The organism is Kordiimonas pumila (assembly GCF_015240255.1).
Lineage (GTDB): Bacteria > Pseudomonadota > Alphaproteobacteria > Sphingomonadales > Kordiimonadaceae > Kordiimonas > Kordiimonas pumila.
The window spans coordinates 576,403-807,088 of sequence record NZ_CP061205.1 but is presented as its reverse complement, the minus strand read 5'-3'; the positions used below and the strand labels follow the sequence as shown (position 1 = coordinate 807,088).

Below are 230,686 nucleotides of genomic sequence, written 5' to 3'. Positions count from 1 at the left end.
TTGCAGATGCCGGTGTTATTGGCACCTTGCTGACATGTGATGCAGCGTGGTGTCGCTTATATATTGATGGCACCAAAGGCTGGATTGAGCGCAAGCACCTGTGGGGGGTTTATACCGGTGAAGTGGTTGAATAAGCCTCAAACCTCACCGTTCTAGACAGATCAACACTAAAAATATTTCCATAGTTCACATATTTTTGTTTGTATATTTACATTAGCAATTACATAAATGCTTATGTAAATAGTGTGCATTTCTGGAATTTAATTTTTATGCCCCATACTAAAGAAATATACTTTGAGCTTGGCATTGGCACGCGCATGCGGCGCTTTATGGATATGCTCGCAACAGGCGTTGATAAAATTTACAAAGGAACAGGCGTCGCCTTTAAAGCTCGGTATTTTTACGTTTTTTATGCACTTGTAAAACAAGGCAACATGCCTATTTCCAGCATTGCAGCACTGGCAGGCTTTTCCCACTCCGCTGTTAGCCAAACGGTAAAACAAATGGTTAAGGATGGCCTGATAACCACGTCTGCCACACACGATGGTCGCCAAAAACTTGTTGGCCTTACAGAAAAAGGCGAGCATGTCTACACAACTATCGCGCCAATATGGCAGGCGATAGAAGACGCCATGAAAGACCTGATTGCAGCATCAGGCACCGACTTTTTAGGCTGCCTTACAAAACTCGAAGCTGGCCTTCAGGAGGTAAGTTTTCATGACAGGGTGCGAGAAAAGCTCGCCCATGCCAAAAGCTCCTGCTCTTTCGAAATTGTGCCATATGATGTTCAATACCGGCAGGCATTTTACGATCTGAACGCTTTTTGGGTGGAGAAGTATTTTTCGATGGAAGAACCGGATATAAAGCTTCTTTCAGACCCGGAAAACTTCATTCTGTCAAAAGGCGGCGAGATATATTTTGCCGTTTCAGAGGGCAAAGCCGTTGGCACCGTTGCGCTGAAAGCAGAACCAGATGGCCGGTTTGAGCTAACCAAACTGGGTGTAGACCCCCGTGTTCAAAAAGGCGGTATGGGTAATGCGCTTTGCAAAATGGTCATCGACCGCTTTGTGGCACGGGGCGGTAAAACCCTGTATCTTGAAACCAATACAAGCCTTGAAAATGCTATTCGCCTTTACTGGCGACTTGGCTTTATAGAACTGCCGAACCCTGTTCAAAGCCCTTATGAGCGGGCAAATTATTATATGGAGTGGCGAGGATATACAAATGCCGCAGAATAAAGCCAAAACCGAAATACATATAGCACGAAACCCGGCACAGAAGGCACAGGCAAAAGACCTGTGCCTTGACTATGCGAGCTGGCTTGGCATTGATCTGCACTTTCAAGGGTTTTCTGAGGAGATGCAGCATTTTCCCGGCGCCTATAACCCTGTACTACTGGCAACAGTAAATGGCACATGTGCCGGCACAGTGTGCCTGAAGCCGCATACAAATGATGTCTGCGAAATGAAGCGCCTGTTTGTAAAACCTGAGTATCACGGATACGGCATTGGCAGCCTTTTATGTGAAAACCTTATTAATGCCGCACGGGAGCAAGGCTATAAAATCATGCTGCTTGATAGCTTGGAGCGCCTAAAGCCTGCTATCGCTCTATACCGGAAATTTGGGTTCGAAGAATGCGCAGCCTATAACAACAATCCCGAAAAGGATGTCGTTTATATGCAGCTAAAACTTTAATCATCCAATGTCGACGATGGGTATATCCGGCGATCACGACTAACCTGGAACTGCTTTTCTCGCCGGTCTGGCCCTGTATACGACCGCGCCCGAACAAAAGGCTTTGGTTTTGCCAAAATCGGCAGGACTTCCTCGTCAAATTTTTCAATGGTGAGGGGATGCGTTAATACACAGCTCGCACCAGCATCGCGTGCACTCAGAATTTCGTCGCGGGTTTCAAGCAGGTTTTGCATGCTGCTTTGTTGCCGCATAAAAACAATTGTTGCTTCACTAACACGCCCCTCACACATCCTGATGAAACGGATATAGTCAATGCCGCCATAAAGGACAGCATTTCTCTGAAATGTTACAGGGACACGGGCATCAACAAAAAATAAATCAAACCGAATATCCAACATGGCATCTATAGCATCGTGCGTACAATCCACCCGCACAACATCCATAATATTATGGCTGCCAAGAATAAAATTAATTGTATCTGCCACGCGGGTATCAGACACCGCTATAAGGGCCTTATAGTTGAACTCTGCCATTACTCTTACATCCCAATCTACTATTGGTAGTATGACATCATATGGTTTATAAACAGTCTATCTTTGTCTAAAATTGTATGGAAATATTAGACGCCAAGAATAAAAAAAGGGCCCAAGCGGCCCTTTAAAATATCATTTATATCAATGCAGTAGGGCGTTAGTCGCCACTTGCAATCCGGTCAACCAGCTGTTTTACCGTAGGCACAAATCCATTTGAATAAAACGGGTCTGATGCAAACCTGAAAGCATTATGCCCGGCAAACAGCAGGTTGTTATTGATGCTACCGTCATGCGCCACATCATCCAGCGTTTTCTGAATGCAGAAACTACGCGGGTCAACGGCACGCCCGGTTGAGTTTTTCTCATTATCTGCCCAGCTTGAAAACCGGCACTGGCTAAGGCAACCAACACAGTCTTTCTGGTCTTTCCTAATCTCGGCGCTTTTTTCAGAATCAACAAACATCAGGGTATCATCTGGTGTTTTCATGGCTTCTGTGTGGCCAGCCTCAATCCATTTATGCGCTTTTTCACAGTCTTCCGCGCGCACATAATAGCTTTTGCGACCAACGATAAGTTCTTTATTAAAATCTTCATCTTGCTGCGTGCGAAAACCAATCTGACGCTCGCTCCGGCCCACCAGTTCGCCCAGAAAGCTGTTTTTGATAGCGCTAGAGAAAAAGCCAGTTGGGCTAAAATTCTGCAACAACACATCGCCTGATTTCAGGCTCATCAGCTTTTGTTTCCAGCTTTCTGAAATCGGGCTTTCTTTGGTAAGCAGTGGACGCGTACCAAACTGAAAAACAATAGGACCAATTTCCTTGTTATCAATCCAGTCTTTCCATTCTTTCAGGTTCCAAACACCGCCCGCCATTATAATGGGGACATGATCGAGACCCAACGACCGCATGATGGACCGCAGTTCAACAACACGCGGATAAGGGTCACCCGGCTTTGTCGGGTCCTCAGCGTTTGAAAGGCCATTATGACCACCCGCAAGCCACGGGTCTTCATAAACAACGCCGCCAAGAAGATCGGCAACATTCTTGTAAGCCCGCTTCCACAGAAGGTTAAACGCACGACCAGAAGATACAATCGGATAATAGTGAACACCGTATTTTTGCGCGAGTTCTGCGAGCTTGAAAGGCATGCCCGCACCGCACGTAACACCGTGAATCATGCCTTTGGTTTTTTCTAAAACACCGTGCAAGATTCGCTGCGCGCCGCCCAGTTCCCAAAGCATGTTGATGTTGATAAGGCCTTCGCCTTTGGAAATTTCCCAAGCCTTGCGAACCTGATCAATGGTGCCTCGAATGGAAAAATCAACCATTTCATCGTGGCGTTCGCGGCGGGATTTACCAAAATAATCATGGGCAACAACATTGCCGTGCTCGTCGTAAGTGTCTGCAATAACTGCAGAAATGGTTCCAACACCTCCAGCTGCAGCCCATGGCCCACTGCTCGCACCCGTTGAAATAGCAACACCTTTACCGCCCTCGATAAGAGGCAGAATTTCTTTGCCGCCAAGACGAATACTGTTGAGGTTAAAACTCATTCACTTCTCCCAAATCAACTAGCTTATGCCCGAGCGTCGTAACAATCGGGCAGAAAGCTACTGTATGTCATTCATACCATACAGTAGCTTTATTTCAATGAACCAATCGTTAATCGCGTTTTGGTCCACCTTTGCTTGGCCCAGATTTAGCAGGCTTCGCATCAGGATCGTCTTCGCCAGTTTCCTGATTAACAACCCGCATTGAAAGGCGAACCTTCCCACGTGGGTCAATCTCAAGACACTTAACGTAAACTTCGTCACCTTCTTTAACAACATCGGTCACTTTCTCAACCCGGTCTTCAACCAGTTCAGAAATATGCACGAGACCATCGCGGCTACCCATGAAGTTTACAAAAGCACCGAAGTCCATAATGCGAACAACTTTACCTTTGTAGATAACGCCTACTTCAGGCTCAGCAACAATACCGGTGATCCAGTTTTTAGCCGCATCAATTTGAGATGCAATGCTAGACGCGATCTTGATTGTACCATCATCTTCAATATTGATTTTGGCACCTGTTTGCTCAACGATCTCGCGGATAACCTTACCGCCTGTACCAATCACTTCACGGATTTTATCAACCGGGATTTTCATGGTCTCAATGCGTGGTGCATGCTCTGAAAGTTCAGTACGAGCACCAGAAAGGCCTTTGTTCATTTCATCAAGAATATGGGCACGACCACGGCCAGCCTGCTCAAGCGCAACTTCCATGATCTCTTTCGTGATACCATTAATCTTGATGTCCATTTGAAGGGCTGTAATACCTTCAGAAGTACCGGCAACTTTAAAGTCCATGTCACCAAGGTGATCTTCATCGCCGAGGATATCAGACAGAACAGCAAACTTGTCGCCTTCTTTGATAAGGCCCATCGCAATACCAGAAACCGGGCGTTTAATCGGCACGCCAGCATCCATCATTGCAAGGGAAGCACCACATACAGTCGCCATGGATGACGAACCATTTGATTCAGTGATTTCTGAAACCAGACGGATTGTATAGGGGAACTCTTCTGCTGTTGGCAGAATAGCATGAACAGCACGCCAAGCGAGCTTGCCGTGACCGATTTCGCGGCGACCAGTGCCACCCATACGGCCACATTCGCCAACAGAATACGGCGGGAAGTTATAATGCAACATAAAGTTAGAGCGGTAAGACCCTTCTAACTGGTCAATCAACTGCTCGTCGTCCCCTGTACCAAGTGTTGCTACAACAAGGCCCTGCGTTTCACCGCGTGTAAAAAGGGCAGAACCATGTGTGCGCGGCAGAATACCCGCTTCACAAACAATCTGGCGAACATCATCAAGGCCGCGACCATCAATACGTTTACCCGTATCGAGGATATTACCGCGAACGATGCTGCTCTCCAGCTTCTTCGTCAGCTCGCCAACCATCTGGTCGTTAAGCTCAGCATTGTCTTCAAGAATCGGTGCAACAGCAGCAGCAACAGCTTTTTTCACGTCGCTGATTTTTGCTACACGCTCTTGTTTTGCCGTAATTTCATAAGCTGCGCGCAGGTCATCAGCGGCAACTTCTGCAATTTTGGCTTTCAGGGCAGAAACATCTGGGCCTTCATCAAGCTCCCATGGCTCTTTCGCCGCAGCTTCAGCAAGGTCAATGATCGCATCGATCACAGGCTGGAATGCTTCGTGACCAAAATTCACAGCACCAAGCATAATTTCTTCTGAAAGCTCATTCGCTTCTGATTCAACCATCAAAACCGCATCACCCGTGCCCGCAACTGTTAGCTCAAGATCGCTTTCTTTGATCTCTTCAAGTGTTGGGTTCAGAATATAGGCGCCGTCCTTGTAACCAACTTTTGCACCAGCGATTGGCCCCATAAAGGGGAGGCCAGCAAGTGTAAGAGCCGCAGATGCACCAATCATTGCAACGATATCACTATCATTTTCAAGGTCGTGGCTTACAACTGTACAAACAATCTGTACTTCGTTTTTGAACCCGTCTGGGAACAAAGGGCGGATCGGACGGTCAATCAAACGGCTAACCAGTGTTTCCTTCTCTGAAGGACGTCCTTCACGCTTAAAAAAACCGCCGGGTATCTTGCCGGCAGCATAGTATTTTTCAATATAGTTTACTGTAAGCGGGAAAAAATCCTGACCCGGCTTTACAGATTTTGCGCCCACAACCGTACACAGTACTGTTGTGTCGCCGTAGGTTGCCATAACGGCACCCGTTGCTTGTCTTGCTACATGGCCAGTTTCAAGTACCAGAGTACGGCCACCCCACTCAATTTCCTTACGGTGTATATCAAACATTCAATTTACCTTTCGCGGGTTACCCGGACAAACAACATTCCAACCGGCATAACCCCGACACACCCCCCATGGGCATGTCCCGCCTTCCAAATCCCTGACCACCTCATTATGGGCAGGGTCGTTTTGCTACTTCTCATGAAGCAGACTTTAAATTCAAAGCCCCCGCCAGAGCTTGCTGCGCGAGGGCTTCAAAAGAGTCAGGCCGGCTTCATTCAGCCGGCCCGCACTAATTATTTACGAAGACCCAAGCGACCAATCAGAGATTGGTAACGGCTTTCGTCTTTCCGCTTCAGGTAGTCCAGCAGCTTACGGCGCTGGTTTACCATTTTAATCAGACCACGACGTGAGTGGTGATCTTTTTTATGATCTTTGAAGTGTTCTGTCAGTGTCACGATGCGTGATGTAAGAACAGCAACCTGTACCTCAGGGGAACCCGTATCGCCTTCTTTAACAGCGTATTCTGTAATAACTTCTTGTTTGCGTTCAGCAGTAATCGACATCGTCTTCTCCTAAATTAAATAATATTGAAGACCCGCAGTGGACGAACCATACCGTCCTTGGCTTCAGCAATTGCAACTGGCAGATCTTCTGCCATCAGCACCACTGTACCCTGCTTGACTGTGGAAGATGGAAAACACTGGCCGTGTCTGATGGCCTTTGCTTCCAATTCCGAAACGGCAACCGCCGGGATGTCGTCCAGCGCTGTCGTTATCGGAAGGATGAATTCCGCAGCGGGCGCACTATGGCCCAACTCTGCGAGCTTTTCCAGCGAAATCGCCTTATTCAAGGCAAAAGGACCGACCCGTAATCGCCTCAAAGCAGTGATATGTCCAAACGTGCCCAGTTTCAGGGCAATATCGCGCCCAAGTGAGCGAATATAGGTGCCTTTACCACATGTTACGTGAAAGCTGCTCACACCAGCTTCACGATCATGCTTTTCTAGCCTAAACGCTTGAATTTCAACGGTTCTTGAAGCAAGAATCACTTCTTCACCGCGCCGCGCGAGGGCATAAGCCCTTTCACCGTTTACTTTGATGGCACTGTAAGCCGGGGGGCACTGCTCAATGGCCCCTGTAAACAGAGGTAAGGTTGCTATAATTTCGCTTTCATCTGGTACCCTGCCGCCAGATTGCAAAATTTCGCCTTCCACATCGTCCGAATCGGTAGATGTGCCCCATGTGACATCAAAGGCATATTCCTTTGTGGCATCAACAATGTAAGACATTGTTTTGGTCGCTTCACCAAGACCTATGGGTAAAATACCGCTTGCAAGAGGGTCTAGCGTGCCACCGTGCCCCACCTTCTGCGCGTTGGTAACCCTTTTGACAGTACCAACAACGGCGGCGCTGGAAACACCAAGGGGCTTGTCAACTACAAGCCAGCCATCAACCTTATTTCCCTTGCGGCGGCGTGACACAGGCTTACTCTTGAGCCTCATCTTCGTCGTGCTCTAGATCACGCGCTACTTTTGGATCACGTAACAGCGCATCAATATGGCTTGCTTCGTCAAAGCTTTCATCCAGAATAAACCTTAAACTCGGCATATATTTCATATGAACCACACGGCTCATGGCACCCCGAATAAAAGCACTGTGCTTGTTCAGTGCTTTTACGGTTTCACCGCTTGGATCACCACCTAGCGGCATCACAAAAATAGTGGCGTTGCGAAGGTCCGGGCTAATCCGGGCCTCCGATACAGTGATGGATGCTTTTTCAAGCAAAGGATCCTGTACATCACCGCGCGCCAAAATCATCGCAATGGCATGACGCACATTTTCCCCCACACGCAAAATACGTGTGCTCGGTGCGCCGCTAGTGTTGTGCCGGGCTTTGGACATTAATAATCCTGACGAAGAACTGTGCGCATGCCAACCTATAGCTTGCGCTCAATTTCCTCAAGTTCATACACTTCAAGCACGTCACCTGACCTAAAGTCGTGATAATTTTCAAAGGTCAAACCACATTCCTGACCGGAATCAACCTTCTTCACATCATCTTTGAAGCGGCGCAGGTTATTAATCTGGCCTTCGTAGATAATTACATCATCACGCAGGATACGTGCCTTAAGATCGTTCCTGATACTACCTTCTGTCACAATACAACCCGCAGCCTTACCAGATTTACCAGCCTGGAAGGCGTCTTTAATGTCGGCACGGCCAATGATATTTTCTTTATATTCTGGCCCAAGTTCACCAATCATCGCGGCTTTCACATCATCAATCAGATTATAGATGATGGAATAGTATTTGATGGTCACACCGTCAGCTTCTGCCATATCACGTGCTTGCTTATTCGGGCGTACATTAAAGCCGATCAAGAGAGCGTTTGAGGCAAGCGTAAGGCCAATATCGGTTTCCGTAATACCACCAACAGCACTATGAATAACACGACATTTAATATCGTCATTACCGGCTTTTTCAAGCGCTTGGGTAATCGCTTCCGCAGAACCCTGTACATCAGCCTTCAGCACCACATCAAAGAAAATCTGGTCGCCACTTTCTTTAAGCTGCGAGAAGATACTTTCCAGTGTCTTTGGTGTAGCGAGAGCCGCTTGGCGTTTCTTTTTCATCTGGTCTTGACGGTACGCTGTAATTTCACGGGCGCGCGCCTCGTTTTCTACAACAGCAAAGTCATCACCTGCACCCGGTGCAGCATTCGCACCCAGCACTTCAACCGGCTGGCTTGGTGTAGCCTCTGTAACCTGCTCGCCCTTGTCTGTCACAAGTGCGCGCACACGGCCCCACTCTGGGCCTGCCACAAAAATATCACCAACTTTAAGTGTACCACGCTGAATAAGAACAGTCGCAACCGGGCCGCGACCCTTATCCAGTTTTGCTTCCACAACCACACCTTCAGCAGCGCGGTTCGGGTTTGCTTTCAGTTCGAGAATTTCAGCCTGAAGCGCAATAGCTTCCCTCAGTTTATCGAGGCCTGCACCAGTTTTAGCAGATACTTCTACTTCCTGCGTATCTCCAGAAAAGCTTTCCGTTACCACTTCATGCTGCAACAGTTCTTGACGAACACGGTCCGGGTTAGCACCCTCGCGGTCGATTTTGTTGATAGCCACAATCATCGGCACACCAGCCGCTTTAGAATGGTTAATTGCCTCAATTGTTTGCGGCATAACACCGTCGTCGGCTGCAACCACCAGAATAACAATATCTGTTGCCCGTGCACCGCGCGCCCGCATCTGTGTAAAGGCTGCGTGGCCCGGTGTATCAAGGAAGGTGATCAAGCTACCCGTTTCTGATGTAACCTGATAGGCACCAATATGCTGCGTAATACCACCAGCTTCGCCTGATACCACGTTTGCTTTTCTAAGCGCATCCAGAAGCGATGTTTTACCATGGTCAACATGGCCCATCACAGTAACCACAGGGGCGCGAGGTGCCAGATCTGCAGTGTCATCTTCTTCACCAAACATGCCGATTTCAACATCTGCTTCGCTGATGCGCTTGGCAGTATGACCAAAATCTTCCACAACAAGCTGTGCAGTATCTTGATCCAGTGTTTCGTTAATCGTTGCAACAATACCAAGGCCCATCAGGGCTTTAATAACAGCGACTGATTTTTCAGCCATCCGCTGTGCCAACTCCTGCACAGTAATAGCTTCCGGGATGGTAATTTCCCGAGACTGGCGTTCCTGTGGCTGCTGCTGCATGTGAAGACCGCGCTTTTTAGCCTGCGCACGTTTATATGCTGCAAGCGAACGCTGGCGTTCGCCGTCGCCTGTTGCTGCAGAAATCGTCAAGCGGCCTTTTCTGCGATCATCCGCGCCGCGACCACGACCACGACCCGCGCGCTCTGCAGTGTCCGCCCCAGGGCCAGCGCCTTTTTTCACATCTTTACGTTTTGATTTACCACGGCGGGCATCATCGTCGTCGTCACCGCCAGTTTGCTGACGCGCCTCGCTTGCTTTTTTAAGCTGTACAGCACGCGTTTCAAGCTCGGTTTTTTTACGAGCGGCTTCTTCAGCTTTTTGACGTGTTGTCGATTCTGCCGCCGCTTTCGTTTCAGCTTCAGCAGTTGCTTTTTTGCGCGCTATATCTTCAGCTTTTTTCTTGGCATCTATTTCCGCTTTTTTGCGCGCTTCTGCATCTTCATCAAAAGATTCTTTCGCAACAGCTTCAAGCTTCAAACGTTCTGCCTGTTCTGCAGCGCGCCGTGCTTCTTCAGCAGCGCGCTCTTTTGCTTCTTCTTCAGCACGTTTCTTAGCACCCTCAAGTGCCTTCATGCGCGCTTCCTGCTCTGTACCTGTCAGGCTGTCAGCATCGGATGATGGTTTTTTGGGCACATAAGCGCGTGGCTTATGCGGCGCAGAAACTTCTGCATTTACCGGCGCAGCTTCAGGGGCACCGCTTTTCGACAGAACACGCTTTTTCTTACGCTCTACCACAACAGCTTTTGTGCGACCGTGGCTAAAGCTCTGACGAACCTGGCCTGTTTCGACCCCCTTGTTAACACCAAGAGTTTTACCAGACAGGGTTAATTTTTTATCGTCGCTCATACTATTCTGCGTTCCCTTGCGCTTCTGGAAGAGGGGCTTGTCCCCGCAACCATAATAACCGGCTGATATCAGCCTTTAATTTCTGCGTACCACCACTTTTCAGCAGCAGCACATGTACCACATTGTCGCGGCCAAGTGCCTTCGACAATGCCTCTCGATCAAATAGCACCACCGTTGAAACATCGCCTCCAACGGCAGCCTGAATTTTTCTCCGCCCATCATCAGCGCCGTCTGAGGCCGCCAAAACAAGCGTCGGGCTTTTATGCCCTTTTTTACCAAGCGCGGCCTTGATCTTGTCAAAACCCGCCAGCAGGTTCCCTGCTTTTTGTTCCAGCCCCAGTCTGTCCAGACAGCGACGAACCAGTAACCGGTCTATCATTGCCACCAAATCCTGTGGCACCGCACCTTTTGACAGCGACACTTTCAAGGACCGGCTTGCCTGCCGGTGAAGGCTGCCATCCTGAACAGCCTTTTCTATCAGTGCACCGTCTGCCAGCATCCAAATACCGCGCCCTGGCAACCGCGCCGCCACATCTGGCACAAGTGTGCCGTCCGGGCCTAGTACTAGTCGAACCAGCAATGTGACCGGTTCAGACTTTTTCGTCAGGATGCATCGCCGCCCATTTTTATGAGCCAAGTCCGCTATGTCAGAGAAACAACTATCATCAAGTATGTTTTTTTCTGGCATAACAGCTTCTTCAATACACCCATCCAGCTTTATTCTGCTGGCACATTCTCAGAAGTTTCAGCTTCTGATTCTACAGCTTCTTCAGCCGCTTCTTCTGCTTCTTCTTCCTTACCTAGCAAATCTTCAGCACTGATCCAGCCCAGCACAACCCGCGTAGACATGATCATATTGCTCGCATCTTCCTCTGTTAGAGAAAATGCTTTCAAAATACCATCGTCTTTGCTTGTCAGTTCGTCTGCGGCACAGCCCGCAAAGTCTTCAAGGGTTTTAACCTCTGCCTCACCAAGCGCTACCAACATTTGCGGTGTCAGGCCTTCAATATCAGCGAGAGCATCATCAACGCCAATCTCTTTACGCTTTTTGTCCGCCGCTTTTGCTTCCGCTTCAAGGAAATCATTCGCACGGCGCTGCAGTTCTTCAACCAGCTCTTCCTCAAAACCCTCTACAGCAAGAAGCTCTTCCGGCTCAACGAAAGCAATCTCTTCAAGATCCGTGAAGCCCTCAGCTACCAACAGATGCGCAAGTGTATCATCAACATCAAGTGCCTCAACAAAGCGCTTGCTTTGCGCCATAAATTCTTCCTGACGGCGCTCGCTTTCTTCAGCTTCTGTCATGATGTCAATGGTCCAGCCCGTCAGCTGCGATGCAAGGCGCACATTCTGACCACGGCGACCAATAGCTAGTGATAACTGGTCATCAGGCACTACAACTTCAACCCTGCTGCGGTCTTCATCCATAACCACTTTTGCAACTTCGGCAGGCTGTAGCGCATTGACAATGAAAGAAGCCACATCAGGCGACCACGGAATAATATCGATCTTTTCGCCTTGCAGCTCGTTCACGACAGCCTGAACACGGCTACCACGCATACCAACACAAGCACCAACAGGATCGATCGATGTATCATTCGAGATCACTGCGATTTTTGCACGGCTACCAGGATCACGCGCAACGGAACGGATCTCGATAATACCATCGTAAATTTCAGGCACTTCCTGCGCAAACAAAGCACCCATAAAATCTGGCTTTGTACGAGACATGAAAATTTGTGGCCCACGGTTTTCGCGGCGCACTTCATAAATGAAACCACGAATGCGCTCATTCTGACGAATATGTTCACGCGGGATCACTTGGTCGCGGCGCATAATAGCTTCCGACTTACCCAGATCAACAATCACGTTCCCATACTCAACACGTTTCACAAGGCCTGTTACAATCTCGCCAACACGGTCTTTATATTCTTCATACTGACGCTCGCGTTCAGCATCGCGCACCTTTTGAACAATAACCTGTTTCGCCGTTTGTGCTGCAATCCGGCCAAAATCCATAGGCGGCAGGCTGGACGCCAGAAAATCACCAATCACTGCATCAGGCTTATTCTTCTGCGCATCCTGAACACTGATCTGCGTTGCAGGCTCTTCAACGGCCTCAACTACCTCAAGCACACGGAACAAACGAATATCGCCTGTGTTTTTATCAATTTGTGCCCTGATCTCGTTTTCGGCGCCATATTTGGAGCGCGCAGCTTTCTGGATTGCTTCTTCCATTGCCTCGAGAACAATCTCTTTTTCGATAGATTTTTCACGGGCTACCAGATCTGCAATTTGCAGCAACTCAAGCCTGTTAGCACTGATAGCAGATGCCATCGATCTCACTCCATTATTACGGGCTGACGCCCCAAACAACTCAGGCCCAAAAGCCCAAATTCATTAAACCTTAACCTTCGGCACCAACAGCCTGATCCTGAGGGGCTTTTTTCTTCACCGCGTCAAGAAGTTCATCCGTTAGAATAAGCTTGGCCTTCGATACCTCGGCAAACGCCAACTCAAAAATACCTTCATCGGAGGACAAAACAATGACACCGTCGTTATAGGATTGAATTTTTCCACGAAACCTGCGGCGGCCATCAATTTGCTCTGAAAGCTCAACTTTGGCATCAAACCCTACCCAGCGCTCAAAATCCACCGGACGTGTTAAAGGCCTGTCCACACCGGGTGAACTAACTTCCAGCAAATATTCCGCAGGGAGCGGATCTTCCACATCAAGCAACAGGGAAATTTCGCGTGAAAGCCGGGCACAGTCATCCACACCCATCGTGCCATCTGGTCTTTCGGCCATGACTTGAAGAGTAGGCTTTCTACCACCACCATATGTCACACGGATAAGTTCATATCCGAGCGATTCCACAGTTGCTTCTATAAGCGCACTGATCTGTTCTGCAGCGTCACTCAAATGGTTTGTCCTTTCCATCATCCCCTAAAATTCTGTATTTAGATGTAGGTGATCCCGGCTGTGGGCCTAGGCCCACTCCCTGAATAATCACCAGTACTCTAGGAGAAGTTGGGCTCTATATACCTCCATCGTCCCCTTGTAGCAAGGGAGAAAACAGCTTTTTCTGCGGTTTTCCTCAGCGATTGCCTTGTATAGGCCTATGGGGCCCATACGAATCAGGTGATTCGGGGGCTTTAGCAGGTTTTTAACGCGGGTTTCGAAGATATCTGAAATATGTTGCGTGGCCTTCAAGAGCCTTCGCCTCGTAGCGGGTTTCAGGCCAGTCATCCGGGCGCACCAACCAATCTGACGGTTTTTCAGCAAGCCACGTAAAATCAGGGCGTTCCGCCATTTGAATAGCTGTCCATTCCCGGTAGATAGGGTGATCAGTCCCGACACGGAATTCACCGCCGTCTTTGAGGATACGGGCAATATCATCAAGGTTTTCAGGGCCAACAAAACGCCGCTGTGCATGCCGCCGTTTGGGCCATGGATCTGGATGAATAAGAAACACGCGGTCAACACTCGCATCAGGCAGGTGCCAGATAACATGCCGGGCATCATCACCGTAAACCCGAATATTATCGAGGTTTTCTTCCTCAATACTGGTTAAAAGCCCCGCAACACCATTCAGATATGGTTCACAGCCGATCATGCCAATATCTGGGTTCGCCCGCGCCTGCCATGCCAAATGCTCGCCTTTCCCGAACCCTATCTCAAGCCACAGTTCTCTCATCGGACGATCAAAAACCGTTGCAGGGTCCAGCGGTGTTTCCCCGTCAGGTATAGCAACAGAAATGCGCGGCAACAATTCGTCCATCAAGCCCTGTTTGCGACCTGAAAGCCTGTTGCCTTTACGCCGACCAAAAAATCGTCGATGCGAATCAGGGGCTGTGTTTATATGTGGCGCAGTTTCTTTCATGGCCGCCCCTATATCGCATCCTATGGCCTTCGAAAAGGGCAAATCGGCACAGGCTTATTTCTGTGTCTGAGCAGTGCGCCATGCACGCACCACCTGAATAAGATAATAAAGCACAATAACGGCCGTTAAAAATGCCATCAAAAGATTACGCAGCATCGAGGAAACAAGCGGCGGTTCTATAGACAGAGGTAAAGGGCTTTCAACCGTTCCCATTTTACCCAGCCCCAGCGAACTGACAGTGCGGCCGTACGAATCAATTACAGCACTGATGCCGGTACTAGTTGAGCGCACCAGCGGCAAGCCTTCCTCAATCGCCCGAAGCCGGGCCTGCGCCAAGTGCTGATAAGGGCCTTCTGTCATACCAAACCAGCCATCATTGCTGATATTTAATAACCATTCTGGCCTGTCATCCAGCCGGATCACATGCCCGGAAAAAAGCGATTCGTAACAAATAAGCGGTGAAAAGGAAGGCACACCCGGCAATGAAATGGTTTTCAACTCTGTGCCAGATGCAAAAGCAACATCACCTGCAAGCTGACTAAGCCCAATAGCACGCAGGAAATCTGCAAATGGCATGTACTCACCAAACGGTACGAGATGGTTTTTATCATACCGGGCATAAAGTTCTGCCTTTGAATTGATCGCAATAAGGCTGTTGTAATATTTAATCTCGTCATTTTCTTCAGTATAGCGCGGCGCGCCCGTAAGCGCATAGGACCCAAAATCCAGCAGCTTCGACATACGCCAGCGCAGTAACGAGCCTTCCCTGTCGAAACTTTCGCGCTGAACCGCTGTTTCTGGCCAAATTAATAGTTTGATACCCTCAGCTTTGCCGTTTTTGTCTGATGACCGCGACAATTGCATGTGGCTGTCGAAATGGTCATCAATAAGATAGCTAATCCATTTTTCTCGCTGTGGTACATTTGCCTGCACCAACCGCATGGATACATCCAGATCAAAGCGCGTCGCGTGCGTGTGCAAGCGGTAATAGCCAGTGCCAGCAACAATTGCCAGTACTACAAGCGCTGCACAGGGCACATAAAGACCCCGCATGCTAAAGCCGCCCCTGTCGAAGAACAGAAAAAAACTACCCGCCACAAGCAGTGTGAGAAACGAAAGACCATATATGCCTATTAGATACAGAATCTGTGCTACAGAAAGCCAATCAGCCCACATAGAGCCAATAAGATGCCATGGAAACCCGCTAAACCATATACTGCGCGCAACTTCCATCAAGGTCCAGATTGCAGCAAAAACCAGTACCAATCGCCAGCCACGCACACCTAAGCGCCAGCTTACCCAAAAGACAATCCCCTGATACAGCGCCAATATCGCCGCCAAAAAAAACACTGCAAACGGCGCCAAAATAGCAGGCACCTGATCTTGCTGGGTAAAACTGTGCCCAACCCAGTTCAAACCAACAGAAAACAGCCCAAGGCCAAACCACCAACCTGCTGCAAAGGCATCTCTGCCACCACGGGCATGGCTTACCAACAGCAAGCAAACAGGGATAGCCAAGAAAACGAGCGGAAACATATTGACCGGTGCAAAACAGCGCGACAGCAGTGCGCCCGCTATAAATGCAAGGAAAGCCCGGCCATAGATGCTTTTACCATCAAGCCAACACAAAAACTGCATCGTGCCCAGGTGCAGTTTATCACGCTCTGATACAGGTGTATTATTATTTGCCATCTGCAGGCTGTAGGTCCTTTGGAGGGTGAATACGTACTTTATGAATGCGACGCGGATCAGCGTCGACCACTTCAAATGTATAGCCGCTTTCATGCGAAATTACTTCACCAATTTCAGGCACACGCCCTGCAAGAGTAAAGACAAGGCCGCCCACAGTATCGACATCTTCATCCTGCTCTTCCGGCAACAGGTCAATCCCCAGCGCTTCTTCCAGCGGCCCCATCTCGAGGCGGGCATCGGTATCGAAACCACCGTCCGAGAGCGGCACAAGCACCAGTTCATCAATTTCGTCGTGTTCGTCTTCAATAACGCCGACAATCTCTTCCACGATATCCTCAACTGTTACCAAGCCGTCCGTACCACCGTATTCATCTATCACAATGGCCATATGGGTGCGCCTGTTGCGCATTTTGGCAAGCAGATCGATCACTTTCATGGAGGGCGGCACAATCAGCACAGGGCGCTGAATTTTTGAAATCCTGAAATTTTCGATAGCATCATCTGCCGCGACTTTCAGCACATCTTTCACATGTACCATACCGTGCACTTCATCGAGCGTATCTTTATAAATCGGGATTCTGGAATGGGCGGCTGCAGCAAACACTTTTACCAGATCAGAATAACTGATATCCAGCGGCACAGAGACAATGTCTGCGCGCGGCACCATCACATCATAAACCCTGAGCGTGCCGTATTCGAGCACATTGAAAAGCATTTTACGCTCTTCAGCCCCAAGGGCCTTAGCGCTTGATTCCCCTTCATGTTCTTCAAGGGCTTCCTCAAGGCTTTCCCGCAGGCTAACTTCGCCATTTTTCAAGCCAAGAAAATATTTTATAGAGCGCCAGAAACCCGGCGATTGCAGTTGTTGTTCTTCGGTCATATTTCCCGCATCTCGTACGGATCAGGAATACCTAATCCGGCAAGAATGTTCCTCTCAAGCGTTTCCATCTCTTCAGCTTCTGTTTCTTCCATATGGTCATAGCCCAGCAAATGTAAAACCCCATGAACAACCAAATGTATCAAATGGTGATTAAGGGGCTTACCCTGCTCTTTTGCTTCCGCCATGATAACATCACTTGCAATCATCAGATCGCCAAGCATTACCAGGGGGCCGTCCTGCACTGCAAAAAGCATGGCAGACGGTAAATCTTCTGGGTCTGTGCCGGGAAATGACAGAATATTGGTGGGGTTATCTTTCCCTCTGAATTCTGCATTCAAACTTTGGCTTTTTTCATTATCTATCAGCTCAACATACAGTTCCATAGGGCACGCTGGGCCCGTGATAGCTGCATGCAGGGCAGCATGCGCTGCCTTTTCTATCGTTAGAAAAAGATCTTCAAACTGATTATCCGCCGTGCCAGATTCAATCTCCAGCACAAGGCCAGCAAAATGAAGACCATTTTGCTGGCCGCTGCTACTGGAACTATCCCCCGTCATGCATAATCCCTGTCAGTATTCTAACGGCCATCTTCGTCCCCGTACGCATCGACAATGCGGCCAACAAGCGGGTGCCTTACCACGTCTGTTTGGTTAAAGCGTGTAACCGCAATGCCTTCCACGCCGCGTAGAATATCCAGAGCATGTCGTAGGCCTGAACGTGTACCACGTTGCAAGTCTACCTGACTTGGATCACCGCAAATGGCCATCCGGCTGTTTTCACCAAATCGGGTTAAAAACATTTTCATTTGCATTGGTGTTGTATTCTGGGCTTCATCCAGAATAACAAAAGCGTTTGATAGTGTCCGGCCGCGCATATAAGCAAGCGGAGCAATCTCTATTTGCCCACTTGCCATGCGTTTTTCCACTTGCTCTGCCGGCATCATATCATAGAGAGCATCATAAAGTGGCCTAAGATACGGATCGACCTTATCTTTTAAATCACCCGGTAAAAAACCAAGATTTTCTCCAGCCTCAACCGCCGGGCGTGAGAGCACAATACGATCAACCTCACCGCCCAGCATGCGTGCAACCGCCATCGCAACCGCCAGATAGGTTTTGCCTGTACCCGCAGGGCCAACACCAAACACCATCTCGTTTGACAAAAGCTTCGACATATAATCTGCCTGCCCTTGTGTGCGCGGCATAACAATACGATTTCTAGTGGTTATTTTAAGACCGGGTGCCCCTGTACTGTCGGTGGTCGCCGTTCGGGGCTCGGCCTTCCCGTCATTGGCGAGTGTCGTGCCCTCACTCATGCGGACAGCGCCGTCGACAGCACCGATACTAACTTCATGTCCGCGTCTGGCATGTTCGTAAAGGTCTGTTAAAACCCTTTTTGCCAGATCTGAACGCTCTGCCGGGCCTTCTATGGCCACACGGTTTCCGCGGTTGATGAGAACAACACCCAGAAGTTGCTCGATGCGTGAGAGGTTTTGATCATGCTGGCCAAAGACAATGGCGGCCAATCGATTGTCTTCAAATTCCACTACCAGCCGGCGGTGGTTATTTGATTTGCCCGTGTCGGGCTGCCCATAAGCGGTGGGTGCGCTGCGTTTGGCGTACATATTAAAAGATTTATATCTCCTTTAATGCCCATGCCCAACCTGTTGACGAAGGACACCGACAAGTTCCCCCTTCAGGCTGTTTGGTCCGGCTTCAACAATTTTAACACGCACCAGACTGCCCATAAAATGAGTGTATGGTTTATCTGCGTCCGCGGCAAGCTGATTGTTTGCTTTTGTGAGATCTACATGTACTGCCTGCAAATACGGGCTGCGACCAATAAGCTGGCCGGGCAATTTGCCTTCGCGCTCAAGCAGCACATCCATTTCCGTGCCCAGTGTCTTTTCGTTGAATTCCTGCTGGTGTTCGTTCAAAAGCGCCTGCAACCGGTACAGCCGCTCTGTCTTCACATCTTCTGGCACCTGCTCTTCAATTGTAGAAGCCGGTGTGCCGGGCCGTGCGCTATATTTAAAGCTATAAGCCTGCGCATACTTAACCCGCCGAACCAGATCAAGTGTCGCTTCAAAGTCTTCGTCAGTTTCGCCCGGGAACCCGACGATAAAATCAGATGACAGCGCAAGGTCAGGTTTTACGGCCCTCAAGCGATCAATCATGGTAAAATATTCATCGCGGGTATGCTTGCGGTTCATTGCTGCCAGAATGTTGTCTGATCCGCTTTGAACTGGCAAATGCAGATAAGGCATACATTCAGGTACATCACGGTGCGCCAAAATCAGGTCTTCCTCCATATCGCGCGGGTGCGATGTGGTGTAACGGATACGGCTAATACCTTCAATTTTGGCCACTTCGCGGATCAGAAAACCAAGCCCTGCGGTTTCGCCATTTTCAAGCAAACCGTGATAGGCATTCACATTCTGGCCAAGCAGGGTAATTTCAATAACACCCCCCGCTGCCATGCGCTTTGCTTCTGCGATAATATCCGCAACAGGCCTGCTATATTCAGCGCCGCGCGTATAGGGCACCACACAAAATGCACAGAATTTATCACAGCCTTCCTGAATGGTGAGAAACGCTGCCGCGCTTTCAAAATCGCTTTCTTCAGGCAAATGATCAAATTTTGTATCAATTGGAAACTCAGTGTCCAACACCCGGCTACTGGTGCGGCCATCGGCACGCTGCATAGCAGCTGACGCCAGCATTTCAGGCAAACGGTGGTATGTTTGCGGCCCAAGTACCATATCAACAGCAGGGGCACGCCGCATCATTTCAGCGCCTTCGGCCTGCGCTACACACCCGGCAATGGCAATATACATGTCCTTGCCCGTGGCAGCTTTATCCATTTTTGTTTGCTTTAGTCGGCCAATTTCCGAATAAACCTTTTCAGCCGCTTTTTCGCGAATATGGCAGGTGTTCAGAATAACCAGATCAGCCTCATCAGCCGTATCGGTTACTTCATACCCATGTGGCTTCAGTGTATTGACCATGCGATTGCTGTCATACACATTCATTTGGCAGCCATAGGTTTTTACAAAAACTTTTTTGCTCAACGGGTAACTCCTGTCCTTTTCCAAAGACACTCAACAGACACAATGCCAACAATAGCTTTAAAAAGGTGCCGGAGACTAGCACCGGTTTGTCAGGAGTCAAGAAAACAGCTAATTTCTATATCAGAATATCACGCCTGCTGTTCCGCGGGAGCAGGCAAATATATTCCCGGCTGCGGGCCAAACCGCACCTCTGAACGATGGGCGCGCTCAAGCCCCGCACGCACCTGATCTTCACAGTACCGGGCCAATTCCTTGCGGGAACCAGCCTCAACAAGAGAAATCGGAGCATGAAACTCAAGCGTCACAGACGTACGCGCTAAGCCCAAAAACTGCCGCAAATGTTCAAATAGTTCAACATCGCCAAGCCATGCCACACTTGGCCGGCGGCTACGTACAAGCGGCATGCCATTTGTTTCGGTGTAAGCAAGGGTCACCGGCTGAATGACAAGCCTGTGGCCTGAGGCAGCATCAGCCCGCTCGGCAACAGAAAACAGCGATGATTTAAAATTTTCCACGCGCACACCGTCTGTTGATGTGCCTTCCGGAAACAAAATAAGACTATGGCCCTGCTGAACCCGCGCTACCAGTTCATCGCGCTGGCGCGCACTATCGAGCCGCCTTTCACGCCTTACAAAAATGGTTTTATGCAGCGCACAAAGTTTCCCGACCAAACCCCAGCCAGCCATTTCAGCCTTCGCAATAAAACTCGCATTATCAAGAAGCCCGCCTAGCACCAATATATCAAGCCAGCTTATATGGTTGGCGGCATAAAGAACCGGGCCAGTGTGTTTCTCAAGCCCGATCACGTGAATATCAACGCCCAAAATTCGGCATGTGGTACGGTGCCACAGCCCCGCAAAATGCCACCAGCGGCGTTTGGCAGCTTTCACCATTATCACCTGTACAGAGATCAGCGGGATTGACACCAAAATAATAGCGCAAATTCTTACAAACCCCAAAAGTGTCCAGCCTTCTGTCTGAAAATTTGACTTCAAACCAGCATATTCAGTGTCCATAACCCCAACCCCCTATAAAGGCGCTCTATTTCTTAATGGGGACGCCGTACAATTCCATGCGGTGATCGACAAGCTTGAAACCCATTTTCTTTGCGATCTCTTCTTGCAGGCGTTCTATTTCACTATTATGAAACTCAAGCACTTCTCCTGTCTCAAGATCAATTAAATGATCATGATGCTCTTCGCTTACAGTTTCATAACGTGACCGACCATCACGGAAATCATGCCTTTCCAGAATACCGGCATCCTCAAAGAGCCGCACTGTACGGTACACAGTTGCAATGCTTATACCGTTATCAATAGCTGTTGACCGGCGATAAACCTCTTCAACATCAGGGTGATCATCTGATTCTGTCAGAACCTTGGCAATCACACGTCGTTGATCTGTCATCCGCATCCCTTTTTGCAGGCACATTTCTTCAATTGACGGATTGCTGTCGATCATGGCTAAGACACTCCTGTAGTGCAAATTAAGGCTTCAATTGGGGGAAAGATGGCACAGTAATCACTCAAGAGCAAGCCGTGCGGCTACTCAAAGAAGCAACAGATTTAGATTAGATCGTATTTGGCCCAAATGGACAGAAAAAAAGGATTATTTTTTACTGCTTCGCCCCAAGCCAATTTTTTTCGCCAGCATTCGGCGCTGATCAGCATAATTTGGGGCAACCATAGGGTAATCTGGGCCTAAACCCCAGCGTTCACGGTATTCGTCCGGCGACATATTATACTGAGATTTCAAGTGACGTTTCAGCATTTTGAGCTGTTTACCGTCTTCAAGGCAGACAATATAATCAGGGGTGATTGACTTTTTTATAGGCACGGCCGGCTTTGGCTGGTCTTCAGCTGTTGCAGGCTCTTTTCGGAGACCGGTTAGCGTATGAAAAACGCTTTCGATCAGAACAGGGAGCTCCTGCGGGTCTACTTTGTTATTGGCAACGTGCGAAGCAACAATGTCAGCCGTTAAAGCCAGCAACTCTTCTCTCACAACCTGCTTTTTTTCCATCTTTTATAACAAACCCTGCTGTTTCTGCATCACACTTCCCCATCCAGGTTTTGCTTTCATCCTGTAAAAGCGGTAGAAAACCGAAAACAACCCGGATCAGCACCCAATGCACAGAACAAAGCCATCACACTCCACAAAAGAAGCTTCCGGCACTTCATCATCCACTGCGCCTAACACCCTTGACCTGCGCGGCACTTATTGTCCCATGGCCTTTGTTAAAGCCAGAATTTTTCTGGACGCGCAAACAAACAGTGCAGTGGTTGACATACTGTATGAAGATACCCCAGCAAACGACTCGCTTGCCCGCTCAATCAAGTCTCTAGGGCACACCATTGTAGAAAGCTCTACATACTCAAATGATGTTCCAAAGAATACTGACGTTCCTCTTACAGCCCAACATTCCTGCATAGACACGCTACAGTTAATTGCAATAACAGTGCAAGTAAAGAAGTAAAAAAAACAATCGATTAAAATTTTAACTATTACCTATACTATCAATAACTAAAGCAAAAACCAAAGCATCCACTGGTTTGCCCTTCTGTTTTTGATAATACCCTTGTCTAACACCTTTTTTTACGAAACCTGCTTTTGAATATAATTTAATTGCCTTTAAGTTGTCTTCCCGCACCTCAAGAAAAACTTTCGATATCCCCTGCGACAAACACAGCGCATGCAAATAATTGAGTAAATGTTTGGCATAGCCTTGACCGTGCCATTTTGGATCCATCGCAATCGTGATAATCTCTGCCTCTCCCGCTACAACCTGAAGCATTAAAAAACCGGCAACAAGCTGATCAAGGTATAGTCCATAAGTCCATATGCTAGGGGTTTGCATAAGCTCTAAAAACTCATCCGCAGTCCATTGCCTCTCCTCCTGCGGTGCAAAAGCTGCCCCGTGTAATACTGAAAGGGCACAGCACGTATCAGCGTCTGCCTTAAGTAGCCGTATATCGGCTGCAGCTTTCATGAGCCAGTTTGCACCAGAAACGCAGGACGCGCCTTGGCGGCATCGGCATCACGGTAATACGCAGGCTCTGGCGGATAGCTGTCTGGGGGCAGAAGCGCACCAATTTTTGCCAAAACAACTGGATCCGCCATAATGCCCGGCATGTACAGCGCTGTATCTGATTCAGGCAACAACACCATGTCTGCGCCTGTACCCACGACAATGCCGTGGTTTTCCTGAACCAGCGCTGCTGCTTTTTCAGCGTCCATATTGGCAGGGCTGGAAAGGTAAAGCGGAAAACCGGTATCGTCTACCCCGCTGTATGCCTGATGAAACACCTGCCCGGCACGCCCTTTTATAATACTGTGGGCCACACCTTCCACGCCTTCACTGTATGCCCTAGCAGCAACAGCCGCTAAAGATGTTATACCAACGCACGGTATGCCAAGTGCCACCGCAAGGCCGCGCGCAACAGAAAGCCCGATCCGTAGCCCTGTAAAGGTGCCCGGCCCTGTCACCACAACAATGCGGCCAAGGTCTGCATATGTTATGGCGCACTGTGCCAATAATTCATCAACCATCGGCAAAAGGCGTTCAGCGTGCCCGCGGCCAATATCTTCGGTTTTGGCCACACTTTCACCCGAGCTGGTCACTATTGCTGCAGCGCACTGGGTTTCACTGGTGTCTATTGAGAGAATATGCACACGATCACTTTATAAAATTTTGGCAGCTTCAGTAAAATCAAGCCGGGGGCCACGTGGATGCAAGCCCTCGTCAGAGCCATAGCCAATCGAACATATGAAGTTTGATTTCAGCGTGGTACCTGCAAAAAATTCCTTATCCACACCTGCTTTATCAAAGCCAGACATTGGACCGCACCCAAGCCCCATACTGCGTGCAGCCAGAATCAGATAGGCCCCTTGCAGGGTTGCGTTACGTGTTATGGTATCTTCCGCAACTGCCGGGTCAGCAAACCAGCTTTTTACATCAGGGTTATGGGGAAACAGCTTTGGCAGATAATCAGCAAACGCAGTATCATTAGCAATGATAGCCGTGACAGGCGCTGTCATGACCTTATTCACGTTACCGGGGGACAGATAAGGTTTAAGGCGGTTTTTTGCTGCATCAGATTTCACGAAATAAAAGCGCGCGGGGCAGCAGTTCACACTTGTCGGGCCCATTTTAGCAAGGTCATACAAAGCATTAATCTGGCTATCGGTTACAGGTTTATCCTGCCAGACATTAATGGTTCGTGCTGCTCTAAAAAGCTGGTCCAGCGCCGCATCGTTCAATTGTTTCATCATTCCATAGTTCCTCTGATTTACCGTTCAAATAGAAATTGCCCTCAAGGCGTGTCATGGTGCCCTTGCTAACACGCTCAAAACGATGCAAGACTATAAGCATGAAACAGACACTAGGCTACATTCATAATATTCTTCTGGCGACTTTAAGCCTCTTATTTATGGCCCAAACGGCGGTTGCAGACCCGTCTGCCATCGTTTTACTGTATCACCGATTTGGTGAAGATGAATATCCATCCACCAACATTCGCCTTGAACAGCTAGAAAACCATATCCGCCTGCTTAAGCAGGGTGGCTATCATTTCATGAGCCTGTCAGACGCGGCGCAGCACATTCAAAACAGGCAGGACTTTCCCGCTCGTACTATCGTTATTACCGTTGATGACGCTTACAAATCAGTTTTTGATAAAGGCTGGCCGCTTCTAAAAGCTGCCGGTATTCCCATGACGCTGTTTGTTTCGACTGATCCAATTGACGAAGAGCACAGCAATTATATGACGTGGGACAGTATACGCGCCATAAAAGCAGATGGGGTAGAAATAGGCCATCATTCTGCTTCGCACTTACATATGGTGCACGACGGCGTTGAAGCATCAAAAGCAGACATTGCCCGCGCAAGTAAAAGATTTCGCGAAGAACTGGGATCAGTACCTGCTTTGTTTGCATACCCTTACGGTGAATATAGCACTGCCATGAAAGAGATGATTAAGGACGCAGGCTTCACAGCAGCCTTTGCGCAGTTTTCTGGCCCAATAGCCGCCCATGAAGACATGTATGCCTTACCCCGTTTTCCGGTTAACGAACGTTACGGTGATGAAGGCCGCTTCAAGCTGATTACAGAAGCAATAGCTTTGCCTGTAAGTGACATTGTGCCTTCAGGGTCGCTTGTACCCACAGACAGAAACCCACCCGTGTTTGGCTTTACGGTTGATCCATCCGTAAAAGGGTTATCAGCACTTAGCTGTTACCCCAGCCATTTGGGGGAGCCCGCCACATTATTAAGGCCGCAACCAAACCGTGTTGAGGTACGCTTCACCGAGCCCTTCCCAAAAGGCAGAAACCGGATCAATTGCACCATGCCCGCGGGCGCTGGTCGCTGGTACTGGTTTGGCCGTTTTTTTATGGTGCCGGGCGGTGACCGCGATTAAAGCTTTGCCTTAATCAACAGCGCGCACATCAACAACTTCTGGCACATAATATTTCAACAGGTTTTCAATGCCGTTTTTAAGAGTGATCGTAGAGCTTGGGCAACCAGAGCATGCGCCCTGCATTTGAAGGTAAACCACGCCTTCTTTGAAGCCACGATATATTATATCGCCGCCATCACCTGCAACAGCCGGGCGAATTTTTTCATCCAGCAGGGTTTTGATCTGGTCAATAATATCTGCGTCTTCTTCGTTTTCATCAACACGCGCTTCTGCCAATGCCGCGCCTTCCTTAATGACCGGCGCACCAGAGGCAAAAAACTGCATCAGCCCTGCAAGCACTTGTGGCTTCAGGCTAGACCACTCAAGCTCAGTTGCTTTTGTGATCGTGACAAAATCATGCCCTAGGAAAACACCCGAAACACCGCTTTGGGCAAACATAGAACTTGCAAGCGGTGAAACCTCGGCCGCGTCAGGGTCTGTAAAGTTTGCTGTTCCTGTTTCCAGAACCGTTTTTCCGGGCAGGAATTTAAGGGTGTCTGGGTTTGGTGTTGCTTCAGTTTCGATAAACATGACTAAATCCTTCTTGATTTAGATACCATGTGGTGATTACGGCATCAAAGGTCAAGCAATTTTCTTCCTGCCTTTGCCATAATTGTCCATCATGATATGAGCATACCAAATAAATGAGGTAAGTTTTGAAAAAATCTGTCAGCAACAAGAAAAAGCCTGTGCAAAAAAAGAAAAGCGCCCCCGCCGCCGACGTTAAAAAGGCGGTGGGTCGCAAATCTATGCCGGTTAAAATTCTATATTACAGCGCCGCGGCAGCTGTATGGGGCTTTATCGCGGGTGTTGTGCTTTTGGGCTACCTGTCCCTCGATTTACCAGATTTGGACAACCCGCCTCAGCCTGGCGCAACAGATATAGCGGTTATTGTAAAGGCCGCAAACGGTGCGACACTAGTTAGAAATGGCCCAACATACGGCCAGTGGATATCATACTCTGAAGTACCAGATTCGCTTATTCAGGCATTTCTCGCTGTTGAAGACAGGCATTTTTATGCGCATAGCGGCATTGATATACGCGGTCTTGGGCGGGCGGTTTTATCAAACCTTAAAGCGGGGAACGTGCGTGCCGGCGGCAGCACCATTACGCAGCAGCTGGCAAAAAACCTGTTTTTATCAAACGAGCGTACACTTAAAAGAAAAGCGCAGGAACTGTTGCTGGCATTCTGGCTGGAACAAAAGTTTACCAAAAACCAAATCCTGACCCTCTATTTAAACAGAGTGTATTTTGGCGGCGGCACCTACGGCATTGATGCCGCTTCCAGAAAATATTATGGCCATTCGGCCCATGAGCTTTCAATCGCTGAAGCCGCTATTTTGGCAGGCCTTGTGAAAGCACCCACCCGGTATGCGCCTCATATTAACCCCGAAGGCGCGTGGGAACGGGCACAGGTTGTGCTATCTGCTATGGTGGAGACCGGCAGCCTTACACCATCGGTTGCTATCAAGGTGAAAGAACAGCCCCCTATAATAAAAGCTTCTGCCGTAGGGCGGGACGTTCGGTTTTTTACGGACTGGGTTGAAAGCGAAGCCCGCACACTGGTGCCTACCAGCCGGGCAAAGTCCATGATTATATATTCAACACTTGACCCGGGCGTACAGCGCGCGGCCGCCATGGCAATGGACCGCGGCCTAACTGGCGAAGGTAAAAAACACAAAGCAACGGAGGGTGCCCTTGTTGCCCTTGAGCATGACGGTGCCGTGCGCGCCATGATCGGTGGCAGCGACTACGGCAAAACCCAGTTTAACCGTGCGGTACAAGCAAAACGTCAACCGGGCTCTGCCTTCAAACTCTTTACCTACCTAACAGCCCTTGAAACCGGCATAAAGCCAAGCGACAGATATACCGATAAACCCATCACGGTAGAGGGGTGGTCGCCCAAAAACTATAGCGGCACTTTTGGGGGTGAAATGACAGTGCGGGAAGCCTTCGCAAAATCCATTAACACCATTGCCATTGAAATTGATGAAGAAGTAGGCCGCGAGCGCGTGGCAAATATGGCAAAACGCATGGGTATAACCACAAACGTTATGCCGGTCGCAAGCTTGCCGCTTGGCACAGAAGAAGTGAAACTGATCGATTTGGCCAGCAGTTACGCCGCCCTTGCAAATGGCGGCCACCGCGCCCCTACATATAGCATTATTGAAATAACATCGCTGGAAGGCGAAGTTCTATACCGCCGCACCCCCGTGCCGCCTGTACCAGTGTTGGCCTACCCTGTTGTTAAAGATATGACAGACATGCTGTCGTCCGTGGTTGTATGGGGCTCTGGTAAAAATGCTGCCATAGACAGGCCCGCCGCCGGAAAAACAGGGACCTCGCAAGACAACCGCGATGCTGTTTTTGTAGGCTTTACAAGCGATATAACCGCCGCCGTCTGGGTAGGCAATGATAACGGCACCCCCATGAGTTATGTAACAGGCGGCGGCTTGCCAGCCCGCATATGGGCAGATTTTATGCTGGAAGCCCATGTTGGCCAGCCTGTACGGCCATTACTGGCAGATGCCGGGGTTTATAATACTGCATCTGAGCAAGACCCTTACGGGCTTGAAAAAGATAAACCAAAAAAGAAAAAAGGCTTTTTTGAGCGTATTTTTAACTAGTATTTACATGCAGGCAAAGTGTCGCAGCGATATTGCAGAATATAGAAAGCACGCTTATCTAATAAATATGGAAACCAAAGTTACACATACCCCGCACGCCGACAGGCACCTGATCCGCAGTTTTGTGGAGGACTTTTATACTACTGTGCGCAAAGACGTTAGTATTGGCCCTATTTTTGATGATGCTATTGGTGACCACTGGGATACGCACTTTGAAATCCTGACCGATTTCTGGATGACAGTGCTATACGGTGTACCTGCCTATAAAGGGAACCCGTTTTTAGTACATACAAAGCTTGAACGTCTTCAAGATAGCCATTTTGACATCTGGCTTTCAATTTTTGAACCCTCTGCTCACAAATGCCTGACACCCACGCTTGCTGCAAAAGCCATTGAAAAGGCCGGGCGTATTGCTGCCAGTTTGCGGCAGGGCTTATTTTTCAGGCCAGCGGCCTCTTAAAAGTTTATTTTGAACAGGCTATTGCCGTCGCGCTTTAACCAGCGCCGCCAAATTTTATGATCAGGCATACAGGTGGCCACATGCTGCCAAAATTTGTCTGAATGGTTCATTTCACAGAGATGGGCTACCTCGTGCGCTGCTACATAATCCAGCACCTCAAACGGCGCCATCACAAGCCGCCAGTTGAACCTAAGCATGCCACTGGAAGAACAACTGCCCCAACGGCTTTTCATATCGCCAATGCTGATCGTACGAAACGAAACACCCAGTGTAGCAGCGTGATATGTAGCGCGTTCCATTAGTATATCTCTCGCTTGGCGCTTCAACCAGTTTTCCAGCCTTTTCCCCGCAAGGTCAGCCGGTCCACCAACACTGATCGTTTCATCTAGGTGCTTGACTGTACGCGGCGCCCTATCGGTAAAGAGTAAGGTTTGCGCCTCCCCAAGGAAGGGCAAGCTGTCCCCGTGCGCAAGCGGCGGCGGCGGGCTGGCGGCTGACCACTGGGTGCTGAGCCATGCTGTATGCTCACTTATGAAACGTTCGGCTGCGCGAATACTGGTAAAAGGCGGCAAGGTTAGTTTTATTTCGCCTGTCGCCTGACTAACTCGCAGAATAAGCTTTTTGGCCCTTACATTTCTGCGAATCTTTACGGGAACAGTCTCACCGTCAAGATTTATGGTGTAGTCTGCACCCATGCTTGCCCCTTTTAGGCTGGCCAATCTACCAAATGGTCTTCAAAGTCACCGGCGACCCGCTCGTCTACACTGCGCCCTTTAATGGAATTACCGGAGCTATGCACAGACTGCGGATCCCCACTTACAAGCGGGTGCCAATCATATAGGTCTTTACCTTCGTATAGTAACCTGTAGGCACAGGTACTTGGCATCCACGGCAGCTTAGATAAAATCTCGGGGCTCATAACCACACAGTTCCCAACATAGCGTTGGCGCACCAGATATTTGCCGCACTTCAACGTATCAGGGCTTAAAAACCGGCATGCTATATCTGTGTGGTGAATATCGCCTGTATCTTCATCTTCCAATTTATGCAGGCAACACTTGCCGCAACCATCGCAAAGCGATTCCCATTCTGCGTGGGTCATTTCATCCAGAGATTTTTCTTTCCAAAATGCCATCACTTATCGTCGCTTGTTACTTTTTCAAGCACTGGCTTGAATGTGTCTGCCATATCCTGCGGTGTGTCTTTACCGGTAAACAGGCGGTTATATTTACCGTCTTTATCCATCACCAAAATATAGGATTGATGGTCCATCAGATAGCCACTAACGCCTTCCTGAACACGCTTTTTGTAATACACCCTAAAAGTTTTGGCGACAGTCGCAATTTCCTGCGGTGTACCAGTTAAGGCTACAAGACTTGGGTGAAAGTCCTGCACATAATCAGCCAGTTCCGGCACCGTATCCCGTTCAGGGTCAACCGTAATAAATATAGGCTGCAACGGGGTTATATCGTACCCTTCATCTTCCAGAATATCGAGCGCTGTCGACATTTTGTGAAGCTCAAGCGGGCACACGTCCGGGCAATAGCTATAGCCAAAATAAATAAGCATATAGCGACCTCGAAAATCGGTATCTGACACTTTTTCACCGGTATGAGCCGTTAATGTAAAGGGTCCACCCGGGCCTGACGCCGTGTTTGGGCCCATTCCGATAAACCGATACGCCATTAAAACGCCTATCAGTAAAACGACAATCCAAGCAAACAGCCTGACAAGTTTCATCAATCTCTCCAAAGTGTGAAGGGTATGCCCCTTCCATAGCGTAGTATAATAGGTGTAATCTTGAAGTAGCTATAGAAATAGTTATAGAAATATGACAAGCAGATGTCACTGTCATTTACACTTGGCAATGACAATTTATAACGTAACGGGAGCCTACATGTTACTCTTTCGAGGTATAATTCTCGCTTTATTTGCAGCTATTGCAATTCTACCTGTCTCAACTGCCGCCAATGCGTCACCACAGCTCGACCTTTTGCAAGCTGTTGAAAAGGGTGACGCAGAAGAACTAAACAAGCTGCTGGGCGAAGGTGTTTCCCCTAATACGCGCAATCGCAGTGATGGTTATCCAGCTATCCTTATTGCCGCTGTTGAAGGAAACCTCAAGATCATGAAACTGCTGCTTGATGGTAGCGCAAACCCTGATATGGCCGACAGACTGCGCGGTGAAACAGCTCTGATGAAGCGAGCCGTTGTCGGTGATGTCGACGCCATTAAAATGCTACTTTCCTACGGGGCTGATCCAAACCGGGCCGACATCGGGCAGGAAACGGCGCTGATGAAAGCCGTGCGTGGTCGCAAATTTGAAGCCGCGCAAGCGCTCCTTGAGGGTGGCAGTGACCCGAATGTTCAAGACTTGACCGGCAAAACAGCGCTTGAATATGCCAAGCTGAACCGAAACCGACGGCTTATTAAGCTGCTACAGGATGCGGGGGCAACATATTAACATTCTGAGCGATATCTTTTACCTATTCATCAATAGCGGCCCGGCCCTGATACACTGGCTGGGCCTAATTGGTGCAGCCCTCGTAACAGACCTCGTTATAGGTGGCTGGATTGCCAGAATTATTCCTTCAATTGACCGCCCTTTTCAAACAATAACTGATTTTCTCACTCAGCGCTTAAACCGTTCTGGGCGCAGTTATGCCGCCCTTAGGATGCGCGGTGCTATTCTAGTGCTGGCCTTCACACCCCTTTTGTGGATAGCCGGAAAAGCCCTGAATTTTTTATCAGAAACCTACCCTGTCGCGGCGGTATTATGCTTTATTATCTTGCTACCCTTAGTAGGGCAAAAGCCCATATGGCTGCTCATTTCAAGCCCAACGGAACAAGCGGCAACACAAATTAAAACAGATGCACACACCGTACCGCAAAGACGCGCGCAAAAAGTGACATTCCATTTTGCCGGTACCTATCTGGCTAATATAACCCTTGTGCTGCTGGGTGGTTTTGCCTTCCTGCTACCCTTTCGGTTTTTAGCAAGCTGGCTTTCCCCTAAAGATGCTTTGGTGCATGAAAAAACCGGGGCTTTCTATAAACCCCCTCTTTTTCTGCACAGTATTATGGCCTTTCCTGGTGTTTTTATAGCTTGCGCACTTTTATTTCTAAGCCGTTTTTTTTACCCCGGTACAAAGCTGTATCCCATAATCAGCACAGCCCCCAAGCCAAAGCAAATACCGGGTAGCACATATTGGCCCCTTGCCCTTATGGCATCTGGGCTTGGCTTAAATTTTAAACAAACCCTTTTACATCCCCAAAAAACAATCTGGATAGGCCCCCCGAACGGCACCGCCAAACTAACTGTGACACACCTTAAAAAAGTGTGGTATCTCATCGTTATAGCCACAGGTTTCAGCTATATACTATTCCTTATGCTGTATGTTTATCTGATAAATGGTTAAGCCAATATGTCTAAAAAAACAGCCTTAAAGGACGACCTAACCCTAATAGACCCAGCTTTATCGCATAGCGGCGGCGCACGGCTTGGCACCCTTGTGATGATTCGCTGGATGGCTGTGTGCGGGCAGTTAATGGCGCTGGCAACAGTTCATTTTTTTCTAGGTTTTGACGTTCGGCCAGAATTAACACTGCCGGTTGTTATGGCATCCGCCATTATGAACCTTTGGTTTTCCTTGCGAGCAGACACCAACACCCGCTTAACCGATACACAGTCTGCGGCGCACCTGACATTTGACCTGTTGCACCTTGCTGTGCTGCTGTTTTTAACCGGCGGCCTAACCAACCCGTTTGCCGTGTTGATGCTGGCACCGCCCAGTGTATCAGCATCTATTCTGGGCCAACGTAGCACCAAATTTCTGATTGCAGCCTCTATTGGCCTTGTAACCGGGCTGGCCTTTACCCCCTTCCCCCTACCCTGGCACGGCCCACCACCACTTGTTGAGCCACTGATCATGATTGGTATTTGGATCAGCCTGTGTTTTACGCTAATTTTTCTGGCACTCTATATGGCGCGCCTTGGCCGCGAAGGCCGTGACAGGGCAAGAGCACTGGCAGCCACCCGTGCAGCGCTTGAGCAAGAACAACGCCTATCGGAGCTGGGCACATTGGCCGCCGCTGCCGCCCACGAGCTTGGTACCCCGCTTGGAACCATTTTGCTGGTATCGAAAGAACTGCTGGATAACTGGGAAGGTGACCCAACAACGGCAACCGATCTTGAGCTTATTGTAGAACAAACCAGCCGGTGTAGAAGCATTTTGGCAGAATTGAGCCAAAAACGTAGCGCAGGCGATAAAAACCACTTTGCCTATATGGCTATTGAAGCACTACTGCGCGAAGCTGCCGCCCCCCACGAAGCACGCGGCGCAGCCCTTGTTTTTGATACACGCGGTGAAGGTGAAATCATTCTACGCCGAGCGCCCGAACTTATTCATGCGTTTCGCAATATCATTGAAAATGCGGTTGGTTTTGCCCATGCCAGCGTTACAATTGACACCTACTGGAACGAACAGGAACTCACCATTTCCATTATGGACGATGGCCCCGGTTTTGATCCACAAATTATTAAACGGGTTGGTGAACCGTATGTAACCACCCGCCAGCCAACACCGGGAAAAGATGGCGGCCTTGGCCTTGGGCTTTTTATTGCAAAAACACTGCTTGAACGCATGGGAGCATCAGTTGTGTTTGACAGCATGCCGCTTGGCGGTGCATGTGTAACTATCATATGGCAGCGCCGCAATCTAGACGAACAAAACACTGACACTGAACCGGAGTAACCCCAGCAATGACAGAGCATGATACACCCGACATGACCCTGCTGATTGTTGAAGATGACAAGGCCTTCCGTACACGCCTTGCCCTCAGCATGGAACGCAAAGGTTTTACCGTTTATGCCGCAGAAGGCATCGAGGAAGGTGGCCAGCTTGCGGCTGAGCACCGGCCCAAATATGCCGTTCTTGATATGCGTCTACAAGACGGGAACGGGCTTGACCTTGTGCCCTCGCTGCGCCAGATCCGCCCGGATATTCGCATTGTTATCCTGACAGGGTACGGCAATATTGCCAGTGCTGTGGCCGCCGTAAAAGCCGGCGCCGTTGATTATCTGGCTAAACCCGCCGACCCCGATGAAATTGCAGGCACCCTACTAACACCCAAAGGCCACATTCCGCCACCGCCTGACAACCCTATGTCTGCTGACAGGGTAAAATGGGAGCATATCCAACGGGTGTATGAACTATGCGACAGAAATGTCTCTGAAACAGCACGGCGACTTAATATGCACCGCCGGACATTGCAGCGCATTCTGGCAAAACGCTCGCCTCAATAGGCTACTGATCAGGGCATAATTTTCTTCAAGGGGTCAACCGCTTCCCCTTGAAAAAGGGTTATGCCAAAGCTTCGCCCCATCACAACGTCCTCTATTCGGTCGCAGTTCATGAGTATTATACGGGCAATACCAACATCGTGAATTTTTTGCTTTAACAAGGCTTCAAAGTCATCGGTCAGCCAATCAGGCTGGGGATCAGACGGAACTGAAAGCTTAAAGAAATCAGCTTTAAAGTGGCGCTGGTCTAGCCCTAAAAAGGCCCGCAAATCAAGGTCCGCAACCGCAACCCTGTAACCTTCTTCCTCGATTGTTGCACGCGCTTTTAAGAAAGCGGAAAAGTTGGTCAACACATCTGTAATGCCAAACTCCAAAATAACCTGCGATTTTTTATACCCTTTGAGAGAGCGATTAAAATCAGCAAAACCAGAGCCGGATATGCTGTGGCAGGTCACGCGCAGGCTGGCCGCTATTGAATCTTCCACTTTCATGCCCGGTTGCGACGCAAGCAATCTGTCTGCTAAAAAGTCGGCCATAAAACCTTGCAGCCAGCGATTGCTTCCTGCTATTTTTGTCTCGAGCAATGTTTCAAAAACCACATAATCCGGTACACGCTTATGCACCATAACCGGCTTGTGATCTTCCTTACCCACAATAGCGATAACCTTTTGTTTGCGCAGCAAGCTCGCAATATCTGCAAACGCGAGTGTTCTAACCACTAGCGCCACCAGATCTGCATCATAAGCCCGTACACCAATTTCTTTTTCTGGCGCTGTGATAGGTACCATCCTCACGGGAGGTAAAAAAGATAACCCGTAATGGCTGGCAGGTTGTGCGCTTACTTTGTGGGTATCAGTAACAACAACTGTATCTTCATGAGAAAGAGGGGTGGGTTCTGGCAGGTCCTCAAGTTCCGCCACCTGATGCCAGTCGGGGCCATTTTCTATAATATCTGCCAAGTCCCTAATATAGGTATTAAAGGCCTCATAATTCTGTTCCAGATCAAACCATTCAACAAAAGCATCACTTGTGCCCTGAATGGGATCAAGCGCCTTTATGCAGTCTGAATCGTGCAACTTGCGGCGCACATTATTCAGCATTGTATCGATCACATCAACCGGGGCATCTTTGGCAATTACCACTAGGTCCGTATTAGGCAAGGCAAACATTATCGCCCCATAATTCGTTACAAGCGGCCTCAGTGCTGACGCTGCAAATCTGCGATAATATTCTTCCTGAAAGGGGCGCTCCAACACTGAAAGCCGCATGTGAATAGCACGGCGACCTTTTGCATGCCGCTTAAGCTGGTGCACATAATCCACCATTTCACTAAGAATTTTTATGTCTTTGGGCATATTTAAAATACCGTCTTTACGCACACTTAACCCCAAAAACAGTACCTTAAGGTGCAATGGCTAACAAAGTATCAACCAATTCCTATCATTTTATTGAGTGAACCTTTTAACCTTATGAAGCCACCAGCCCGTTTCGTTAATAGAATAAACCGGCCTGTAGTGCAAAATTTGACCTTGAGGTAAAACTGCATCAACCTGATTATCAAGAATATATATTTCGCCGTCATACTCGACCGCGAGGATAGCATGGGCCGCCCGCAGGTTTTCATCTTGCAAAATAACCACGCGCATTTTGCTGGTATCAAAGCCAAGCCGTTTTAGAGTGACATATTTGCTAATGGCATAGTCTTCGCAGTCACCATCTTTCATGAAAAACTCATTGGGTGTTGCCCAATAATCAGGAATACCCCAATTCACCGGATCAACAATATACGGCGACCGGTTCATATAATGGTTTACGTCAGCAAGCGTTTTCATGAAATCGCTGGTATCTGTCTCGCCGAGAAAGGTTTCCCAAGCTTCCCGGTTACAGCGCGCCCGGTACCGGCCCCTGCATTTATAGACTTCATCCACAGTTTCAGGTGCGACTTCTTCCCTGCGCGGTAAATTATATCTGCGCCACATTTCGGTCCATTTGCCAAATGCTTTCATGTTGGTAGACGGTATTTCCATACTACCAAACAATGACCATTTTGTGCTTTCCTGAGCATAAGCACCATTTGCCGTCACACTCTGTACGAGCAGAACAGCCAACAACAAGGCAATGCGATTAAAAAATGTAAAACTCATAAATGCTATAGCTTTATAAAAACCTTTCCTGCCAGAGCATAATCTGCTTACGATCATGATCCAAGCCTTGCCTGCAAATAATAATATCAGGTAATAAAGAAATGGCTAACAAAGTGGAAGGATGGTTCATGCAACCCGCAAAAACATCAGGGAACAGAATACAAATTTTTGTCTTGGCAATACTTGGTATTCTTGCTGTCGGGATATGGATGATCTTTAAATTTGCTGCCTCCGAAGCAGAACAGGATCTGGAAAACTGGAAAACACGCCTGAATCTGGTCGCGGAAAGCCGGGCGGCTGAGGTTTCCACATGGCTTAACCGGCATCTCTCAACGGTGGAAGAGCTGGCGACCGATGCATCGATCCAGCTTTATGCCACCCAGTCATCCATCCCCGATAATCAAGCACTTGCTGAAGGGCAGCGGGGCTATGTTTTTTCACTTTTATCAACAGAGGCCGAGCGCGCTGGCTTTCATGAACAGCGCGCAATAGATACGGTCGCCGCCAATGTTAAGCGCCCAAGGCGGGTTGGGCTCGCCATTGTAAACGGCGAGGGTATGGCAAGTGTTATGACAACCGGCATGCCCTTATTGCGGCCTGAAGAAATACCGTTCAGTGGCTCTTCTTTTATTGCTTTGGGGCCGATACTCGCTGATAAAACCCCGCTTGTTCTTTTTGGTGCTAGAATTACCCCATCCTTTGATGCAACACCTGCCGAAGAACATTGGGTTATTGGTGCCCGCCCCCTAGATGATGATTTTCTGCATACGCTGGTTCAGCCGGGCGAACAAAGTGAAACTGCCGAAACCTATATTGTTAACCCGGGTGAAAGTGGCATTGTAACACCGCTCACACCGCTTTTGGGCGGAGGCCGTACAGGCACACCCCGGCAAGATGCCGCAGCAAGCTATGCGGTTAAAAGCCCCGGTGGTTTTGAGATTTTACCCAATTATAGTGGCCGCGACATGCTGGTGACCGGCAAAGAACTTTCTGCCCCCGTACCGTGGGTTTTGGTGCGTACGATTAGTGCTAAAGAAGTGTTGGCCGAAATTTCGGGTAAACGAAACACCCTTATTATAACGCTGTCGCTTGTGGCGCTGTTTCTGCTGGCTACGCTGATACTGGTTTGGCGGCACGGTGTATCAAAACGGCTTGAATCGTCATACCGCGAGCAAGAAGAGTTGTTAGCCAGAAATCAGGCACTCAGTGGATTCCTGCAATCTGTTAGTGACGGCCAGCCTACTGCCATAGCCGCGCTCACCAGTGACATGACTGTACGGTTCAGCAATGAAAAAATGGCCACTGTAACCGGCATTCCGTCTAAGGAGCTTACCAATCGGCGGCTTGATACCGCCTTTACAGGGTCTGTCGCTGAACTGCTTCGTGAAAAAACCAAAGCCGCATCAAGTGGTACAGCAACCGAGCTGCAAATAGTGCTGGGGCAGGAACAACACCCGCAAACATACCAGACCCAAATTTTACCTCTGGATACACACGATAAAAATGATGCTTCTGTACTGGTTGTCATGCAGGATATATCAGACCTGATCGCTGAAAAAGCAAAGTCAGAAACATTATACAAACAGCTTATAGGTACCCTTACAGAAATTATTGACGCCCGTGACCCATGGAGCAAATATCATTCTTCCCGTGTGGCCGATGTAGCTGTCTCCATTGCCGAAGAAATCGGCGTAACACCTGACGAAATGGAAGCTGTGCGCATCGCTGGGCAGCTTGTCAATATTGGCAAAATTTTTGTGCCAACAATCATCTTAACCAAACAAACACCACTCAGCGAAGACGAACTGAAGCTCGTGCGCGAAAGTATGCAAAAAGGCGCGTCTCTTATTGCAGGTCTGGATTTCAAAGGCCCTGTCGCCACTATTCTGGCTGAGATGCGCGAAAACTGGGATGGCACCGGCGAGCCAAAAGGCCTGAAAGGCGATGCAATAGTATCTGGGGCACGCATCTTAAGTGTATCAAATGCCTTTGTCGGTATGGTTTCTGCGCGAGCCCACCGATCAGGCCTTGGTTTTGACAAAGCCTCTGACATTCTGCAAGCAGACGCTGGCACACGCTACGAAAGGCGCTTGGTCGCTGCACTTCAAAATATTTTGGAAAACAAAGGCGGGAGAGACCGCTGGCACCACTATATGGAACGTGCTGAGGAAACCAACTAAACGGCGAAGCAGGAAATCTGCTTATCAGGAAGGCATATCTTCGAGAATAATTTCTGCAAGGCGCCGTTCAACAGCGGCACCTTTTTCACCGCCTCGTCCTACAATCTTGTTTTTGAGAATAACTTCAATTGCACGTACATGGGCTTCAATAACACGCTTATTAACGCGGTCGAGCCCTTTGTCCTGAGCTTTTAAATACCCGCAAAGAGACGTTCCAACTGTGGTTAAAAGCATGTAGTTAAAGCTCGACCCCATACCTTTAATATTATGAGCAAGTTCATAAACCCGCGCTACATTTTCGTCCTCACGCTGGCTAATTGCCGCCAAGTTATCCGTTAACTGGCGCATTTCAGCTACAGCTTCTGAAGACCAATCAATAAACTGCGTTGCTAGTGCATCATCATCAGCATAGGACTGAATGTCTGTATTCATGGAGCCATATTTCCCTTGTTTCAGGCTTTTTCTACCACAAAAAGAGACTACCTGAAAACAGTTAACAATTTGCATAACAGCTACATGGAAGCAAAATTCTTTCATTGTTTGCTTGCATCTGCCCCCGTTAAGTGGATAAACCAGAGGTATACAGACACTGGGACTAGGGAGGGTCAAACGTGACTCCAAATGAAATTGCGCGTGTGCAGGCTTTCCTGCAAAAAAAATTCAACAATAACATGATCAAGCTTATGCGACGGCCCAAAGCAAAAGATTCGGTTGAAATGCTGGTCGCCGACGAATTCATGGGTATTGTGTACCGTGATGAAGACGAGGGCGAAATATCCTATTCGCTTAGCATCTGCGTTTTGGATGAGGATCTGCCCAAAATTTAAATATGCGCTTCACCTTGATAAAAAGCCTGCTTCCTGTTTAGCAGGCTTTTTATATTAGGGCGCTATATATTTCGTTTAGAACACACTTTCTCCAAAGGGTTTTTACGCCTTCTTCCATATAAGTTAGTAACTAGCTTGCCTCATCAGGCGGTGATCAAGCCCTAATTTCAGTGGAAGAAACTAAATGAAAAAAGTCACGACAGTTATTTATCTCGCCCTTTTTACGGCTGCCGCCCTGGGCGGATGGTGGTACTATTCAGCCCAGCAAACCAGTGCAAATATGATGTTGGCCCAAACAACACCTGTACGTATTGGCACCCTCGAATCAGTGGTCACTGCCCAAGGCACACTAGAGCCTAAAAACTATGTTGATGTAGGCGCACAGGTTTCTGGCCTTATTGAAAAAATGCATGCTGAAATTGGTGATATGGTCAAAGAAGGCGACCTGATCGCCGAGATTGACCCTGATGTTTACGACTCTAAAGTGCGCGCTGATGAAGCCCGCCTAAAAACCCTTCTGGCTCAAAAAACCGAGCAGGAAGCCCTTGTCAAACAGGCACAGCAAAAATTTGACCGTAACAAGCGCATCTACAAGGAAAATGCAGTTAGCAAAGAAGTGCTCGAAGATTCAGAGACTACTTTTGAAATTGCAAAGGCTAATCTGATGTCGATTGAAGCACAGATGGAAGAAGCGCAGTCAACACTGGAAGGCGATAAAACAAGCCTGAGCTATACTAAAATATTTGCGCCTATAAATGGTACGGTGGTTGACCAGTCAGTACAGGAAGGCCAAACCATTAACGCCAACCAAACAACACCAACCATTGTACAGGTGGCGAACCTCGACATCATGACGGTGCGTGCACAAGTTGCCGAAGCCGACATTATGAAGCTGCACGATGATATGCCTATGTATTTCACAACGCTCGGTTCTGGCGAACGGCGCTGGCAGGGTAAAATTCGCCAAATATTGCCAACCCCTGAAACAGTGAACGATGTTGTACTCTATAACGTGCTGGTTGACGTAGAAAACCACGACAGAACCTTGATGACCGGCATGACCACACAAATGTTTTTTGTACTGGTAAGCGCCAAAAACGTGCCGGTTATCCCGGTTTCAGCCCTTCAGGCACGTGTGCCAGAAAAAGATACAGAAACGGCAAAAGCTTATAGTGTTGAAGTAGTTACGCCAAATGGCACAGAAAGGCGCACTGTGCTCGTGAGCCTAGCAGACCGTACACAGGCCGTAATAGAAAGTGGCCTTACTGTAGGCGATAATGTGCAGCTAAAAACTGCTGGCAGCAGTGCAGCAACATCAGGCCGCCCACCAAAAATGGCGCGCCTATAATGAGCGAAAAATCACAACCGCTTATTGAGCTTAAAAATATCAGTCGCCATTTCAGCAGCGGTGAAACCACCGTTAAGGCGCTTGATAATGTAAACTTGTCCATTTACCCGGGTGAATTTGTTGCAATCATGGGCCAGTCTGGCTCTGGTAAATCTACCATGATGAATGTGCTCGGTTGTCTTGACCGTCCAACTCACGGTAGTTACCAGATTATGGGGACAGATGTTTCAAACCTGTCGCCTGACGAGTTGGCAGCCCTTCGGCGGCAAACATTTGGGTTTATTTTCCAGCGCTATAACCTGTTAGGTACAGCAAATGCCGCAGAAAATGTTGAGGTGCCTGCGCTTTATGCCGGCCTCTCGCGCACAGAAAGGCAAACACGGGCCATAGAGCTTCTCACCGGCCTTGGCCTTGGAGACCGCTGTGATCACCGGCCAGCACAGCTTTCTGGTGGCCAGCAGCAACGGGTTGCTATCGCCAGAGCGCTTATGAACAATCCGCCTGTCATACTTGCTGACGAGCCAACCGGCGCCCTTGACAGCAAAAGTAGTGAAGACGTTATGGATCTTCTGAAAAAACTGAATGCAGAAGGCCGCACCATCATTGTTATCACCCACGAGGAAGAAGTGGCGGCTCATGCTGAACGGATTATTCGTATCGGCGATGGTAAAATTGTCGCTGATAATGGCACAAAGCCAGAAAACGAACAAACGGGTAGCACTAGGCAATCACACAGCAAGCTTACAGGCGGTTCTATTGTCGGTGAAACCGGTGAAGCAGTGCGCACTGCGCTTCGGGCGCTCAGGGTTAATTTTTTCCGCACCACCTTAACACTTCTTGGCATTATTATTGGTGTTGCCGCCGTTATAACCATGATGGCTGTTGGGAATGGCAGTAAGGAAAAGGTGCTAACCCAGATCAGCTCCATGGGGACAAATATCTTGAATATACGGCCCGGCGCACCGGGTATTCGTAACAGCGGCGATAACGCCACGCTGTTGCCAAGCGATGCCCAAGCGATCAGCGATAATATTTCAAATATCGAAGCTGTTGTACCACAGCGTAGTGGCAAAAAAACACTGCGCCTTGGTAATATTGATGCGTCCACAACAGTTGAAGGCGTGGGCCACACCTTCCCGATTGCGCGCGATTGGGAGGTGGAAAAAGGCACGTTTTTCACAGAAGCTGATATCAGGTCTTATGCCGCCGTTATTGTTTTGGGTGCTACAGCCGAGAAAAACTTTTTCCCCTACGGCGACGACCCAATTGGCAAGTTTATTCTGGTGGGGAATATTCCATTTGAAATTATTGGCGTCATGAAATCAAAAGGTGCGGCCCCTTGGGGCGGTGATCAGGATGACACTGCTTGGGTACCATACACAACAGGTCTTGTTCGCTTGTTTGGGTCAAATTACCTGAACAGCATCACCGTTAAAGTAGATGATGTTGCCCAGATTGAACAAACAGAAGCCGACATTACCGCGCTTTTGAAAGAACGCCACCAGATAGAAAATTTTAATGTTCGTAACACGGCCTCTTTCCTTGAAATGGCAACAGAAACCCAAAACACCCTAACCGTTCTTTTAGGCGCTGTTGCTGCCATTTCCCTGTTGGTGGGTGGTATTGGTGTCATGAATATTATGCTGGTAAGTGTTATAGAGCGTACCCGCGAAATTGGTATCCGCATGGCAACCGGTGCGCGCAGACGCGATATTATGATCCAGTTCAACACTGAAGCAGGTGTTGTCTGCACTATTGGCGGCGTTATTGGTGTATTGCTGGGTTTTTTTGCAGGCTACATACTATCGCTCTTTGATGTCGAAATTGCATTTTCAACAGGACCGGCGCTTCTGGCTTTTGTCTGCGCGGTTGGAACCGGCTTGCTGTTTGGGTTCCTGCCTGCCCGCAAAGCTGCCCACCTAGACCCTGTTGTCGCCCTTAGTTCGGAGTAACTATTATGAAAAAAACATCTCTCCTTCTTATACCCACACTTTTGGCATCTGCCTGCACCATGACACCGCAGTATGAACAGCCAACTGTGCAAACACCTGCGGCATGGCATGCACAAACACCAAGCCCTGAAACAGCAGAGCTGGCCTATGACTGGTGGAAATCTTTCAATAGCAATGAGCTAGACCAGCTAATGGCAACAGCGCTGAGCCTGAACACAGACCTGCTTTCTGGTGTTCAACGCGTAAGGCAGGCAAGAGCCAGCCTGAAAATTGCAGGGGCAGATATCCTGCCATCTATTAGCGGTTCAGCAGGTGCCGGACGCACGATTGCTGTGTCTGGTGGGTCAACAAGTGCTACCTCTCTGCAAGCGGGTGTTGGTGTTGCCTATGAACTTGACCTATTTGGCACAAACAAAGCCAGTGTGATGGCTGCAAAGGCAAGTTATGCAGCCGCACAATTTGATCAGGAAGCGCTCGCCCTTGTTGTTATGGGCGACGTGGCACAAAGCTATTTCACGCTTCTAAACCTGTATGAACGGCTTCGTATAGCAGACGAAAACCTTGCCAATGCCCGCGAGGTGCGCCGTATTATAAATGTACGCGTTCAGGAGGGTGCTGAATCTGAACTGGAACTAGCACAGCAGGAAAGCGCTGTTGCCAGCCGCGAAGCAGCACGTGCATCGTTGGTTGAAAGCGTCGCGAATGCGCAAAATGCCCTTGCCGTGCTGCTAGGGCAACCCCCTCAAACCCTTGATGTTGTGGAAACCAGCTTGCAAACATTGGCCGTGCCACACATCGCGGCAGGGCAGCCGTCTGCCCTCCTTGCGCGGCGGCCTGATCTGCAATCAGCGGAACAAGGCCTTATTGCAGCTAACGCTAATATCGGCATAGCAAAAGCAGCGCTTTTCCCGTCACTATCCCTAAGTGCAGGCTATAATTTTTCTGCTGCCGGGTTTAATGGGCCTAGCAGTTCTGCGCTCTCCCTTGCTTCGTCCCTTGTTGCCCCCATTTTTGAAGGTGGCCGGCTTAAAGGGGGTGTAGAGCTTGCCAAAGCCCGGCAACTTGAACTGGTGGAAACATACCGGGGCACAGTTCTAACTGCTTTTCAGGAAGTGGAAGACGCTCTCTCTGCCATTGAGGCCGCTTCGATTAGAGAAACTGTACTGGAAACAGCCATGAAACAGGCGCAGAAAGCATACCGCCTTTCCAAAAGCCGTTACGACGAAGGCGCTATCGATTTTCAAACCCTTCTGGACACGCAGGATACGCTCCTATCTGCCGAAGATAGCTACGCACAGGCAAAGCTTGCAAAGCTTACAGCAGCAATCAGTCTCTATATGGCGCTCGGCGGCGGCTGGCAGACAGACACCCTGCAAAGTTAATAGTGTGGGGGCTTTTTGAAAGCTCCCCACTTTGACATGTGCGTTTACTGCGCCTGTGCCGCAATCCAGCCACGCAGTTTGGCCTCAAGCATAACAAGGGGCAAAGCCCCATCTTCCAACACGCGGTCATGAAAAGCCCGAACATCAAACCTTTCGCCTAAAGTCTTTTTGGCAAGGCTGCGCATTTCAACAATTTTCAGCTCGCCAAGCTTATAGCCAAGCGCCTGTCCGGGCCAAACGGCATAGCGTTCAATCTCGCCCACAGCTTCATCCATATGCACGCCTTCTGCCGCGACCATATAGTCAATAGCCTGCTCGCGGCTCCAGCCTTTTTCATGCATGCCGGTGTCTACTACCAGTCGAACAGCGCGCAGCAACTCTGCTTGAAGACGGCCAATATCATCAACCGGATCATTTTTATAAATGCCCATATCAGCGGCTAACCGCTCGGCGTAAAGGCCCCAGCCTTCACCCGCAGCATTTGAATAAAAAACCGTACTTAAAACCGGCTGGTCCCCGGACATGCCAATAACAGTTTGCAGGTGGTGGCCGGGGTTTGCTTCGTGGTAAACCAGCGTTTGCAGGGAATAGCTGGGGTTTGCCGCTGTATCATAAAGGCTAACCCAAAAGGTGCCCGGGCTGCTACCATCAAAAGCTGGTGCATCATAAAAAGCCCCGCTCACAGACTGCTCGCGGTGCTTAGGTACAGCTTTTATCTCCACATCCTGATCAGGCAGCAAACCAAACCATTTCGGTAGTTCTGCATTTACCAGATCAAGATCAGCCCTCAAGTCACCAAGAAGCGCTGCTTTACCTTCATCTGTATTTGGGTAAATATATTTTGGGTCAACCAACAATTTTTGCATGCGCTCGCCGACTGTGCCAGCATCATAGCCAATTTTTTTAAGCAATATATCCATTTCGCTGTGAATACGGGCCACTTCCCGAAGGCCAAGAGCGTGAATTTCTTCAGGCTCCATAGCGGTGTCGGTCAGGTGTGTGATCATAGCCCTATATAGGGCTTTACCGTTTGGCTGATGATAGATACCCGCGTCATGGGTGGCTTTTTCTTTAAGCTCTGCAAGAACTGAGCGCAGAGCATCAAGTGCAGGGATCACTTTTTCTACAAATACCGTTTTTGCCTGCTCCTCATAAGCCGCACTACCTTCAACGCCTGCTACCTGCATTTTTGCGGTAAAACTGGTTATCAACGTATGGTTTATGCCTTTTTCAATGTCACCAGAGAGGTTTTCAATGATGTTTGCCAAAACAAAATCAGGTGCAATAACACCCGAAGCAGCGTCCCCTTGCACCTTGGCTGCAATCTCGCCCAAAATATCCGCATATTCCGCCAGCAAGTGCACATAGGCTTTTGCATCTTGTATGTTTGTCACCATAACCTTGTCTTCTAACAGGGTAGGCACCTCAACATGGGGGCCAGACAGATGCGACATACTGTAGGGCAGAAACCAGTTACCATACTCACCGAGAATAGACCCATAGGATACAGTCTCTGCTGGCTTTAAGGCATTCTCCATTTCAAACTGAATGAGATCAAGGCTGGTGACTTGCTGGGGCGTAAGGCCCTCGCGCTTCATAGCGCCTAGTTTTTCAACCAGTGCCGCAAAGGCCGCTCTGCGGTTTTGTTCATCTGCAGGCCGGTAATGAGTTAGCTTTTCCGTGCCACTGCGTTCAAATGGAACACCGTAATATAGGGCTGTTTCTGGCCTCAGAGTAAAATAGTCATGTGCAAAGGCTTGCATTTCTTCCTTGAAGAATGGGTCAGAAGCCTTGGCTGAAAACCCGCCGACCGCAAAACCCAGCGTGACGAACCCCGCAATTGTTATGATTTTTCTCAGAATATTCATTGCAGCCCCCTTTTTATAGTGTGTTCCAAATACCCTTACCAATATTTTCCCGAAAATACATCCGCCGCCAGATAAGAGCAACGAGTTTGGACCGCGCCAAGAATTCAGGGTGATCTAAATGCGCCCTATAATATTTGGCCGCACCCAAAGGGCACGGCCAAACCATTCTTTAAAGAGCTAAATCAATAGCTTTTCAACCTGTACCCTTAAAAGTCGGCCCGCATAGTGACGCCAATTGTCCGCGGCTGCAAACGATACGAGCGGCTGGCAAAAAGATTCTGGGCATCGACACCAAAATTGCTTGTTCTTGCATCATTATTTGTAAGGTTATCTACATATACAATAATTTCATACCCACCGTACATAAGGCCCGCACGAGCATTAAAGACATTATATTTATCACTGTATAACTGTGGTGCATTGTTTATGTTTGAAACAGATTCGCCTACATAACGGTGACCAAGGCGCATGTAGCCTCTCATGTCATTAGGTAATTTATCAGAAGAAAATTCAATAAAGTTACTTGCACTAAAGTCTGCAGAACCAGGCAGTGTTGAACCCGGTATCATAGGTACTCCGTCCAGAACAGACTTCAGCTTGGCATCAAGAACTGTAATAGCTGAACCAATTTCAATGCCGGCTGTTGGACGCCATTTCAAGTCAGCCTCCAGACCCTTAATCTCTGCCTTACCCGCATTATCTGTAATGTTAAGGAGTAAGCCGGAAGCCGGACCTGTTACAAAGCGCTGAAGCTGAATATCAGACCAGTCAATATAGAAGAGGGCTGCATTGAGCGAGAGCCTGTTATCAAAGAGGGATGCTTTGATCCCGGCCTCATAGTTCCAGAGCGAATCAGGGTCAAATTCCCGTGTGATCCCTGCTTCAACATCTTCATCCTGAACAAAGTTTACCTGACCAATACGGAAGCCTTTAGCCGCTGTGGCATAAAGATGAATATCTTCAGATGGGAAATATGAAACAGAGAATTTGGGGTTTATGCTGCTTGAATTTGCAACTGTATAAGGCGTAACGGCGCCGCCTGCTGGCACAAAAACACTTGGCTGGTCGATCCGTTCAAATTCGAATTTATTATCAAATGCCCGCGCCCCAATCGTGACGCTGAATTTATCAGAAAACTTATAACTTGCTTCACCAAAAAGGGCTGTTTCCGTAACATGAACATCATAATTGGATTCAAGAACGGGCCCAAACGGCTCTGAAGCCCAAAGCTGATAGGCTGTCAGGTTTTGCTTCAGGTAAAAGCCACCGATTGTCCACTGGAAAGGCCCATCATGCGTTGATGATAACCGGAGTTCCTGCGCAAACGTATCGTATTTATGACGGATAAGATAATCATGGTCATCCGGGTCAATATAAGCGGTTGGTGCGTCCGCATCAAACCCCAGCGCACCACCCAAAAGCGAATCTATATATGAAACATAGTCTGTGTTGAGGAGAGAATCTCTCTCAGCATATGTTGTAGATGAAGACACCATAAAGCCGTCAAATTCATACTCAGCATAAAGGTTATAGGATGTCAGCTTGATATCTGATGCGTTAGGAATAGTACCGTTATATTCATAGGCATCACCTTCTGCCTCAAGCGCATAACTTGCGGGTGAATCGTCAAGGCTGTTTTCTTCGTGTGTTAACGTAAAACGAAGGCTAAGGCGGTCAGTCGCCTGATACGCCAGCAAAAGACGACCGCCCTCAGAAGAGCCACTATTCACGTCTTTTTCATCGCGCCGAACATTGTCGATATAACCGCCATCTTCGCGCTTATAGCCAACAGCACGAATAGCAAGCTTGTCACTTATGATCGGCACGTTCACCATGGCACTCAGGTTATAACTATCTTCGCCGTCATGCGTGAAAGCGTGACCATATTCGATTTTGGCAGCAAACTCAGAAAGGTCAGGCTTGTTCGTAATCACGCGGACAGCACCGCCGAGAGCGCCAGAGCCAAAAAGAGTACCTTGTGGGCCGCGCAGAACCTCAACACGCTCAAGGTCAAAGGTGCTGAAATCAGAGTTACTCCATGCGCCCCACGCATTGAGTGAAGGAAGATCATCAATATAGATCGTTGTTGAATTTTGAAGGTTATTCCGGGTAGCACCCTCTGTGGAAATGCCGCGGATCACGATGGGGCTGGTGCCACGTCCCTGCGCGTTATAATGCACCCCCGGGATTTCTGCGAGATAATCCTCAGCGCCGCTCGCGCCGATACGCTCAAGATTAGCCCCCGTCAGCGCTGACAGACCAAAAGGCACATCTTGCAAGGACTGCGCGCGCTTTGTAGCGGTCACAATAATTTCGTCAAAGGCAGGCTCTTGTGCCTCTGTATTTTGGTCAACGCTGCTTTGCTGGGCATGTGCGCCGCCCACCCCAAAAAGAAGGGCTGAAATAGTAGATAACAGGCCCTTTTTAATTTTACCATGTATCATGTCTTGCTCCCGGATTTGCGCATGTGCGCTTTTCTCACGCGTGATGACAATCATCCCGCTTTCTGTGAGACCACCGGAAAGCCCTGTCCCCTCGAACATCACTGCCAAGGCATATTCAAGGGTGTAGTAGCCTTTGACAGGATGAATCCCGTCTACGTCAGCTAAATCAAAAGAATAGATAAATTCGATATTGGTCTGATCGTGAACATCTGCAACAGCTTTGCCAAGCTTGCCCCCTTCAATACGAAAGTCGTATCGTGTTTTTGCATCCTGTGCATAGACAGTTATCGTTGCACACAGCACTACAATAGCAAAAGCAGCTGCTTTTAAAATCCTACCCTGTATCCTTATATTCTTTTTCATTAGCCTAGCGTTCAGCAACTTCAGTTTCACGCTGGCCTCAAGCGATAAGGCAGGTGGCAGTGTAAAACCCGTAAAGTTAGATATAGATTTTTGTATTTTTTATACTTTCCCATACACGCATTGATGAAATGCGATGCAGGTTACCGCCTCGCTTCCCGCCCGCTATACGAGGCACACAACAATATCTGCAAAAAATTCGAAAGACCAAAGCGCAGCGATCAACTGGCACGATATAGCCTGACATGGCCTTCATCTAGACGTTCAACCTGGATATTTGCCATAACATTCAGGGCTTCAAACATGCGTTCAACATCACCTATCTTGTAGTAGGCTACTATGCGCTGGTGTTTCAGGCTGTCATCACCAATCTCTATAGAGATGTCTGTATACCGGCTAATCTCATCCACAACCTGTGCCAATGTTTCCCCATTGAAGGAAAGTTCACCGTCGCGCCAGTCCAGCTCTTTATTTAAGGCTAACGGAGCGATAAGAGATATTTCCTCCACACCCCGGCCAATAACCGCTGACTGTCCGGCTGACACTTCAACCATAGACGGCTTTTCCTGATTGCCCGCGAAATCACTACGGCGCTGCGGCTTATCATCAAGGCGGGTTTCTTCAAGGGCTACACGTCCGTGGGCAACAATCACATCAAGCTGCGCTTCACTCACTCTCACAGAAAATGCGGTGCCCACAGCCGTTACTGTTCCTTTTTTGGTTTGAACAGAAAAAGGCCGGCTTTTATTAGGGGCTACATCAAAATAGGCCTCTCCCCTTATAAGGCGAATAGTTCTAAAGTCATCTGTATAGGTGATTTCGGCCATACTATTCGTATTTAAAACAATTTGCGAACCATCAGGTAAGTCTACCACTTCCTGTCGCCCAACTTCTGTTTCGTAAGAGCCATGAAATATGTTTTCGGGGCCAAAAGCTGATCTATAAATGCTCATAGCTACAAATGCCAAAAAACATGCCGCAATACTGCCAACCATTAGGCGGCGAACTAGACTTAACCTTCTAGCCAGACGGTCCTGTCTCATTGGCTCTATTGCTGCATCACTTTCGGCGTAATCTGTAAGTTTCTCAACAAAATCCAAGCCGCCCCAAAAATCAGCCATACGCTCAAAGGCATCTTTATGCTGGGCGCTCTGGTTGCGCCATGCCTCAAACGCGGCGAGTTCAGCTGGCGTGATATCTGCCTCTTGAAGACGGATAACCCACTCGCTCGCTTCAGTTTCTGCCTGAGCACTGTCTGGTAAAGACCTGATATTTGAATCTGACATGCTCACTTACTTTTTATGCCCCTTATTCACACCATTCCAGTTCAGGGGGCTAATGTTCTTTTGCTTAACATCTGACTTGTTTTGCAGCGCCGCGCCAAACTCAGCAGGGTCAATGCCACGACTTCTAATATAGGCGTAACACCCAGCCATTGCAGCAGCTACACGCTTTTCAATAGTGCTTTTTGAAACATTCAGGCGTGTAGCAATTTGATCAAACTTTAGACCCTCAATACGGCGCAGTACAAAAGCGCGCCTCAAATCTGGGGGTAAACTGGCAAGTGCTTCCGAAAATATAACAAGCTTTTCCTTTCCAAGGAGTTTCGCTTCAGGCGAAACCTGTGTCTCATCTGCATAGGCAGATAGATCGATGGAATCCTCAAGAGAAGTGCTCGTTTTATTTATTTTTTTTACAGATTCGTTCAGGGCAAGGTTTTTTGCAATACGTAAAAGTAAATGCTCCGGCTCATGAATATCTTCGCGACTCTCTAGCGCAAAGCCTGTCAAAAACACATCCTGTGCCAGCTCATCAATGTCAGCAACATTCGAACGATATTTTGCTATAACGTTACGGATCGCAATTTGTTGCTTATAAAATGCTTTAAGAATTTTTGACATCACGCTACATCATTTTTCCATGAAAATTGCATCTCATGCTAGCCGTTCATCTATATTTGTTACTAACACTTAATACATATATTACGGCAAAATGAAAACTATACAGTCTAACCCTTCTTTACGGCCAAAAATCCAGATAGCATAGCATAAGCCTCAACGCAGGCGTTAAGGCTTATGCCCGTGAACCACTTATGGTAAAATGCCAAGTGGGCTTTTTACTCGTCAAAGCTCAGAACGGCTTTATCACTTGTTACAAATGACTGGCAGGTAAGCACATAGCCGGCAGCCACCTCTTCTGGCTCCAATCCTTGGTTCAGGACCATCTCCACAGTACCTTCCAGCACTTTGGCTCGGCACGTACAGCACACACCGCCTTTGCAGGCAAAAGGAACGTCAAGGCCCATATCAAGTGCCGCATCAAGGACAGCTACATCCTTGCTGGCATTCATGTTTACTTCATCACCGTCGATAATCAGTGTCATAGCAGTTAAACTACTGGTATCAGCAGCCCGTTTAGGCGCCACCGCTTTCTGGCCTTCGCTCAAGAACTTTTCAAAATGGATTTTGTCACCTGAAAGGCCCGCCCCCACAAGGGTACCAACAACAGCATCGATCATAGCATCAGGGCCGCACACAAAGGCATGGTCTATCTGGTCGGCAGGTACAATCTTGCCAAGAATGTCTTTTACTTTCCCGGCATCCAACCGGCCTTTGAAGAAATCTATCTCCAGATCTTCCTGACTTAGGAAATGCCAATAGGTAAACCGCTCCATATACTGGTTTTTCAAAAATGCCAGTTCGTTAATGAAAATGGTCGATAGTTTAGAGCGGTTACCATAAAAAAGCATAAACCGTGCATTAGGCTCTGCCGCCAGTGTTGTTTTAATAATCGACATAATAGGGGTAATGCCACTGCCCGCCGCAAAGGCCACATAGGTACGTTCAGACAAGGGATCGAGATCAACGTAAAAATGACCGGCTGGTGCCATCACGTTCAGGATTTCACCCGCCAATAGGTTTTCATTGGCGAATGTTGAAAACCGTCCACCCTCAACCCTGCGGATGGCGACCTGCAACTTTGCTTCTGCAACACCCGAACAGATCGAGTATGAACGGCGCAGATCTTCGCCCTCAATCGTTTTACAAAGGGTCAGGTGCTGGCCTTGCTTATACTCAAACTCATGCTTTAGTGCATCCGGCAAATCAAGAGTAACAACAACCGTTTCAGGGGTGTTTTTTTCAACAGAAGCAACTTTTAATTCATGTAATTTAAGCATGGGTTATTTCCACTCAAGGTAGCCTTAGCCAAGGCTAGATACATTTAAAATATTCAAACGGTTCGAGGCAGTCACAGCAGCGATACATAGCTTTGCAGGCCGTAGAACCAAACTCACTGATGTTTTCAGTATTCTTTGAACCACATTTTGGGCACGCAATAGCTGGTGACAGGCCAAACAGCGTGCCTTTACCACTTTTGGCACCCTTCACGGGCGGTGCAATACCGTAAGCACGCAGTTTTTCGCGGCCTTCATCAGATATCCAGTCACTGGTCCACGGCGGGCTAATCACTGTTTTTATATTCGTTTCTATAAAGCCTGCATTTACAGCAGCTGCCCTGATTATTTCATTAATAAGGGCTGTTGCAGGGCAACCACTGTATGTGGGGCTAACATCAATTGTTGCGGCACCGTTTGCCCCGTCCGTTCTGCCCCGGGTCACATGCACAGCGCGCACAACACCCAAATCAACAACAGAAAGCGCGGGGACTTCAGGGTCCATCACATCTGCCAGTATAGCCCAAAGGAAGCTTTCTTCCTCAGAGCATGGCTTTTCTTGCGGGCGCAGCATATTGCTATTGTCCACCACCTGTATCACCAGACAGCGCCCCCTGCTGTCGGGTACGTACGCTGTAGATACTGAAGTTCACAGAGAAGTGTGCCCAAATGCTCACTATGGTGACCATTATGACGGCTCCCCATAAGGCGGCTTTCGCCTTCTGGTTTTTTCAGATCTGCTTCGGCCAGAATTTCAGATAAATCTGCATCCCATGCAGCTCGCAAACTATCAGATGCCGCAGCAAGGCCTTTTTCTGCCAAATCTTGCTCCCACGCAACTGTTTCAAACAGCTCTGGCACAAAGCGCCACAGTATATCAAAGCCGCGTTGCACACGCCGGTTACTTTCCTCGGTGCCGCCGCCAAGCCGAATGGTCCACTCCGCCGCAAAACGACGATGGTATGACACTTCTTTCAACGCTTTTGTCGCTATCTCGGCAAGGCGCGCATCTGATGATTTGGCCAGTTTTTCGTAGCGTAGATACTGGTATATGCTGAACATTAGCATACGCGCCGTGGTTACACCCCAGTCATCATTGGGCTGTTCAACCAACCAGTGATTACGAAAATCTTGCCCATCACGCAGGAAGCTTAGGCCATCGGCCGTGCGGCCCTTGCCTTCAAGTTCCGCTGCATATGTCAAAAGCATTTCCGCCTGACCAAGCAAATCAAGCGCAAGGTTGGAGGCCGCAATATCAAGTTCAAGGTTTGGCCCTTTAGAAAGCCATTCGCTCCAGCGCTGGCCCAAAATCAAGGCATCATCACCAAGCCCCAAAACATACTGAAAAAAGGGGTTTTCATCAGAAGTATAAATGCTTTTCATCTGAGATATCCTTACATTTTTCCAACAGAATCAGGGATTTCGTAAAATGTTGGATGCCGGTAAATCTTGTCAGCAGCCGGGCCAAAAAGCGCATCGCCTTCAGCAGGGTCAGACGCAATAATTTCTTTGGCTGGGATAACCCAAATACTCTCACCTTCACTCCGGCGGGTATAAAGATCGCGTGCATTTTCAACTGCCATGCGCCCATCAGCCGCGTGCACACTGCCCACATGCTTGTGAGACAGGCCGCGTTTAGAGCGAATAAAGACTTCGTACAGATCCCAATCTTTTTGCATTTTATTTTCCTTCCAGCCTTTTATTCAGCAGCTATCATAGTGGCACGGCTACGCTGTTTTTCAGCAAAAGCCGTAGCCGCTTCACGCACCCAAGCACCATCATCAAGCGCTTTGTTGCGCGCATCCATTCTGTTTGCAGAGCAAGCGCCATCACCACGCACCACTGCCCAAAACTCATCCCAGTCGAGGTCGCCGTAGTCATAGTGACCACGCTCTTCATTCCACACCACCTGCTCTGGTAACGTGATGCCCAGAAACTCGGCCTGCGGTACCGTTGCATCAACAAAGCGCTGGCGCAGTTCGTCATTTGAAAACCGTTTAATTTTCCATGCCATATTCTGTGATGAGTGTGCCGAATCAGAATCTGGCGGCCCAAACATCATAAGCGAAGGCCAGAACCAGCGGTCAAAGCTATCCTGCACCATCCGGCGCTGCTCGTCTGTTCCCTTCACCATTTGTAGAAGGCCTTCATAGCCTTGGCGCATATGGAAGCTTTCTTCCTTGCACACGCGGATCATAGCGCGGGCATATGGCCCGTATGAACAACGGCACAGCGGAATCTGGTTGGTAATGGCCGCACCATCTACAAGCCAGCCAATTGTACAAACATCGGCCCAACTGGTGGTTGGGTAATTGAAAATGGTTGAGTATTTAGCTTTGCCCGAATGCAGCTGGCTTACCATTTCCTCTCGCGAGGTGCCCAGCGTTTCAGCAGCGCTGTATATATAAAGGCCGTGACCCGCTTCGTCCTGTACCTTGGCAACCAGAATGATTTTACGCTTCAAGGTTGGTGCGCGTGTTACCCACCCACCTTCAGGCAGCATACCAACAATCTCGGAATGCGCATGCTGCGACATTTGCCGAACCAGTGTTTTACGGTATGCCTCTGGCATAAAATCTTTTGGCTCGATAAATTCGTCAGCATCAATACGCGCCTGAAATTCAGCTTCACCAGCCTCAACCTTAGGCGCAGCCAGCTTTGCATCTCTTGCCTTTTCTTCAGCAGTCCGTAAGTCCGTTGTATACATAACCGCTCTACCGCCTTTCTTTCTTATATCAATTGAGACTAGTATATAGTTTATTAACCGTACGGTCAATTAATTATTTAAGCCAGTTTTTAAGCGGCTTCATACAGCCGCTATAGCCTTATAATTCAGCGTTTCTCGTAACCAGAAGCGTATGTTTTAACTAACGCGTTCAATAACCATTGCAATGCCCTGACCCACGCCAATGCACATTGTGCAAAGAGCATACCGGCCTGAGCGGCGCTCAAGTTCCCGAGTTGCAGTTAGCACAAGCCGGGCACCGCTCATACCGAGCGGGTGACCAAGCGATATTGCACCGCCGTTCGGGTTTACATGCGCGGCATCGTCCGCAAGACCTAAGTCGCGCGTAACAGCAAGCCCTTGGGCTGCAAAGGCTTCGTTCAGTTCAATCACATCCATGTCGTTAATCGACAACCCAAGCCGGGCCAGAAGCTTCTTACTGGCAGGCGCTGGCCCAAAGCCCATGATACGCGGCGGCACGCCCGCAACAGCAGCGCCCACAATCCGCGCTTTTGGTGTTAGGCCGTATTTTTTAGCCGCCTCAGCAGAGGCAATAATCGTAGCACAAGCACCGTCGTTTACGCCTGAAGCGTTCCCTGCGGTTACACTGCCACCTTCACGGAAAGGCGTGGGTAGTTTGCCGAGCTGTTCGGCAGTGGTGCCGGCACGCGGGTGTTCGTCTTCAGCAAAAAGAACTGTTTCCTTACGGCTAATCGCCACTTCGATTGGCGCAATCTCGCCGTCAAAAAAGCCAGCCTGCTTTGCAGCTTCTGTTCTTGCTTGTGAACGCGCGGCAAAAGCATCCTGATCAGCGCGGGAAATATTAAAGTCTGCCGCCACATTTTCAGCGGTTTCCGGCATAGAATCAACGCCCCATTCTGCTTTCAATTTTTTATTGATAAAGCGCCAACCAATTGTTGTATCAAACACTTCATTGGCGCGTGAAAAAGCAGATGTCGCCTTTGGCATCACGAAAGGTGCCCGGCTCATGCTTTCCACACCACCTGCAATCATCACATCGGCCTCGCCTGCGCAAATAGCCCGAGATGCCATTGAAATGGCATCCATGCCAGATCCACATAACCGGTTAATCGTTGTCCCCGCTACACTATCGCCGTATCCCGCAAGCAGAGATGCCATACGAGCAATGTTACGGTTATCTTCACCAGCCTGATTGGCACAGCCCATAATCAGGTCGTCAATCGCATCGACAGGCAAACCTGGATTACGTTCCCTTAAAACCTTCAGCACATGGGCCGCCATATCATCAGGCCGAACAGTCGCCAACGTACCCGCATAACGGCCAATTGGGGTTCTGATACCATCACAGATAAATGCTTCACTCATTCAAATAACTCCTAAAACCAGATTAGTTAGCGACCCTTAAAGACAGGTTTGCGCTTGCCAAGGAAAGCCGCAACACCTTCTGCATAATCATCAGAAAAGCCACACCGCTGCATATAGTCACGTTCAACTTCAAGCTGCTCATCAAGTGTATTAGAGAGCGACGCATGAAAAGCCTTTTTTGTATATTCAAGCCCCATCGTAGGCTTTTGAGCCAGCCCTTCCGCCAGCGCCGTTACCTCTTCTATCAGCATCTCCAGCGGCACAGATTTATAAATCATACCAATAGAAACCGCTTCTTCAGCTAGTACAGGGCGCGCTGTAAAGGTTAATTCCTTCGCCTTTGCCAGCCCAACAAGCCTTGGCAGAATATAGGTACCGCCCGCATCCGGGATCAACCCGATATTGGAATACACCTGTACAAATTTGGCATTTTCTGCAGCAAGCACAAGATCACAGGAAAGGGCAATATTGGCACCAGCGCCTGCCGCAACACCGTTAACCGCTGCAATAGTTGGCACCGCAAGGTTATAGATACGCTTCATAAGGGGATTATAGCCCTTGCCAACGGTTTCACCCAGATCAGTGCGGCCACCACCCGGCGAAACGGCTCTGTCGTTTAGGTCTTGCCCAGGGCAAAAACCGCGCCCTTCCCCCGTTAATACAAGACAGCGAATTTCAGCATCAGTATCAACAGTGTCGAGCGCTGCATTTAGTTCCTGCAACATTTTATCTGTAATTGCGTTCAACTGTTCAGGGCGGTTGAGCGTTACCCATGCAACCCCGTTCCGCTTCTCAAAACGAATTGTTTCAAATGCCATTATTTTCCCTTCCCGCAGCTTTGTACCTGAACACCTTTACTGTGTACGCTCGTTCAGTGTCAAAAGCTCATAGTTTGCACAAATCTCTTTATCTTGGTTGGTAATGGTCACATCCCAGCGAACTTCACCAAAATCCTGCCCCATACGGGCTGTGCGCTGCTTGCACACAAGACGCACATGAAGCGTATCACCCGGAAAAACCGGTTTCATAAACTGAAGATCATTCAAACCATAATTGGCAAGCACCGGGCCGGGGGCCGGATCAACAAACATCCCCGCAGCAAACGATAAAAGCAGATAACCATGGGCTACGCGCGCGCCGAAAAACGGGTTAGCCGCTGCCGCTTCTTCATCCATATGGGCATAGAATGTATCACCGGTGAAATTGGCAAAATGCTCAATATCCTCAAGCGTTACAATACGTGGCTTGGTATGAAGTGTATCGCCCACCTGAATTTCATCAAAGTTTTTACGGAACGGGTGCACATCCATGCTGCGCTCTGTGCTACCTGTAGTCCAGCGGCCTGTCACCGCGGTCATTACATTCGGCGAACCCTGTACTGCAACGCGCTGCATATAATGCTTCACTGCACGAATACCGCCCTGTTCCTCGCCGCCGCCTGCGCGGCCGGGGCCACCGTGTTTCATATGCGGCAACGGTGAACCGTGCCCAGTGCTTTCACCCGCGCTTGACCGGTCAATAACAACAAGGCGGCCATGATATGCGCCAACACCCAGCACAACATCACGCACAATATCGGTGTTAAAGGTAAAGAGCGAAGCAACAAGGCTACCTTCACCCATATTAGCAAGCGTCACAGCTTCTGCTGTTGTTTCATAAGGCATCAATGTCGTAACGGGGCCAAAAGCTTCAATCGCATGTACGCCCTCAACCTCAAGAGGTTTGTCACAGTAAAGGACTGTTGGCTTAATAAAGGCACCTTTCGCATAATCAGCGCCCACCGCATCAAATGCCGTTGTACCATCAAGTACAACCGAACAAAATTCTTTAAGGTCCTCAACACGGGCGATAACCTCTTTGCGCTGACCAAGATCAGCAAGCGGTCCCATGCGAACACCTTCCGCACGCGGGTCACCCACTACTGTTTTAGCAAGACGGGCAACCAGCGCTTCCTGTACGTCAACCACTAGAGAGCGCGGAATGATTGCCCGGCGTATTGCCGTACATTTCTGGCCCGCTTTTGTTGTCATCTCGCGAGCAACTTCTTTAATAAAGAGATCAAATTCTTCTGTGCCTTTTACGGCATCAATACCCAGAATAGACGCGTTCAAGCTGTCACACTCAGCGATAAACGGTACAGACTTTTCTGCCAAAACCGGATGAGATTGAAGCGTACGCGCTGTGCTCGCAGACCCCGTGAAAGTTACAATATCCTGACAGGTTAAATGGTCAAACACATCCCCCGTACGGCCACAAATAAGCTGTAACGCACCTTCAGGTAAAACGCCTGATTCGATCATTTTCCGCACAGCAAGCTCTGTTAGATAGGCAGTGCCAGAAGCTGGCTTGATAATCGCGGGCATACCGCCAAGAAATGTCGGCGCAAGCTTTTCCATCATGCCCCACACAGGGAAGTTAAAAGCGTTGATATGCAGTGCAACGCCGCGGCGTGGAACCATTATATGCTGGCCAAGAAAGCTGCCGTTTCTGGAAAGAGCCTCTGTGCCACCGTCCACATAATGAGGTTGGTTAGGTAGTTCGCGGCGCCCTTTGGATGAATAAACAAAGAAGGTTGAAATACCGCCGTCTACATCCACCCACGTATCTGCTTTTGTCGCACCAGTTTTATAGGAAAGATCATAAAGCTCGTCTTTAAAGCCTGAAAGGGCAATCGCCACTTCCTTCAGCATTATAGCTCGCTCGTGGAATGTCATTTTTGCTAGCGCTGGTGCCCCTACTGTGCGGCCATATTCCAGCATGTCTTTAAAGTTAATTCCAGCGCTGGAAACTGTTGCAATTTCCGCACCCGTAGAAGCATCATAAGAAGCCACACCTTCATCAGGTGATGTATACCACTTGCCACATACATAACTTTGCAGTTTCACTTGTACTCTCCTTAACAGCCTTAAACGGGCATTCTTGTATTTTAAAATTAAAGCCGCTACACTATTTCATTAACCAACCGGTTAGTCAATAAACAATGTTAGACATTGTACTCCTATGACAGCCCCGGTTTCTGGATACTTGCATCCTATGGTGTTGGTCGCTACAGATAGGAAAAACAAAAGGTATATCAATGGCCCGTCCCCAGTCAGCAGACTATGACACCCGCAAACAGAAGATTCTGGAGACAGCCGCCAATGTCTTTGCTGTTGAAGGCTATCACAAGGCCTCCATCTCAGGTATTGCCGCCAAGTGTGGTATTTCAAAAGCACTGATCTACCATTATTACCCCTCTAAAGAGGATATGCTCTATCACGCCATGCTCGACCATGTGCGCGAACTGGAAGCAAGCGCCACCAGCCTTATGCAGGAAGACCTGCCGCCCGCGGAAACGCTGCGTAAAATCATTCGAGACTATCTGATCATTTATGAGCGCACGGTTGACTGCCATCACCTGCTCGTAAACGAACTTGGCTCCCTGCCCCCTGAGCGGAAAAAGGAAGTGGTCGAGATCCAGAACCGTGTCGTGCATGCCTTTGCAGAACTCGCTGATAGAATAGCCCCGTCTGATCTCAACATCCACAAAGCAAAATCCGTGGTGTCCATGCTCATGCTCGGTATGATCAACTGGACCTACCTCTGGTTTAAACCAAGCGGTAGCCTAAGCTCTGAAAAACTCGCTGATATGATCGCTGATATCCTCCTCAACGGTATAACCGGCCTTAAGCGTGAGGGCGACTTCACCCCATGAGCACAAGGCATCTGCCTTTAGAGCTGTGGCTTAACAAGATAAATCAAATCCGAAATTGGTGTTTCAAGCCCCGCCTGAGACAGCAACGTATGCACCTGACCCCGGTGATGGGGTTGATGATTAAAAAAATGGTTAACCACAAACCGGATCGGATAGCTAAAAGCTTTCCCTGCCATATTATGATAGCTTAAATCATGCTTAAAAAAGCTATCTGGCGCCATTTTAAAGAAAGTCAGCATGGCCGCGTCTCGTGCCACCCGGCCTTCCTGTAACGGGTCAAAATCATCATAAACAATTGTATCGAGGCTAGCATGCGGGACAGCTTCACCCTTAAAGCGCGCCATCCAAATATCATCTGCCACTATAATATGATTCAGTGTTGCATGAATACTGCCAAAAAACGCTCCTTTATCCTGTGTGCGGGCATCATCAGAAAGCTGGGCGCAGCAATCGTAAAGTGTACGGTTTGCAGTCGCATTATACGTGGCCATTAAATCGCAGTAGTAGCGTATATCCATTACATCCATAGTTATTATCCTCGTGTAATAATATTATTATTTTATAGGGGGCGAGTATCGCTTTAGCTGCAATCAAAGCAAGAAACATAAAATTGTTCTCTAAATTTATTTTTAATTTCATAGTGTTATACAAAAATTACACGCAGTCTTTAAAGTTTCCTTTATCGCTTTCCGTCATTATGTGTGGGAATCAGGCAAGGCCCCATATGAACGGGGTTTATAATCGCGCCGCTTCACCCAGTGAGCCGTGCGACCATACAGGAGACAAGCAATGCGCGTTGTTGCAGTTACTTCACAAAAAGGGGGCTCAGGCAAAACCACCCTTTCAGGGCATTTAGCTGTGGCAGCAGCGGCGGCTGGCCCTGTAGCCCTCATTGATACTGACCCACAAGGCAGCCTAACCGCATGGTGGAACGAGAGAATTTCCAAAACACCTGTCTTTGCTCAGGCAAGCCTGGCAAGCCTCGGCGATGATCTGGCGCACTTGAAAGAACAGGGCTTTAAGCTAGTGTTTATAGATACGCCGCCCGCCATTACCCGCGCTAACCAATTGGTTATCAGCAAAGCAGACCTGGTAATTATTCCCACCCGGCCTAGCCCCCATGACCTAAGAGCTGTGGGCGCAACAATAGATATGGCGGAAAAAGCAGACAAAGCCATGCTTTTTGTTATTAACGGTGCAACCGTGCGAGCCAAGCTAACTGGGGAAGCCGCCATTGCCCTATCGCAGCACGGCACCGTTGCGCCAACAATTTTGCATAACCGGCAAGATTTTGTGGCAAGCATGATTGATGGCCGCACTGTTCTTGAAACGCACCCCTCGGGAAAATCTGCCAAGGAAGTCAAAACCCTGTGGGCCTATGTTGAAGACAGGCTGCGCAGACTGCCCGTTAAAGCAAGCTTTAAAACAGTACCCCTCAACAAAGCCGGTTTTGGCAATAGAACTCACCCCCCAATTGATGGCGTGCATGCGTCGCAGTAATGTGGCAACTTTTGGAAAGGAACCATAAAATGGCAACAGCATCACTCACCTCTAATTTACTGGCACGCAAGGGCCACGCTAGCCCCTCTGCTACTGTACAGCCTCTCTACCAGCAGGTTAAAAGCACATGGTTGCAAGACCTGTTGGCCAGTGACAAACAGCCGGCTCGTGAACAAACCAAAAAAGGCCAACCCCGCGTGTATAAAAGCCTGCATCTTGAAGAGGCCAGCCACCAGCAGTTACGGTTGCTTGCAGCCCGCACCGGCAAAAGCCAGCAAATGCTGATGGAAAAAGCGGTGATGGCGCTGCTTGAAGAAGCCAAACAGCAAAATCAGTGTATATGCGGTGGTCAGTAAGGGCTATCTGCGTCATCTTCTTCAGGGGGGCGAGCAAAACAATCATGCCCGGCACGCTTCAGCGCTACACAGCGACTAACCGCATCATTCACTGATTTAGCCGGACCAAATATCAGCCTGAAAAGGCCGGGCCGGTTTGCAGAAGGTAAAACCTCACTATATAAGTCGCCAACCGCTTCTGCTTGGGTCGAACTAATAACCCGCTGCAAGCGTTCAACTTCCATTTCCGACATGGCGAACCCAACCTCAAGCCGCCAAACTGTCGTCCAGTCGTCTGGTTTTTCAAGTGGAACATCTTCTTCAGCACTTTTTTCTTGTGCGATAGCGGCTTTACGCTCGGCTTCATCGTGCGCAAGCAGGTGAATGGCAAGTGGCTTCGAGGTAAAGCCCCTATCCGCTAGATTCTTGGCATAATCATACGCCACTTCTTTGGCATCACTACTGAGCAGCGCTTTCATGGATAGTTCATTTTGCTCTGCATCCGCATAGCCGCCCTCAAAAGCCAGCCATACTAGTGCATAGCCCCGGATGGGGTCGCGGGCAACACCCGCTTCGCCATTCCAGTATAGCATACCAAGCATATAAGCAGCTTCCAGATTACCTTTAAGGGTAAGGGTTTGCCAAATATCAAGAGCCTCGCTATTTTCCTTTTCAGTGCCATTACCTTCAAAAAACAGAATGTTGGCCAAAGACAGGGCGGCGCGTTCATGATTTAACTGCGATGCAAATCTGTAATACATTGTTGCGATCGGCACAGACACTTCCCGCCCAATGCCAAGCCGGTGAATTTCGCCCACGTGAAACATGGCCTCAGCATTGCCGCCTTCTGCCAGAGTTTGTAATGCCTCGACACCCATTTCCACTTTGCCATCACGAATTAAACCAAGTGCCTGTTCAACCGGGTTTGCATCATCCAATGCGTGCGCCGATGGCTGTGGTAGCAAAACTAAAAGCATGCAAAGCAACAAAAACCTTTTCACCAAACCCTCCTTTAATGTGCTTTGCGTTGGACCCCCGCAGACCCGCAAAACCAGTATTTCTTAAAATTTAGCTTAAACATTACTAAAAGCGCAACCAGTGTTTAAATCTTCTTTCATCCCCTTCGCCTATTCTTGCAAGAAATATAATCAGGCAACACAGCTTTAGTGAGCACAATATGATTACCATTAAACATATAAGGCCAGCCCTTATTGGGGCGAGCGTTCTGGCACTTACTGCTTGCAGTAATGGCGGATACACGGCCAGTAACCTACCACACGCATCTCAGGCACACAGCAACACCCCTTCAAATGAGCTTCAAAGAATAGCTGATCAACTGGCAAAAAACGGTGACCATAAAGCCGCTATTCCCATATATCGTCATTTAGCCAGCAAAGATGGCAGCCCTACGGCCCTTGATGCTCTTGCCGCTAGCCTATTGGCACAAGGGCTGTCAAATGAAGCCGCAAAAACTGCAAATATTCTCGTTGAACGTGGGGCTGCAACAGGTAAAACTTGGTATATACTTGGCAAAGTACATTTAGGTAACAGCCAGTATGAAGAAAGCCTCAGCGCTTTTGAACAGGCCTTAACCCGTGATCCTAACAATGCACAATATACATCCGGTAAAGCCATTGCCCTCGCCGCATCCGGCAACGAAAGCGAAGCAATTAGTGCCTTGGGCAACAAGCTTGATCCCTTGAGCCTTTCAAATAAGGCCCTGATATTTGCTGCAAACGGCCACACAGAAGCAGCTGTTATCATTCTTGAACCCCTTATAACACAAGGTACAGCCACTGCACGTGACAGGCAAAACCTTGCGATGGCCTATTTACTGAACGGGCAGGAAGAAAAAGCGTATCAAGTCTCGCGTATTGATCTGGATGCCATATCCACCAACGAAACCTTTACCTTCTACCGGTCGCTTGCAAGCCTTGATAACGCCAAACGCATGCAGGCCCTTATAACAGGGACAGTGAAACCTGAATGGTCGCGCGGAGAATTGGCAAACCTTGAACTTCAGGACAACAGTAGCCGCAAAGCCGCAGCCCAGCGCGTGGTTGAACCAGTGATGGTGGCAACGGCAAACCCAAGCCCTGAGCCACAACCACAGCCAAAAGTAGCTGAAAACCGCGAGGATTATGCCCTGACCGAAATCCCCCCACTCGTTGAGCCTGAAGGCTGGGCTTTACAAATAGGGGCATACAGAACGCTCAAACACCTTATGCGCGGCTGGACACTTTTGTACCGCCAAAGCGGCGATTTACTGGCTGATGTTCCACCAAGACGCTCAGAAGTAGATTTTGGCGAGCAACCAGTAGGTCCTAAAGGGTTTTATTACAGGCTGAACGCCGGGCCGCTTAAAAGCTTTTCTGAGGCAAAGGCGCTGTGTAACGCCCTAAAGGAAAGAGGCACAAAATGCTGGATACGCCCTCCTGAAAAAACCGAAGGTGCGCTACCCCCTTCAGCAGAAAATGATACATCACAGGTATAAAACTGTCTTTTGCTCTTGATGCTACCAGCTGCCTGCATCAAAATACCCGCCATACAGGGTTATCAGCCTACTTTCATCAGGAGACAAATTGTGCCACGTATGTCTGTCTTTAACAGTCCCTTTCTTTTAGGGTTTGATCAGTTGGAACAGGTGCTTGATACTGTCTCAAAAAACGCAGGCGAAGGGTTTCCACCCTATAATATCGAGCAGATTAACGCCGATACCCTGCGCATTTCCTTAGCTGTTGCAGGCTTTGACAGAAGTGACCTTACTATTGCGACCGAGCAAAACCAGCTCATTATCCGCGGCAAACAAATAGAGGATACTGATGGCCGTGCCTATTTGCACAGAGGCATAGCAGCTCGCCAATTTGTCAGAAAATTTGTGCTGGCAAACGGTATGGATGTTGCGGATGCCTTTATGGAAAACGGGTTATTACATATTGATCTGGTGCGCCCAGAGCCCGTAGAAAAAAACGTCGAAATCAACATTCGCTGACAGATGCTTCACCGTCTTCGCCGCTTATTACACAGCGCAGGGCACACAGGAACATAAAGCACTCTATTGGGTGGATCATAGAGCCATACCCCGCCCTTTGAAGAGAGCCGAGAAACCTAAAATCCGTAAACCAGCGTGATGCGAGTTGCTGTATCCCACGCGGATGTCCCAACTGGCGGATTGGAATCATACCCAATATCAAGAGAAACCTTGCCCGTCAGGTGAGAGTTTAACTTTGCAGAGAATTCTGCCCGATTCGCAAAAGTTGTTGTTTCTTCACCAACAGTCGTAGAGATTTTATCTTGAAAAACCATACTCTCGGATATTTGCAGCTTATAATTTGCCGAGAGCCTGCCCAGATACTCGGTATCCATAACACTTGGCATAAACGGTGTAGTATCAGTCGCTTCAATAGCCTTCACTTTACTGAAGCGAACACCCGGGCCAGCTTCCAGCCGCAGCGTATGGCGTTCAGTTTCAAATACTTTATAACCAAGGCCAATATTTTCAAGCAGTTGATAATCGTAACCTGAGAAACGATCCAGAGATAGCTCGGTATAATTGACCATAAATAGGTCATCCCATGCATACCAAAGCGCCTCATACTGGGTTTCGAACTGTTGCCGTGTTGCGTCACCTTCACTGCTGGCATAATCAAAATTCAGGTTCAGGTCGTGTTCCCACTTAGTACCAAACTTACGGTGAAAGCTCATACCTGCCGCAACCGCTTTTTCGTCTGTATCACCTGTACTACTGCCTGCGCCCAACTCAATTTTAGTGTTCCATAGCACCGGATCAAGATAGTAAATAATACCGCGCGCCCTTGAAGCAGCCTCCGCTTCCGCCTTCGCTTTCTTGATCATATCCAGCTCTTGCAGGTTATTCGCGCTGACCCATTCAGGATTTACAGCGATGGCCGCGTTTAGCAATCTTTCTTTTTTAGTAGGCCAGGTGTCCAACGCCATTTTAAGAATAGTATCAAAAGCAGCTTTATTGTTAGCGGCATTCGCGTTTTTCAAAAGGCCTTTTGTACTATCTACATCCCCAGCTTGTGCTATAGGTGCCAAGAGATGAATCGAAACAAAAAGCGATAAAAATAGGCGGGAAAATTTGCTAAACGGCATCATGCTGGTCATAGTCCTGATCTGGTAAAAAGGTTTTGTCCGCGTCTAACCCGTGACAACCAAAAACGCAAGCAATAGAACAAAAAGAAAGGAGGATTCCCTTGAAAACAGCCTTTGTAACAGGTGCAACAGGTTTTTTAGGTAGACATTTGGTTGATGTCCTTCTCGAACAGGGCTGGCATGTAACAGCCATGGTCCGCAATATACAAAGTGCTCAAAAAATCTTGGGGGACAAAGTCACGCTCAAGAAAGGTGACTTAACGATACCTCAAACAATTTTTGCCGCGATACCCGATAAGGTGGATGCGGTTTTCCATACAGCCGCCGATACAAGCACATGGGCAAAAGAAGAAAAACGCCAATCCGCCGTGAATATCGAAGGCACCCGTATGTTACTACAAGCCATACTTGATAAAGATGTGCATAGGCTTATTCACGTCTCGTCTATTGCAGTTTTTGGTGAACAAGAAAACCTTATAACAGAAAAAACCGCCCGCACCGGTGCAGAAAGCTGGATACCCTATACCCACACAAAAAGCTTCGCAGAGCGCAAGGTAAAAGAAGCTGTCGATCGCGGTCTTGATGCTGTCATTGTTAACCCAACACATATTATTGGCAGGTATGATAGCCATAACTGGGCACGGCTTATTCTGCGCATGGCAAACGGTACTTTACCCGGTACACCACCTGGCAGGGGAAACTTTGCAAATGGCCGCGCCGTTGCTGAAGCAACTGTCGCCGCATATACGCTCGGAAAAACAGGCCATAACTATATTTTAGGCGGCCCCAACGTCAGTTTTCATGAATTTCTAGAAACCGCAGCCAGGGAAATTGGCAATATAAAACCGCCTGCTGTGATGCCGGAGTTTCTTTTAAAGACATATGCAAAAGTCCTGTCTATCAAAGCAAAATTCTCGGATACAAGACCCACTGTTACCCTTGAAGAAGCCCATATGGCTTGTGAAAAAATGGATGTTTCTTCAGAAAAAGCCATTAAGGAACTTGGCTATAAAATCATTCCACTAGAGCAATCTGTTCGCGAATCCATTACCTATTTAAAAGAAGCAGATTTGTTGCCCAAATAATGCTTTCTTATAAAAATTGAGATAAATTGATTGTATTAAGGGTTTGGTAAACGATAAAATGGATAACAGAATAGGGGTGGTGAAATGAGGAGTAAGGGGTGACCCTCGGTGTAAATGTTCACTATGAAATACTTGGCCGCCGCGGGAGCAGTTGGACAATCCTTGATGTAATCAAGGAACGGGAGCCAGCCACAAAACTGGCAACTGATTTGTGGGAGTCAAAAAAGTATACAGGTGTGCGTGTTCTAAAAGAGAGCTACGACAGTGACACCCACGCGTTTGCATCCATTGAAATTTTTACCCGTGGGTCCGTTTCCAAAAAATCAAAGTATGATCAAACTGGCCAGATTTCACCGTGCTTAACACCTGATGATCTCTACAGCGCTGATGGTAGACGCTCCATCTGGGATTTAATGGAAAACACCCTTTTAGATTGGCGCATAACCCCTACGGAACTTCTCCACAGTCTCGATCATTATTATAAGCTCTATAATGCTGGCACAAAACTACAGAATGCTGTTCAGCGCACCGCAGTTTCCTTTGAAGACGAGGAAGACTCTATTCAGCAACGCATGCGTAAAATCTATAAAGTGATCGATGCATCTGTTGAGATTATGAAACAGAACAAAGAGAAAATTCCTTCTCTTGAAATGGGCAGATTACGCCCAGTGATTGAACAGTTGGAAAAAGCCTCCAACAAACGCTTTTTGCTGATGAGCGCGCTCGTGGAATACCTACGCCCAACGCTCACCATTACAGACAAATTTGGCCGTATTGCTGTTTTTCTATCAAACCGGCACCCAGACTGGGTAAATGATATACTTGACCAACTGATATCCGAGTTTCTATTGCACCCCACTGTTATGGAACAGTTGCTGGGCGAACATACCAACAGAGGCACCTACATACTTGAGATAGCCCATATGCAAACCGGCCAGTTAAGTGCCCTTGCAGAAAAAGGTCGTAGCCCAGCCTTTAGTGATGAATTGATGCGCCTGAGCGGTTTTCTTGCTGAAGATATATTACCTAAAACCAGCCATGTTCTGTTTGATCGTGTGCGAAAAGAAATTATAGCGGCGAAACCTGTTAATGACGGCGGTCTTGTTGAACAGTTACAAGCCCTGCATGACATGCAGGAAATTTTCCGTGAAATTTACACAGATGTGCACGCGCTTGATACCCTCAGTGAAGACCTAACAGCCCGGGCAAGCAGGTTGATCAATAGCCAATCAATATCAGAGCTTCTCGACATACACCCAAGCCCAGTAAGTAAAGTGGGTGCGCTTCTTGACCTTGAAGCTGCTGTTATTGGTATGCCCAATAAACGACTGGTCGCGAATTTCATTTTACCTATTCTTTCAAGGCCCGATAATGAAGCTATCTTTATGGGGCTTGATAACCAGCCGATTCAGCGCATGAATGAACTTGTGCATTTACAAAAGAAGGTCATGCTCGCAGATTTAACAGAGATGCATAAACGCAAGATCGCTGAAAAGCTTGACGAATTTTGTCGTATCATTCTGGATAATACACAAGTACTGAAAAAGCTGCATCAGCTTGACATTAGCTTGCAGGAAAAAGCGCAAAAAATCCTTTCCATGATGGCCGAAGGCTATTTCACTGACGGTGACTGTAAAATGCGCGCCGAACATCAGGTACGGATTTACATGAAACAAAAAGGCTTTACAGAAGGGCTTATAAAAGGGCTGGGCCGCGAAGAAGCTGAACAGGTTTTGCTGGATTTTCGCAAACTGCTTGAGCAGGCAGGCATTAACAAATCAGACACAGATGCCAAAATAGAATCTTGATAAAAAGCTGGTAGATTAAAAATCAGAAATCAGGCCGTTTTTTTCCCAGTCACCGTACCGGGTTGGCTCTGGTCCTGTTCGGCCCCCAAACTCTTTTTTACTGCGGGCTGCCTCATTCTTCTCTGGTACGTCATGAGAAACTGCCACCCCGGCTGGCTTTGCGGCAGCCACATCATTTCCTTTGTCAGGCATTATATATCCAATCGTCTTAATTCAGGGGGTCAGAAAAACCGTCGCGCCGGGCCTTATACCAAAAAAACAAGGCAAAGACAGCTGTAACAAACGGCAACACAAGGCCAAACTCTCCAATATACCGCCAAGAGCTTTCATATTTTGTCGACATAGGCTCCAGAAGCGAAAGCACATAAGCATTATGCGCTGCATGAAACACTGCTGCGGTCCACAAACTACCCGACTTCAGGCGTAAGTATGTCATAATAAACGACATGGAAACCAAAAGAATACTAAAATTCAAAAACTGCCATTCCAGCCCATAAGGCCCTGCATTGTAACTTGTATAAAAAATCAGGGGTGCATGCCACAAAGCCCAAAGAAGCCCAATAATGAAAGACGTAACGGAAAAAGAAAAGCGCCGCATAAGCATAGGGACAAGAAGGCCGCGCCACCCGATTTCTTCACCGAGCGCATTACTAATGCGCCATACCATTGCCAACCCACCAAACACAAATATCGAAAGCACTAAAACAGCTTCCGTGGACCACCCCATAAGGCCCAGATGGGCACCAGCCTCATTAATATAACGCGGATTCAAAACACCCGCAAAACCACCGGCCCAAATAAAGGCGTAAGCACATAAACCATATAAAATAGGTAAGCCAAAAGCCATACACTGCCAGCGCGCAAGCCCCCACTTCCAGCCAAGAACAGAGAGAGGAAACCCCATCAGCTTGCATGTTAAAAGAGCAGCAAGCCCGGGGCACCACATTAGCCCCGAAATATAATAGCGTTGCAGGCCCTGCTCCAGTAGCAGATAATAAGGCCCACAGGAGAAAAGCCCTGTTAAAAGAATAAACACAGCCACTGCGGGCAATGTTTTTTTCCTATCCACCAGATCTTCAAGGCCAATCGCTGGCATGGTCTCTCCTACTTTGCATCCTGCACACTATCTGCCAGATCGCTTCATTCTGTCATAAACTAGTTCCTGGCCGTTTTTAAGTAAAACACGCACTCTTGAACCAAAGTTTGGGATACTTATTTATAGTAAAGATAGTTTCACAGATGGTGAATAGCATGATGAATGGGTTTCGTACCGGGTTATTAATGGCTGCTATGACAGGCCTGTTTCTGGCTGTTGGGTTCCTGCTTGGTGGGCAGGCTGGCATCATGATTGCCTTTATTATTGCCCTTGCGATGAATGTGTTTTCTTACTGGAACGCAGACAAGCTTGTACTGAAAATGCACGGTGCCAAACAGGTAGACCGTACAAAAGCGCCCGAGCTTGTTACTATGGTTGAACGCCTTGCTTATCAGGCGGGTCTTCCTGTGCCTGCAGTCTATATTATTGATAACCCGCAACCCAACGCTTTTGCTACAGGCCGAAACCCGGAAAATGCTGCCGTTGCGGCAACAACTGGCTTGCTTAAAATACTAAAAAATGACGAGATTGAGGGGGTTATGGCGCATGAAATGGCGCACATTAAAAACCGTGATACCTTAACCATGACCATCACGGCAACCATTGCCGGTGCCATTTCCATGCTGGCGAACTTTGCTCTGTTTTTTGGCGGGAACAGAAACAACCCGCTTGGCATTGTTGGTACTATCCTCATGGTTATTCTCGCCCCTCTGGCCGCCATGCTGGTGCAAATGGCCATATCGCGCACCCGCGAATATGCTGCCGATAAAACCGGCGCTGAAATTTGCGGCAGACCCCTTGCCCTTGCGAGCGCTCTGGCAAAGCTGCATAGCGGCGCGGCAGCAACCCTTAACAAACGGGCAGAAGAAAATCCGGCAACTGCCCACCTGTTCATTGTGAACCCGCTACACGGCCATTCGTTCGACAGCCTGTTTTCCACTCACCCCAAAATGGAAGAGCGTATCCGCCGACTGGAGGCCATGGCAACAGGTGTTAGCTCGCGCAGGCCCGTACGTGAAACCCGTCAAGCCCGCGTCCGCAAAACGACAACAGGGTCAGTGCCTGATTCAGGGGCAGGCGTGCATAAAGCACGCAAGAACCCTTGGCAATAAAATTATAACAGCCCTTTTTCCTGTGCGAGCGTTGAAAGCTTTGTCTCTGGCCGCGCACCCAGGTGGGAAATAACTTCAGCCGCTGCAAGCCCTGCAAGCTTGGCACATGTTTCCATGCTCTTCCCACTTGTATAACCAAATAGGAAACCCGCCGCATAAAGATCACCGGCGCCTGTCGTATCCTCAACATTGGCTGGCATGGCTGGCACTGAAATAATGCTATCCTGCGTCACGACAACAGAACCTTTTTCAGAGCGTGTAAGCGCTGCGACTTTCACATGCGGGCGTAGTTTTTCAACCGCTTCCTCAAACGTGCTGGTTTGATAAAGCGAAATAATCTCTGCTTCATTGGCAAACAATATGTCGACCTGATTTTCCACCAGATCCACAAACTCCGCACGGAACCTATCAACACAAAAACTGTCGGAAAGAGAGAGCGATACAAGAGTACCCGTTTTGTGGGCGAGCTCAAACGCCTTTAAAACCGAGGCTTTCATGCTTGGGGTATCCCACAGGTACCCTTCCACATACAACACTTCAGCGTTTGCAACGTCAGCTTCACTAACATCATCAACCGTCAGTTCTGTGCAAGCACCAAGATAGGTGTTCATGGTGCGCTGGGCATCAGGTGTTACCAAAATCATACTGGTTGCTGTTGGGGCACCGTCCGTTGCAGGCACAGTTTCAAAAGAAACACCAACAGCCCGAATATCATGCTGGAACACAGTGCCAAGCTGGTCACCGTGCACCTTGCCAATATAGGAGGCACGCCCCCCAAATGAGGCAATACCCGCTGCCGTATTCCCGGCGGAACCACCAGAGCGCTCTACCGCAGGCGGCATACTGCTGTAGATTTTTGCCGATGTGGCGGCATCAACCAGCTGCATAGAGCCTTTGACCTGATTATGTTCTTCCATGAAGGCATCATCCACACGAGCGATGATATCAACGATTGCGTTCCCCATACAAAGAACCTGATTTTTTGCGGTCATTAAAAAGTCTTTCTGCGCACAAAGGGCTTTAAACAGCTAAATGTTAAATTTAGGCCACAATATTAAGCTACTCAAAGATTGCAAGCCTCAACTGATGGCCCTATCTTTACAGAATAACAAACTATAAAATATAAAACAGCACAACGAGGATACACACCATGATAGCACAAGCGGTAAATCGAACGTGGCAACAAATTCTGCACCCCAAGTTTAGAAGCGTCTTTATAACGTCTGTGCTGGCCGCCATTATAACCCTAACAGTGCTCACTCTGACACTAAACCATTACTGGCCTGAAAAAGTGGTCTCTGGCTACCGCTGGATTGATGAATTCGGTGACTTTCTGGCCTCTGCAGGCTATTGGACCATCGTAATGCTGGGGTCGTATCTCTTGTTCCCAGCCATTGTTACAATGGTTATGGGCCTGTTTGCAGACCAAATAGCCACCGCCGTTGAAGAAGAATATTATCCCAACCGGATTGGCATCCGCAAGGTGCCTTTTGGTGATGTTATTATCAGTGCTCTAAAATTAACAATAATGATTTTGGTGCTAAATCTTATTGCGCTTTTCCCGTATCTTTTGCTGCTCCTCTTCACCGGAGGTATTGGCACACTTGCGCTTTATATTGCCTTAAATGGTTTCCTGATTGGGCGGGAATATTATGAAATGGTTGCGATCCGGCATATGGACCGGCAAGCAGTTGCTGTAACCCGCCAGCGTCACGGCAACAAGATATTCATGGGGGGAGCGATTGTCTCTGCCATGTTCCTTGTTCCCGTCTTAAATTTAATCGCGCCCATTGCAGGTGCGGCCATCATGACCCATGTTTTTCATAACATCAGACGGCCCGAAGCCAGTAGGGTGCAACCGGGGAATAAACAATAATGCGCTATAGTCTCCTTCTCTGTGCTGTGGCGCTAAGTGCCTGTTCAGCAACCACATCGCCGCCACCCGCTACACAGCAACCGCCCGCTGCACCTGTCGTTACACCAAAACCTACAAAGGTAGCGCCGCCCGTTACACCGCAAACCAATGCACTTTCCCTGAAAGGCCTGAACCCGCGCGAAGTACAGGATATTGCAGGCGAGCCAAGCCTTGTGAGACGCGATAACAACGTGCAGGTTATGCTGTATGAAACCAACAGCTGTGTGCTCGAAATTGTATTTTATGAACCCGCGCCTGAAGCGCACTTTGAAGCAAAACATGTCAATGCACGCACGCGCAGCGGTGAAAGCACCAATGCCGACAAATGCTTTGCTCTAGTGCTTGCTAGCGAACAATAATAAACTTTATTTTGGCAGGAAATACTCATGGCAAAACTAAACCTTGATTTTGGTACAGTGGTTAAATTGATACTCTGGAGCACTGTTGTTGGCGCTCTCCTTTACTGGCTTGATATTAGCACAGGAGACATCTACGGCTGGATTATCAATAAACTTGCTATGATTTGGGGGTGGCTATCTGGCACAGGGCTTAAATATATGCTGCTAGGGGCCACCATTGTGGTGCCGATATTTATTATTTCACGCCTGCGTAAAGGCTAAGGTGGATGGTTCGCTTTTTTGACCCAAAAGCCACTAGTGAAAATGCGGCCAAACGCCTGCACGCGCCTGCAACAGAGCGCAACCGGGAGGTAATCTGGGACGTATTGTCAAACCGCCTACCGAAAGAAGGACTGATCTTTGAAGTTGCAAGCGGCACCGGCGAACATGCCGCTTTTATGGCCCCCAAACTATCACACCATAAGTGGCAACCAAGCGATATTGACCCCCGCCACCTTGAAAGCATCAACGCCTGGGCACAGCATGTCTGTGCCGATACGGTTTTGCCCGCAACTCGCTTTGATGTGCTCACTGACAATTTTCCTGATAACCCTGCCGCCATTCTTGCGGTTAATCTGGTGCATATTTCGCCGTGGTCTGTAACAGAAGCCCTGATAGCAAAGGCAGGTGAAGCGCTGCATAGCGGCGCTATCCTGTATCTATATGGCCCCTACAAGCAAAACGGCGCACATACGTCAGAATCGAACATAGCATTTGATCAATCGCTAAAGTTCAATAACCCTGAATGGGGTGTAAGGGATATGGAAACCGTTATAGGCCTCGCAGCAAAGGCTGGCTTTATGGCACCAGAGATACTACCGATGCCCGCCAACAATTTTTCACTGGTTTTTAAACACCGCTAAATAGCTACAGCGACCGCCGCCGTGGCCACCACCACGTCATTTGCTTCTTCCGGCAAGTCATAATGCTTTGAATAGCGCTTGGCGATCTTTTCAACCGGCAGCATAATAAACACATCTGTCGTGCCAAATTGCTTATCCACCACAGCACCGTCACCAATAAAGCAGCCAATACGCAAATAGCCTTTTATAAGTGGGGGTAGCATTTTGCGTGCAACACGAGCGTCCACATCCGCAGATGGCATTGTGTTCATGGGAACATATTGGCCTTTGTGCGCTTTAACATGAAAATCATCTGCCACAAGGTGATTATGATAGAGATATGCAAGCGCTTCTTTAAAGGCGGCAGGGTCGGTGCCTTCAAAGCTGGCACAGCCAAACATGTAAGCAATATTATGCTCTTTCAAATACTCGGCAATGCCTTTCCAGAGCATATTGATGGTGGAAGTTGCCCGGTAATCCTTATGGACACAGCTGCGGCCAAGCTCAAGAAGCTGGCGGCCTTCGCCCATTTGCTCGCGAAAATTTTTGGTTAAAAGCGCGGTCAGGTCATATTCCTGTGATGAATAAAAACCCTCATGGCGTTCCGCCACTTCCTGCCGCAACAGCCTATATGTACCTACTACCTGCTTTTTCTGTGGTTTGTTGTGGTCAATCACCAGCAAATGGTCACAAAAAGCATCATACGGGTCAACATCGCGCTTCGATACCTTGCTCATCCAGTCAGGCTTTGCCTGCATTTCTTTATAGAAAATTTTGTAACGCAGTTTTTGCGCTGCCTTGATTTCCTTAAAAGACCGGGCAAGCCTTACCTCTAGGTTGCCTTGACGAACATAGGAAGGTGCACCGGCCATAGCCTGTGCAGCAGCAACACGTGGGCGTATAAGAGCATATCTTTTCATAAGACCATCCTAATATACCGGTATTAAGTCACTAGTGTTACACAGATTTGACTAGATTATGACACCGCGCTTCTGTGCTTCTGGCCTTGATAACCGGTACCTTCCCGAACTTTTATTCCCGTTACCTCTATACCATAAACAGGTCACGTTGCGCCTGTAATATTTTTGCGCCATAAAATCCAGAGCAAAATCATGCCGGGCACAGCCATAAGGGTAGCAAGGATGAAAAACTCTACCCAGCCAACAGCTTCTGCCAAATACCCACTCGGGGCACCGAGTATGGTCCGCGCCTGATTACCAAGCGATGAAATAAGCGCATACTGTGTTGCAGTGAAGTTCACATTACAAAGGCTGGCAAAATACGCGATGGTTATTGTTGTACCAAGGCCGGTTGCAAAATTTTCAAAGCCAATTGTTACCGCCAGCCGCCACGGCTCAGCATCTCCTGCCCAAAGCCATGCGAACCCAAGGTTTGTTAACATCATTAAAATAGCTGCCAGAAAAAGCGCCTTAAAGGTGCCTATCTGCTTGTAAAGTGCCGCCCCCAGCCCCACACCAAGCATAAGGGTAATGAACCCGACAGTTTTGTTTGCAAACAACACATCAGCCGGGCTGAACTTCATGTCGGTTATCAGCGGCGCTGTCATAATGGCCGTAACTGCATCCCCGGCTTTAAACAGAAACACAAACAAGAGTATCAGGCCCCAGTTTTCACGGCGGGTAAATTCCTTGAACGGCAGATACACAGCCTCGCGCAGACGCGCCGCAAACGGGGAATATGTTTTTAGTGAAGCTTCTTCTGCCAAAAACCGGCTATCGGTGGGTCTTTCTGGCTCACCGATGCACAAGACAGCAACAAACCCCGGAAGCAAAAGTAAGGGCAGTGTTAAAATTGCTGTGGCCCAACCGTAATATTCCGCAACTGCCAGCACCATGATAGACGCCAGAAAATTTGCTGTACGGTAGCCATAAACATAAGCAGCAGCACTATACCCCTGTTCCTCATCCTCCAGAATTTCAATTCTGTAGGCATCAATCACAATATCCTGACTGGCGGACAGAAAAGCGATAAAGGCCGAAAGAACAGCAACAGCAAAAAGCTCGCTCGCGGGGTCAAACCGTGACACCGTAATAAGGGCCAACGCCATTAAACCCTGAATAACAAACAGCCATCCTCGCCGCTGGCCAAAGCGCCGTGTGATAAACCCAAGCGGCATTCTGTCGATTGCGGGCGACCAAAGAAATTTCCACGTGTAAAATGTGGTAATCAATGCAAAAAGGCCCACATCACTTTTGCTGACATCGCTGTAAGAAAGCCAAAACCCCAGTAATGAAATTACAAACGTAAGCGGAAAGCCGCTCGACATGCCAAGGCCGAAGGTCGCAACAATTTTGCCCTTCATATAGGGCTTAAGGCTATCTTTAATCGGATTCGATGTTGTCATTTTCCTCTAATCCGGCAGGTTTGCTGGGTCAATGGTAATCCAAAGCCCTTCAGCCTTGGCAACAAGCGTACCCTCCTCATCAAAAATAGCTGTCCCACATTGGCGCTTGCGGCTGTCCGGTTTTTTGGTCAGGTTCCAACCTATCACTGTTGCGGTGCCATCAGCCTTTAACGGGGCTATAATTTCTGCTGAAAGGCGACCCAGAAGGGCAGCCTCACCCGCCGCACAGGCAAAATAGCCGGGGCAGTCAAGGGCCGACCATATGTAAAGCAAATCAACATTGCCGTCTGCACTCGCTAGGCCACTGTCCAGAACCCAGTCACTGGCCACAAGGCCGGGGTGACCCTCAACCTCTTTGCTGTGAATACAAAGCCCGTCGCCGAGGGTCCGGCGCTGCCCGCATACAAAACAGGTTTCAAACGGCACAAATTTGCCCGGTGCATCAGGCGCATCAACCGGATTAATGCCCAGCACCAGCGGCGTTGGCAGCGCAGGCACATCAAGGCTTAGCGCAGTACGGCTGGCCCGGCCTATAGATTTGCCGCCTGCTAAAAGGCTCGCGGTGTCTGCCGTCCATTCCAGCAGTAACTCTGCATCAAGGGGCGGCGGCGCAGAAAGGGCCGCTTCAACAGGGCCGTCTCCGATACCAGCCAGCTTTTTAGCCATAAGGCCGCATGCATAGCCACCATTCGCGCTTTTTGGCGGACCGTTAAAACGGGACAAAATTGTAACGGTATGCTGCATGGTGCTTCCTTAAAGTCTCAATTCACTTCTTTCTAGCTGGCTTAGAGCGTGAAGTGCAAGATCAACCTTCCCTTTAACGCTTTAATATGGCAAGAGGCGCTATGAATGAAGCACACACACAAACTGGCAGCAAAATCCGCGCAACAGCGGTGCGAACCCTTATGGCTGTTACTTTAAAGAGTCGACCCCTTGAGGCGGCGCTTGACGATATGGCAACTGAAGCCAAGCTTGAGGCCCGCGACAGAGCTTTTGTGCTGAATTTAGTCATGCTGTGCCTGCGCCGCTATGGCAGCCTGAAACGCCTGCTTGCCGACATGCTGGATTCCGGCCTGCCGAAAAACGCCACATGGACAGAAGCGGCGCTCATAACCGGCCTCGCGCAAATTTTGCTGATGCGTACCGCCGACCACGCCGCCGTTAATGAAACCGTGTCCCTTATTAAAAATCTATCTGGCAAAGAAGCCGGGTTTGCGGGGCTTGTGAACGCAGTCCTTCGAAAAGCCACACGAGAGCACGATGCGCTGCTCACAAAACTGAATCGCACCCCTAAAAATGATGTCCCATCGTGGATTTATGACAGCTGGGCAAAAAGCTATGGCCCGGCAAACGCCACTGCCATTGCAGCAACCCTGCAAACCACACCGCAGCTTGATATTACCGTGAAAGATAAAACCACACTGGCTGACTGGGCCGGCCAATTGGGGGCCACCACCACACCAACCGGTAGCCTGCGCCTGCCGCTATGTGATGTTACAGCGCTACCTGGCTATGATACCGGCGATTGGTGGGTGCAAGATATGTCTGCTGCTATCCCTGCAACTCTGCTGGGCAATATAACGGGCAAACATGTGCTTGATCTGTGTGCTGCACCCGGCGGCAAAACCATGCAGCTTGCAGCAAGTGGTGCGCGCGTTACAAGCGTAGACCGCTCTGAAAACCGATTAAAACGCCTGCACGCCAACCTTGCCCGCACCGACCTGCGCGCAGATGTTTATGCCAAAGATGCCGCGCGCTTCACACCCAAAACACCCGTTGACCATATTCTTCTGGATGCACCATGCAGCGCAACCGGAACACTAAGGCGCAACCCCGACGTGATCTGGACCAAAAATGAAGGCGACATCAAAAAGCTCGCCTCCCTGCAGGAACGCATTCTGGACCATGCCTTCAGCCTCTTACCTGTAGGTGGCACATTATTATACTGCGTGTGTTCTTTGGAGGAAATCGAAGGTAAAGGCCAAATAGAGGGCTTCTTAAAGGCTGAACCAAAAGCCAAACGAGTACCCATTACAGCTAGTGAACTGGGTGGACTGACAGAGCTTGTAACAAAAGACGGTGACCTTCTGTGTCTGCCGTCTTATCTGGCCGACAAGGGCGGACTCGATGGCTTTTATGCTGCGCGTATCACCCGCCAAAAAATATGATAAAAATATGCTGCCGCGTGCTTGCGACGCCTTGCAGGAATTAGCCTTTGCTGGTATGGGTGCACCATGCAGAAACCAACCAGAATAGCACCGTCCATCCTGTCAGCTGATTTTGCGAAACTGGGTGAAGAAATCAAGGCAATCGACGCCGCTGGCGCCGACTACATTCATATTGATGTTATGGATGGCCACTTTGTCCCCAATATTACCATTGGCCCTGATGTAGTAAAAGCAATAAAGCCTTATAGTAAAAAGGTTTTTGACGTTCACCTAATGATACAGCCGGTCGATCTTTATATCGAGGCCTTTGCGGCGGCCGGTGCTGATATTATAACAGCGCACGTGGAAGCTGGCCCGCATATTCACCGCACATTGCAGGTTATAAAGGCGCAGGGTGTTAAGGCTGGCGTTTCGCTTAATCCATCAACACCGGAAAGCACCCTTGACTATCTCTACGAAGAGCTTGATCTTATTCTGGTTATGTCTGTTAACCCCGGCTTTGGCGGTCAGTCGTTTATATCGAGCCAGCTCAGGAAGCTGGAAGCGATTAGAAAACGGATTGATAGCCTTGGTCTTGATATTGATCTGGAGGTTGACGGCGGTGTTAATGCGGAAACCGCTCGACAAGTAGTAAGCGCAGGCGCAGACTTGCTGGTGGCTGGCAGCGCTACCTTCAAAGGCGGGCCAGAAAAATACGCAGAGAATATCAAGGCCCTAAGGGGTTAGACTTTCTTCATAAAGGAACAGGCACGCCATGAATGCGGCCTTTGATAAAATTGCCGGTTATGCTTCCAATGCGCCCCTTACACGCAGCACTTTAAGGCGTGATACGGGCTTTTATCTGCCGCAGGAAGTTTGGCAAAAAATCAGCCGGGCAGTAAAGGAATGGGGCTATGGCTCCAGCCTCTATGAGTACCGACTGAAGGGCAGGCACCCTGTTCAACTGCTTGGCAGCCCGGATGACCCAGCCCCCGGCAACGCAACGCTTGGTTCGGCGATTTTTGGCGGCGATATGCTACATGCTGGCGAACAGCACAAACTTGAGCCTGCTTTTTGGCAAAAGCTTGATAAAGCCTCACCCTCATTCCGCCGATATGCCCACAGTTTTCACTGGCTACAGGATCTGGCGCAAACACATGACCAGAAAAAAGCCCGCGATGCCGCCGAAACCATCATTGGTTGGTGGCTGCCTGTTGGCGAAAAGTGGGATAGGGAAATCTGGCAAGCAGAAACCCTTGCCCGCAGACTGATCAACTGGTTTGTGCATGCGCCGCTCATTCTGTCATCGCTTGATTTGGTTTACCGGTCGAAAGTGTTACACACCATGGCACGGCAGGCACGGCACTTGGCACGTGTGCACAGCGATGTGCCAGCAGGCCTCTCTGAAATATATACCGGTACAGCATTAACACTGGCCGGGTTATTACTTCCCGGCGGTAGCGCCCTGCATGCACGGGGCACCCGGTTTCTGGAACGCACCTGCAAAACCTTTATTTTGCCTGACGGCGGCCCTGCAAGCCGCAACGCAGCTGATGTTATTCGCACCATGCAACTGCTTATTCTTGTGCGCAGCGCCTATGTAGAAACGGATAGCGATCTGCCATCGTGGGTACAGATTACGCTTGATCGCATCGCGCCCTACATTCGTGCCATGCGCCACGGTGACGGCAGTTTTGCCCAAATTGGCGGTGTGTCGGCGGAAGGTGGCCACGGTACCAACGCCGTTTTGGCGGCAAGTGAAGCCAAAGGCAAAGCCACGGAGAACAGCGCCTACAGTGGTATACAGCGTGTTACCGCTGCAGCAACCTGCCTGATTATGGATACCGGCACCCCACCTGCTTGGCCTCTAATGAAAAAGGCCCATGCCGGGACTGGATCGTTCGAGTTATCGGTGGCACAGGAGCGGCTTATTGTAAATGTTGGCCCGGCAAGTGATCGTGGCCCGTTTCCAGAACTTGCAGTCATGACACGGTCAACCGCTGCCCATTCTGCCCTTATTGTTGCTGATAGAAACAGTTCGCGGCTTATGGATAACGGCAAACTGGGTGCTGGTGTAACGGAAACACTAACACTGCGTGAAACACTGGAAAACGGCACACGTATTCGGCTTATACATGATGGCTACCTAAAGCGGTTTGGTGTAAAACATGAACGCGCCCTAACCCTCACGGCTAACGGTAAAAAACTGCTGGGGGAAGACAAGCTTTTTGGGCCAAAATCCCAAAAGTTGCAAGGGCATACTGTGGTTTTACGGTTTCATTTGCACCCTAGCGTTGAAGCAACCAAAGCCCCGGATGGCAGAATTACACTGGCCCTTAAAAGTGGCCGTGTCTGGATTTTTGATGTTGATAAAGGCTCTGGCGCCAAGGCAAATATTGAAGACAGCCTTTATGTGAGCAGACCTGACAAACCGGTTGCAGCCCGACAAATTGTTGTAACCATCCCGAATCGGGAAAATGAAACCCCCATTTGTACATGGCAATTAAGTGAAATGGATATCTGATCAGGGTAACAAGAGCCCCTTTCAGATGTTCTGAGTGAGTAAGGTATTTTTATGAGCAAAGTGACCATCAAGCGTGCGCTTCTTTCTGTTTCTGACAAAACTGGCCTTATAGAGCTTGCTAAAGCTCTTGCAGCAACAGGCGCTGAAATTCTTTCAACGGGCGGTTCTGCAAAAGCGCTAAGGGATGCTGGCATTTCGGTAAAGGAAGTAGCTGAGCATACCGGTTTCCCTGAAATGATGGATGGCCGCGTAAAAACTCTGCATCCTAAAATCCACGGGGGCTTCCTCGCGCTGAGAGATAAGGCCGACCATGTAGCCGCGATGAAAGAGCATGATATTGGTGGTATCGATCTTGTTGCCGTGAACCTTTACCCGTTTGAAGCAACGGTTGCGTCTGGCGCTGATTTTGATACCTGCATAGAAAATATAGACATTGGCGGCCCGGCCATGGTGCGGTCAGCTGCCAAAAACCACAAATTTGTAACAATCATTACCGACCCGGCTGATTACCCGGCGATCATTGCTGAAATTAGCGAGCAGGGTGGCACCAGCCACGCAACCAGAAAAGCAATGGCAGCCAAAGCCTATGCCCGTACCGCCGCATACGACACCGCTATCAGCCAGTGGTACGCCGCACAAAATGGTGTCACGTTCCCTGACCGTATGACGGTTGCAGGCACCAAAGTGCAGGAATGCCGCTACGGGGAAAACCCGCACCAAGTAGCCGCCTTTTACAAAAACGCAGAAAACCGCCCCGGCATTGCCACCGCCGTGCAGCATCAGGGCAAGGAACTATCTTACAATAACCTTAATGATACAGACGCCGCCTTTGAACTTGTAAGCGAGTTTGACCCTGCTGTGCCAACTGTTGCCATTATCAAGCATGCAAACCCATGCGGCGTTGCCACTGGCGCTACGCTCAAGGAAGCTTACGAAAAAGCCCTTAAGTGTGACCCTGTTTCTGCCTTTGGCGGCATTGTTGCTTTAAATGGCCGTGTAGACGCTGAAACCGCAGCAGAGATTGTAAAGGTGTTTACTGAGGTGATCATCGCCCCTGAGGTAACCGAAGAAGCAATGGCTATCATTGCAGCTAAAAAGAATCTGCGCTTGCTCACCACAGGCGGCCTTGCAGACCCGGTACAAAGTGCCAAAATGGTAAAAACTGTGGCTGGGGGCTATCTGGTTCAAAACCGCGATACAGGCCGTATCACGAAAGCAGACCTGAAAGTGGTTACCAAACGCGCGCCATCAGACACAGAACTGAACGACATGCTGTTTGCATTTCAAGTGGCAAAACATGTGAAATCCAACGCTATTGTTTATGTGCGTGACGGCATGACTGTGGGCATCGGCGCCGGGCAAATGAACCGCCGCGACAGTAGCCGCATTGCCGCTATCCGCGCTGGTGAAGCCGCTGAAACAGCTGGGGATACCGAAAGCCTTGCAAAAGGAAGTGTTGTAGCGTCTGACGCCTTTTTCCCGTTTGCAGACGGCCTTCTGGCGGCTGCAGAAGCTGGGGCTACAGCAGTTATCCAGCCGGGTGGCAGCATGCGCGACCAAGATGTTATTGATGCCGCAGACGCCGCTGGCCTTGCCATGGTCTTTACTGGCATGCGCCACTTCCGCCACTAAATACTCTGGGGGCATATTGCCCCCCCTCACGAAAGACCAGAATGTCAGCACTGCCAGACACCATCAAAACCGCTGTTGTCGGATACGGATACTCAGCCCAAACCTTCCATATTCCGTTTTTGATGGCTCAGCTAGCTTATGATTTAGTGGCTATCAGTAGCAGCCAAACTGCTGCTATTGAAAAGGCCATGCCGGGTATGGCGGTTTTCAAATCAGCAGAGGTAATGATCGAGCAGGCGGGCGCTGACCTTCTCATCATCACCGCACCTAACGATGTACATTACTCTCTTATAAAACATGCACTCCTAAACGACATGCATGTGGTGGTTGAGAAACCATTTGTTACACGGTCCAAAGACGGCGAAGAACTGATCAAGCTGGCGGAAGAGCGCGGTAAGATTTTAACTGTTTACCATAACCGCCGCTGGGACGGTGACTTCCTAACCATTAAGAAACTTATAAAAAACAACACACTTGGCAAAATTCGCTATTTTGAAAGCCACTTTGACCGCTTTCGCATGGATGTGCGTGACCGTTGGCGCGAAACCGCGGCAAACGGCGGCGGTCTGCTTTATGATCTGGGTTCGCACCTTCTGGATCAGGCCTTGCAGCTTTTTGGGCCGCCAGAGGCAATTAGTGCCACCTGCAAAACCATGCGCCCCGGCGGCACTACAACCGACCTTGCGCACATAACCCTGCACTATGCAGATATGCTGGCCGTGCTGCATATGAGTGTGTTTTCAGCAGGGCCAAACCGCCGCTTTCAAGTGCAAGGAGAATTGGGCACCTACGAAAAATACGGCCTAGACCCACAGGAAGACAGATTGAAAGCTGGAATGAAACCCGTGCCCAAAGAATGGGCGGATGAAGAGCCAAAGCATTACGGCACCCTCTACCGCACAGATAGCACCGAAACTTTACCAACAGAGCGCGGCGGCTACCAACAGTTTTTCAGCCTCATGAAAGACGCTATTCTGCACAAGGGCCTAGCTCCTGTTGCAGCAAAAGACGCGCTTATGACTATTAAACTGATTGAGCTAGCCGCCAAAAGCAGTGAAACCGGCAAAACCCTTCGTCTTTAGAGCAGGCGAAACAACACTCCGAGAATCGTGTTTAATGCAATTAGCCATGCAAAACCAAGTACCACATACGTTCCCCAGCCATTATTTTAAGGATATGTGCTCGACAATATCTTTAGTGAACTTATCCCAGGGTACATTTTTGTGATAATAATACCCCCAACAATTAATCGCGCTATCAATTGACTATATGATGGGCCTTCCGAAAGAGCTTGACTGAGCAGCCCGCAAATCAACAAAATCACTGTTAAAAAAAGTGTTTTACCTGCTAAGGCAGAGTACTGCTGTACTCGCCATGATAGAAACGAAAGAGTAAGGGCATTAATCACCATAAAAATGGTGGTCTCTATCGGCGCATTATAAAATAGAAAAAATATTACAGCGAAAGTACCATTGAGTGCCGCTAGAATAAAGCCAACCGTTGCCATCATTCTTGCATCTTTTTTTTCAAAGCCTTCTGCGTTTTTACTTAAAACTTCACCAACTACATCTTTCATTTCAGTCATACATCCCCCAATTTCATGTATATGCTGTCATATTTCCCTAAGCCCTTTTCAAAGTAAAGCCTCTCTTAAATTCCCGCACACTTTTGGAGCCTCTAAGTCACTGTAAGGAACAGACGGCACCTTACCCCAAACAGGGCCAGGCCATGCCGGGTCAGCTTTAAAGCGAGCAATAATATGAACATGAAGCTGTGGCACCATATTACCAAGCGCCGCCACATTCATTTTATCTGCCCCTGTTAGCGCTTCAAGTGCCTTGGATGTATGGGTTATCTCATACATCAGTTGTTGCTGATCAGCTTCCGCCAGCTCATGCATTTCACGAACACCCGCGCGCGCAGGCACCAGAATAAGCCATGGATAGTTGCTATCGTTCATAAGCAGAACGCGCGACAAGGTAAAGGTTCCAACCTCAAATGTGTCTGCCGCCAGCTGTGAGTGCAGCGAAAATTCTGTAACCTCTGGCATAAACGCTCCATAAACAAACAGGCCGGGTAAAAACCCGACCTGTTATAAACCTGCAGCCCGCAAAAAAGCGTCTTACTCGTCTTTTGCTTCTTCTGCTGCATCTTCCATTTCTTCCTTGGCATCTTTCCAAGCTTCTTTGGCATCGTCAGCAGCTTCTTCCATACTGTCAGATGCATCATCCATCATTTCTTTCGCACTATCAGTGGCGTCATCCATTGCCTCTTTCATGTCGTCTGCTGCTGCTTCCGCAGCAGGCGCCATTTCATCAGCCTTATGTTCGTCGCCAGCGTTATCGCCGCACGCTGAAAGTGTGAAAAGTGCTGCTGATGCCAATAATACTGTCAATCCGTTACGCATAAAATCCCCTCCTAAAAAAGTTTGTTTGTAAAACTGCAAACACGGTGCTCCAGCCCATAGAGCGCCTTAAGCCTAGCGTGTTTACCATAAACCTGCAACAGGCAGCTTATGGTAGATAAAACTAATCTTTAGTTCAGGCGCAATAGATATGAAGAATTCATGGCAAATCCGTGGCAACAAACACCTTTCTGTAAAAAATTTAAGCCTCTACCTTTTCTTTATACAGGCAAATATCTGTAAGCTTACACTGCATACAGTCAGGCTTGCGAGCCTTACAGATGTAGCGGCCCAGTAGAATAAGCCAGTGGTGCGCATGAAGACAAAACGGTTCTGGAATAACCTTTTCAAGTGCCAGTTCCACTTTTAGCACATCCTTACCGGGTGCAAGGCCAGTGCGGTTTGAAACCCTAAAAATATGCGTGTCTACTGCGCAGGTGGGCTGACCAAAAGCAATGTTTAGCACCACATTGGCGGTTTTTCGGCCAACACCGGCGAGCGCCTCCAGCTCTGCCCGAGTCTCTGGCACCTTGCTGCCGTGCTTGTCTATAAGATCGCGGCACAGCTTTATAACATTCTCTGCCTTTGAATTATAAAGCCCTATGGTTTTGATATATTGCTTCAAACCGTCCACCCCGAGGGCATACATTTTCTCTGGTGTATCTGCCACTGGCCACAGGTTTTTTGTGGCTTTATTCACCCCCACATCTGTCGCCTGTGCGGAGAGCACAACCGCTACCAGAAGTGTAAACTCGTTCACATAATCAAGCTCGCCCTCAGGGTTTGGGTTATCTTCTGCCAACCGCCTGAAAAACTCAAAAACCTGATCGCGGTTCAACTTTGAATATTTACCGGCCATAAGGTAGATCTTTCGTAAGTTCACCCACCATACGGGTCAGGCGCTTGAGGTCAATATCTCGCGACAGTCGGTGGTCGCCGCCCGGCACAAGAATAACCTCTGTATTCTCGCCCACAATGCAGTCTGCTATCTGCTGCGCTGTTTGCCACGGTACATCGGGGTCTAATGTGCCCTGAATAAGCCGCACCGGTATATCAAGGTGTATAGGCGCGTTCAGCACCCGGTTTTGCCAACCATCATCAATCAGCGCTTTGGTTATGGTGTAAGGCTCGTCGCCGTAATCACACGGGCGCTTCATAAAGCCATTTTCCAGCACTTCAGCGCGGGTGGCTTCATCAAATCCTTCCCACATACGGACAGTGAAATCAGGGGCAGCCGCCAAGCCAACAAAGGCCTTTACTCGTCCCGGTCTGGCCTTTGCTGCTAAAAGGCCGATCCAGCCACCCATAGAAGACCCCACCACAATTTGCGGACCTTCTGTCAGCTTATCGATCACCGCGATTGCGTCTTTGGCCCAAAGGCCAATAGTACCATCTGCAAACTTGCCTTCAGAGACACCGTGGCCCTGATAATCAAACCGCACAAAGGCTTGGCCCTCAGCCACACACCATGCCTCCAGCGCTGTTGCCTTACCGCCTTCCATATCGCTCATGAAACCGGGCAGGAACACAACACCCGGTCCTTTGCCTTTTGTACGCTTATAGGCAATACGCGTGCCGTGCGCGGTTTCAAGGATGCGGGTTTCAGGCATTAGCAAACTCTCCATCTAATCAAAAACACATTCCCGCAGACCCTAGCAGGCAAGGCAAGGCGGCTCAATATCCCAATTGGTGTGCAGGGGAAAGACAGTCATAGAAAATAATTGTAGAAATTAAGGCCGTTTTGCCTTGCTATGCTTGACTTCCGCCGCAGCCCGCTTTAACTCGCGAGTCCATGTTTTTTTATAATTTAAGGGCCTATCTGCCATGAGCGAACAATCGAGTGTACAAAATCCGGTCAACCTGCGCCTGCCTGATGGCAGCGTACGCACGTTTGATAAGCCGGTGACGGGCACGACGCTGGCCGCAGATATAGGCCCCGGCCTGCTGAAGGCCGCGCTCGCCGTTAAGGTAAACGGTGACGTATGGGACTTGGACCGCGAGATTGAAGCAGACAGCGATGTATCAATCATCACCAAACGCGACACAGAAGAAGCGCTTGATATTTTGCGGCATGACTGCGCCCACGTGATGGCCGAAGCTGTGCAGGAGTTATTCCCCGGCACGCAGGTTACAATTGGGCCAAATATTCAAGATGGCTTCTTCTACGACTTTGCCCGCGACAAGCCCTTTACCGAGGAAGATCTTGCTGTCATCGAAAAGCGCATGCACGAAATTGTAGCGCGTGACGAAAAAATAACCCGCGAAGTGTGGGCCCGCGACGAAGCTATTGCCCATTTCACTGAAATTGGCGAAAAATATAAAGCCGAAATTATCACTGACCTACCGGCAAATGGCCCAATCACTGTTTACCGTCAAGGCAACTGGAAAGACCTGTGTCGCGGCCCTCACCTGCCTTCCACTGGCAAGCTGGGTGATGCTTTCAAACTAATGAAAGTGGCTGGTGCTTATTGGCGCGGCGACAGCAAGAACGCCATGCTAACCCGCATTTACGGCACTTGCTGGACAGACAAAAAAGAACTCAAAGACTATCTGCACAGGTTGGAAGAAGCCGAAAAACGTGACCACCGCAAACTGGGCCGAGAAATGGACCTATTCCACCTGCAGGAAGAGGCGCAAGGTTCTGTTTTCTGGCACCCACAAGGCTACACTGTTTGGCTGCAAATGGAGAAATACATCCGTAACCGCCTACAGGAAGCAGGCTATGTGGAAGTGAAAACACCGCAGCTTCTGGATAGTAAATTTTGGGAGCAATCTGGCCACTGGGCAAAATTCCGTGAGAATATGTTTGTGGTGCCGGACGAAATACCAAACACGGAAGAAGAAGGCCCTATTCTGTCTGGCGAAGGCAAACTCATGGCTCTGAAACCCATGAACTGCCCCGCGCATGTTCAGATTTTCAAACAGGGCATTAAAAGTTACCGCGATCTGCCTATTCGCATGGCTGAATTTGGCTGCTGCCATAGAAACGAGGCGCACGGTGCCCTGCACGGCCTGATGCGTGTGCGCCAAATGACACAGGATGATGCCCACATTTTCTGCCGTGAAGATCAGATCACGGAAGAAACTGTTAATTTCTGTAACCTGCTGTCGCAGGTGTATAATGATCTGGGCTTCCCCGAGTTTAAAGTGCTGCTTGCGACACGGCCTGAAAAGCGTTCTGGCACTGATGCAGAATGGGATCTGGCCGAAAAACGCCTTGAAGATGCCCTGAAAGAAACAGGCCTCGATTATGGCTTTGCACCCGGTGAAGGCGCTTTTTACGGCCCCAAACTTGAGTTTCATCTGAATGATGCTATTGGCCGGACATGGCAGTGTGGCACATTGCAGCTTGACCCCAATATACCAAAACTGCTTGGCGCCAGCTATGTAGGGGAAGATGGTAACCGTCATACACCTGTTATGCTGCACCGTGCAGTGCTGGGCACGCTTGAGCGTTTCATCGGTATTATGATAGAGCATTACGCTGGTAAACTGCCGTTATGGCTTGCGCCAACACAGGCAGTGGTAGCCCCCATTGTGTCTGACGCCCACGGCTACGCAAGCGATGTGCACGCCAAACTAAAGGCGGCAGGTATTCGGGCCGAGGTTGACCTCAGGAACGAGAAAATAAACTATAAAGTACGCGAGCACAGCCATGCCAAAGTACCTGTTATTTTGGTGGTAGGCATGCGTGAAGCGGAAGACAATAAAGTGAGTATCAGGCGCCTTGGATCGAACGATCAAACAGTGATGGATCTGGATGAAGCGATCGCCGCACTGGTGCAAGAGAGCACCATGCCAAGCGGAAACGCATAAGGACGGGTAAACACTTATAAACAATACTTTGCATGCGAGGCTGGAAAAGCCTATAATGCCTAAATATTTCATGCCTGCGTGGGCTGGGCACTATAAATAGCCTACGAGAAACAATACACAGGAGACCGAACATACGTAATGGGAATTTTGCGGCACCGCCCAAGCACGCCGGGCCGCGCGTGAATGAGATGATCACTTCAAAAGAAGTGCGTCTTATAGGAGCAGATGGAGAAAACCACGGGGCTGTAACAATTGCAAAGGCACTGGAGATCGCAGCACTTAGCGGCCTCGACCTTGTGGAAATTTCGCCGAACGCCGAACTCCCTGTGTGTAAAGTTCTTGATTTCGGCAAATACAAGTATGAGGCTCAGAAAAAAGCCAGCCTCGCACGAAAAAAACAGAAAGTCCAGGAAGTCAAAGAAATCAAGATGCGCCCTGGCATTGATGTGCACGATTACAATGTGAAGCTGAAAAAAATCAATGAATTCATTGATAACGGCGACAAAGTAAAAGTAACCATCCGATTCCGTGGCCGTGAAATGGCACACCAAGAACTTGGTATGGAAGTATTGCAGCGTGTTACACGCGAGATGGAAGAATCAGCCAAAATTGAGGCCCGCCCAAAACTGGAAGGCCGCCAGATGATTATGGTTATTTCACCAAAATAACCTTAAAATATTTGCTATAAAATTACACTGAAAGCCGTTGACCCCTTGGTTCTGCGGCTTTTTTGTATTTGGCCTGCTCTATTTTTATTTGGCCTACCCTGTTGATCAAATGCCAATAACCCTTACCTGTAAGATAGCAAGAAAGCATAAGGAGTAAGGACATGGGTTTGTTGGTAGACGGCGTTTGGCATAATGAATGGTACGATACCGACAAAACAGGGGGCAGGTTTGAACGGTCGAAAAGCCAGTTTAGAAACTGGGTAACGGCAGACGGCAGCGCCGGACCAACCGGCAAAAGTGGTTTCAAGGCTGAAGATGGTCGATACCACCTTTATGTATCCTACGCCTGCCCGTGGGCGCACCGCACCCTCATTATGCTTGCGCTCAAAGGTCTTGAACCGATGATTGATGTGTCGGTTGTCGGCATGAAAATGCTGGAAAATGGCTGGACCTTTGACACCACAGATGGCAGCACCGGCGACCCACTGTTTGGTGCCCGCCATATGCATGAAATATATACGCAGGCAGACCCAAGCTATAGCGGCCGCGTCACTGTGCCGGTGCTCTGGGACAAGCAACAAAAAACCATCGTCAATAACGAAAGCGCCGATATTATTCGTATGCTTAGCACAGCTTTTGACGGGCTGGGTGCCAAACCCGGTGATTATTATCCCGCTGCATTAAAAGGCCAAATCGACACCATTAATGCCCGCGTTTACGACACGGTAAACAACGGAGTATATAAAGCAGGATTTGCAACCACACAGGAAGCTTACGAGGAAGCCATCAAGCCGCTTTTTGAAACACTGGCATGGCTAGACGGCAAACTCGCGCAAAGCCGCTTTTTGCTTGGAAACACCCTAACCGAAGCTGATATCCGCCTGTTCACGACCCTTATACGGTTTGATGCAGTGTATGTGGGGCACTTCAAGTGCAACCTACAGCAAATTGCTGATTTTCCAAACCTTTCGGGCTATGTCCGCGACCTGTACCAAATGCCGGAAATACGCCCAACAGTGCATATGGACCATATAAAAACCCATTATTATGCAAGCCACAAGCATATTAACCCAACCGGGATTATTCCACTTGGCCCCATCCTAAACTTGGATGACCCCCACAGCAGGGAAGCTATGTACCCCTAATGTAACCACAAAAAAGGCATGAAAAAAAGCGGCTAAAAAGCCGCTTTTTTATTGTCTTATGGCGCATAAAGCCTACCGCAAAATTGACCGAAGATGCCGTGCTGCAAAGCTGAGCTTTGCAACCGTAAGCGTGCCAGAGGTTGATAGATCATCGATCAAACGCTCTGCCCGAATAATGCGGGTTGCCTGTGCTTTTGCCCAGTCATCTGTCGCCTTGACAGCAGTTTTACTGCCCGCACGGGTACAAACACGTTCCACATGGCTACGCTGCAAATCAGCCAAATCTTCCTCAATGGCGCGAATTGCAAGCACATCCCAGTGGCCTTCCGGTATCATTCGGTCAGCCCGCTGTTTAAGCCAATCAAAGCCCAGTTTATCGCCAAGTGTAAAGTGCACCCGGGCAACATAATCAACGGTTTTATCGCATTTTTCAGAAACGGCGATAATATCTGGTCCGGCGCTAAACACTTCAAACGCTGCAACATAGGTTGCCAGTTCTTTGCCAACACCAACGGATTGCAGTTCCTTGCAGCGATCCTGAAACGCCTGCTGAACCGGACCGCTTAAAATATCCGGCTTTATAGCAAAGAGCTTTTTAAACGGTGCCTTAAACCGGTTTACAAGCCCGGTCACATCAAACGGCCTGTCAATGTTCCGCAGAAGCCACATAACTTGGGTTTTAAGCGAATCTGAAAGGCTTTGATGCATATCATACTGCACACTTGCCGGCACTTTCAGATCAAGAGCATTAATGCCCTCCCAAATCTCTTGCAGGCCAAACACTTCTCGAACAATAACAAAAGCCGCCACAATGTCTTCAACACCAAGACCGGTTTCTTCCTTTACCTCATACACAAAGGTTAGGCCTGCCCAGTTCACCACTTCATTTGCCAGAACAGTGGCAATAATTTCACGGCGCAGGCGGTGCTGGTTCAGTTCTTCCTGATATTTCTCACACAGTACTTCAGGGAAGCCCCAGTCAAGTTCAGGTTTCAGGAACGGGTCATCTACCAGCTTGCTTTTCACTAGAATGTCCAGAAGCGACATTTTAGCATACGCCATAAGGGTTGAGATTTCCGCCCGTGTCAGGCCTTTTTCATTCGCCGCCAGTTCTGCAAAACCTTCATCAGAGGGCAGATACTCAATCTCACGGTTTAGGGCACCATCACGCTCCAGCGCCCTTATAAGGCCGAGGTGATATTCACGGTTGCTTACAGCCTTACGCTCTGCAAGCGATATGGCTTGTGTTTGCAAGTAGTTGTCCGAGAGAACAATTTCAGAAATATCATCGGTCATAGATTCGAGCAGGATATTTCTGTCTTCCCGTGTGAGTTTATTATTGGCAATAACATGCTGAAGCAAAATCTTGATGTTCACTTCCTTGTCAGAGCAATCAACCCCGGCGGAATTATCGATAAAGTCGGTGTTTGTACGCCCGCCTTTTCGTGCAAACTCAATACGTGACCGCTGGGTCATACCAAGGTTACCACCTTCGCCAACAACCTTAACCCTCAGATCACTACCCGTTACCCTAAGCGCATCATTTGCCCTATCGCCAACCTGAACATCGGTTTCTGTGCTGGCGCGAACATAGGTTCCAATACCACCGAACCACAAGAGATCAGCTTCTGCTTTGAGGATAGCGTGGATAAGGGCATTTGGTGTTAAGCTTGGTACATCAAGGCCAAGCCAGCTTTTAATTTCTGGCGTTAGCGTAATAGATTTTTCAGCCCGTGAGAAAATACCGCCGCCTTTTGAAATAAGATTCGCGTTATAATCTGCCCAGCTTGAGCGCGGCATATCGAACAGGCGCTTGCGTTCCTTCCATGCGGCTTTTGTATCAACCGCTGTCGGATCAATAAAAATATGCATATGGTTAAAGGCTGCTTTCAGATGAATGGTTTTACTAAGCAGCATACCATTCCCGAATACGTCCCCTGCCATATCACCAACACCGATGGTGCTAATAATATCTTTCTGGGTATCAATGCCCATTTCGCGGAAATGGCGCTGAACACTAACCCATCCACCTTTAGCGGTGATGCCCATTTTTTTATGGTCATAGCCCTGCGACCCGCCAGAGGCAAAAGCGTCCCCCAGCCAAAAGCCACGTCCTTCCGAAATGCTGTTTGCAATATCAGAGAAAGTCGCGGTTCCTTTATCCGCCGCTACCACAAGATAAGGATCATCACTGTCGCGGCGGATAGTATTTTCAGGTGGCACCACTTTACCACCAACCAGATTATCTGTGAGCGACAGAAGGCTGGTTATAAACCGGCGGTATGAAGCAATCCCTTCCGCCATAAAGGCTTCGCGGTCGCTCATCGGTGGTAGTTGTTTCGGGTAAAAACCGCCTTTTGCACCTTGCGGCACAATCACCGCGTTTTTGACCTGCTGTGCCTTCACAAGACCCAGCACTTCGGTTCTGAAATCCTCCCGCCGGTCAGACCACCGAAGGCCCCCGCGCGCGATAGGACCACCGCGCAGATGCACACCTTCCACCTGCGGTGAATATACCCATATCTCTGCATACGGCCGCGGTAGCGGTGCTTCTTCAACTTCACGGGATCTGATCTTAAAGGCAAGTGCCCTTTCATCAACACCTTCTACAACACCGGGCTGATAGAAATTGGTCCGGAGCGTAGCTTTCATCACATCAAGATACGCCCGAAGAATACGGTCGTGATCAAGGCTTTGCACCTTGTCCATCATCTCGCGAATTTCAGCAATGACAGTATCGCCTTTTTCTGCGCGGTCCTTGCCTGCAAGCGCGGTGTTAAACTGGCTGTCAAAATAGCATACAAGCTTAGCGGCAACGTCAGCATGAAACACCATGCTGTCGGCAATATAGTCTGGGGTATAACCAAGGCCAAGCTGACGCAGGTATTTGCCGTAAGCCCTTATGATGATGATTGAATCCCACGACAGCCCTGCCGTTAACACAAGCTCGTTAAAGCGGTCATTTTCTGCAGCACCCGTCCACACCCTGACAAATAATTCTTCGACCAAAGGTTTCAAGCTGTCAAAATCAAGCGCATTATCTGCCGTACGTTCCAAAGTGAAATCATGAATAACGCTCGTAGAGCCACCGGTCATCTGATAGGAATATTCAGACAAAACCTTAAAGCCCATATTCTCCAGAAGCGGCATACAGTTCGACAGCGCAATAAGCCTACAACCATGATATATTTTCAGCCGCAAACGGTTCTCGCCGTCTGCCATATGCCGGTAAAGATCAACCCGCAGCTCGTCTTTACCTTCAATTTCTTCCAGCTTGATAACATCGTAAGCCGCCTGCGCAGGCTGGAACACTTCTTTATAGGTAACAGAGAAACGATTTTTATACAGGTGATTCAACCTGTTACCGCGCTCTTCGTCGTGGCGTTCGATAAGTGCCTGATGCAACCTATCCGTCCAGCCTTGGGCTGCTTCTGCAATCTGTTTGTTAATCGCCTTAATGTTGGCTTTTGGCACATTGCCAGGCTTGGTACGGATGATAAAGTGCCAGCGTGCAAGCTGTTCTTCGCTCAGCTTTGCATAATAAACCGATACTTCGCCGTTAAAGGCCTTACAAAGAATGTCTGCAATGGCTTCCCTTAGGCCGGAATGATAATTTTCGCGTGGCACATAAACCAGCGCAGACACAAATCGTTCAAACTGGTCTTGGCGAATAAAAGCCTTTGGCCTTGGGCGCTCCAGCAACTGCAAAATGCCCATCGCCGTATCATACATCCAGCCTTCGCTAACCTGAAACAGCTCATCGCGCGGGAAAGTTTCCAGAATATGCGCAAGAGCCTTACCTGCATAGCTACGTTCAGCATAGGTAGCCCGCGCTTTGATGTTTGCCACCTTGTTCCTGAGCATCGGCACATCATGTGCAAACTGGCTATAGGAAAAGGACGTGAACAGGCCAAGAAACCGGCGCTCGCCAATGGCTTTGCCTTTTGAATCGAAAATCTTAACGCCGATATAATCCATGTGCGCATTGCGGTGCACTGTAGACTTAACGTTTGCTTTTGTGATGATAAGCGGTTCGGACTGCATCAGGAAATACCTGATTTCAGCCGACATCGGGGTTAATCCCTGCCTGTCACGCAGTACGTTTCTGTCTGGACTACGAAGAATACCAAGGCCAGAACCTTCGACCTGACTGAAACTAAATGAATCAGCATCATCGCCTTCAAACCGGTACTCACGGAAGCCAAGGAAAGTGAAATGGTCTGCCCCAAGCCAGCGCAAAAACCTAATGGTTTCATCAACCTCTTCCTGTGGTACAGGGGGTGGGTTAACTGTTAGCGAGGCAACGGTTTCATCAATTTTTGCCAGCATGCCGCGCCAGTCAACAATAGCAGAGCGTACATCTTTTAGCGTCGCCTCTAACGCGTCCTGAATTTCCTTCAGAGCATCTTTATCTGACTGGGCATCAATCTCGATAAACATATAGGATTCGCGTACAGCAGAGCCATTTGCACCGCCGCGCACACCCTTATCATTTCTGGTTACCTCCAGAATGGGGTGGTGCATCATCCTGATACGATAATGCATAGTTGTGGACAAACAGCCCGTTACAGAATCAACCAAAAACGGCATATCGTCATTCACAATCAACAAAACCGTGTGGTTTGTGTTCCAGTCGTTTTGTTCCAGCCGCGGGTTTAAAATCTGAATTAAGGTCTCACCGCGCTTACGGTTTTCCGATAACACCCAAATACGGTGTGCAATCGAGAACAGCTCTTGTGGGTCACGCTCCAGCAAATCATCAGGGCTGGAAACGCCGTAAAAATCATGCACAAAAACGCCAAAAGCCTTAAGACTATCGCCTTTAAGAGTTTTTCCTGCCAAACTTACAATTGCTTTAAGCTGTTCTTTAACTTTTTTATCCGTCGTCATGGGTAAAACCCCTTAATTTCGGCTCCCCGGCCGTATTACCTTCCAGTTTTATAGTCATGCGCTAAATTGCGGATTGCGGAATCCAGCGCGGCCTTTCCTGTCTTAGCTTGGCCTAAAATCCTTACTTTTTCCCCACTCGCTTTCTGAACCAAAACGAGTGCAAATTCCCCTTCAATATCAATATGGTCTAAATCCGTTTCCTGCATAGATCGCAAAGTATCTTCCGCGTTACGCTGACGCCGTTGTGCTGGCGTACCTTCCATTTGGCGCTTGTGGGCACGCTCAGCCTGCACACAGCCTTTAATGCCGCCGGGCATTTCTTCTAAAAAGCCAGCAAGACCTGCACTGTTATATCCATGCCGGGCAGCGCAGGTAAGAGCAGCCGCATATTCGGCAAGCCTTGTTTTGTCGTACGATTTACCAAAAACAAGTTTTAGACACGGCGTGTAAGGAGCTCTAGCCTGCACTTTTAAGCCGTGCTCTGCAGCATAGCTTTCGTAAAAATCAGGGTTCTCAGCAGCAGCTTCATAGAGTGCCATAGCTTCAGCAAGTACACCGTATAGGTCTGACCGGCTATTTTGATCAAAATGCCCAACCTTCTTTGCCTGCCGCCTGATATCAGTCACAAGCTGATCTACAACAGGCTTCATCTCATTTATGGCGGCAGGCGGTGTGTCTATATCTACCTGCTGTTTGCGAAAGTTTGATACAACCATAACAAAGTTTGGCACAATACCATCACTGGAGAAGGGCAACATAACCCCCCGGCAATCTGTATGGTCTTCAACAAATTCAAATTCTGCCGCATGACTTCTGCCTTCGCTGGAGGAAAACTGGTCCATAAGAGCGCGCGCAAAAGCACTTTCGAGAAAGTCACTCAAATAACTACCAACTGTAAAGTCAGCGTCTGTAATCGCTTTAAGGCGGTCTCCAATAAACCGTACAATTGTGCCCTTGGCATTAAACTCCATTAGCAGACAATTTGTTTTGAAAGGAGCAAGCTCATCCGCGCGCAGGTCAGCAAACAAAGGGTATGCTTTTCCACCTTTGAGATGATGCCAGTAATCAAACGCGCGCATATGGAGTCTGCGTTCGGTGTCATAGGCACCCGCTAAAGCCGAAGAGTCGTCTAGCCCAACTGGTTCCTGAGAAAAATCAGAACTATCGGAGCTGTTGTCGGTTGCGCTCAAGGCATTATACCATTTTCAACCAGTGTTTCATCAAGGCATTACTCTAAACCAGCGCCGTAACAAAGGGCAAGCATGATCAGCACGAGAAACAACTTTTTACACTAATTGGCCCATATCCAAGATTTTGCATCCTAAATGCATCCTAAGTATCTTGCCTTTCACCCTATTTATGCGTCACACTCGGGGCATAACCTAATCCCGGGGAAGGATTTATAGATGCTGCATAACCGGTGGCAAAGCCTAACCGAAATGTTCTTTGCTCAAGCACAAAAGCTAGGGCCAAAACCACTGCTTTATTCAAAACAGAATGATGCTTGGGTGTCACTGACATGGCAACAAACCTGCGAGCAAGTTGTGAGACTAGCGGCCGCCCTTGAGAAAATGGATGTAGGCCCCGGCGACCGGGTGGTGATTGTTAGCGAAAACCGTCCTGAGTGGCTCATTGCAGATTTTGCCGTTATGGCAATTGGCGCTATATCCGTGCCCACATACACCACAAACACCTCGCGTGATCATTTACACATTCTGGAAGATTCGAGCGCAAAAGTGGCGATTATTTCTACAAAAGCGCTAGCACACACTTTTCTAAAAGCAGCCCATCAGTCAGACGATTTATGCCATGCCATTGTCATGGAATCATATACCATGAACCAACATATCAATGTTGACCTTCACAGCTGGCAGCAGGTTATTGATGCGGAAAAAACAAATGTTGAACACTATAGAAGCCGCGCGGCAAATGTCAGTAAAGATGACATTGCATGCCTGATATACACAAGCGGGACGGGCGGTGCGCCCAAAGGGGTGATGCAACACCATGGGTCTATTCTGCATAACTGTTATGCCGCATCGTTAATCATTAAACCTCTTGGCCTGAAAGATAACAGGTTTCTGTCGTTCCTGCCCCTCAGTCATGCCTATGAACACACAGCAGGCCAGTGTTTGCCGCTGATGATCGGTGCCGAAATATGGTATGCTGAAAGCATCGAGAAAATGGCTGGCAATATGGCTGAGGCGCACCCAACCATCATGATTGTTGTACCGCGTCTGTTTGAAATGCTGCGCACCCGCATAAGCCGTAAAATTGAAAAAGAAGGTGGCACTAAAGAAAAGCTCTTCAAGCGTGCCATGGAGCTTGGCATGAAGCAGGAGCGCCACGGCCAACCCCTGACAACAAAAGAAAAGCTGGAGAATATTTTTCTTACCCTTACTGTGCGCAAAAAGGTGCGGAAGCAATTTGGCGGCCAGCTAAAAGCACTGGTATCTGGCGGCGCACCCCTAAACCCTGATGTCGGATATTTCTTTTCTGCCCTTGGGCTGCGGCTATTGCAAGGTTACGGCCAAACAGAAGCTGGGCCAGTTATATCCGTTAACCCTTCTACCGGTCCGCGCATGCATACAGTGGGCAAACCCCTTGATAAAACCGACGTTAAAATCGCAGAAGACGGCGAAATCCTCGTACGCGGCGAACTGGTCATGAAAGGCTATTGGGGCGATGAAAAGTCTACCCGCCGCACCATAGTGAACGGATGGCTGCATACAGGTGACATCGGCGTTCTCGATAGTGATGGCTACCTTGAAATAACAGACCGTAAAAAAGACCTGATCGTTAATGACAAAGGCGACAATGTTTCTCCTCAGCGCATTGAGGGCATGATGGCGCTTGAAGAAGAGATATCCCAAGTCATGATATACGGCGACCGCCGGCCTTATCTGGTTGCCCTTATTGTTCCCGACAGTGAGTGGATGCAGGCTTGGGCCGCTGACCACAATAAACCAACAGATTTTGAAACACTTCGAACAGACAAGGATTTTCGCAAAGCAGTATCAAATGCTATTGATCGAATTAACCGGAATCTTTCCAATCTTGAGAAGGTTCGGCGCTTTGCTTTTGCCCATGAGCCTTTTTCAATTGAAAACCAGCAAATGACCCCTACCTTAAAATTAAAGCGCCATATCGTGCGCGATGTTTATGAAGATGTGTTTTCGGGCATGTACTAAAGTGTACGCTTAATAAGAGCCTCGACGGCCAGCACCGAACCCGCTAATCTTTTTGAAATACGAGCGTCATAAAAACAAACCATCAGGGATAGGCACTGTATGACAACCAGAAAAGTCTGTATCGTAGGGGGTGGGTCTGCCGGGTGGATGGCCGCTGCATACCTTGAAGCAGCCCTTAGACCAAACCCACGCGGCACGGTGGAAATCAGCCTTATTGAATCGCCCAATATACCGCGCATCTCTGTGGGGGAAGCCACTGTTCCCAGTATACGCCATATTCTTTCCGTGATTGGGCTGGATCAAGTTGAATTTATGAAAGCTGTGGATGGTAGCTTCAAACAGTCTATCAAATATGTGAACTGGCTTCATAAAGACCGCCATTTTTACCACCATCCTTTCAGCCGCTACCGGCAATTGCCTATTGACCGCACCGGTATTGACTGGCTTATGAGTGACCGGTCTATCCCATTTATGGAAACAGTTTCTGCTCAGCCGCAAATATGCGATATTGGCATGGCACCTCTTATGCTCGGCAAATGGGATTTTGGCCCGCCGCTCACCTATGCCTTTCACATGAATGCCCAGAAATTTGCCGACCATCTGCGGGATATAGCAACCGCACGGGGCGTAACGCATATTCTCGATGATGTGGTAGAGCCAGTAGTGGGGGAATGCGGTAATATTAAAGCTGTCAAAACCAAAAAAGGCGATAGCTATGAAGCTGATATTTTTGTCGATTGTACGGGGTTTGCTTCCCTGCTGATAGAAAAAACACTGAATGTTGGCTGGGAGGATTGCTCACAATATCTGCTCAATAACCGCGCTGTTGTCATGCAGGTGCCATACGACCACCATTACCCCGGCCAAGTAAGGCCCTATACTACCGCTACCGCGCTTTCAAATGGCTGGGTATGGGATATTCCCTTAATGTCATACCGGTCCATCGGCTATGTACACTCAAGCGACTATATCAGCCTTGAAGCCGCAGAGGAAGAAATCCGCGCTTATGAAGGCCCCCACAGTCAAAGCCTTTCGTCTCGTGTGATCAACTTTAAGGTCGGACGACGCGAAAAAGCATGGGTAAAAAACTGTATTTCAGTGGGCCTTTCTGGGGGCTTTATAGAACCACTGGAATCGACCGGGCTTTATCTAAGTGATCTGGCAACTGTAATGCTGGCTGAGCATTTTCCGTTCCACGATGAAGATATGGATACCATGTCGTTCCGGGTAAACCGAATTATGGCAAACCGCTTTTATGAAATTATGGATTTCATCAATATGCACTTCTGCCTGACACGGCGTACCGACACGGATTATTGGAAAGAAGTGCAAAAACCAGAGCGGATCGTGCCGCGCCTGCAGGCTAAATTTGACTACTGGAAGCGAAAGCCGCCTTCCATGTCCGATTTTGAAGACCAGTTTTTCCCCGGCATGCCCACCGCCGCGATTGCAAACCCCGGTGGTTATGCGGGTGACCACAGAACTGCTATTGACGTTGCAGGCCTATGGAACCATGAAAGCTATGAATGTATTATGTACGGCATGGATTTTATGGGCGATGAATACCGCCAGATGCTGGGTAATAACAGGGCACCTTCGCGCGTTGCCAACCAAATTATCCAGCGCCTGCAAACTGCACCGTCAAAACTGCCGCCGCATGATATATGGCTGCAACGGGTTCTTGGTATGCCGAACTGGGGACCTAGAAATGATAAATGGTGCTCACATGGGCTATAGCCACCCTTCCCTAGCATCTTGGAGTAGTGGGCCAAGAAAGAATGATTGTTTTTTTGCTTACTCTTTGCAACTTGAATATTTATAGGCTGGTAGCAACCCAGCATCGCGGTATTATCTACAGAAGATATAAAGAGTAAAGGGCATACGGAATGAAGCAGGTTGTAGGCGGCGGCGGGAAAAAGGTTCTCTACACTTTAAACACCATAAGGGAAATGGGTGTTCGCAAAGCGGTAAAAGCGCTGACCTCAAATAATGCCTGCAAAGCGTGTGGCCTTGGTATGGGCGGTCAGCACGGGGGCATGACAAACGAACTCGATGAGTTTCCCTCCGTTTGCAACAAAAGTGTTCAGGCACAATCATCTGATGTGCAAGCAGCAATCCCAGAGGCCCTATTTAACCATACATTGCATGACTTCAGGCAGCTCGACGGCTATGAACTCGAACATATGGGTCGGTTAAACACCCCGCTGTATAAAGCAAAAGACAGTGATAGGTACAAGCCGGTTACTTGGGATCAAGCGCTTGAAATAGCTGCCCGTAAATTTCGGGAAACCCAGCCGGACCGGAGCTTTTTTTATTCGTCTGGCCGCTCGTCAAACGAAGCTGGGTTTCTTCTGCAGTTATTTGCCCGGGTTTATGGTACCAACAATGTTAACAATTGCTCGTATTATTGCCATCAGGCCACTTCTGTTGCCCTTGGCAGTACCATTGGCACAGGCACTGCAACGGTAGAACTGGCAGACCTTAAAAAAACAGACCTTGTCTTTGTCATTGGGGCCAACCCGGCCTCTAACCACCCAAGATTTATCCACCAGCTCAAAGCTGTGCGCGACAGAGGCGGCGATGTGATTGTTATCAACCCCGCGCGCGAAGCAGGACTGGTAAAGTTTGCTGTTCCCAAAAGTCCTAAATCACTTATCAGTGGCGGCGACGAGATTGCATCGCTGTTTATAACACCCAAAATAGGGACGGATATTGCTGTTTTCAAAGGCATTGCAAAGGCATTGCTTGAAAACGGTGCAATCGATACGGCCTTCATTACAGAGCATACAAACGGCTTTGATGCCTTCCGAGTTGATATAGAAACAACAAGCTGGGCAAGCCTCAGCGAAGCCACGGGCGTTGGAAAAGATACACTAACACACGCCGCAAAAATATATGCACAGTCAAAATCTGCGGTTTTTGCGTGGGGTATGGGCATGACGCACCACCAGCATGGCTGCAATAATATTGAATATATTGCTGCTCTATCGTTGCTGCGCGGGATGGTAGGTAAAGAAGGCGCAGGGCTATTGCCGCTCAGAGGCCATAGCAACGTGCAGGGCATAGGCACCATTGGTGTGAAACCCGTTCTACCAGAAGAGGTTTTTGCGCTTATCGAAAAAGAATTCGATATAAAACTGCCAAAAACAGAGGGGTTCCACACCCTTGCCGGGCTTGAAGCTGCAGATAAGGGCCTGATAGATGCCGCCCTTATTATGGGTGGTAATCTTTATGAGGCAACGCCAGATTCAGTATGGGCAGAAAAAACACTTGATAAGATAGGCTTCAAACTGTTCCTGACCACCACATTGAATGCCGGTCACTTTCACGGGCATGATACGAGCGAAACGATTATTCTGCCTGTTACCGCGCGGGATGAAGAATGGCAGCCCACTACACAGGAATCGATGTTTAATTATGTGCGCCTGTCTGACGGGGGCATCAACCGGCTTTCTTCCGTAAGGCCTGAAACACTGTGCCTTGCAGACCTTGCCGTGCAAGTACTGCCAAACACCGCTGTGCCGTTTGCAAACTTCAAAAACCACAGCGAATTACGGAAGGCAATTGCCGCTACTGTACCCGGCCTTGAGGCCCTCGCCGATATAGATGTTGCCAAGAAAGAATTTCATATTCAGGGCCGCGTGATGCATACGCAAATTTTCAATACCCCAGACGGCAAGGCTACTTTCCATGTACACGCTGTACCTGACACCGCACAGCAGGGGTTCCTCTTAACAACAGTGCGCAGTGAAGGGCAGTTTAACTCCATTATTTATGAGCGCGCTGATAGCTACCGCCCAGCTAAAGACCGCTGGTCTGTGATGATGAATGCTGATGATATGGCACATATCGGTGTGGTTGACGGCGGGACAGCAACGATAAAATCTGCAACAGGTGTGATGGCTGGTGTAAAAGTACATGCCTATGATATCGCTCCCGGTTCTATTATGGCGTATTACCCGGAAGCCAACATTCTCACCGCACGCACCATAGACAAACGCAGTAAAACGCCAAACTTTAAATCGATACCTGTCACCATTGAGAAGGCTGCCTAATACAGAGAAATACCGGCAACCCCTTTTTTATAAACGGAAAATTAAGATTAACGCTGCATAGTACCCTCTGGGGAACATACAGCGCCTGATTATCAGGCGCGGGGAGCTATGGAGAAGAGTTGTGCGCTGTCTTAACTTTGCCGTCGGTCTGTCTGTTCTAATTTTATTGCCTTTTCAAACCGGGTTAGCTTTTTTTGCTGAAAGCCCCGAAAAAATGAAAAGCCATGTTACACCCGCCGTTATCGCAAATGTGCGCACCCTCCTGGAAAAACCTATCATCCAGCTCTCTGTTGCTAAACAGAACGAGCGTCTGGGCAGTATCAGTGAAAAGGAAATTCTCAAGCTGGATAATCAGTGGCGGTCTGAACGTGAAGCCAATGACCAGCCGCTCATTGCCCCAACCCTTAATAACCCCCTGTCTACCTACTTAACCCAAATACAGGCTGGCAGTGGGGGCTTGTACACCGAAATTTTCATTATGGACAATAAAGGGCTTAATGTTGGCCAAAGTTCTATCACCAGCGACTTTTGGCAAGGGGACGAAGCAAAATTCCAAAAAACATACCCTGAAGGTCCAAACGCAATCTTTATTGATGAACCGGAATTTCATGAAGCCACTAAAACATGGCGTGTACAACTGAATATGACCATCAATACAGCTAACGGCACCCCTATTGGGGCTGCAACATTTGAACTAAACCTTACAGAACTCGCCCGCCGAGCACAGTGATATAATTATACGCGAACCTAGTGATATACATATAATAAGGATACACTCCATGCTGCATAAATTTCTGGATCTATCCATAACAAAAAAAATTGTTTCTATTTTTGCAGTATTAATCGGCCTCTCTCTTATTGGGTCTAGCGTCAGCTATCTGGCAACCCAGAAGATGGCCGCAGCAGAACGACAACTGGACGATGCCATTCGGGTTACTGGGCTTTTTGATGATGCAGTACGCTTGCTGGTCAACCAGCGAGAGAAATTTCTGTATTTACTTGTAACAAATGACCGTACAGCCTTTAACGAGGTAGCAGAGATTGAGAAAAACTATCTGGCAACAGAGCAACAGCTTATTGAGGCTGTTGCCAACCATAAAGAGCTTAGCGATGTGACCAGTGAACTATCGCGCTTGGCCAAAAAATGGCAAAAAGAATACGCTGGCGAACAAATGAAACTGATGCGCCATTATTTAACAGTAAATCAGGCGCGCGCACTGGAAGCTGCAGGAGACCCGGCAAAAATATTTATTCAAATTGCGCAAGCGGAAAATGCTTTCCGAAAGTTGCAAAAAGAAATTCAGGCCGATGCGCTACGCCAGTCAAAGCAAGCATCTGGTACAGTAAATTTGGTGTCTATTATCATAAGTGTTGTTTTTGTACTGTTAACCACGCTAACAGCCTTTTTATTCTCCCGTTTAATAGCAAAACCCTTGAAAGATATTACCCAATCAATGCTTGAACTGGCGAATGGCAACCTTGACATTCATATTCCGGGTAAAAGCAGGGGTGATGAACTGGGCGGTATGGCAAAAACGCTTGAAGTATTCCAGTCAAACGCTGTTGAGCAAACACGCTTGCGCCGTGAAACTGAAGAACTACGTGAAAAACAGGCCGCTGAAGATAAAGCCCGCGCCGAGGAAGAGCGTCAGCGCATGGAAGCCGACTTGGCGCAGCAAAAAGCTGAAATGGAAAAACGTGAACAGCACACACTAGCCCGCAATGCCTTGATTCAGGACTTTAATGACCGTGTACAGAAAGTCCTGCTGGACGCCCAATCAGAAATTGAAACCCTGACAGGCACCGCCAAAGACCTGTCTATTGCTGCTGATTCGACTCAGGCAAAAGCCCGCGCTGTAACAGAATTATCAAGCGAATCCTCAAGAGATGTTCAAACCGTTGCCTCTGCCTCTGAAGAACTTAGCCAATCGGTTCGTGAGATTAGTCAGCAAGTGACACGGTCCGCCGACCATTCCCGGCAAGCTGATAGTTTGGCAAGCGAAGCTAACGAAACAGTTAAAACACTGGAAAGCGGCGCAGAATCTATCGGTGCAGTCCTAGACCTTATTAGTGCGATTGCAGAACAAACAAACCTCTTGGCACTGAACGCGACCATTGAAGCTGCACGGGCGGGCGACGCAGGTAAAGGCTTTACCGTTGTTGCGAGCGAAGTCAAAAACCTCGCCAACCAAACAGCAAAAGCCACTGAAGATATTACCTCGCAGATCAGCGAAATTCGCAACCAGACAAGCTCTGTTGCCAAAGCAATGGCATCTATGCAGAAAATTGTACGAGAACTTTCCGAAATGGGGGTTGCTATCTCCGCCGCCATAGAAGAACAACAAGCTGCCACACAGGAAATTTCCCGTAGTATTAATGATGCCTCTGCCCGCACCAATGATGTCAGTAATGAAATTACCGGTGTATCAGAAGGTGTGGAAACCACACGGCGGTCATCAAGCAGTGTGGATACCGCAGCCAGCACACTGACAAACACCATGCGCGACCTAGAGGCCATTACAACCGGGTTCTTGGAAAAGGTTGCCCAAAGCTCAGCATAACCAAACCGGAAGCCCATACCCATCATACTGGTATTCAGAGCCAATCAATATGCTGGTCTGGGTTCTTCATAAATCTCGCAGTTCAAGCATAAAAAAAGCCACCATACGGTGGCTCGTTTTATAAATGGAGCGGGCGATGAGATTCGAACTCACGACCCTAACCTTGGCAAGGTTATGCTCTACCCCTGAGCTACGCCCGCTCAACAACGTATAGAGGTATGCAAGACGCAGTGCTTGCGAGGCGGGATAATAGCCAGCCAAAGCCTTAATGCAACAGTTATTTTCATATTTTTTACAAGATTGCTCAAATCAATGATTTATATAGGGTTTTGGTCTGTTTATAGTGCTTTGAAAAGCTCAATTTAAGGTAAAAATCATGGAATCACCCCCTGAAGAGCGCAAACTGTTTTCTTTTCTGGATAATCTGGGGATTTTAACCCAAACGTACCGGCACGCCCCCGTTTACACGGTGGCAGACGCACAGGAGCATTGCAGCCACATCCCCGGCGGCCATTCAAAAAATCTGTTTGTGCGTGATAAGAAAAAACAGCGTGCTCTTGCTGTTGTGGATGATTCCCTAACAGTTGACCTAAACGCCCTTGCTGGCAAAATAGGCTTTAACCGCCTGTCCTTTTGCAGTACTGACAGCTTACAATCCATGCTGGGGGTTTTACCCGGCTCTGTCACCCCGTTTGCTCTTGTGAATGCACAAGTGCCCAAAGGAGGTAAGCCTGCCTTAACAGTCGTGCTTGATAAAACCCTGATGAGCCATGAGATTGTTAATTTTCACCCCCTGCATAATGCGGCCACCACAGCGATTAAACCCGCAGACCTCGTAATTTTTATAAGGGCCTGTGGATACGAACCGGTTTTACTTGATATAATTCCCACTAACCTTGACAAATTTTAACTGGATTTTTACTTCATACAAAATAAACAAATCCATACTGGCACTCTCTGATTAGAGGCCCTATGGTTAGCGTATTCTTTGTCTGCATATTAGTTTTTAAGAGTAATGTTAATGGATCAGGTAATTGGCGGCGGCACAGCCGCAACAAATACGTTTATAAAAGATACAGACACAGCAAGCTTTGCTGCTGACGTCATTGATGCGTCGCGCGAACGGCCTGTTATTGTTGATTTTTGGGCAGATTGGTGCGGCCCCTGCAAGCAGCTTATGCCAACTCTTGAAGCCGCCGTTAAAGAAGCGCGCGGTGCTGTTGCGCTTGTCAAAGTAAACGCAGACCAAAATCAGGCGCTGTGCGGACAGTTACAAGTACAAAGCCTGCCAACTGTGCTCGCCTTCTGGCAAGGACAACCAGTAGATGGTTTTCAAGGCGCTGTGCCTGCTTCACAAATAAAAATATTCATTGACCGGCTAATTCAAATGTCTGGCGGGGCTGGTGCTGAGGAAAACCCGCTTGAGGCATTTCTGGATCAGGCCGACGAACTCCTTGAAGCTGGCGACCTACAGCAAGCAGCCGGCGCTTATCAGCAAGTATTACAACACGAACCTACCAATATCAGGGCGATTTTGGGGCTTGCAGAAGTACTGGTTAAATCTGGCCAAGCTGATAACGCGAAAGAACTTCTGGACAGCATTGACAGTAAAGCCGCAGCCGATAGCGGCCTTAAAGCTCGGCTTGAAAAGCTGGAAGCAGCGATTGAACTTGCGCATCAGGCAGAAAATGCAGGTGATCTTACAGAACTGGAAGCCGCTGTAGCTGCCGACCCTGCAAACCACCAGGCGCAGCTTGACCTATCCCTTGCACGGCAAGCCAGAGGCGACATGGCAGGCGCTGCCGAGGCTCTGCTCGCCAGTATTATGCGTGACAGGGAGTGGAGCGAAAGTGCAGCCCGGACACAACTGGTAAAATTATTTGAGGCCGCAGGCCCAACTGACCCCTTTACCCTTAAATACAGACGGCGCCTGTCGTCTATACTCTTTAGCTAGGAGAACCGTATTTATGACAGACAGCCCAGAAATAACCGAGCCGTTACCGTCTGTCATTCCGGTATTCCCTTTGCCAAAAGCTATTCTTTTTCCGTCAAGCAACTTACCGCTTAATATTTTCGAACAGCGGTACCTGAAAATGGTGGAAGACGCTTGGGCCAGCCATAAAATCATTGGTATGATCCAACCTCAGAAAATTGAAGAAGACGGCACACCTGCACAAAAACTTTACAGCATTGGCTGCGCGGGAAAAATCAGCCATCTGGTCAAAACAGAGGATGGACGGTATTTGATACGCCTGACCGGTATCATTAGGTTCCGCATAGAGGATGAACTGTCTGTTACAACACCTTACCGGCAGGTAAAAGCTGACTGGGAACCTTTCAGCACAGACATGGAGCCTCTGCCTGAACATGGGTGCTTTGACCGAAAACCTCTCATGAGTGTATTAAAAGGCTATCTGGATAGCCGCGGCCTTGCAGCAGACTATGACGGCATTAATACTGCGCCAGACGGGGTTCTAATCAATACGCTCTCCATGATTATTCCCTTTTCCATGCAGGAAAAACAAGCCTTGCTGGAAGCAGAGGACACACCAAAGCGCGCAGAAACGCTGAAAAACCTGTTGATCATGTCTTCTGCAAATGGCAAAGCACATTAAACCACACAGCCTTTAAGGTAATAGCATGCCAAGCACAATTGACCCAAAACTTCTGGAAATTCTGGTGTGCCCTGTCACACGCACAACGCTGGAGTTTAAAAAGGAAACACAGGAGCTTATCAGCAAAAAAGCTGGGCTCGCCTTCCCTATACGCGATGGCATTCCAATTATGCTGGTTGATGAAGCTCGCGAGATCAGCGAATAGACTTATTAAGTTTACTATCTGAAGCTACCATCGAGTAGCGGCCCAACCCTTTTGCCGCCAAGAATATGAAAATGCAGGTGCGGCACTTCCTGGTGCGAATTAGGCCCGTCATTGGCAATAAGCCGGTAACCTTCTTCTACTACACCCACTTCTGCGGCAACCTTGCCCACCGCCTGCATAAAGCCGCTAATAAGCGCAGTCGGAGCGTTTGCTGCAAAATCAGCCATGCCAACATAGGCCCCTTTAGGAATAACAAGTACATGCACCGGCGCTTGGGGGTTTATATCATGGAAAGCAAGGGCATAATCATCCTCGTAAACCTTTTTACAAGGAATTTCCCCGCGTAGAATTTTCGCAAAGATATTGTTGTCATCATACGCCATTCTTGCTCTCCATCAGGTCCCGTTTTAAAGAATAAACTTCGACAGGTCGTTTTCACCCGTTGCCAGCTCACCCATATTCTGTTTTACAAACGCTGCATCAACCACAACCTTGGTGCCTGATTTATCGCTTGCCGTAAAGGAAACCTCCTCCAGCACTTTTTCAAGCACCGTGTGCAAGCGGCGTGCGCCAATATTTTCCACTGTTTCATTAAAGTGCGCTGAAATCCGGGCAATCTCGTCAATGCCGGTTTCCGTGAAATCAAGATCCACCTCTTCGGTTCCCATCAACGCTACATACTGGCGAATAAGGCTATAGTCTGGCTCTGTTAGAATACGCTTGAAATCAGCTTCTGTCAGATCGCGCAGTTCCACGCGGATCGGTAGTCTGCCCTGCAGTTCAGGTAACAGGTCAGAAGGCTTTGCCAGGTGAAAGGCGCCTGATGCAATAAACAATATATGATCTGTTTTAATAGCGCCGTACTTGGTCGAAACTGTTGTTCCTTCAATCAGTGGCAACAAATCACGCTGTACACCTTCGCGGCTCACATCACCGCCGCGCGCATCCTGCCGCGCGCAGATTTTATCTATCTCATCAAGGAAGACAATACCGTGCTCTTCCACCAGCACAGTGGCCTCGCGCACGCTTGATTCCTCATCAACAAGTTTATCGGCTTCTTCAACCATCAAAATCTCGTAAGCCTCGGCAACCTTCATTTTTTTCTTAACAGTACGGCTACCCATAGCCTTGCCGAACATATCGCCAATGTTCAGCATGCCAACACTCGCACCTGGCATGCCCGGCACATCAAACTGCGGGAACGGGTTTGTGGTATCGGCAACTTCAAGTTCAATCTCTTTTTCAGCTAGATCACCGTCGCGCAGTAACTGACGAAATTTTTGGCGTGTGGCTTCGCTGCCTGACATGCCCACAAGTGCATCAAGAACACGGTCTTCCGCGTTCAGTTCTGCCTTTGCGACCACTTCGCGCTTTTTCTTTTCCTTTACCATTAAAATGGCTGATTCCATCAGGTCCCGAATAATCTGTTCCACATCGCGGCCCACATAACCAACTTCCGTAAATTTCGTGGCTTCAACTTTGATAAACGGGGCCTGAGCAAGCTTTGCAAGGCGGCGGGAAATTTCTGTTTTACCAACCCCAGTTGGCCCCACCATCAGGATATTTTTCGGCAGCACTTCTTCGCGCATTGCACCTTCAAGCTGCTGGCGGCGCCACCGGTTCCTGAGCGCAACGGCAACGGCTTTCTTGGCGTCCGCCTGCCCAATAATGAAACGATCAAGTTCAGAGACAATCTCGCGCGGTGAAAAACTGGTCATACTTTACTCCTAACTATCGCTTTTGGGGTCGCTTTTATCAGCATTATTTTCAACATCCATTGTTTCAAGAACGATATTATCGTTTGTGTAAACACAGATGCTTGCCGCTATTTTCATGGCTTTTCGGGCAATTTCTTCCGCATTCAGGTTTTCGTCGTACAGCGCGCGTGCTGCCGCCAGCGCGTAATTACCGCCAGACCCGATCGCCACCACACCGTGCTCTGGCTCCAGCACATCACCGTTACCGGTCACGACTAAGCTGGTATCTTTATCAACCACAATCATCATGGCCTGAAGCTGGCGCAAATATTTATCTGTGCGCCAGTCTTTTGCAAGCTCCACACAGGCGCGCGCCAAATGGCCGGGGTGCCGCTCAAGCTTGGCTTCAAGGCGCTCAAAAAGTGTGAAAGCATCAGCGGTTGCACCCGCAAAACCCGCAATCACCTTACCACCACTTAAGTAGCGTACTTTACGAGCATTAGCCTTCATCACGGTATCACCAACTGAAACCTGGCCGTCCCCCGCGATAACAACTTTATCGCCTTTGCGTACACTGCAAATGGTGGTGGCATGCCATGTTGGTAGTTCATGTGTGAACTGTGTCATACGCACATGTTCCTTTTTCGAATTATTGTTTCCATGCAACAGGATATATGCAGCAACATGGGATGTTACAAGTTACTATCCTGAAAAGCCCCATAAATCCTTGCATAGCTTGCCTTTTCACCGTAAACGCTGTTCCATTATTTGCCAACCTCGCGTATAGAGAGGCAATGTATGGTCTTATATCACGACCAAGGAGTGAAGATAATGCGTACAGCAACCGTGGACAGAAAAACCAAAGAAACGGAAATTTCTGTTGAGCTAAACCTTGACGGCACCGGCGTTTATGACGTTGAAACCGGCATTGGCTTTCTTGACCATATGCTGGAGCAACTTTCCCGCCATTCGCTCATGGACCTGAAAGTGCGCGCCAAAGGCGACCTGCACATTGACGGCCATCACACCACGGAAGATACCGGTATTGTTGTTGGGCTTGCGATTAAAAAAGCGCTCGGCGACATGAAGGGTATCACACGCTATGCAAATGCCTATATCCCGATGGATGAAACACTCTCGCGGGCCGCGATGGATATTTCAGGCAGGCCTTTCCTTGTGTGGAATGTTGATTTCCCGCGCCAAAAAATTGGCGAGATGGACACGGAACTGTTTGAAGAATTTTTCCGGGCATTTGCCTTTGCCGCGGGTATGACCCTGCATGTTGAAAACCTATACGGGGTCAATAGCCACCATATTATTGAAAGCTGCTTTAAGGCGGTTGCACGGTCACTACGCGACGCAACAACCATTGACCCCAGAAAAGCAGATGCTGTGCCTTCTACCAAAGGCACACTTGGCGGTAGTCTTTAATAGGTATCAGGCGGAGTTAAGCGTATGTCAGAAACTGCCGTGGTCATCGATTATGGCTCGGGCAATTTGCGTTCTGCAGAAAAAGCACTTGCCCGTGCTGCTGCTGAAAGCGGCCTGAATACTGAAATTATTGTCACTGACAAGCCAGATGTGGTTGCAAAAGCTGACCGTATTATTCTGCCGGGTGTTGGCGCTTTTGCTGATTGCCGGGCTGGGCTTCTGGCGATTGACGGCCTGAAAGACGCTATTCAGGAGCGGGTGCGCATTGCCGGTAAACCGTTCCTTGGAATCTGTGTGGGCATGCAACTTATGGCCGTTGAGGGCCACGAATTTGGTACCCACAAAGGCATGGGCTGGATTGACGGCACTATTGAAGCGTTGAAACCGGCTGATGCCACCCTTAAAATCCCACATATGGGGTGGAACGAACTGGTTCTTACAGACACCGGCCTCACCCACCCGGTCACAAAGGTATTTGCACCCGGTGACCATGCCTATTTTGTGCATAGTTACCATATGGAATTAAACGCACGGGAAAGCCTGCTGGCCACCACAGAATACGGCGGCACAGTAACAGCGATTGTAGGAAAAGATAATATGATTGGTACCCAGTTTCACCCAGAAAAAAGTCAGGCTGTGGGCCTGAAATTTCTGAAGGCTTTTCTGGAGTGGCAACCATGATCACACTGTACCCTGCGATTGACCTGAAAGACGGCAACTGTGTGCGGCTTTTTAAGGGCGCAATGGACGAGGCAACCGTTTTTAATGATGACCCAGCGGCACAAGCAGCTGAGTTTGTAAAAGCCGGGTGCAAATGGCTACATCTCGTGGACCTGAACGGTGCCTTTGCTGGCGCCCCGGTGAATGCCGCAGCGGTTGAAGCTATTTTAAAGGCAACGAATGTCCCCACGCAGCTTGGCGGCGGCATCCGCGACATTGCCACAATGGAACGCTGGTTGGATGCGGGCCTTAGCCGCTTGATCCTTGGTACCCTTGCGGTCAAGGACCCGGCGCTGGTAAAAGAAGCATGCAAGCTTTTCCCGGGGAAAATAGCGGTGGGGATTGACGCTAAAGGCGGCATGGTCGCTGTTGAAGGCTGGGCCGAGGTCAGCACGCTTGAAGTAACAGACCTGGCGCGCAAGTTTGAGGATGCAGGTGTGGCTGCCATTATCCACACCGATATTGATAGGGACGGCACACTATCCGGCGTAAACGCAGAAGCATCTTCCGCACTTGCAACTGCTGTTTCCATTCCCGTGATCGCATCAGGCGGCGTGAAAGACCTTTCTGACATTGAGCGCTGTGTGGCGGCTGGCAACTTAGAGGGCGTGATTACAGGCCGCGCCATTTATGATGGCGGCATGGATCTGAAGGCGGCTCTAAAAATCGCTGAAGGGGTCAGATAGTGCTAAAATCCCGCATTATTCCCTGCCTTGACGTTAAAGATGGCCGTGTTGTCAAAGGTGTGAACTTTGTTGATCTGGTGGACGCGGGCGACCCTGTGGAGCAAGCGCGGGTTTATGATGCTGCTGGCGCAGACGAGCTGACATTCCTTGATATTACAGCAAGCTCTGACCGACGTGATATTCTACTTGATGTAGTACAGCGTACAGCAGAGCAATGCTTTATGCCACTTACTGTTGGCGGCGGTGTACGCACAGCAGAGGATGTCCGGAAGCTACTGCTTGCAGGGGCAGACAAGGTTTCCCTCATGACAGCGGCGGTGAATAACCCTTCTGTTATCGGCGAATTGTCCACCAAGTTTGGCTCGCAGTGCATTGTTGTTGCTGTTGATGCAAAAAAAGTCAGAACAGACAAATGGGAAGTCTTCACCCACGGTGGCCGCACACCAACAGGGCTGGACGCTGTTGAATATGCAATTGAGGCTGCGCGGCTCGGTGCTGGCGAAATTCTCCTGACCAGCATGGATCGCGATGGCACCCGTGAAGGCTTTGACCTCACACTTACCCGCCGTATTGCAGACAGGGTAAAGGTACCGGTCATTGCATCGGGCGGTGTTGGCACGCTCGACCATTTGGTGGGCGGCGTGAAAGAAGGCCATGCTTCTGCTGTTCTTGCTGCTTCCATTTTCCATTTTGGTGAGTATTCTATAGCAGAAGCGAAAGCTCACATGCGCCTAAACGGCATTGCAATAAGGGAAACATTTTAATGCAGGAAACAATGGAAACTCTGGCCAAGCTTGAGGCCTTGCTTGCCGAGCGTAAAAACGCAGATCCTGATACCAGCTATGTTGCAAAACTGTACGCCAAAGGTGCTAAAAAAATTGCCCAAAAGGTCGGGGAAGAAGCAGTTGAAACCGCTATGGCTGTGGCATCGGATGATAACCGCGAGCTGGTGAAAGAATCCGCCGATCTGCTCTTTCACCTGATGGTTCTACTAGAAGCGCGCGGCCTAACCCTTGCTGATGTGGTGGCAGAACTTGCGCGCCGCGAAGGCCTTTCCGGGCTGGCAGAAAAAGCAAACCGGCCAGACTAAAAGCCTACGCGAAAGCGCTGTCAGACCCCTATTAAATCGCGGGCAGCAACCCACAAAAGCCTGCAAGCCAGCACCGTTAGCACCGCATTTAATATCTTGATAAACAGGGCCTCGCTAACACGCTCTAAAAGCTGGCGCCCCACAAGCGTACCAATAAAACCAATGCCGACCAGAATAAGAATAAAGCCCACATAGGGCGCAAAGGCAAAACCAAGCAGCCCGAATACAAATACTTTTATCAAATGCTGCACGACAAGGCATGCTGACATAGTGCCCACCTGCCGCAGCTTACCAAGCTCCATCCGCTTAATCACCACAGATACAAACGGCCCGGTTGCCCCCACAAACATTGTAAGAAGCGTGGAAAAAAGGCCGCAAAGAAACAGGCTTTTTTCATTAGGTTTTGATCCCGCACCGATGCGTTTTGGCACCCATGTGGAATAGAGGATAAAACACCCAAGAATAAGCTGGATATAGGCAACCGGCAGTGTAACAACCACCTGCCCCCCCAAAAAGCCACCAATCAGGCTACCGATAAGAAAATATACGATCAACCGCCAATCAATATGGGGGCGCATGATGATAGCGCGCCCTGCATTTGAGCCTAACTGCACCACTCCGTGAATAGGCACAATAGCCTGCACAGGCATAAGCTGTGCCATAACGGCAAGCAGCACCATGCCCCCGCCAATGCCTACCGCCGCCGTTAGCAAAGAGGTAAAAAAGCTAGTGACCGCCATAATGATGACATCAATATTGCTGAGTGTTTCAGGAAGTGATAGCAGGCCTAGATCAAATGCCATAAAGTGCCCTCATGTGTTGAAGCAGGGTATATAATCATAAAAGCCTTGCTGCAATAAACATAGTTGCTAATCTACGGAGCAATGATGACCTTACAGATTATTTTTATGCGTATATCCCACCTTTTAATAGCGTTTTTCGTGTTCGCTGGCCTTGAGGCTGCACAAGCACAAAATACCTCAGACGCGCCCCTGTTACAATTTCCACTTGCCTGCACGCTGGGTGAAACATGCTGGACAGCACGCTATAATGACCGCGAACCCGGCCCCAGCTTTACTGATTTCACCTGCGGCAGCCGTACCCAGAACAGACATTACGGCACTGACTTTGCCCTTCGTGATTTAGGCGCTATGCGAACCGGTGTAAAAGTGCTGGCAGCAGCAGAAGGTGTCGTAAAGGCGGTTCGTAGTACCGAGCCTGATATCAGCATTAAAGAACAAAACCCCGATGATATTAACGGCAAAGAATGCGGTAACGGGGTGGTGATAGAACACAGTGGTAACTGGACAACCCAGTACTGCCACATGAAGCAAAACAGCATTCGTGTTGCACCGGGCGATACGGTTAGTGCTGGCGACCCGCTCGGCGAGGTGGGCCTCTCTGGTAACACCGAATACCCGCACATGCACTTAACGGTGCGCCGCGGCAAAAACCGGGTAGACCCCTTTGACGGACAGGAAATTGCCAGTGCCTGCACCGCTGACACCACTGACGACAACCCCCTATGGGCCAGCCCTGTCGCCTACGAAGAAATGGCCCTTGTGTATGTTAGCCTAAAGGCACAGCCACCAACCGGTGAAACCCGCTGGGAACCAGAGCCGAGTGCCCTTTCCAGTGAAAGCCCCGCCCTTATAGTGACAGGGCGTGCTTTTGGTGCACAAAAGGGCGATCGCTGGTTGTTACGCATTTTAAAACCTGGTGGAAGTGTGTTTTATGAACACACTCTAACACTTGACCGAGACCGGCAGTTTCAGCTTCAGTATGCTGGTAAAAAGCGGCCCTCAGGTGGCTTTACGCCCGGCATTTGGACCGGCGAAGTTGTCGTTCTCCGCCAGCACAGTGATGGCACCGTAAAGCGCTTTCAGCAGGCAACATCTATTACAATATCTCGGTAGCTTTATGCCCTTACCCGTACCGGCAACTATAGACTTGTCGCTTTAGCATGCTGTTGACCAAATCCTGCTATCCTATCATTGAGGCTTTCAATCACTGTCATACATAGAAACAATTTAATAATAGTTATTAATTGCAATATAGTGATTGCCATATCCACTGACACAGATTTAAGGAACAGGTTATGAAAGCCCTGAAAATAATAACATACGGCCTGATGCACCTTTCAGTTGCCATTACTGTTGCTTACATGCTGACAGGAAGCTGGATGGCGGCCTTAAGTGTTGGCATTATTGAACCCCTCGTACAAACCGGGTTTTACAGCCTGCATGAAAAACTCTGGGCACGCCTTGAACTACGCCGCGCCCCTCAGCCTGTAACACCGGGCGGGTTTACGCTAGCCGCCACCACTGTTTAGAGTATACGCTAGAGGTTTTCACCACATGATATCTCATTAAAATCATAGACTTTACCTAGATATTACACACTATACAGCAGAAAATCCTGTTATGTTTGTGATATAGCTAAACATATATAAAATACTGTTGGTGATTTTACGGGAAACATAAAATGACAGACGCTCCCAAAATAGATTTTCTGGACGTAAAAATTCTCGATGTACTGCAAAAAGACGCACGTATCACAAAAACAAAGCTCAGTGAGCAAATTGGGCTTTCCGCAACACCGTGTCATATCCGTATTAAAAAGCTTGAAGAGCAGGGCTTCATCAATGGCTATTATGCCGACATTGATTACACTGCCTTTGGCGGGTTTTCTTTTTACTGGGTACAAATTCAATTACTCGGCTACAGTAAAGAAAAAGCCATCCATTTTGAGAAAATTGTTATGCAGTTCCCTGAAATACTGGAATGCATCGCAACACTAGGAAAAGTCGATTACCTGATAAAAATTGCAGCCAAAACAGTGCAATCCTATCAGGAAATACTGGAACGATTACTAGAAACAGAGGGTGTTGACCTAGACTTTATTACTTTTCCAATGGTGAAACAGATAAAAGCACCATGGCAATCTGATCTGATAAAAGAACACGAAAAGCCATATAGAAATCGGAAGAGCTAGCACTACCGACAAGCACCGTTAGCCTGATCGCATCACTAGTGGAAATCACTAGACTTCTTGAAATAAAAGCCGTTGTCGCCAAAAACTGGCACAAATATGCTGACTAACTCTAGGCTCTTTTTGGTAGTATAAGCATCTCATATACATATTGAAGGACCCTTGTTATGGATGCCCCTTATCTGCTTTTCATCGGCAACGAGACTGATGCACTCGATGCAAAAACCGCCTCTGGCGTTGCTTATTGGCGCCCAAATGACTGTGTCGGCCAATTACGGTCTGACAATAAATGTGTAGACCTTGGCGTCCCCGATATGTCCCTTGCGGACGGTAAAAAAGCGGGTGCCAAAACACTTCTTATTGGCATTGCAAATGAAGGGGGCTTTATCCCTGACAGCTGGATTCCGGTATTTATCGAAGCCCTTGAGCAAGGCTACAATCTAGCGTCAGGGCTACACGCACGCCTGCATGATATACCAGCGCTTAAAATTCTGGCCGATGAAAAAAGCCTAAAGCTTTATGATGTACGCACACCGCAAAATGATATTCCTATTGGCACCGGTATTCCTCGCAGTGGAAAACGCCTGCTTACTGTTGGTACGGACTGTGCTGTCGGTAAAATGTTTACTGTACTTGCCCTTGAAAAAGAGATGAAGCAACGCGGCCTGAATGCTGACTTCCGTGCAACCGGCCAAACCGGCATTTTCATTGCGGGTAAAGGCGTGCCAATAGATGCTGTTGTATCTGATTTTATAGCAGGCGCCGCTGAATATATTTCCCCAGCAGCAGACGATGACCACTGGGACCTTATAGAGGGCCAAGGATCACTCTATCACCCCTCTTATGCCGGGGTTACACTGGGTCTGGTCCACGGCAGCCAGCCTGACAATCTGATCCTTTGCCACCGCATGGGCCAAACCACCATTGCAGGCCACCCAGACTATGCCATTCCACCGCTTGAAGACGTGATTAAAACCTATGAAGCCGCTGCACAGCTTACAAATAAAAACGCGCGCGTTGTTGGCATTAGCCTTGTTACCAAAGGTGCACAAGCAGAGGCCGCCCTTGCCGAAATTCAAGCCTATGAAGACCGTTACAGCTTACCTTGTTTTGACCCGGTCCGCACAGGTGTTTCAAAAATGGTAGACTATCTGGAGACATTCAGTGCCTAAGCTTACCATACGCCTTGAAACATGGCCGATAGCAGGCACTTTTACCATATCCCGCAGCAGTGCAACAGAAAGCTACGTGCTGGTTGTGGAATTACAGGAAGGTAACCTTGTTGGCCGCGGTGAATGCGAACCCGATGACACCGATCCCGCCATTGGACATATTGTTGCTGAGCAAATTTATGCTGTCCGGCAACAGATTGAACAGGGCATTAGCCAAAAAGAACTGCTCGACCTGTTACCGCGTGGCCCAGCACGCAATGCTGTTGACTGTGCCTTATGGGATTTAGCATGTAAAAAGCAGGGGAAGCCCATAGAGGCGGTTACAGGTATTCCACCCCTGAAGCCCCTAACAACGGCCTATACAATTAGCATTGATACACTTGATGTTATGGCAGAAAAAGCCGCCCTTAATAAAAACCGTGCCCTGTTAAAAATAAAGCTGAATGCCGATGAGTGCCTTGCAAAAATAAACGCCATTCATGCAGCAGCACCAGATGCAAAGCTTATTGTAGACGCTAACGAGGCATGGTCACTTACACAATTGCAGGCTCTAGCACCAGAAATGGCACAGCTGGGTGTCGCGATGATTGAACAACCCCTGCCTGCGGGTAACGATGATGGCTTGGCCACCTATGCTGGCCCCGTGCCCCTGTGTGCTGACGAATCCTGCCTCGACCGAACATCGCTTGCCTTTGTGAAAGAGAGGTACCAGTTCATCAATATCAAGCTTGATAAAACCGGCGGTCTGACTGAGGCTTTACTGCTAGCAGAAGAGGCCGAAAAAATGGGCCTTCGCATTATGGTGGGCTGCATGGTAGGCACATCGCTTGCCATGGCCCCAGCGCTGATCGTGGCCCAGAAAGCAGAATTTGTCGACCTTGACGGCCCCTTGCTGCTTGCCAAAGACAGAGAGAACGGCATGCGCTATGAAAACAGTCTAGTTTATCCGGCAACGCCTGCACTCTGGGGCTGATGTACAGATAAATTGAAACAAAAAAGGGGCCAGTAAAGCCCCTTTTATATCACATATATTACCCCATCTGAAATATAAGCCGCGTGACTTTACCTTGTGGGTTTATGGTATAGTGTACTGTTATTATCCTTTGGGTATCTTCTGGATCAGTAATAATACCGTATACATACACCGTGTTTTTCCCTTCGCGGCGTTGATGTACCAAAACAAATTCTTTATCAGCCATTTTTACGGAAAGCATATTTTCTAGCTGTTCAAGCTGTGCTGCTGTCCGCTTAATCTGCGCATCTGTTAATAGAGCTTTTGCCTCTTTAGCAAACATAGACTTGTCAGCATTACCTTTCAGATACTCAAATGTCAGGCTTTTCATTTTGGCCGTTTGCTTAGAATCTGAATCTGCAATAGGTTCATACGGCGCATAATCCGGGTTAAAAAGACCGGCAACAACATTCGCTATACGCGCTGGCTCGCCGTAAAGGGAGTTTGTCAACACAGCAACCGTAAAACCATCGTCTACATACCGGCTTAGCTGGGTTTTAAACCCTTGCCAATAACCACTGTGATGTACAAGCCTGTGGCCCCTCACATCCCGATTAAACCAGCCATAACCATAGGGTATCATGCTTTGCGAGCCATCAGCATACGGCGCTGCAATAAACATTTCTTTCAAATCCGCAGCGGAAAGAAAGGAAGGCTGCCGAAGGGCCTGATCCCATTTGATCAAATCATCAATCGTAAAAAGCAAACTACCATCTGCTGTTTGGCTTAATGTCTGGGAAACATACCCTGCTTTCAGCAGATGGTCTTTTTCGCCTTCATACCCCGTTGCACGGTTGGGGATAATCTCAAAAGGTTCATTAACCAACGCCCTTGTCATACCAATCGGCGTGAAAAGCTTTTCCTGTAAATAATCACCATAAAACTGGCCCGATGCTTTTTTAATAACAGCACCCAAAAGCACATAAGCGGCATTGCTATACTGAAAGCGAGCACCGGGTTCAAATTCCATTGGTAAACCACCAATGACCTTGGCTAACGCCTCATCAGAATAGTCTTTTGTCAGGTCTATGCTTTCTTCTGTTGCAGCCCCATATAAACGAGCCATGCCGCTTCTGTGCTGTAACATTTGTCTGATTGTCACCCGGCCCCAATATTCAGGCCCTTCCGGGAAATATTTTAGCAACTTATCGTCAAGGCTAAGTTTGCCTTCATTTTTCAGCATCATCACCGCTGTTGCGGTAAACATTTTACCAACAGAGCCTGACTGGAAAACAGTTTCACGCTTTACGGGTACACGGTTTTCAAGGTCGGCATAACCATACGACCTAACCATAACTGGCTCGCCGTTCTTCATAACAGCCAAAACAGCGCCTATGTTGCCCTCTTCCGCCATAATGGCATTAACAGCAGCATCTACCTCTGTAGCGGAAGGCAAACTACTCTCATCAGCTTGTGCTGTATATGATAGCAATATCAGCACAGCACTGAACCACCGGCTGGCAAGCGGCCATTTATTAATAAAAGTCATCTTTTTCTCCTATAAAAAGCATAGCTGCAAAGTGCAAGGCCGTTCATAAGTTTGCCTTTATTGGCTGTTGCCGAACGATTGTGAAATTGGCAAAGCCATAAACAACAGTAAACACAGGGCACAACAAATTGAAAAAGCAGTAAGGTAAATAACTGAGCGTATAGACCCCCAGAACACCCGACAAAAATGCCCCGCATGTGTTCCACGGCACCAATGCCGATGTTACTGTGCCGGAATCCTCCAGCACACGGGAAAGGTTTTGCGGGGCAAGACCAGATCGCTCATATTCGGTCCTAAACATACGACCAGGCATTACGACTGAAATATATTGCTCTGACGCCACTATATTAGTGCCAATACAGGTGCAGGCGGTTGCTAAAATAAGCGTTGCCGGTTTATGGGCCGCCCCCAGAATAGCCCTAACAATCACTTCCAGAAACCCAAGTTTTTCCATCACTGCACCAAAGGTCATCGCGGTGATGATCAGCCAGACAGTATTCATAATACTTTGCATGCCGCCTGCTGATAAAAGGCCATTTAAAACGTCGTTTGGTGTATGGGCCACATACCCGCTTATCAGGACAGCCCATATAGCTTTCAGCCCGCCGTCTGCGACGATGGCGTCATATTGAAAAATGATAGCAAAAACACAGCCCGTTAATGTGCTGATCAGCAAAGCAGGCCACGCCGGAACCTTGCGGTACGCCAATATGAATACCAACGCCATAGGCAGCAGCAAAACCGGACTAACACCAAATGTTTCAGCCAGTAGCAATTGCTGGTTTTCCAGCTCTAGCGCATTAATTCCGGTGGATAGCCCTATACCTAAAAAAGTATAAAGGCCAAGCGCGATAATATAAGCAGGTGCTGTTGTCCACACCATATGCTTTATATGGGTAAACAGGTCTGTACCCGCCACAGCCGGCGCAAGGTTCGTGGTATCTGAAAGAGGTGACATTTTATCGCCAAAATAAGCACCAGAAATAATAGCCCCGGCGGTAATTTCCGGTGCCATCCCCATGCTGGCCGACACCCCCATTAATCCCAGCCCAATTGTGCCTACTGTTGACCATGAACTACCAATACTGAGAGATGTGACAGAGCAAACAAGGCAAACCGTAACATAAAACACGTCTGGGCTGATAAGCTTGAGCCCATAATAAATCATGGTGGGAACAGTGCCTGACAAAATCCAACTGCCCATCAGGGCGCCAACTGTCAGCAATATTAGAATGGCAGAAACAGTTACAGACACAGCCCCGGCAATAGCTTTTTCCAGCTCAGCCCACTTATACTTTCGCCACCACGCCAACAGCAGGGTGATACCTGTTGCGGTAATAAGCGCTATCTGATTGGCACCTGAAGAGGCGTTTTCACCAAAATAAAATACCGCAAGCGATAGCAAGCCGGTGAGGGCAAAAACGGGAATAAGGGCAAGCCATAAGGGCGGGCTGCCTAGCTGGTCGTTCGCCATATTTATACTTCCATCAATTCACTGAAAAGCTATTAATGTTGTCAGCTTATGAGCTACAGGATGACAGAAAGAGTATAGAGGATCCTGCTAAATATCAGGACAATTAACAGAGAATATCATGATATCTGCAGGCGGTATGGGCATTTCTAAAATGCTTTTAACCCGCCGCTGTAAAGCCGGTTGTCTACATCATCATAACATTAAATTTACCGATGTTGATTGTCATTTTAGCATTTGTTGAGTAGCTTCTGTCTCGTTTGATACTAAATGTCCTGTATCGGGACAGTATTTTCGGGAAAGTCATGCGACAGCTTAAAATACAACAGCGTCACGAGAAAGCATCGTCCAAGAAAGGCCGAATCCGCGTTGAAGCAATTCTAAATGCGGCACGTGATCTGTTGATTGAAGAAGGCTATGCAAGCCTGTCTATGCGCAAAGTCGCGGCACGGTGCCACATAACCGTGGGCAATCTATCCTATTATTATGCCAGTAAAACAGACTTGTTGAACGACCTGGTAGATGCCGTTATCCAAGGCTATATTGGCTGGTGGATTGGCATTTTAAACGATAAAACCCTCTCGTCAGAGCAACAATTTAAAGCTTTGATCACCTTCATCATTGAAGATTTGGAAACGCGGGAAACTACGGCGTTTTTCCCAGAACTTTGGGCGCTTGCCAATCACGAAGAGTTTGCTAACGAGGCCATGGATTCGGTTTATGACCCGGTTCAGCAAATGCTGGTAACCATGATCAAGCGCCTGCGCCCAACCTTGAATACCCACGAAACCGATATGCTCGCAGTGCATATGATGGCCTCAATGGAAGGGCATACTGTCTTTTTAGGCTATGGTAAAAAATGGATGCGAAAGTCCGCGAACATGGCGCAGTTTATTGCAGATTCATATTATAATCTGGTGATGTCTTACACTGCCGGAACAATAGAAAAATCCATTATAAACAAATAATTAGCTTTACAGCCTTTCACACACCTTGTGCCACATGAAAGATTGATACGCATGCAGTCTTCAGGATGCTTGACTCTGCAATGAATCTATTATAGGACAGTTGTTCTAAATAGGACAGTCGTTCTAAACGAATATGTCCCTCTGATTTTCGACCAAAAACTATTCTGGGAGGGTAGTATGGTAAAGAATGGTCTGCTTTCTGCGACAATGCTGGTTGCCTGTGCTGTAACACAGGTTGCGTTTACAAATGCACAGGCAGAACCGCTGCCTGTAGAGACAATCCCAAATGTTGCAACATTGCCAGCCACCTATTCCAAAGACTGGCTTTTTGTACACGATGAAAATTTTAATAGCCTGCTGGATGGCCGCGTTATCCTGATGGATCTGTCACAAGATAACCATAACTACAAAGGAGCAATGGGCGCAGGCATGTTTGCTTCGTTCCTGCAATCTTCAACACGGCCAGAAATGTATGTGGCTGAGACCTATTATTCCCGGGGTTCCCGCGGTGATAGGGTTGACGTGCTGACCATCTACGACACTGAAAACCTGTCCCCCATTGAAGAGATTGCACTGCCAGACGGCAAACGCAGCATGTCCGTTGCACAAAAAGGCAGCCTGCAATTAACTGGGAATGAGAAATTTCTGCTGGTATTTAACTTTACGCCAGCGGCTTCGGTTTCAATCATCGATGTTGAAACCCGCAAAATCATGAGCGATATACAAATACCCGGCTGTAGCCTTATTTACCCGCTTGGTGCCCAGGGCTTTAGTACACTGTGCGGTAATGGCACAATGGCTTCTTTTTCCGTCAATGATGCTGGTATCGCAAAACGAGGCGCTTCCACTGAGGCCTTCAACAACATTGATGATAACCCCCTGTTCATGAAAAGTGTAACCGTTGGCGGTATAACCTATTTTCCAAGCTTTGGTGGCGCACTTCAAGCGGTTGATATGAAAAGCGATACACCAAAACCGCTTAATAGCTGGACATTTGTTGATACAGACAAAAGCACAACCGGCTGGCGGCCTTCGGGTTGGCAGGTGATAGCCGCGAACGATAAAGATGGCTATGTTTACACGCTGATGCGCGAGAATGCGGCCCCTGGTGACCATAAATACGGCGGCAGTGAAGTGTGGGTTCTAGACCCTGTTAAAAAAGAAATTGTGCGGCGTATCACCCTAAACGCTCCTGCCATTTCTATTGAACTGACCGCAGGTGAAACACCCTATCTGGCAGCGGCAAACGAACATTCTACGCTGGATATATACACAGCTGCCACAGGCACATATCTGCGCACCATCACTGTTGGCATGGCCGCAAACCCGTTCCTGTTACACGCTGTAAAGTAGGGGCGGGCCATGGATCTGGTTCTTGTCATATCAGCAAAGCTTTTTCTAGCGGCGGTTCTTGCAATCGGCGCTCTGAAAAAGCTGAACAGTCTCGGCACATTTGAAACTGCCCTTAAAGGTTTCAGCCTTATACCAAATGCCCTATCACGGCCCTTGGCGTACGGCGTACCTTTCAGTGAGGCTGCCATTGCTATTGCCTTGCTGGTGCCTGTTATTTCATACAGTGCTGCACTGGCAGCACTCGGCCTAATGGTATTGTATGCAGCCTTAATGATGGTTGCTCTAACACAATCATCCAACCCATTTGACTGTGGCTGCAACTGGGGCAAAGCCAAAACGTCAGCGCACCCTTTTATGCTGATACGTAATGGCATTCTGCTGGTTGCCGCTCTCGTTGCGGCAGCACCCCAAACCACGCGGGCTCTTGGCTGGTTCGACGGCATGAACATTTTTTTCTCTGTGGCAGCACTGCTCGCCCTGTACGCAACGCTTGAGGCACTGCTTGCACTGCCCAGTTTTCAACACCGGAGGCATTCGTAATGACAACAGTTTATGTTTCGCAAATTCTGCTTTGGCTTGTGGTTGTTGGCCTATCGCTCGTTTGCCTTGCGCTTATCCGGCAGGTTGGGCTTCTGCATGAAAGGCTGGCGCCAGCAGGTGCCCTTGCCATGAACCAGAAAATACGGGCAGGCGACACAGTTGCTGATGTGCCTGTCACAGCATTGGACGGCACGTCCTACATGTTCGGGAAAAACAAAAACGGTAAAAGCGACCTGTTATTTTTCATGTCGCCCGATTGCCCTGTTTGCAAAACCCTTCTGCCAACGATCCGCTCGTTTGAAGCAAAAGAACATAATTGGCTTGATATTACACTCGCAAGCGACGGTGCTGAAAAAGCCCATATGGAGCTTGTTAAGGCTGAAAAACTCGACCCTGCCCGTTATGTACTGTCAGAGCAGCTTGGCCGGGCATTCGGGGTATCAAAATTACCTTATGCGGTATTGATTGATGAAACCGGCAAGGTGGCGTCGCTGGGCCTTGTAAACTCGCGCGAGCATCTGGAAAGCCTTGTTGAAGCAAAAGAACGGGGTGTTGCCTCTATTCAGGACTTCATGAAACGCAAGGCAATGGAACAACAAGGATAACAGGCTTGGCAACAAGTTCTGACATGGTTGAAAACAGGGAAGTAAGAAAATGAAAAAATTTGACCGTACTGTTGAATTTATGTCTCGCACGCTGGCAAACCAGTCGTCGCGCCGGGGTTTTCTAGGGGTGTTTGGTGCCATGCTTGTTGGCAGTGCCAGTATTCCATTATTACCGGTTGCACGTGCGTCTGATGGTTCAAGCACAAAAGGCAACGGCTATCCCGGTGTTGGGGAGCAGTCTACCGGAAACCCGCAAGATCCCGGTGACCCATCAAGCTGCGACTATTGGCGCTACTGTGCGATTGACGGCTTTTTGTGCAGTTGCTGCGGCGGGTCACAAAATGCTTGCCCGCCCGGTACAGAGATGTCTCCCATTACATGGATTGGCACCTGTCAAAACCCGGCAGACGGCATCAATTATATTATTTCCTACAATGACTGTTGCGGCAAAAGCAGTTGTGGTCGGTGCCTGTGTAACAGGAACGAGTCAGACAAGCCAATGGCGCGTCCACAAGCAAACAATGATACAAACTGGTGCCTTGGTACTGAAAGCGCCGTTTACACTTGCTCAACTGCCGTGATCATCGGCACAGCCCTTGAGGGGTAACGTACCAATGCGTGTTTTAACGGCTGTATGTGTTTCTGCGGGTTTGGTGCTTGGTATGATCAGCCCTGTTTTTGCTGATGATACCGCACCTGATGGAGCAAAGCTTTATAAGCGCTGCGCGGCTTGCCACCTGCCTACGGGCGAGGGGGTGCCCGGTGCGTTTCCTCCCTTGAAAAACCGGCTTTCAAGTTTTTACACATCTGAGGAAGGACGGGCCTACCTGGTACAAGTTCTCAGCCACGGGCTAGCAGGCGCTATTACTGTTAACGGCGTTACCTACCGGGGTTTTATGCCTGCACAAGGCAAGGCTTTAAAAAACGACGGCATTGCCGCTGTTTTAAATTATATTCAATCTGACCTGCACGAAGAAAAGCCTGACCATAGCCCCTTCACCATTGAAGAAGTACAGGCCATAAAAACAGCAGAACCAAAAGTTTCAGCTCAGGAGCTTTCCAAAAGGCGCCAGAAACTGGTGGCTACGGACGGAGAGGGGTAAATGAAACTTATTCCGGTTTTAGGGTTATTGGCCGCTTTTACCGTGCCTGCATTCTCAGAAGGCCGGGAAGCACTGAAGGCTGAATTTGACTGGAAAATGAACTGTCAAGGCTGCCATCAGGCAGATGCTTCCGGGTCAGAGGGGGGCGCACCAGATATGCGCGGTGTTGTTGCCCGGTTTCTGAGCGTTGAGGGTGGCAGAGAGTATCTGGTCCAAGTTCCCGGCGCCGCCTATGCCCCTGTAAACGATGAAGAACTGGCAGCGTTACTAAACTGGTTACTGGTTGAATATGACAAAGATGATTTACCGGCAGACTTCAAGCCATACTCGGGCAAAGAGGTCGGATCCCTTCGCAAAGCTGCGCTTATGGATGAAGCTGCCACCACCCGTGCTGCACTGATTGAAAAATTTGAAGGGCCAAAGCCCCACCCAGACAGTTACAGCACAAAAATAGCCTCTGGAGAGGGGCTGGACGACCAACGATAAAACAACTCAGGGAGAGATGGTATGGTACTGTCAAACAAAAGGAAGTGGTTAACAACATGTGGCCTAGTGGCTTTATGCCCAGCAGTTGCCTTTAGTGCCCATGCACAAGAAAATGAAACAAAGCAGCGTGGCAACCTGTTTGAAGAGATTGTTGTAACGGCACAAAAACGCGAGCAAAGCCAACAAGACGTAGGGATTGCCATAACCGCTTTAAGCGGCGAACAAATGAAACGCCTTGGCTATACAAACGCGCAGGAAGTAACAGCTCTTGCCCCTGGCGTCAGCACTATTCAGCCAAACGGCGAGGCAAACTATGCCATTGGTATTCGTGGTGTTTCCAATAGTGATTTCACCACAAATGTGGAAAGCCCAATCGCCATTTATGTTGACGAAGTTTATATCAGCCAGATGTCTGGTGCTGGTTTTATGCTGTTTGACATGGCACGTGTTGAGGTGCTACGTGGGCCGCAAGGTACCTTGTTTGGCCGTAACGCCACAGGTGGCCTTGTGCACTATATTTCAGAAAAACCAAAAGACGAATTTGAAGGCTATGGTAGCATTACCTATGGTAGCTTTGACCGAGTTAAAGCGGAAGGCGCTGTTAACATACCGCTGTCAGACACGCTGGCCATGCGCGTATCGCTTGCCACACATCAAGGCGGCGGCTACATAGAAAACCGCGTTAACCCCAATGCCGATCTGAATAACGCGAACGAATTTGCAGGCCGGGTACAGCTTCTCTATACACCAAATGAAGACTTCGACCTGCTGTTGAATGCCAGATACGGCTCGCAGGATATCCGCACCGGTTTCTTTGAGTATGTTTCAGCCATTAACCCAGACGCCACACCAACACCAACCGAGCCTAACTCAAACCTGGGTGGCTATAATGATACTGACGGTGATGTTTATGCCGGTGATTATGATTTTGCCGGGCGGAATGACCTGTCAACAAAAGGCCTGTCAGCCACTATCAATTGGCAAATCGGCGATATAAAACTCACTAGCATTACTGATTATCAGCAAGTGAAGCGTGACTATATTGAAGATTCAGACGCATCACCGGTTAACTATTTTAACTTTTTCCTGACAACCGACGTAGAGCAGTTCTCGCAAGAGTTACGGCTTTCTGGCGGCACAGACAATTTCAACTGGGTAACAGGTTTCTATTATCTAGACCTCAACATCAGCGATAGTAACGGTACCTATTCACCCGGCTGGTTTGATGACTTCCTGCCCGTTGCCTTCGGTGTAACACCCGCTGACCTTGGTGGTACAAACGGCCTATTAAACCCCTACACAACCAAAACAAAAAGCTGGTCCCTGTTTGGGCAGGCAACATATGCCTTTAATGAAGAGTTTGCACTCACCGCTGGCATTCGCTGGATTGACGAAAACAAAACCCATGATTACCGCGATATTCTGGTGGCTTTCCCTGATACACTGGTCAGTGGCTCAGACCCCGCGACAGTGGAAATTGGCGATGCTGTTCTACCCTACAGCGGCGAGCGAAACGACGGCAACTGGTCTGCTCGTGTGCAGCTTGATTTCACACCAAATGACGACATGCTGCTGTATGCAAGCTGGAACCGGGGTGTAAAATCAGGCGGCTTTAACGCGCCGCTCCTGCCAACAGATGTGCTGGTTACCGACCAGTTCATGAACTACGGCCCTGAAAAACTCGACGCTTTTGAAGTGGGCATGAAGTGGAGCATTAACAGAACAAGCCGCCTGAATGTGGCCAGCTACTACTATGATTATAACCACTGTCAGGCATTCTCCATTGTAGGGCTTGATACCTTCACCCTGAACGCCGATTGTAAATCAAAAGGCTTCGAGGTTGAGTATCAAACATCACCGGCACAGGGGCTTGATATGCTGTTTGGCGTTGGCTTCATTGATGCTGAAGTAAATAACATCCCTGGTGTTACCTTTGATGTTGATACGCCGCTCGGCGTTGTGGCTGCAGCCGCACCCGGCCAAACACTAACACCTGTGCAAACACCAAAATGGAACCTGAACGGCCTTGTTCGGTACGAAGTGCCTGTTGGCAGCGGCTATCTCGCCTTCCAAGCAGATGCTCAGTATAGAAGCGAACATTTCTTTGCACTTATCGAATCACCAGCTTCCACTGAAAAAGGCTATACGATCGCCAATGCCTCTATCACATGGATCCCTGAAGAAGATAACTGGAGCCTGCGGTTCTTTGTGAACAACATAACAGACGCTGAATATACCGTTCAAACGTTTGACCTGTCAGGCAACATAGATAACGGTGGCGTTTTCTTTGGCATGATAGAACAATATTATGGCCGCCCACGTACTTGGGGTGTTAACTTAAGCTATAGTTTCTAACCCCCCATAACCCGGTTCTCAGGGGACATTAAGGAGAACCGGGTTATACTTATAGTTTTAGTTGTCATGAGGCGTAAAATGCAGATACAGCAGCATAGTTATGTGTGCGGAACCAGCAGTGTGCCGCTAAAGTATCAAACCATTGGTGCAATGCTGGATGAAACTGTTGCACACCACGGCCAAAGACTGGGCCTTATTGTTAAACACCAAAATATTCGCTGGACTTACGCAGAACTAGCGTCTGTCGTAGAGAAAACTGCCTCAGGTCTTATAGCGCTTGGGCTTAATGCCGGTGACCGGGTGGGCATTTGGGCCCCAAACTGTGTTGAATGGGTTATTATTCAGCTAGCCAGCGCCAAAGCTGGCCTTATTCTGGTGACCCTTAACCCTGCCTACAGGGCTAGCGAACTTGAATATGCACTCAATAAATCAGGCTGCCGGGCCCTTGTACTTGCAGAAAGGTTTAAAAGTTCTGACTACACCAGCATGCTGCTAAAAATCGCGCCGGAAATATCTGATGCAAAACCCGGTGCTTTAAAAGCACAAAAATTGCCACAGCTTGAATTTGCCATTTCCATCTCCAGTAATCCAAAACCGGGTTTTATGAGCTTTGACCAAATCGCCGAAAAAGCAACCGTACAGTCAGATGCCCTGCTCCATGAAAGGGCTGCAATGCTGCAACCCGATGATGCGGTCAACATTCAGTTTACCAGTGGCACAACCGGTTTCCCAAAAGGCGCAACACTAACCCACCATAATATTGTGAATAATGGCTTTTTTGTTGCCGAGCGGCAGCGCCTGACACAGGAAGATATTCTCTGCATACCGGTACCGCTATACCACTGTTTTGGCATGGTTATGGGGGTTATGGGCTGCATTACCCATGGGGCATGCATGGTTTTCCCCGGGGAGGCTTTTACACCGGAAAGTGTGCTAGAGGCAGTGCACACTGAGCACTGCACTGGGCTATACGGTGTGCCAACCATGTTTATTGCCGAACTAGACCACCCTGATTTTAAAAATTACGACCTTTCAAGCCTTAGAACTGGCGTGATGGCAGGGTCGCCGTGCCCGGTTGAAATTATGAAGCGGGTAATCGGCGATATGCACATGGCAGAGGTTACCATCTGTTATGGTATGACAGAAACCAGCCCCGTTAGCCTGCAAAGCACCACGACAGATTCAATCGAAAAACGGGTTAGTACGGTGGGGCAGGTTCACCCCTATGTTGAAGTAAAAATTATTGATGCAGATGGCCACACTGTAAAACGCGGCGAACAAGGCGAGCTGTGCACCCGTGGCTACAGCGTAATGTTAGGCTACTGGGGCGACGATAGCCGCACCCGCGAGGCGATCGACACCGCAGGGTGGATGCACACCGGCGACTTGGCAGTAATGGATACAGAAGGCTATGTGAATATCACAGGCCGCGTGAAAGACATGATCATTCGGGGCGGAGAAAACATATACCCGCGTGAGATAGAAGAATTTTTATACAGCCATCCCGCTGTGCAGGATGTGCAGGTTTTTGGTGTACCCGATGAAAAATACGGCGAAGAAGTAAGCTGCTGGATTATTCCAAAACCGGGCGCAGCCCTGCAACCAGAAGCGGTTATTGCTTACTGCAAGGACCAAATCGCTCACTATAAAGTGCCGCGTCATATACGGATTGTGGAAGCATTCCCCATGACAGTGACCGGAAAAATTCAAAAATTTGTTATGCGTGAAACAATGAAGGAAGAACTGGGTGTGAAAGAGCAGAAGTCTGCCTAAAACCCTAGGGGAAGGGAAGTATTATGACTGACTATAAACTATTGATCGGTGGGGAGCTGATCGACGGAGATAAAACACTGGATGTCATCAATCCAGCAACTGAAGACGTGTTTGCACAGGTTTCCTGGGCGTCTGAAGCTCAGGCAAATCAGGCTGTCGCTGCTGCAAAAAAGGCGTTCCCTGCGTGGGCAAAAACACCCATAGAGCACCGGCGCGCAAAATTGCTTGAGCTTGCCGATGCACTGGCCGCAAATGCGGACGTATTGGCACGCCTGCTAACCAGCGAACAAGGTAAACCTCTGCCGGAAGCACAAGGCGAGGTCGCATGGACAGAAGGATATTTGCGCCACTATGCAACACTCACACCCTCAAGCCGGGTTATTCAGGACGATGAAACCTGCCGAATTGAAGCGCGCCGCGAACCGCTTGGGGTTGTTGCAGGTATTGTGCCTTGGAATTTCCCACTGCTGGTTGCCTGCTGGAAACTGGGGCCTGCCGTTATCACCGGGAACACCATCATTATAAAACCGGCTCCCACTACGCCTGTCGCTACGCTCAAGTTTGGTGAACTGTGTCAGAAAATATTCCCGGCCGGGGTTATCAATATTATTGCTGACAATAATGATTTAGGGCCGCTTCTAACAAGCCACCCAGACATTGCCAAAGTAACCTTCACTGGCTCAACAGCGACAGGCAAAAAAATTGCTTCAAGCAGCGCTGATACCCTGAAAAGGCTTACGCTGGAGCTTGGCGGCAATGATGCTGCAATCGTACTTGATGATGTAAACGTGAAGGAAACTGCCCAGAAAATTTACGGCGGCGCCTTCATGAACGGCGGGCAGGTATGCATGGCCATCAAACGCGCCTATGTACACGAAACAATCTACGATGACATGTGCAACGAGCTTGCCGCCATTGCAGATAGTGCTGTTGTTGATGATGGCTTTAAGCAAGGTACCACGCAAGGGCCAATCCAGAACAGAATGCAATATGATAAGGTATCGGCCATGATCAAACAGGCTGGTCAGGACGGTACCATTATTGCGGGCGGCACTATCCCGGATATGAAGGGCTATTTTATCAGGCCAACAATTGTGCGTGATGTAAAAGACGGCCACCAGATTGTTGATGAAGAGCAGTTTGGCCCCGTTCTGCCTGTTATCAGCTTCTCAGACATTGACGATGTCATCAGCCGTGCGAACGCCTCTGACTACGGCCTTGGTGGTTCGGTTTGGTCACCTGATATTACCAAAGCCTGCGAGATAGCAAACCGCATTGAAAGCGGCACCGTCTGGATTAACCAGCATGTTACCATTGCACCAAATGTACCCATGGCCGGCTATAAAAAATCTGGCATTGGTGTTGAGCAGTCTCAGGAAGGACTGGACGAATTCACACAGATGAAAGTGCTGAATATCGCCAAATAAGGGGGCCTGCCACTATGGCAAATATGACAGACTATGCTGCGGCGTACGCTTCGTTTACGCCCAGCAATGCCAAGCGGTACAATTTTGCCCGCGACGTAATTGATGTTTGGGCCCAGCCTGAAAACAACAAGCGGGCAATGCTGTGGATTGACGATACCGGCACAGAACTGGATATCAGCTTTGCGGATATTGCGCAGCGATCATGCCGGGTAGCAAACATGCTATCCGGTGCTGGCGTGCGGCGCGGTGATACCGTTATTATTATCCTGTCGCGCCAGCTTGCCTGGTGGGAAACCCTAACTGCCTGCATCAGGGCCGGGTTTATCGCTTCACCCGGCACCACACAGCTTTCACCCAAAGACATTGCCTACCGAGTAGATGCATCGGGCGCCACCGCTGTTGTTACAGACAGTTTGAACGCCGCCAAGGTTGATGAAATATTCACAGCATGTCCAACCCTTAAATCGCGTATATTGATAGACGGTGCACGAGATGGTTGGGTTGACTATACTGCTGCAAACGCTGCTGCTTCCACCAACTTTACCACAGCAGACACAGCCGCAGAAGAAGACGCCCTCTGTTATTTTACCTCTGGCACTACCGGGTACCCTAAAATGACTATGCACACACACGGCTACGGTCAAGGGCATGTCACAACCGGCAAATTCTGGCTCGACCTGACAAAAGACGATTTGCACTGGAATATTTCAGATACTGGTTGGGCCAAAGCTGCATGGTCCAGCTATTTTGCACCCTGGATACAAGGAGCTGCGCTTTTCACGCACCATACTGCAGGTTTTGACCCAAAAACATGTCTTGGTATGTTTGCGCGCTACCCTATTACCACCATGTGTGGTGCCCCCACCATATACCGGATGCTGGTACAGGAAACCCTTGCGGCTTATACATTCCCCCACCTTCGGCACTGTGTCGGCGCAGGCGAGCCGCTGAATCCTGAAATTATCAGCGCATGGCAAAAGGCGACTGGCCTCAAGATACGGGATGGCTACGGCCAGACAGAAACCGTTATTCTATGCGGGTCATTCCCCGCGCTTGACGTACGCCCCGGTTCAATGGGCAAACCATCACCGGGGGTTAACCTTGCGATCATAGATGAAACCGGCACCGAAGTGGCAGCAGGTGTTGAAGGTGACATTGCCCTTTCTATCAGTCCGGTCAGGCCGCCTTGGTTGTTTAAAGGCTATAAAGGCGACACTGATCGCACAGAAGCCTGTTTCAGGGGTAGCTGGTATTTAACAGGAGATCGGGCTTACCGCGACGAAGATGGCTATTTTTGGTTTGTCAGCCGGGCAGATGATGTAATTCTGTCAGCCGGTTACCGAATTGGGCCTTTTGAGGTGGAAAGTGCCCTTATTGAGCACCCGGCGGTTGCAGAAAGCGCGGTTGTCTCAAGCCCTGATGCAACACGCGGGGAAATCGTGGCTGCTTTTGTGGTGCTGGCGCCCGGTTACACAGCATCAGATGATCTAAAACAAACATTAAAAGACCATGTAAAGCATGTAACTGCCCCTTATAAATACCCCCGTAAAATTGAATTTGTCAGCGAACTCCCCAAAACAGTTTCTGGTAAAATAAGACGAATTGACCTTAGAAACCGCGAATGGGGCAAAGGTAGCTAACCATTTCAATCGCTGGTTAAAACCATTTTCTCTATACTTAACTATACATCCTGAGGGGTTCTTACCCCTCAGGATTATTATTGAAGCCCTTATTTGATCCTATAAAATCATAGTAGCGCTATTCAGATCATCGACAGAAAGCCCGATCAGGAAGATGCTTTCATTGGCGTCAATCGTAATTAGGATGCCGTTTGCACCGTCAACCTCGGTTGCTGTGGTAGCAGCCGTTACCTCATCAAGGGTGCTAAAGCCCGTAAACGACAGGTTGAGGATATCCTCAGAAGTATCGAAGTCGGTAACGGTGTCATTGCCGGAATTGCTGCCAAAGATAAAGACGTCTGCCCCGCTACCACCAGTGAGGACATCATCGCCCGCACTGGCCCATATGGTATCGTTACCACTGCCCCCAAGGACAGTGTCGCTTCCAGCGCCGTTATAGAGCACGTCATCGCCTGCGCCGCCTTCGAGCGTGTCGCTGCCAGCACGGCCCCACAGCACATCATTACCGTCGCCGCCTTGCAGGTTATCATTGCCTGCACCGCCGCCAAGGCTGTCGTTACCGTCGCTGCCTTCAACAAGGTCGTCACCATCATCACCTGCACCAGCATAGACAAGGTCATCATCGTCGCCTGCCATAACAAGATCGTTGCCTTCACCGCCAAACAGGGTGTCTTCGCCCGACCCGCCAGACACAGTATCGTCGCCGGTGCCACCGGTCGCCCAATCATCATCATTGCCGCCAGAGATATCATCATTACCGGCACCGCCGTCAATCGTATCTCTACCGTCATTTGTGATGATACGGTCATCGCCGCCACCAGAGGATACAAAGTCATTTTCACTGCCGCCGGTAATGGTATCAGCGCCCTCAGTTGTGGTGTGTTCGCCGACGTCATTAACCGTGATGGTAAAGAAGCGGGTATGGGTTGCCCCAGCCGGGTCAGACGCGGTTACGCCGATCTGTATGCTGCTGGTTTCTTCATAGTCAAGGCTAACACCAGCTTTCAGCTTCAGCGTTGTACCCACAACTTCAAACCGGCTGTCTGATGTGCCGAATGTGATGCTTTCGCCGTCCGGCTCAATCGCAGAAAGTGTACCAATAACACCGCCCACAACATTCTCGTTAATCGAAGCATTGCTCAGGTTCAGGTTGGTAGGGGCCGCATTATCTGCCACATCCGTCACATTCAGGGTGAAGCTAGACGGTGCTGCCGCAAAGGCTGTACCGTCGTTCACACTGTAAGTGAAGCTCGAGAGTGCCAGGCCATTTGCGTCTGGCGCAGGGGTGTAAACAAGGTTACCGCCGGTAATATCCGCAACTGCAATAACCTGACCGGCTGTCACATTCACGCCAGATAGCTGCAATGTATCCCCAGAGGCCAGTGTCAGGCTATCAATCCGTACACTGGTAAGCGTATCACCGGTATCAACATCGCTAAAGGCAAAGTTGGCAACAGTGAAGGCATGCACTGTATCTTCAAGCAGGGTAACCGTAGCCCCCGTAGAAGTCGGGGCATCATTCACCCCAGTGATGGTGATGGCGATATCTTGTTCCGTACCATCGTCGCTGGTGACGGTCAGAGTGTCTGTAAGGGTATCCCCCGGATCTGCCAGGCTCTGTACAGCATCCAAAGTCTCATCAAGGTCATATGACCAGTCACCGTTGGAGGCGATTGTAAGGTCTCCGTACGTGCCGTTGACAGTCTCTGCCGTGAACGTACCCTCACCAGGGTCCACATCAGAGACTGTGGCTGTGTCGCCGATCGAATAGGTGGCGTCTTCATCGACGCTGACTGAAAGTGCGCCGCCAAAGGTGGCAGCATCATTGACATTGGTGATGTCAATGTTGACAGTGCCGATTGCCACGTCGCCAGAGCCGTCGCCGTCGTTGGCAGTGACCGTGATGGTGGCCACGTCATCGCCGCTCACATCCGCAGCCCCGGTATACTGAATGTTCGATGCGGTATCGAGGTAGGTATCGATATCATCCGCAGCACCGACAAGGGTGATTGTTGTGCTGTTTACCAGCGTTTCAGTGACACCGCCGCCCACACCGGCGCCGTCCGCAGGCGTGCCAAAGGTACCGTCATCAAGGGTCAGCGTTACCGTAAGGCTGGCACTGTCTATATCGCTGAAGTTGATGGCAGACAGGTCCACGTCTGATGCCGTATCTTCCGTAACGGTAATATCACTTGGTAGCCCAGTCGCAGTCGGGTCGTCATTCACTGCCGTAAGATTAACACTGATCGTACCAATCGTGACATCACCAGAACCATTTCCGTCATTGATGGTAACGGTGATCGTATCAGCATTATCGCCACTGGCATTTGCAACAGGGTTATACGCAACATTGCCACCATCCAGGTACGTGTTAAGCTCGTCAATAGTACCTACAAGCTGTCGCACTCCAGCGGATACATATATAGACGTAACGCCGCCCACTATACTAGCACCCAAAGTACCGTTTACTGCCGTGAGTGTTATTGTTACATCGCCTGTCGTATCAACATCCGTCAGGCTTAGGGATGATAGGTCTAGGGTAGGATATGAAGCATCTTCAGTGAAAGTGACCGTTGCTGGCAACCCAGTTGCTGTTGGTGCATCATTGACATTGGTGATGTCAATGTTGACAGTGCCGATTGCCACGTCGCCAGAGCCGTCTCCGTCGTTGGCAGTGACCGTGATGGTGGCCACGTCATCGCCGCTCACATCCGCAGCCCCGGTATACTGAATGTTCGATGCGGTATCGAGGTAGGTATCGATATCATCCGCAGCACCGACAAGGGTGATTGTTGTGCTGTTTACCAGCGTTTCAGTGACACCGCCGCCCACACCGGCGCCGTCCGCCGGAGTACCAAAGGTACCGTCATCAAGGGTCAGCGTTACCGTAAGGCTGGCACTGTCTATATCGCTGAAGTTGGTGGCAGACAGGTCCACGTCTGATGCCGTGTCTTCCGTAACGGTAATATCACTTGGTAGCCCAGTCGCAGTCGGGTCGTCATTCACCACAGTGATGTCGATGTTTGCGGTATCATTATCACTGAGCGTACCGTCACTGACGGTAACAGTAAGGGTGGCAGCATCATCGCCGTTTACGTTAGACGCCCCCGTGTACTGAATGTTCGACGCGGTATCCAGATATGTATTAATATCTGCCGCAGTTCCCACCAGTGTGATGGTGTCGCTGTCCACAAGGGTCTCTTCAATAGAAACGCCGTTAATCGGCGCACTGAACGTACCCCCACTGATATCCAGTGTGACAGTGAGTTCATCACCGTCAATATCAGCAACCGTTACAGCCGACAGGTCAAGGTCGCTGGCAACATCCTCTGTTACCGTCAGGTCAGAGACAAGCCCCGTAATCGTCGGGGCATCATTCACTGCTGTAATATCGATGTTAACCGTACCAACACTCACATCGCCTGAACCATCACCATCATTAATGGTAATGTCGATTGTGGTCGCATCATCGCCGCTCACGTTCGCGGCACCTGTATACTGGATGTTCGAAGCGGTATCGAGGTAGGTGTTGATGTTCGCAATCGTGCCCGTCAGGGTCATTGTGCCCGTGCCAGAACCACCAACCGTAACACTGCCGCCGCTACTTGCCGCCATCGTACCGGTGCCTACTGTCAAGGTAACTGTCACGCTGCCCGCGCTATCAACATCAGCAAACGTTACAGCCGACAGGTCAAGGTCACTCGCGGTATCTTCTGTTACCGTTACATCAGACGGCACACCGCTCGCAGTTGGTAAAGCGTTCGGATAGGCACCGAAGCCTACAGCATCTCCAGTAACCAGAACAGATTGTACCACTTGGCCGTTATCCGCCAAGGTGCCTCCGGTCACGCTACCATTGCTGGCAGTGCTAGCGAAAATGTCTGTCAGAGAAGATATAACAGTTGCAGAGCCACTACTGGGGGTAAATGCCTCGCTGACAATGACGGTGCCGGAGAAGTTGATCGTACCAGCATTCAGGATGTTGGTGCCGCCGCCTGTGTTGGCGATGATACTGTCCGTCACATTAATGGTGGCGGTCCGGATGTTGCCTTCCGCTAAAATTTCTTCAAAGCCGTTGAACCCGGTTTCCCGGTTACCGGTCAGGGTGACATTAGTAACATCTGCAACAGCCCCGGCTGTCCCGGTACCAAGGACATGCAGGCCAGCAATGCCATCGGCTGTGTTGTAGGCAATTGTCGTATTGTCGATGGTCGCGGTACCGACAACAACCACCGAGCCATATTCGGCCTCGTTGCCGGTGACAAGGCTGTTGGTTAGCGACATATTAGCCAAATCATCGACATAAATGCCGCCTCCCCGACTGGAGGCCTCGCTGTCCGAAATCGTGGAGCTATCGATGGTCACATCCGTGGAGGCCCCCGAGATCAGGATCGCACCGCCGTTACCGGTGACAGCACCATGTGAAATGGTCAGGGATTGCAGCGTGCTGGTGCCACCCGAGATATTGAACACCCGGCTAATATCATTGCCATTAATCGTGATATCGGCCTTGTCGTCTGCATCCACATCACCATCAATGGTGATGTCGGTGGTGATAGAAAGTTCACCATTCAGGAGAATGGTGCCACCAGAAAGGCCGGCATCGAAAGTGATCGTATCACCAGCCCCTGCGTAACCAATAGCTTCCCGAAGCGACAGGCCGCCACCATCAGCAATATCAGCGGCCAAATCAGCACCCAGAGTTGTATCATCCCCATTATCAAGTATCGTGGTCACAGTGAAGGTGTCCGCAACAGCGGTAATATCAATGTTAACCGTACCAACACTCACATCGCCGGAACCATCACCGTCGTTGACGGTGATACCGAGCGTGGTCGCATCATCGCCGCTAGCATTGGATGCCCCCGTATACTGGATGTTCGAAGCGGTATCCAGATAGGTGTTGATATTCGCAATCGTGCCTGTCAGGGTCATTGTGCCCGTGCCAGAGCCACCAACTGTCACACTGCCACCACTGCTCGCAGCCATCGTGCCGGTGCCTACTGTCAAGGTAACTGTCACGCTGCCTGCGCTGTCCACATCAGCAAAGCTAACCGCTGACAGATCAAGGTCACTCGCAGTATCCTCAACCACCGTCACATCAGTTGGAACACCGCTGGCGCTTGGGTCATTATTAACAGCTGCCACCGTCACCGTTGACGCCAGCGAGAGCACTGTTGTATCAACCCCGCCGTTTGCGGTGCCGCCGTCATCACTGAGGCTGGTAATTGTGATAACACGCGCACCCGCTGTGGGGTCCTCGCTTGTGTTTTCGTATTTCAGGCCTTCCAAAATTATCTGGTTTGCTCCAGGGGAACCGCTTGAATCCACAAAGTCGATAGTGGCTGTCGTGCCAGACACGGAAACGGTATAGGTAATGGTGCCGCCGTTCAGGGTGCCTGTATCACCGTTTGTTAGTAGAATATCAACGCCGTCTGCATTAATAATTTCATCTGCACCATCTGTTACATTGGTAACCGTTATCGTGTATCCGGCAACACCGCCACCGTCTACGGTGGAGAGTGCCACACTGCTGAACAGGTCAACGGCTGAACCACCCTCAGTGAAGGCAGGATCATTGCCTGTGGCTGTCAGGGTTGGTGCATCATTCACAGAGGTAATATTGATGGTAACAGTGTCGGCGGTGCCGTCCTCCGTACCGTCGTTTGGTGTAACGGTCAGCGTTGCTGATGTGGTGTCGTTGCTGTCTGTTGTATACTCAATGTGCGATGTATCGTTCAGATAGGTATTCAGGTTGGCAGCCGTGCCCTGCAGGGTCATAGACGTAGTGCCAGAGGTGGCAATGGTCACGCCGTCTGTTGTGCCGTTACCGTCCACAGATGCAATCGTGCCCCGGTCCACCCCCAGCGTCAGGGTGATTGTGTCACCATCGGCGTCTGATACATTATAGGCGGAAAGATCGATCGCTGTTGCAACATCCTCAACCGCCGTATCATCAGCCGGCGTACCACCAAGCGCGGGGGCGTTGTTGGCAACAGAAAAGACAACGCTGTCCATCAGTGGGGCCCACTGACCGTTTGAGCTTGTGATAGTAAAGCTGGTAACATTTGTCCAATCGCTTGGGCTTTCCATATGTGTTGCACTGTTAGTGAAATCACCTGGTGCTGTTATTGTAAGGGTAGAGCCGGAATTCGGTGTAACCGTATAGGTGCCGTCAACGTCACCATCAATGATGCCGAAGACAAAAGAATCTATGCTCACTGCGGTATCAAAACTGACAGTTACAGTTGTGACTGTATTACCATTATCAGCATAAAGGTAGTCCCCAACAATATCCTGTGCTGTAATATTATCGAGAAACACATCATCTTCTAACGTTGCGCCACCCAGATCAAAGGAAACGGTCATCGTCACACCGCTTTCCGTTTCCTGAAACTGGTTGTCGGCGATGCTGTCGGCACCGCTGGCGGTACCGAGCGTGCCGCCAGTCATGTCAAATGTTGGCAGCGTGTGTGGGTAGCTCGCCAACGATTTTTGGCTAAAGGGCGGGGTGGTGCCTATATCCCATGTACCGCCAGATACCAATGAACCAACCAGTTTATCAGCGGCAAAAACCGGCGCGCCCGTCAGCGCCTCAAGTGCCTTTACAAAATGTTCTCCTTTCGCCCCATCAGCAACTGAGCAAGCCCAAAGTGCGATTTTCGAACCTGCATGCGTCAAGTGTTTGATGACAGCAGAGAAAGGGTGAGAAGCCTTGAGTGCACCAGCATCCAGCCGTTCGCCCGCAAGCGTGATCGCGCCCGGTTCACCGTGGGTTAGAATATGCAGGTTGCCAATATGCCCGCTTGCTTCCAGTTCGCTGATCAGGGCGTTAAGCCCACCCGGCTGGGCGATATATACATCCATGTGATCAGGAAGGCTGCCACATAGAATGGCAGCGTCCTGCACCGACGAATCAACAATCAGTGCCTGTCGCCCACCACCTACAGAAAAGGCATCTTTATCTAAAGAAAGTATTGAACAATTTTGACTGTCCTGATCGTTCCGTTCATAATGCATAAAATGTCTCTTCACTGTACTGACAAGACTGACAAAAGCCTTGGGTCACTATAGGGGTTGTTGCTATTTATTCGGGTATCGCCGTTAGAAGGCTTTGCATTTTCCGAGATGGTGGGTTCACTATGTAATCGGCACTTTTCACTATCTATTTTTATTAAAAAACCATAGGTTGTGCGCTGCTTTTATAACACACTAGAAAATAGTTTATATTTTCAGGCAATTTAAGCCCCCAATTACGTTTAGATTACATAGCTTAAAAAAGAATTACCACCCCTTATTGATTATTTAATCAAAACAACCTTCAGGCGTGACGGGCATATACTATCCCCCCTTGTTTCCGCACAATTAGCCGGAAATTCTATGCCAGTTTTAAAGGCAGTAACAAGGCGGCATTTTAATATTTTCTTGTACGAAAGATCATAATATGCGACCGAAATATACTGCCCCGCAGCATCAATAACTTTACAGATAATCCACTTTAGGTATCACGCCCAAGAACACTTCACACAAGAGACAGCCCCATGATTACCCTGCACCACTGCCCTGAATCACGGTCCATGAAATCTCTGTGGCTGCTTTATGAACTAAAGCTGGATTTTGACGTTGTAACACACAGCTTTGGCCGCGACCTCCGCGCACCGGACTATCTTGCCGTACATCCTCTTGGCAGGGTTCCTTGCCTTATCGACGGCAAAACAACATTGTTTGAAAGCGGTGCGATCACTGAATGGCTATGCCAAAAGTACGATTCAACCCATGAGTTTTGGCGAAAGCCAGACAGTGATGAACGGTTCGAATGGCTGCAATGGATACATTATTCAGAAACAATAGCTGTGCACTGCGCAAACCTTACCCAGCAATTCATTGCACTCAACGACGCTTCCCTGCAATCAGCCACCGTTGTAAAACTGGAAAAACGACGCCTTGAAAAAGCAATTGAGGTTATCGATCAAAAACTAAACGATCACCCCTACATACTCAAAAGCGGGTTTTCAGCGGCTGACATCAACATTGGTTATGCCCTTCATGTTGGCCGGCTTTTCACCGACATAAGCGAATTTCAGCATATAGCCGACTATTATAACCGGCTCAGCAAAAGAGATGCGTTTACACAGTCTCTCCCTGAAAAAAATGACCCAAAACGCATTTATCTGAAAGATCGCTACAGGCTATAACTATGTATCCTTGCCCAGCACTAGATCCAGCGATCTGTGTGGCCCGGCAAGTAAACAGCAGTTGAAGCTGATATAAATATCCAGCGGATAGATGATAGAAATTGCCTTTGAAGTTGGCCATAGGCACAAGCCACTCTTAACCAAGAATGACTTGTGTGGTGTGTTTCTCAGCTCAAGGTTTTGCACTGCTTGAATAGCCAAGGATAAAGCCCATCATCTTAGATGCCTCTGACATATCTTTTGATGTTACTCGCACCGTGCGTGACCCAAGCCTGTCAACAATTGGGAGCCACGAAAGCATCTCTGCTGGCTGGTAAAAATGGAATGTAATATCCATTTTTATTGGTGCTTGCAGCACAAAAGGTTTCACCTTGCCTATCTGTTTCACCGCACGTTCAGCACCAGCCCTGATCATAGCGTAAGCCTTCGCAGGTGTTACCGTTTCAGCGGCATGAAAACTAATCGCTTTTTTCACAGTCACACCTTCAATGCCTCTGATCAGCTTGCTCATATTACCGACAATAACATCGTCACCAGTGATCATCAGCACCGGCACTTTATAATCGCCTGCGATCGCGGCATTAAAATACCCCTCTGTGGCACTTGTGCCATTCAGGGATATGTCAGAGAGCAGGCTGCTTGACATTGTGTGAGCCCGCACGCCCATCGTGTCGGCAGCACCAGCATGGTAGCCAAGCATGATAACCCCATCAAAATGACCGTTCTGAATACCTTCCATCATGCCAAGGGGGCGGCCTAATCCTCTCACCACGGTTACATCTTCCGGCAAATCTTCCAGAATGATATTTTGCTCAATACCGTGCGAATCTGACAGTACAAAACTGGTAGCACCCGCCGCGCGCGCACCTTCAATGGCCGCAAGCACTTCATTGGTCATGATTTTGCGAAACTGCTGATACTCAGAGCCACCGGGCATAAGCTGAACATCCGTGACCGCGCCAGACAAGCCTTCCATATCAGCCGAAATATATATGCGGTACCCTTTAGAATCCGCAAAAACAGCACCACCTGCACCCCACAATAAAGCAAGGCAGGCTACAAATACTGCCCGTATAATGATAACCATCGTTGTATTCCTTTTAAACTACCCGCCTGCGTTTTTTAATAATGGTTCGTTGAGATCGCTTTTTCCACCAGAGATATAAACCCGTGACAGAAATAGCGCTGAGAACAAGCCCGGTGACAGACACCAGAACCCGGCCAACAAAACCCATAATCGTCCCGGTATGAAGTAAGTATTGTGCCGCGACAATAACATCACCCACAGACCCCTCACCCGGTGTTTGCTGCCTGACCAGCTCCCCTGTCGTACCATCAAAACTCAAAACATGAAACCCAAGACCTGAAGAACGGTTTTCGGCGATGTGGTTTTTCTGAATGGTGGCACTCTTTGCGAGATCAGCGATAATGCGGGCGGAGCTCTACGGTAAAAAGATGTGGGACACCTTATTGGCGTTATAAACTTCACCATTATGAGCTGGAATAAGGGTGATTCACTACAATGTCTTTCAGTGCTACAAAGGCAAGGGCACTCAGATACAGAGTGCCCTTTTCCCTTCTCTGCAAGGCATGACATTAGGGCCATGCGCTGCCTGAAAATTTACCCTCTATCCGAACGTCATGGATGCTGTATTAAGTTCTGCGAGTGTCAGGCCAGAAAGCAGGATGCTTTCACCGTCGCCCAGGTCAATCAGTACACTACTATCCACTTCACTTGCTGCTGCAATAACCTCGGCAGCACTGGCAAAGCCCGTGATCGCCATAAATGACAGGCTGTCCTCGCTTACATCAAAGTCAGTGATTGTGTCATTCCCTGCAACCGCACCAAACACAAACGTATCAGCACCTGTGCCGCCGGTGAGAACATCATCGCCAGCACCCGCCCAAAGGGTATCATTACCGGCGCCGCCCGTGATATCATCACTGCCATCCCCGTTATAAATTAAATCGTCCCCTGTACCGCCGCTAACCCTATCATTACCTGAGCCACCCCACACAAGGTCATCACCGTCATCACCGTTCAAATCGTCATTTCCGGCACCGCCGCCTATGGTATCATCGCCGCTATCGCCGTTCACTTTATCATTACCAGTGTCCCCAAGCCCGGCAAAAACAAGGTCATCATCACCGCCCGCCATAACTGTGTCATCACCGTCCCCACCCTTCAGGGTATCCCGACCTGAACCCCCATCAACTGTATCTGAGCCAGCACCGCCGTCTATACTGTCATCATCATTACCGCCTGAGACATCGTCATCCCCGTCACCGCCGTCAATCGTGTCACGGCCATTCCCTGTGGTGATACGGTCATCACCCCCACCCGAGGACACAAGATCGTCTTCATCACCCCCTGTCACGGTATCTGCATCATCAGAGGTCGTATGTTCGCCTACATCCGTCACAGATATCGTAAAGCCTTTGGTAAAACTAGCTCCGTGGCTGTCTGTCGCTTTAATGGAAACACGAATACTGCTCTCGGTTTCATAATCAAGGCTGGCTGCATCTTTCAACTTTAAGGTGGTGCCAACAATCTCAAACCGGCTATCAGAAACACTGTATGTGATACTGTCTCCATCAGGGTCTGTTGCGGAAACAGTACCAACCGTGCCGCCTGCTACATTTTCTTTAATAGCGCTATTACTCAGGGTCAGGCCTGTCGGTGTGTGATTGGTATTAATCGTGCCGATATCCAGATTGATAGTGCCGAGAGACACAGATTCTCGGCCGCTGCCACCTGAAATTGTCAGCGTGGCGGCATCATTGCCGGTTACGCCGTCTGCACTGATATATTGAATGCTGGAAGGGTCAGAGAGGTAAGTATGAATATCAGAAATTGAACCAGTTAGGGTGATATAGGATCCTGCCTCCTGCTCTCCACCTTTGTTTTGAGCGTCGCTATCAGTGGCTATTCTAATCTTGAGATCAGAAGGCGTGTAATACAGGTCACCTGTATCAACCGATAGTGTTACCGTAATGCTGGTACTGTCTGCATCTGCAAAGGCAATGTCAGAGAGGTCAATATCAGACTTTGTTTCAATATCTACCTCAAGGTCAGACGGCATGCCGGTCGCTGTCGGAGCGTCATTAAAAAAGCTTACCTCAATCTGCATACGGGCCGGGCTTGCGGCAAAAGTGGTGCCATCATTCACACTGTGGGTAAATTCAAGCAGAACACCTGATCCATTATCCGGGTCCACAACATTTTCCGGTGTAAATGTCAGGTTACCCGCCACAATATCTGACGCCTGAATAATGTCACCTGCCTCCACATCAACGCCCGAAAGCTGGAAGCTGCCATCTACCGTTGCCAGCGAATCAATTCTTACAGAACTGAAGCTGTCTCCGTCAACGTCAGAGAAATTGAAATCCGCAACGGTTAGCGCATATGCGCCGTCTTCTTCATCAATCAGTGGGCTGCTATTTGTAGCTGTCGGCGCGTCATTCGCTGCCACAACGGTGACCTCCGTTTCGCCGCCACTGCTTGTTGTCTCACCGGTATCAGCAATATCAGAAAAGTTGATAACGCGTGTGTCCGTTGTGGTGGGCGTGTCACTATCATTACGGTAAGTAACACCGTCCATCACCGTGTTTATCTGGGCCTCTGACAACGTGCCGTCTGAAAAATCCACCCGTACGCCACTGCCAGATGTAGACACACTGTATGTAAGGCTATTGTTTGCTGTGGTACCACTCGTACCGACTGTAAGGGTAATATCTGTTCCGTCTACGGCCAGGATTTCATCCGCCCCGTCTGATACATTTGTCACATATAAACCGAACCCCGTGATCGTTTGGCCGGCTTCAACAGTGCTGATATCTGCCCCCGAAAAAATCGCGACCGCACCACCGTCTTCTGTAAATGTTGGGTCTTCCCCCATTATGGTAATCGTGGGTCCATCCTCAACTGCGGTGACCTCAATGGTGCGGGTGCCTACTGTGGAGGCGCCATGAGCATCCGTTGCTGTAATAGTAACCGTTCGGTCATCCGTGCTTGGGTCATCAGATGAATTTTGATACTGAATACTGCGTAGAACCCATTCAACATTGGTATTAGTAGCATTGCTGTTAAATGTAATGGTGAGTGCTGTATCGCCCGTGACTGTACTATGGTTCGAAACCGCTGCCACAGATACAGTACCAATATTGGTACTGTTGGAAAAAACATCCGTACCTACAATTGAAATAACCTCAGTGCGAGCTAAACTAACCTCATCAGCCGTTTCTGCATTGCCGGTAATTTGCACCACCAAAGTGCCGCCGTCCCAGTCGGCGTCACCGTCATCATCAATGAGTGTCCCGCCCACAAGCTGTGCATACCAACCATTCTCTGTATAATCCAGCGGTGTATCATTGTTCGTATCAAGCCTGGGGGCTGTATTCGTGATCGCTAAAGTCGGGCTAGCGCCTGCTGATACACCAGATGCAACCGCCATGCTCTGAACAACGCCGCCATTATCTGCAAGTACCCCACGCGTTGTGCTAACGCCGCCCACCGTTACTGCTTCTGTAGACGCAAAAATATTAGCAGGCGTATCAACCGTGCCACTGCCAGACACTGGCGTGAAAGCCTCGGTTAACAAAACCGTGCCACTGAATGTAATGCCACCAGACAGTGAACTACCAATGTTAGGGCTCGATGTTGCGTTCGTGCTACCAATGATACTGTCAGAAATGGTTACTTCACCCGAACGAACCCTAAGCTCATCCCCATATGGGGAGGCGCTGGTGTTCACATTGCCACTTATTGTCGTGTTCGTGAAAGATGAACCAGCTACCGAACTCCTGAGTTCTGCCCCGCCAACAAAATCGGCCGAATTTCCGGTAATAGTTGCGCGTGTAAATGTGTTTGTGGCCCCTACACTGCGTATACCGCCCCCATACATGGCCGAATTACCTGAAATGAGAGAATCTGTTATCACAAGGCTGCCACCGAACTTATAGATACCACCGCCGCCGTTTGTTGTTGTGTTCCCCGTAATGATGCTGTTGGTGATTGTTAAAGTGCCGCTTGTGCTGGAATGAATGCCGCCGCCCTGGTTCACTGTGCCGCCGCCACTGCCAGACCCACCAGTAACGGTTAAACCGTGCAGGGTTACATCACTGCCACTAATCACAACAGTCCGGCTATTGCCATCCGCATCAAACGTAACGTCCGGCGTGCCATCATCATCCAAATCACCATCAATTATCAGGTTCGTAGATATAGCGAGAGCGCTGCCCCCAAGCGTAATGGTGCCGCCCTGCGCCCCAGCTGTTCCGCTATCAAGGTCAAAGGTGATTGTATCCCCGCTTGATGCCCTGCCAATCGCCTCCCGAATAGAAAGGCCACCACCATCAGTCATATCGGTTGCAAAGTCTGTATCAAGCGTGCTGTCAGCGCCAGTATCGCTATTGGTCGTTACGGTCAAAGTCGCCATAGGGAGTCCTTTATAAATACAGCGGGTCAGGCAACGCTAAAGAGCGGCGTTTCCTCAGTTTTTGTTTCACTAATAATGCGCGCACGGCTGCCTTGCAGGTCTCGCCAGAAGTTCAACTGACTGTACTGTTCAAACAGTTCTGGCGGCAGGATGGTGCGGCGAGGCATGGGCGCCACTTTTTTGTGAACGCGGTGCAGGCCGGAAAGGCCAAGCTGAGCATCAAATACGGGAGCATCATAGATTACATTATCAAAATCATGCTCGAATGGATCTGCTCCAATAAAATCATAAACGAGAGGGATAACCTCACCAGGGCGCGAGGCCAAAAGATCATAATCTATAATGAGAAGGCGATCTGCGTGCGGGCCGTATAGCGCTTCCTTGAGCGCAGACCACGCATAACCAACAAGCCCATTTCTGCTAGCCAGAGTTTCTGTACGCGAATAAACTGTACTGCGAGACCCATGGTCATTAAAGAGACCCGTATTTTCAAAGGCATTTGACTGGTACTGCCGCTCCAGACTGTCCATCACCCAAGCTACATCCCGGACGCAGCAAAGCATCTTTGTATCTGGAAACATTTTTGTGACGGCAGATAAATTTGCGGTCCAGGCTCGATTAGTATCGAACACATGGGTGCGCCTTTCATCAAGGTCAGCATAATAACTGTCAAAAAGGCCCTGACTCAGGCGAATACGCTGCTCAGTTGACACCATCGGGGCCAACTCTGAGCCCGCACTGACTGATGAAATAAGTGTTGAAAACAAGTTCCCGACCGGGCTTGTCATCCCGGCATGAAACTGCGGGTTTTGCAAAAGAATAGCGGATAAAAGCGTAGACCCCGAACGAGGCAAGCCTGAAATAAAATTAAATACCCGGGGCGTTTTATCTTTCAACTTCGCCATGCTTCGCGCTTTCTCTTGAAGATTATGAATTCTTTAAGAAAGGGTTAACGAATGCAGAGATGAAAACAATCGCCCAAAAGGGTGATTGACGTCAGATTTATTAATCGTGAACATAAGCCTTCACATTGCGGCACATGCCACTAAGCTGGGCACCCTATGACAGACACAAAAAACACACAGACAAGCGCTTTCACATGGTGGCAGCTCTTTTCCTACGGGTTCCTGACCGCGCCTCTCGCTATGGGTGGGTTTGCGCTTGTGATGTATATTCCCACCTTTTACGCGGTTGATATGGGGCTTGGTCTTGGGCTTGTGGGTGCCGTGTTTGTAGCAGGCAGGCTTTTTGATGTGGTCACTGACCCGCTGATTGGGCACCTGAGCGATGAGACCCGCTCCCGCATTGGCGCTAGAAAACCGTGGATGCTTGTTGGGGTACCCGGCTTCAGTATCGCCGCATGGCTGCTGCTTGCGCCGCCCGAGGGGGCAGGGCTTCTATATTTGCTGATAGCGAGCGGGCTTTATTTCCTTTTTTACACTGTCCTTGATGTGCCTTATTCATCAACCGGCCTTGAGATATCGCCCCATGTGCATGAACGCTCGGTCCTTGCCAGTTCAAAAGCCAGCTTTCAGGTTATCGGTGCGCTGTTTGCTGCGGCGGCGCCAGTAGTGCTGATGCTACCTATTGGCGACACACTACCCGTTGTCGCACAGACAATTATGGTCACGAGCGTGCTTGGGCTTATTCTGTTTATGCACTCAATGCCCGAGCGGAACCGTACGGTGACCGAGCCGCGTGCGTCTCTTATTAAAGCGGTTAAAATGGTCTGGCATAGCCGCCCCTACAGAACGCTTATTTCCGGGTTTCTGATCGTTCAAAGTGCCAATGCCTTAACCGCTGGCCTTATGGTTCTCTTTATAACCCACCGCCTGAATGCTCCAAACCTTATTGGCCTTTTGATGGGCCTACTTTTACTTTCTTCTGCCTTGTTTCTGCCCGTTTGGGTGTGGGTATCAAAACGCAAAAGCAAGCAGTATGCATGGAGCTGCTCCGTTATCACATGCTCTGTGGTGCTGGCCGCTTTTGCTTTTGTCGGCGAAGGCAATGTGGTTGCCGCCGCAATGCTGGCTGCCATACTGGGGGCCTGTTTTGGCTGTGACGCCATTATGCCAACATCCATGCTCGCCGATATTGTGTATAAAGGAGAAGAGGGCGGCAAGAAACGCTTGGGCGGCCTGTCGCTTGCTGTTAAAAACTCTGTGTCCAAACTGGCCTTTGTCGTACCCATGGGGCTAGCCTTTCCAGTTCTGGACCTTGTCGGTTTTCAGGAACAAGGCCAAAACGGATGTACTGAAATGTTGACACTGGTGTTCTTTTTTTCAGGGCTACCCATTCTCTTACGCCTCGCTGCCTTATATGTTATTAACAAACAATCTGACACAGTGAGAAGCACCCAAGAAGCAGAGCCTGTCTGACATGAGTAACACACAAGGATATGACCTTCTGGATGTACGGGTAGAACAAGCCTTACTCTTGAAAAACCGAACAACTAGTTCCTGCCTGTTTGTGCTGTTTATAATCTGCAACTATTTCATCATTCTCTATTTTACCGGATATGAAAATAAAGCGGTTTATTGGCTCATTTTAGCATCAATAATGGTCGGGCTGGTGTGGCTGTACGGTGTACGCGCTAGTAGCATAACCCGCGAAACTGTAGACCGCTATCTGCACGGGCATACGCTTTTGTGTTGTATTACGGGCCTTGTGTGGGGGGGCTTTTCAATTTACTTAATTGACTGGTCGTCTTATTTCACCATTTTTGTTGCCTGTGTGCTTGTGTTCAGCATTACAGTTGGGGGCATGCTGCCCAGCTCAGCATACAGGCCCGGATATATTGGGCTCGCGCTTTTTTCCCTGCTGCCACTCGCCAGTTATATTCTCATTTATGCTAGCTGGCCAGTTCATCTTCTAGGGCTGGCTACTCTTGTGTATTTTGCCTTCGGCATGATTGCAAGCGCCCGCTCTGAACTGGATATGCGCGAAGCAATAACTGCCCGTAATTCACGAGACCTCACAGAAAAAATCAAAGCTAAAAACGAAATTATCCAACGTGTAAACGAAGAAAAAAATCGCTTTCTGGCTGCAACAAGTCACGACTTATCTCAGCCAATTCATGCACAGGGCTATTTTATACAAGCCCTTAAAAAGCAATTAACAAGCCCAGAACAACATAACTTACTTGATAAAATAGAGTTGACATGGCAACGCCAAAGCCAGTTCCTGCGCGGCCTGATGGATGTTAACCAGTTGGATAGTGGAACACTAAAAGCCAAACCAGCCCACATAAACATAGCCGAAGAAATGCAGCTTGTTATTGATGAGTTTACCGAAAATAACAAACAAAAGCATCTGAAACTAAGCTGCCATTTTGAGGCTGGTAAGATTTACACAGACCCCGCGTTTCTCAACAGAATTGTTCGTAATTTGCTGTCAAACGCCATCAAATACACACCGCCCTACGGCACTATTAACATCGAGGCACAGAAAAAGTCAGATCACACCATCATCACCATTACTGACAGTGGCCCAGGGATTCCAGAGGCTGACCAAAAGCGTGTGTTTGATGAATATGTGCAATTGGATAATAGCCTTGAAGTGACAGAAGATGGTGTTGGTCTCGGGCTTTCTATTGTTAAAAGACTATGCGCCCTGTTGAATATTCAAGTCAGCCTCGTGTCAAACCCGGGAGAAGGAACCCGCTTCACGCTCACTATCCCACAAACGGCGGCTATAGGCCTTACTGATGATAAAACCGGCACGCCCTCTGCTGGCAACGTTCAGTTTGACCATACCCCGCTTATTGTCATCGTTGATGACGAAACCGCCATACGGGATGCCATGTCTGGGCTTTTTACTGACTGGGGCTGTCAGGTTATTTGCGGCGCATGTGAAGAGGATGTTCTGCCTATTATTTCTGCCACCGCTGAAGTACCAGACCTTCTCGTAATCGACAAAATGCTAAGCCGGCATGCCAGTGGTATTGACCTGATCCATACCTTGAGAGAAGAGGTGAACGAAGACACACCTGCGGTATTGATGAGCGGTGCAGCCTTAACTGATGCTGAAAAGCAGGCCACCATAGGCATGACATTTCTTAACAAGCCTATTGCCCCCCCTGTATTACAAAGGATTTTACAGGAAGCGGTTCAAACACAAAACAGGGCTATTAAAGGCCATTAAATAAGACCAAGCGCTTGTGCCTTTCGTACACACGCCGTTCGTTTATTAACACCAAGGATCATAAATATCTGCTTCAGATGTGTCTTGACTGTATTTTCGCTGATAGAAAGTGTGTTCGATATTTCCTTATTAGACGCACCGTGGGCAATCATTTTCAGGACTTCAACCTGTCGCTTCCCAAGGGATGGGAGTGCCTCAATCAAACTATTAGCACTGTCTTCGTTGCCCCTCAGAGCACACAGGTCTGCGGCTACATCATCGCTGCCGACTACTTCAAAAAAAGCTTTGCCTCTCAAAACTGTCTCAATAGCCTTCAAAAAGGTTTCATTATCGGCTGACTTATGGACAAAACCACTTGCCCCCAGACTTTGCATTTCTGCAAGTGGTGGCGGGGTGTTTATGCCGGAAATCATCAGGATAGGGATACGCTTTGTATAAGCACGAGCCGCCGCTACAAAGGCAAGCCCATTCATCCGGTTCATAATAAGATCACAAAGCACGAGATCATAATGCTGGCCAGCTTCTAGCTGATGTAAAAGCTCTACCGGTTCATGGAAATTGGTTACAGAATAATGGCCCACCATGCTTTCGACCAGCATAGAAAGGCCTTCCAGAAACATCCGGTGATCATCAAGAACAGCAATATGTACTGTTTTTGCCACTATACCCCTTTTACCTGTATCTTACTGAACTTACCAATGCTTATAGGCAAGAAGATGTTTTTTTATCAAGTGTACGCTTTAAGCTTTTTTTATTAGAGTTTCATCTTATTACATCTTAAAAGCAGCATTAAACATATGAATACTTAACGATAACAAGACATATAATACACCCATAACATCAAAAACTCATATACTTTGGTCACTGAATAGTCGCGAAACCTTAAGAAAATGATGTGCCTTAACAAGGCTTAGGGAAGCTAAATGATTGTAAAAACTATTGCTTGTTTCATAGGTAGTATCAGCCTGTTTGATATACCAGCAATAGCCTCTGCAACGATTGTTGAAACGGGTTATATCGAAGAAGTTATTGTGACAACCCAAAAACGGGCACAGAACATTCGCACCGTACCGCTCAGTGTGACAAGCTATGATGGCGATTTCCTGAGCAAGCTAAACATGGAAGAATTTGACCGGGTGTCAGACATTACACCTGGTCTTATTATTCAGGAACAAAGCCCTAATAACCCAGCCTTTGTTATTCGCGGTATTACATCTGACAACGGCTCACCCCAGATTGCCCCCCGTGTTTCAATTTACCTGAACGGCGTTGATGTGTCTCGCTCACGCGGGTCGCATTTTGAATTGTTTGATATTGACCGCATTGAAGTTGTCAAGGGGCCACAAGCCACCCTGTTTGGCACCGCCGCTGCCATAGGTGCTGTGGCCGTAATTACCAAAAAACCACAAAAAGAATTCGCGGGCGAATTAACCCTTGGGTACGGCAACTATAATAGCATGGAAGCTAAAGGTTTTGTGACCGGTGGGCATACCAAACTACAAGGCCGGCTTGCCTTCAGCTATAGAAAGCGCGACGGATATATTGAAAATATTGCAGGCGACATTGGTTCACAGTCCGCAGGCGGTATCGTGCAACCAGACCTGAATGGGCTCGAACGCTTTGCAGTTCGTAGTAGCCTGCGCTTCATACCAAACACTGATCTAACAGTTGACCTAGTGCTCAACTATGAAAAGGATGCAGATACAGGCACAAGCTTCAAGTCTGGCACCTTTGCCCCTACAGATGGCACAACAAGCCCTTTCAGTTTTGCAGAACTTGCTGGCGGCGGACCCTTATCTGCTGATGTGCTCGGCAACGACAAGCTTGGCATTGACCGCGCGCTTTATGATGCAAACCTTACTGTTGTGTGGTCCTTGAGTGATATATGGACCTTAACTTCTATAACCGGCTACCGTGAGTTTGACAGCCTTGAAGTTTTTGACGCAGACGGTTCCCAGGCGATCTATGCCGAGTTTGCTGAAGATGCCACTGGCAACCAATTCAGTCAGGAACTGCGTGCAAATTACGCACATGAAAAATTAAATGCCTTTTTCGGTGTGAATTATTTCAATGAAAATGGCCGTGTGGAGGTACCTTTCCTGACAGAAGAAGGTACATTTCTTCAATGCGCCGCAGGTATTATCCCTGACCTGCCCTGTGTTGCACCCAGCGGCGCCGTTGGGTCTATAACAGCCGCCCAAAACCTGCCATCCATTTATTACGCCTCCAAGTTCGGTAATACGGGCAATTTCCACATATATTCGGCCTTTGCAGATGCCACCGTTGAAGCAACAGACCGACTCTCCCTAACGGCAGGTGTCCGCTATATCTATGAAACACGCGAGAGTGGCGGGTTTGCCACCTTACCAGCGTCCATCCTAACAGGTGCACCGCTGATTGACTTTGGCTATGTAGACACTGCCGGTAGCACCGTTTCTGAAAAGGATAATTTTGACGCCATTCTGCCACGCTTTAATGCGCGCTATGCCATCAATGATACAATCAACCTGTATGCAAGCGTTTCTAAAGGTCGCCGCTCGAACGTGATTGAAGTTACTTCCACAGCCGGGCCAAATAATACCCCGGTCGCTAACGCCGCCTATGTACCTGCTGAGATTACATGGAATTATGAAACTGGCTTCAAAGGCCGATTTATGGATGGGCGATTGGACCTTGCGGCCTCGCTTTTCTATCAAACCTACGATAACTTTCAGGTAACAATCCGCCAAGCTGGCATCACGCGTCAGGCCAATGCAGGAACAGCCAGAAACATTGGGGCAGAAGGAGAGTTCCGTGCCAGCATAAGCAAGCATTTTGAACTGTTCGGCACTGCCGCCTATATTGATGCAGGCATTGATGACAAAGCTGAAAATGGCATTTTTGCTGGCAATCGTTTTCGACTACAGCCTGAATGGTCAACCGCCCTTGGCGGCCTATGGACCATCCCCATCACCAGCGCAATCAAGGTAACTGGTAATGTTACATGGACGTACCGCTCTAGCGTTTTCTTTGAAATTGAAAACCAGCCAGTCGCCGGTGTAGATATCAGCGAGGGTGCCGTGCATTTGGTAAATGCAAATATTGCGCTCGCAGATAGTGAAGACCGCTGGGCTCTGTCCTTTTATGTGACCAACCTATTCAATAAAGATTATATTATTGACGCTGGCAATATTGGCGGACTGTTTGGTTCTCCCACATTGATAGCTGGGCCGCCTCGGTTTGTGGGTGTTCAGGTATCAACCCGGTTTTAAACCCAAAAAAACCCACCACAACCGGTGGGCATATCCTCAAAAAGCGTATGGAGCTGGGGGTTTTGACAGAAAGATGTGGGAAAGCACATCGGCGGATCTTCTTGGACCATTAAAAGGGGGATGCGCAGCCACGTATCAGATGCAATCCCGCTATCATTTCATTCCTAGGGGTTTCTGTCCGACAGTGATTAACTACATCTTATAAACTTCCTTGAATATAAAAAGCGTTTTTCGTTAAACCCTTTTAAAAATAATGTCTCAACTCTCATATAAGGTAAATAATCATATATTCGCAGAACTTAAAATGCAGCCTATTCGGCATCAAGGCAACCAACATAGCGTTGTCGCAGTGCCTTCTTATCAATCTTGCCGGTAGACGTTAGGGGTACATGATCAAATATGATGCGATCCGGCATCCACCATTTTGCAATGAGCGGTGCCAAATGCGATTGCACAGAATCCATAGACAGTTCTGAACCATCATGCCTTTCGATAACCAGAACCGGACGTTCTTCCCATTTAGGGTGATATACTCCAATAACAGCAGCAATTTTTATATCAGGCATGCCCGCTACGATATTTTCAATATCAATAGAGCTAATCCATTCACCGCCCGATTTAATGACATCTTTAGCGCGGTCAGTAATACGCAAATACCCATCCGCATCGATCGTTGCGATATCACCCGTGTCAAACCAGTCATCTGCATCGACCGCATCATTTTTGGCGCGAAAATAGCGCTTGATAGTCCACGGACCTCTTACTTTCAATGTGCCTGATGTCTCCCCGTCATGTGGAAGAGCATTGCCGTTGTCATCTGTGATCTGAAGCTCAACACCGAACTGCATTCGACCCTGCCGTGTCCAGATGATTTCATCAACGTGTTTTTCACCCTGCGCCGCTATGGCGGGCGTCGGCGTGGCTACAACACCAACGGGGTTCAGTTCTGTCATGCCCCAAAGCTGCAAAACCTTTACGCCGTGGATACGGTCAAACGCTTCCGCCATAGCGCGAGGAACTGCAGATCCGCCGATTACAATCCTTTGTAAGGATCCAGTACTTTTTGTGTGACGGTCCAGATAATCGAGAAACATTGTCCAGATAGTAGGAACACCACAAGTAAAAGTCACGCCTTCTTCTATCACCAGTTCATGAAGGCTGGCTGCATCCATGCGATCACAGGGCAAGGCAAACGCACAGCCATTTAAAGCACCAGCAAAAGGAAGCCCCCACCCGGTCGCGTGATAGAAACTGCTGCACGGCATAATACAGTCAAAAACATCGAGTGCAAAAGCAGAAGTAAGGCTAGAGGCCATCGCATGAAGTACCGTCGAACGGTGTGAATAAAGCACCCCTTTCGGGTTACCTGTTGTGCCAGAAGTATAACAAAGAAAAGCCGCACATCCCTCGTCAAATTTTGGCCATTCAAAATGGCTAATTTCCTGTGCAAGTAAGCTTTCTGATGACTGCGCGCCAACCGAACCAACGATTGTCCGGTCAGAGTCACTCAGCATTATATAGTGCCTGATATTTGGTAACAGAGGTGCGATCCTATCAACCAGACCCGCAAAACTGCGTTCATAAAAAACTACACTGCTCTCTGCATGCTCAATGGTGTAAATTATCTGTTCATCGGTGAGACGCGGATTGGCCGTATGAAGTATCGCACCGATACCTGGCACAGCAAACATCAACTCCATATGACGGTGCGTGTTCCAGCCAAGCGAACTAACCCTATCACCAGCCTTGATGCCCATTCGTTGAAGCATATGGGCAGCTTGGGCAGCTCGCTGTTCAAGCCCAAGATAATCATATCGCCACGTTGGTTCATCGACCAGTCGTGAAGTGATCTGCCGCCTTGGATGTGCCATTGCTGCATGCCGTAACAAACCACTTATCAGAAGCGGTGTATCTTGCATCAGACCCTTCATATATTCGGCCTACCAGTCAATCGGTTTATCGATATGATCTGCAGCATTCCCAGCCAATGCCATCTCGTACATAAGCTTTGCATCAACCACAATAGCGACGCTGCCATCTTCATTATAACCAACAAGAGGCCCATTCACTGTGGCGAACATAACCATGCCATCAGCGTCTGTATCTGGAATGTGGTGAATACCGCCGGGCTCACGTACATACCAACCAGCGCGCCCACGATCCTCACCGTAGCCAAACCCACCTTCCAACAATATACCTTCCACTGACCCAACATGCCCATGAACAGGGGCCGTATTATTCGGCCCAACTTTCAATAACATTGTGAAGCCACCAGTAAACGGGTTCAGGTTTAATAGCTTAAACCACGTTTCTTCCATAACCCAATCAAGCCAAGGCAAGTCATTGATATCAAAAAAGGCTTTCCGGTGCAGACTAGTTTGAACAATATCTGCATTTACGTTTTTTGTGAGTGTAGCCATAGTCTTTCCTTATAGATTTTGATGATCCTCACGATGCGCTACAATTTACTTTCAAGAAATAGCGGGAACCACTCAGGCAAAGCCCACGGTTGAGTGGTTCCCGCTATTTCCCCACCCTAGCATGAGCCTTATGCTTGCTTTTATTAGCTCAGAACGAAGTTGTAGGTGGGAGTGTTTATTTGTGCGGCTTAAGGATAAGATAGCAATCGTAACTGGGGCAGCATCAGGCATCGGGCGCGCAACCGCTATAACGTTTGCACGCGAAGGTGCCTCGGTTGCTGTAAGCGATATCAATAGCGAGGGCGCATACGCAACAGCACAAAATATAGGCGACCAGGCAATTCCTGTTAGTCTGGATGTAACAAGTGAACAAAGTTGGGCTGATGCAGTTAGCCAAACAATAAACAGATTTGGTCGGGTCGACATTCTTGCAAATATTGCTGGCATCGGTTTCCCTGGTACTATCCTTGATCTAAAAATGGATGAATGGAATAAGATGATCGCCGTCAATTTAACCGGCGTCATGTTAGGGTGTCAGGCTGCAATTCGCGCCATAACCAAAACTAACGGGCATGGGGCGATCATAAATGTTTCATCCCTTGCTGGCCTTGTTGGCATTTCAGATGTAGCTGGTTACTGCGCGTCTAAAGGCGGTGTAACTACACTTAGCAAATCCGTCGCTCTCTACTGTGCGGAACAAGGCCTCCCTATCCGCTGTATATCCATCCACCCAACATACGTTGATAGCGAAATGCTGGACCCTGTAGCAGATGCCATTGGTAGCCGCGAGGCCATGAAAGCTGGCATGGCAAGCTTGGTCCCGATGGGAAGAATTGCAACACCCCAAGATATAGCAAACAGCATTCTATTCGCGGCATCTGAAGAGGCCTCTATGATGAGCGGATCAGCACTGGTAATCGACGGCGCACAGCTGGCAGGGCCATCAAGCGCACATAAAAAGGATTGAACATGAATAACCGGGTTTCAGGCAAGACAATTATAGTGACCGGTGCAGGAGCTGGCCTTGGGGCAGCCATTGCTAAACGGCTTGCAGAGGAAGGGGCAAATGTAATTCGTACAGACATCATTCCCGGTGATGGCATTTTTGTGCATGACGTGACAAGCGAACAAGCTTGGCGCGATTTAATAGCAGAGACAGTAGCACGCGCAGGGCGCCTTGATGGTCTGGTGAATAATGCCGGTATGTCAGCCAGCAAAGGCGCAAATGACCCTGAAGCATCTGCATTGGAAGATTGGCGACATATTTATACTGTTAATGTTGAAGGGGTTTTCCTTGGGTGCAAATATGCCGTGCCTGAAATCGCACGCGCAGGCGGGGGAGCAATTGTAAATATGTCATCGATAGCGGCACTTGTGCCAACACCGTTCCTGTCAGCGTATGGTGCATCAAAAGCGGCAGTTGCACAGTTCACCCGTTCTCTCGCACTACATTGCTGTGAGCAGGATTATGCAATCCGATGTAATAGTGTTCACCCCGGTCAAGTGCGCACGCCAATGCATGACAAACTTATTCAGCGTACCGCAGCAGAAAACGGCATTGATAAGGAACAGGCGGCACTGGCTTTCCTGTCTAAAGTACCAATGAAAAAATGGCAGGAAGCAGTAGATATTGCAAACGGCGTTTTGTTCCTAATGTCTGACGAAGCTCGGTTCATTACGGGCACTTCAATGGTTATTGATGGTGGCATGAGCCTTACCAACTAGGAGGATACATGAACGAAATTCTTGATTTTGGGCAACCCATGGGTGGCATTATGCAAATCGCATTCATAACACCAGACATTGAAGCTGCGATTGCGCATTATACCCCAAGGCTCGCTTGTGGGCCATGGTTCGTGATTGAGCATTTTCCGTTATTGGATGCACAGTATCGTGGCCAGCCAACTGAGCTGGATATTACTCTTGCGCTCAGCTTTTCTGGCTCGATGTGCTTTGAACTTATCCAGCAAAACAATTGGGATACACCTTCAGTTTATAACGAGGTTCAGCAAAAGCGCGGCTGGGGGTTCCATCATTTTGCAATAGCATGCAGTAATTTTGATGACGACGTTGCTCGGTATAAGGCTCTGGGTCATGACATGGCTCTTTTCGGTGTAGCGGGCGTTGGTGCACGGGCTGCCTATATGGATACAAGCAATGTGCTGCCTGGCATGATTGAGCTTATAGAGATGACGGATAAAACCGAGGCGTTTTTTGCCATGATGAAATCTGCCGCAGAAAACTGGGATGGCACTGACCCTGTACGTGTTCTTACATCCGAGCCAGAATGAAGATGGCAATAGTCGAGCCCAAAGGTGAACCATCTCAATAGGTAAGGGGCGCTTACAGCAAATAAGCGCCTATTTAAGCATTATGCTAGTGGATTTGCAGTAACCTTGAAACCAGTTGTGTACGACTAGATACGCCTACTTTACGGTAAATAGAGCGCAAATGGTTTTCTACTGTTCGCAAGGAGATACCAATTTCCTTTCCGAGTGATGCATTGCATTTACCTGTTGCTATCAACAGTGCAATTTCAGCCTCTCGGTTTGTTAAACCATATTTTTGGCACGCATCCCCTATCGCACGGCTTGGGCCAGCACTTGTGGTCGTAACCAGATAAAAAACATCTCCAGAAAAAGAATGGAAATTACGAACATGGACACCAACTGTGGCATGCCCCGTCGCCATAATGTTAAAATGCTCATTTTCCTGCAGATCACCAGAAAGCAGCCTTTGTTTAACCTGCCCCAACAGTAAAGACGTACCAGGCTGCATACCGGTAAGACCCATATCATCCAGCCCTCTGGCATTGCCGTTTCGCACGACTAAATCTTCATCCAGAATCAGGTATCCCATATCTACGCCGCTTTCCCGTGCTGCCACAGCGAGCGCATCTGATAACTGTATTGATTCACGACAAGCCAAGCCATAAAGCGCAGAGCGTATAGCCGGACCCAAACGCTGAAAGTAATTGATCTGCTCAGGAAGAAAGCCCTTATCCATATGCCGCCGGTGAAATCCTACACACGCCAATTGTGTTTCAAGGCCAGTGCTGATCGGAACAGCCAAGGCAACAACATGGCCGATATTATAGGGCAGCAGAAAACTATCACGATATACAGCATCATGAACCGTGGTCGCCTCAATAGATCCTGTCAGAATAGTAGGGGCCGCAGCCTTACCATTCAGCCAATTGATCGCAGGTCGCATAACCGGGTCACGAATATATAAACCTTCTTCTAAATAGACATCCACTGAACGGGGCGCATCGCCTACATAATCACGGGCGCCAAAATGATGACTGCCCGACGACGATGTGCAAATATTGAGAAATACACCACTTCTGGCACCAAGTAAGTCAGCGACTGGGTTTAGAATACAATCACTTATTTCTGCTGAAGTCTCACAGGATAAAATCCGCTCATAGATTTCTGCAGACGGCTCCTGCACACGATATTTATACGGCATGCTAGCTTCCCCTTTTCACATACCGGATATTCCCCTTCCAGCATGCGACACCTTCCCCGGTGCAAATTTATTAGTCGACCGCTTGATCACCTTATTATTATCGCTCGACCAATCTTATTACAATCACAAAAAAGGCGGCCCCACAAGTGCTTCGATCAGCCCGAACCGGTTACTGTGAGTGTTTTCCGTTATAGTCTTTGCTCTGGTGTTACAGATATAAATAGACCGGTTATTTAAAGAGGCGTGCGCCATTTTCTGGTGTTGTGCCACAAGGGGAGGGTTAAAGAGTGACAATCATACATAATTTTTGGTCAAGCAGTTCTTGTCTCGTTGGCATCGCTATGGCCTCAATGACAAGTACAGCTTACGGACAAACTGAGACTGCAAGTGAAACAATTGGCGCCTTTGACGAAATCGTTGTGACCGCAACACGCCGGGCGGCAAATATTCAGGACGTTGCGATTGCCGTTACTGCCCATAGTGGTGACCGGTTAATCGAACTAGGCATGCGTAACACGACCGACCTTGCTGCCATGACACCAGGGTTGCAGTTTACCGCACCGGGTGGCCCGCCAGTAGCTGGGCTTATCTCCATTCGTGGTGTCTCACAAAACGATTTTGCAGGCCATATTGAACCAGCCAATGCCTTCTATATTGACGAGGTCTACCAGCCATCTAACGCTACAAGTGTTCAAGAACTGTTCGACGTAGCTCGGGTTGAGGTGCTTAAAGGTCCTCAAGGCACACTCTTCGGGCGTAACGCAACAGGCGGCCTCGTTCATATTGTAACTAATCAGCCCGGAGATACATTAGAGGGGTTCGTAGATGTTACCGTGGGCAGTTATGATCAGGTGCGTGTGGAAGCAGCTGTAGGTGGCCCTATTGCAGAGGGAGTTTCAGCTCGATTGGCCGTGCTAAAAAACAAAGCTGATGGCTTTGTAAAAAATGATATTGGCGCAGATCTTTTAGCTAATGACACCCTTGCAGGGCGTTTTCAGCTAAAACTAGAGCCAAACAGCGCCCTAACTGTTAATCTCTTTGCTGATTGGTATAAGAACAAACCTGTAGCATCAGGTGGAGCGATGATTACTGGTGCCGGGCAAGACACTGACGGCCTTGGCATACCGTTGCCGGCAGGATCTCCAACCGGGTTTGGTTATGCAGATGCTGACGGCGATCCCTACACAGGTTCGTATAATTACCCGGGCCGCTTCACCCGTGAGACTTGGACTGTCGGCGGTAAAGCAAACCTTGACCTTGGAAACGGCCTTTCATTGGCAACTGTCACCAGTTACCAAAAGCTTGATAGCGAATATGCAGCAGACAATGATTTCTCGCCTGTTGATATTGGTATTTTCTTACAAGATGCAGATGCCAAGCATTTTACCCAGGAAATTCGCCTGATCGAGGATGAAGGGGCATTTCGGTGGACTACGGGCCTCTATTATCTAAACATTAAAGGTGATTATTTTCAGGGCTTCAACTTGCCTGCATTTGCGACATATCCGAGGGCGGATTATAGCGTAGACACCCAATCTTACTCAGGGTTTGGACAAATTGAATATGACCTTAACGCAGACGTGCAGATATCCGCCGGTATCCGTGTCACACGCGACGAAAAGGATTATTATTATTCTGAAGTATGTACAGGCCCTTTATGTGCAGCCTTCATCGCTCCCGGGTCACTCGCAGCGGCTGGTGTCACCACAGATAATCACGGTGAAACCGGTGTTTCAGGGCGGCTGGCTATAGATTGGCACCCCAACAAGGATACACTGCTTTATGCAAGCATCAACCGAGGCTACAAGGCATTCAACTATAATGCAGGCTTTGTAGGGCAGGCGCCGTTAAGCGGCTTCCGCTTCAAAGGCGAAAACCTAATGGCTTATGAGGTTGGTGGTAAGTTCGATCTATTTGACCAACATGTACGCCTCAATGGTTCCTTATACTATTATGACTATTCAGATTATCAGGCGTTTGACCAACGTGGCTTTAACTTTACATTATTCAACACCAGCGCAGAAATATATGGCGGCGACTTTGAACTGTCGATACGACCGGGCATGGGCTTCCAGTTTGATGCGGGGCTGGCTTTGCTCCACACGAATGTAAAAGATATCCCAATCGGAGCGCGTATAGTTGACCGCGAAGCCCCTCAAGCGCCCGACTATACAATCAATCTTGCTGCCAGTAAGTATTTTGACCTAAAAAGCGGAAAATTGAGCGCCACCTTCAATGCAGTCTATACAGCAGACTTCTATTCGCAGCTCACCAATGCCCAAGTTACTTTAGTGCCTGGCGGTTGGTTGGCCAATGCAAGGGTTTCGCTCGAAATTCTGGAAGATCGCCTTGAGCTGGCGGTATTTGCGAACAATATATTTGATAAAGCTCGCAAAACTTTCTCGTTTGACGTATCTGCCCCCCCTCTAGGCGGAGCCTATGATACATATACTCCTCCGCGCTGGATTGGTGTAGAGGCCCGGTTAAACTTCTAAAGTCAGCGCCACATGATGTGGCCGAGCCTAATCTTTAAACCAATAATTGCGGGACCAATAAACTTTGTCCCGCAATTACTACTCCAGACCACTCTGCTTCCGTTTTTGGCAATAAACTTATTACCCGGTACTTCTAGCGATTGCTGACTGCGGTGTGATGCGCCTGTAAGCGAGGGCCTCGGCTATGTGGGGTTGGGTGACGGTGTCGCTGTGCGCTAGGTCTGCGATGGTGCGGGCAACACGCAGTACGCGGTGATACCCGCGCGCAGACAGGCGGAAGTGATCAACAGCTTTCTCAAGCATCTGTTTGCCACCTGCGTCAGGCGCGGCAATTGCTTGCAGGTATGCCCCATCAGCATGGGCATTCAGAAAGACATCTTCCTTGCCTTCAGCTTCAGCGCGGCCGTGCTGGCGCTCGCGCGCCGCTGCTACACGGGCGGCAATAACAGATGACGGTTCGCCGGTTGACGGCAGTGATAAGTCAGCGGCCGACACCGCCGGTACATCCATAAATATATCAAACCGGTCAAACAAGGGGCCTGATATTTTCGCCTGATACTCCGCCGCGCACCGGGGCGCACGACCACACGCCATCGCAGCATCATCCAAATACCCACAGCGACAGGGGTTCGTTGCCATCTTACAATTTCAGGCTTTCTGTAGAAAAGCCAACACCTTACCCAAAACGCCCTGCAACACTTGGAGAGCATCTTCTCAAAAAACGCTTGGAAAACGGCCTTTTTCAAAAAGATGTTGCCAAGAGGGTTCGTGTTGCCATTTCCACAATAATTGGATGGGAAAAGGGTAGATCGACACCAGAGTTTAAATACTATCCGGCAATCTTCGCATTTCTAGGTTACGATCCATTTCCCAAACCTAAAACGCTTGGCCAAAAAATCGTGTCTTGGAGACGCAGAAACGGTGTTACTCGAAAAGCACTTGCCAAACAGCTTGGTATTGACGAGGCCACTTTAGAAAAACGGGAGAAAGATACCGCTGTTCCCAAGGGTATCATGGCGCTGCCCTGGGGAGGGGTGTACAGAAAATATGCGCACCAGCGTCAGTGTTACGCCCCCTTGGCACATCAATACTGATGCAGAAAATTTTCATAGACCCCCCCTACCACTATGTAAATTGGAAGTTGGTTTTAGCAAATCAGTTACATTTACAGGCATTTCAGGACCATAGGGGTTTTCAGGCTTGTTTCCGGGTCCCCGGTATGAACATAGTATCTTCACGTATCTTGCATTTGCCATGCAGGGCAGACAGTATACTGGAAATTATGGTGAGTATTGCTGATACTGATAAATCCGTTTCCTTGCTCAGAAGCATTCCCTTGCTGCAAGAGACCCTGCAGGCTGTTCAAGCTGCACCGAAAAAATGTGTAAAGGCTGACAACGGCAACTATGAGAAAATACCCGGATGCAATGGTTTCAAACATCTTTATGACCCCGACACAGCCGAAGGTGGCATAGAGTTCTATGAGTTGCAGGACGGTCTCTGGCTCATTCTGGTAGACACAAAAACAAAGCAGGTCATGACATCCCGGCACAGCCTTGGCGGTAAGCTGGTGCTCACGGCTGTTCTGCAGGCCAACATTGACATATCAGACCTAGAAAATACCCGTGACGGGTCGCTTGCGAACGGGCACTGCATGATATACGGCATGGAAACAGACGGGTCTTTTGAAACCGTATACGCGCCGAGACGCACCCTCAAGTGGGTATCCGTAATCATTGACCCTTCACGCTTTTTCCCTTGTACACGTTTGGATGCTCGCGATATTCCGGCAGCGTTTTTAAATTTTCTGGAGAACGGCATTCCCATCGCCCACCGCAACATTCCAATGACCAGGGAAGAATCGCAAACCACCTTGCAAATGATCGATTGTACGCTAAAGGGCAGCTACAGAAGTGTGTTTCTCCAATCCAAGGCACTTGAACTTCTCTGTCTGGTTCTGTCCGGCTTCAAGGAAATACAGACACGTCAACCTGGCATAGTCCTGACTGCAAAAGATTATGCAAGAATAGAGCGCGCAAAGAAATACATCCAAGATTCATTCAGTGACAGACCAAACATTGAAGAACTGGCCTTCGCCGTAGACCTGACCCGCCACAAGCTGCAGTTTGGTTTCAAGCAACTATATGGGGATACCGTTGCACATGTGCGGGAAAAAATGCGACTGGAATATGCACTGAAACTGATCCGGTCTTCAGAAATGTCAATGATAGAGATTGCCCTTGAAACGGGCTACGAGCATCAGGCCAGTTTCGCCCGCGCGTTCAAGGCAGCTTATGGCATTTCCCCCATGGAAGCACGGCGGACTACCGGCAAAACGCTCCGTTAGTCCGCCAATAGCTTACTGCGCCTCTTTGGCATATAGCTTAACAGGTTCTCCAACAGCCGCTGCAGCAATATCCTTTTTCAGAAAAGGTAGTCGTAGCCACTGTTTTTCAGAATAGGCCTGAACACCATCACGGGCGAAGGGCGCCGTTTCATCCGTGGTCTGATCGGTTGCCAGAATTGCATCCGCGACCGGTGCACCATTTTCAAACGTGATAACGGCGATATATGTGGCACCAGATGCAACCGGGTCTGTATACCCTTTGCCATCCACAAGGGGCATGTCCATCACATTATAAACAGAACTGTCCGGTCCACCGTGGATAGGGAAACGCTTGCCACCCCTTACCACAAACTGTACGTCCCCAAGTGGGGCGTCCAATGCAATACCTGCCTTTTCAAGAGCCAATATGGCTTTTGCAAGCGCTTCAACAGCCTGGGTGCTATCCGCCTGAATACCAGCAGGTGTATCAAGCGGGCGAGTTGGGTCAAACTGCACCCGCCAGAATATTTTTGCCGCTGCACCGTACGTTGGGGCCCGCTTTAAAAATTCACGAAAAAGAGCAGTGCCAACACTTGTCACATCATCGCGGCGGTCCCAACCTGCCAGAACTGTACATGCTTTCTTGAGGCTGACCTCGCTCTCCTCGATCATGACCGAGGAGGTTTTCCCGCATAAAGACACAAGGTCATCAACCAGAATTTCAGCCATATAGTTTCTGTTTGCAAAAAGCATATCCTTCACGTTTTGCGCAGTAATATACCCCTCACTACTTTTTGTATGCAGCATATCCTGCACCTGCCTATGCCCCAGCCTGGTCCGGGCATTTTGCTGCGTACCCTCTCGGCCAATCAGCGGGGAATAACCAGTCAGAGGCTGGTCGGGGTTTGTATACCAGTGTGAATTGTTGGAATTTGCAACATAATCCCGCCGCACAACAAGAGGTTTCATACTTGCAGGCATAATCCCCGGACGGGATGCCGTTTCAAATACTTTGGGGCGGCATTCAGCTTTCGCACCATCCATCACATGCGCTGTAAAATAGGCACTCGCCCCCGGAATATTCAGAGAGCAAGCCTGAAGTTGCTGCATATCAAACGCTGGCGTGGAGGACATATTTGTATAAAGCACATTCCCGTCTGCATCAGCAGCCAGAGTGTTCAGAAAAGGCGACGCAACATAGTCTGTGAGCACTTTTTCAAGAGTTCCTACAGTCTGTGACCGGCCCATCTCCAATGATTGCTCGAACATGCCAAAGTTGCTTTTGTTGGGGTCAGCAAGTGCAAACGCCGTGTCATAGGTCCACTCGATACCCGGTGCCGACACCACCGGGCCAAACTCTGTTGTCCAGAACGTATGGGAAAGCGTTGTCAACTCGCCACTGTCACCAAGCACATCAATACTGACCTCTTCCGCTGTCATCGGAATTACCTTGCCATCCATCAAATACTCGGTCGGGTTATCCGGATTGAGCTGTAAACGGTAAAGCGTGGCTTTGGCGTCAGTTGCCACTGTATGTGTCCATGCCAAAGAAGCGTTAAACCCGATACCAATTAACGGAGTACCAAGGAGCGAAGCGCCCATAACGTTATAACCCGGGGCTCTGAGGTGCATTTGCATGAAGCGCTCTGGCCCTTCCCACGTATAATGCGGATTTGCCATTAAAAGCCCACCACCATCCTTTGTCATCTCAGCCCCAAAAGCATAGGCATTGCTACCTAGGCCAAGGGGCTCGTACGGTGCACCCGCATAAAGCACTTCATTTTTCAGTGCCGCAGCCTCTTTGGCAGCAGGTGGTGCTGCCGCATACAGTGCCCCCATAAACATACGCTCACCCAAAAGCATGGCGTACGCTGTGGAGCGCCGGATCATATCGTCAACAGAAACAGGCGGAATTTCGCCTTCTTTCCGGCAAACCGCAGGTCTGGTTGCCGGGGGAGTCACATCGACATAATGGTTAAAGCCGGCAGCATAGCCTTCCAGCACTGCCAACATATCCGCTGACATACCTGCTTTTGCCTTCTCAAGCTGCGCATCAGATATGGAATAATGGATAGTTAGGTCATTCACCGCATTCGGTATGCTGGTTCGCTGCGGGATATAAAGTTTTGTATTCTCTGCGGGTCCATATACACGCGAGCGTTTGCCTGCATAGGTCAAAATGGCATCTGCCACTGCACACAAATCTGTGCGCGCCGATGCATATCCGGACCCAAAACCAAGCCCGTACATATCTTCTGCTTCAATGTGAGGAATGCCATGTGCTGTAAACGTTATTGTTGCTGTAGGTGTATCCTCTGCCAGCGCTGATGCTGAAAACATAATTGCGGCACTGGGCATAATGATCTGAAGTATTCGCTGTAGCATACTGGAACCTTTATTCTTGTCCTAAACCACATGGGCCGCCAAAAGGCAGCCCATACATTTTTTCTGCGCGGAGCCCTAGTATCTGTACCGAAGGCTCGCAAGAACAGTGCGCCTATACCCTGGGTAACAACTGACCGTATTGTTACAGGTAAAGGCTTCCTTGTCGAAAATATTGGTAGCATTCAGGCCCAGCCGCCAGCTACCAAACGTATAATGCACCTGTGCATCCGCAAGGAAAGTGGAGTCGTTCGTCAAGGTATTATCGATACTTGCAAAACTTTTGCTCTGGTAGCGTATACCACCACCCAAACCGAAGCCTTCAAGCGGACCGTCTGGCACTGTATAGTCACCAAAAACAGTAATGGTATGGCCCGGCTGCAACTGACGGTCAAAACCATTGTCTGCACCATTGCTGGTAATATCAGTGTCCAGATAGGTATAAGCAAATGTCATGTCCAGCCCTGCGGTAGGTGTCACTGAAACTTCAGCTTCAAGACCCTGCGCGTTAACCTCACCCGTCTGTACCTGGAAAGACGGATTAGTGGGGTCTGTTGTCAAAACGTTTGTCAACGTCAGATCAAAGAGGGACAGGGTCATAAATCCTGGGAAGTCTTGCGGCTGATACTTCAGACCAACTTCCATTTGCCTACCTTTTGATGGCTCAAACGGATTACCACTTACGTCTGCACCACTTACAAGCTGGAACGAGGTAGAGTAACTGGCATAGGGTGCCAAACCATTCTCAAACAGGTAGGTTGCTGCAACCCTATATGTAAAGGCATCCGAATCCACTGTTGCGCGCACAGGATTTACAAACGGAATATAATCTGTGTTCACAAATGTTTCAGCAGAGTCATAACGGCCCCCTACTGTCAGGATAAGGTCACCAATTTCCACCTGATCCTGCAAATATATACCAGTCTGTGACTGACCCTCATTACTTACAGCCAAGGGATCAAGGGCCCCATAGGTCAAGCCATATTGAGGATTTACAAGTGAGATCGTATTATCGACATATGTCCCACCATTGAAAGACAGATCAACAGCCCAGTCATCATCAGAGTCTGAATAATCTACACCAAGCAAGAATCTATGCTTCGACCCGCCCATGTCAACATCATACAGAAGCTGGTTATCAATCACGATAGACTTGAGTTTCTGTGTCTTTTGACCCCGGCCCCGGTACGCAACCTGATTAACCGGATCAATGCCCAGAGAGAACATATAGCGCTGATCCAGATCAACATCATTATACCGGAAGTTCTGACGGAATGTGAAGGTATCCGTAAAGCGATATTCAAACTGCCAGCCAGCTTGCAATTGCTTCTGTTCCGCGAGGTCCCATGTATAGTCTGACAGGTAAATATCCGTCAGCTCACCGTTCACAACAGCAAAGTCCGGTGTTGCAGTTGTCTCATCATGCAAATATTGACCAAGCAATGTGAGTGTCGCCTTGTCGCCAAGGTTAAATGTAACGGTTGGTGCAATAAACTTCCTGTTGTCCGGCGAGCCGGGGACCTGTGTATCACTGTCACGCCAAAGGCCTGTTATGCGCCACCCGAAATTACCATCATCGGACACATCACCAAAATCAGCACGGGCGATTTTGCGATCATAGTTACCATAATCCAACTGGAACTCGCGCAGATCTGCGACATTTGCACGCTTGGAAGTATAGTTTACCATACCACCCGGTGCATTCTGCCCATAAAGCACAGATGCAGGTCCCTTAAACACTTCAATCGCGCTCAAACCATATGCTTCGGTCCGGAAACCAATACCAAACCCCGGTATTTGCCGCATGCCATCCTTAAAGTTGCCGAGAAGTGTGGATGAAAACCCGCGAATACTGGTGTGGTCAAACCGCGGATCAAACCCGAACTGGCTGACAACCACACCTGGTGTGTACCGTAGCGCCTCCTCAATCGTCTGTACGTTCCTGAGAGCAAGCGTCTCGGCCGTAATAATTGAAATAGACTGTGGCGTTTCAATCAGCGGTGTATCTGTTTTTGCAGCAGAATTACTGATTCTGTAACCGCTTACGTAGATTTCATCAAAAGAAAGCTCTTCGCTCCCCTCTTCTGTAGCTGCATCCTGTGCCCATGCAGAGCTTTGCATGCCACATACAGCCACTCCCATCATAAGTACCCCTAGGAACTCCCTGTTCATCAAAACCATCCTTCCTTATTGTAAGTTGTTCGGCTTTCTAACAGGGTCATGTTTCCACAAGACCTATGCACCTACTTTGCACTCTGCCCGTGTTTTGTACATTTTAGAAAAAACTATGTCCAAATTGGTATCGAAAAGTATCTTTATGCCTACTGAGAAGCTTTCCAACGGGCTACCGCCCCCGCATCCCGCAACACAAGGCCGGGGTAATGGCGCAGTGTTTTTTCCGGGAATCCATTATCTTTCTGCCGCACATAATGGTCCAGGAAAGCCAAGACAGCGCGATTCACACTTTCCAGCGTCAGAGGACCTGCCAAATCACCAAATATATCACCTGTAGCGCCGATGTCTTTAATGAGCGCAAGATCAGTAAAGTCTATATGTCGTGTCAGACGCACCCGTACTCTATATATATCAGGAATATTACCAGCCATGGTCAGAGGCTCATAAAAATAGTCACTTGCATTAAAGTCAGGTGATTGTGGGGACTCATCAGCGTCATACAAAACCCAGTCCTTATTCATAAGAAGGAACGGAGTACGCATCTCGGTGTCATATAATCTGGCATCATACTGAAACCCGTCCAGATTGATGGCGGCCTTACATCGAAGCTCATGGTGACAAGCCGCTGCAGACGTTGCGCCCCCAAAAGACATGCCCGCAAAAGCAACCTTCTCAAAGTCAATACTGTCGTTGAGAAATGCACCTGAAACCCCACTTTCAAGGTCATCGAGAACAGCGACGATATCGCGCTGCCATATGTGGAGACTATGGGTAATACGCTGGTCTTTTATAGCTTCCATAAATCCGAGGTAGGCCGCTGTACGGGCGGCGTGATCAGAACCATTCCAGAACGCCTCTTCCGCAGAGGACGCACCGTCACCCTCATATGGCACAGTATCTATCACTGTTCCATCTGCGAGAAAAACCGGAAGGGAATCGCCAGAATGTGCAATACTTACAGCAAGATACCCACTGGACGCCAGCATTTCCATCAAGGCTGTATTCTGCTGCAGATACATCCAGTAACCATGGCTGAAAATAACCAGCGGGAAGGCTTTACCCATCAGGATAGGTGCATCCTGACAACTGTTTGTTTGTAGTCGGGTCAGCGGCTTCAGAACATCACTCTGGAAGCCAAACATTTTGCCGATTTTCTCAATAATTCGTTTATTTTCAATACTTTGAAAGTATGGCGCGCGCTTGCATGCAGTGGTATTGACAGATGCCGGATACCAAAGCTGCATTTTAAAACGAACTTCTGAACCATCCTCAAAAACATGCCGCCAGTCTTCTATCCTGGTGCCCGTTGCATATGGACCAATGTGTTGCGGCCACGGGACTTCAGCGGCGGCCTCATGCACCTCAAAGCCACGAGCAGAAAACGTGCCTAACGCCCCTGAGATACAAAACACGATACTGAAAAGTCTTATAGAAAACATAGGTACTCCAATATGCCGCAAAACAGATTGCCGTGATACGCAATCCTGAAAATTCTCAATGTTTCACTCTATCCTACACCCAAAAACCGGCTTTGCCTTCCCGCCACCAATTTAACGAAAGGGGTAGCCCAGCATTCCACGTGTATTATAAAAAGGCAGGGGCAGTACAAATATATTGATCGGCTATGCTGAACTTGCCTAAAGTCATTAGGTTACAATATTTTATATCTTATCATATACTAGGTTTCCGATCCTCCGACTCCGCCACCTACGTTTTAAATCGTTTCCAAAACTCCCTTTTACAACGCAGGCGCAGGGATGGCAGAAACTCTTCCTTTGAAGTTGAGGTGTACAGGTAGGCAAGCCGACGCCCCATAACCAATTTTTCATCATACTGGATAAGATAAAAAACATAATCTAAAGCACGGATCCAAGGGTGCTATGAAATGTGTAACTATGCGTGCTGCGTGGTAGCAATTGACGACCCGTAACTATTTGATTATATTGATTTTTATAGGGGAGATAGGCTCCTCTTCAGGGCACCACCAAAAAAAGCCGTAGAAGCAATAGCTTACGCGGCTATTTCTGTTTTTACAATATGCTTATTCATCATGCAATTTCACCTTGGGGACCAAATAGGGGCCGCAGGGGGACCAACTCCTTGCTCTCCAACTACTAGCTAAGCATATAACTCGCTTAATACCAACAGTATATCCTGTCTCGGTACCAACATACCTGAGAGACATTTTTCGCAGCTGCATAGGCAGAAGCAAGTGCCAAAGCATGTTCGTGAAAAATTCTTGCATCACTAACCAATTCGATAACAGAACTACTATCTATGCCTTCATAAATAAGCGCTAAACTTGATAAATCATTGGCTTTATCTAGACCTATCTCTGAGGTAGTTACAGCAATATAAGCACTCTTGATAATTTGGTCATTAGCCTCACATGCATTATCTAACACTTTTCTGCATTCCATATTGAACAAGAAGTTAGCATACTCTCTTACAGGCAAGCCTGTTAGGTCTTTTTCCTCACGATTACACCACTCCAACCAATCTTCATAGTTAACTAAAATAGGCACAAGTGACTTTATATGACTTGCCTGTTCTGCGGCCAACTTCAACTGACCTTCATAAACACTAAATTCATGAAACATATAATCTTGGTCAACTATGGCACCTTTTATATTCTGCCATTCGGTATTGTTCCCCGTCAGGCCCTATGGAACCAAAGTTAGGGATTGCATAAGAAAGGATTTTGATTTCATTTGAAGTGACGTAAGGAACGAAGAATGAAAGCTAAATCCACTAGTTCTGGGAGCAGCAAGTCAGCTGCTGATCAAACAGTTAAAAACATACGTAGAGCTACGAGGAAGATCTATTCCGCTGAGGAGAAGATATGGATCGTCCTTGAAGGGCTGAGCCGAGAGACCTCGATTGCAGACCTGTATCGCCGCGAAGGCCTTGCCCAAAGCATGTATTACAAATGGTCGAAGGAGCAGACATTTACCAGATCGCGAATAACTGTCGAACGTCAGTCGAGATGATCGAAAAACACTATGCGGCGCATTTGAAGGACATGATTGATACATCGGTTATCAATGTCCGGAAAAGCAAGCAATCGCCCAAAGTGCTTGGGGTCGAGAAAGACTAAACCCGTCAGGCTTGAAAGGTAGCTTGTGCCCTGAGAGATTTTATTCTTATTTGGAAAAGGCGCTTATGCGTAAAGCGCTTCCGAGGGAGGTTGCAAGTTTTTTGCTATAGGCCACTTCCACAAAACGTCTTAAAAATGCTAACCATAAAGGGCTGAAGGCAAGGTTTAGCGCGATAACTGCAACAATAATCTTATAATTCTCATCACTGAAAATCTCGTTTCCAAGGGCTGCTGCTGCGAGAATAAAGGAAAATTCACCAATTTGACTTATTGTGAGTCCCGTAACAAAGCTGCATCTCCAGCGGTCTTCGGGAAGAAAAAACTTCAATAATAAAATGCAGGCGGTTGTTTTGAATACAAGCCCTCCAAACAGTAACATGAATATTAGGGTCGCGTTGTCTGCAATAACATTCAGGTCAATCAGCATTCCGATAGAAAGGAAGAACACCATAAGTAGAACACTTTGCATAGGCTCGATTTGTGGCATGATTTTTTCTTTGGAATAGCTGTTGCCGATAATTAGGCCAGCCAAAAACGCGCCATAGGCAGGCGACAGTCCTGCCCACTCTGATAGGCCCGCCCCGACGAAACACCATGCTAGCGCGGCAACCGGAATAAGGTCTTTATGCTTTTCAATCCTTTTGTGAAATAAGAGATGGATTTTCTCTTTCTTTGATAAAAAAGCAATAAGTGCAATGAGAACAGCAACTGCTGCCGCAATTTTTGGCACAAACATGATGTCTATGCCGCTTTCATTTCCCATGGCGTTTGTAATCATAATCATTGGCACAAATAAAAGGTCTTGTGCAATTAAAACACTGATCGCGATTTGCCCTGTGCCTTTGGATAAGAGATCAACATCCTCAAGGAGTTTGACGGCAACCGCTGTGCTGCTAAGGGCAATGATAAAGCCGTAGACAATTGTTTGTTCTAAACTCAGGCTTACAAAAAGGCCTATTACAAACACAATGCCAAGACTTAAGAGAACAAGGGAAAAGGTGACAGGCAGCGCAACCTTATAGCTTTGACGAAAAGATTTTAGAGGCAGCTCCATGCCCAAAATAAACAAAAGAAGAATGACGCCGATTTCGGCAATAAAGGAAATTTCTTTTTCATCGTTGACCAACCTTAGGAACGCCGGGCCAATGATTAAACCGGCAAGGACATAGCCTATCATCGGCTGTTGCTTTAACCGGCTTAAAAATATAGCCGCAAGCGCAGCTAATAAAACGATGCTACCAATTTCAAAAAAATGGTGCGGCATAACAATCTCCTTTTAGAAATAGTGTTGCACAGTATATCTCTTTTTAAAATTTTCCGGTGGCATAATCACCGAATTGCGGTACGGATTTCATCCTGCGTGTTCATAACGAAAGGACCATGACCGACAATGGGTTCATCTATTGGCTCACCGCTCATGAAAAGAGCAATGGTCTCTTCTCGAATATCCAGCGTAAGGGCATCGCCTTCACGGGTGAGTTGCGCCAGTTCTTTTGTTTTGAGCGTTTCGTCATTGACTAAGAGTGCGCCCGACAAAACTAGCAGGGATACGTTGTGGCTTTCAGGCGCCTTTAACGTTACAGCATTTCCGGCGTTTAGGCGCATATCCCATAAATTGATGGGGGTGAATGTTTTAGCCGCGCCCTTTTGATCGTCATATTGGCCAGCAATCAAACGTATGCAGCCTGCTTTGTTGGGTAAATTCACTACAGGAATATCGCTATTCAGGATTTCCTGATAATGCGGATCACTCATTTTATCGGCAGCGGGCAAATTGACCCAAAGTTGTATCATCTCCAAAGTCGCGCCCGTGCATTTCCTCATGCAAGATGCCGCGGGCAGCGGTCATCCATTGCACATCACCCGGGCCGATCTTACCTTTATTTCCGGCGTTATCGCTGTGCTCCACTTCGCCCTGATAGACGATGGTCACAGTTTCAAACCCGCGATGCGGGTGAACCTCAACACCGCGCTGGTTTTCGGAAGGCTCAAACTCAGCCGGTCCGGCATAGTCGAGCAGCAAGAAGGGGCTGATATCCTGCCCTTGCGTGTGGTAGGAAAACAAAGTGTTGACGGGGAAGCCGTCACCGACCCAATGTCCACCTGTTGCGCGGTTAACGCGTGTGATAGTTTTGTTGTTCATTGCTTTGTCTCAAACAGGGTTAATCAGGTAAGGGAATAAACTCTTTGTCATCGCCTGCCACTTTATCAAATCGGCCTTCGCGCCAATCCTCTTTAGCCTGTTCCAGCCGCTCCTTGCTAGAAGCAACAAAGTTCCAGAAGATATAGCGTTTGCTGTCCATTGCGGCGCCGCCAAGGAGCATCATATGGACGGGCGAAAGCGCCTTGATTGTTACTGTATCACCGGGGCGCAGCACCATCATTCGCTGCGGATCATAGGTTACGCCGCCAATTTCAATCTGGCCGGACAACACATAAAGCGCGCGTTCTTCCGTCGTATTGGGAATTTGCACCTGTCCGCCGTTTTCTAAGTGAAAATCGACGTAAAGCGTATCCCATTGTGTTTGTACGGGAGAGCTCACACCTGAAAATTCGCCCAGAATAACGCGGCCCTTTAAGCCACTTTCATCAAAGCTCGGCAAATCTTGTTTTTCAGTGTGGCTAAAAGCAGGGCTGCCATTTTCGTGCTTTAATGGTTGCGCTAACCAGCTTTGAATACCGTAAAGGCTGGAGGGTTTTTGCCGGATATCAAGGCCTGTACGCTCGGAATGGACGATGCCCGATCCGGCGGTCATTAAATTTACATCTCCCGGTACGATGCGCATATCATTACCGATCGAGTCTTTGTGATCCATTGTGCCATCAAACAAATAGGTAACAGTGGAAAGCCCGATATGCGGGTGTGGGCGCACATCTACGCCTTGTCCGGTTAAAAACTCCCCCGGCCCCATTTGATCCCAGAAAATAAACGGCCCGACCATGCGTTTTTCTTTAAAGGGCAGTGCGCGGTGAACTTCAAAATTACCGATGTCCCCTGTTCGCGGCAGAATAGCCATTTCGACACTCTCCGGGGCATTTAAATCTACATCAGGGTCAGCGCAGGGTAACCAACTCATTGATGTCTTCCTTTATTATTGGGCGCATAAATACTACGCTGCCAGATTATCAATTGTTTCGTGGGCTTTTTGGATTTTCTCTTCGCCATCCTGCCCCATAATTCCATCCGCCGTAATCATTTCAACATCCTTGATCCCTAAAAAGCCAAGGAAAAATTTCACCCAAGGACTCATAAAATCAATATCGCCCCCTATAGGCATGCCGCCAGAAACGAGGACAAGGTAAGCTTTTTTGCCTTGTAGCAAGCCAACAGGGCCTGTTTCTGTATATTTAAATGTAGTGCCTGTACGTGCAACAAGGTCGGCCCAAGCTTTAAAGACTGCAGGAACACCAAAGTTATAGACAGGAATACCAAGCACAATAATGTCTGCGGCTTGTAGCTCTTCTATCAGTGTATCTGCGATAACAGACAGCTCTTTTTGTTCCTGCGTACGCTCATTTTTTGGTGTGCTATTGGCGGAAAACCGGCTTTCACTGACATAGGGCAGGTCATTTTTGCTTAAGTCACGTTCGATAATTTGAAAGTCTGTATCCGCTGAAAGTTTTTGCACGAGCTTCTGGCTCAAAGTGCGGGAGATAGATTTATCACCGCGAATACTTGCTGTAATATGAAGAAGTTTTGACATTGCCTGCTCTTTTTTGTTTAGGTTTAATGGTTTGTATATGCAGACAATATGGCTTTCTCTTTGTGGCTACACTAGTGCGGCAATGCGGCAATCAGCGTTGCTAAAGTAGGAACGCTGTATTTGCCATCTAAGAGCTGCAGTTCCTAGATAATATGGCGTCATAAAAATTCAGGTTTTCCATATTTTATTCTGGCGCGCGCATAAATGTACGTTTTTTGTCTATGATAAATAGTGAGCCTTCTTCCGAAAGTGAGGAAATTTTTATTCGGCAGTTTCATTAGACGCATCGCAAGCAAGATGTGGGGATTGTTCAAAAAACTTTATGAATATGTCTGTGAGGGCTTTTATTTTGCGTGAGGGGTGTTGCCCCGGTGGGCGCACAATATATGCCCCAGATGGGGGTACCGGGTAACGTTTCATAACGGGTACAAGCGTCCCTGAGGTCAAACATTCATATATTAGGCCATCTGGTAGGTAGGCAACGCCAAGTCCTGCGGTTGCGGCAGCAAGCAATGCGGTGCCGTTATCCGCTTTAAAACGTCCTTGTGGATTAACCGAGATGATTTGCCCATCCCGTATGAATTTCCAGCTTTCTGTCCCTTGCATCAGGGCTTGGTGGTCGGTGATCAGCTCTTCCGGTGTTTCTGGTGCGCCATGCTCTTGAATATAGGCCGGGCTCGCGACCAGCGTTCCATAAATCGGCCCAATACGTTTCGCGATCAAGTTTGAATCTTTAAGATGACCAAGGCGGATAGCGCAATCAAAGCCTTCAGCCGTGAGATCTATATGACGATCTGTATAGGAGGAATAAATGCTGAGCTGTGGGTGGGTTTGTGCCAGTTGTGCAAGTACTGGCGCAAATTGATCCGGGCCAAACGTAAGTGGCATAGCGATTCGTAAGCTGCCACATAATTCACCCGTGGGTAGGATCCTTTCTCTGGCTGTATCAATTTCGTTTACAATTTTCATAGCATGATCTTGAAATGTTGCCCCTGCTTCTGTGAGGGTTACGCCTCGCGTGGTCCTCAAAAGAAGCTGAACGCCAAGTTCATTCTCAAGCTTTAAAAGCCGGCGGCTAACAATGGATTTCGCCACGCCAAGCCGCCGCGCGGTCGCAGAAATACTCGCTATACGAGCAACTTCTATAAATGTATGTAGTTCTTCAATGTCCAATTTATCGTTCCTGTTTTAGCAACGTTGATTACCAAATAGCGATACTAGTGTATCGATTATGGGAATGCAATGTTACGCATGGACAGCATCATTGGTGTTTTCTATGTGCAGTAATAAACGCCCCATATAGTGGCAGAAAAGGATTTAAACATGAAACCTCGTAATGGCCTTGACTCACTACTTCGCCCGGAAGATTCAGTGCTGGTTTTAATTGATCACCAACCATTCCAGCTTACCAATGTTAATAGTCATGACCCGCATATGGCTGTTAATGCAGCCGCAGGTTTGGCTAACGCGGCGAAGGCCTTCAATGTTCCGACCATTTTAACCAGTGTGCTTGTTGATCGTGGTGGTCTTATCTTCCCGCAAATCACGGATGTTTTCCCGGGTCAAGAAGTGATTGACCGTACATTCATCAATACATGGGAAGACAAAAAGGTCGTGGATGCAGTGAAAGCGACGGGCCGTAAACAGCTGATTATTGCAGGGCTCTTTACAGAGATTTGTGTGGCGATGCCGGTTATTCAGGCGCTTGGCGAAGGTTGGGACGTAACAGTAGTGACAGATGCATGCGGCGGTGTTTCGAAAGAAGCTCATGAGGTTGCGATACAGCGGATGATAGGGGCTGGGGCAAATGTGATGACCTGGTTTGCAGTGTTGGCTGAATGGCAGCGTGATTGGGCAAGAACAGAAACCGCAGAAGCAATCACGAAAGTGATGATCGATCATCTGGCTGGCAGTGGTATCGCATTCCTGTGGGAGCAACAATTGCTCAATACACCGGTGCCGAAGGCAGAGGATTAATATTCAATTGCGCATCTGATATTAACGAATAGAAGGACCTTTGAGAATGACGATAGAAGGTTTTCCAGTTGGATTAGAAATGGATGTGGCCTATCCGGATTTTCAAGTCTATCTGGCGTTAATATCAGATGCGCAATTGAAGTTCGAGATCAAGGACGGGCCATATGTCCGCATTGAGATCGTGGATATACAAGTTGTGCCGCTCGGCAGTAGTATATTCGTGGTGAGCTGGCAGGAGGAGGATGGTTCAACCGTTACAAACATTCAAGATTTTGATCGCGGTTTAATTCATTCATACGCGACCTTACCGAACGGCCAATTTTTGCGCGGGACAGGAACCTTCGAGATTACACGTCCCGCCGATCGCGCTTTTGATGATCGTCCACATCGTAATAAGGCGATTGTCTTCGACTCTATGATTTCATTATTCCAAAAACACGATGTAGCAAAGGTAGACCGTCTAATATCGCCCGATTATATTCAGCATAACCCTAATATTTCTCAAGGCCGTGACGGAATAAAGGAAGTCGTAAAAAACTTGCCGAAAGATGTTTATTACGAACCCGGCTTAATGATAGCTGAAGGAGATTTTGTTGCCATCCATGGCCGCATCCGCGGTTGGGCTAACAAGCCTCAAATTGTTGTAGATATATTCAGGGTTAAAGATGGCAAGTTAGCTGAGCATTGGGACGTATTGCAAGACGAAGTTCCTGTAGAGGCTACAATGTGGCGTTTCGATGTTTGAGACATAACATCGTGCCATCATTCTTGCGTGTAATATGTAATAGACACTCGCTCGCGGGACACCTCGTGTTTTCATATTAGCTTTTCTCTGAGGGATTCATAGGGGGTTTTTCCACCATGTGCCCCATGGGGTCTTGTAAAGTTATAAAAGGCTTCCCGTTCAGCTAATTTTTCTTCCAGGTCGACATCATCCTTGTAGGTCATCAGCTGGTAAAACTCTTGCTCATCAGATCGATGTGACCTTTCGACCTTGCCATTTAGCTGCGGTGTTCTGGCTTTGATGTAAACGTGTCGAATACCCAAGTCTTCAACATGCCAATGGAATTTGGCCTGAAATTGACGTAAACGTCTGCTTCGCGAACATGCCCTCTATCTGTCCTGATTTGCTGTACTTTGAATGGAAACTTGTTGATGATGTGATTAACAAAGTTGATAGCATTCTTCTGCGTGTGACACGTATAGACCTTCAAAGCTCGAACACGCGTTGCATCATCAATAGCCGTATATTGGTATCGTTTAATCTTGTTGCCATCTTTCCCTTTGAATACCAGAAACTTAACATCCATCTGAATGTGGTGGCCCGGCACCTGTTTTTCGTATCGCTTTGTATGGACCTTCCTGCGTCCGACATTGTTCGGTAATCGATTGACACCGCGTCGCTTCAATACGCGAGATATGGTTGCATCCGAGACTTTTAGCTGATGATAGCGCGCCATATACCACATGATCCTCAAGGGACCGAGATGATACTTTTTGCGGAGATAAAGGATTTTCTCAACGATTTCATCGGGTGTCTTGTTGGGGTGAGAGTTCGCAATTGGCTTCCGGTTAATCAGCGCCTTTTCCCCTTGCTCCAGATACCGCTTTCTTCATCGATAGTATGTTGATTTTGGTATCCCAAAATAGCGATATGCCTTTGCGGCAATGCCTACATCTTGAGCCCGTTCTATGACACGGAGCTTGCGGCGTATTTCTTTTTCATCTGCATTCATGATCCATCCTCCATGCAAATCAATTTACACGAGGTGTCCCACGAGCTCCTACATTCCTACAGGTTTCATGACTACCGCATTGTTGCGCACCTAGCTCGCCCGCCTTACAGGCTTTCTTGTGCACGGCCTTTTCAGATCCGAAATAATCACTGAAGAAGAATGATGCCCCAAAGAGAAAAGCCCCATAAAAGCCTGTTCAACAGACATTTTCTGACACATGGGTGGCTTCATTCTCGTTAAGCCGCTATAGAAGGAGCAAGAATAATAATTAGAACTCAAAGCAAATGATCGGGTATCGATGTATTTAAAGAAAGACTTGGATAATTCCAGAAGCGAAAAAGCGAGCATTTTGCCGCCAGTATTTTACCCCTCCGCTTTTCTGATTGGTCTCCTGGTTATCGTGACACTTGTAGCCGGAGAACGGGCAAGTGCATTTTTTGCTGCAACACAGGCCTTTATCACAACAGAATTTGGTTGGGTTTATATGACCTCTGTGGTGGGGTTCCTATTATTTGGCCTCTATATCGCTATCGGAAAAACGGGGGAAATCAAACTTGGCCCAAACCAGGCTGAGCCCGAGTATAGCTTCACGTCATGGTTTGCGATGCTGTTTTCCGCAGGCATTGGTATTGGCCTGCTGTTTTACGGGGTAGCAGAACCCCTGACCCACTATATGATGCCGCCAAATGCCACCCCGGAAACAATCGCAGCCGCAAAAAAAGCAATGCAAATTACCTATTTTCACTGGGGTATCAATGCGTGGGCCATATATGCCATTGTCGGCCTTATCCTTGCGTATTTCAGCTTTCGCCACAACCTGCCCCTTACAATCCGCTCGGCACTCTATCCTTTGATTGGGGATAGAATATACGGCCCCGCCGGTCATGTTGTTGATACCATTGCTGTTGTAGGAACCCTTTTCGGTGTTGCTACTTCGCTAGGCTTTGGTGTTTCGCAAGTAAATGCCGGACTGAACTATTTGTTCGACATTCCCTACAGCACCACAACACAAATTGTCCTCATCGCTGTTATTACCGCCTTTGCAACGGCCTCCGTTGTCTCTGGGCTGGATGCTGGAATTAAAAAATTATCTGAAATTAATATGGTACTTGCCACCCTCTTGCTGCTGTTTGTCATTGCTGCAGGTCCCACACTGCTTATTCTTAACAGCTTTGTTGAAAACCTTGGGCTTTATATCAGTACGCTTGTTGAACGCAGTTTTTATATGAACGCCTACAGAGAAGACCAAAGCTGGCTCGCAGGCTGGACACTGTTTTACTGGGGCTGGTGGATTAGTTGGTCGCCTTTTGTAGGGATTTTCATTGCGCGCATATCACGGGGCCGCACAATTCGCGAGTTTATGCTCGGTGTTTTACTCGTACCATCCCTTTTCACTTTCATCTGGATGACTGCCTTTGGTAACAGCGCCATTTCGTTTGAAATGAACGGCGTTATGCCTAGCATCGCCGATGCTATTGAAAATAATTTGCCCTTGGGGATATTCGCGTTTCTCGAGCACTTGCCATTCTCTGGCATAGTCTCTTTCTGCACCATACTTCTGATCATGACATTCTTTGTGACCTCATCAGATTCAGGCTCACTGGTGATTGATACCATCACCTCTGGTGGCCATATGAACCCCCCTGTTTGGCAACGTGTTTTTTGGGCTGTAACAGAAGGTGTGGTGGCTGCTGTCCTCATGATTGGCGGGGGCCTTGTGGCCCTGCAAACGGCCACTATCACCATTGCATTGCCTTTTACCTTTGTGATCATTATTGCCTGCATGGGGCTTATGAAGGGGCTAAAAATTGAGGCCGCAAAAATGCAAGGAGCCGCAGTTGCCCCTGATGTGAAAATCATTGGTGCAGAGACCAGTTGGAAACAAAGATTAAGCGCCCTCATGACCTACCCCAGTAAAAGAAAGGTGGAGGCTTATGTTGCAGAAACTGTCATGCTAGCCTTGCATAAGGTTGGGGCAGAAATCATGAAAAATGACTGTGCTGCAGAAGCGTTGATTGACGAAGAAAATCATGAAATCCGCATTTTGCACGGCGGCGAGACCGACTTTTTATATACTGTTCGTGTGCGCAGCCGTCTGCGGCCTGATTTTGCCTATATCAACAAAAAAGATGAAGACGATAAACGGCGCTTTTATCAGGCAGAAGTGGATCTGCTTGAAGGCAGCCAACACTACTGTGTTTATGGCTACAGCGAGGAACAATTGATCCATGATATCCTGAGCCAATATAATAAACATATTCACTTTTTAAACATTGCCCGCAGCTAAGATGGATAAAACGAAGCGATGACAAAAGAACAGATTACCTGGGCTGATTTTGATAAAATAAACCTTAGAGCCGGAACTATTATTGCCGCAGAAGTATTCAAAGAAGCAAGACGCCCAGCATATATCCTGCAAGTAGATTTCGGGCCAGAAATAGGGGTGCGGAAATCAAGCGCCCAGATAACCGTGCATTACAGCCCAGAAGACCTGATTGGCAAACAGGTGATGGCTGTGATGAATTTCCCGCCAAAACAAATTGGGCCAATCATGTCAGAATGCCTTGTCACCGGCTTTTATGATGCAAGCGGTGACGTAGTGCTGGCGGTGCCAGACAAGCCGCTGCAAAACGGTGCAAAGCTGGGTTAAGGGCTGGCGAGCGGGCCGAGTGCCTCGCGCAAGGGGCCAAGATAACTATCAAAGTGATGCCACTGCTCAAGCCCACTTTTGTTAATGGGCTGACGTACTTGCTCAGAACTGGCTGTGCGTACAGACCGCTCTGTTTTATGAAAGTTCACACACGCGCTTTCAAACGGCAGGCCACAATAGTCCAGAATACGCTGCACTTGCGTTTCCAAATCGTCAACGACATCCTCATACTGTACATGCAGTATCTGCCCCGGCAACACACTGTGCCAATGGTCCATTAATTTTGTGTAGCTCTTATAGTAACGACCAATCTCAGTTAAGCCGTATGTAAATTCTTGCCCTTCTGCAAAAAGCTGTTTGAAACCACTGAAACAGCAAGCCATTGGGTTACGCCGGGCATCGATAATTTTAGCATTTGGCAAGATCAGTTTGATCAGGCCGATATGCCGGAAATTATTAGGCATCTTGTCTGTGAAATAAGGTGCCCCTGATCGATGAACCTGCGTCTCACGAATATAGGTTTCGCCCAGTTCCTGTAATTTTTCAGCACTGAGACTATGTAAAATACGAGGGTAACTGGCTTCTGAACTTACCTTCTGCCGGTCTCGCAGCCGGTGCGACAGCGACAGAATGTTCGGCAACTCAAGAGTGCCATCTACCTGACTATGCGAGGCCAGAATTTGCTCCAGCAGCGTTGAGCCAGCGCGCGGTAAGCCAACGATAAAAATGGGGTCAGCAGCGCTACACCCGGCACCCTTATGTTTGGCAAACAGTTCTCCATTGCAAACATCAGCCTGAGCATCCAGTTCTTCTGCCATCTGATCGGCATCATAGCGGCTTTGCGCACGCTTCAGGTCATTGCCGCGCTCATAGAAACCGAAAGACCTGTCATATTCCTTTCTATCCTCATATGCTTTTCCAAGGGAAAAACATAACTGAATACGGCTCATGTGCGAAATATCTGGTGATGCTTCTTGCACGGTCATTCTCCCCAGCTCATCATCCGTGAAACGGTAAGTCTTCAGGTTTGCAAGGCCGTAGTATGCATCTCCGTGGTCAGGCTTGCTGATACAAGCTGCCCTGTAAGCTTCAATCGCCGCATCCTGCTTACCCACCGTTTTAAGGGCATGCCCCTTTGAAGTAAGTGTTGCTGGATCATTTGGTATGCGCTCAAGAACACTGTCAAACATACTGAAAGCTGTATCAAAGTCTCCCGCTTGCAAAGCCTCGATGGCATAGTGTGATTGAAAGACGGGATTATTAGGTTCTCTTTCATAAAGAGCCCGCGCTTCCTTTAAAGCGGCATCAAACTTTTGCCGCTGTCGCAGAATATGTATGTAATCAAGCCTGACCTGAATATTCTCAGGGTCAAAGGCCAGCGCACTTTCAAGTAAAAAATCTGCTTCTTCCAATACACCAAAACGACGGCCAATATCAGCTAGAAGGCGCATGGCCTCGACATTTTTGGGGTTGGCTTGAAGATAACGACGGCATAAGTTTTCTGCCCGCAGTAATTTGCCTTCATAAATATAATTAGTGACTGCGAATAACTCTTTGGGCAGGGCTTTCAGCCGGTTCGCCTGCGCCAATGCCTGATCCGCCTCGACCTGCCTGCCCATATTTTTCTGAAGTTCTGCCAACGACCGCCAGCTTGCTTCAAGAGCAGGATTATACTGGCAGGCTTTTGAAAAAGCAGAGAAGGCACCAGTCTGATCATTTTCTGCTAGCCTGAGGTAGCCAAGCTCCTGATACCCTCGACCAAATTCAGGGGCTAGATGAAATAATGCACGCAGAGTTTTACCCGCAGCAGCATACTGTTTGCCGTAGCGTTCACACACGGCTTTCATATAGAGAATATCAGGGCCGTTACCTCCCGATATATCAAGGGAAGAAAGCACAGCAAGCGCCACTTCAAACTGCCCCTTATAAATATGGGCCTGTGCGGTCTTAAGCGATGCCTGCGTCGTTTTATCGTCCATAAAACAGACTTACCCCAGTTACATCCATAAATAAAGACGCCCTCTAAGGGGCGCCTCTTTAATTCTGGTTCTCAGCTAAAGTCCTAGTAGCTATAGGACACCCGCAAACCAAATGTGCGTGGCCGGTTTATAGAGATACGCTCACGGTCAAAATACAGGTTATTGGAAAGCTGTGCCCGCTCATCAGTCAGGTTTTCACCGTAAATTTCAGCAGACCAGTTTTCCATTATAATGCCAAAAGACATGTTCATCAGGAAGTAACTGTCCTGTTCTGCGCGGTTGATAAGGACGATATCACTATAAGACGACGCCGAATAGGTGATGCGCGGCATAACATAGGCCCGCATGTCATCATTCAGATCCCATGCGTAACGCGCCCGCAGGTTCCCCTGGAAAGACGGTGCATTTGCAAGATCTTCACCCGGCCCAGCAATCGCCACACTAGCGCCCACCAACTCCTTAATTTCTGTATCAAGAATGGAGAAGGCACCACTGATAGTCAGGCCTGGCACTTCGGTTGGTGCGTAGGTCAGGTCGCCTTCAACCCCTTTAATTTCTGCATTTGCTGCATTGTCAGAGAAAAAGAGGTTCACAATTGTCGGGTCAAAGATTGTGGTTTGCAGATCTTTCACCTCAACATAGAAGGCATTTCCGTTAAACCGAAGCTGATTTTCAAACAGATCCAGTTTCCAACCAAATTCATAATTTACTACTTCATCCGTACGGATAATCGCCGGAACAGCACCGCCGCCCGCACCCGCTGGGCGGTTAGGAAGGCCTGGGCGGAACCCTTCAGAGTATGTGAAATAAATGAGAGTATTCTCATTCGGTGTCCATGAAATGTTTCCTTTAAACACCGTGCCCTTGGCTTCTGCGCCTGTCGGCACTGTTACCCCATTAATAACCTGTGTTCCATCAAACTGGGTGTCAAGGTTGGTGCCAAAATCATTCACATCTTCTTGATAGAAAAGATTATTGAAAGACGAGTTCGCACTACCCTTCAGGCGCACATCTACATCATGCCAACGCACACCGCCTGTGATAGAAAGCGTATCAGGGATAAGATCATAGGTGACATCAGCAAAGAGGCCCTTTTGCACATCTGTGCGCGTGATATCATTAAAGAAGATCACACCAAGAGGGCGTGGATTAGGGTCACTGACAGATGAACCCGGTAACGGTCCATTTTGCGGGAACCCTATTTCACCGGGCGCATAGCCTGCAACGAACCGAGATCCCGGATAGGTAAAGTTATTGTTTTCAACAATTTTCTGGTCGCTATAAAAACCACCAAATGTTGCTTTCAACCGATTTTCCTCAGGAGTCACAAAGCGCAGTTCGTGCGTCATAACTTCTGTATCTGTTGTCGAGTTCACATAAAGATTTGGTGGCTGACACGTACCGGACGGGTCCGCCGCGCCAGGGTAACTAACAGACGCATCACAGATATAGTATGGCAAATACTGCCCTACAAACAGATAGTCTGTATAATCAACCGTTTGCGCTGTATCACGGTTCAAGAACGCCCCTGAGTACACCATTTCCAGCATACCAAGACGGCCTTCAACAGTAAGAGAGGTGTTGTCAAAGTCATCAACAATTTCATCAGGCGAGAAACGTTGAACCGACAGATCGTCCGGGTCATCAAGCTCAGGATCGATGAAGAACACCCCTTCTGAGTCAATACGCTGTCGTGTGTGAGTGGCTGTGACAGTCCAGTCTTCATTCACTTCATACAGAGCACTGACGCGAAACCCCGTGTAAGACGCATCATTGAAGTTTTCTTCCACATGCTCAAGATTGTCTGCATCAAGGAACGTGACAGCGGACAGATCCGCTCCCGCTTGAAAACCATCAGATGTAAGAACGCCGTTCGGGCGAGCCGTCGAACTGGCAAAGCGCGCACTGTCCGCGGCCGAACGGGTACCGTAAACATTGTCGATGTATCCACCCTGATTATCATTGTAGAAAACACCACGGAGGGCGAATTTATTTTCGATGATCGGATAGTTGATCATCGCTTCAACCTTTTCGCTCATCTCACCACCTTTGGTGAATGAAACACCCGCGCTTATACTGGCTTCAAAAGTACTAAGGTTTGGCTTGTTGGTGATAAGGCGGATGGTACCAGCTTGGGAACTCGCACCGAACAGAGTACCTTGCGGCCCCGGTAGTACTTCCACTCGGTTCAGGTCAGCTGCATAAACATCAAGGTTACGGCCAACTTGTGTCACTGGTTGTTCATCAAGATAAAGTGCTACGTTCGGTGCAAGACCCGAGACACCGGCCACAGTAAGGTGCGGCGTGGTGGACGAAAGACCCCGGATATAAATTGTACCCTGACCCGGGCCTGACCCACCGGAAGAAACCCCCGGCAGCTCAAGCAGGTAATCCGTAAACACATCAACGTTTAAGTCTTCCAGTGTTGTACTGCTCATCGCCGTTACAGCAACAGGAACATCCTGTGTACTTTCAGCACGTTTAGTTGCCGTTACAATAATTTCTTCAACCTCCGCCTGGACAGCCCCAGATAAAACTGCCGTTCCAGCAAGTGCAGTGGTTAGCGCAATGGCAGATGCGCCTGAATATTTATACGCCACAATAGCCTCCTCTGGTTGTTAACGCGCAAACGTAACAACGCATTGTGTATGATTAAAATAATTTGTATTCGAACTATTTATAGGGGGTCAAAGCACGTTATGTAACCCTTTGCAACAATAATGTGTTATAAAACAATGTATTGTGCTGTATATATGCAACAAGATGGTTTTTCAATTTCATTGATTTCTAACTAATTTACCGCAACAAACCACACCATACCTAAGTAGTGACAGCCTTCTCATCAGGTTACGGACTGGTAATGTTTGGTGAGTTCCTCTATTAAAAATGGAGAAAACTGGAAGCGTTCACAAAAGAAACGGACATATCCCTAAATTCAAGCGCCTAATCATATAATCAGGTTAATATCTGGCTCTATTATCTTGAAGCAACCTGCGGTGTGATGCGCCGGTAGGCGAGGGCCTCGGCGATGTGGGGTTGGGTGACGGTGTCGCTGCCCGCTAGGTCAGCGATAGTGCGGGCAACACGCAGTACGCGGTGATACCCGCGCGCAGACAGGCGGAAGTGATCAACAGCTTTCTCAAGCATCTGTTTGCCACCTGCGTCAGGCGCGGCAATTGCTTGCAGGTATGCCCCATCAGCATGGGCATTCAGAAAGACATCTTCCTTGCCTTCAGCTTCAGCGCGGCCGTGCTGGCGCTCGCGCGCCGCTGCTACACGGGCGGCAATAACAGATGACGGTTCGCCGGTTGACGGCAGTGATAAGTCAGCGGCCGACACCGCCGGTACATCCATAAATATATCAAACCGGTCAAACAAGGGGCCTGATATTTTCGCCTGATACTCCGCCGCGCACCGGGGCGCACGACCACACGCCATCGCAGCATCATCCAAATACCCACAGCGACAGGGGTTCGTTGCCATCTTACAATTTCAGGCTTTCTGTAGAAAAGCCAACACCTTACCCAAAACACCCCACCACAATCGGGGAACATATCCTCAAAAGGCGTATGGAACTGGAGTTACGCCAAAAGGATGTTGAGAAGCTCGTGAATATATCAGCCAGAACAATCATGAACTGGGAGAAGGGCTACTCCAAACCAAGCGCCAAACATTATCCAGCTATTATAGACTTTCTTGGGTATAACATGACTTTTCGTTAAACAACGGCATCAAAATTCGTATGTTATATTAGCTAGGTCATTCACGGAAAGGCCATTTAGGGTGACGCTACCGCCGCCTCCTAAGTCAATGATGACATTCCCCCCACTATTGGTTGCAGCAGCCTGAACATCAGCCGCGGACTGAAAGTCTGTTACAGTGTTGACAAGCCCCAGAATATCATCACTGACGCTGAAGTCTGTTACTGTGTCGTCCTCGTGTCCTGAAGCAAAATAGAAAGTGTCTGATCCGGAACCTCCAGTGAACTGGTCATTCCCGCCACCGCCAAACAAGGTATCGCTGCCCACGCCGCCATCCACAACATCAACGCCGCCACCGGAATACAGCTCATCATTGCCGGAGCCCCCAGCGATGGTGTCATTACCAGCCCCTGTATAAACAAGGTCATTACCAGAACCACCATCCACGCTGTCTTGACCGTCTCCCGGACCGCCATAAACCGTATCATTGCCACCAGCACCGTAGAGGCTGTCATTCCCCTCACCGCCGCCAAGGACATCCGCCCCACCTGCGCCGTACACAAGGTCATCCCCAGACCCGGACCATATCTGATCAGCATCTGTACCTGTGGTAATTTCCTCACCAGCATCAAACAGGCCATTGTCACTTACAGCACTATCATCCCAACCGCCCCCGATAAGCGTGTCATTTCCGGACCCGCCGTAAAGGACATCGCTGCCGTCATCCGAACTATCATTCACGCTGCTATAGTGAATGGTGGAGCCATCATTAATACCACCCCCCACAAGGAAGTCGTTCCCGGCGGCGCCGCCCAGAGTATCAGCACCGGCACCGCCTGCGCCAAAGTCATACCCGGCATCGCCAGAGCCTGCCCAGAGAGCATCAGCCCCAGCACCCCCTATCGAGACATCATCCCCCGCATTCCCACGCAAAACATCATCCCCAGCACCTCCATCAAGAATGTCGTTGCCTGCATTGCCAACAATGGTGTCCGAGCCGTTACCGCCCAATATCATGTCATTACCAGAACCCAATATGAGTTTGTCATCTCCATCATGACCTTCCACTCGGCCAATAACAACGCCATCCGAAGATAAAAGAGTATCGTTTTCACTACCTCCGTAAAACGCAATATCCCCTTGAATAACGCCTGTATTATGTACCAAAACAATACTACCATAACCAATAGTCACAGCAATATCTACACCACGAATCAAGCCGCTATTCTCCAGTGTTCCTCCATATTGACGTAGAGCGATGCTACTTCCTATTATGCTTCCTTGGTTATTCAATGTGTCCGTTATAGAAACCTGCACACCGCGTTCATCAAAAGTACTGATAGTTGACTTGGTATCCAAATCAAGTCGTTGGACGGTACTAAATCCACTTGAAGAGACAGTAATATGCGCATCCTCTAGCGAGAACAACCCGGGGGTCTCCTCATCTCCGTAAAAATAACCTCCCATATCCATGGAGCTTAACACAAGTGTCCCATGTATAATTGTCGTACCCGCTCCAAGAAAAGATATCCTTTCAAACCCTTTGAACACATCCGCATCAAATATTACGGTACCAGAAGATAGGCCACTAGTAATGCTAAGCTGATCAACACCTGCTCCTGCATCAAAGCTGCCAGATACATCCGAAGTCCCACTGAAAAGTAATCTGTCATCACCTCCACCAAGATCAACATTACCTTCTACCTGGCCTTGTCGCAGGTCTAATAAGTCCCGGCCACCTCCGAGTAAAATATTTCCTTCGATCAGGCCTGTATTGGTAATTTGCGTATCCCCTAGTCTACCTTGGATTGCAGCTTCTGTGGAACGAATTGTCCCAGAATTTTCCATGAAGAAAACAGATGCGGTATTATCTGATGTAATAACAGCGGAGGCATTCGCTCCCTGCGCTTCAATCAGCCCTTCATTACGAACAGGATAAAAAGAACCACCCATCCCAAAGCTAACCGTAAAACCGCCATCCTCAGTTGAGCGTAATGTGCCAGTATTCAGAAAAGAATAAAACGTTTCGTTAATTTGCACCGCACCAGCATCACCCTCTATAAGGCCATGATTTACAAAAATAATCTCTGCACCACTAGAATATATTTCTGGTCCAAAGTACGCTCCTACCCCAGAGGAGATAATCTGCCCTGAAGCTTGATTTGTAAATTCTACCGAGTCTGCTTTAATTCCAATTGCATTGCTTCCACCAACAGCCTCAACACGACCTTCATTAGTGAAAACTGTAACATCCCAGCGCTCCTGACCTTTAATCCAAACGCCAATTGACTCATAAAAACTGGAAGATGTTATGGTACCTTGATTTATGGCTTCTCCATCCTGATGCAGGACCATACCAATAGCTGTTGCAGATGTTCCAAGAGCTGTTGCGCTAACAGAACCTGTATTTAAGACTGTAAAGGGGCGCCCTTGCTCCCAAATACCTACCGCAACATCGAATACTTTTTGGGATATTATAGATATTGTGCCATCGTTCTCAATAATACCACTTGAGAGCTGTTCGATAACATTACCTTCTGGCTTAGAGACTTGACCACTGGAGGTAACAATAATTGTAATGTCATTAGTGTTACCACTTGAGTAACCATTTGTTTCAACGCCATCAATAGTTACTGTATCGCCTTGAGAAACCTGACTCATTTATATTCCCCCATTCAGTGTTTAACCTGTTGTCTATTATCACACACCTCAAGGGAAACAACCCGGTTTAAACACAGCCAATACCTATCATCTTTATCCCACCGCTCTTATACTTGCAGCTTGTGGGTTTATGCGGCGATAGGCGAGGGCTTCAGCGATGTGATCGCTGTGTACTGTTTCGCTCTCTGCAAGGTCTGCAATGGTGCGGGCAACACGCAGTACGCGGTGATACCCGCGCGCAGACAGGCGGAAGTGATCAACTGCTTTCTCAAGCATCTGTTTGCCGCCTGCGTCAGGCGCAGCAATTGCTTGCAGGTATGCCCCGTCAGCATGGGCATTCAGAAAGACATCTTCCTTGCCTTCAGCTTCAGCGCGCCTCCTTTGCCGGGCGCGGGCCACTGCCACACGAGCGGCAACCACTGCCGACGGTTCTGCGCTGGATGGCAGTGATAAGTCAGCGGCAGATACCGCCGGTACATCCATAAATATATCAAACCGGTCAAACAAGGGGCCTGATATTTTCGCCTGATACTCCGCCGCGCACCGGGGCGCACGACCACACGCCATCGCAGCATCATCCAAATACCCACAGCGACAGGGGTTCGTTGCCATTTTGCAATTTCAGTCTTTCTATAGAAAAACCAAAGACTTACCCAAAACACCCTAAGACCATTGGAGAGCATATGCTCAAAAGGCGTATGGAACTGGAACTACGGCAAAAGGACGTTGGGAAGCTCATTGGGGTGGGAAACTTCACGATTATGAACTGGGAAAAGGGTGATGCACAGCCAAGTATCAAGCATTATCCGGCTATCATCTCATTCCTTGGATATGAACCGTTTCCAGAGCCAGTAACGCTTGGGGAGAAGATTAAGGCATATCGTTTACGGCATGGTGTTAGCATTAAAGAGCTGGCGAATGAGCTTGGAATAGATGAGCATTCTTTGGCTAGGCGAGAGCATGGTCAGGTCTTAATTGACCCAAATGCTGTGAATATAAATGGGATTGTGGGAAAGTGGTTCAATATAAAACAACCTGTCTAGCAGACAGGTTGTATAGTTTCTATATAGTGACTAAGCAGGGTGTTCTCGATAATATTTTTCTCGTTGTGCGCGCTCGGCTTCAAGGTCTTCTCTCGTGAGATATCGACCATTCTGAATGCTGACATTACCACGAGCAAGCCTACTGACAATAAGCCTTTGACTATTGTGGAGTTGCCTTTGAACACGTTTAGACTTAGCGGATATACCTTTGCCAAACAAGCCACCTATAATCATCTGAAGTTTATGTAGTCCATACATCAGTAAGTCCTCCATTGCTTGCATATCATTATATAGTCAAAACAAAGAACACTTCAAGAACACACGCCTTCTATTTGCGTCTTAAAAAGCATATTGTTCAGTCTTTATCATATAATATTTATTGTTTTTTATCAATTGGTTATGGGCCTTTAAGCAATTGGGCAACACCGACTAACAAACCCAAGGCAGCCAAAAAAATACCTGCCGCAGTGTACAAACTTTTACGACGATTGCTTTTACACTCAGAATGCAAACTCTCAATGGTTAATGGGTCACTCATGAGCGATAAATATTCTAGAACTTTTGGATAATAGTTTTTGAACATATCGCCATAATGTTCATCAATATTATCCCGATCTTTCCGGGAATCTGTTTGACAACGGTCAATTTCTTTACCTAAAGCAAGCATATCATCGTGCTTTGGAAGCGTTTTTCTGACCACACTAGGCGTAAACTCTTTCCTTAAAACCATATAATCCGCATGTAATTGACCCCGCACAGCATCCATGACGTCATGTTTAGCTTTCAAGCAAGAAAAGTTTGCATCCCGAAGCTTATCTCTGATTACCACCTTCACATCATCAGAATTATCTGAGTGTACACCAGATATCAATGCAAGGTATATTTCTGACATATACCGTCCTGCATACCTCAACTCGTTAATAGCCGGTATAACAGTTTGATTGCGTATTCTTTCCGCCTCTTTTACGTAACCTTCGACCTCAGAAAGGTGAACAAGATATTCCTCCACACTTTTCTTAAAATCAAAATCCATAAAGAGCTGCCAAATTTACGCTGTATGTTCTCGGTAATATTTGTCGCGTTGTGCGCGCTCGGCTTCAAGGTCTTCTCTCGTGAGATATCGACCATTCTGAATGCTGGCATTACCACGAGAAAACCTGCTGACAACACCCCTTTGGCTGTTGTACAGTTTCCTTTGAACACGCTCCACCCTACTAGAAGTAGTATCCAAAAACATGTTTCCAACAAGTCTGGAAAATTTTGTAGTGATCGCCTTTTTCATCTCATGTTCTCAAGTTTTGGCTGATAAAAATTAAGACATTTCTCAGCTCGAAAGCGTGGCGTGTAACACAAAACAAAGCAATTTACAAAGACATTTCAAGCAAATGAACCACACTTGCCATAAAGAATCGAAGCATTTCTGATTCGTTCGATTCTAGATTCGCATCTTACGATTCCACCTGTCAATACTTTTTTTTAACTAAAGACCTCCCAATCACCTTCGCAATCGCTTTCTTCCGTTCTTCCGCATCACCTGCTGTCTTAGTAGAACGAGATACCTTCACCTTATACCCTCGCACCGTGGTTTCTTCCGGTTCAACGGTCTGTTCATCCAGAAAAGACAGTGCCTCAACAGGCAGCAGGAAGGACACTTTCTGCACTTCCCCACCTTCTAACTGTGAAGATATGTAATCTTGCAGGGCTTTGACCCGTTTCTTTTCTTCTGCCACCACCAGTATCTGCTCATAACCGGCAGAGAGACACTTTAGTACATTCCCCAGTTCATGCTCTACGGTAGTGGTTACAGAGACTTCGCAGGCTATTTTCTCTTCCCCTTTCTCAAGGGATATATCTATCCGTCCTTTTCCGTCAGGTGTTGGTTTCTCTATAACCGTTCGCCAGCCCCGTTCCTCGGCACACCGTTTAATCAAAGTCTGCATGTAGATGTGTTTCTGCCCACCTTGCCCCATTGGTGCGGGTTCTATGGGAATGGTTCTGCGTTTCCGCTTGGGGGTGTCTGGTGACGGCTTAGGCGGCGTGGGTTCTGGGGTGTATGCGGTGTGCTTTTCTGCCTGTTCTGGCTCTACCGTCTCAGTAACAGCGGTTTCTGTGACACTGTATGCCTCAGTGAGCGGTACGCAGTATGTGTCACGGTTTGCGTCAATGAGGGCGGTGTATTCTTCACCAGAGAGAGTTGGTTGCCGCTCTACTGCTCCCAGTGGTACATAGAGGGTAACGGGCTTTCCCGTTACGTTTCTAATCCAACAGGCAAACTCTGTCTCGTCTTTGTGCTTGCGGATACCTTGCAGGTATTCCGTCTTACACCGCATTTCTTCAGAGAATGCTTTTGCATCCTTGGCACTGACCCCACCAATGAGTTTCGTGCTGGTGTTGGTCATCATGGTGGAGCGTAGAGACGGGCTTAGCTGGTCGAGCGTCTGGTGTGCCGAGGTGAGGGATACCTTGTACTTGCGGGCTTGTATCAGGAGGTCGCTGACATTCTCATCAAAGTATTCATGGGCTTCATCGACATAGACAAAGCAGGGTGTCCTCTCATCTGCGGGTATGGTTGCTCGTTCCATTGCGGCTTGAACAATCATACTGATGAAGAACCGCCCTAACACTTGGCTACCGTCAGACTTCAGCAAATCTTTAGCCGTGTTGATGAGGATAATCTTGCCGCTATTCATGGCATCGAAGAGGTCTAGGCTACTTTCCTTCTGGGAGAACATGCGGTCAAGCGTAGTATGCGAGAGTACACTCCACAGACGACGGGCAATCTGCTGCTTGGTAGGGGCAAAGGACTTGCTGAAAAACTGTGTCTCAAAAAACTGGCGGGTCGTGGGGTCTAGCTGCGGCAGATACTTCCGAAACGATGCAGCGTCCTCCATGAGTTCTCGCATGGTGTGAATGGTGGCGTTTGGTATCACCAACATCAAGCGAGCAAGGTATTTGAAGATGACCCCCTGCTTATCGGTCAGCTCTGCACCAAGGAGTGCGCCGAACATATAGGTATAGAGGGATATGATGCCATTGAGCAGCTTCTCCCGTTCAGCAAGCGAATACCCGTCCAAACGACCCTTGTTGCAGTCAAACATATTGAGAGCCATCGGAAACTCGACATCGTTTGGGTCTACAAGGACAAAGCGGTCTTGCAAGCTTCCTTCGGTATCTGGTGCAAAGAGTGCCAAGTGGGACAGGGTACGAATGAGGTCGCCTTGGCTGTCTATCACAATCACTGACCGCCCATCCTCTGCTGCCTTGAGCAAGTCCTGATAGATTAACAGTTGAAGCAGTTGTGTTTTGCCATGCCCGGTGCCACCGAGAATATGGCAATGTTCAAAACGTGCGTCCTCTGGAATGGGGAACGGCAGCGGGTACATTAAAAACAGTTCAAGGGCTGTGCCACCAAAGAAGGTCTGGGCTAACTCTGTGGTGGATTTCTGAGGACAGTCTGCCGGTGTCAGGAGTTTCTTTGTTGGCGGCTTTTGTGTGTGTCGCTCCACACCAGATAGTTCATATACATTGTCTGTGAGGCGTTCAATGGTAGTGGAGAATAGGCCGCTATCGAGCATTTCGGCAGTGAAGAAACTAAAGAATACTCCATGTATCACATCAACAGGGTCGTCAAACAAAGTTACTAATGGGACAGTGAAAACCGGCAGGTCGTCATCGCCTGATGTTTTCGATAGAGCATCTTCAGGCAAACTTTTTAGAAGTGCCGCAGCCATGTACACCACGAAGGAACGCCACTGAATTATCTGTTTTTCCCCATGCTCATAGAAACGGATACAGGCACGATAACGATCCCGCATATTGGCCCGTTCGGCGAGCGTTTGGTACTCTGACCATGTGAACGTAGGGGCATCCCAAAAGTATTCTTCATGGGTCAGCAGTTCGATGAGGGTGTAGATTTCAAGAGAAATGGCTGGCGAGTGTACATCTGCAAGCCGAGCTGCGTCCACCACACAGTCTACAATGAACTCATTGCGATCATGTGTTGCAAAGGGTGATGCCTCATACCGAGCGAGTGCTTCTTGGTACAAGGCATGGGTTCGTTCATATTCCGATACCTCAAGATGAAAGAGGGACGCTATCCCCCGCCACACCAACACAAAGGGTGCGGCGAGGATATACCATACGCCGTTTGGTATATTGAGGTTGTTCGATGACTTTGCCACGAGCTGTTACCCAGCAGCGACAGCCCCGTCAAACGATATGACCTCTTCACCACCAAACAGAGTGGATGCATCAAGCACTTGCTTGAAGAGTTCACTGGCTTCGATGATTTGCTCTTCTATGGCAAGCATCTCAACCACATCCTTACATTCAAGGTTAATCCCTTCCATAAGACTACCAACCGTGATGTGTGTGTTGAGTGACTTGATAGCCATTCGTGATGCAAGCCCCAGAAGGCCACTGCCACGATCTTCAATCTCATAATTTTTATAGAGAACGGTGCTGCTCAGTTTGTATTTCTGTACGTTTGCCGCCTCTTCCTCGGTAAGCTTTGCCCGTACACTGAGTGTAAAAATGATCTTTGAGCTGAGCATGCCAGACTTCTGGCCACGCCGTACAATTAGTTCCATGATAACCCCCGTTATGTGCATCAGTTAAGGTGTGGACTCAAAACTGCACGGGAACTGTACAAAGAATACTACCCTGAGGGCAATAAATATGTATGATTACTTCATTGGAGTTGTGAGTCGTGAACAACTTTTAGATTGGGGGACTATCCATGCGACGTGCTTTTTCATGCCTCGTATCGGCGTTTATTACACTGATACTCTCTACCACCGCCTTTGCCGGTGAAATCCATATTGTCCATTGCCTGAAGGGGTGTCCAACCGGCACACCGCAGAGTAATGACCTTATCGTCAGAGAAATCTTTGCTCTGTCATCCAATGACACCACCAAGTTTGCAGACTGGGTGGCGTACCGTGTGACCTCTGAGACTATTGGTACATCAAAGTCTCTGAATAGGGACTGGGAAGCAGACCCGCTTTTGGATGATGCAGAGACCCTCGAACCAGACGATTACAAGTCTGCCTTCGGTGACCTCAAGACAGACCGTGGACACCAAGCACCACTGGCAAGTTTTGCAGGCACGGTATTCTGGCGGTCTACCAATATTCTCTCCAACATTACACCCCAGAAAAGCGACCTCAACCAAGGGGCGTGGGTGGCACTGGAAAGTGCGGTTAGGGATGTAGCGTACAAACGGAAGGAAATCTATGTGGTGACAGGGCCGCTCTACGACCCGAACGAAAACCAGATGACGCTACCCAAGGCAGATGAGACACACACTGTTCCCACTGGATACTTCAAGGTGGTTGCAACAGAAGCAGGAGCAATGACTGCCTTTGTGTTTGATCAGGACACTGACCGGAACGCCAACTACTGCGACCACATCAAGCCACTTTCAGATGTGGAAACCCTGAGTGGTCTCGACATATTCCCAGAAGCGTCTGCTACATGGGCAAACGGTGACCTCAACAGTGACCTTGGCTGTCCGTAGGGAGATACATAATGAAACGCATACTAATAGCTACGCTTTCGATTTGTCTGTTTTCTATACCCAGTATTACTGACGAGAAAAAGCTGACCGATGACGAAATACGTCAGGTTTTGATTCAGCAATCTATATCACACTATCCGGGCAACTGCCCCTGTCCATACAACAGAGCGTCTAATGGAAGTATGTGTGGGAAGCGGAGTGCGTATTCCAAGCCCGGTGGGTATAGCCCCTTATGCTATCCATCCGATGTGTCAGATGGCATGGTGGAGACGTTTCGGAAACAAGTCACCCGATAATCTTACAATCAAAAACATCATAGGAGGTTTTTTATGAAACTTAAAATCACATCAACTGTATCATTACTGTGCGCTATATTGGTCACCCCTATCGTTCATGCAGGAGAATGGAGAACGGGTAAAGGGGCAACAATTGAGAATGCTCTTCTGGAAGCAATAGATAAACTCAACAATAAAAGCGGGATAATATGTATCGATCGCAGAACTAAAAGTTTCAAAACTATATGCAAATCTAATGGCCCGCTTTATTCAGTACGCATGCACGGAAATTATCATAAATGTGATGGAGATGACCCAGATACTGCCTGGATTAAAAGAGAAGCGTCAAAACTACAGTTGCAGGCAAAGGTATGCACAAATTAACAACGGCCGTCCGTTGCTGCCCCAAACGGCCTCGCGGGACACCCGTCAATCATTAACCGAACAACAGCGTTATAATTCGGCAGGTTCAGCAAATCTTCCTGTGTGATGTCAGGGTAAAACTCACGGGCAAGGTACGGAGCATCCTTCGCTCCCACCCTGAAGGATATAAGCGTTCCTGCATTCCCCAGTATGGCATTCCGTATGTCGGTATCGATACCTTCAAGGTACTGGCTGGCAACAGTGAGAGAGAGCCGTTGCTTGCGGAGTTCTGATGCAGCATTAGCAACGCTTTTGGTGCTGAAGTTCTGGAACTCGTCTATAAAGAGGTGGAAGGGTCTACGGGTTTCTTCTGGTATGTCCGCCCTACTGAATGCTGCTATGGTGAGCATAGAGACGATAAGGCTACCCAAGAGTGATGAGGCATCCTCGCCTACACGTCCTTTGCTCAAGTTAACCACTAACACTTTGCCTTCATCCATAATGGAGCGGAATGAGAGTGGGGTTTCTGGTTTCGTAAGCACCCTATGAAGCATAGGGTCTGAAAGAAACGCCCCCACCTTGTTTAGTACCGGACCGATTGCAGCAGGACGGTCAAAGCCGCCAGCCTTGAAGTCTCGTTCCCAGAATGTCCGTACTTGCTGGTTGGTAATCTTTGGAATGACTGCTGCACGATACTTGGTATCGGTCAGTATGCGTGGGATGTCTGCAAAGGTGCTTTCGGGTACTTCTAGGAGAGCGAGAATACAGTTACGGAGTAGGTGTTCCATGTTGACGCCCCAACTGTTTCCTGAGCCTCCCCACATTTTTTTGAATACTTCAAGTACACCAGAAGCCACCAGTGGACGTTGTTCTGGTCGTACATAGCGGAGTGGATTATACCCATAGGGTTGCTGTGGGTTTCCTGCATCAAAGTATATAAGGTCTTGTTGTCTGCATGGAGGTATAGCGGCGGCAATACGCTCGGCAAGGTCTCCGTGTGGGTCTATGAGAGCCAGCCCTCGAAAGGCGTCTATATCCTGCCTTATCAGGTTTTCTATGCAGGTGGTCTTCCCTGTTCCTGTCTTACCTAGCACCAGTGAGTGGAAATGTCTGTCCGCCTGACGAATACCGAACCGCTTGAGCTGTCCTCGAAAGTTGCTACGGGCGAAATATGAAATGTCTAGTGATTGGCGGAGCATTAAAGCAATTGTCGTAGCAACCTACATCGTCCGCTAGATGACATGAAAAGATACAAAACTAGCATCAGCCCACCAGCCCCTGAAAAAGGGTCAATAACTCCTCGACTGGGACACCGACTGCAAGCAAGATAACGGCAGACAAAAAGGCAACACCAAGCACAATAAGGTAGGCTGGGCCTTCATAGATCAATTTTACAGGATGTTTCATGACTCATTCCGTTCAGCAAAAGAAAATTCGTTCACGGTGTGAGTGTGACTATAAGAGCGCCCTTAGGGGGCGCTGTAAAGTGTAATTTTTGGTTTGCGAATGAGTTAGTATCAAAATCCTTTTGATTGCTTAAAAACAGTTTTGATTCTCAAGAGTGTTAAGTAAATTATCGTATGTGGTATTTAAGTCGCCTTTGAACAAAGGCTGGCCGTGACCCCTCAAGAACTTTTACGATATGCCCATTCGTTTTAGGATTCTCAATAGCACCACTCTCATATAGAAACTTGTAATTTTTATGCTTCTCTAACTTTACAAATAAAATCTGTTCTGCATCAGCACCAACAGCAAGGTTAGGATTATGTGTTACAAGAATTACCTGCCGAGACTTTTTAGCTTCTCTAATACATGTAGCAAGAACTGAAAATATACTATCGTTATCTAAATTGTCTTCTGGTTGATCTATTATGAGCGGCGTTTTCTCCTTATCCAAATGCAGGTAAAAGACTAGAAGTAAGAGACCTTTCTCGCCGGGAGATAACTGGTTCAAGTTTTTACCGCCAAGGCGTAACTCATACTTCGCATCAAAAAACTCAAAAGAAAAAAGGAAGTCATACAATTCTTTAATGTTTTTAACTTGTGCCTCAAAAGGGTGTTTTTTCAGGGTCTCAATAACCTCATTGATAAACACCAAAATGCTATCCGCATCATTCCAATTAACGTCTGCCATGATGCTTTGTAATTTTTTTCTACCCGCTTCTGTTCCTCGAAACTCGCCTACAACGGCTTGATTAACAAAGTGGAAGAAGGTTTCCTCAAATCCACCCGTCGGCACAAACGAGGCATCAATCGTAACGGTAAACTCATCAGTGTTAATGTCTGCAAGACGTGTTTCAACACGCTTTTTTAATCCTTCATAAAACGACCTTACTTTGGTTTTTGCTTCAAAGATGCCTTTTGAGAGAGTTTCTCTCTCTGCAACTTTATCTTTAATTTTTTGTGTAAGTACGTTTTCAATTTCAGACAACTGGGCCTTGAAATAATTAATCGTTCCAAGCTGAGGAGATGCAGGGTCGCCTTTTAACTCTTGTAATTTTGCAGAAATCTCTTTCACACTTTGCACATACGTCTGGTATTTTCGGTGAGGCGCAGAAAGGGTTTCTTTTAATGCTTTAATTTTAGTTTCAACAAACTTATGTGCAGCGTGTAAATCTGGAATACTAGATATTTTTTGAAAGTCAGTTTTTTCATCAATCGTGAGATTATTGTCCTTTACTAAAGCGCCTATCTCTTGGGACACATCACTGATTTTTTTATCTATGCTGGATGTATCAATATTGTATTTGAAAATGTTATCAGCATCTAATTGAAGTTCATTACAGAGCGATACAATCTCTGCACGCCTTACAGTTAACGAAGAACTCAAACTGGAAACAGATTCCTTTAAGTCTACTAATTTTTGGCGGTTGACCTTCAGTGAAGACAATTGGTTTGCAGCCGCCCTGCCTTTCAGTACAATACCACTGAGTACATCCCCTGCTACAGTTAGTTCTGTATTTATTTCCCTTTGTTCCTCGGTTTCCTCAGCGGGCTTTGGGACTTCCTTAGGCTTTGATTGTTCGAGCGCATGGCGCTCATCTTCTTTAGCTTTAAGTTGTTTTTCTATGCTTTTCTTAAAGGATGGGGCAGCCTTTTTCTCCAATTCAACTATCTCGATGTTCAATTCACGAATTTTTACTTTCAAGGAACTGATATCTTGTTTTGCCTGAGTGGTCTTGAAATCCTCTAAGTCCGCAAAACTAGATTTACCCATCCGGTCTGAATCTTCAACATGGGAAAAAACTACGTCCTCAATTTCCCTACGAAAGTCATTAACCTCTATCTCGTTTGTAAGTGTTTCAAAATAATTCTGAGGGAGGTATTTGACTCTCTCCGGACTGGTCGGGTCTATAGACAAATCCAAGGCCCGTTCCTGCTCCGTACCATTTTTCCACGTGAGTTTTCCTAAAAAGTTTTCTGCATAACCCTTAGTGCGGAATTTCTTATTCCCACGGCTATTTGCAAGAAAAGAGAAATTCGATTCTTGTCGAGAATCTCCTAAAAGAGCAATGATATCAGCGATAGCACTTTTACCACTGCCCTTATTACCAATGACAGCCGTCAATTCAGGATTAAACTCAATGGACACATTTTCAAACCAAACGCCATTTGCACCTGAATACCCAGCTATTGGAGAAATTTCTAACTTTGAAATAAAACGAGTGGCTTCACGAGACTGCTGCACTAAAACACTTGGAGTATCTCCAATGTATACTCGTGCCTTCGGCTCATAAAGTGTCTGAAGTAACCCTCTAAAAGTCGTATCCGCCTTAACCCATGTTGGTGGGAAGTTCCGCTCATCACCAGTTAACCGTTTCAGGTCATCAAAAGAGTGGGCGTCACTGCCACTAAATACCGGCTTCGGCAATGCTTCAGCATCATCTTCGTATCGAGTAGTCTGCAAAAAGTAATTTGTATTAATTCCTGAGCCAAAGAACGCATGACTAGCTTTATCAAGTTCATCTGAAATGGAAAGGCTACGGCTAGATTGTGTATCAGCCATCCGTAATCCATCGTTATTCGCTGCGGTAACAATCAAATACAAATTTTCATTACCAAAAGTATCCTTGAGAGCCTTTTTTAAGTCTCTCATGCTGATGGTTGCTGCCTCATACTGCTTGCCGGAGAGGTTGCTACATTTAACATCTACGTCACCTTGAGATATATGTGTCGTAAGTGCAGTCAAAAATTCTGAGAATTTACGTTCATTGCAAACTGCGGGATCATGATCAAAAATAACATGGGTATGCACATGCTTACCGCTTGAACTAATGTTATCAGTAAGCCTGAACTCAATATTTGGAAAAAATACCTTTTGTCCTTCGGGGAACTTTTTTTTGTACCTCTTGATGGTCTCAAAATATGAGTCAAAGCAGAAGTAATCGGTTATCCCAAAAACTTGGACTTCCGAATCTTCCAAGGCTTTCAGATAAGCATCCCAAGTTTCATCATCTGTATTGCCATTCTCATCGACTTCTCCGCCATATGCATCAGAGAGTTTTGTTCCCGGAGAATGTAAGTGCAAGTCCCAGCGTCTCCACACTGAACCACATGTTTCTTTGACGATACTCATAATGATTTCCCCCAATAAATCTGAATACCTTTATAATAACAAACATTCCCTATCATGCACTATTGTTCAAATATCCTAGACAAATTGTCTGGGTAATGCACAATTAAAATATGAGTTCATTCCAATACTTCGCCTACGGCTCAAATATGTTGAGCCAACGCTTACAAGCGAGATGTCCCAGCGCGATGGCTATTGGGATTGCCAAAGCCGTCGATTACACTCTTTGCTTTGATAAAAAGAGTGCCGACAATTCTGGTAAGTGTACTTTGCTAAAAACAAACAACATGTCAGATATTGCGTATGGAGTTCTCTTCCGAATTGACACGAGTGAACGTGACGCTTTGGACGATGCGGAGGGTTTTCCAGAAGGTTACGCTCGTGATGATTCATTCACGGTTGTGTCCCTAACTGATCAAAAGTGCATACCAACATCAACTTATATTGCCAACAAATGTGTAGAAGGGTTGAGGCCGTATAGCTGGTATCACGCCCTCGTACTAGCTGGAGCGATGGAACACAAACTACCTCCTGACTATATTCAAACGCTGGCAAAGTTTCCCTATGCCTCCGACCCGGACCCAAAAAAGAATGATCGAGAGCAAAAGGCCCTCACAATATTAAAAAAGGCTGGCTATGCGCACCTTTTCTCAGAAGAAAAAGGTTAGAACAAAACAGTGAGAGTTGCTGGGGGGGTATAGTCCACGCATCCACTCTTCTAACTTGGCCATACTTTTATCCAGCACGTTCAACCATTCTGGTTCTAACCATATTGTAAATTGTACGCCACGCTACTCTGGTCGGAGCATCTTTCTGACTAAATTGATTGTCCACTCAGGTACCGGAAAAATTTCCATCCAATCAAGGTTCCGTAATTCACACTGCCAAGCGAGCAATACAGGATAAGGGGAGAGAATTTCCCCATTAGAGTCATATTTTATGCGGGTTTTATGGAGTTCGTAATGTTGATTTAGACGCGGCATCCACTTCATGAGATGTGCGCCCGCTGGCGTATATTCCACTATAATCTTGCGCCCATCCTGCTTAAAGTTCGTAAAGAGTATCGCCAACAGATCTTGCTTCTCCTCCGTCGTACCGCGCTGATAAATTTCAGCCACTTGGAACGCTAATTGATATAGCAACCTCTGCGCCTCCTGCTTTTCTTCATCGGCAGTTGTAGCATTAGCGAGCGATGATTCCAGCATCGCTTCTTCTGTATTTAACTCAGCAATCTTTTGGTCACAGTATTCCGCTGGCACTTCCCTATTGATCTTCGCTTCATAATATTTTTCACGGCTTTTTCGCGCCTTCACAAGCAACTTTTCCAACCGTAAGTGTTCTCGCTCATCCCCCTTTTGCGCCTCGGCACGCATGTCTTTCTGTACAGCGCTGATGTACTGGAGCATGGCTTCATTTTTTGGTGCAATACACTCAAATATTGGAAAAAGTTGCTCCTCGACCCGTTCCTGGCGCATGCAGGTCTTATGCGAACACTTCCTAGACGCACCGTGGTTATAACAGTGGCCATAAAAGTTGCCTTTCTTTAGATACCACGTAACAAGTCCATCGCAGTGCAAACAGCGAATTTTTCCCTTAAAGACCGGGTTGTGCTTGACGTAATAGGGTGTCTTTGTAGGGCGTTTCAGTTTCTTTTGGACACTGTCAAACAAGCGCTTGCTGACCAGTGGTTCATGTTTGCCCGGATATATCTGGCCTTTCCAGCGCATAAAGCCGCAATAGAATGGATCAGAGAGCAGCCGATGAATTCTACTGGCGTGCAACCGCCCGCCATTTTGACCTCTTAGTCCGGCATCATAGAGCAGATGCTCCAAGCGTTTTAGAGAATAATCGCCACTATTGTAGTATTCAAACGCACTGCGGATATGTCGTGCGATAGCAGGATGTGGCACGTGCTTTTTGTGCCGTTTTTCACCAACCGATTTGTACCCAAGGCGTGGCCGCGACGGCAACCATCCTTCAGCAATCTTTTGCTTCTGACCTTTTTTGACGTTTTCGGAAAGAAGCCGCACATAGTATTCAGCCGTTGCCACTTTTACTCGCCACATGAACCATTCATGGGACTTGGAGTTCTTGTGAAGAATACACCCTTCTTTGACGAGGTGGATTTGATTGCGTTCGTCCCCCATCACCCACTTATCAATGTCAGGCACATCAGCGAAATTTCTCGTCAATCTGTCCGTTGTTTCAACGATGATGTTCCGTACACGGTTTCTGCGAACATAGGTCATCATCTCGCTAAAAGTCTTGCGCTCCTGCTTTCCGCTCGCGCTCTCAGAAATGCGAAATGCCTTGCGAATATCTATCCTATTTTTCTCTGCATATTCACTGAGAACCTTATCTTGAGCATCGAGGGAGTACCCTGTCTCTTCCTGTTCCCTTGAGGAAACGCGACAAAATTTGACGCCTCCAATTGTCAGTGTGTGATTAGTCATGCGTATGTTGATTATACCGCCGAGCGGCAGAACTTTCGCCTTGACAGTCGTGGGCAACTACTGGGCTACTTCCGCACGTTCCCGGCCTCAAGAGGGCTGCGCCCCAATATTTTGATCATGATGAGATAGTAGCGTGAAATGTCATTGGCAATTTCTTCAACTTCTTCATCAGTGTATTCGCGAAGCCCGCCGATAGGTTCATGAAGTCTCTTAAATGCTTCAATATGCTGCTTAGAAAGTTCCATAAGAAGGTTAGTCGGTAATAGCAGGCACCCCACCCCTTCTCACACTGTTTACCCGCATATCTGTGGTGGCAGGATAGATATACTTCCGACGCTTGTTGTGCGGGTCTCGCTCTTCGACCACAAGCCCTGATGTCTCAAGCATGGGAAGGATTTGCTGTCGGAACTGGATGGCGTCAAGCATCCGTCCATAAACACGGTAATGCTCACCAAGCACTTCCCCTCTGGTCAAGCCGATGGTACGGCCATTGTATGCCTTCTGCTTGTCCTGCCACGCCGGAAGAATCACGTCTCGGTATAGTTGATGAACATATGGTGGAATGTTTAGGTCTTGTGCTGGCGCTAATTCCTCCCAGATGGCCAAGGCCTCATTAAAATCATCGTGATGCACGGTGATAGTGGTGCATTCATGCTTTCGCCACCAGAAATTCAAAAGAGCGAATGCCTTCATAAGTGAAATGAAACGCTTGATGTCCCGTTGTGAACGCGGTCGGAGCTGCGCATTGTCGCTCAGGAACACCTTGTGGATTTCTTTCTTTAGAGCCGGTGCGATTTTGATATTTTTGATATGCGCAGCCTTAATGGCATGGATGCGCATGGTGAGTGTTGCCCGAAGTTCATTGTTTTTCAATCTTTCCTCATACCAAGCCCCGTCCATTTCACGAATGATGGTTTCGCTGATACTTTTTCTAATCTTCATCTGGCTGATCTCTGGTGACAGTAAGAACATGCGCGTGGCTTCCTGCTCATTTGTGACCATGCCTGCACTTGAGTGGATGACCGCAGGAAAGCCCTTCAGAAGCACATCCTTCGTCCTGAGGCCCTGTTTCTGGCTTTTGTCAGTGATCTTGATGTTAATGGTCTTGCTGTCATGTGAGAGAAGGGGACGAAGCCGAGACAGCAACTCGTTGTGCGGCTGGTCGAGGAATATCAGTATCTTCCTCGAAAAATCGACAACAATCCTCCCCTTCTTCTCTTTGTCTGGTTCTCCCACATCATGAAAGAAGGCGGTCGGGCTACAATAGCCAAGTTGCACCACATCATGTTTCGGAAAGAGTTTGGCAATCTCAATGGGGATGTAACTTTTCCCCGTGGAAGAGGGTGCGTTGAACGAAATGTTGAATGGGTCTTCAGTATAGGCAGACAGCGCACATAGAAATGTCACCAGTTTATTGGTGTGGTCGTGTTTAATGGTGATGCCGAGGATGCGTGCGAGTGTATCAGCATTCATTGGTTCAAATGAAATGGATGGTGAAGACATACGTTTGATGGTTACGCGAATATGTCACCAAGAATACGTCAGGTATTGGAAGGTGCTAGATACCCAGTTTTGATACCAAAAGTGTCACCATTTCCTGTTATCTAGGTTGTACAAGAGGGCTGCTATATCCTTACGCAGATACCTTCCACGTTGCGCAGGCTGGTATCGTCTTACACACATGCTCAGCGTACCCTAGTACGCCGAGATAATTGTTCTTTTCCTATGTTCCAGAAAATTAAACGCCCGCGCACAATCCTCGCTGTTTACGCTGATGGATTTGGCCTATCCCATGCAGTCTTAAACAACCCAAAGGCACTTGTTGCCTGGGGTCTCAAACGAGCAACCGGAGATAAAAATATGGCTTGTCTTCGCGAGTTTGTAAAATTGCTCAATTTAGTGAAGCCTGATGTCGTCGTCATAGAGGACATTCCACACAGTCAAAAGAAACAGCGGTCTCGTGTTTACACGTTGATTGCTGCAATGACAGAGACAGCCATCGACCAAGGTTTTCCGATTCACTTCTATTCTCGCAATCAAATTCAGGATGCGTTTGCAACCAAAGGGGCGAAGACCAAACACGACATTGCCACAGTCATTGGCGACATGTTCCCCAAACTGAAAGGTGATGTGCCATCTAAACGAAAACCATGGGAACCTGAGAAGCCCGCAACCTCTTATTTCACTGCCACTTCCCTTGCACTGACGCACTTCCATTTCACACCGCAGGGCTGAACCGCTCCCGCTGAAACACAGCGGGAAGCCCGGAGCATCGCTCTTGGCTTCCATCTGTTCTTTCAACAACAAGAGAGGTTTCTGTTATGAAATCACAGGAGATATACACGTCTGTTACCAACCGTATCATTGAGGAATTGGAAGCAGGCACACCGCCGTGGGTAAAACCGTGGCAAGGCGGGAACGTAGACAAACATGTCTTTCCCCATAATGCAGTTACCGGAAGACCCTATAGCGGCATCAATATCCTGCTCTTATGGGTTCGGGCGTCAGAGCAAAACTACGTCCGCTCCGGCTGGCTCACCTTCAAACAGGCCCATGCCCTTGGGGCATATGTCCGCAAAGGCGAAAAGGCCGTCCGCATTGTCTTTGTAAAAGAGGTCAGGGTTGCGGATGATGAGGATAAAGACGCAGAGAAAGTCATTCCTGTTATCCGCTCTTATGCTGTCTTCAACCTCAACCAGCTTGAGAAGTTGCCGGACGCCTACACCATACCGTATGAACCGCTGCCAGATCATGAGTGTATGCAGGATATAGAAGGCTTTATTGCTGCAACAGACATTGACGTAGCCCACGGCAGTGACAGTGCTGCCTATAACCCACGTCATGACGCCGTTGTCATGCCCTTGCCATCACAGTTTGAAAGCCCAGACCATTACTATGCAACGCTCTTTCATGAGTATGGGCATGCAACAGGGCATACCAAGCGACTAGGGCGTGATCTCACGGGTCGGTTTGGGACGCAGTCCTATGCGGCTGAAGAGTTGATAGCCGAGCTGACGTCAGCCTACCTGTGTGCCTTCTTTGGTATAGAGGGACAACTGCGCCATGCATCATACATAGAACACTGGCTTGCCCTGCTGCGCTCCGACAATCGGGCTGTCTTCACCGCTGCCGGTAAAGCACAAGAAGCCATGACCTTCCTGCTAACGGGAGCAGGCGTTCCAACATGAGGACAGAAACACATAAGCCCCAGTCTTGCGACTGGGGCTTTCTGCACCTTGGCAAACATCCCCGCCTGCCAAATCTAAGAAGGTGTGTGAGAGGATTGATAATACAACCCTCTCACGGCGGCGCATACATACTTTGGGGGTCGTATATACGCCGCGAATGCCTAACCATCACATACATAGGGCTACAGTCAAATCATATCTATTTGATATGGTGAGGGACTGAACGGCACATCCAGCAGCCCCTCGTCCTCAGCACAAGCCCTTGGGAGGTTATACACTGAGGAAACTGATGTATCCTGTTCCATATATAAAAAGCGGCAAGGGATGTTTCCACCCCTTACCGAGTTCTCCCTTGGAATACTAACGCAGAGGAAATGCATTTTAGACAGTCCAAGAGCAATACTATCCTCAGTCTGGCTGCATGTTTTTAGCAACCAGTATCCGTTCTGCCCACATATCACCTGCCACCTGCTGTAGTTCGCTCTCTGTTGGCTGTATCTTGCCTTGCTCTACAATGAGAGCCATGCGGTCTTTCCATGTCACAGTGTTTTCAGTACAGGAAAATACTAGCAGATGCAGGGTGTAGGTTGTTGCGGCCCTGTCGATAGACAGAAGGTTTTTCTTCTTCGACACGTCTTCATCTGTTGCAGCAAAGATAAGGTCCGCCTTGCTGGTCTGGCAGGCAGCCATGAAGGCGTCCGTCATATCTGCCCCAGTGCTGGCTTCTATCTCTGGTAATGAGTGAACTGTAAACGTACCAGAGGCACGGAGGGCTGCGATAAACCGCTCTTCCCGTTCTCCGTTCGACCAAACGGCAACCGTTCTGCCAGACGGTAGTGGCTGTGGCGGAGCTTCTCGTCCATCAACCGCAGGAAAGGCAACCTTTATCTCTCCGCCGGACTGTGTTTGCACCACCTTATGCACTGCAAAGGTGGCAGCACCAACACCAACCAGCATGAACAGTGGCACAGCCGCACATCCTGACAAGGATAAAGCGTAGAGGCAAAACAGGAAGGACCGTGTTCTGTGTTGCATCCGCTTATTGCTGCACACAATGCACCCGTTTCATCATGTCATCGGCGTCACAGCGGTACACCCGTCCATCTTTGACACGAGCGTCCCATTTGACAGACAACATACCCCTGTCGATATTGAGGACGGTTATGGCTTCCGGTGATACATCACCAACAAATCGGGCAGTTTCCCGCTCCAGACTGCTAGACGTGTTCACGCAGCCAGTTACGGTAAAAGCAAGTGCAAGCATACTGAGTGTTTTTTTCATGTCTGAAATCCTTATGGAAGATGTGTTTTAGAACTGGTAGCCTACCCCAAGCCGGAAACTCTCTAGCTTTGTGACAGCCTCTGCTGCCTGCACCACCGGCATGTCGATAATCTCTAGCTCGTCCAGAGTAACAGGTGCCGTGGCTGTCCCCAGTTTGGCAAAGGTGTATCGGGCTGTGATAAGCATATGCTTGCCCACTTTGGCGGTTGCCCTGATGCCATATGTCCCACCTATCTGGTTTGAGGTATCACTGTATGAAGCCCAGTGTTCCCTGATGGTGGAGTCAAAGAAATTATATGGACCATAAATCTCACCAGAGACGGAGGTTGTAGCGAGTGTAAATCCTGCCTCACCACCAATGAGGAAGTGTTTGCCGATGGGTACTTCCACTGTGCCAACCATACGACCCTTGGGCTTCACACTGACGGTTGCTTCTGAGGATAGGGTGAGAAAGTCAGGAGCATCTTCAAACAGCAGACCATCGGTACTGTCCGTTATAGTCCTACCACCACCAAAGATACCTTCCAGTTCTGCGCCCAAAACAAGTTTGCCAAACTCCTTACGGAAGCCAAACTGTATCGTTCCTGCCCAGTCTGCCTTGTTGCCACTGAGGTCTTCAAGATTGTCAAACAGAATGATACCTGACGGGTCTGGGTTTACAGATACTTTGGCTTTGGTGGTTTCTAGACCTAGACCCATGTAGAGGCCGGTCCAGTCCAGCTTTTCTTCTTCAGCCGCTTGTGTCGCCGCTGTTACTCCAAGTGTGCCTAATGCAATGAGTGTTCTTTTGAACATATGTTACCCCCTGATTTGAAAATGAAAACTAGTTACTCATGACTATAATGACGTGCAGAAAGCTTTGCTCTCTATACGCTCAAGTGCTTTTCGAGCATCGTGATACCCAAGCTTCTTGTCTCCGTACTCCATAATTTTGGTGAATACGGCACGTGCAGTTTCTACCTCGCCACGATAACAATGGTGGTACGCTGCAAATTGCAGTGCTTCATAGGAAAGCGAATGCCAGTCACTAGTTCGTCCAGTAATGTAGCGTGTGAGTTCAGTCAGTTCTCGCATATCGACATTGCATGCCTTACGGCAAAATGCTGCCTTTGCGTTGGAATCTCCATTTCCCAGATGAGCAATGTATCGCATGGTATATACGGTTGGTATCAAATGCTTATACCGATTTCGGGAAATCCGCTCGGCAGTTTCTAAATCGCGTAGCGCCGAGCTAAATGAGCCAGCAGTTATATTCAAGCTGGCGGCTACAATCTTTGCTGATGCCAAACGCTCTTCCGGATGATGTTCAGAAAATGAAGCGTGAAGGGTCACATATGCTGTATTTGTGCGACCAAGAGCTGCTTGCAAAACAGCTTGAAAGTAAAGAACCTCACCCTTATCAGCATCAGGATGTTGTTTAGCTTTTTCCAGATGGCTAAGTGCCTCCTGAAAGTTCCCCTTTTTATATTCTGTAGTCGCATCCTTAATGTAACGCTTATACAAACCACTAGGATTTTCAGGTCGTGGTAAAAACTGAGATGGACAGGGTTTGTACTGAACCCGCATGATACTGGCGGTACGCACTTCACAGTCATCTTTCGGATTAACTCGCCCAGGTATTGAGAAGCTGTACAGCGCACGACCAATCCTAAGCATCATACGTCCGGGTGACATCTCTGATAAAGTGAGGTGTACCATTTCATTGCTACTTGAAACAGGAGCCGCCTGTAATCGCCAGCCCTGCTTGAGGTTAACTCGCCAAGTAGGTTTGTCTACCACCTTGAACTTGTCACCATGTCCCCACCCAGAGAGAACATTTTGTGCTGCAATGCGTGTCACACGGTGAATCGTTATATCCTGAGTTGCTAGGGCCTTAGCGTCAGGCGAATAAATAACAAATGAGATATTTGTTGCAGGAAGACGCTGCCCACCAACTGTATGGATCAAGTCTCCTCCATATTGTTCGCCTAAATAAGCTGTTTTGCTAACAGGGTGCCGGTGCATTTCAACTAAGTGGTCATTATAAAATGCGTAAACGCCATAGTGATCCGGCACCACAATATCATCCACTGCATTACTACTGGGCGGGACTGCCAGATAGCACACATAAATAGCGGCCCATAAGAAGCCCTTGATGAATAATGCGCTGTCATTAACCAGCATGATATACCCCCCAACTATCAAGTATTTACGAGAATGCGATTTTTCTTGAACAGTTCGGACATACTGTTCAGCACGATGTGTTCTCCTTCTTTCCGCTAAACCCACGCCATAATTTACTTGCAAACCCTCGCTCTTCCGGTCCTAGAGCGTTGGCATAGATAGCGGTTGTGTGCATATGCGTGTGACCAAGCCATTTCTGGAGCATATTTAATGGAATACCCGCTTGAATCGCTAAGACTCCAAAACTGTGCCGTAGTCCTTTTGGTGTTGCTTTCACGCCAGAAATGCCAGCGTGTTGCATCACTTCTTTCACTCGTGTCCACGCTGTTGTACGACACCATGTCCACAGCGTTTTATGCGTGGAAGAAGAGCGTTTTTGCCTGCAACGCACGCTATATACTGCATCAAGTGTTTGGAGTAATTCGGTGGGAACCGGCACACGACGGTACAGGCCCCGTTGCCGTTTCTTCAAACTTTCAAAGACAATTACCTTTTCATCGAAATCTATTCGGGCAGGGGATAACGCCAACACCTCAGAAATACGAGCGCCTGTGTACGCCAACACGAAGCAAAACACTCGCACCTCAGGAGGTGCGGACGATGCAGCATCAAGGAACGCTCGCCACTCGACCTGATTTAGGTACTTGCGATTTCCTTGTATATCGAAACTAAAGGATGCCTGTGCGATATTCATAATATAACTACTCGGAACAAACTTGACATCGGTTCAGAATATAAACAGTATGTCCGAACTGTTCAAAATCAGCCCCTAAAGTATGCACAACACACTGTTTCATAATAACATTTTCCTATTTTAGCAAATCACTCAGATTGCATATATGTCACGCTCGGCATAGCCGATATGCGTAGGTAAAGTATCGGGTGGCACATCTACTTCCTCAACCCGCCAAAACCTTGAGGTTTGGCCTCAAAAGTTGATTTATTGGTTTACAAAACCCGCCAATTCACTTTCAATGAAGTGAATATGCACATGGACGACAAAGGACTGTGAGGATGGACTACTCGTTCATAGATATGCTTTCTCATCTACATGGTGCGAAAGACGGAAAAGCTGCATGGCATGGCTTTAAGGCACTTTGCCAAAAGTACGGCGTTCGATATGTAACATACCTCAGAGCAGAGCCATCACGCCTAGATACAGAGAGCATCCATTACCGCATCGACATGGATGAGGAATGGATCACGCATTATATGGACAACAACTATGTTGCCCATGACCCCGCTGTCTTACATGCATTTTCATACAAACAACCTTTCATGTTCGATAGAAACGCTGCTGTGGACACCAATCTCACATGGACTGACACACAAGTTACCCTCTCTCGTGAAGCTCAGGACTTTGGCTTAGGAAGTGGGTTTGTAATCCCCTGCTTTTCGTATCGAGGCACACTGCAAGGAAGCATTACGCTTTTTGCAGAACATGGGGATGTTGAGGGCTGGGAAGTCATGCAAGCACATGCTGAACGGCTTATGCTCAACGCTCTTCTGCTGCATCAGTGGTATAGCAAAGAGGGCGATGTCCTTATTGGCGACAGTTACAAACTATCACCCCGGCAACGAGAAGTTATACAGTGGATGAAGACTGGGCTTTCCAATGAACTCATCGCCGAAAAAATGGGGATTGCAGAGAATACGGTGTCATTTCACCTGACAGATATTCGACGGCTACTTGGGGTACGTTCTCGTCGAGAGATTTTAGCAAAAGCATACGCATATGATATTCAGTAACGTAACCTCGGCACTGGTGCGCCAAGACACTCCACTGATTCAAGCAGTCGAATATTACCGCCGTACTATCCATAAAAACCAATGTGTATAGCCCCTTAAACACCTTTCCTATGGGAGTGTAAGGGGGCATAATTCTGCTTACACAAAGAAGAGGAGGCCGCCGTGTCTCGGCGTACACGCATCACCGAAGATGCACCAAAGAAGGTTGGTATCTGGGTTAGGGTATCCACTGAAGACCAAGCACAGGGCGACAGCCCAGAACACCATGAACGCCGTGCTAGCGCGTATGCAGAAGCAAAAGAGTGGGATGTGGTCTCCGTATACCACCTTGAAGGTGTAAGCGGCAAAGCGGTCATGCAGCATCCAGAGACCAAGCGTATGCTTGCTGACGTAGAAGCAGGCGCAATTTCCGGTCTCATATTCTCGAAGCTGGCTCGGCTTGCACGGAACACCAAAGAGCTACTGGACTTTGCAGACATATTCAGGGAACACGGGGCAGGTCTCATTTCTCTTCAAGAAGCTATCGACACCACCACGCCTGCGGGTCGGCTGTTCTACACCATGATTGGTGCAATGGCACAGTGGGAGCGTGAAGAGATTGCAGAGCGTGTCTCTGCATCTGTTGCAATCCGTGCAGAGCTTGGGAAGAAAATGGGTGGTCAGGTGGTCTATGGGTATCGCTGGCATAACGGTACTATGCAGCCAGACCCAGAAGAAGGCCCTGTCCGTGTCTTAATGTATGAACTCTTTGCAGAGCATAAACGGAAAAAGACCGTTGCTCGTATACTTACGGAACGTGGATATCGTACCCGCAAGGGTGGGAAATTTTCTGATACTACGGTAGACCGCTTGCTCCGTGACCCTACCGCCAAAGGAAAGCGGCGGGTCAACTATACACGATCTACCGATAATGGCAGTGCGGAGCTGAAGCCTGAAGATGATTGGGTCTGGCATGATGTGGAGCCGATTGTGTCCGAAGAACTGTGGGAAGAGTGTAATAGCTTTTTGAGCAAACAGCGTCTAACACGTAAGAAAGTCTCTCGTACCGCCACGCACTTATTTGGCGGTATCGCTACCTGCACCTGTGGTTCTAAAATGTATGTTCCTTCCAACATGCCTAAGTATCTGTGTAAGGCATGTAAGAACAAAATCCCTGTTGAAGATTTGCATGCGGTGTTCCATGAGCAACTGAAAACCATTTCGCTCAATCCAAAAGAACTCGATGAGTATTTTCTGGCTGAAAATGAAAAGCTCAGTGAACGAGAAAAAATCATCGTTGCGTTGGAAAAGAAACAGCAGCAGCTTGAGAAAGAAATCGACAAAATTTACGACCTCTATCTCAATGACCAAATCCCCAAAGAAGGCTTTGGCAAACGCATCAAGCCTTTTGAAGACCAGCTTGCCCAAATTGAGGAAGAGCTGCCCCGTGCGCAAGCAGAATATGATGTCTTGAAGATAAACTATTTCTCTCAAGAACAAGTAATGGTAGATGCTGGAAATCTATACGAGAGGTGGAAGCTTCTCTCTGAGGAAGAGAAGCGTAACATTGTAGATGCGGTCTGCGACCGCATCATTATTGGGAAAGATGATATCGAAATAAATTTCTATCACTTTCCCACAGAAACGGTTGCAACAGGGCAACGAATTAACAGGGGTTCATTGCAGCAACAAGCTGAAAGCGCGCAGGATAGGTGACATGGGCCTGCGCTCGCGCGATAACAGCTGTGCCGGTTTCAATGGGCTGCCGGAGCGCTTCAAGCGCCGCGCGGGAAAACTCGGGCAATTCGTCAAGAAACAAAACCCCTGAGTGCGCGAGCGATACTTCACCCGGCAAGGCTTTAGCGCCGCCGCCAATAAGGGCTGGCATGCTCGCACTGTGGTGTGGGCTGCGGTAAGGCCGCGTGCGCCTTATAACACCATCTGTTAATTTACCGGCAACAGACGCCACAAGGCTTGCCTCAAGCGCCTCCTTGGGCGTAAGCGGTGGCAAAAGCGATACAAGCCTTGACGCCAGCATAGACTTGCCCGCGCCCGGCGGACCTGATAATAGAAGGGAATGGCCGCCAGCTGCCGCTATTTCAAGAGCACGTTTTGCAGCCTCCTGACCTTTGATATCAGCTAGGTCCGGCATCGGGCCGCTGCCCGTGATTACCTTTGCAACAGGCTGTGATAAAAGCTGCCTGCCCCTAATATGATTAACAAGCGATAGAAGATGCGACGCGGCAAGAATTTCGCCGCCGCCCGCCCATGCTGCCTCACTGCCGCAAGCCGCAGGGCACACAAAAGTTGCATCAATACTGTTGGCATAAAGCGCGGCTGGTAATATGCCTGCCACGGGCCGGATGCTGGCATCCAGCCCCAATTCGCCCATAATAACGGTTTCAGATGCCAAATCTGTTGGCAAAACCCCCATCGCGACAAGCAAGGCTACAATGATAGGTAAATCATAATGGCTGCCCTCTTTTGGCCGGTCTGCAGGGGAAAGGTTAACCGTTATACGTTCCGCTGGCAGAGCCGTACCAATGGCAGCAAGCGCGGAGCGTACGCGCTCGCGTGCTTCGTTAACTGCCTTATCTGCAAGACCAACAATTGTAAATGCAGGTAGCCCGCTCGTAATTTGTACCTGCACCTCAACCGGTAAGGCCTCAATGCCTTCAAAGGCAACGGTCTGAACACTGGCAACCACCCGGTTTCCCCCACTGTGCTATTTGTTGTTCGCCTAAACTCTATATGCGCGAACATGAACAAATCATGAACACTTGATAGAAAAATTATAGAAATGTCTAGCGAAAAATGCAGTGGCAAGGCACTGCGCCTTCATCATAAAGGCGCGGATGTTTTAAAAGGTGCCCATCACAGGCACCTTCTTCATTTCGCTATATCGGCTGAAGATTTTAATACCTAATAGACATCAAGCGGGCTTAAAAGCTGCTTTCGCTTTTGTATCCAGTGACCCGCTCCACAGTGTAGATAATAAAGCCGCAATAACCAGAATACTACCCACCCAAGGTGTGGCCCCAAGGCCAAGGGGTGAAGCCACAACCAAACCACCAACCCAAGCACCCAGCGCTATTCCCAGGTTGAAGGCCGCAATGTTAAGGGCCGAGGCAACATCCACCGCACCAGGGCGATGCACTTTAGCAAGTTGAACCACATAAAGCTGCAAGCCCGGGACCGTTGCGAAAGATAGAAAACCCATGGCTGACAGGGTGATAAGTGCCAGAATAGGCATAGATGCTGTAAGGGAGAAAACCGCCAGAACACCGGCCTGTAATAAAAAGAGCCACGCCAGAGCCTGCCCCGGGTTACGGTTAGCAATGCGTCCCCCTATAAGGTTTCCAGCCGCGATGGCCACACCGTAAAGAATAAGGATAAGGCTAACATGTGATGCTGCAAAGCCCGTGATCTCCTCCAGAATTGATGCAAGGTACGTAAACGTTACAAAAGTGCCGCCATAACCAAACGTTGTCATGGCAAAAACAAGCAACAGTCTGCCACTACCTAGCACTCGCACTTGGTCCATGATAGATGCAGGCGCAGCCTTAGCAAGGGTGCGCGGTAAAAGCGCTGCAACCCCCAAAAGGGCGATCAACCCTAAAACAACAACAGCACCAAAGGTGGCACGCCAGCCAAAGGTTTGGCCAATATAAGTGCCAAGCGGTACACCCGTTACAATAGCAACGGTCAAGCCCATAAACATTAAGGCAATGGCAGAGGCGCGCTTGTCTTCAGGAACAAGGTCCGCCGCTATCGTTGAGCCCACGGAAAAGAAAACACCGTGTGCAAAAGCCGACAGGACCCTGCCAACCAAAAGCATTTCATACCCAGAGCTTAGGGCAGCGATAGCATTTCCAATGATAAAAAGCACCATAAGGCCAAGCAGAAGAGGTTTGCGTTCCATGCGCCCAGTTAGGGCCGTCAGGATGGGCGCACCAAAGGTAACACCAAGCGCATAAACACTAACAATTAGGCCTGCAATGGGTAACGTAATGTCAAGATCGTTCGCAACAGTAGGCAGAAGCCCCACAATAACAAACTCAGTGGTGCCGATCGCATAAGCCGCGATCGCCAGAGCGTACAATGCAATAGGCATGTATTTTCCTTCCTCCGGCTTTATGTGAAGCCGAGATAAATAAAACATTGAATGTGGAATCTTGTTAACCAGCAGCAAGAAACCGCTGACACCAAAATGGCGCAAAATGGCTTGAGAAATAATACTGTATTATGTAAAAATACTTATGAATTTAATTCAAAGGTAAATGAATGGATAACCGTGCTGGCGAGATGGCTGTGTTTGTTGCAGCAGTAGAAAATGGCGGTTTTTCTGCTGCTGGGCGCAAGCTTGGCATGTCTCCTTCCGCTATCAGTAAACTGGTCATGCGAACAGAAGACAGATTAGGCACCCCGCTTCTTGTGCGCTCTACCCGAAATCTGCAACTCACCCCCGAAGGAGCACTTTATATGGAGAGTGCACGCCGCATACTAGCGCAAATAGAGGATGCCGAACGCCTAATTTCAACCGGTAAAACGGCGGTACCGCGCGGAAAACTGCGGGTTAGCACAACAGTGGCTTTTGGCGAACGCTGCCTTTTGCCTCTGGTGCCCAAGTTTCTTGAGCTTTATCCGAAGATTGAATTGGATATCTCGTTAATCGACAGTGTTATTGATCTGATCGATGAACGTACAGATATTGCCGTTAGGTCTGGCCCCCTGCGAAACTCATCTTTGATGGCGCGTAAACTTATGGAGGGTGGCAGGGTCATTGTCGCATCACCCGCCTATCTTGAGGCACACGGCACCCCGCAAACACCCGCCGCGCTTCATAATCATAACTGCCTGCAATTCAATTTCCGGCGCAGCATGGATGAATGGCCTTTCCGGGATCCTGCAACTGGTAATACCTTCAGCCTGCCTGTACCGGGTACTGTATTTGCAAACAACGGTATTATTCTGAACCAGCTATGCCGCAAAGATCTGGGGCTTGTAAGGCTTGGCCGGTTCCATGTGGAAGATGATATAAAGGCCGGGCGGCTAGTCCCTGTTCTGGAAAACTACAATCCAGATGATAAAGAGATTATCCATGCTGTTTATGTTGGGCATGAACACCTTGCACTGCGTATCCGGGCCTTTATTGACTTTCTGGTAGACAACATAAAATACCCATAAGCCTAATCGCTATGTGCGCCAGAAGTGGGGGTCAAACAGCATGAAAAGCGTGAAAATTTCGAGCCTGCCGAGCAACATGGTGAAGCTGAGCAGCCATTTGGCAGCGTCGGGCAAACTTGCAAAGTTGCCTGACGGGCCGATAATATCCCCAAAACCGGGGCCAACGTTGGTTATCGCTGTGGCGGCGGCACTCAGGGCCGTTACAAAATCAAGCCCCATCATGGCAAGCAGCAGGGTAACAATAGCAATAGAGGCAAAAAACGCTGCAAGAAAAGCCAGCACAGAAACCGGCAGTTCATCTGGCATTTTAGTACCGTGATATTTCAAAACAATAACCCGGTTTGGGCTGTTAAGCTTGAGTAACTGGGCCCTCATAATGGTCCACAGCACCTGAAACCTGTAGGTTTTGATCGCACCTGATGTTGAACCAGCACAGCCCCCCGCCATTGTAAGCAGGAAAAACCCGGCAACAGCACCGGTGCCCCACAAGGTATAGTCTGTTGAGGCAAAACCCGTCGTGGTAACAATAGAGACAATGTTAAAAGCCGAGTATGTAAGAGCCGTAAAAAAGTTAATGTTTTTATCCACCGCCAGCATTACCGCAGAAGCCACAATCACCAGCACCATAAAGCGCACAAAAGTGCGCACTTGTGGGTCATCCACAATTGCCCTGCGGTGGCCATTGGAAAACTTTATAAACGCAATGAACGGCAAAGCACCCATCATCATGAAAACAATTCCAACCCACTGGGCTGGTATACCAAAATAGCCAAACGACGCATCGTGTGTGCTATAGCCCCCGGTCGCAAGGGTTGCCATAGCGTGGTTGATAGCATCAAAAACCGTCATGCCTGCAAGCCAGTAAGCAAGAGCGCAGGCGGACGTTAACACCAGATAAACACTGACAATTTTTTTAACAAGGTCGCTTGATTTCGGGATGATTTTTTCTGACTGATCAGAGCTTTCAGTTTTAAAAAGCTGCATACCGCCGATGCGCAGGAACGGCAGCAAAATAATCGCCATCACGATAATACCGATACCGCCAACCCAGTTCAGCAGCGATCGCCACAGTAAAAGCCCGGGCAAAAGCTGATCAAGCCCTGTAATAACTGTAGACCCTGTTGTTGTAAGCCCCGAAACAGTTTCAAATACCGCATCTGTATAAGACAAGCCGGCATCTGTTTCTAAACCAAGCCCCATAAGGGGCAAGGCCGCAAAAACCGGTAAAATGACCCAGCTTAAAGCGGTTAAAAGAAACGCCTGTTTCAAATCAAGACTAAAGCTTTTATTATCACGCATAGCCAGAATAAATAATACGCCCAGCACACCTGTGATCGCCGCAGAAAACAAAAATTCCAGCGGTACTGTGCCTGTCATGTAGGCTTCTACCGTCGCAGGTATCATCATGGTGCCTGCCAGCACCACCAGCAAAATACCAAGAACATGAAAGAGCGGGCGGAAGGAAACGGTTGATTTCATGTTATTTCAGGAGAGAGCCTTTAGCGACTAACACGCGCATTGATAAAAGCTTTCCTGTCCTTTCCCTGATTGTAACGTCGGGTCCCGATTGTAACGCTGGTGGACTTTATCTTTATTGCAGACTGGTCGTCAAGAAAGCTGTTTTGTTTGAAGGCTATATTAGCGCTTTACAAGCGACAGCAGTTCATCGAGCGCATCGCTGTCCATGCGGCCAAGCGACAAAGCCAGCAAATTTGCGGCATAGGTTGCGCGCGGATCCATGCCCGATGTATCGATTGTTACCTTGGGTTTTGACATGTGGGCCAAATCTTTGAGGCCTTCGGCATCATCCCATATCAGCTCAAAATACTGGATGATTTTCTGAATAAAAGCCCACGAAGGCGCGCCGCGCTTTCCGTGTTCAAGCGCCGAAAGGTATGCGGGCGACACATCAAGCTCTGCTGCCATTTGCGCTTGAGTAACCCCTTTTTTTGCCCGTAGGTCACGCAGTTTTGCGCCAAATGGTGTCATGGTTTTCCCTCGGTCTTTCTGCTGCCCGGTAACCGTTTTCGTAGCATGATATAAAGGGCACCTTCGCCGCCGTGCTCCTGCGCCGCTGGCCCGTATGATTGAATAAAGGGTTTCAAATCAGAGCCTTCAAGCCACGCGGGCACCACACGTTTTAGAACACCGCCCATTTGTTCAAAATCTTCTCGCCTGCGATAAGCGGCGGGTGTGTCTGGGTTTAACTGCGAAAACCGCTTGCCGCCCTTGCCTGTTACCACCAGCAGCAGCTTGTCACCGCGCTTAATAGCTGCATGCACAAGTGCCACCAGCTTTGTATAGGCTTGGTCCTGTGTCATGCCGTGCAAATCAATAGAGCGGTCTATATTTTTGGCGCCAACACTGATCTGGCGGCGGGTGCGCCTGTCTATCCAGCTATCTGGCGCAGGTGCCGGCACACTGTGCCATTCGGACGGTAGAGAATGGCCTTCATCCAGCCGCTCTACCCTGCGCCGCGCCGGTAACGGTTTACCGTCAGGCCGACCCTTTAGGGGGTGCACCGTCTCTGTAACCTGTTCCCATAATTTCCTGTCTGCGGGTTTCAAGCTTGGCGGCGGCGCCTTTTTACTGCTCACCCCTCGTCTCCGGCAGCTTTCAGGGCTAGATCTTTCGGTAACAACAGCCAGTAACGGCCCTTGTTTGCCATACGGCCTGCAATTTCTTCTGCCTCAGACCCAAAACCCCAGAATACATCACCCCGAATTTCACCGCTGATAGCACCGCCGGTGTCTTGGGCCACAAGAAGCTGGTTAAAGGGAACCGTATTATTCGACGGATCTTGTGGGTCTGGGTGGCTGGCTGATAACCACACAGGCGCATGAAGCGGCATGAAACGGCGGTCAACAGCAAGCGAATGGGCGGGGGTTAAGACAACAGCCGCTGACCCGTAAGGGCCGTCACCCGCCTCTAACATGCGGAAAAATACAAAAGATGGATCGGTTTTAAGAACCGCGTTCACTTCTTCAGGGTGCTTAGCCAGCCAGTCTCTGATCGCCTGACCCGACATATTTTCCTTCTTTATGGCACCGGTTTCAAGTAAATGGCGGCCAATAAGGCGGTTGGCATGGCCGTTTTGCGCCGCATAGCCCACACTTAAAAGCCTGCCATCATCCATAAGTACCCGGCCAGAGCCCTGCACATGCAGGAAATAAGCATCGACCGCACTGTCAACCCACAGAACCTCAAGCCCGCGCCCATCCAGCGCACCGTCCATAATGCCTTTACGGTCTGGGTAGGGAACAAGCTGGCCATTTTGAACACTGCCTGCAATGCGCTGTCCCGCCAAACTTGGCCTAAATTTGCCCAGATCAACCATCACCAGTTCGGGCGGGCGTGTATAAAGCGGAATAGTATACTGTTCGCTAGGGGTCATGCTGCCATGTAAAAGTGCTTCATAATACCCGGTAAAAACACCCGTATCATTGCCGCCTACTGAAACGGCAAGCGGCAGGAAAAAATCTTCGATCACATCTGCAAGCGTGTCTGGTGCTGCGGCCTTAATCGCCGCACAGGCGGGCAACCAGTCTTTATATACACCGCCGATAGCAGCACCGGGCAAAGCTTTGCCTTCCGGCATTGCCTTGATTTTATCGCAGCTTCTCAGGAGCGCTTTCTGGGCTTCGCCCATATTATCTGTATGCCAGCCGGGTAAATCAGCATATGACGCCAAAGCAAACTCAAGCCCGGTCTTTTTTTCCTTCAATAAAAAATAGGAAAGCAGCGCTGACACTACAATCAGCGCCAGCACACCAGCTATGACAGGAAAGAAGCGTCGCATTTTTAGCCTGTACGGGTTGCAACAAGCATCCACGCCGGATCATCAGACCGGATGTTGCGTGCAAAGGTCCACATGTCGTTCAGCTCTGAAGCATCACTCACATCACCGTCCACCACCTTACCGTCACGGTCACGTGTTACAGCAACAATTTCTGCTGTAAACTGCAATGTGAGCTCCGCAATATTGCCTGCCATATGGCCGGATGCTATTTTAGCGTTCGATATATCAAGCAGCCTGTTTTCAAGTGTCAGCTCATTTTTAGCGCGCTCGTCAATGGCATTGCTAAATTGTTCATATACAGAATCGTCCAACAGGCCTTTGAGCGTGTCTTTATCCCCAGCCCAAAACGCTTCCAGTATCATACCATAAGCGTTTGTGGCGCCCTCTTTGAAGGCAACAGGGTCAAAGTGGCTATCGTACTTTCTGATATCTTTATAAAAGTCGCGAAGCTCTTGGTTGCTTTCCATATCCAGAACCGCATGTTCTGTATGCGGGGCATCTACTTTTTCACTGTAACCGTCAATCACAGGGCCGCGACCAGCCGCTGGTGGCAATGGCTCATTCCCGGTTTTTTTACCCAGTTCAGAGCGCAGGCGCAAAATGATGAAACCTGCAATCATGGCAATTATTATAATGTCTATATACATAGCTTTGTTCAGGTATGTCCGTTAGGGTTTAGAGCATTTTATGATGCTGATGGTTGAAACCTCAATAGTTTATACCCTTATAGATAAGAGGTAATAAAGGAAAGAACAAGGAATGGGTTGGATTATACTGTTAATATTTATCGGATTGCCCGTAATGGAGCTTTCGGTTTTAATTGATGTTGGCGATGAAATTGGCGCTTTCAGTACCATTTTACTGTGCCTTTTAACGGCTGCTATCGGCCTGTCTCTTGTTCGGCTGCAAGGACTTATTGTTCTTAGGAACATGCAGGCAGCCCAACAAAAAGGCGAGCCTATTGGCCCCTCTCTTATCCATGGGTTTTTCTTGCTGCTTGCTGGTATTTGTCTCTTTATTCCCGGTTTTGTAACAGATTTTTTAGGTGCTTTACTCTTGATACCGCCGGTTCGGCTGTTTCTTGGCAAAGCAGGCCTTGCCCATACAATTGTACGGCGTACATACAAGGAGGGTGGGTCTACTGTTATTATTGACGGCGAATTTCAGGAAACAGATAATACTCCCCCATTTCGTGATACATTACGCCAAAATACACCTAAAACCCCAAAAAATGACCCTGAAAATTAGAATAATGCCCCTAATATGGCATTTCAATATTGTTCCTGCCCCTAAAGCATGCTAGCCGTTCCCCCCAACGACGCCAATCCGGTTTGTCTCCGGGGGGTGACAGACAAACAATGAATTATAAAGAGTATTGATATGGCTGAAAATGAAATCACCAATGACCAAACACCAGTAGGCGGCCCAGCACCAGAGGGTGCCCAAGGTCCACAAGTGGGCGTTTTGGCACAGTATGTTCGCGATCTTTCTTTCGAGAACCCAAATGCACCAGCAAGCTTGCAAGCCTTGGCTGCAACAAAACCTGCTATCGACGTTAACGTGAACGTAGGCGTTCGCAAAATAAACGACGAAGTGTATGAAGTTGAGCTGAAAATTACAGCCAAAGCGACTTACAAAGACAATGAAGACAAAGACAATGTGGCTTTTGTTGTTGAACTTTCTTATGGCTCGCTCTTTGGTGTTCGCAATGTACCAGAAGAGGCTCTGAAGCCATTCCTGCTGGTTCAGGCCCCAACACTGATGTTCCCGTTTGCGCGTCGTATCGTGGCAGATGCCTCTCGCGATGGTGGCTTCCCGCCGCTACTGCTTGAGCCAATCAGCTTTGAAGGCCTGTACCGTGCACAGCAACAGCAAGAAGCACAAGCGGCCAACGATTCAGAAACACCAACAACAGTAAACTAAAACCGTTTACTGGCGTTTCCAGATTGAAAGCTGGCCCCAAAAGGGCCGGCTTTTTACATTTTTGATGCTGCATCCCTGATAAGTTCCTGACGTTTTTCCATGCTGGTTGTACGCCACTTTACCACCAGTGCCATGGTTTCAGGGTCTGCTGTATCTGGGTGACCGCAGTTGAAAGGCGGCGCCGGGTTATATTCAATATAAAGCTGAATTGCTTTTGCAACCTGCTCGCCGGCAAGTGCCGCAACCACCACAAAGCCAAAATCAATCCCTGCAGAAACACCGCCGCCGGTGATGCGGTTACGGTCAACCACAACACGCCCGGGCGTATAGAGAGCACCGTACTGCGCAAGCGCTGATGTTGCGGCCCAGTGGGTTGTGGCCTTATAGCCATCAAGCAAGCCTGCCGCACCTAAAACCAAGGCGCCCGTGCAAACCGAGGTTACATACTGGCAGTCAGCCGCCGTTGCTTTTAAAAATTCAATTGTTTCACTGTCTGCACTCACCGCAGCCTGCCCCGGACCACCGGGAACACACAGCACATCAAGCTTCGGGCAATCCTCAAAGGTCAGTGTTGGTGTAATTTTAAGGCCTGAATCTGCCTCAACCGGGTCTGTATTTTTCCAAATAAGATGCACCTTGGCACCTGGCATGCGGGCAAAAACCTCGAAGGGGCCAGTAAGATCAAGCTGGGTAAAGCGGGGATATAAAAGAAAACCTATCTGTAATGTCATGAAACAACCTCCTGCAATAAGACCTCTGCATTATACCTTGAAACAAAATGGCATATATGACAAATTACTATATATTTATGCCATTACTATAAAATAGGCGCGTAAGAATGGAAAAGCATGTTGTTATTGTTGCCTATGATGGCTGTCAGATTCTGGATGTCACCGGGCCTATGCAGGTTTTTGCTTCCGCCAATGAGCTTTACGAAAAACCAGTGTATAAACTGACGGTAGCAAGCCCAGAAGGGACGACCGTTTTAGCCTCTTGCGGGCTGCCGGTGGGTACCGTTCCCATTAGCAAGGTTGCCCCAGACACCATTGACAGCCTTCTTGTTGTTGGCGGGCATAATGTGGCCTATGCTGCAACACACACTGCCCTGCAAGCATGGGTTAAGGAAGCCAGTAAAACTGCCCGCAGAATGTGCTCTGTCTGTACGGGCGCTTTTATTTTGGCAGCCGCAGGCCTGACAAACAATAAGCGGGTTACAACCCACTGGCGACAGGCAGGCGAGCTGCAACAGCAGTTCCCTTCAACACATGTAAATGCGGATGCTATCTATAGCCGTGACGGTAACCTCTGGTCATCCGCCGGGGTAACAGCAGGTATCGACATGGCCCTTGCTCTTGTGGAAGAAGATCTGGACCATCAGGCAGCTATGCAAATCGCGCGGCGGCTTGTTGTCTACGCACTGCGGCCCGGTAACCAATCACAGTTCAGCAACCTCCTTAGCGCCCAAACAAAAGCAGGTAGTTTTTTCTCGGAGCTTCTACAGTGGCTTGGGGAAAACCTGCACACCGCCATCAGTGTAGAGCAAATGGCCGAAAAAGCCGGAATGAGCGCCCGCAGTTTCCACCGGCGCTTTGTAGCGGAAACCCGCATGACGCCCGCCAAGTTCCTTGAACGAATCCGTGTTGATTATGCCAGAAAACTGCTGGAGGAAACAGACCAGCCCTTAAAGGCTATCGCTGTAAAAGCCGGTTTCGGCTCAGATATTGTTCTTATTCAGGCCTTTGAACGACAGATGGGCATGTCGCCTTCGCACTACCGCCACCTGCACGGTGCAAAAAAGACTGTCCACTACTAGGCGGCCATCCAGTCCTGCCATGCAGGCCACGCTGCCACCATATCAGCAATCAGCGCATATCCTGCACTGCCGGGATGTGTCCCGTCACCTTTGCTGCACTCTTCCTGCCATGGTTGATTATCACGGATTGCATCAAACACCTCAAGGTAAGGTACCTTATGCGCTTTTGCGAGCGCCCCCATTTGACGGGAAAGGTCTGCAATTCGCTTGTTTGCTGTCTCATCGTTTATAACAGGCACCGGCCCTACCATCAACGTAGGCCACACCTTGGGTGCCGCAACCAGAACGGCGCGGGCATTTTTCAGGCGGTCGGTTTGCGGCAAACGAGCACGACCATCCTCACCTGCCGCACAGTCATTTGTACCAAACGAGAAAACCAAGCCGCACTTTTCACCTTTTGGCAACCTGCGGTTTGCCTCTTGCTGCCAGCGTGCCAAAATGTCAGCGCTTGTATCGCCCCGCACCCCCATATTATAATATGTAATATCCTTGCCAGCGCTTCTACCCGCCAGACACACCCGACCTGCCCAGCCAAGGCATGCTTCATCGCCCGTACCATTGGTGAAGCTGTCGCCAAAAAAGCAAATTTTCATCGTGAATGTCCCTTATTTCAGCCTCAGGCTAAAAGCGTGTCTGAGATTGTTTTTTTTAAAGTAAGCGATGTTTTATCAAATCCCCAGCCACATTCCACCGCTAAAAGCGACAAGGCCTGAACTGAAGAAGCTGCCCACAGGTAGTCTGCCGCTGTATCAACGGTCCAGTCCGGTTTTAATGCCCCATCTTCTTGCAACCCTTTAACAAGATTCTGATACCATAATCGTAACTCAGACATTCGGTCCTGCCAGGCATGGGCGGCATCCGCGTCTGTTGCCCTGAGCCTGATAAGGTCTGTGGCTACAGGCAAGATTTCCACCACAAACCTGAACCAAACACTGAGGCACATATCCAACCGAACCGCAGGGTCCTGCATGGCCGCCGCGTCAAAAAAACCCTGCTTAATGCCAAAGCGCTCATCGGCGCGCTTTACAAGTGCTATAAGAAGGCCGCCCCGGCTTGCAAAATGCAAATACACTGCCTGCCTGCTAACACCAGCAGCCTTCGCAATTTCAGATACAGAAACATCTGCGCCTTTTTCCGCCACCAACCCCCAAGCAGCATCAAGAATTTCCCGCTTTGTTATCTCAGATTTTTTGTTACTTGACACGTGTAAAGTTTTCCTTAGTTTACACGTGTCAACCTAAGGAGAGAATATATGTCCGTCAATCTTGAAAATCACGTTGCACTTGAAAAGCTCATGGCGTGTTACGGTGATGGCTCAGATGGCACCGCCCCCACGCCTGAGGTTTGGGCCCATATTTTTGAGCGCGACGACACTGCCCCCCTTACCCTTATCAATTTCTTCAAGCTGCGGGATATTGCCGCCTACCCGGCACCAAAAGACGCGCCCGCACCAGCGCTGTCAGGGCAGGAAGCGTTTAACAGATATGCGGCTGTCAGTATGCCTACGATGCAGTCTGTTGGGGGTAGATTTTTGCATATGGGGCCCTTTGAGGGCATGTTTTGCGGTAGTAAAGAGGCGTGGGATCTCATTGTTGTGGGGGCTTACCCAAACACAAAAGCCCTTATAAGCCTTGTCTCAAACGAGGATTATATCAGTGCCTATAAACACCGGCGCGCAGCCTGCGAAAAGCAAAAAGTTTATCTCTCTGGCCTGATATCCTAACGCGCAGCCTTTGCAAGCCGCAAGAGCGCACGGGCGCAGATCACATCCACAGGGTTACCTGTTGTTTTACAATCAAGCTCGGCTTCAAGCAAAATTGCCATCGCCCGCTCTAGCCCCGCTAAAGTCCAGCGCATAGCCTCGGCCTGAAACTTGTCTTTTTCCGCAAAAAACACCGGTGGTCGCAATTTTGTAACCGCTTCAGATACATTCATGCCCGTTTCAATGTGGCCGCGCACAAGATGCATACGCAGCAACCGGCTTTGCAGGGTGCGCAAAATGGCAACCGCACTTTCCCCTGAAATTCTGGCCCGTTCCAGCAGTTTCTCCAGTCGGCGGGCGTCTCCTGCTGTCACACATTCGGCAATCTGGTTAAGCCCAAGCGCCGCGGTATCCCCAACGCAGGCGACAGCGTCTGCCAGTGTTACCTGCCCGCCTGCTTTACCCTTATACAGCACCAGTTTTTCCAGTTCGCCGCGCGACACCATTCTGTCGCCGCCCAAATTATCGACCAGATAGGCTGTTGCATCCTGCGTTGCACTAAGGCCCGCATCAGCCAAAACCGAATGCACAAGCCCCATAAGATCACGGGCACCATCTTCATAACACGGGATAGCAAGTGCGTTTTTAGCGCCTTCCATTAGCTTGCGAAGGCTTGATGTCGGCTTTAAGTCACCCGCTGTTAGCACCATAACACCGTCACCCTGTGCGCCCTCTAGCGCCAGCTTAACAGGCTCCGTCACCTCATTCCCAACACTGTCCATACGCACAAGGCGGCGGCCACCCAGCATGGAAATGGCCGATATTTCATCAAGCAACCTCGAAGGGGCAGCTTTTATGTCTTCGCTGCTAGGTTTTGCCACCTGAAAGGGGTCAGAAAGGTCTGGGGCTATCTGCTTGCTGATTGTATCTGCGCGTTCTCGCGCCAGCCCCTCGTCGCGGCCAAACACCAGCACAGCCCGAACAGACGGGTCTAGCGCCTTCAAAATAGCCGGTATATCGCGGGGCTTTACTTTCAAGGTTAGCCCTTCCGCCTATTTCTGTGAAAAATACAGGGCAAGACGCCGGTGAATACGCTCTGCAAGCTCAAGGGCAAGACGACGCGCGCTATCTTCCCGCTGGGTAACGGTTGCATAGTCAGAAAGCACAATATCAAACGATGTTCGGGCGCGCAGTGTGTCTTCAAACAAAATACTGTCGTCTTTTAGGGAAACAAGCTGCACATAAGCCTTCAGTGTGATCAGCTCTTCCGTGGTGGCAGCATCTGGGCGCACACCGTAGCCTTCGCTGGTCTGCTCAAGCACAATATCAAGACGGTATTTTTCAACACCTGCAACATTCAGGCGTTCAAGCAGCTGGTTACGCATAATCTGGCCCAGCCGGTCTGGTATCGGGCCAACGCTAACAGCCTCAAGCTCGGCTTGCATCGCCCCGCTTGACCCCCCAGCCTCATAGAGCGGCTTAAAGCCACAAGCCGCCAGTAACAAGCATGATATAAAAAGTGCTATTCGCATCAATTCGCCACAATATTTACAATTCTTCCCGGTACAACAATAACCTTCCTGACGGTAAGGTCTGCCAGCATAGCCTGCACCTTTTCTGTACGAAGGGCAACGGCTTCTACCTCGTCTTTCGGCATATCTTTTGGAATGTCGATTGTATCGCGCACTTTACCATTTATCTGGATAGCAATAGTCACACTTGTATCAACCGTAAATTCTTCAATCGCCACAGGCCACGGGGTATCTGACACCAGTGTTTCGTGCCCAAGTGTGTGCCACATTTCTTCTGCCAGGTGCGGCATCATTGGGCTAATAAGCAGAACCAGTGTCTCAAGGGCCTCGCGCTGCACTTCTGCTGCACCGTCGCCCACCAGTTTACCGCCAAAGCCGCCCGTAAACTCATAAAGCCGCGCCACTGCTTTGTTGAAATGCAGCGCTTCAATATCGGCGGACACACCCTTAATGGTTTTATGCACCGTTTTGCGGAAAGCTGTTGCCGTATCAGACAGTGTCTCTGGCACTGGTGTACCCACAGGCGGCAAGTGAAC

209 protein-coding genes, 1 tRNA gene and 6 pseudogenes (2 of these 216 running past the window's edge) are annotated in these 230,686 nt (G+C 48.6%); 97 read left to right on the top strand and 119 right to left on the bottom strand.

All coding sequences use genetic code 11. From position 1 onward, the window contains the following. The 3 genes from ICL80_RS03450 to ICL80_RS03440 form a co-directional block, all read left to right on the top strand. On the top strand, nt 1–134 hold the final stretch of the coding sequence (locus tag ICL80_RS03450) for an SH3 domain-containing protein (protein WP_194214731.1). Its footprint begins 379 nt before the window's first position; 134 of the gene's 513 nt are visible here — the last part of the coding sequence; its start codon lies beyond the left edge, outside the window; its stop codon occupies nt 132–134. 135 nt (nt 135–269) lie between these two features. Next, nucleotides 270–1,238, top strand: a complete 969-nt coding sequence (locus tag ICL80_RS03445) for a bifunctional helix-turn-helix transcriptional regulator/GNAT family N-acetyltransferase (protein ID WP_194214730.1) — start codon at nt 270–272, stop codon at nt 1,236–1,238. Beyond that, entirely contained in the window at nt 1,225–1,695 is a 471-nt protein-coding gene (locus ICL80_RS03440) for a GNAT family N-acetyltransferase (protein WP_194214729.1), read from the top strand. The genes ICL80_RS03445 and ICL80_RS03440 overlap by 14 nt, the downstream gene beginning before the upstream one ends. On the opposite strand, the gene ICL80_RS03435 is transcribed toward ICL80_RS03440, so the two are convergent. The 19 genes from ICL80_RS03435 to ICL80_RS03345 all read right to left on the bottom strand — a co-directional run bounded on the left by ICL80_RS03435 (nt 1,692) and on the right by ICL80_RS03345 (nt 22,104). Next, nucleotides 1,692–2,228 carry an ANTAR domain-containing protein gene (locus ICL80_RS03435; protein WP_194214728.1) on the bottom strand — a complete coding sequence of 179 codons (537 nt, stop codon included), beginning with the start codon at nt 2,226–2,228 and terminating at the stop codon, nt 1,692–1,694. The two genes, ICL80_RS03440 and ICL80_RS03435, sit on opposite strands and share 4 nt — an antisense overlap. Nucleotides 2,229–2,385: 157 nt before the next feature. Then, the gene (locus ICL80_RS03430; protein WP_194214727.1) at nt 2,386–3,780 is read right to left on the bottom strand and encodes an NAD(P)H-dependent flavin oxidoreductase; all 1,395 of its coding nucleotides are present in this window, start codon (nt 3,778–3,780) and stop codon (nt 2,386–2,388) included. A gap of 109 nt (nt 3,781–3,889) precedes the next feature. Beyond that, nucleotides 3,890–6,055, bottom strand: a complete 2,166-nt coding sequence (gene pnp / locus ICL80_RS03425) for a polyribonucleotide nucleotidyltransferase (RefSeq protein WP_194214726.1) — start codon at nt 6,053–6,055, stop codon at nt 3,890–3,892. A gap of 230 nt (nt 6,056–6,285) precedes the next feature. Further along, entirely contained in the window at nt 6,286–6,555 is a 270-nt protein-coding gene (gene rpsO / locus ICL80_RS03420; protein ID WP_194214725.1) for a 30S ribosomal protein S15, read from the bottom strand. A 14-nt stretch (nt 6,556–6,569) separates the two neighbouring features. Then, on the bottom strand, nt 6,570–7,472 hold the full coding sequence (gene truB, locus ICL80_RS03415; protein WP_194214724.1) for a tRNA pseudouridine(55) synthase TruB: 903 nt from the start codon (nt 7,470–7,472) through the stop codon (nt 6,570–6,572). Between the two features lie 4 nt (nt 7,473–7,476). Then, entirely contained in the window at nt 7,477–7,893 is a 417-nt protein-coding gene (rbfA, locus tag ICL80_RS03410; RefSeq protein WP_194214723.1) for a 30S ribosome-binding factor RbfA, read from the bottom strand. A 35-nt stretch (nt 7,894–7,928) separates the two neighbouring features. Beyond that, nucleotides 7,929–10,562 carry a translation initiation factor IF-2 gene (gene infB, locus ICL80_RS03405; RefSeq protein WP_194214722.1) on the bottom strand — a complete coding sequence of 878 codons (2,634 nt, stop codon included), beginning with the start codon at nt 10,560–10,562 and terminating at the stop codon, nt 7,929–7,931. A 1-nt stretch (nt 10,563) separates the two neighbouring features. Next, entirely contained in the window at nt 10,564–11,250 is a 687-nt protein-coding gene (locus ICL80_RS03400; RefSeq protein WP_194214721.1) for a DUF448 domain-containing protein, read from the bottom strand. Between the two features lie 29 nt (nt 11,251–11,279). After that, the gene (nusA, locus tag ICL80_RS03395; protein WP_194214720.1) at nt 11,280–12,896 is read right to left on the bottom strand and encodes a transcription termination factor NusA; all 1,617 of its coding nucleotides are present in this window, start codon (nt 12,894–12,896) and stop codon (nt 11,280–11,282) included. Between the two features lie 70 nt (nt 12,897–12,966). Beyond that, the gene (rimP, locus tag ICL80_RS03390; protein WP_228073792.1) at nt 12,967–13,482 is read right to left on the bottom strand and encodes a ribosome maturation factor RimP; all 516 of its coding nucleotides are present in this window, start codon (nt 13,480–13,482) and stop codon (nt 12,967–12,969) included. A 244-nt stretch (nt 13,483–13,726) separates the two neighbouring features. After that, on the bottom strand, nt 13,727–14,443 hold the full coding sequence (gene trmB / locus ICL80_RS03385) for a tRNA (guanine(46)-N(7))-methyltransferase TrmB (protein WP_194214719.1): 717 nt from the start codon (nt 14,441–14,443) through the stop codon (nt 13,727–13,729). 54 nt (nt 14,444–14,497) lie between these two features. After that, nucleotides 14,498–16,135 carry an apolipoprotein N-acyltransferase gene (gene lnt, locus ICL80_RS03380; RefSeq protein ID WP_194214718.1) on the bottom strand — a complete coding sequence of 546 codons (1,638 nt, stop codon included), beginning with the start codon at nt 16,133–16,135 and terminating at the stop codon, nt 14,498–14,500. Next, entirely contained in the window at nt 16,125–17,015 is an 891-nt protein-coding gene (locus ICL80_RS03375) for a hemolysin family protein (RefSeq protein WP_194214717.1), read from the bottom strand. The genes lnt and ICL80_RS03375 overlap by 11 nt, the downstream gene beginning before the upstream one ends. Continuing rightward, on the bottom strand, nt 17,012–17,572 hold the full coding sequence (ybeY, locus tag ICL80_RS03370) for an rRNA maturation RNase YbeY (protein WP_194214716.1): 561 nt from the start codon (nt 17,570–17,572) through the stop codon (nt 17,012–17,014). Before ybeY ends, ICL80_RS03375 begins: the two co-directional genes overlap by 4 nt. Nucleotides 17,573–17,592: 20 nt before the next feature. After that, nucleotides 17,593–18,639 (bottom strand): PhoH family protein, encoded by a 1,047-nt coding sequence (locus tag ICL80_RS03365; protein ID WP_194214715.1) that lies wholly within the window; start codon nt 18,637–18,639, stop codon nt 17,593–17,595. Between the two features lie 21 nt (nt 18,640–18,660). Beyond that, nucleotides 18,661–20,085, bottom strand: coding sequence for a tRNA (N6-isopentenyl adenosine(37)-C2)-methylthiotransferase MiaB (gene miaB, locus ICL80_RS03360; RefSeq protein ID WP_194214714.1), 1,425 nt, complete (start codon nt 20,083–20,085; stop codon nt 18,661–18,663). A gap of 128 nt (nt 20,086–20,213) precedes the next feature. Then, a complete protein-coding gene (locus ICL80_RS03355) occupies nt 20,214–21,101 on the bottom strand; it encodes a lysophospholipid acyltransferase family protein (protein WP_194214713.1) in 888 nt (295 codons plus the stop codon). A 25-nt stretch (nt 21,102–21,126) separates the two neighbouring features. Beyond that, nucleotides 21,127–21,546, bottom strand: coding sequence for a Fur family transcriptional regulator (locus tag ICL80_RS03350; RefSeq protein WP_194214712.1), 420 nt, complete (start codon nt 21,544–21,546; stop codon nt 21,127–21,129). Nucleotides 21,547–21,693: 147 nt separating this feature from the next. Next, the gene (locus ICL80_RS03345) at nt 21,694–22,104 is read right to left on the bottom strand and encodes a MucR family transcriptional regulator (protein WP_194214711.1); all 411 of its coding nucleotides are present in this window, start codon (nt 22,102–22,104) and stop codon (nt 21,694–21,696) included. A 106-nt stretch (nt 22,105–22,210) separates the two neighbouring features. Here ICL80_RS03345 and ICL80_RS03340 point away from each other — a divergent pair, with 106 nt between their 5' ends. After that, nucleotides 22,211–22,558: a sulfurtransferase TusA family protein gene (locus ICL80_RS03340; RefSeq protein ID WP_194214710.1), complete on the top strand. Its 348-nt coding sequence runs from the start codon at nt 22,211–22,213 to the stop codon at nt 22,556–22,558. Between the two features lie 21 nt (nt 22,559–22,579). Here ICL80_RS03340 and rimI read toward each other — a convergent pair whose 3' ends face one another. From rimI to ICL80_RS03320, 4 genes are read right to left on the bottom strand one after another with little or no spacing between them, the layout of a single operon-like run. Continuing rightward, nucleotides 22,580–23,071, bottom strand: a complete 492-nt coding sequence (gene rimI, locus ICL80_RS03335; RefSeq protein ID WP_228073791.1) for a ribosomal protein S18-alanine N-acetyltransferase — start codon at nt 23,069–23,071, stop codon at nt 22,580–22,582. After that, the gene (gene tsaB / locus ICL80_RS03330) at nt 23,068–23,754 is read right to left on the bottom strand and encodes a tRNA (adenosine(37)-N6)-threonylcarbamoyltransferase complex dimerization subunit type 1 TsaB (protein ID WP_194214708.1); all 687 of its coding nucleotides are present in this window, start codon (nt 23,752–23,754) and stop codon (nt 23,068–23,070) included. The genes rimI and tsaB overlap by 4 nt, the downstream gene beginning before the upstream one ends. 9 nt (nt 23,755–23,763) lie before the next feature. Beyond that, nucleotides 23,764–24,354: a malonic semialdehyde reductase gene (locus ICL80_RS03325; protein ID WP_194214707.1), complete on the bottom strand. Its 591-nt coding sequence runs from the start codon at nt 24,352–24,354 to the stop codon at nt 23,764–23,766. Then, nucleotides 24,311–24,454: a hypothetical protein gene (locus ICL80_RS03320; protein WP_194214706.1), complete on the bottom strand. Its 144-nt coding sequence runs from the start codon at nt 24,452–24,454 to the stop codon at nt 24,311–24,313. The genes ICL80_RS03325 and ICL80_RS03320 overlap by 44 nt, the downstream gene beginning before the upstream one ends. Here ICL80_RS03320 and ICL80_RS03315 point away from each other — a divergent pair. Beyond that, the gene (locus ICL80_RS03315; protein ID WP_194214705.1) at nt 24,453–25,499 is read left to right on the top strand and encodes a polysaccharide deacetylase family protein; all 1,047 of its coding nucleotides are present in this window, start codon (nt 24,453–24,455) and stop codon (nt 25,497–25,499) included. The two genes, ICL80_RS03320 and ICL80_RS03315, sit on opposite strands and share 2 nt — an antisense overlap. 9 nt (nt 25,500–25,508) lie before the next feature. On the opposite strand, the gene ICL80_RS03310 is transcribed toward ICL80_RS03315, so the two are convergent. Continuing rightward, nucleotides 25,509–26,069 (bottom strand): NifU family protein, encoded by a 561-nt coding sequence (locus tag ICL80_RS03310; protein WP_194214704.1) that lies wholly within the window; start codon nt 26,067–26,069, stop codon nt 25,509–25,511. A gap of 158 nt (nt 26,070–26,227) precedes the next feature. On the opposite strand from ICL80_RS03310, the gene ICL80_RS03305 reads away from it, so the two are divergent. Both ICL80_RS03305 and ICL80_RS03300 read left to right on the top strand, forming a co-directional pair. Continuing rightward, nucleotides 26,228–28,165, top strand: coding sequence for a transglycosylase domain-containing protein (locus tag ICL80_RS03305; protein WP_194214703.1), 1,938 nt, complete (start codon nt 26,228–26,230; stop codon nt 28,163–28,165). Nucleotides 28,166–28,232: 67 nt separating this feature from the next. Then, complete coding sequence (locus ICL80_RS03300) at nt 28,233–28,625, top strand: group III truncated hemoglobin (protein ID WP_228073789.1); 393 nt, start codon at nt 28,233–28,235, stop codon at nt 28,623–28,625. Here the strand turns inward: ICL80_RS03300 and ICL80_RS03295 are convergent. The 3 genes from ICL80_RS03295 to ICL80_RS03285 are packed head-to-tail and all read right to left on the bottom strand — an operon-like array spanning nt 28,622 to nt 30,365. After that, nucleotides 28,622–29,320, bottom strand: coding sequence for a M48 family metallopeptidase (locus tag ICL80_RS03295; RefSeq protein WP_194214702.1), 699 nt, complete (start codon nt 29,318–29,320; stop codon nt 28,622–28,624). The genes ICL80_RS03300 and ICL80_RS03295 overlap by 4 nt on opposite strands. Nucleotides 29,321–29,331: 11 nt before the next feature. Continuing rightward, entirely contained in the window at nt 29,332–29,760 is a 429-nt protein-coding gene (locus ICL80_RS03290; RefSeq protein WP_194214701.1) for a YcgN family cysteine cluster protein, read from the bottom strand. After that, on the bottom strand, nt 29,760–30,365 hold the full coding sequence (locus ICL80_RS03285) for an SCO family protein (protein ID WP_194214700.1): 606 nt from the start codon (nt 30,363–30,365) through the stop codon (nt 29,760–29,762). Before ICL80_RS03285 ends, ICL80_RS03290 begins: the two co-directional genes overlap by 1 nt. Before the next feature lie 157 nt (nt 30,366–30,522). On the opposite strand from ICL80_RS03285, the gene ICL80_RS03280 reads away from it, so the two are divergent. From ICL80_RS03280 to ICL80_RS03265, 4 genes are read left to right on the top strand one after another with little or no spacing between them, the layout of a single operon-like run. Beyond that, on the top strand, nt 30,523–31,089 hold the full coding sequence (locus tag ICL80_RS03280; protein ID WP_194214699.1) for an ankyrin repeat domain-containing protein: 567 nt from the start codon (nt 30,523–30,525) through the stop codon (nt 31,087–31,089). Next, a complete protein-coding gene (locus tag ICL80_RS03275) occupies nt 31,070–32,044 on the top strand; it encodes a hypothetical protein (RefSeq protein WP_194214698.1) in 975 nt (324 codons plus the stop codon). Before ICL80_RS03280 ends, ICL80_RS03275 begins: the two co-directional genes overlap by 20 nt. Nucleotides 32,045–32,050: 6 nt before the next feature. Next, nucleotides 32,051–33,379, top strand: coding sequence for an ActS/PrrB/RegB family redox-sensitive histidine kinase (locus ICL80_RS03270; protein ID WP_194214697.1), 1,329 nt, complete (start codon nt 32,051–32,053; stop codon nt 33,377–33,379). Between the two features lie 8 nt (nt 33,380–33,387). Further along, a complete protein-coding gene (locus ICL80_RS03265) occupies nt 33,388–33,930 on the top strand; it encodes an ActR/PrrA/RegA family redox response regulator transcription factor (RefSeq protein ID WP_194214696.1) in 543 nt (180 codons plus the stop codon). 8 nt (nt 33,931–33,938) lie between these two features. On the opposite strand, the gene ICL80_RS03260 is transcribed toward ICL80_RS03265, so the two are convergent. Then, a complete protein-coding gene (locus ICL80_RS03260) occupies nt 33,939–35,306 on the bottom strand; it encodes a hypothetical protein (protein ID WP_194214695.1) in 1,368 nt (455 codons plus the stop codon). Between the two features lie 66 nt (nt 35,307–35,372). After that, a complete protein-coding gene (locus ICL80_RS03255; RefSeq protein WP_194214694.1) occupies nt 35,373–36,071 on the bottom strand; it encodes a transglutaminase-like cysteine peptidase in 699 nt (232 codons plus the stop codon). A 101-nt stretch (nt 36,072–36,172) separates the two neighbouring features. On the opposite strand from ICL80_RS03255, the gene ICL80_RS03250 reads away from it, so the two are divergent. Beyond that, nucleotides 36,173–38,251 (top strand): HD-GYP domain-containing protein, encoded by a 2,079-nt coding sequence (locus ICL80_RS03250; protein ID WP_194214693.1) that lies wholly within the window; start codon nt 36,173–36,175, stop codon nt 38,249–38,251. Between the two features lie 24 nt (nt 38,252–38,275). Here ICL80_RS03250 and ICL80_RS03245 read toward each other — a convergent pair whose 3' ends face one another. Further along, nucleotides 38,276–38,683 carry an Hpt domain-containing protein gene (locus tag ICL80_RS03245; protein WP_194214692.1) on the bottom strand — a complete coding sequence of 136 codons (408 nt, stop codon included), beginning with the start codon at nt 38,681–38,683 and terminating at the stop codon, nt 38,276–38,278. Nucleotides 38,684–38,862: 179 nt separating this feature from the next. On the opposite strand from ICL80_RS03245, the gene ICL80_RS03240 reads away from it, so the two are divergent. The 4 genes from ICL80_RS03240 (at nt 38,863) to ICL80_RS03225 (ending at nt 43,760) form a co-directional block, all read left to right on the top strand. Next, a complete protein-coding gene (locus tag ICL80_RS03240) occupies nt 38,863–39,078 on the top strand; it encodes a DUF3126 family protein (RefSeq protein WP_194214691.1) in 216 nt (71 codons plus the stop codon). Between the two features lie 184 nt (nt 39,079–39,262). Then, nucleotides 39,263–40,426: an efflux RND transporter periplasmic adaptor subunit gene (locus ICL80_RS03235; RefSeq protein WP_194214690.1), complete on the top strand. Its 1,164-nt coding sequence runs from the start codon at nt 39,263–39,265 to the stop codon at nt 40,424–40,426. Next, nucleotides 40,426–42,378 carry a MacB family efflux pump subunit gene (locus ICL80_RS03230; protein WP_194214689.1) on the top strand — a complete coding sequence of 651 codons (1,953 nt, stop codon included), beginning with the start codon at nt 40,426–40,428 and terminating at the stop codon, nt 42,376–42,378. Before ICL80_RS03235 ends, ICL80_RS03230 begins: the two co-directional genes overlap by 1 nt. A 5-nt stretch (nt 42,379–42,383) precedes the next feature. Continuing rightward, complete coding sequence (locus ICL80_RS03225) at nt 42,384–43,760, top strand: efflux transporter outer membrane subunit (protein WP_194214688.1); 1,377 nt, start codon at nt 42,384–42,386, stop codon at nt 43,758–43,760. 44 nt (nt 43,761–43,804) lie between these two features. Here the strand turns inward: ICL80_RS03225 and ICL80_RS03220 are convergent, their stop codons facing one another. The 12 genes from ICL80_RS03220 to paaZ all read right to left on the bottom strand — a co-directional run bounded on the left by ICL80_RS03220 (nt 43,805) and on the right by paaZ (nt 58,564). Next, complete coding sequence (locus ICL80_RS03220; protein WP_194214687.1) at nt 43,805–45,628, bottom strand: DUF885 domain-containing protein; 1,824 nt, start codon at nt 45,626–45,628, stop codon at nt 43,805–43,807. Nucleotides 45,629–45,834: 206 nt separating this feature from the next. Further along, nucleotides 45,835–48,465, bottom strand: coding sequence for a TonB-dependent receptor (locus ICL80_RS03215; RefSeq protein ID WP_194214686.1), 2,631 nt, complete (start codon nt 48,463–48,465; stop codon nt 45,835–45,837). Nucleotides 48,466–48,653: 188 nt separating this feature from the next. Beyond that, nucleotides 48,654–49,718: a FecR family protein gene (locus ICL80_RS03210; RefSeq protein WP_194214685.1), complete on the bottom strand. Its 1,065-nt coding sequence runs from the start codon at nt 49,716–49,718 to the stop codon at nt 48,654–48,656. Nucleotides 49,719–49,724: 6 nt separating this feature from the next. Continuing rightward, the gene (locus ICL80_RS03205; protein WP_194214684.1) at nt 49,725–50,333 is read right to left on the bottom strand and encodes an RNA polymerase sigma factor; all 609 of its coding nucleotides are present in this window, start codon (nt 50,331–50,333) and stop codon (nt 49,725–49,727) included. A gap of 215 nt (nt 50,334–50,548) precedes the next feature. Continuing rightward, complete coding sequence (paaE, locus tag ICL80_RS03200; protein WP_194214683.1) at nt 50,549–51,610, bottom strand: 1,2-phenylacetyl-CoA epoxidase subunit PaaE; 1,062 nt, start codon at nt 51,608–51,610, stop codon at nt 50,549–50,551. Between the two features lie 34 nt (nt 51,611–51,644). Continuing rightward, nucleotides 51,645–52,181, bottom strand: a complete 537-nt coding sequence (gene paaD, locus ICL80_RS03195) for a 1,2-phenylacetyl-CoA epoxidase subunit PaaD (protein ID WP_194215744.1) — start codon at nt 52,179–52,181, stop codon at nt 51,645–51,647. Between the two features lie 23 nt (nt 52,182–52,204). Beyond that, entirely contained in the window at nt 52,205–52,990 is a 786-nt protein-coding gene (gene paaC, locus ICL80_RS03190) for a 1,2-phenylacetyl-CoA epoxidase subunit PaaC (protein WP_194214682.1), read from the bottom strand. Between the two features lie 11 nt (nt 52,991–53,001). Next, entirely contained in the window at nt 53,002–53,286 is a 285-nt protein-coding gene (gene paaB, locus ICL80_RS03185; RefSeq protein WP_194214681.1) for a 1,2-phenylacetyl-CoA epoxidase subunit PaaB, read from the bottom strand. Between the two features lie 20 nt (nt 53,287–53,306). After that, on the bottom strand, nt 53,307–54,314 hold the full coding sequence (paaA, locus tag ICL80_RS03180; protein ID WP_194214680.1) for a 1,2-phenylacetyl-CoA epoxidase subunit PaaA: 1,008 nt from the start codon (nt 54,312–54,314) through the stop codon (nt 53,307–53,309). A 156-nt stretch (nt 54,315–54,470) separates the two neighbouring features. Then, nucleotides 54,471–55,679, bottom strand: coding sequence for a 3-oxoadipyl-CoA thiolase (gene pcaF / locus ICL80_RS03175; RefSeq protein ID WP_194214679.1), 1,209 nt, complete (start codon nt 55,677–55,679; stop codon nt 54,471–54,473). A gap of 26 nt (nt 55,680–55,705) precedes the next feature. Continuing rightward, nucleotides 55,706–56,497 (bottom strand): enoyl-CoA hydratase-related protein, encoded by a 792-nt coding sequence (locus ICL80_RS03170; protein WP_194214678.1) that lies wholly within the window; start codon nt 56,495–56,497, stop codon nt 55,706–55,708. 36 nt (nt 56,498–56,533) lie between these two features. Continuing rightward, nucleotides 56,534–58,564 (bottom strand): phenylacetic acid degradation bifunctional protein PaaZ, encoded by a 2,031-nt coding sequence (paaZ, locus tag ICL80_RS03165; protein WP_194214677.1) that lies wholly within the window; start codon nt 58,562–58,564, stop codon nt 56,534–56,536. A 191-nt stretch (nt 58,565–58,755) separates the two neighbouring features. On the opposite strand from paaZ, the gene ICL80_RS03160 reads away from it, so the two are divergent. After that, the gene (locus ICL80_RS03160) at nt 58,756–59,373 is read left to right on the top strand and encodes a TetR/AcrR family transcriptional regulator (protein WP_194214676.1); all 618 of its coding nucleotides are present in this window, start codon (nt 58,756–58,758) and stop codon (nt 59,371–59,373) included. A gap of 17 nt (nt 59,374–59,390) precedes the next feature. Here ICL80_RS03160 and ICL80_RS03155 read toward each other — a convergent pair whose 3' ends face one another. Beyond that, on the bottom strand, nt 59,391–59,900 hold the full coding sequence (locus ICL80_RS03155) for a DinB family protein (RefSeq protein ID WP_228073787.1): 510 nt from the start codon (nt 59,898–59,900) through the stop codon (nt 59,391–59,393). A gap of 262 nt (nt 59,901–60,162) precedes the next feature. Here ICL80_RS03155 and ICL80_RS03150 point away from each other — a divergent pair, with 262 nt between their 5' ends. Together ICL80_RS03150 and ICL80_RS03145 are read left to right on the top strand one after the other, a co-directional pair. Continuing rightward, a complete protein-coding gene (locus tag ICL80_RS03150; protein WP_194214675.1) occupies nt 60,163–60,873 on the top strand; it encodes a ParA family protein in 711 nt (236 codons plus the stop codon). Between the two features lie 29 nt (nt 60,874–60,902). Continuing rightward, nucleotides 60,903–61,229, top strand: a complete 327-nt coding sequence (locus tag ICL80_RS03145) for a hypothetical protein (protein ID WP_194214674.1) — start codon at nt 60,903–60,905, stop codon at nt 61,227–61,229. On the opposite strand, the gene ICL80_RS03140 is transcribed toward ICL80_RS03145, so the two are convergent. Next, entirely contained in the window at nt 61,223–62,209 is a 987-nt protein-coding gene (locus ICL80_RS03140; protein WP_194214673.1) for a tetratricopeptide repeat protein, read from the bottom strand. The genes ICL80_RS03145 and ICL80_RS03140 overlap by 7 nt on opposite strands. 176 nt (nt 62,210–62,385) lie before the next feature. On the opposite strand from ICL80_RS03140, the gene ICL80_RS03135 reads away from it, so the two are divergent. Together ICL80_RS03135 and ICL80_RS03130 are read left to right on the top strand one after the other, a co-directional pair. Beyond that, nucleotides 62,386–63,702 carry an SPOR domain-containing protein gene (locus ICL80_RS03135; protein ID WP_194214672.1) on the top strand — a complete coding sequence of 439 codons (1,317 nt, stop codon included), beginning with the start codon at nt 62,386–62,388 and terminating at the stop codon, nt 63,700–63,702. A gap of 99 nt (nt 63,703–63,801) precedes the next feature. Next, the gene (locus tag ICL80_RS03130; RefSeq protein WP_194215742.1) at nt 63,802–64,200 is read left to right on the top strand and encodes an Hsp20 family protein; all 399 of its coding nucleotides are present in this window, start codon (nt 63,802–63,804) and stop codon (nt 64,198–64,200) included. Nucleotides 64,201–64,316: 116 nt separating this feature from the next. On the opposite strand, the gene ICL80_RS03125 is transcribed toward ICL80_RS03130, so the two are convergent. Further along, nucleotides 64,317–65,336, bottom strand: a complete 1,020-nt coding sequence (locus ICL80_RS03125; protein ID WP_194214671.1) for a DUF481 domain-containing protein — start codon at nt 65,334–65,336, stop codon at nt 64,317–64,319. An 89-nt stretch (nt 65,337–65,425) separates the two neighbouring features. On the opposite strand from ICL80_RS03125, the gene ICL80_RS03120 reads away from it, so the two are divergent. Both ICL80_RS03120 and ICL80_RS03115 read left to right on the top strand, forming a co-directional pair. After that, nucleotides 65,426–66,409 carry an NAD-dependent epimerase/dehydratase family protein gene (locus ICL80_RS03120; RefSeq protein ID WP_194214670.1) on the top strand — a complete coding sequence of 328 codons (984 nt, stop codon included), beginning with the start codon at nt 65,426–65,428 and terminating at the stop codon, nt 66,407–66,409. Between the two features lie 98 nt (nt 66,410–66,507). After that, entirely contained in the window at nt 66,508–68,217 is a 1,710-nt protein-coding gene (locus ICL80_RS03115; protein WP_194214669.1) for a hypothetical protein, read from the top strand. Nucleotides 68,218–68,232: 15 nt separating this feature from the next. Here the strand turns inward: ICL80_RS03115 and ICL80_RS03110 are convergent, their stop codons facing one another. Next, nucleotides 68,233–68,409 (bottom strand): DUF1674 domain-containing protein, encoded by a 177-nt coding sequence (locus ICL80_RS03110; RefSeq protein ID WP_194214668.1) that lies wholly within the window; start codon nt 68,407–68,409, stop codon nt 68,233–68,235. Nucleotides 68,410–68,425: 16 nt separating this feature from the next. Continuing rightward, entirely contained in the window at nt 68,426–69,313 is an 888-nt protein-coding gene (locus tag ICL80_RS03105) for a CPBP family intramembrane glutamic endopeptidase (RefSeq protein WP_194214667.1), read from the bottom strand. Nucleotides 69,314–69,471: 158 nt separating this feature from the next. On the opposite strand from ICL80_RS03105, the gene htpX reads away from it, so the two are divergent. Next, the gene (gene htpX, locus ICL80_RS03100) at nt 69,472–70,425 is read left to right on the top strand and encodes a zinc metalloprotease HtpX (RefSeq protein WP_194215741.1); all 954 of its coding nucleotides are present in this window, start codon (nt 69,472–69,474) and stop codon (nt 70,423–70,425) included. Nucleotides 70,426–70,427: 2 nt separating this feature from the next. On the opposite strand, the gene ICL80_RS03095 is transcribed toward htpX, so the two are convergent. Beyond that, the gene (locus ICL80_RS03095) at nt 70,428–71,417 is read right to left on the bottom strand and encodes an adenosine kinase (protein WP_194214666.1); all 990 of its coding nucleotides are present in this window, start codon (nt 71,415–71,417) and stop codon (nt 70,428–70,430) included. Nucleotides 71,418–71,575: 158 nt separating this feature from the next. On the opposite strand from ICL80_RS03095, the gene ICL80_RS03090 reads away from it, so the two are divergent. Genes ICL80_RS03090 through ICL80_RS03075 form a run of 4 tightly spaced genes read left to right on the top strand, consistent with a single transcriptional unit; the run spans nt 71,576 to nt 73,601 of the window. Then, the gene (locus ICL80_RS03090; protein ID WP_194214665.1) at nt 71,576–72,301 is read left to right on the top strand and encodes an EI24 domain-containing protein; all 726 of its coding nucleotides are present in this window, start codon (nt 71,576–71,578) and stop codon (nt 72,299–72,301) included. Beyond that, complete coding sequence (locus ICL80_RS03085) at nt 72,301–72,699, top strand: hypothetical protein (protein ID WP_194214664.1); 399 nt, start codon at nt 72,301–72,303, stop codon at nt 72,697–72,699. The genes ICL80_RS03090 and ICL80_RS03085 overlap by 1 nt, the downstream gene beginning before the upstream one ends. 27 nt (nt 72,700–72,726) lie before the next feature. After that, nucleotides 72,727–72,960, top strand: a complete 234-nt coding sequence (locus ICL80_RS03080; RefSeq protein ID WP_194214663.1) for a DUF6460 domain-containing protein — start codon at nt 72,727–72,729, stop codon at nt 72,958–72,960. Between the two features lie 5 nt (nt 72,961–72,965). Next, complete coding sequence (locus ICL80_RS03075; RefSeq protein ID WP_194214662.1) at nt 72,966–73,601, top strand: DUF938 domain-containing protein; 636 nt, start codon at nt 72,966–72,968, stop codon at nt 73,599–73,601. Here ICL80_RS03075 and ICL80_RS03070 read toward each other — a convergent pair. The 3 genes from ICL80_RS03070 to ICL80_RS03060 form a co-directional block, all read right to left on the bottom strand. Further along, nucleotides 73,598–74,500, bottom strand: coding sequence for a GNAT family N-acetyltransferase (locus ICL80_RS03070; RefSeq protein WP_194214661.1), 903 nt, complete (start codon nt 74,498–74,500; stop codon nt 73,598–73,600). The genes ICL80_RS03075 and ICL80_RS03070 overlap by 4 nt on opposite strands. A 143-nt stretch (nt 74,501–74,643) precedes the next feature. Next, entirely contained in the window at nt 74,644–75,945 is a 1,302-nt protein-coding gene (locus ICL80_RS03065; RefSeq protein WP_194214660.1) for an AmpG family muropeptide MFS transporter, read from the bottom strand. A gap of 6 nt (nt 75,946–75,951) precedes the next feature. Continuing rightward, nucleotides 75,952–76,689, bottom strand: coding sequence for a hypothetical protein (locus ICL80_RS03060; RefSeq protein ID WP_194214659.1), 738 nt, complete (start codon nt 76,687–76,689; stop codon nt 75,952–75,954). Between the two features lie 101 nt (nt 76,690–76,790). On the opposite strand from ICL80_RS03060, the gene ICL80_RS03055 reads away from it, so the two are divergent. From ICL80_RS03055 to ICL80_RS03035, 5 genes are all read left to right on the top strand, one after another. Beyond that, the gene (locus tag ICL80_RS03055) at nt 76,791–78,113 is read left to right on the top strand and encodes an RsmB/NOP family class I SAM-dependent RNA methyltransferase (protein ID WP_194214658.1); all 1,323 of its coding nucleotides are present in this window, start codon (nt 76,791–76,793) and stop codon (nt 78,111–78,113) included. Between the two features lie 66 nt (nt 78,114–78,179). Beyond that, nucleotides 78,180–78,839, top strand: coding sequence for a ribulose-phosphate 3-epimerase (rpe, locus tag ICL80_RS03050; RefSeq protein ID WP_194214657.1), 660 nt, complete (start codon nt 78,180–78,182; stop codon nt 78,837–78,839). Between the two features lie 28 nt (nt 78,840–78,867). Then, nucleotides 78,868–80,616 (top strand): heparinase II/III family protein, encoded by a 1,749-nt coding sequence (locus ICL80_RS03045; protein ID WP_194214656.1) that lies wholly within the window; start codon nt 78,868–78,870, stop codon nt 80,614–80,616. Nucleotides 80,617–80,667: 51 nt separating this feature from the next. After that, on the top strand, nt 80,668–82,248 hold the full coding sequence (gene purH / locus ICL80_RS03040) for a bifunctional phosphoribosylaminoimidazolecarboxamide formyltransferase/IMP cyclohydrolase (RefSeq protein WP_194214655.1): 1,581 nt from the start codon (nt 80,668–80,670) through the stop codon (nt 82,246–82,248). Between the two features lie 41 nt (nt 82,249–82,289). Continuing rightward, a complete protein-coding gene (locus ICL80_RS03035; protein ID WP_194214654.1) occupies nt 82,290–83,330 on the top strand; it encodes an oxidoreductase in 1,041 nt (346 codons plus the stop codon). Nucleotides 83,331–83,416: 86 nt separating this feature from the next. Here the strand turns inward: ICL80_RS03035 and ICL80_RS03030 are convergent, their stop codons facing one another. The 5 genes from ICL80_RS03030 to ICL80_RS03010 all read right to left on the bottom strand — a co-directional run bounded on the left by ICL80_RS03030 (nt 83,417) and on the right by ICL80_RS03010 (nt 86,262). Continuing rightward, nucleotides 83,417–83,833, bottom strand: a complete 417-nt coding sequence (locus ICL80_RS03030; RefSeq protein ID WP_194214653.1) for a hypothetical protein — start codon at nt 83,831–83,833, stop codon at nt 83,417–83,419. 48 nt (nt 83,834–83,881) lie between these two features. Next, nucleotides 83,882–84,298: an HIT domain-containing protein gene (locus tag ICL80_RS03025; protein ID WP_194214652.1), complete on the bottom strand. Its 417-nt coding sequence runs from the start codon at nt 84,296–84,298 to the stop codon at nt 83,882–83,884. A gap of 72 nt (nt 84,299–84,370) precedes the next feature. Next, entirely contained in the window at nt 84,371–84,655 is a 285-nt protein-coding gene (locus ICL80_RS03020; RefSeq protein WP_194214651.1) for a YtxH domain-containing protein, read from the bottom strand. 199 nt (nt 84,656–84,854) lie between these two features. Further along, on the bottom strand, nt 84,855–85,511 hold the full coding sequence (gene nth, locus ICL80_RS03015; RefSeq protein WP_194214650.1) for an endonuclease III: 657 nt from the start codon (nt 85,509–85,511) through the stop codon (nt 84,855–84,857). Then, entirely contained in the window at nt 85,501–86,262 is a 762-nt protein-coding gene (locus ICL80_RS03010; protein WP_194214649.1) for an alpha/beta fold hydrolase, read from the bottom strand. The genes nth and ICL80_RS03010 overlap by 11 nt, the downstream gene beginning before the upstream one ends. A 214-nt stretch (nt 86,263–86,476) precedes the next feature. Here ICL80_RS03010 and thrS point away from each other — a divergent pair, with 214 nt between their 5' ends. From thrS to ICL80_RS02995, 3 genes are all read left to right on the top strand, one after another. Beyond that, nucleotides 86,477–88,468: a threonine--tRNA ligase gene (gene thrS / locus ICL80_RS03005; protein ID WP_194214648.1), complete on the top strand. Its 1,992-nt coding sequence runs from the start codon at nt 86,477–86,479 to the stop codon at nt 88,466–88,468. 131 nt (nt 88,469–88,599) lie between these two features. Then, the gene (gene infC, locus ICL80_RS03000; protein ID WP_392389813.1) at nt 88,600–89,136 is read left to right on the top strand and encodes a translation initiation factor IF-3; all 537 of its coding nucleotides are present in this window, start codon (nt 88,600–88,602) and stop codon (nt 89,134–89,136) included. A gap of 161 nt (nt 89,137–89,297) precedes the next feature. Further along, nucleotides 89,298–90,281 (top strand): glutathione S-transferase family protein, encoded by a 984-nt coding sequence (locus ICL80_RS02995; protein ID WP_194214647.1) that lies wholly within the window; start codon nt 89,298–89,300, stop codon nt 90,279–90,281. Between the two features lie 72 nt (nt 90,282–90,353). Here ICL80_RS02995 and ICL80_RS02990 read toward each other — a convergent pair whose 3' ends face one another. Both ICL80_RS02990 and ICL80_RS02985 read right to left on the bottom strand, forming a co-directional pair. Further along, nucleotides 90,354–95,171, bottom strand: coding sequence for an NAD-glutamate dehydrogenase (locus tag ICL80_RS02990; protein WP_194214646.1), 4,818 nt, complete (start codon nt 95,169–95,171; stop codon nt 90,354–90,356). 35 nt (nt 95,172–95,206) lie between these two features. Beyond that, complete coding sequence (locus ICL80_RS02985; RefSeq protein WP_194214645.1) at nt 95,207–96,361, bottom strand: hypothetical protein; 1,155 nt, start codon at nt 96,359–96,361, stop codon at nt 95,207–95,209. 216 nt (nt 96,362–96,577) lie between these two features. Between ICL80_RS02985 and ICL80_RS02980 the strand changes: the two genes are divergently transcribed. From ICL80_RS02980 to ICL80_RS02960, 5 genes are all read left to right on the top strand, one after another. Next, nucleotides 96,578–98,362, top strand: a complete 1,785-nt coding sequence (locus tag ICL80_RS02980) for an AMP-dependent synthetase/ligase (protein ID WP_194214644.1) — start codon at nt 96,578–96,580, stop codon at nt 98,360–98,362. Nucleotides 98,363–98,461: 99 nt separating this feature from the next. After that, nucleotides 98,462–100,099: a tryptophan halogenase family protein gene (locus tag ICL80_RS02975; protein ID WP_194214643.1), complete on the top strand. Its 1,638-nt coding sequence runs from the start codon at nt 98,462–98,464 to the stop codon at nt 100,097–100,099. Between the two features lie 149 nt (nt 100,100–100,248). Continuing rightward, nucleotides 100,249–102,417 (top strand): FdhF/YdeP family oxidoreductase, encoded by a 2,169-nt coding sequence (locus ICL80_RS02970; protein ID WP_194214642.1) that lies wholly within the window; start codon nt 100,249–100,251, stop codon nt 102,415–102,417. Nucleotides 102,418–102,538: 121 nt separating this feature from the next. Then, the gene (locus ICL80_RS02965) at nt 102,539–103,147 is read left to right on the top strand and encodes a hypothetical protein (RefSeq protein WP_228073784.1); all 609 of its coding nucleotides are present in this window, start codon (nt 102,539–102,541) and stop codon (nt 103,145–103,147) included. A gap of 49 nt (nt 103,148–103,196) precedes the next feature. Continuing rightward, nucleotides 103,197–104,978, top strand: coding sequence for a methyl-accepting chemotaxis protein (locus ICL80_RS02960; RefSeq protein WP_194214641.1), 1,782 nt, complete (start codon nt 103,197–103,199; stop codon nt 104,976–104,978). Nucleotides 104,979–105,103: 125 nt separating this feature from the next. Here the strand turns inward: ICL80_RS02960 and ICL80_RS02955 are convergent. Then, nucleotides 105,104–105,178 (bottom strand) — tRNA-Gly (locus ICL80_RS02955). Nucleotides 105,179–105,354: 176 nt separating this feature from the next. Here ICL80_RS02955 and ICL80_RS02950 point away from each other — a divergent pair. From ICL80_RS02950 to ICL80_RS02935, 4 genes are all read left to right on the top strand, one after another. Next, nucleotides 105,355–105,888 (top strand): prolyl-tRNA synthetase associated domain-containing protein, encoded by a 534-nt coding sequence (locus ICL80_RS02950; RefSeq protein WP_194214640.1) that lies wholly within the window; start codon nt 105,355–105,357, stop codon nt 105,886–105,888. 111 nt (nt 105,889–105,999) lie between these two features. Further along, complete coding sequence (locus tag ICL80_RS02945; protein WP_194214639.1) at nt 106,000–106,932, top strand: thioredoxin family protein; 933 nt, start codon at nt 106,000–106,002, stop codon at nt 106,930–106,932. Nucleotides 106,933–106,945: 13 nt separating this feature from the next. Beyond that, the gene (locus ICL80_RS02940) at nt 106,946–107,593 is read left to right on the top strand and encodes an LON peptidase substrate-binding domain-containing protein (protein WP_194214638.1); all 648 of its coding nucleotides are present in this window, start codon (nt 106,946–106,948) and stop codon (nt 107,591–107,593) included. A gap of 25 nt (nt 107,594–107,618) precedes the next feature. Beyond that, nucleotides 107,619–107,798: a Trm112 family protein gene (locus ICL80_RS02935; protein WP_194214637.1), complete on the top strand. Its 180-nt coding sequence runs from the start codon at nt 107,619–107,621 to the stop codon at nt 107,796–107,798. 14 nt (nt 107,799–107,812) lie between these two features. Here ICL80_RS02935 and ICL80_RS02930 read toward each other — a convergent pair whose 3' ends face one another. The 3 genes from ICL80_RS02930 to hslV are packed head-to-tail and all read right to left on the bottom strand — an operon-like array spanning nt 107,813 to nt 110,122. Then, on the bottom strand, nt 107,813–108,181 hold the full coding sequence (locus ICL80_RS02930; RefSeq protein ID WP_194214636.1) for a histidine triad nucleotide-binding protein: 369 nt from the start codon (nt 108,179–108,181) through the stop codon (nt 107,813–107,815). 24 nt (nt 108,182–108,205) lie between these two features. Continuing rightward, entirely contained in the window at nt 108,206–109,516 is a 1,311-nt protein-coding gene (hslU, locus tag ICL80_RS02925) for an ATP-dependent protease ATPase subunit HslU (RefSeq protein ID WP_194214635.1), read from the bottom strand. Nucleotides 109,517–109,525: 9 nt separating this feature from the next. Beyond that, nucleotides 109,526–110,122 carry an ATP-dependent protease subunit HslV gene (hslV, locus tag ICL80_RS02920; protein ID WP_194214634.1) on the bottom strand — a complete coding sequence of 199 codons (597 nt, stop codon included), beginning with the start codon at nt 110,120–110,122 and terminating at the stop codon, nt 109,526–109,528. Between the two features lie 204 nt (nt 110,123–110,326). Here hslV and hisB point away from each other — a divergent pair, with 204 nt between their 5' ends. Genes hisB through ICL80_RS02895 form a run of 5 tightly spaced genes read left to right on the top strand, consistent with a single transcriptional unit; the run spans nt 110,327 to nt 113,422 of the window. Then, nucleotides 110,327–110,926, top strand: a complete 600-nt coding sequence (hisB, locus tag ICL80_RS02915) for an imidazoleglycerol-phosphate dehydratase HisB (protein ID WP_194214633.1) — start codon at nt 110,327–110,329, stop codon at nt 110,924–110,926. A gap of 24 nt (nt 110,927–110,950) precedes the next feature. After that, on the top strand, nt 110,951–111,607 hold the full coding sequence (gene hisH / locus ICL80_RS02910) for an imidazole glycerol phosphate synthase subunit HisH (RefSeq protein ID WP_194214632.1): 657 nt from the start codon (nt 110,951–110,953) through the stop codon (nt 111,605–111,607). After that, nucleotides 111,607–112,332: a 1-(5-phosphoribosyl)-5-[(5-phosphoribosylamino)methylideneamino]imidazole-4-carboxamide isomerase gene (gene hisA / locus ICL80_RS02905; protein ID WP_194215738.1), complete on the top strand. Its 726-nt coding sequence runs from the start codon at nt 111,607–111,609 to the stop codon at nt 112,330–112,332. Before hisH ends, hisA begins: the two co-directional genes overlap by 1 nt. Continuing rightward, nucleotides 112,329–113,096 (top strand): imidazole glycerol phosphate synthase subunit HisF, encoded by a 768-nt coding sequence (gene hisF, locus ICL80_RS02900; RefSeq protein WP_194215737.1) that lies wholly within the window; start codon nt 112,329–112,331, stop codon nt 113,094–113,096. The genes hisA and hisF overlap by 4 nt, the downstream gene beginning before the upstream one ends. Beyond that, the gene (locus tag ICL80_RS02895; protein WP_194214631.1) at nt 113,096–113,422 is read left to right on the top strand and encodes a phosphoribosyl-ATP diphosphatase; all 327 of its coding nucleotides are present in this window, start codon (nt 113,096–113,098) and stop codon (nt 113,420–113,422) included. Before hisF ends, ICL80_RS02895 begins: the two co-directional genes overlap by 1 nt. Before the next feature lie 20 nt (nt 113,423–113,442). Here ICL80_RS02895 and ICL80_RS02890 read toward each other — a convergent pair whose 3' ends face one another. After that, nucleotides 113,443–114,225 carry a sulfite exporter TauE/SafE family protein gene (locus ICL80_RS02890; RefSeq protein WP_194214630.1) on the bottom strand — a complete coding sequence of 261 codons (783 nt, stop codon included), beginning with the start codon at nt 114,223–114,225 and terminating at the stop codon, nt 113,443–113,445. A gap of 105 nt (nt 114,226–114,330) precedes the next feature. Between ICL80_RS02890 and ICL80_RS02885 the strand changes: the two genes are divergently transcribed. The 5 genes from ICL80_RS02885 (at nt 114,331) to dgcA (ending at nt 118,558) form a co-directional block, all read left to right on the top strand. Further along, nucleotides 114,331–115,338, top strand: a complete 1,008-nt coding sequence (locus ICL80_RS02885) for a M23 family metallopeptidase (RefSeq protein ID WP_194214629.1) — start codon at nt 114,331–114,333, stop codon at nt 115,336–115,338. A 182-nt stretch (nt 115,339–115,520) separates the two neighbouring features. Then, nucleotides 115,521–115,754 (top strand): DUF2061 domain-containing protein, encoded by a 234-nt coding sequence (locus ICL80_RS02880; protein ID WP_194214628.1) that lies wholly within the window; start codon nt 115,521–115,523, stop codon nt 115,752–115,754. 152 nt (nt 115,755–115,906) lie between these two features. Next, a complete protein-coding gene (locus tag ICL80_RS02875; protein ID WP_194214627.1) occupies nt 115,907–116,416 on the top strand; it encodes an Lrp/AsnC family transcriptional regulator in 510 nt (169 codons plus the stop codon). Nucleotides 116,417–116,580: 164 nt separating this feature from the next. Continuing rightward, entirely contained in the window at nt 116,581–117,585 is a 1,005-nt protein-coding gene (dgcN, locus tag ICL80_RS02870; protein WP_194214626.1) for an N-acetyltransferase DgcN, read from the top strand. Continuing rightward, entirely contained in the window at nt 117,578–118,558 is a 981-nt protein-coding gene (gene dgcA, locus ICL80_RS02865; protein ID WP_194214625.1) for an N-acetyl-D-Glu racemase DgcA, read from the top strand. Before dgcN ends, dgcA begins: the two co-directional genes overlap by 8 nt. Nucleotides 118,559–118,616: 58 nt before the next feature. Here the strand turns inward: dgcA and ICL80_RS02860 are convergent, their stop codons facing one another. Next, nucleotides 118,617–120,086: a serine hydrolase domain-containing protein gene (locus ICL80_RS02860; RefSeq protein WP_194214624.1), complete on the bottom strand. Its 1,470-nt coding sequence runs from the start codon at nt 120,084–120,086 to the stop codon at nt 118,617–118,619. A 43-nt stretch (nt 120,087–120,129) separates the two neighbouring features. Then, nucleotides 120,130–121,560, bottom strand: a complete 1,431-nt coding sequence (gene nhaC, locus ICL80_RS02855; protein WP_194214623.1) for a Na+/H+ antiporter NhaC — start codon at nt 121,558–121,560, stop codon at nt 120,130–120,132. Nucleotides 121,561–121,862: 302 nt separating this feature from the next. Here nhaC and ICL80_RS02850 point away from each other — a divergent pair, with 302 nt between their 5' ends. The 11 genes from ICL80_RS02850 to ICL80_RS02800 all read left to right on the top strand — a co-directional run bounded on the left by ICL80_RS02850 (nt 121,863) and on the right by ICL80_RS02800 (nt 133,807). Continuing rightward, nucleotides 121,863–122,525: a TetR/AcrR family transcriptional regulator gene (locus ICL80_RS02850; RefSeq protein ID WP_194214622.1), complete on the top strand. Its 663-nt coding sequence runs from the start codon at nt 121,863–121,865 to the stop codon at nt 122,523–122,525. Between the two features lie 177 nt (nt 122,526–122,702). Continuing rightward, complete coding sequence (locus tag ICL80_RS02845) at nt 122,703–123,878, top strand: amine dehydrogenase large subunit (protein ID WP_194214621.1); 1,176 nt, start codon at nt 122,703–122,705, stop codon at nt 123,876–123,878. Between the two features lie 9 nt (nt 123,879–123,887). Next, on the top strand, nt 123,888–124,418 hold the full coding sequence (locus ICL80_RS02840) for a MauE/DoxX family redox-associated membrane protein (protein WP_194214620.1): 531 nt from the start codon (nt 123,888–123,890) through the stop codon (nt 124,416–124,418). After that, complete coding sequence (locus tag ICL80_RS02835) at nt 124,418–125,023, top strand: redoxin family protein (protein ID WP_194214619.1); 606 nt, start codon at nt 124,418–124,420, stop codon at nt 125,021–125,023. The genes ICL80_RS02840 and ICL80_RS02835 overlap by 1 nt, the downstream gene beginning before the upstream one ends. Before the next feature lie 49 nt (nt 125,024–125,072). Continuing rightward, the gene (locus ICL80_RS02830) at nt 125,073–125,630 is read left to right on the top strand and encodes a methylamine dehydrogenase light chain (RefSeq protein ID WP_194214618.1); all 558 of its coding nucleotides are present in this window, start codon (nt 125,073–125,075) and stop codon (nt 125,628–125,630) included. Between the two features lie 7 nt (nt 125,631–125,637). Continuing rightward, nucleotides 125,638–126,126, top strand: coding sequence for a c-type cytochrome (locus ICL80_RS02825; RefSeq protein ID WP_194214617.1), 489 nt, complete (start codon nt 125,638–125,640; stop codon nt 126,124–126,126). After that, the gene (locus ICL80_RS02820; protein ID WP_194214616.1) at nt 126,127–126,612 is read left to right on the top strand and encodes a c-type cytochrome; all 486 of its coding nucleotides are present in this window, start codon (nt 126,127–126,129) and stop codon (nt 126,610–126,612) included. Nucleotides 126,613–126,633: 21 nt separating this feature from the next. Beyond that, nucleotides 126,634–128,967, top strand: a complete 2,334-nt coding sequence (locus tag ICL80_RS02815; RefSeq protein ID WP_194214615.1) for a TonB-dependent receptor — start codon at nt 126,634–126,636, stop codon at nt 128,965–128,967. Nucleotides 128,968–129,045: 78 nt separating this feature from the next. Beyond that, nucleotides 129,046–130,740: an AMP-binding protein gene (locus ICL80_RS02810; protein ID WP_194214614.1), complete on the top strand. Its 1,695-nt coding sequence runs from the start codon at nt 129,046–129,048 to the stop codon at nt 130,738–130,740. A 23-nt stretch (nt 130,741–130,763) separates the two neighbouring features. After that, on the top strand, nt 130,764–132,167 hold the full coding sequence (locus ICL80_RS02805) for an aldehyde dehydrogenase family protein (protein WP_194214613.1): 1,404 nt from the start codon (nt 130,764–130,766) through the stop codon (nt 132,165–132,167). 14 nt (nt 132,168–132,181) lie between these two features. Continuing rightward, nucleotides 132,182–133,807, top strand: a complete 1,626-nt coding sequence (locus ICL80_RS02800; RefSeq protein ID WP_194214612.1) for an AMP-binding protein — start codon at nt 132,182–132,184, stop codon at nt 133,805–133,807. A gap of 99 nt (nt 133,808–133,906) precedes the next feature. Here ICL80_RS02800 and ICL80_RS02795 read toward each other — a convergent pair whose 3' ends face one another. Next, on the bottom strand, nt 133,907–140,827 hold the full coding sequence (locus tag ICL80_RS02795) for a DUF4347 domain-containing protein (RefSeq protein WP_194214611.1): 6,921 nt from the start codon (nt 140,825–140,827) through the stop codon (nt 133,907–133,909). A gap of 521 nt (nt 140,828–141,348) precedes the next feature. Between ICL80_RS02795 and ICL80_RS02790 the strand changes: the two genes are divergently transcribed. Next, a complete protein-coding gene (locus ICL80_RS02790) occupies nt 141,349–142,002 on the top strand; it encodes a glutathione S-transferase family protein (protein ID WP_194214610.1) in 654 nt (217 codons plus the stop codon). A gap of 172 nt (nt 142,003–142,174) precedes the next feature. Here the strand turns inward: ICL80_RS02790 and ICL80_RS02785 are convergent, their stop codons facing one another. The 4 genes from ICL80_RS02785 to ICL80_RS02770 form a co-directional block, all read right to left on the bottom strand. Beyond that, entirely contained in the window at nt 142,175–143,089 is a 915-nt protein-coding gene (locus ICL80_RS02785; RefSeq protein WP_194214609.1) for a M55 family metallopeptidase, read from the bottom strand. A 13-nt stretch (nt 143,090–143,102) separates the two neighbouring features. Continuing rightward, entirely contained in the window at nt 143,103–143,387 is a 285-nt protein-coding gene (locus ICL80_RS02780; protein ID WP_228073895.1) for a PepSY-associated TM helix domain-containing protein, read from the bottom strand. Nucleotides 143,388–143,630: 243 nt separating this feature from the next. Further along, nucleotides 143,631–147,440 (bottom strand): beta strand repeat-containing protein, encoded by a 3,810-nt coding sequence (locus ICL80_RS02775; protein WP_194214607.1) that lies wholly within the window; start codon nt 147,438–147,440, stop codon nt 143,631–143,633. Nucleotides 147,441–147,466: 26 nt separating this feature from the next. After that, the gene (locus ICL80_RS02770) at nt 147,467–148,345 is read right to left on the bottom strand and encodes a sulfotransferase family protein (RefSeq protein ID WP_194214606.1); all 879 of its coding nucleotides are present in this window, start codon (nt 148,343–148,345) and stop codon (nt 147,467–147,469) included. 156 nt (nt 148,346–148,501) lie between these two features. On the opposite strand from ICL80_RS02770, the gene ICL80_RS02765 reads away from it, so the two are divergent. Further along, the gene (locus tag ICL80_RS02765; protein ID WP_194214605.1) at nt 148,502–149,818 is read left to right on the top strand and encodes an MFS transporter; all 1,317 of its coding nucleotides are present in this window, start codon (nt 148,502–148,504) and stop codon (nt 149,816–149,818) included. 1 nt (nt 149,819) lies between these two features. Next, nucleotides 149,820–151,583: an ATP-binding protein gene (locus ICL80_RS02760; RefSeq protein WP_194214604.1), complete on the top strand. Its 1,764-nt coding sequence runs from the start codon at nt 149,820–149,822 to the stop codon at nt 151,581–151,583. On the opposite strand, the gene ICL80_RS02755 is transcribed toward ICL80_RS02760, so the two are convergent. Then, nucleotides 151,580–152,245 carry a response regulator gene (locus ICL80_RS02755; RefSeq protein ID WP_194214603.1) on the bottom strand — a complete coding sequence of 222 codons (666 nt, stop codon included), beginning with the start codon at nt 152,243–152,245 and terminating at the stop codon, nt 151,580–151,582. The genes ICL80_RS02760 and ICL80_RS02755 overlap by 4 nt on opposite strands. 261 nt (nt 152,246–152,506) lie before the next feature. Between ICL80_RS02755 and ICL80_RS02750 the strand changes: the two genes are divergently transcribed. Then, the gene (locus ICL80_RS02750; protein ID WP_194214602.1) at nt 152,507–154,834 is read left to right on the top strand and encodes a TonB-dependent receptor; all 2,328 of its coding nucleotides are present in this window, start codon (nt 152,507–152,509) and stop codon (nt 154,832–154,834) included. A 311-nt stretch (nt 154,835–155,145) separates the two neighbouring features. Here ICL80_RS02750 and ICL80_RS02745 read toward each other — a convergent pair whose 3' ends face one another. Together ICL80_RS02745 and ICL80_RS02740 are read right to left on the bottom strand one after the other, a co-directional pair. Beyond that, complete coding sequence (locus tag ICL80_RS02745; protein ID WP_228073778.1) at nt 155,146–156,765, bottom strand: long-chain fatty acid--CoA ligase; 1,620 nt, start codon at nt 156,763–156,765, stop codon at nt 155,146–155,148. 9 nt (nt 156,766–156,774) lie between these two features. Continuing rightward, nucleotides 156,775–157,254: a 2,4'-dihydroxyacetophenone dioxygenase family protein gene (locus tag ICL80_RS02740; protein ID WP_194214601.1), complete on the bottom strand. Its 480-nt coding sequence runs from the start codon at nt 157,252–157,254 to the stop codon at nt 156,775–156,777. Between the two features lie 181 nt (nt 157,255–157,435). Here ICL80_RS02740 and ICL80_RS02735 point away from each other — a divergent pair, with 181 nt between their 5' ends. Genes ICL80_RS02735 through ICL80_RS02725 form a run of 3 tightly spaced genes read left to right on the top strand, consistent with a single transcriptional unit; the run spans nt 157,436 to nt 159,545 of the window. Beyond that, nucleotides 157,436–158,221, top strand: coding sequence for a glucose 1-dehydrogenase (locus ICL80_RS02735; RefSeq protein ID WP_194214600.1), 786 nt, complete (start codon nt 157,436–157,438; stop codon nt 158,219–158,221). A gap of 2 nt (nt 158,222–158,223) precedes the next feature. After that, a complete protein-coding gene (locus ICL80_RS02730) occupies nt 158,224–158,979 on the top strand; it encodes an SDR family oxidoreductase (RefSeq protein ID WP_194214599.1) in 756 nt (251 codons plus the stop codon). An 8-nt stretch (nt 158,980–158,987) separates the two neighbouring features. Beyond that, on the top strand, nt 158,988–159,545 hold the full coding sequence (locus ICL80_RS02725) for a VOC family protein (protein ID WP_194214598.1): 558 nt from the start codon (nt 158,988–158,990) through the stop codon (nt 159,543–159,545). An 85-nt stretch (nt 159,546–159,630) separates the two neighbouring features. Here the strand turns inward: ICL80_RS02725 and ICL80_RS02720 are convergent, their stop codons facing one another. Continuing rightward, a complete protein-coding gene (locus tag ICL80_RS02720) occupies nt 159,631–160,725 on the bottom strand; it encodes a helix-turn-helix domain-containing protein (RefSeq protein WP_194214597.1) in 1,095 nt (364 codons plus the stop codon). Between the two features lie 287 nt (nt 160,726–161,012). On the opposite strand from ICL80_RS02720, the gene ICL80_RS02715 reads away from it, so the two are divergent. After that, a complete protein-coding gene (locus tag ICL80_RS02715) occupies nt 161,013–163,220 on the top strand; it encodes a TonB-dependent receptor (RefSeq protein WP_228073776.1) in 2,208 nt (735 codons plus the stop codon). 120 nt (nt 163,221–163,340) lie between these two features. Here the strand turns inward: ICL80_RS02715 and ICL80_RS02710 are convergent, their stop codons facing one another. Then, nucleotides 163,341–163,859, bottom strand: a complete 519-nt coding sequence (locus ICL80_RS02710) for a magnesium chelatase subunit ChlI family protein (protein WP_194214596.1) — start codon at nt 163,857–163,859, stop codon at nt 163,341–163,343. On the opposite strand from ICL80_RS02710, the gene ICL80_RS02705 reads away from it, so the two are divergent. Together ICL80_RS02705 and ICL80_RS02700 are read left to right on the top strand one after the other, a co-directional pair. Next, a complete protein-coding gene (locus tag ICL80_RS02705) occupies nt 163,853–164,314 on the top strand; it encodes a helix-turn-helix domain-containing protein (RefSeq protein WP_194214595.1) in 462 nt (153 codons plus the stop codon). The genes ICL80_RS02710 and ICL80_RS02705 overlap by 7 nt on opposite strands. A gap of 125 nt (nt 164,315–164,439) precedes the next feature. Beyond that, complete coding sequence (locus ICL80_RS02700) at nt 164,440–165,567, top strand: AraC family transcriptional regulator (protein ID WP_194214594.1); 1,128 nt, start codon at nt 164,440–164,442, stop codon at nt 165,565–165,567. 12 nt (nt 165,568–165,579) lie between these two features. On the opposite strand, the gene ICL80_RS02695 is transcribed toward ICL80_RS02700, so the two are convergent. The 4 genes from ICL80_RS02695 to ICL80_RS02680 all read right to left on the bottom strand — a co-directional run bounded on the left by ICL80_RS02695 (nt 165,580) and on the right by ICL80_RS02680 (nt 172,703). After that, nucleotides 165,580–167,931: a penicillin acylase family protein gene (locus tag ICL80_RS02695; protein ID WP_194214593.1), complete on the bottom strand. Its 2,352-nt coding sequence runs from the start codon at nt 167,929–167,931 to the stop codon at nt 165,580–165,582. Between the two features lie 75 nt (nt 167,932–168,006). After that, nucleotides 168,007–170,073, bottom strand: a complete 2,067-nt coding sequence (locus ICL80_RS02690; RefSeq protein ID WP_194214592.1) for a TonB-dependent siderophore receptor — start codon at nt 170,071–170,073, stop codon at nt 168,007–168,009. 176 nt (nt 170,074–170,249) lie between these two features. Continuing rightward, entirely contained in the window at nt 170,250–171,542 is a 1,293-nt protein-coding gene (locus ICL80_RS02685) for an alpha/beta hydrolase (RefSeq protein ID WP_194214591.1), read from the bottom strand. 696 nt (nt 171,543–172,238) lie between these two features. Continuing rightward, on the bottom strand, nt 172,239–172,703 hold the full coding sequence (locus tag ICL80_RS02680) for a hypothetical protein (protein ID WP_194214590.1): 465 nt from the start codon (nt 172,701–172,703) through the stop codon (nt 172,239–172,241). Between the two features lie 135 nt (nt 172,704–172,838). On the opposite strand from ICL80_RS02680, the pseudogene ICL80_RS02675 reads away from it, so the two are divergent. Then, a pseudogene (locus ICL80_RS02675) lies at nt 172,839–173,045 on the top strand (IS3 family transposase); the annotation flags it as partial. Further along, nucleotides 173,027–173,200, top strand: a pseudogene (locus tag ICL80_RS02670) (site-specific integrase); the annotation flags it as partial. The pseudogenes ICL80_RS02675 and ICL80_RS02670, both read left to right, overlap by 19 nt. 46 nt (nt 173,201–173,246) lie before the next feature. On the opposite strand, the gene ICL80_RS02665 reads toward ICL80_RS02670, so the two are convergent. The 5 genes and pseudogenes from ICL80_RS02665 to ICL80_RS02645 form a co-directional block, all read right to left on the bottom strand. Next, nucleotides 173,247–174,464 carry a cation:proton antiporter gene (locus ICL80_RS02665; RefSeq protein ID WP_194214588.1) on the bottom strand — a complete coding sequence of 406 codons (1,218 nt, stop codon included), beginning with the start codon at nt 174,462–174,464 and terminating at the stop codon, nt 173,247–173,249. A 43-nt stretch (nt 174,465–174,507) separates the two neighbouring features. Further along, nucleotides 174,508–175,343 (bottom strand): annotated as a pseudogene (locus tag ICL80_RS18270) (pirin family protein). A gap of 19 nt (nt 175,344–175,362) precedes the next feature. Continuing rightward, entirely contained in the window at nt 175,363–176,277 is a 915-nt protein-coding gene (locus tag ICL80_RS02655) for a pirin family protein (RefSeq protein WP_194214587.1), read from the bottom strand. Nucleotides 176,278–176,310: 33 nt separating this feature from the next. Next, entirely contained in the window at nt 176,311–176,904 is a 594-nt protein-coding gene (locus ICL80_RS02650; RefSeq protein ID WP_194214586.1) for an FMN-dependent NADH-azoreductase, read from the bottom strand. A 261-nt stretch (nt 176,905–177,165) separates the two neighbouring features. Continuing rightward, nucleotides 177,166–178,077, bottom strand: a complete 912-nt coding sequence (locus tag ICL80_RS02645) for a LysR family transcriptional regulator (RefSeq protein ID WP_194214585.1) — start codon at nt 178,075–178,077, stop codon at nt 177,166–177,168. A gap of 150 nt (nt 178,078–178,227) precedes the next feature. On the opposite strand from ICL80_RS02645, the gene ICL80_RS02640 reads away from it, so the two are divergent. Then, nucleotides 178,228–178,881 carry a hydrolase gene (locus ICL80_RS02640; protein WP_194214584.1) on the top strand — a complete coding sequence of 218 codons (654 nt, stop codon included), beginning with the start codon at nt 178,228–178,230 and terminating at the stop codon, nt 178,879–178,881. 46 nt (nt 178,882–178,927) lie between these two features. Further along, nucleotides 178,928–179,626 carry a nuclear transport factor 2 family protein gene (locus ICL80_RS02635; RefSeq protein ID WP_194214583.1) on the top strand — a complete coding sequence of 233 codons (699 nt, stop codon included), beginning with the start codon at nt 178,928–178,930 and terminating at the stop codon, nt 179,624–179,626. Between the two features lie 71 nt (nt 179,627–179,697). Here ICL80_RS02635 and ICL80_RS02630 read toward each other — a convergent pair. Beyond that, nucleotides 179,698–180,443, bottom strand: a pseudogene (locus ICL80_RS02630) (integrase core domain-containing protein). Nucleotides 180,444–180,494: 51 nt separating this feature from the next. Next, nucleotides 180,495–180,617 carry a hypothetical protein gene (locus ICL80_RS18180; protein WP_265588800.1) on the bottom strand — a complete coding sequence of 41 codons (123 nt, stop codon included), beginning with the start codon at nt 180,615–180,617 and terminating at the stop codon, nt 180,495–180,497. 298 nt (nt 180,618–180,915) lie between these two features. On the opposite strand from ICL80_RS18180, the gene ICL80_RS02625 reads away from it, so the two are divergent. Together ICL80_RS02625 and ICL80_RS02620 are read left to right on the top strand one after the other, a co-directional pair. Then, the gene (locus ICL80_RS02625; RefSeq protein WP_194214582.1) at nt 180,916–182,904 is read left to right on the top strand and encodes a BCCT family transporter; all 1,989 of its coding nucleotides are present in this window, start codon (nt 180,916–180,918) and stop codon (nt 182,902–182,904) included. A gap of 18 nt (nt 182,905–182,922) precedes the next feature. Continuing rightward, nucleotides 182,923–183,267: a tRNA-binding protein gene (locus ICL80_RS02620; RefSeq protein WP_194214581.1), complete on the top strand. Its 345-nt coding sequence runs from the start codon at nt 182,923–182,925 to the stop codon at nt 183,265–183,267. Here the strand turns inward: ICL80_RS02620 and ICL80_RS02615 are convergent. The 3 genes from ICL80_RS02615 to ICL80_RS02605 form a co-directional block, all read right to left on the bottom strand. After that, on the bottom strand, nt 183,264–185,246 hold the full coding sequence (locus ICL80_RS02615) for a tetratricopeptide repeat-containing sulfotransferase family protein (RefSeq protein ID WP_194214580.1): 1,983 nt from the start codon (nt 185,244–185,246) through the stop codon (nt 183,264–183,266). The two genes, ICL80_RS02620 and ICL80_RS02615, sit on opposite strands and share 4 nt — an antisense overlap. An 83-nt stretch (nt 185,247–185,329) precedes the next feature. Then, the gene (locus tag ICL80_RS02610; RefSeq protein ID WP_194214579.1) at nt 185,330–187,846 is read right to left on the bottom strand and encodes a TonB-dependent receptor; all 2,517 of its coding nucleotides are present in this window, start codon (nt 187,844–187,846) and stop codon (nt 185,330–185,332) included. 376 nt (nt 187,847–188,222) lie between these two features. Beyond that, nucleotides 188,223–188,729 carry a magnesium chelatase subunit ChlI family protein gene (locus tag ICL80_RS02605; RefSeq protein WP_194214578.1) on the bottom strand — a complete coding sequence of 169 codons (507 nt, stop codon included), beginning with the start codon at nt 188,727–188,729 and terminating at the stop codon, nt 188,223–188,225. Between ICL80_RS02605 and ICL80_RS02600 the strand changes: the two genes are divergently transcribed. Next, a complete protein-coding gene (locus ICL80_RS02600) occupies nt 188,723–188,968 on the top strand; it encodes a helix-turn-helix domain-containing protein (RefSeq protein ID WP_194214577.1) in 246 nt (81 codons plus the stop codon). The genes ICL80_RS02605 and ICL80_RS02600 overlap by 7 nt on opposite strands. 9 nt (nt 188,969–188,977) lie before the next feature. Here the strand turns inward: ICL80_RS02600 and ICL80_RS02595 are convergent, their stop codons facing one another. After that, nucleotides 188,978–191,608: a calcium-binding protein gene (locus ICL80_RS02595; protein ID WP_194214576.1), complete on the bottom strand. Its 2,631-nt coding sequence runs from the start codon at nt 191,606–191,608 to the stop codon at nt 188,978–188,980. Nucleotides 191,609–191,701: 93 nt separating this feature from the next. Further along, a pseudogene (locus ICL80_RS02590) lies at nt 191,702–192,217 on the bottom strand (magnesium chelatase subunit ChlI family protein); the annotation flags it as partial. A 74-nt stretch (nt 192,218–192,291) separates the two neighbouring features. Between ICL80_RS02590 and ICL80_RS02585 the strand changes: the two are divergent. Continuing rightward, nucleotides 192,292–192,651: a helix-turn-helix domain-containing protein gene (locus ICL80_RS02585; protein WP_194214574.1), complete on the top strand. Its 360-nt coding sequence runs from the start codon at nt 192,292–192,294 to the stop codon at nt 192,649–192,651. A 30-nt stretch (nt 192,652–192,681) separates the two neighbouring features. Here the strand turns inward: ICL80_RS02585 and ICL80_RS02580 are convergent, their stop codons facing one another. The 4 genes from ICL80_RS02580 to ICL80_RS02565 all read right to left on the bottom strand — a co-directional run bounded on the left by ICL80_RS02580 (nt 192,682) and on the right by ICL80_RS02565 (nt 197,240). Continuing rightward, nucleotides 192,682–192,909 carry a hypothetical protein gene (locus ICL80_RS02580; RefSeq protein ID WP_194214573.1) on the bottom strand — a complete coding sequence of 76 codons (228 nt, stop codon included), beginning with the start codon at nt 192,907–192,909 and terminating at the stop codon, nt 192,682–192,684. 139 nt (nt 192,910–193,048) lie between these two features. Then, the gene (locus ICL80_RS02575; protein ID WP_194214572.1) at nt 193,049–193,684 is read right to left on the bottom strand and encodes a hypothetical protein; all 636 of its coding nucleotides are present in this window, start codon (nt 193,682–193,684) and stop codon (nt 193,049–193,051) included. Between the two features lie 430 nt (nt 193,685–194,114). After that, on the bottom strand, nt 194,115–196,832 hold the full coding sequence (locus ICL80_RS02570; protein WP_194214571.1) for a type IV secretory system conjugative DNA transfer family protein: 2,718 nt from the start codon (nt 196,830–196,832) through the stop codon (nt 194,115–194,117). 6 nt (nt 196,833–196,838) lie between these two features. After that, a complete protein-coding gene (locus tag ICL80_RS02565; RefSeq protein ID WP_194214570.1) occupies nt 196,839–197,240 on the bottom strand; it encodes a hypothetical protein in 402 nt (133 codons plus the stop codon). Between the two features lie 149 nt (nt 197,241–197,389). On the opposite strand from ICL80_RS02565, the gene ICL80_RS02560 reads away from it, so the two are divergent. From ICL80_RS02560 to ICL80_RS02555, 3 genes are read left to right on the top strand one after another with little or no spacing between them, the layout of a single operon-like run. Then, on the top strand, nt 197,390–198,169 hold the full coding sequence (locus ICL80_RS02560) for a DNA/RNA non-specific endonuclease (protein ID WP_194214569.1): 780 nt from the start codon (nt 197,390–197,392) through the stop codon (nt 198,167–198,169). A gap of 11 nt (nt 198,170–198,180) precedes the next feature. Further along, a complete protein-coding gene (locus tag ICL80_RS18265; RefSeq protein WP_380083345.1) occupies nt 198,181–198,465 on the top strand; it encodes a hypothetical protein in 285 nt (94 codons plus the stop codon). A 33-nt stretch (nt 198,466–198,498) separates the two neighbouring features. Beyond that, complete coding sequence (locus tag ICL80_RS02555; protein ID WP_194214568.1) at nt 198,499–198,828, top strand: hypothetical protein; 330 nt, start codon at nt 198,499–198,501, stop codon at nt 198,826–198,828. Here ICL80_RS02555 and ICL80_RS02550 read toward each other — a convergent pair. The 3 genes from ICL80_RS02550 to ICL80_RS02540 form a co-directional block, all read right to left on the bottom strand. Further along, complete coding sequence (locus ICL80_RS02550) at nt 198,825–200,006, bottom strand: type IV secretory system conjugative DNA transfer family protein (RefSeq protein WP_194214567.1); 1,182 nt, start codon at nt 200,004–200,006, stop codon at nt 198,825–198,827. The two genes, ICL80_RS02555 and ICL80_RS02550, sit on opposite strands and share 4 nt — an antisense overlap. A 64-nt stretch (nt 200,007–200,070) precedes the next feature. Then, nucleotides 200,071–200,214, bottom strand: a complete 144-nt coding sequence (locus tag ICL80_RS02545; protein WP_194214566.1) for a hypothetical protein — start codon at nt 200,212–200,214, stop codon at nt 200,071–200,073. A 166-nt stretch (nt 200,215–200,380) separates the two neighbouring features. Then, complete coding sequence (locus tag ICL80_RS02540) at nt 200,381–203,383, bottom strand: TrlF family AAA-like ATPase (protein WP_194214565.1); 3,003 nt, start codon at nt 203,381–203,383, stop codon at nt 200,381–200,383. A 110-nt stretch (nt 203,384–203,493) separates the two neighbouring features. Here ICL80_RS02540 and ICL80_RS02535 point away from each other — a divergent pair, with 110 nt between their 5' ends. Beyond that, nucleotides 203,494–204,048: a gamma-glutamylcyclotransferase family protein gene (locus ICL80_RS02535; protein ID WP_194214564.1), complete on the top strand. Its 555-nt coding sequence runs from the start codon at nt 203,494–203,496 to the stop codon at nt 204,046–204,048. Between the two features lie 123 nt (nt 204,049–204,171). Here the strand turns inward: ICL80_RS02535 and ICL80_RS02530 are convergent, their stop codons facing one another. The 3 genes from ICL80_RS02530 to ICL80_RS02520 all read right to left on the bottom strand — a co-directional run bounded on the left by ICL80_RS02530 (nt 204,172) and on the right by ICL80_RS02520 (nt 207,306). Continuing rightward, nucleotides 204,172–205,833, bottom strand: coding sequence for a recombinase family protein (locus tag ICL80_RS02530; RefSeq protein WP_194214563.1), 1,662 nt, complete (start codon nt 205,831–205,833; stop codon nt 204,172–204,174). Nucleotides 205,834–205,898: 65 nt separating this feature from the next. After that, entirely contained in the window at nt 205,899–206,078 is a 180-nt protein-coding gene (locus ICL80_RS02525; protein WP_194214562.1) for a hypothetical protein, read from the bottom strand. A gap of 7 nt (nt 206,079–206,085) precedes the next feature. Next, nucleotides 206,086–207,306: a hypothetical protein gene (locus tag ICL80_RS02520; protein WP_194214561.1), complete on the bottom strand. Its 1,221-nt coding sequence runs from the start codon at nt 207,304–207,306 to the stop codon at nt 206,086–206,088. A gap of 252 nt (nt 207,307–207,558) precedes the next feature. Here ICL80_RS02520 and ICL80_RS02515 point away from each other — a divergent pair, with 252 nt between their 5' ends. Together ICL80_RS02515 and ICL80_RS02510 are read left to right on the top strand one after the other, a co-directional pair. Next, complete coding sequence (locus ICL80_RS02515; protein WP_194214560.1) at nt 207,559–208,068, top strand: hypothetical protein; 510 nt, start codon at nt 207,559–207,561, stop codon at nt 208,066–208,068. An 86-nt stretch (nt 208,069–208,154) separates the two neighbouring features. Continuing rightward, nucleotides 208,155–209,021 carry an ArdC family protein gene (locus ICL80_RS02510; RefSeq protein WP_194214559.1) on the top strand — a complete coding sequence of 289 codons (867 nt, stop codon included), beginning with the start codon at nt 208,155–208,157 and terminating at the stop codon, nt 209,019–209,021. 408 nt (nt 209,022–209,429) lie between these two features. Here the strand turns inward: ICL80_RS02510 and ICL80_RS02505 are convergent, their stop codons facing one another. From ICL80_RS02505 to ICL80_RS02485, 5 genes are all read right to left on the bottom strand, one after another. Beyond that, complete coding sequence (locus ICL80_RS02505; RefSeq protein WP_194214558.1) at nt 209,430–210,056, bottom strand: hypothetical protein; 627 nt, start codon at nt 210,054–210,056, stop codon at nt 209,430–209,432. A 4-nt stretch (nt 210,057–210,060) separates the two neighbouring features. Beyond that, complete coding sequence (locus ICL80_RS02500) at nt 210,061–210,303, bottom strand: hypothetical protein (RefSeq protein ID WP_194214557.1); 243 nt, start codon at nt 210,301–210,303, stop codon at nt 210,061–210,063. Nucleotides 210,304–210,330: 27 nt separating this feature from the next. After that, the gene (locus ICL80_RS02495) at nt 210,331–211,098 is read right to left on the bottom strand and encodes an outer membrane beta-barrel protein (protein WP_194214556.1); all 768 of its coding nucleotides are present in this window, start codon (nt 211,096–211,098) and stop codon (nt 210,331–210,333) included. A gap of 42 nt (nt 211,099–211,140) precedes the next feature. Then, the gene (locus ICL80_RS02490; protein ID WP_194214555.1) at nt 211,141–212,466 is read right to left on the bottom strand and encodes a tetratricopeptide repeat protein; all 1,326 of its coding nucleotides are present in this window, start codon (nt 212,464–212,466) and stop codon (nt 211,141–211,143) included. Between the two features lie 67 nt (nt 212,467–212,533). After that, on the bottom strand, nt 212,534–213,160 hold the full coding sequence (locus ICL80_RS02485) for a tyrosine-type recombinase/integrase (protein WP_194214554.1): 627 nt from the start codon (nt 213,158–213,160) through the stop codon (nt 212,534–212,536). 320 nt (nt 213,161–213,480) lie between these two features. Between ICL80_RS02485 and ICL80_RS02480 the strand changes: the two genes are divergently transcribed. Both ICL80_RS02480 and ICL80_RS02475 read left to right on the top strand, forming a co-directional pair. Beyond that, nucleotides 213,481–214,215 (top strand): LuxR family transcriptional regulator, encoded by a 735-nt coding sequence (locus ICL80_RS02480; RefSeq protein ID WP_194214553.1) that lies wholly within the window; start codon nt 213,481–213,483, stop codon nt 214,213–214,215. A gap of 162 nt (nt 214,216–214,377) precedes the next feature. Then, nucleotides 214,378–215,910: a recombinase family protein gene (locus tag ICL80_RS02475; protein WP_194214552.1), complete on the top strand. Its 1,533-nt coding sequence runs from the start codon at nt 214,378–214,380 to the stop codon at nt 215,908–215,910. Here the strand turns inward: ICL80_RS02475 and ICL80_RS02470 are convergent. Then, nucleotides 215,864–216,901, bottom strand: a pseudogene (locus ICL80_RS02470) (YifB family Mg chelatase-like AAA ATPase); the annotation flags it as partial. The gene ICL80_RS02475 and the pseudogene ICL80_RS02470 sit on opposite strands and share 47 nt — an antisense overlap. A 225-nt stretch (nt 216,902–217,126) precedes the next feature. After that, nucleotides 217,127–218,308 (bottom strand): MFS transporter, encoded by a 1,182-nt coding sequence (locus ICL80_RS02465; protein WP_194214550.1) that lies wholly within the window; start codon nt 218,306–218,308, stop codon nt 217,127–217,129. A gap of 170 nt (nt 218,309–218,478) precedes the next feature. Between ICL80_RS02465 and ICL80_RS02460 the strand changes: the two genes are divergently transcribed. Then, complete coding sequence (locus ICL80_RS02460; protein WP_194214549.1) at nt 218,479–219,381, top strand: LysR family transcriptional regulator; 903 nt, start codon at nt 218,479–218,481, stop codon at nt 219,379–219,381. A 9-nt stretch (nt 219,382–219,390) separates the two neighbouring features. Here ICL80_RS02460 and ICL80_RS02455 read toward each other — a convergent pair whose 3' ends face one another. From ICL80_RS02455 to ICL80_RS02435, 5 genes are all read right to left on the bottom strand, one after another. Then, nucleotides 219,391–220,860 (bottom strand): TrkH family potassium uptake protein, encoded by a 1,470-nt coding sequence (locus ICL80_RS02455; RefSeq protein ID WP_194214548.1) that lies wholly within the window; start codon nt 220,858–220,860, stop codon nt 219,391–219,393. Nucleotides 220,861–221,019: 159 nt separating this feature from the next. Then, the gene (locus ICL80_RS02450; protein WP_194214547.1) at nt 221,020–221,370 is read right to left on the bottom strand and encodes a helix-turn-helix domain-containing protein; all 351 of its coding nucleotides are present in this window, start codon (nt 221,368–221,370) and stop codon (nt 221,020–221,022) included. After that, complete coding sequence (locus ICL80_RS02445) at nt 221,367–221,978, bottom strand: Smr/MutS family protein (RefSeq protein WP_194214546.1); 612 nt, start codon at nt 221,976–221,978, stop codon at nt 221,367–221,369. Before ICL80_RS02445 ends, ICL80_RS02450 begins: the two co-directional genes overlap by 4 nt. Continuing rightward, nucleotides 221,975–223,180 carry a murein transglycosylase A gene (gene mltA / locus ICL80_RS02440; RefSeq protein WP_194214545.1) on the bottom strand — a complete coding sequence of 402 codons (1,206 nt, stop codon included), beginning with the start codon at nt 223,178–223,180 and terminating at the stop codon, nt 221,975–221,977. Before mltA ends, ICL80_RS02445 begins: the two co-directional genes overlap by 4 nt. A gap of 2 nt (nt 223,181–223,182) precedes the next feature. Beyond that, nucleotides 223,183–223,827: a Tim44/TimA family putative adaptor protein gene (locus tag ICL80_RS02435; protein ID WP_194214544.1), complete on the bottom strand. Its 645-nt coding sequence runs from the start codon at nt 223,825–223,827 to the stop codon at nt 223,183–223,185. A gap of 112 nt (nt 223,828–223,939) precedes the next feature. On the opposite strand from ICL80_RS02435, the gene ICL80_RS02430 reads away from it, so the two are divergent. After that, the gene (locus tag ICL80_RS02430; protein WP_194214543.1) at nt 223,940–224,428 is read left to right on the top strand and encodes an FxsA family protein; all 489 of its coding nucleotides are present in this window, start codon (nt 223,940–223,942) and stop codon (nt 224,426–224,428) included. Nucleotides 224,429–224,560: 132 nt separating this feature from the next. Next, nucleotides 224,561–225,103, top strand: a complete 543-nt coding sequence (gene secB, locus ICL80_RS02425) for a protein-export chaperone SecB (protein ID WP_194214542.1) — start codon at nt 224,561–224,563, stop codon at nt 225,101–225,103. 53 nt (nt 225,104–225,156) lie between these two features. Here secB and ICL80_RS02420 read toward each other — a convergent pair whose 3' ends face one another. Beyond that, complete coding sequence (locus ICL80_RS02420; RefSeq protein WP_194214541.1) at nt 225,157–225,834, bottom strand: DJ-1/PfpI family protein; 678 nt, start codon at nt 225,832–225,834, stop codon at nt 225,157–225,159. Nucleotides 225,835–225,941: 107 nt separating this feature from the next. On the opposite strand from ICL80_RS02420, the gene ICL80_RS02415 reads away from it, so the two are divergent. Beyond that, the gene (locus ICL80_RS02415; RefSeq protein ID WP_194214540.1) at nt 225,942–226,916 is read left to right on the top strand and encodes a GlxA family transcriptional regulator; all 975 of its coding nucleotides are present in this window, start codon (nt 225,942–225,944) and stop codon (nt 226,914–226,916) included. Here the strand turns inward: ICL80_RS02415 and ICL80_RS02410 are convergent. Beyond that, the gene (locus ICL80_RS02410) at nt 226,913–227,509 is read right to left on the bottom strand and encodes a GDSL-type esterase/lipase family protein (RefSeq protein ID WP_194214539.1); all 597 of its coding nucleotides are present in this window, start codon (nt 227,507–227,509) and stop codon (nt 226,913–226,915) included. The two genes, ICL80_RS02415 and ICL80_RS02410, sit on opposite strands and share 4 nt — an antisense overlap. A 23-nt stretch (nt 227,510–227,532) precedes the next feature. Continuing rightward, the gene (locus tag ICL80_RS02405; protein WP_194214538.1) at nt 227,533–228,120 is read right to left on the bottom strand and encodes a TetR/AcrR family transcriptional regulator; all 588 of its coding nucleotides are present in this window, start codon (nt 228,118–228,120) and stop codon (nt 227,533–227,535) included. A gap of 48 nt (nt 228,121–228,168) precedes the next feature. Here ICL80_RS02405 and ICL80_RS02400 point away from each other — a divergent pair, with 48 nt between their 5' ends. Next, on the top strand, nt 228,169–228,639 hold the full coding sequence (locus tag ICL80_RS02400) for a DUF1330 domain-containing protein (RefSeq protein ID WP_194214537.1): 471 nt from the start codon (nt 228,169–228,171) through the stop codon (nt 228,637–228,639). Here the strand turns inward: ICL80_RS02400 and holA are convergent. The 3 genes in view from holA to leuS are tightly spaced (at most 15 nt apart) and all read right to left on the bottom strand, a layout consistent with a single transcriptional unit that may run on beyond the window. Then, entirely contained in the window at nt 228,636–229,655 is a 1,020-nt protein-coding gene (gene holA / locus ICL80_RS02395; protein WP_194214536.1) for a DNA polymerase III subunit delta, read from the bottom strand. The genes ICL80_RS02400 and holA overlap by 4 nt on opposite strands. 15 nt (nt 229,656–229,670) lie before the next feature. Further along, entirely contained in the window at nt 229,671–230,150 is a 480-nt protein-coding gene (lptE, locus tag ICL80_RS02390; RefSeq protein WP_194214535.1) for an LPS assembly lipoprotein LptE, read from the bottom strand. Then, nucleotides 230,150–230,686, bottom strand: partial view of a leucine--tRNA ligase gene (gene leuS / locus ICL80_RS02385; RefSeq protein ID WP_194214534.1) — the 3' end only. Its footprint extends 2,025 nt past the window's final position; the window shows 537 of its 2,562 coding nt (coding positions 2,026–2,562); its start codon lies off the right edge, out of view — the gene reads right to left on this strand; its stop codon occupies nt 230,150–230,152. The genes lptE and leuS overlap by 1 nt, the downstream gene beginning before the upstream one ends.

What these genes read in the sequence shown, in the direction of transcription:
- ICL80_RS02695 (WP_194214593.1), bottom strand. Translation starts at nt 167,931, where the DNA reads ATGCTACAGCGAATACTTCAGATCATTATGCCCAGTGCCGCAATTATG.
- nth (WP_194214650.1), bottom strand. Translation starts at nt 85,511, where the DNA reads ATGGCCGGTAAATATTCAAAGTTGAACCGCGATCAGGTTTTTGAGTTT.
- ICL80_RS02725 (WP_194214598.1), top strand. Translation starts at nt 158,988, where the DNA reads ATGAACGAAATTCTTGATTTTGGGCAACCCATGGGTGGCATTATGCAA.
- ICL80_RS02625 (WP_194214582.1), top strand. Translation starts at nt 180,916, where the DNA reads ATGTATTTAAAGAAAGACTTGGATAATTCCAGAAGCGAAAAAGCGAGC.
- infB (WP_194214722.1), bottom strand. Translation starts at nt 10,562, where the DNA reads ATGAGCGACGATAAAAAATTAACCCTGTCTGGTAAAACTCTTGGTGTT.
- ICL80_RS02485 (WP_194214554.1), bottom strand. Translation starts at nt 213,160, where the DNA reads ATGAATATCGCACAGGCATCCTTTAGTTTCGATATACAAGGAAATCGC.
- rpsO (WP_194214725.1), bottom strand. Translation starts at nt 6,555, where the DNA reads ATGTCGATTACTGCTGAACGCAAACAAGAAGTTATTACAGAATACGCT.
- ICL80_RS02935 (WP_194214637.1), top strand. Translation starts at nt 107,619, where the DNA reads ATGCCAAGCACAATTGACCCAAAACTTCTGGAAATTCTGGTGTGCCCT.
- nusA (WP_194214720.1), bottom strand. Translation starts at nt 12,896, where the DNA reads ATGGCATCTGCTATCAGTGCTAACAGGCTTGAGTTGCTGCAAATTGCA.
- ICL80_RS02710 (WP_194214596.1), bottom strand. Translation starts at nt 163,859, where the DNA reads ATGGCAACGAACCCCTGTCGCTGTGGGTATTTGGATGATGCTGCGATG.
- ICL80_RS03400 (WP_194214721.1), bottom strand. Translation starts at nt 11,250, where the DNA reads ATGCCAGAAAAAAACATACTTGATGATAGTTGTTTCTCTGACATAGCG.
- ICL80_RS03060 (WP_194214659.1), bottom strand. Translation starts at nt 76,689, where the DNA reads ATGCAGCATACCGTTACAATTTTGTCCCGTTTTAACGGTCCGCCAAAA.
- ICL80_RS03325 (WP_194214707.1), bottom strand. Translation starts at nt 24,354, where the DNA reads ATGATGAAACAATTGAACGATGCGGCGCTGGACCAGCTTTTTAGAGCA.
- hisB (WP_194214633.1), top strand. Translation starts at nt 110,327, where the DNA reads ATGCGTACAGCAACCGTGGACAGAAAAACCAAAGAAACGGAAATTTCT.
- ICL80_RS03045 (WP_194214656.1), top strand. Translation starts at nt 78,868, where the DNA reads ATGAATGCGGCCTTTGATAAAATTGCCGGTTATGCTTCCAATGCGCCC.
- hslU (WP_194214635.1), bottom strand. Translation starts at nt 109,516, where the DNA reads ATGACCAGTTTTTCACCGCGCGAGATTGTCTCTGAACTTGATCGTTTC.
- ICL80_RS02970 (WP_194214642.1), top strand. Translation starts at nt 100,249, where the DNA reads ATGAAGCAGGTTGTAGGCGGCGGCGGGAAAAAGGTTCTCTACACTTTA.
- ICL80_RS02730 (WP_194214599.1), top strand. Translation starts at nt 158,224, where the DNA reads ATGAATAACCGGGTTTCAGGCAAGACAATTATAGTGACCGGTGCAGGA.
- rbfA (WP_194214723.1), bottom strand. Translation starts at nt 7,893, where the DNA reads ATGTCCAAAGCCCGGCACAACACTAGCGGCGCACCGAGCACACGTATT.
- ICL80_RS02515 (WP_194214560.1), top strand. Translation starts at nt 207,559, where the DNA reads ATGTTCCAGAAAATTAAACGCCCGCGCACAATCCTCGCTGTTTACGCT.
- ICL80_RS02480 (WP_194214553.1), top strand. Translation starts at nt 213,481, where the DNA reads ATGGACTACTCGTTCATAGATATGCTTTCTCATCTACATGGTGCGAAA.
- ICL80_RS02940 (WP_194214638.1), top strand. Translation starts at nt 106,946, where the DNA reads ATGACAGACAGCCCAGAAATAACCGAGCCGTTACCGTCTGTCATTCCG.
- hisH (WP_194214632.1), top strand. Translation starts at nt 110,951, where the DNA reads ATGTCAGAAACTGCCGTGGTCATCGATTATGGCTCGGGCAATTTGCGT.
- ICL80_RS03150 (WP_194214675.1), top strand. Translation starts at nt 60,163, where the DNA reads ATGCGCGTTGTTGCAGTTACTTCACAAAAAGGGGGCTCAGGCAAAACC.
- ICL80_RS03075 (WP_194214662.1), top strand. Translation starts at nt 72,966, where the DNA reads ATGGTTCGCTTTTTTGACCCAAAAGCCACTAGTGAAAATGCGGCCAAA.
- secB (WP_194214542.1), top strand. Translation starts at nt 224,561, where the DNA reads ATGGCTGAAAATGAAATCACCAATGACCAAACACCAGTAGGCGGCCCA.
- ICL80_RS02980 (WP_194214644.1), top strand. Translation starts at nt 96,578, where the DNA reads ATGCTGCATAACCGGTGGCAAAGCCTAACCGAAATGTTCTTTGCTCAA.
- ICL80_RS03125 (WP_194214671.1), bottom strand. Translation starts at nt 65,336, where the DNA reads ATGACCAGCATGATGCCGTTTAGCAAATTTTCCCGCCTATTTTTATCG.
- ICL80_RS02525 (WP_194214562.1), bottom strand. Translation starts at nt 206,078, where the DNA reads ATGGAACTTTCTAAGCAGCATATTGAAGCATTTAAGAGACTTCATGAA.
- ICL80_RS03085 (WP_194214664.1), top strand. Translation starts at nt 72,301, where the DNA reads ATGCGCTATAGTCTCCTTCTCTGTGCTGTGGCGCTAAGTGCCTGTTCA.
- ICL80_RS02640 (WP_194214584.1), top strand. Translation starts at nt 178,228, where the DNA reads ATGAAACCTCGTAATGGCCTTGACTCACTACTTCGCCCGGAAGATTCA.
- ICL80_RS02880 (WP_194214628.1), top strand. Translation starts at nt 115,521, where the DNA reads ATGAAAGCCCTGAAAATAATAACATACGGCCTGATGCACCTTTCAGTT.
- ICL80_RS02890 (WP_194214630.1), bottom strand. Translation starts at nt 114,225, where the DNA reads ATGGCATTTGATCTAGGCCTGCTATCACTTCCTGAAACACTCAGCAAT.
- ICL80_RS03355 (WP_194214713.1), bottom strand. Translation starts at nt 21,101, where the DNA reads ATGGACACTGAATATGCTGGTTTGAAGTCAAATTTTCAGACAGAAGGC.
- ICL80_RS03030 (WP_194214653.1), bottom strand. Translation starts at nt 83,833, where the DNA reads ATGACTGAAATGAAAGATGTAGTTGGTGAAGTTTTAAGTAAAAACGCA.
- ICL80_RS02635 (WP_194214583.1), top strand. Translation starts at nt 178,928, where the DNA reads ATGACGATAGAAGGTTTTCCAGTTGGATTAGAAATGGATGTGGCCTAT.
- purH (WP_194214655.1), top strand. Translation starts at nt 80,668, where the DNA reads ATGAGCAAAGTGACCATCAAGCGTGCGCTTCTTTCTGTTTCTGACAAA.
- ICL80_RS02620 (WP_194214581.1), top strand. Translation starts at nt 182,923, where the DNA reads ATGACAAAAGAACAGATTACCTGGGCTGATTTTGATAAAATAAACCTT.
- ICL80_RS02520 (WP_194214561.1), bottom strand. Translation starts at nt 207,306, where the DNA reads ATGAATGCTGATACACTCGCACGCATCCTCGGCATCACCATTAAACAC.
- ICL80_RS02975 (WP_194214643.1), top strand. Translation starts at nt 98,462, where the DNA reads ATGACAACCAGAAAAGTCTGTATCGTAGGGGGTGGGTCTGCCGGGTGG.
- ICL80_RS03070 (WP_194214661.1), bottom strand. Translation starts at nt 74,500, where the DNA reads ATGAAAAGATATGCTCTTATACGCCCACGTGTTGCTGCTGCACAGGCT.
- ICL80_RS03205 (WP_194214684.1), bottom strand. Translation starts at nt 50,333, where the DNA reads ATGTCAAAAATTCTTAAAGCATTTTATAAGCAACAAATTGCGATCCGT.
- ICL80_RS03235 (WP_194214690.1), top strand. Translation starts at nt 39,263, where the DNA reads ATGAAAAAAGTCACGACAGTTATTTATCTCGCCCTTTTTACGGCTGCC.
- ICL80_RS03065 (WP_194214660.1), bottom strand. Translation starts at nt 75,945, where the DNA reads ATGACAACATCGAATCCGATTAAAGATAGCCTTAAGCCCTATATGAAG.
- ICL80_RS03010 (WP_194214649.1), bottom strand. Translation starts at nt 86,262, where the DNA reads ATGCCTGAAACCCGCATCCTTGAAACCGCGCACGGCACGCGTATTGCC.
- ICL80_RS02690 (WP_194214592.1), bottom strand. Translation starts at nt 170,073, where the DNA reads ATGATGGGAGTGGCTGTATGTGGCATGCAAAGCTCTGCATGGGCACAG.
- ICL80_RS03285 (WP_194214700.1), bottom strand. Translation starts at nt 30,365, where the DNA reads ATGAAACTTGTCAGGCTGTTTGCTTGGATTGTCGTTTTACTGATAGGC.
- ICL80_RS02770 (WP_194214606.1), bottom strand. Translation starts at nt 148,345, where the DNA reads ATGGCGAAGTTGAAAGATAAAACGCCCCGGGTATTTAATTTTATTTCA.
- ICL80_RS03020 (WP_194214651.1), bottom strand. Translation starts at nt 84,655, where the DNA reads ATGCGTAACGGATTGACAGTATTATTGGCATCAGCAGCACTTTTCACA.
- ICL80_RS02565 (WP_194214570.1), bottom strand. Translation starts at nt 197,240, where the DNA reads ATGGAACTAATTGTACGGCGTGGCCAGAAGTCTGGCATGCTCAGCTCA.
- ICL80_RS03155 (WP_228073787.1), bottom strand. Translation starts at nt 59,900, where the DNA reads ATGGATGTAATGGATATACGCTACTACTGCGATTTAATGGCCACGTAT.
- ICL80_RS02650 (WP_194214586.1), bottom strand. Translation starts at nt 176,904, where the DNA reads ATGTCAAAACTTCTTCATATTACAGCAAGTATTCGCGGTGATAAATCT.
- ICL80_RS03340 (WP_194214710.1), top strand. Translation starts at nt 22,211, where the DNA reads ATGCACAGAACAAAGCCATCACACTCCACAAAAGAAGCTTCCGGCACT.
- ICL80_RS03055 (WP_194214658.1), top strand. Translation starts at nt 76,791, where the DNA reads ATGAATGAAGCACACACACAAACTGGCAGCAAAATCCGCGCAACAGCG.
- pnp (WP_194214726.1), bottom strand. Translation starts at nt 6,055, where the DNA reads ATGTTTGATATACACCGTAAGGAAATTGAGTGGGGTGGCCGTACTCTG.
- ICL80_RS02820 (WP_194214616.1), top strand. Translation starts at nt 126,127, where the DNA reads ATGAAACTTATTCCGGTTTTAGGGTTATTGGCCGCTTTTACCGTGCCT.
- ICL80_RS02835 (WP_194214619.1), top strand. Translation starts at nt 124,418, where the DNA reads ATGACAACAGTTTATGTTTCGCAAATTCTGCTTTGGCTTGTGGTTGTT.
- ICL80_RS02465 (WP_194214550.1), bottom strand. Translation starts at nt 218,308, where the DNA reads ATGCCTATTGCATTGTACGCTCTGGCGATCGCGGCTTATGCGATCGGC.
- rimI (WP_228073791.1), bottom strand. Translation starts at nt 23,071, where the DNA reads ATGAAAGCTGCAGCCGATATACGGCTACTTAAGGCAGACGCTGATACG.
- ICL80_RS02990 (WP_194214646.1), bottom strand. Translation starts at nt 95,171, where the DNA reads ATGACGACGGATAAAAAAGTTAAAGAACAGCTTAAAGCAATTGTAAGT.
- lptE (WP_194214535.1), bottom strand. Translation starts at nt 230,150, where the DNA reads ATGCGAATAGCACTTTTTATATCATGCTTGTTACTGGCGGCTTGTGGC.
- ICL80_RS02540 (WP_194214565.1), bottom strand. Translation starts at nt 203,383, where the DNA reads ATGAGTATCGTCAAAGAAACATGTGGTTCAGTGTGGAGACGCTGGGAC.
- ICL80_RS03365 (WP_194214715.1), bottom strand. Translation starts at nt 18,639, where the DNA reads ATGTACGCCAAACGCAGCGCACCCACCGCTTATGGGCAGCCCGACACG.
- ICL80_RS03225 (WP_194214688.1), top strand. Translation starts at nt 42,384, where the DNA reads ATGAAAAAAACATCTCTCCTTCTTATACCCACACTTTTGGCATCTGCC.
- paaA (WP_194214680.1), bottom strand. Translation starts at nt 54,314, where the DNA reads ATGTATACAACGGACTTACGGACTGCTGAAGAAAAGGCAAGAGATGCA.
- ICL80_RS03290 (WP_194214701.1), bottom strand. Translation starts at nt 29,760, where the DNA reads ATGGCATTTTGGAAAGAAAAATCTCTGGATGAAATGACCCACGCAGAA.
- ICL80_RS03230 (WP_194214689.1), top strand. Translation starts at nt 40,426, where the DNA reads ATGAGCGAAAAATCACAACCGCTTATTGAGCTTAAAAATATCAGTCGC.
- ICL80_RS02420 (WP_194214541.1), bottom strand. Translation starts at nt 225,834, where the DNA reads ATGACATTACAGATAGGTTTTCTTTTATATCCCCGCTTTACCCAGCTT.
- ICL80_RS02575 (WP_194214572.1), bottom strand. Translation starts at nt 193,684, where the DNA reads ATGGATTTTGATTTTAAGAAAAGTGTGGAGGAATATCTTGTTCACCTT.
- nhaC (WP_194214623.1), bottom strand. Translation starts at nt 121,560, where the DNA reads ATGGCGAACGACCAGCTAGGCAGCCCGCCCTTATGGCTTGCCCTTATT.
- ICL80_RS03440 (WP_194214729.1), top strand. Translation starts at nt 1,225, where the DNA reads ATGCCGCAGAATAAAGCCAAAACCGAAATACATATAGCACGAAACCCG.
- ICL80_RS02885 (WP_194214629.1), top strand. Translation starts at nt 114,331, where the DNA reads ATGCGTATATCCCACCTTTTAATAGCGTTTTTCGTGTTCGCTGGCCTT.
- ICL80_RS18265 (WP_380083345.1), top strand. Translation starts at nt 198,181, where the DNA reads ATGAAACGCATACTAATAGCTACGCTTTCGATTTGTCTGTTTTCTATA.
- ICL80_RS02750 (WP_194214602.1), top strand. Translation starts at nt 152,507, where the DNA reads ATGATTGTAAAAACTATTGCTTGTTTCATAGGTAGTATCAGCCTGTTT.
- ICL80_RS02830 (WP_194214618.1), top strand. Translation starts at nt 125,073, where the DNA reads ATGAAAAAATTTGACCGTACTGTTGAATTTATGTCTCGCACGCTGGCA.
- ICL80_RS02490 (WP_194214555.1), bottom strand. Translation starts at nt 212,466, where the DNA reads ATGCTGGTTAATGACAGCGCATTATTCATCAAGGGCTTCTTATGGGCC.
- ICL80_RS03280 (WP_194214699.1), top strand. Translation starts at nt 30,523, where the DNA reads ATGTTACTCTTTCGAGGTATAATTCTCGCTTTATTTGCAGCTATTGCA.
- htpX (WP_194215741.1), top strand. Translation starts at nt 69,472, where the DNA reads ATGAATGGGTTTCGTACCGGGTTATTAATGGCTGCTATGACAGGCCTG.
- ICL80_RS02795 (WP_194214611.1), bottom strand. Translation starts at nt 140,827, where the DNA reads ATGCATTATGAACGGAACGATCAGGACAGTCAAAATTGTTCAATACTT.
- ICL80_RS02860 (WP_194214624.1), bottom strand. Translation starts at nt 120,086, where the DNA reads ATGACTTTTATTAATAAATGGCCGCTTGCCAGCCGGTGGTTCAGTGCT.
- ICL80_RS02700 (WP_194214594.1), top strand. Translation starts at nt 164,440, where the DNA reads ATGAACATAGTATCTTCACGTATCTTGCATTTGCCATGCAGGGCAGAC.
- ICL80_RS02775 (WP_194214607.1), bottom strand. Translation starts at nt 147,440, where the DNA reads ATGGCGACTTTGACCGTAACGACCAATAGCGATACTGGCGCTGACAGC.
- ICL80_RS03270 (WP_194214697.1), top strand. Translation starts at nt 32,051, where the DNA reads ATGTCTAAAAAAACAGCCTTAAAGGACGACCTAACCCTAATAGACCCA.
- ICL80_RS03315 (WP_194214705.1), top strand. Translation starts at nt 24,453, where the DNA reads ATGAAACAGACACTAGGCTACATTCATAATATTCTTCTGGCGACTTTA.
- ICL80_RS03145 (WP_194214674.1), top strand. Translation starts at nt 60,903, where the DNA reads ATGGCAACAGCATCACTCACCTCTAATTTACTGGCACGCAAGGGCCAC.
- ICL80_RS02580 (WP_194214573.1), bottom strand. Translation starts at nt 192,909, where the DNA reads ATGTATGGACTACATAAACTTCAGATGATTATAGGTGGCTTGTTTGGC.
- ICL80_RS02530 (WP_194214563.1), bottom strand. Translation starts at nt 205,833, where the DNA reads ATGACTAATCACACACTGACAATTGGAGGCGTCAAATTTTGTCGCGTT.
- ICL80_RS02410 (WP_194214539.1), bottom strand. Translation starts at nt 227,509, where the DNA reads ATGAAAATTTGCTTTTTTGGCGACAGCTTCACCAATGGTACGGGCGAT.
- ICL80_RS03320 (WP_194214706.1), bottom strand. Translation starts at nt 24,454, where the DNA reads ATGCTTATAGTCTTGCATCGTTTTGAGCGTGTTAGCAAGGGCACCATG.
- ICL80_RS02850 (WP_194214622.1), top strand. Translation starts at nt 121,863, where the DNA reads ATGCGACAGCTTAAAATACAACAGCGTCACGAGAAAGCATCGTCCAAG.
- ICL80_RS03130 (WP_194215742.1), top strand. Translation starts at nt 63,802, where the DNA reads ATGTCTGTCTTTAACAGTCCCTTTCTTTTAGGGTTTGATCAGTTGGAA.
- ICL80_RS03080 (WP_194214663.1), top strand. Translation starts at nt 72,727, where the DNA reads ATGGCAAAACTAAACCTTGATTTTGGTACAGTGGTTAAATTGATACTC.
- ybeY (WP_194214716.1), bottom strand. Translation starts at nt 17,572, where the DNA reads ATGACGGGGGATAGTTCCAGTAGCAGCGGCCAGCAAAATGGTCTTCAT.
- ICL80_RS02415 (WP_194214540.1), top strand. Translation starts at nt 225,942, where the DNA reads ATGGAAAAGCATGTTGTTATTGTTGCCTATGATGGCTGTCAGATTCTG.
- ICL80_RS03105 (WP_194214667.1), bottom strand. Translation starts at nt 69,313, where the DNA reads ATGCCAGCGATTGGCCTTGAAGATCTGGTGGATAGGAAAAAAACATTG.
- ICL80_RS02460 (WP_194214549.1), top strand. Translation starts at nt 218,479, where the DNA reads ATGGATAACCGTGCTGGCGAGATGGCTGTGTTTGTTGCAGCAGTAGAA.
- rpe (WP_194214657.1), top strand. Translation starts at nt 78,180, where the DNA reads ATGCAGAAACCAACCAGAATAGCACCGTCCATCCTGTCAGCTGATTTT.
- ICL80_RS02615 (WP_194214580.1), bottom strand. Translation starts at nt 185,246, where the DNA reads ATGGACGATAAAACGACGCAGGCATCGCTTAAGACCGCACAGGCCCAT.
- ICL80_RS02840 (WP_194214620.1), top strand. Translation starts at nt 123,888, where the DNA reads ATGGATCTGGTTCTTGTCATATCAGCAAAGCTTTTTCTAGCGGCGGTT.
- ICL80_RS02555 (WP_194214568.1), top strand. Translation starts at nt 198,499, where the DNA reads ATGAAACTTAAAATCACATCAACTGTATCATTACTGTGCGCTATATTG.
- ICL80_RS02805 (WP_194214613.1), top strand. Translation starts at nt 130,764, where the DNA reads ATGACTGACTATAAACTATTGATCGGTGGGGAGCTGATCGACGGAGAT.
- ICL80_RS03220 (WP_194214687.1), bottom strand. Translation starts at nt 45,628, where the DNA reads ATGAATATTCTGAGAAAAATCATAACAATTGCGGGGTTCGTCACGCTG.
- ICL80_RS02560 (WP_194214569.1), top strand. Translation starts at nt 197,390, where the DNA reads ATGCGACGTGCTTTTTCATGCCTCGTATCGGCGTTTATTACACTGATA.
- ICL80_RS02765 (WP_194214605.1), top strand. Translation starts at nt 148,502, where the DNA reads ATGACAGACACAAAAAACACACAGACAAGCGCTTTCACATGGTGGCAG.
- ICL80_RS02685 (WP_194214591.1), bottom strand. Translation starts at nt 171,542, where the DNA reads ATGTTTTCTATAAGACTTTTCAGTATCGTGTTTTGTATCTCAGGGGCG.
- ICL80_RS02945 (WP_194214639.1), top strand. Translation starts at nt 106,000, where the DNA reads ATGGATCAGGTAATTGGCGGCGGCACAGCCGCAACAAATACGTTTATA.
- ICL80_RS18180 (WP_265588800.1), bottom strand. Translation starts at nt 180,617, where the DNA reads ATGAATGCAGATGAAAAAGAAATACGCCGCAAGCTCCGTGTCATAGAA.
- ICL80_RS02500 (WP_194214557.1), bottom strand. Translation starts at nt 210,303, where the DNA reads ATGAAAAAAACACTCAGTATGCTTGCACTTGCTTTTACCGTAACTGGC.
- ICL80_RS03430 (WP_194214727.1), bottom strand. Translation starts at nt 3,780, where the DNA reads ATGAGTTTTAACCTCAACAGTATTCGTCTTGGCGGCAAAGAAATTCTG.
- ICL80_RS03170 (WP_194214678.1), bottom strand. Translation starts at nt 56,497, where the DNA reads ATGGCATTTGAAACAATTCGTTTTGAGAAGCGGAACGGGGTTGCATGG.
- ICL80_RS03445 (WP_194214730.1), top strand. Translation starts at nt 270, where the DNA reads ATGCCCCATACTAAAGAAATATACTTTGAGCTTGGCATTGGCACGCGC.
- paaD (WP_194215744.1), bottom strand. Translation starts at nt 52,181, where the DNA reads ATGCTGCGCCCGCAAGAAAAGCCATGCTCTGAGGAAGAAAGCTTCCTT.
- ICL80_RS03310 (WP_194214704.1), bottom strand. Translation starts at nt 26,069, where the DNA reads ATGTTTATCGAAACTGAAGCAACACCAAACCCAGACACCCTTAAATTC.
- ICL80_RS02495 (WP_194214556.1), bottom strand. Translation starts at nt 211,098, where the DNA reads ATGTTCAAAAGAACACTCATTGCATTAGGCACACTTGGAGTAACAGCG.
- ICL80_RS02435 (WP_194214544.1), bottom strand. Translation starts at nt 223,827, where the DNA reads ATGTATATAGACATTATAATAATTGCCATGATTGCAGGTTTCATCATT.
- ICL80_RS03025 (WP_194214652.1), bottom strand. Translation starts at nt 84,298, where the DNA reads ATGCCAGAGGTTACAGAATTTTCGCTGCACTCACAGCTGGCGGCAGAC.
- paaC (WP_194214682.1), bottom strand. Translation starts at nt 52,990, where the DNA reads ATGAAAAGCATTTATACTTCTGATGAAAACCCCTTTTTTCAGTATGTT.
- pcaF (WP_194214679.1), bottom strand. Translation starts at nt 55,679, where the DNA reads ATGAGTGAAGCATTTATCTGTGATGGTATCAGAACCCCAATTGGCCGT.
- ICL80_RS02655 (WP_194214587.1), bottom strand. Translation starts at nt 176,277, where the DNA reads ATGAGTTGGTTACCCTGCGCTGACCCTGATGTAGATTTAAATGCCCCG.
- ICL80_RS02895 (WP_194214631.1), top strand. Translation starts at nt 113,096, where the DNA reads ATGCAGGAAACAATGGAAACTCTGGCCAAGCTTGAGGCCTTGCTTGCC.
- ICL80_RS03435 (WP_194214728.1), bottom strand. Translation starts at nt 2,228, where the DNA reads ATGGCAGAGTTCAACTATAAGGCCCTTATAGCGGTGTCTGATACCCGC.
- ICL80_RS02800 (WP_194214612.1), top strand. Translation starts at nt 132,182, where the DNA reads ATGGCAAATATGACAGACTATGCTGCGGCGTACGCTTCGTTTACGCCC.
- ICL80_RS02815 (WP_194214615.1), top strand. Translation starts at nt 126,634, where the DNA reads ATGGTACTGTCAAACAAAAGGAAGTGGTTAACAACATGTGGCCTAGTG.
- ICL80_RS02505 (WP_194214558.1), bottom strand. Translation starts at nt 210,056, where the DNA reads ATGCAACACAGAACACGGTCCTTCCTGTTTTGCCTCTACGCTTTATCC.
- dgcN (WP_194214626.1), top strand. Translation starts at nt 116,581, where the DNA reads ATGGATGCCCCTTATCTGCTTTTCATCGGCAACGAGACTGATGCACTC.
- ICL80_RS02535 (WP_194214564.1), top strand. Translation starts at nt 203,494, where the DNA reads ATGAGTTCATTCCAATACTTCGCCTACGGCTCAAATATGTTGAGCCAA.
- mltA (WP_194214545.1), bottom strand. Translation starts at nt 223,180, where the DNA reads ATGCGACGCTTCTTTCCTGTCATAGCTGGTGTGCTGGCGCTGATTGTA.
- ICL80_RS02745 (WP_228073778.1), bottom strand. Translation starts at nt 156,765, where the DNA reads ATGAAGGGTCTGATGCAAGATACACCGCTTCTGATAAGTGGTTTGTTA.
- ICL80_RS02960 (WP_194214641.1), top strand. Translation starts at nt 103,197, where the DNA reads ATGCTGCATAAATTTCTGGATCTATCCATAACAAAAAAAATTGTTTCT.
- ICL80_RS03095 (WP_194214666.1), bottom strand. Translation starts at nt 71,417, where the DNA reads ATGACCGCAAAAAATCAGGTTCTTTGTATGGGGAACGCAATCGTTGAT.
- ICL80_RS02720 (WP_194214597.1), bottom strand. Translation starts at nt 160,725, where the DNA reads ATGCCGTATAAATATCGTGTGCAGGAGCCGTCTGCAGAAATCTATGAG.
- ICL80_RS02455 (WP_194214548.1), bottom strand. Translation starts at nt 220,860, where the DNA reads ATGAAATCAACCGTTTCCTTCCGCCCGCTCTTTCATGTTCTTGGTATT.
- ICL80_RS02790 (WP_194214610.1), top strand. Translation starts at nt 141,349, where the DNA reads ATGATTACCCTGCACCACTGCCCTGAATCACGGTCCATGAAATCTCTG.
- ICL80_RS02550 (WP_194214567.1), bottom strand. Translation starts at nt 200,006, where the DNA reads ATGCTCCGCCAATCACTAGACATTTCATATTTCGCCCGTAGCAACTTT.
- paaE (WP_194214683.1), bottom strand. Translation starts at nt 51,610, where the DNA reads ATGCTTAAATTACATGAATTAAAAGTTGCTTCTGTTGAAAAAAACACC.
- ICL80_RS02510 (WP_194214559.1), top strand. Translation starts at nt 208,155, where the DNA reads ATGAAATCACAGGAGATATACACGTCTGTTACCAACCGTATCATTGAG.
- ICL80_RS03255 (WP_194214694.1), bottom strand. Translation starts at nt 36,071, where the DNA reads ATGAGTTTTACATTTTTTAATCGCATTGCCTTGTTGTTGGCTGTTCTG.
- ICL80_RS03110 (WP_194214668.1), bottom strand. Translation starts at nt 68,409, where the DNA reads ATGCCTGACAAAGGAAATGATGTGGCTGCCGCAAAGCCAGCCGGGGTG.
- ICL80_RS02930 (WP_194214636.1), bottom strand. Translation starts at nt 108,181, where the DNA reads ATGGCGTATGATGACAACAATATCTTTGCGAAAATTCTACGCGGGGAA.
- ICL80_RS03035 (WP_194214654.1), top strand. Translation starts at nt 82,290, where the DNA reads ATGTCAGCACTGCCAGACACCATCAAAACCGCTGTTGTCGGATACGGA.
- ICL80_RS03160 (WP_194214676.1), top strand. Translation starts at nt 58,756, where the DNA reads ATGGCCCGTCCCCAGTCAGCAGACTATGACACCCGCAAACAGAAGATT.
- ICL80_RS03275 (WP_194214698.1), top strand. Translation starts at nt 31,070, where the DNA reads ATGCGGGGGCAACATATTAACATTCTGAGCGATATCTTTTACCTATTC.
- ICL80_RS02665 (WP_194214588.1), bottom strand. Translation starts at nt 174,464, where the DNA reads ATGCCGCACCATTTTTTTGAAATTGGTAGCATCGTTTTATTAGCTGCG.
- ICL80_RS02825 (WP_194214617.1), top strand. Translation starts at nt 125,638, where the DNA reads ATGCGTGTTTTAACGGCTGTATGTGTTTCTGCGGGTTTGGTGCTTGGT.
- ICL80_RS03295 (WP_194214702.1), bottom strand. Translation starts at nt 29,320, where the DNA reads ATGGGTGCAGACTACACCATAAATCTTGACGGTGAGACTGTTCCCGTA.
- ICL80_RS03345 (WP_194214711.1), bottom strand. Translation starts at nt 22,104, where the DNA reads ATGGAAAAAAAGCAGGTTGTGAGAGAAGAGTTGCTGGCTTTAACGGCT.
- paaB (WP_194214681.1), bottom strand. Translation starts at nt 53,286, where the DNA reads ATGCAAAAAGATTGGGATCTGTACGAAGTCTTTATTCGCTCTAAACGC.
- ICL80_RS02760 (WP_194214604.1), top strand. Translation starts at nt 149,820, where the DNA reads ATGAGTAACACACAAGGATATGACCTTCTGGATGTACGGGTAGAACAA.
- ICL80_RS03245 (WP_194214692.1), bottom strand. Translation starts at nt 38,683, where the DNA reads ATGAATACAGACATTCAGTCCTATGCTGATGATGATGCACTAGCAACG.
- ICL80_RS02585 (WP_194214574.1), top strand. Translation starts at nt 192,292, where the DNA reads ATGCTCAAAAGGCGTATGGAACTGGAACTACGGCAAAAGGACGTTGGG.
- ICL80_RS02995 (WP_194214647.1), top strand. Translation starts at nt 89,298, where the DNA reads ATGGGTTTGTTGGTAGACGGCGTTTGGCATAATGAATGGTACGATACC.
- ICL80_RS03135 (WP_194214672.1), top strand. Translation starts at nt 62,386, where the DNA reads ATGATTACCATTAAACATATAAGGCCAGCCCTTATTGGGGCGAGCGTT.
- ICL80_RS03375 (WP_194214717.1), bottom strand. Translation starts at nt 17,015, where the DNA reads ATGACCGAAGAACAACAACTGCAATCGCCGGGTTTCTGGCGCTCTATA.
- hslV (WP_194214634.1), bottom strand. Translation starts at nt 110,122, where the DNA reads ATGACACAGTTCACACATGAACTACCAACATGGCATGCCACCACCATT.
- ICL80_RS02450 (WP_194214547.1), bottom strand. Translation starts at nt 221,370, where the DNA reads ATGACACCATTTGGCGCAAAACTGCGTGACCTACGGGCAAAAAAAGGG.
- thrS (WP_194214648.1), top strand. Translation starts at nt 86,477, where the DNA reads ATGAGCGAACAATCGAGTGTACAAAATCCGGTCAACCTGCGCCTGCCT.
- ICL80_RS03090 (WP_194214665.1), top strand. Translation starts at nt 71,576, where the DNA reads ATGATAGCACAAGCGGTAAATCGAACGTGGCAACAAATTCTGCACCCC.
- ICL80_RS03350 (WP_194214712.1), bottom strand. Translation starts at nt 21,546, where the DNA reads ATGATCGACAGCAATCCGTCAATTGAAGAAATGTGCCTGCAAAAAGGG.
- ICL80_RS03250 (WP_194214693.1), top strand. Translation starts at nt 36,173, where the DNA reads ATGGCTAACAAAGTGGAAGGATGGTTCATGCAACCCGCAAAAACATCA.
- ICL80_RS02680 (WP_194214590.1), bottom strand. Translation starts at nt 172,703, where the DNA reads ATGTTTCATGAATTTAGTGTTTATGAAGGTCAGTTGAAGTTGGCCGCA.
- ICL80_RS02810 (WP_194214614.1), top strand. Translation starts at nt 129,046, where the DNA reads ATGCAGATACAGCAGCATAGTTATGTGTGCGGAACCAGCAGTGTGCCG.
- ICL80_RS02740 (WP_194214601.1), bottom strand. Translation starts at nt 157,254, where the DNA reads ATGGCTACACTCACAAAAAACGTAAATGCAGATATTGTTCAAACTAGT.
- ICL80_RS02845 (WP_194214621.1), top strand. Translation starts at nt 122,703, where the DNA reads ATGGTAAAGAATGGTCTGCTTTCTGCGACAATGCTGGTTGCCTGTGCT.
- ICL80_RS02605 (WP_194214578.1), bottom strand. Translation starts at nt 188,729, where the DNA reads ATGGCAACGAACCCCTGTCGCTGTGGGTATTTGGATGATGCTGCGATG.
- ICL80_RS02400 (WP_194214537.1), top strand. Translation starts at nt 228,169, where the DNA reads ATGTCCGTCAATCTTGAAAATCACGTTGCACTTGAAAAGCTCATGGCG.
- trmB (WP_194214719.1), bottom strand. Translation starts at nt 14,443, where the DNA reads ATGAAAGAAACTGCGCCACATATAAACACAGCCCCTGATTCGCATCGA.
- ICL80_RS03210 (WP_194214685.1), bottom strand. Translation starts at nt 49,718, where the DNA reads ATGTCAGATTCAAATATCAGGTCTTTACCAGACAGTGCTCAGGCAGAA.
- ICL80_RS03300 (WP_228073789.1), top strand. Translation starts at nt 28,233, where the DNA reads ATGGAAACCAAAGTTACACATACCCCGCACGCCGACAGGCACCTGATC.
- ICL80_RS02950 (WP_194214640.1), top strand. Translation starts at nt 105,355, where the DNA reads ATGGAATCACCCCCTGAAGAGCGCAAACTGTTTTCTTTTCTGGATAAT.
- ICL80_RS02595 (WP_194214576.1), bottom strand. Translation starts at nt 191,608, where the DNA reads ATGAGTCAGGTTTCTCAAGGCGATACAGTAACTATTGATGGCGTTGAA.
- ICL80_RS02875 (WP_194214627.1), top strand. Translation starts at nt 115,907, where the DNA reads ATGACAGACGCTCCCAAAATAGATTTTCTGGACGTAAAAATTCTCGAT.
- ICL80_RS02430 (WP_194214543.1), top strand. Translation starts at nt 223,940, where the DNA reads ATGGGTTGGATTATACTGTTAATATTTATCGGATTGCCCGTAATGGAG.
- lnt (WP_194214718.1), bottom strand. Translation starts at nt 16,135, where the DNA reads ATGGCAAATAATAATACACCTGTATCAGAGCGTGATAAACTGCACCTG.
- ICL80_RS02785 (WP_194214609.1), bottom strand. Translation starts at nt 143,089, where the DNA reads ATGGTTATCATTATACGGGCAGTATTTGTAGCCTGCCTTGCTTTATTG.
- ICL80_RS02545 (WP_194214566.1), bottom strand. Translation starts at nt 200,214, where the DNA reads ATGAAACATCCTGTAAAATTGATCTATGAAGGCCCAGCCTACCTTATT.
- ICL80_RS03265 (WP_194214696.1), top strand. Translation starts at nt 33,388, where the DNA reads ATGACAGAGCATGATACACCCGACATGACCCTGCTGATTGTTGAAGAT.